General features: G+C 70.6%; 218 protein-coding genes and 4 pseudogenes (2 of these 222 only partly in view). 104 read left to right on the forward strand and 118 right to left on the reverse strand.

The window, feature by feature from the left end:
• From AC5L38_RS21565 to AC5L38_RS21575, 3 genes are all read right to left on the reverse strand, one after another.
• Positions 1–180 carry the 5' portion of an MmyB family transcriptional regulator gene (locus AC5L38_RS21565; RefSeq protein WP_495244845.1) on the reverse strand. Its footprint begins 300 nt before the window's first position, so only the first 180 of its 480 coding nucleotides appear in the window; its start codon is at positions 178–180; the stop codon falls past the left edge of the window.
• 114 nt (positions 181–294) lie between these two features.
• Positions 295–1,128, reverse strand: a complete 834-nt coding sequence (locus tag AC5L38_RS21570; protein WP_495244619.1) for a helix-turn-helix transcriptional regulator — start codon at positions 1,126–1,128, stop codon at positions 295–297.
• A 14-nt stretch (positions 1,129–1,142) separates the two neighbouring features.
• Positions 1,143–1,649, reverse strand: coding sequence for a MarR family winged helix-turn-helix transcriptional regulator (locus AC5L38_RS21575; RefSeq protein ID WP_495244620.1), 507 nt, complete (start codon positions 1,647–1,649; stop codon positions 1,143–1,145).
• A 208-nt stretch (positions 1,650–1,857) separates the two neighbouring features.
• On the opposite strand from AC5L38_RS21575, the gene AC5L38_RS21580 reads away from it, so the two are divergent.
• Entirely contained in the window at positions 1,858–2,277 is a 420-nt protein-coding gene (locus AC5L38_RS21580) for an HAD family hydrolase (RefSeq protein WP_495244621.1), read from the forward strand.
• A gap of 61 nt (positions 2,278–2,338) precedes the next feature.
• Here the strand turns inward: AC5L38_RS21580 and AC5L38_RS21585 are convergent, their stop codons facing one another.
• Positions 2,339–2,782, reverse strand: coding sequence for a VOC family protein (locus tag AC5L38_RS21585; RefSeq protein WP_495244622.1), 444 nt, complete (start codon positions 2,780–2,782; stop codon positions 2,339–2,341).
• 220 nt (positions 2,783–3,002) lie between these two features.
• Positions 3,003–3,602, reverse strand: coding sequence for a dihydrofolate reductase family protein (locus AC5L38_RS21590; protein ID WP_495244623.1), 600 nt, complete (start codon positions 3,600–3,602; stop codon positions 3,003–3,005).
• Between the two features lie 121 nt (positions 3,603–3,723).
• Here AC5L38_RS21590 and AC5L38_RS21595 point away from each other — a divergent pair, with 121 nt between their 5' ends.
• Positions 3,724–4,077: a hypothetical protein gene (locus AC5L38_RS21595; protein ID WP_495244624.1), complete on the forward strand. Its 354-nt coding sequence runs from the start codon at positions 3,724–3,726 to the stop codon at positions 4,075–4,077.
• 146 nt (positions 4,078–4,223) lie between these two features.
• Here the strand turns inward: AC5L38_RS21595 and AC5L38_RS21600 are convergent, their stop codons facing one another.
• Positions 4,224–4,916, reverse strand: a complete 693-nt coding sequence (locus AC5L38_RS21600; RefSeq protein WP_495244625.1) for a TetR/AcrR family transcriptional regulator — start codon at positions 4,914–4,916, stop codon at positions 4,224–4,226.
• Between the two features lie 53 nt (positions 4,917–4,969).
• Between AC5L38_RS21600 and AC5L38_RS21605 the strand changes: the two genes are divergently transcribed.
• Both AC5L38_RS21605 and AC5L38_RS21610 read left to right on the forward strand, forming a co-directional pair.
• Complete coding sequence (locus tag AC5L38_RS21605) at positions 4,970–6,172, forward strand: FAD-dependent oxidoreductase (protein WP_495244626.1); 1,203 nt, start codon at positions 4,970–4,972, stop codon at positions 6,170–6,172.
• A 324-nt stretch (positions 6,173–6,496) separates the two neighbouring features.
• Positions 6,497–7,711 carry a M20 family metallopeptidase gene (locus AC5L38_RS21610; RefSeq protein ID WP_495244627.1) on the forward strand — a complete coding sequence of 405 codons (1,215 nt, stop codon included), beginning with the start codon at positions 6,497–6,499 and terminating at the stop codon, positions 7,709–7,711.
• Positions 7,712–7,780: 69 nt separating this feature from the next.
• Here AC5L38_RS21610 and aspS read toward each other — a convergent pair whose 3' ends face one another.
• Positions 7,781–9,112 carry an aspartate--tRNA(Asn) ligase gene (aspS, locus tag AC5L38_RS21615; protein WP_495244628.1) on the reverse strand — a complete coding sequence of 444 codons (1,332 nt, stop codon included), beginning with the start codon at positions 9,110–9,112 and terminating at the stop codon, positions 7,781–7,783.
• 330 nt (positions 9,113–9,442) lie between these two features.
• Entirely contained in the window at positions 9,443–10,228 is a 786-nt protein-coding gene (locus AC5L38_RS21620; protein ID WP_495244629.1) for an SDR family oxidoreductase, read from the reverse strand.
• A 180-nt stretch (positions 10,229–10,408) separates the two neighbouring features.
• Between AC5L38_RS21620 and AC5L38_RS21625 the strand changes: the two genes are divergently transcribed.
• On the forward strand, positions 10,409–11,254 hold the full coding sequence (locus AC5L38_RS21625) for a helix-turn-helix domain-containing protein (RefSeq protein ID WP_495244630.1): 846 nt from the start codon (positions 10,409–10,411) through the stop codon (positions 11,252–11,254).
• Between the two features lie 106 nt (positions 11,255–11,360).
• Positions 11,361–11,861, forward strand: coding sequence for a hypothetical protein (locus tag AC5L38_RS21630; protein WP_495244631.1), 501 nt, complete (start codon positions 11,361–11,363; stop codon positions 11,859–11,861).
• 90 nt (positions 11,862–11,951) lie between these two features.
• Here AC5L38_RS21630 and AC5L38_RS21635 read toward each other — a convergent pair whose 3' ends face one another.
• On the reverse strand, positions 11,952–12,329 hold the full coding sequence (locus AC5L38_RS21635) for a winged helix-turn-helix transcriptional regulator (RefSeq protein WP_495244632.1): 378 nt from the start codon (positions 12,327–12,329) through the stop codon (positions 11,952–11,954).
• Positions 12,330–12,460: 131 nt separating this feature from the next.
• On the opposite strand from AC5L38_RS21635, the gene AC5L38_RS21640 reads away from it, so the two are divergent.
• Complete coding sequence (locus AC5L38_RS21640) at positions 12,461–12,826, forward strand: DoxX family protein (protein WP_495244633.1); 366 nt, start codon at positions 12,461–12,463, stop codon at positions 12,824–12,826.
• A 236-nt stretch (positions 12,827–13,062) separates the two neighbouring features.
• A complete protein-coding gene (locus AC5L38_RS21645; protein ID WP_495244634.1) occupies positions 13,063–13,305 on the forward strand; it encodes a hypothetical protein in 243 nt (80 codons plus the stop codon).
• Here AC5L38_RS21645 and AC5L38_RS21650 read toward each other — a convergent pair.
• Positions 13,280–14,032 carry a methyltransferase domain-containing protein gene (locus AC5L38_RS21650; RefSeq protein ID WP_495244635.1) on the reverse strand — a complete coding sequence of 251 codons (753 nt, stop codon included), beginning with the start codon at positions 14,030–14,032 and terminating at the stop codon, positions 13,280–13,282. The genes AC5L38_RS21645 and AC5L38_RS21650 overlap by 26 nt on opposite strands.
• Positions 14,019–14,705 carry a class I SAM-dependent methyltransferase gene (locus tag AC5L38_RS21655; RefSeq protein WP_495244636.1) on the reverse strand — a complete coding sequence of 229 codons (687 nt, stop codon included), beginning with the start codon at positions 14,703–14,705 and terminating at the stop codon, positions 14,019–14,021. The genes AC5L38_RS21650 and AC5L38_RS21655 overlap by 14 nt, the downstream gene beginning before the upstream one ends.
• A gap of 64 nt (positions 14,706–14,769) precedes the next feature.
• On the opposite strand from AC5L38_RS21655, the gene AC5L38_RS21660 reads away from it, so the two are divergent.
• A complete protein-coding gene (locus AC5L38_RS21660; protein ID WP_495244637.1) occupies positions 14,770–15,525 on the forward strand; it encodes a TetR/AcrR family transcriptional regulator in 756 nt (251 codons plus the stop codon).
• A gap of 399 nt (positions 15,526–15,924) precedes the next feature.
• On the opposite strand, the gene AC5L38_RS21665 is transcribed toward AC5L38_RS21660, so the two are convergent.
• Positions 15,925–16,599 (reverse strand): DUF998 domain-containing protein, encoded by a 675-nt coding sequence (locus tag AC5L38_RS21665; RefSeq protein WP_495244638.1) that lies wholly within the window; start codon positions 16,597–16,599, stop codon positions 15,925–15,927.
• A gap of 134 nt (positions 16,600–16,733) precedes the next feature.
• On the opposite strand from AC5L38_RS21665, the gene AC5L38_RS21670 reads away from it, so the two are divergent.
• Positions 16,734–18,059, forward strand: a complete 1,326-nt coding sequence (locus tag AC5L38_RS21670; RefSeq protein ID WP_495244639.1) for a sensor histidine kinase — start codon at positions 16,734–16,736, stop codon at positions 18,057–18,059.
• Positions 18,050–18,700, forward strand: a complete 651-nt coding sequence (locus AC5L38_RS21675; protein ID WP_495244640.1) for a response regulator — start codon at positions 18,050–18,052, stop codon at positions 18,698–18,700. Before AC5L38_RS21670 ends, AC5L38_RS21675 begins: the two co-directional genes overlap by 10 nt.
• 88 nt (positions 18,701–18,788) lie before the next feature.
• Here the strand turns inward: AC5L38_RS21675 and AC5L38_RS21680 are convergent, their stop codons facing one another.
• Positions 18,789–19,223 (reverse strand): nuclear transport factor 2 family protein, encoded by a 435-nt coding sequence (locus AC5L38_RS21680; RefSeq protein ID WP_495244641.1) that lies wholly within the window; start codon positions 19,221–19,223, stop codon positions 18,789–18,791.
• 114 nt (positions 19,224–19,337) lie between these two features.
• Here AC5L38_RS21680 and AC5L38_RS21685 point away from each other — a divergent pair, with 114 nt between their 5' ends.
• The gene (locus AC5L38_RS21685) at positions 19,338–19,907 is read left to right on the forward strand and encodes a PadR family transcriptional regulator (RefSeq protein WP_495244642.1); all 570 of its coding nucleotides are present in this window, start codon (positions 19,338–19,340) and stop codon (positions 19,905–19,907) included.
• A 149-nt stretch (positions 19,908–20,056) separates the two neighbouring features.
• Here the strand turns inward: AC5L38_RS21685 and AC5L38_RS21690 are convergent, their stop codons facing one another.
• On the reverse strand, positions 20,057–22,447 hold the full coding sequence (locus tag AC5L38_RS21690) for an ATP-binding cassette domain-containing protein (RefSeq protein ID WP_495244643.1): 2,391 nt from the start codon (positions 22,445–22,447) through the stop codon (positions 20,057–20,059).
• A gap of 608 nt (positions 22,448–23,055) precedes the next feature.
• Positions 23,056–23,322: a GlsB/YeaQ/YmgE family stress response membrane protein gene (locus AC5L38_RS21695; protein WP_495244644.1), complete on the reverse strand. Its 267-nt coding sequence runs from the start codon at positions 23,320–23,322 to the stop codon at positions 23,056–23,058.
• A gap of 316 nt (positions 23,323–23,638) precedes the next feature.
• Here AC5L38_RS21695 and AC5L38_RS21700 point away from each other — a divergent pair, with 316 nt between their 5' ends.
• On the forward strand, positions 23,639–24,994 hold the full coding sequence (locus tag AC5L38_RS21700) for a serine hydrolase domain-containing protein (RefSeq protein ID WP_495244645.1): 1,356 nt from the start codon (positions 23,639–23,641) through the stop codon (positions 24,992–24,994).
• On the opposite strand, the gene AC5L38_RS21705 is transcribed toward AC5L38_RS21700, so the two are convergent.
• The gene (locus tag AC5L38_RS21705) at positions 24,937–25,833 is read right to left on the reverse strand and encodes a LysR family transcriptional regulator (protein ID WP_495244646.1); all 897 of its coding nucleotides are present in this window, start codon (positions 25,831–25,833) and stop codon (positions 24,937–24,939) included. The genes AC5L38_RS21700 and AC5L38_RS21705 overlap by 58 nt on opposite strands.
• A gap of 77 nt (positions 25,834–25,910) precedes the next feature.
• Between AC5L38_RS21705 and AC5L38_RS21710 the strand changes: the two genes are divergently transcribed.
• From AC5L38_RS21710 to AC5L38_RS21725, 4 genes are all read left to right on the forward strand, one after another.
• Positions 25,911–26,615, forward strand: a complete 705-nt coding sequence (locus AC5L38_RS21710) for a CTP synthase C-terminal region-related (seleno)protein (protein ID WP_495244647.1) — start codon at positions 25,911–25,913, stop codon at positions 26,613–26,615.
• Positions 26,616–26,887: 272 nt separating this feature from the next.
• A complete protein-coding gene (locus AC5L38_RS21715; protein WP_495244648.1) occupies positions 26,888–27,856 on the forward strand; it encodes a cytochrome P450 family protein in 969 nt (322 codons plus the stop codon).
• The gene (locus AC5L38_RS21720; RefSeq protein ID WP_495244649.1) at positions 27,853–28,653 is read left to right on the forward strand and encodes an isocitrate lyase/PEP mutase family protein; all 801 of its coding nucleotides are present in this window, start codon (positions 27,853–27,855) and stop codon (positions 28,651–28,653) included. The genes AC5L38_RS21715 and AC5L38_RS21720 overlap by 4 nt, the downstream gene beginning before the upstream one ends.
• A 337-nt stretch (positions 28,654–28,990) precedes the next feature.
• Entirely contained in the window at positions 28,991–29,305 is a 315-nt protein-coding gene (locus AC5L38_RS21725; RefSeq protein ID WP_495244650.1) for a DUF6355 family natural product biosynthesis protein, read from the forward strand.
• Positions 29,306–29,527: 222 nt separating this feature from the next.
• Here AC5L38_RS21725 and AC5L38_RS21730 read toward each other — a convergent pair whose 3' ends face one another.
• From AC5L38_RS21730 to AC5L38_RS21740, 3 genes are all read right to left on the reverse strand, one after another.
• Positions 29,528–30,601, reverse strand: a complete 1,074-nt coding sequence (locus tag AC5L38_RS21730) for a TerC family protein (RefSeq protein ID WP_495244651.1) — start codon at positions 30,599–30,601, stop codon at positions 29,528–29,530.
• Positions 30,602–31,259: 658 nt separating this feature from the next.
• Complete coding sequence (locus AC5L38_RS21735) at positions 31,260–31,604, reverse strand: hypothetical protein (protein ID WP_495244652.1); 345 nt, start codon at positions 31,602–31,604, stop codon at positions 31,260–31,262.
• A gap of 34 nt (positions 31,605–31,638) precedes the next feature.
• Positions 31,639–32,157 carry a hypothetical protein gene (locus AC5L38_RS21740; RefSeq protein ID WP_495244653.1) on the reverse strand — a complete coding sequence of 173 codons (519 nt, stop codon included), beginning with the start codon at positions 32,155–32,157 and terminating at the stop codon, positions 31,639–31,641.
• Positions 32,158–32,300: 143 nt separating this feature from the next.
• Here AC5L38_RS21740 and AC5L38_RS21745 point away from each other — a divergent pair, with 143 nt between their 5' ends.
• On the forward strand, positions 32,301–32,978 hold the full coding sequence (locus tag AC5L38_RS21745) for a TetR/AcrR family transcriptional regulator C-terminal domain-containing protein (RefSeq protein WP_495244654.1): 678 nt from the start codon (positions 32,301–32,303) through the stop codon (positions 32,976–32,978).
• A 163-nt stretch (positions 32,979–33,141) separates the two neighbouring features.
• Here AC5L38_RS21745 and AC5L38_RS21750 read toward each other — a convergent pair whose 3' ends face one another.
• The 3 genes from AC5L38_RS21750 to AC5L38_RS21760 are packed head-to-tail and all read right to left on the reverse strand — an operon-like array spanning position 33,142 to position 35,246.
• On the reverse strand, positions 33,142–33,903 hold the full coding sequence (locus AC5L38_RS21750; protein WP_495244655.1) for a class I SAM-dependent methyltransferase: 762 nt from the start codon (positions 33,901–33,903) through the stop codon (positions 33,142–33,144).
• Entirely contained in the window at positions 33,900–34,043 is a 144-nt protein-coding gene (locus AC5L38_RS21755; RefSeq protein WP_495244656.1) for a hypothetical protein, read from the reverse strand. Before AC5L38_RS21755 ends, AC5L38_RS21750 begins: the two co-directional genes overlap by 4 nt.
• A 33-nt stretch (positions 34,044–34,076) precedes the next feature.
• Positions 34,077–35,246 (reverse strand): erythromycin esterase family protein, encoded by a 1,170-nt coding sequence (locus tag AC5L38_RS21760; protein WP_495244657.1) that lies wholly within the window; start codon positions 35,244–35,246, stop codon positions 34,077–34,079.
• A gap of 90 nt (positions 35,247–35,336) precedes the next feature.
• On the opposite strand from AC5L38_RS21760, the gene AC5L38_RS21765 reads away from it, so the two are divergent.
• On the forward strand, positions 35,337–36,020 hold the full coding sequence (locus AC5L38_RS21765; protein WP_495244658.1) for a TioE family transcriptional regulator: 684 nt from the start codon (positions 35,337–35,339) through the stop codon (positions 36,018–36,020).
• A gap of 106 nt (positions 36,021–36,126) precedes the next feature.
• Here AC5L38_RS21765 and AC5L38_RS21770 read toward each other — a convergent pair whose 3' ends face one another.
• From AC5L38_RS21770 to AC5L38_RS21830, 13 genes are all read right to left on the reverse strand, one after another.
• Positions 36,127–36,912 (reverse strand): MerR family transcriptional regulator, encoded by a 786-nt coding sequence (locus AC5L38_RS21770; RefSeq protein WP_495244659.1) that lies wholly within the window; start codon positions 36,910–36,912, stop codon positions 36,127–36,129.
• Positions 36,913–37,067: 155 nt separating this feature from the next.
• Positions 37,068–38,267, reverse strand: coding sequence for a serine hydrolase domain-containing protein (locus AC5L38_RS21775; RefSeq protein WP_495244660.1), 1,200 nt, complete (start codon positions 38,265–38,267; stop codon positions 37,068–37,070).
• 453 nt (positions 38,268–38,720) lie between these two features.
• Positions 38,721–39,890 carry a hypothetical protein gene (locus AC5L38_RS21780; protein ID WP_495244661.1) on the reverse strand — a complete coding sequence of 390 codons (1,170 nt, stop codon included), beginning with the start codon at positions 39,888–39,890 and terminating at the stop codon, positions 38,721–38,723.
• Between the two features lie 118 nt (positions 39,891–40,008).
• Positions 40,009–40,920 (reverse strand): cobalamin-binding protein, encoded by a 912-nt coding sequence (locus AC5L38_RS21785; RefSeq protein ID WP_495244662.1) that lies wholly within the window; start codon positions 40,918–40,920, stop codon positions 40,009–40,011.
• 117 nt (positions 40,921–41,037) lie between these two features.
• Positions 41,038–41,712 (reverse strand): SDR family oxidoreductase, encoded by a 675-nt coding sequence (locus tag AC5L38_RS21790; RefSeq protein ID WP_495244663.1) that lies wholly within the window; start codon positions 41,710–41,712, stop codon positions 41,038–41,040.
• A gap of 301 nt (positions 41,713–42,013) precedes the next feature.
• Entirely contained in the window at positions 42,014–42,739 is a 726-nt protein-coding gene (locus AC5L38_RS21795) for a TetR/AcrR family transcriptional regulator (protein ID WP_495244664.1), read from the reverse strand.
• Between the two features lie 16 nt (positions 42,740–42,755).
• Complete coding sequence (locus tag AC5L38_RS21800) at positions 42,756–43,973, reverse strand: FAD-dependent monooxygenase (RefSeq protein WP_495244665.1); 1,218 nt, start codon at positions 43,971–43,973, stop codon at positions 42,756–42,758.
• 252 nt (positions 43,974–44,225) lie between these two features.
• Complete coding sequence (gene qcrB / locus AC5L38_RS21805; RefSeq protein ID WP_495244666.1) at positions 44,226–45,737, reverse strand: cytochrome bc1 complex cytochrome b subunit; 1,512 nt, start codon at positions 45,735–45,737, stop codon at positions 44,226–44,228.
• Positions 45,738–45,911: 174 nt separating this feature from the next.
• Positions 45,912–46,862, reverse strand: coding sequence for an RNA polymerase sigma factor SigJ (gene sigJ / locus AC5L38_RS21810; protein ID WP_495244667.1), 951 nt, complete (start codon positions 46,860–46,862; stop codon positions 45,912–45,914).
• Complete coding sequence (locus AC5L38_RS21815) at positions 46,852–47,052, reverse strand: hypothetical protein (protein ID WP_495244668.1); 201 nt, start codon at positions 47,050–47,052, stop codon at positions 46,852–46,854. The genes sigJ (AC5L38_RS21810) and AC5L38_RS21815 overlap by 11 nt, the downstream gene beginning before the upstream one ends.
• Before the next feature lie 567 nt (positions 47,053–47,619).
• The gene (gene sigJ / locus AC5L38_RS21820; RefSeq protein ID WP_495244669.1) at positions 47,620–48,594 is read right to left on the reverse strand and encodes an RNA polymerase sigma factor SigJ; all 975 of its coding nucleotides are present in this window, start codon (positions 48,592–48,594) and stop codon (positions 47,620–47,622) included.
• A 107-nt stretch (positions 48,595–48,701) separates the two neighbouring features.
• Complete coding sequence (locus tag AC5L38_RS21825) at positions 48,702–49,907, reverse strand: cytochrome P450 family protein (RefSeq protein WP_495244846.1); 1,206 nt, start codon at positions 49,905–49,907, stop codon at positions 48,702–48,704.
• A 32-nt stretch (positions 49,908–49,939) separates the two neighbouring features.
• The gene (locus AC5L38_RS21830) at positions 49,940–51,148 is read right to left on the reverse strand and encodes an alpha/beta hydrolase family protein (protein ID WP_495244670.1); all 1,209 of its coding nucleotides are present in this window, start codon (positions 51,146–51,148) and stop codon (positions 49,940–49,942) included.
• 437 nt (positions 51,149–51,585) lie between these two features.
• Between AC5L38_RS21830 and AC5L38_RS21835 the strand changes: the two genes are divergently transcribed.
• From AC5L38_RS21835 to sigJ (AC5L38_RS21855), 5 genes are all read left to right on the forward strand, one after another.
• Entirely contained in the window at positions 51,586–51,834 is a 249-nt protein-coding gene (locus AC5L38_RS21835) for a hypothetical protein (RefSeq protein ID WP_495244671.1), read from the forward strand.
• Positions 51,827–52,555, forward strand: coding sequence for a sigma factor (locus AC5L38_RS21840; protein WP_495244672.1), 729 nt, complete (start codon positions 51,827–51,829; stop codon positions 52,553–52,555). The genes AC5L38_RS21835 and AC5L38_RS21840 overlap by 8 nt, the downstream gene beginning before the upstream one ends.
• 163 nt (positions 52,556–52,718) lie before the next feature.
• The gene (locus AC5L38_RS21845; protein WP_495244673.1) at positions 52,719–53,780 is read left to right on the forward strand and encodes an NAD(P)/FAD-dependent oxidoreductase; all 1,062 of its coding nucleotides are present in this window, start codon (positions 52,719–52,721) and stop codon (positions 53,778–53,780) included.
• A gap of 192 nt (positions 53,781–53,972) precedes the next feature.
• Entirely contained in the window at positions 53,973–56,432 is a 2,460-nt protein-coding gene (gene aceE / locus AC5L38_RS21850; protein WP_495244674.1) for a pyruvate dehydrogenase (acetyl-transferring), homodimeric type, read from the forward strand.
• A 133-nt stretch (positions 56,433–56,565) separates the two neighbouring features.
• The gene (sigJ, locus tag AC5L38_RS21855) at positions 56,566–57,498 is read left to right on the forward strand and encodes an RNA polymerase sigma factor SigJ (RefSeq protein ID WP_495244675.1); all 933 of its coding nucleotides are present in this window, start codon (positions 56,566–56,568) and stop codon (positions 57,496–57,498) included.
• A gap of 191 nt (positions 57,499–57,689) precedes the next feature.
• On the opposite strand, the gene AC5L38_RS21860 is transcribed toward sigJ (AC5L38_RS21855), so the two are convergent.
• From AC5L38_RS21860 to AC5L38_RS21870, 3 genes are all read right to left on the reverse strand, one after another.
• Complete coding sequence (locus AC5L38_RS21860) at positions 57,690–58,763, reverse strand: NAD(P)/FAD-dependent oxidoreductase (protein WP_495244676.1); 1,074 nt, start codon at positions 58,761–58,763, stop codon at positions 57,690–57,692.
• A gap of 2 nt (positions 58,764–58,765) precedes the next feature.
• Positions 58,766–60,157: a cytochrome b gene (locus AC5L38_RS21865; protein ID WP_495244677.1), complete on the reverse strand. Its 1,392-nt coding sequence runs from the start codon at positions 60,155–60,157 to the stop codon at positions 58,766–58,768.
• Between the two features lie 229 nt (positions 60,158–60,386).
• Positions 60,387–61,070 carry a hemerythrin domain-containing protein gene (locus AC5L38_RS21870; RefSeq protein WP_495244678.1) on the reverse strand — a complete coding sequence of 228 codons (684 nt, stop codon included), beginning with the start codon at positions 61,068–61,070 and terminating at the stop codon, positions 60,387–60,389.
• Between the two features lie 935 nt (positions 61,071–62,005).
• On the opposite strand from AC5L38_RS21870, the gene AC5L38_RS21875 reads away from it, so the two are divergent.
• The 8 genes from AC5L38_RS21875 to AC5L38_RS21910 all read left to right on the forward strand — a co-directional run bounded on the left by AC5L38_RS21875 (position 62,006) and on the right by AC5L38_RS21910 (position 68,335).
• On the forward strand, positions 62,006–62,518 hold the full coding sequence (locus tag AC5L38_RS21875; RefSeq protein WP_495244847.1) for an RrF2 family transcriptional regulator: 513 nt from the start codon (positions 62,006–62,008) through the stop codon (positions 62,516–62,518).
• Positions 62,519–62,740: 222 nt separating this feature from the next.
• Positions 62,741–62,887: a thymidylate synthase gene (locus AC5L38_RS21880; RefSeq protein ID WP_495244679.1), complete on the forward strand. Its 147-nt coding sequence runs from the start codon at positions 62,741–62,743 to the stop codon at positions 62,885–62,887.
• Positions 62,888–63,096: 209 nt separating this feature from the next.
• Positions 63,097–63,465, forward strand: a complete 369-nt coding sequence (locus AC5L38_RS21885; protein ID WP_495244680.1) for a response regulator transcription factor — start codon at positions 63,097–63,099, stop codon at positions 63,463–63,465.
• On the forward strand, positions 63,458–65,236 hold the full coding sequence (locus tag AC5L38_RS21890; protein WP_495244681.1) for a sensor histidine kinase: 1,779 nt from the start codon (positions 63,458–63,460) through the stop codon (positions 65,234–65,236). Before AC5L38_RS21885 ends, AC5L38_RS21890 begins: the two co-directional genes overlap by 8 nt.
• Positions 65,208–65,897, forward strand: a complete 690-nt coding sequence (locus AC5L38_RS21895; protein ID WP_495244682.1) for a response regulator transcription factor — start codon at positions 65,208–65,210, stop codon at positions 65,895–65,897. The genes AC5L38_RS21890 and AC5L38_RS21895 overlap by 29 nt, the downstream gene beginning before the upstream one ends.
• 110 nt (positions 65,898–66,007) lie before the next feature.
• Complete coding sequence (locus AC5L38_RS21900) at positions 66,008–66,937, forward strand: hypothetical protein (protein ID WP_495244683.1); 930 nt, start codon at positions 66,008–66,010, stop codon at positions 66,935–66,937.
• A 104-nt stretch (positions 66,938–67,041) separates the two neighbouring features.
• Entirely contained in the window at positions 67,042–67,647 is a 606-nt protein-coding gene (locus tag AC5L38_RS21905) for an LGFP repeat-containing protein (RefSeq protein ID WP_495244684.1), read from the forward strand.
• A 37-nt stretch (positions 67,648–67,684) separates the two neighbouring features.
• Positions 67,685–68,335, forward strand: coding sequence for a peptidoglycan-binding domain-containing protein (locus AC5L38_RS21910; RefSeq protein WP_495244685.1), 651 nt, complete (start codon positions 67,685–67,687; stop codon positions 68,333–68,335).
• Here AC5L38_RS21910 and AC5L38_RS21915 read toward each other — a convergent pair.
• The gene (locus tag AC5L38_RS21915; protein WP_495244686.1) at positions 68,310–68,603 is read right to left on the reverse strand and encodes a hypothetical protein; all 294 of its coding nucleotides are present in this window, start codon (positions 68,601–68,603) and stop codon (positions 68,310–68,312) included. The genes AC5L38_RS21910 and AC5L38_RS21915 overlap by 26 nt on opposite strands.
• 364 nt (positions 68,604–68,967) lie before the next feature.
• Here AC5L38_RS21915 and AC5L38_RS21920 point away from each other — a divergent pair, with 364 nt between their 5' ends.
• Complete coding sequence (locus AC5L38_RS21920) at positions 68,968–70,344, forward strand: NADP-dependent succinic semialdehyde dehydrogenase (protein ID WP_495244687.1); 1,377 nt, start codon at positions 68,968–68,970, stop codon at positions 70,342–70,344.
• A 261-nt stretch (positions 70,345–70,605) separates the two neighbouring features.
• On the opposite strand, the gene AC5L38_RS21925 is transcribed toward AC5L38_RS21920, so the two are convergent.
• On the reverse strand, positions 70,606–71,121 hold the full coding sequence (locus AC5L38_RS21925; protein WP_495244688.1) for a GbsR/MarR family transcriptional regulator: 516 nt from the start codon (positions 71,119–71,121) through the stop codon (positions 70,606–70,608).
• 80 nt (positions 71,122–71,201) lie between these two features.
• Here AC5L38_RS21925 and AC5L38_RS21930 point away from each other — a divergent pair, with 80 nt between their 5' ends.
• A complete protein-coding gene (locus AC5L38_RS21930; protein ID WP_495244689.1) occupies positions 71,202–72,017 on the forward strand; it encodes a class I SAM-dependent methyltransferase in 816 nt (271 codons plus the stop codon).
• Between the two features lie 240 nt (positions 72,018–72,257).
• Positions 72,258–73,031 carry a class I SAM-dependent methyltransferase gene (locus tag AC5L38_RS21935; protein ID WP_495244690.1) on the forward strand — a complete coding sequence of 258 codons (774 nt, stop codon included), beginning with the start codon at positions 72,258–72,260 and terminating at the stop codon, positions 73,029–73,031.
• Positions 73,032–73,037: 6 nt separating this feature from the next.
• Here AC5L38_RS21935 and AC5L38_RS21940 read toward each other — a convergent pair.
• From AC5L38_RS21940 to AC5L38_RS21950, 3 genes and pseudogenes are all read right to left on the reverse strand, one after another.
• Positions 73,038–73,187 (reverse strand): annotated as a pseudogene (locus AC5L38_RS21940) (IS982 family transposase); the annotation flags it as partial.
• Between the two features lie 27 nt (positions 73,188–73,214).
• Positions 73,215–73,958: a hypothetical protein gene (locus AC5L38_RS21945; protein ID WP_495244691.1), complete on the reverse strand. Its 744-nt coding sequence runs from the start codon at positions 73,956–73,958 to the stop codon at positions 73,215–73,217.
• Positions 73,945–74,457 (reverse strand): SigE family RNA polymerase sigma factor, encoded by a 513-nt coding sequence (locus AC5L38_RS21950; protein WP_495244692.1) that lies wholly within the window; start codon positions 74,455–74,457, stop codon positions 73,945–73,947. Before AC5L38_RS21950 ends, AC5L38_RS21945 begins: the two co-directional genes overlap by 14 nt.
• Positions 74,458–74,587: 130 nt before the next feature.
• Here AC5L38_RS21950 and AC5L38_RS21955 point away from each other — a divergent pair, with 130 nt between their 5' ends.
• The 4 genes from AC5L38_RS21955 to AC5L38_RS21970 all read left to right on the forward strand — a co-directional run bounded on the left by AC5L38_RS21955 (position 74,588) and on the right by AC5L38_RS21970 (position 78,192).
• The gene (locus AC5L38_RS21955; protein ID WP_495244693.1) at positions 74,588–75,544 is read left to right on the forward strand and encodes a hypothetical protein; all 957 of its coding nucleotides are present in this window, start codon (positions 74,588–74,590) and stop codon (positions 75,542–75,544) included.
• Between the two features lie 252 nt (positions 75,545–75,796).
• Positions 75,797–76,834: a MerR family transcriptional regulator gene (locus AC5L38_RS21960; protein WP_495244694.1), complete on the forward strand. Its 1,038-nt coding sequence runs from the start codon at positions 75,797–75,799 to the stop codon at positions 76,832–76,834.
• A gap of 63 nt (positions 76,835–76,897) precedes the next feature.
• Entirely contained in the window at positions 76,898–77,410 is a 513-nt protein-coding gene (locus AC5L38_RS21965; protein WP_495244695.1) for a hypothetical protein, read from the forward strand.
• 80 nt (positions 77,411–77,490) lie between these two features.
• Complete coding sequence (locus tag AC5L38_RS21970; RefSeq protein ID WP_495244696.1) at positions 77,491–78,192, forward strand: GOLPH3/VPS74 family protein; 702 nt, start codon at positions 77,491–77,493, stop codon at positions 78,190–78,192.
• Positions 78,193–78,393: 201 nt separating this feature from the next.
• Here the strand turns inward: AC5L38_RS21970 and AC5L38_RS21975 are convergent, their stop codons facing one another.
• Positions 78,394–79,011, reverse strand: a complete 618-nt coding sequence (locus AC5L38_RS21975) for an alpha/beta fold hydrolase (protein WP_495244697.1) — start codon at positions 79,009–79,011, stop codon at positions 78,394–78,396.
• A 246-nt stretch (positions 79,012–79,257) separates the two neighbouring features.
• Here AC5L38_RS21975 and AC5L38_RS21980 point away from each other — a divergent pair, with 246 nt between their 5' ends.
• Positions 79,258–79,413 carry a hypothetical protein gene (locus AC5L38_RS21980; protein ID WP_495244698.1) on the forward strand — a complete coding sequence of 52 codons (156 nt, stop codon included), beginning with the start codon at positions 79,258–79,260 and terminating at the stop codon, positions 79,411–79,413.
• A 7-nt stretch (positions 79,414–79,420) separates the two neighbouring features.
• Here AC5L38_RS21980 and AC5L38_RS21985 read toward each other — a convergent pair whose 3' ends face one another.
• The 11 genes from AC5L38_RS21985 to AC5L38_RS22035 form a co-directional block, all read right to left on the reverse strand.
• Positions 79,421–80,074 (reverse strand): hypothetical protein, encoded by a 654-nt coding sequence (locus tag AC5L38_RS21985; RefSeq protein WP_495244699.1) that lies wholly within the window; start codon positions 80,072–80,074, stop codon positions 79,421–79,423.
• A gap of 266 nt (positions 80,075–80,340) precedes the next feature.
• Positions 80,341–81,168 (reverse strand): alpha/beta fold hydrolase, encoded by an 828-nt coding sequence (locus tag AC5L38_RS21990; protein ID WP_495244700.1) that lies wholly within the window; start codon positions 81,166–81,168, stop codon positions 80,341–80,343.
• Between the two features lie 58 nt (positions 81,169–81,226).
• Positions 81,227–82,834: an alpha/beta hydrolase gene (locus tag AC5L38_RS21995; protein WP_495244701.1), complete on the reverse strand. Its 1,608-nt coding sequence runs from the start codon at positions 82,832–82,834 to the stop codon at positions 81,227–81,229.
• Between the two features lie 63 nt (positions 82,835–82,897).
• Complete coding sequence (locus AC5L38_RS22000) at positions 82,898–83,020, reverse strand: hypothetical protein (RefSeq protein WP_495244702.1); 123 nt, start codon at positions 83,018–83,020, stop codon at positions 82,898–82,900.
• Between the two features lie 159 nt (positions 83,021–83,179).
• Positions 83,180–84,076 (reverse strand): DUF5996 family protein, encoded by an 897-nt coding sequence (locus AC5L38_RS22005; RefSeq protein WP_495244703.1) that lies wholly within the window; start codon positions 84,074–84,076, stop codon positions 83,180–83,182.
• Between the two features lie 3 nt (positions 84,077–84,079).
• On the reverse strand, positions 84,080–84,283 hold the full coding sequence (locus tag AC5L38_RS22010; RefSeq protein WP_495244704.1) for a lipase family protein: 204 nt from the start codon (positions 84,281–84,283) through the stop codon (positions 84,080–84,082).
• A 253-nt stretch (positions 84,284–84,536) separates the two neighbouring features.
• Positions 84,537–85,427 (reverse strand): NmrA/HSCARG family protein, encoded by an 891-nt coding sequence (locus AC5L38_RS22015; RefSeq protein ID WP_495244705.1) that lies wholly within the window; start codon positions 85,425–85,427, stop codon positions 84,537–84,539.
• A gap of 157 nt (positions 85,428–85,584) precedes the next feature.
• Positions 85,585–85,728, reverse strand: coding sequence for a hypothetical protein (locus AC5L38_RS22020; RefSeq protein ID WP_495244706.1), 144 nt, complete (start codon positions 85,726–85,728; stop codon positions 85,585–85,587).
• Entirely contained in the window at positions 85,706–86,593 is an 888-nt protein-coding gene (locus AC5L38_RS22025) for a pirin family protein (protein WP_495244707.1), read from the reverse strand. Before AC5L38_RS22025 ends, AC5L38_RS22020 begins: the two co-directional genes overlap by 23 nt.
• 5 nt (positions 86,594–86,598) lie before the next feature.
• Positions 86,599–87,267, reverse strand: coding sequence for an NADPH-dependent F420 reductase (locus AC5L38_RS22030; protein ID WP_495244708.1), 669 nt, complete (start codon positions 87,265–87,267; stop codon positions 86,599–86,601).
• Entirely contained in the window at positions 87,264–88,334 is a 1,071-nt protein-coding gene (locus tag AC5L38_RS22035) for an LLM class flavin-dependent oxidoreductase (protein ID WP_495244709.1), read from the reverse strand. The genes AC5L38_RS22030 and AC5L38_RS22035 overlap by 4 nt, the downstream gene beginning before the upstream one ends.
• A gap of 97 nt (positions 88,335–88,431) precedes the next feature.
• Between AC5L38_RS22035 and AC5L38_RS22040 the strand changes: the two genes are divergently transcribed.
• Together AC5L38_RS22040 and AC5L38_RS22045 are read left to right on the forward strand one after the other, a co-directional pair.
• Entirely contained in the window at positions 88,432–88,935 is a 504-nt protein-coding gene (locus tag AC5L38_RS22040; protein ID WP_495244710.1) for a MarR family winged helix-turn-helix transcriptional regulator, read from the forward strand.
• Positions 88,936–89,189: 254 nt separating this feature from the next.
• Positions 89,190–89,546 (forward strand): hypothetical protein, encoded by a 357-nt coding sequence (locus AC5L38_RS22045; RefSeq protein WP_495244711.1) that lies wholly within the window; start codon positions 89,190–89,192, stop codon positions 89,544–89,546.
• A gap of 289 nt (positions 89,547–89,835) precedes the next feature.
• On the opposite strand, the pseudogene AC5L38_RS22050 reads toward AC5L38_RS22045, so the two are convergent.
• A pseudogene (locus AC5L38_RS22050) lies at positions 89,836–90,054 on the reverse strand (transposase); the annotation flags it as partial.
• Between the two features lie 219 nt (positions 90,055–90,273).
• On the opposite strand from AC5L38_RS22050, the gene AC5L38_RS22055 reads away from it, so the two are divergent.
• Positions 90,274–91,119 carry a MerR family transcriptional regulator gene (locus tag AC5L38_RS22055; RefSeq protein ID WP_495244712.1) on the forward strand — a complete coding sequence of 282 codons (846 nt, stop codon included), beginning with the start codon at positions 90,274–90,276 and terminating at the stop codon, positions 91,117–91,119.
• 229 nt (positions 91,120–91,348) lie between these two features.
• Here the strand turns inward: AC5L38_RS22055 and AC5L38_RS22060 are convergent, their stop codons facing one another.
• Entirely contained in the window at positions 91,349–91,999 is a 651-nt protein-coding gene (locus tag AC5L38_RS22060; RefSeq protein WP_495244713.1) for a TetR/AcrR family transcriptional regulator, read from the reverse strand.
• A 115-nt stretch (positions 92,000–92,114) separates the two neighbouring features.
• On the opposite strand from AC5L38_RS22060, the gene AC5L38_RS22065 reads away from it, so the two are divergent.
• Complete coding sequence (locus tag AC5L38_RS22065) at positions 92,115–93,080, forward strand: alpha/beta hydrolase family protein (RefSeq protein WP_495244714.1); 966 nt, start codon at positions 92,115–92,117, stop codon at positions 93,078–93,080.
• Between the two features lie 43 nt (positions 93,081–93,123).
• On the opposite strand, the gene AC5L38_RS22070 is transcribed toward AC5L38_RS22065, so the two are convergent.
• Positions 93,124–93,525, reverse strand: a complete 402-nt coding sequence (locus tag AC5L38_RS22070; RefSeq protein WP_495244715.1) for a LysR family transcriptional regulator — start codon at positions 93,523–93,525, stop codon at positions 93,124–93,126.
• Positions 93,526–93,570: 45 nt separating this feature from the next.
• On the opposite strand from AC5L38_RS22070, the gene AC5L38_RS22075 reads away from it, so the two are divergent.
• From AC5L38_RS22075 to AC5L38_RS22085, 3 genes are all read left to right on the forward strand, one after another.
• Positions 93,571–93,723: a hypothetical protein gene (locus AC5L38_RS22075; protein ID WP_495244716.1), complete on the forward strand. Its 153-nt coding sequence runs from the start codon at positions 93,571–93,573 to the stop codon at positions 93,721–93,723.
• Between the two features lie 408 nt (positions 93,724–94,131).
• Positions 94,132–95,001 carry a CPBP family intramembrane glutamic endopeptidase gene (locus tag AC5L38_RS22080; protein WP_495244717.1) on the forward strand — a complete coding sequence of 290 codons (870 nt, stop codon included), beginning with the start codon at positions 94,132–94,134 and terminating at the stop codon, positions 94,999–95,001.
• Positions 95,002–95,307: 306 nt separating this feature from the next.
• Positions 95,308–96,258 carry a CPBP family intramembrane glutamic endopeptidase gene (locus AC5L38_RS22085; RefSeq protein WP_495244718.1) on the forward strand — a complete coding sequence of 317 codons (951 nt, stop codon included), beginning with the start codon at positions 95,308–95,310 and terminating at the stop codon, positions 96,256–96,258.
• Between the two features lie 277 nt (positions 96,259–96,535).
• Here AC5L38_RS22085 and AC5L38_RS22090 read toward each other — a convergent pair whose 3' ends face one another.
• Complete coding sequence (locus AC5L38_RS22090; RefSeq protein ID WP_495244719.1) at positions 96,536–97,600, reverse strand: tyrosine-type recombinase/integrase; 1,065 nt, start codon at positions 97,598–97,600, stop codon at positions 96,536–96,538.
• 156 nt (positions 97,601–97,756) lie between these two features.
• On the opposite strand from AC5L38_RS22090, the gene AC5L38_RS22095 reads away from it, so the two are divergent.
• The 3 genes and pseudogenes from AC5L38_RS22095 to AC5L38_RS22105 all read left to right on the forward strand — a co-directional run bounded on the left by AC5L38_RS22095 (position 97,757) and on the right by AC5L38_RS22105 (position 101,148).
• Positions 97,757–98,929, forward strand: a complete 1,173-nt coding sequence (locus AC5L38_RS22095) for a hypothetical protein (protein ID WP_495244720.1) — start codon at positions 97,757–97,759, stop codon at positions 98,927–98,929.
• A 621-nt stretch (positions 98,930–99,550) separates the two neighbouring features.
• A pseudogene (locus AC5L38_RS22100) lies at positions 99,551–100,114 on the forward strand (Tn3 family transposase); the annotation flags it as partial.
• 269 nt (positions 100,115–100,383) lie between these two features.
• A complete protein-coding gene (locus AC5L38_RS22105) occupies positions 100,384–101,148 on the forward strand; it encodes a DinB family protein (protein WP_386237072.1) in 765 nt (254 codons plus the stop codon).
• 433 nt (positions 101,149–101,581) lie between these two features.
• On the opposite strand, the gene AC5L38_RS22110 is transcribed toward AC5L38_RS22105, so the two are convergent.
• Positions 101,582–101,980 (reverse strand): MmcQ/YjbR family DNA-binding protein, encoded by a 399-nt coding sequence (locus AC5L38_RS22110; protein ID WP_495244721.1) that lies wholly within the window; start codon positions 101,978–101,980, stop codon positions 101,582–101,584.
• Between the two features lie 84 nt (positions 101,981–102,064).
• Between AC5L38_RS22110 and AC5L38_RS22115 the strand changes: the two genes are divergently transcribed.
• Entirely contained in the window at positions 102,065–102,226 is a 162-nt protein-coding gene (locus AC5L38_RS22115) for a TrmO family methyltransferase domain-containing protein (protein ID WP_495244848.1), read from the forward strand.
• A gap of 638 nt (positions 102,227–102,864) precedes the next feature.
• Here the strand turns inward: AC5L38_RS22115 and AC5L38_RS22120 are convergent.
• Positions 102,865–103,092: a hypothetical protein gene (locus tag AC5L38_RS22120; protein WP_495244722.1), complete on the reverse strand. Its 228-nt coding sequence runs from the start codon at positions 103,090–103,092 to the stop codon at positions 102,865–102,867.
• Positions 103,093–103,139: 47 nt separating this feature from the next.
• Between AC5L38_RS22120 and AC5L38_RS22125 the strand changes: the two genes are divergently transcribed.
• Positions 103,140–103,427: a hypothetical protein gene (locus AC5L38_RS22125; protein WP_495244723.1), complete on the forward strand. Its 288-nt coding sequence runs from the start codon at positions 103,140–103,142 to the stop codon at positions 103,425–103,427.
• A gap of 510 nt (positions 103,428–103,937) precedes the next feature.
• Positions 103,938–105,389, forward strand: coding sequence for an alkaline phosphatase PhoX (locus AC5L38_RS22130; RefSeq protein WP_495244724.1), 1,452 nt, complete (start codon positions 103,938–103,940; stop codon positions 105,387–105,389).
• 481 nt (positions 105,390–105,870) lie between these two features.
• Here the strand turns inward: AC5L38_RS22130 and AC5L38_RS22135 are convergent, their stop codons facing one another.
• The 4 genes from AC5L38_RS22135 to AC5L38_RS22150 all read right to left on the reverse strand — a co-directional run bounded on the left by AC5L38_RS22135 (position 105,871) and on the right by AC5L38_RS22150 (position 107,453).
• Entirely contained in the window at positions 105,871–106,212 is a 342-nt protein-coding gene (locus AC5L38_RS22135) for a hypothetical protein (RefSeq protein ID WP_495244725.1), read from the reverse strand.
• Positions 106,213–106,316: 104 nt separating this feature from the next.
• The gene (locus AC5L38_RS22140; RefSeq protein WP_495244726.1) at positions 106,317–106,484 is read right to left on the reverse strand and encodes a hypothetical protein; all 168 of its coding nucleotides are present in this window, start codon (positions 106,482–106,484) and stop codon (positions 106,317–106,319) included.
• Positions 106,485–106,939: 455 nt separating this feature from the next.
• Complete coding sequence (locus tag AC5L38_RS22145; RefSeq protein WP_495244849.1) at positions 106,940–107,176, reverse strand: transposase family protein; 237 nt, start codon at positions 107,174–107,176, stop codon at positions 106,940–106,942.
• Complete coding sequence (locus tag AC5L38_RS22150; RefSeq protein ID WP_495244727.1) at positions 107,100–107,453, reverse strand: transposase family protein; 354 nt, start codon at positions 107,451–107,453, stop codon at positions 107,100–107,102. The genes AC5L38_RS22145 and AC5L38_RS22150 overlap by 77 nt, the downstream gene beginning before the upstream one ends.
• 693 nt (positions 107,454–108,146) lie before the next feature.
• Here AC5L38_RS22150 and AC5L38_RS22155 point away from each other — a divergent pair.
• Genes AC5L38_RS22155 through AC5L38_RS22180 form a run of 6 tightly spaced genes read left to right on the forward strand, consistent with a single transcriptional unit; the run spans position 108,147 to position 121,665 of the window.
• On the forward strand, positions 108,147–111,515 hold the full coding sequence (locus AC5L38_RS22155; RefSeq protein WP_495244728.1) for a hypothetical protein: 3,369 nt from the start codon (positions 108,147–108,149) through the stop codon (positions 111,513–111,515).
• 10 nt (positions 111,516–111,525) lie between these two features.
• Positions 111,526–111,681, forward strand: a complete 156-nt coding sequence (locus AC5L38_RS22160) for a hypothetical protein (RefSeq protein WP_495244729.1) — start codon at positions 111,526–111,528, stop codon at positions 111,679–111,681.
• Positions 111,678–114,008 (forward strand): LamG domain-containing protein, encoded by a 2,331-nt coding sequence (locus AC5L38_RS22165; protein WP_495244730.1) that lies wholly within the window; start codon positions 111,678–111,680, stop codon positions 114,006–114,008. Before AC5L38_RS22160 ends, AC5L38_RS22165 begins: the two co-directional genes overlap by 4 nt.
• Positions 114,009–114,021: 13 nt before the next feature.
• Positions 114,022–115,515 carry an MBL fold metallo-hydrolase gene (locus AC5L38_RS22170; RefSeq protein WP_495244731.1) on the forward strand — a complete coding sequence of 498 codons (1,494 nt, stop codon included), beginning with the start codon at positions 114,022–114,024 and terminating at the stop codon, positions 115,513–115,515.
• Entirely contained in the window at positions 115,515–119,921 is a 4,407-nt protein-coding gene (locus AC5L38_RS22175) for a DUF6603 domain-containing protein (protein WP_495244732.1), read from the forward strand. The genes AC5L38_RS22170 and AC5L38_RS22175 overlap by 1 nt, the downstream gene beginning before the upstream one ends.
• Positions 119,914–121,665, forward strand: coding sequence for a hypothetical protein (locus AC5L38_RS22180; protein ID WP_495244733.1), 1,752 nt, complete (start codon positions 119,914–119,916; stop codon positions 121,663–121,665). The genes AC5L38_RS22175 and AC5L38_RS22180 overlap by 8 nt, the downstream gene beginning before the upstream one ends.
• Positions 121,666–121,772: 107 nt before the next feature.
• On the opposite strand, the gene AC5L38_RS22185 is transcribed toward AC5L38_RS22180, so the two are convergent.
• Positions 121,773–122,156: a type 1 glutamine amidotransferase domain-containing protein gene (locus AC5L38_RS22185; RefSeq protein WP_495244734.1), complete on the reverse strand. Its 384-nt coding sequence runs from the start codon at positions 122,154–122,156 to the stop codon at positions 121,773–121,775.
• 52 nt (positions 122,157–122,208) lie between these two features.
• Positions 122,209–123,069, reverse strand: coding sequence for an SDR family NAD(P)-dependent oxidoreductase (locus AC5L38_RS22190; protein WP_495244735.1), 861 nt, complete (start codon positions 123,067–123,069; stop codon positions 122,209–122,211).
• A 179-nt stretch (positions 123,070–123,248) separates the two neighbouring features.
• On the opposite strand from AC5L38_RS22190, the gene AC5L38_RS22195 reads away from it, so the two are divergent.
• The 5 genes from AC5L38_RS22195 (at position 123,249) to AC5L38_RS22215 (ending at position 128,192) form a co-directional block, all read left to right on the forward strand.
• On the forward strand, positions 123,249–124,130 hold the full coding sequence (locus AC5L38_RS22195; RefSeq protein WP_495244736.1) for a helix-turn-helix transcriptional regulator: 882 nt from the start codon (positions 123,249–123,251) through the stop codon (positions 124,128–124,130).
• Between the two features lie 567 nt (positions 124,131–124,697).
• Positions 124,698–124,886, forward strand: coding sequence for a hypothetical protein (locus AC5L38_RS22200; RefSeq protein ID WP_495244737.1), 189 nt, complete (start codon positions 124,698–124,700; stop codon positions 124,884–124,886).
• Entirely contained in the window at positions 124,883–126,016 is a 1,134-nt protein-coding gene (locus AC5L38_RS22205) for an acyltransferase family protein (RefSeq protein ID WP_495244738.1), read from the forward strand. Before AC5L38_RS22200 ends, AC5L38_RS22205 begins: the two co-directional genes overlap by 4 nt.
• A gap of 89 nt (positions 126,017–126,105) precedes the next feature.
• Entirely contained in the window at positions 126,106–127,566 is a 1,461-nt protein-coding gene (locus AC5L38_RS22210; RefSeq protein WP_495244739.1) for a sensor histidine kinase, read from the forward strand.
• The gene (locus AC5L38_RS22215) at positions 127,563–128,192 is read left to right on the forward strand and encodes a response regulator (RefSeq protein ID WP_495244740.1); all 630 of its coding nucleotides are present in this window, start codon (positions 127,563–127,565) and stop codon (positions 128,190–128,192) included. Before AC5L38_RS22210 ends, AC5L38_RS22215 begins: the two co-directional genes overlap by 4 nt.
• 269 nt (positions 128,193–128,461) lie before the next feature.
• On the opposite strand, the pseudogene AC5L38_RS22220 reads toward AC5L38_RS22215, so the two are convergent.
• Positions 128,462–128,731: pseudogene (locus AC5L38_RS22220) on the reverse strand (helix-turn-helix transcriptional regulator); the annotation flags it as partial.
• Between the two features lie 113 nt (positions 128,732–128,844).
• Here AC5L38_RS22220 and AC5L38_RS22225 point away from each other — a divergent pair.
• Positions 128,845–129,894 carry a saccharopine dehydrogenase family protein gene (locus AC5L38_RS22225; protein ID WP_495244741.1) on the forward strand — a complete coding sequence of 350 codons (1,050 nt, stop codon included), beginning with the start codon at positions 128,845–128,847 and terminating at the stop codon, positions 129,892–129,894.
• 410 nt (positions 129,895–130,304) lie between these two features.
• On the opposite strand, the gene AC5L38_RS22230 is transcribed toward AC5L38_RS22225, so the two are convergent.
• The 12 genes from AC5L38_RS22230 to AC5L38_RS22285 form a co-directional block, all read right to left on the reverse strand.
• Positions 130,305–131,480: a zinc-dependent alcohol dehydrogenase gene (locus AC5L38_RS22230; RefSeq protein WP_495244742.1), complete on the reverse strand. Its 1,176-nt coding sequence runs from the start codon at positions 131,478–131,480 to the stop codon at positions 130,305–130,307.
• Positions 131,477–131,962, reverse strand: coding sequence for a hypothetical protein (locus AC5L38_RS22235; RefSeq protein ID WP_495244743.1), 486 nt, complete (start codon positions 131,960–131,962; stop codon positions 131,477–131,479). The genes AC5L38_RS22230 and AC5L38_RS22235 overlap by 4 nt, the downstream gene beginning before the upstream one ends.
• Before the next feature lie 282 nt (positions 131,963–132,244).
• Positions 132,245–132,685 carry a hypothetical protein gene (locus tag AC5L38_RS22240; RefSeq protein ID WP_495244744.1) on the reverse strand — a complete coding sequence of 147 codons (441 nt, stop codon included), beginning with the start codon at positions 132,683–132,685 and terminating at the stop codon, positions 132,245–132,247.
• A gap of 63 nt (positions 132,686–132,748) precedes the next feature.
• The gene (locus AC5L38_RS22245) at positions 132,749–133,225 is read right to left on the reverse strand and encodes a hypothetical protein (RefSeq protein WP_495244745.1); all 477 of its coding nucleotides are present in this window, start codon (positions 133,223–133,225) and stop codon (positions 132,749–132,751) included.
• A gap of 93 nt (positions 133,226–133,318) precedes the next feature.
• A complete protein-coding gene (locus tag AC5L38_RS22250; protein ID WP_495244746.1) occupies positions 133,319–133,573 on the reverse strand; it encodes a nuclear transport factor 2 family protein in 255 nt (84 codons plus the stop codon).
• Between the two features lie 159 nt (positions 133,574–133,732).
• Complete coding sequence (locus tag AC5L38_RS22255) at positions 133,733–134,491, reverse strand: SAM-dependent methyltransferase (protein WP_495244747.1); 759 nt, start codon at positions 134,489–134,491, stop codon at positions 133,733–133,735.
• Positions 134,492–134,795: 304 nt separating this feature from the next.
• The gene (locus AC5L38_RS22260) at positions 134,796–136,778 is read right to left on the reverse strand and encodes a hypothetical protein (protein ID WP_495244748.1); all 1,983 of its coding nucleotides are present in this window, start codon (positions 136,776–136,778) and stop codon (positions 134,796–134,798) included.
• An 816-nt stretch (positions 136,779–137,594) separates the two neighbouring features.
• Positions 137,595–138,176, reverse strand: a complete 582-nt coding sequence (locus AC5L38_RS22265) for a dihydrofolate reductase family protein (RefSeq protein WP_495244749.1) — start codon at positions 138,174–138,176, stop codon at positions 137,595–137,597.
• A gap of 66 nt (positions 138,177–138,242) precedes the next feature.
• Positions 138,243–139,082 (reverse strand): helix-turn-helix domain-containing protein, encoded by an 840-nt coding sequence (locus AC5L38_RS22270; protein ID WP_495244750.1) that lies wholly within the window; start codon positions 139,080–139,082, stop codon positions 138,243–138,245.
• Positions 139,083–139,235: 153 nt separating this feature from the next.
• Positions 139,236–140,261 carry a hypothetical protein gene (locus AC5L38_RS22275; RefSeq protein WP_495244751.1) on the reverse strand — a complete coding sequence of 342 codons (1,026 nt, stop codon included), beginning with the start codon at positions 140,259–140,261 and terminating at the stop codon, positions 139,236–139,238.
• Complete coding sequence (locus AC5L38_RS22280; RefSeq protein WP_495244752.1) at positions 140,258–140,740, reverse strand: SigE family RNA polymerase sigma factor; 483 nt, start codon at positions 140,738–140,740, stop codon at positions 140,258–140,260. Before AC5L38_RS22280 ends, AC5L38_RS22275 begins: the two co-directional genes overlap by 4 nt.
• A 710-nt stretch (positions 140,741–141,450) precedes the next feature.
• Complete coding sequence (locus tag AC5L38_RS22285; RefSeq protein ID WP_495244753.1) at positions 141,451–142,458, reverse strand: AraC-like ligand-binding domain-containing protein; 1,008 nt, start codon at positions 142,456–142,458, stop codon at positions 141,451–141,453.
• Between the two features lie 337 nt (positions 142,459–142,795).
• Between AC5L38_RS22285 and AC5L38_RS22290 the strand changes: the two genes are divergently transcribed.
• Entirely contained in the window at positions 142,796–143,803 is a 1,008-nt protein-coding gene (locus tag AC5L38_RS22290; RefSeq protein WP_495244754.1) for an RNA polymerase subunit sigma-70, read from the forward strand.
• A 371-nt stretch (positions 143,804–144,174) separates the two neighbouring features.
• On the opposite strand, the gene AC5L38_RS22295 is transcribed toward AC5L38_RS22290, so the two are convergent.
• From AC5L38_RS22295 to AC5L38_RS22305, 3 genes are all read right to left on the reverse strand, one after another.
• A complete protein-coding gene (locus tag AC5L38_RS22295) occupies positions 144,175–144,738 on the reverse strand; it encodes a dihydrofolate reductase family protein (RefSeq protein ID WP_495244755.1) in 564 nt (187 codons plus the stop codon).
• 406 nt (positions 144,739–145,144) lie between these two features.
• Positions 145,145–145,825, reverse strand: coding sequence for a response regulator (locus AC5L38_RS22300; RefSeq protein ID WP_495244756.1), 681 nt, complete (start codon positions 145,823–145,825; stop codon positions 145,145–145,147).
• Positions 145,804–147,024: a sensor histidine kinase gene (locus AC5L38_RS22305; protein WP_495244757.1), complete on the reverse strand. Its 1,221-nt coding sequence runs from the start codon at positions 147,022–147,024 to the stop codon at positions 145,804–145,806. The genes AC5L38_RS22300 and AC5L38_RS22305 overlap by 22 nt, the downstream gene beginning before the upstream one ends.
• Positions 147,025–147,280: 256 nt before the next feature.
• Between AC5L38_RS22305 and AC5L38_RS22310 the strand changes: the two genes are divergently transcribed.
• Positions 147,281–147,673: a DUF6326 family protein gene (locus AC5L38_RS22310; protein WP_495244758.1), complete on the forward strand. Its 393-nt coding sequence runs from the start codon at positions 147,281–147,283 to the stop codon at positions 147,671–147,673.
• A gap of 232 nt (positions 147,674–147,905) precedes the next feature.
• On the forward strand, positions 147,906–148,427 hold the full coding sequence (locus tag AC5L38_RS22315; protein ID WP_495244759.1) for a 2'-5' RNA ligase family protein: 522 nt from the start codon (positions 147,906–147,908) through the stop codon (positions 148,425–148,427).
• 214 nt (positions 148,428–148,641) lie between these two features.
• Here AC5L38_RS22315 and AC5L38_RS22320 read toward each other — a convergent pair whose 3' ends face one another.
• Positions 148,642–149,421, reverse strand: coding sequence for an SDR family oxidoreductase (locus AC5L38_RS22320; RefSeq protein ID WP_495244760.1), 780 nt, complete (start codon positions 149,419–149,421; stop codon positions 148,642–148,644).
• Positions 149,422–149,477: 56 nt separating this feature from the next.
• Here AC5L38_RS22320 and AC5L38_RS22325 point away from each other — a divergent pair, with 56 nt between their 5' ends.
• Positions 149,478–150,062, forward strand: coding sequence for a TetR/AcrR family transcriptional regulator (locus tag AC5L38_RS22325; RefSeq protein ID WP_495244761.1), 585 nt, complete (start codon positions 149,478–149,480; stop codon positions 150,060–150,062).
• A 685-nt stretch (positions 150,063–150,747) separates the two neighbouring features.
• On the opposite strand, the gene AC5L38_RS22330 is transcribed toward AC5L38_RS22325, so the two are convergent.
• A complete protein-coding gene (locus tag AC5L38_RS22330) occupies positions 150,748–151,146 on the reverse strand; it encodes a hypothetical protein (RefSeq protein ID WP_495244762.1) in 399 nt (132 codons plus the stop codon).
• An 82-nt stretch (positions 151,147–151,228) separates the two neighbouring features.
• Complete coding sequence (locus AC5L38_RS22335; RefSeq protein WP_495244763.1) at positions 151,229–151,996, reverse strand: SDR family NAD(P)-dependent oxidoreductase; 768 nt, start codon at positions 151,994–151,996, stop codon at positions 151,229–151,231.
• Positions 151,997–152,104: 108 nt separating this feature from the next.
• Between AC5L38_RS22335 and AC5L38_RS22340 the strand changes: the two genes are divergently transcribed.
• A complete protein-coding gene (locus AC5L38_RS22340; RefSeq protein ID WP_495244764.1) occupies positions 152,105–152,704 on the forward strand; it encodes a TetR/AcrR family transcriptional regulator in 600 nt (199 codons plus the stop codon).
• A 257-nt stretch (positions 152,705–152,961) separates the two neighbouring features.
• On the opposite strand, the gene AC5L38_RS22345 is transcribed toward AC5L38_RS22340, so the two are convergent.
• On the reverse strand, positions 152,962–153,762 hold the full coding sequence (locus AC5L38_RS22345; RefSeq protein ID WP_495244765.1) for an alpha/beta fold hydrolase: 801 nt from the start codon (positions 153,760–153,762) through the stop codon (positions 152,962–152,964).
• Positions 153,763–153,848: 86 nt separating this feature from the next.
• On the opposite strand from AC5L38_RS22345, the gene AC5L38_RS22350 reads away from it, so the two are divergent.
• A complete protein-coding gene (locus AC5L38_RS22350) occupies positions 153,849–154,529 on the forward strand; it encodes a winged helix-turn-helix transcriptional regulator (protein WP_495244766.1) in 681 nt (226 codons plus the stop codon).
• A gap of 177 nt (positions 154,530–154,706) precedes the next feature.
• Here the strand turns inward: AC5L38_RS22350 and AC5L38_RS22355 are convergent, their stop codons facing one another.
• The gene (locus AC5L38_RS22355; protein ID WP_495244767.1) at positions 154,707–154,853 is read right to left on the reverse strand and encodes a hypothetical protein; all 147 of its coding nucleotides are present in this window, start codon (positions 154,851–154,853) and stop codon (positions 154,707–154,709) included.
• 1,029 nt (positions 154,854–155,882) lie between these two features.
• Between AC5L38_RS22355 and AC5L38_RS22360 the strand changes: the two genes are divergently transcribed.
• The 3 genes from AC5L38_RS22360 to AC5L38_RS22370 all read left to right on the forward strand — a co-directional run bounded on the left by AC5L38_RS22360 (position 155,883) and on the right by AC5L38_RS22370 (position 162,751).
• Positions 155,883–156,860, forward strand: coding sequence for a multicopper oxidase domain-containing protein (locus tag AC5L38_RS22360; protein WP_495244768.1), 978 nt, complete (start codon positions 155,883–155,885; stop codon positions 156,858–156,860).
• 226 nt (positions 156,861–157,086) lie between these two features.
• Positions 157,087–161,031, forward strand: a complete 3,945-nt coding sequence (locus AC5L38_RS22365) for a ThuA domain-containing protein (protein ID WP_495244769.1) — start codon at positions 157,087–157,089, stop codon at positions 161,029–161,031.
• An 82-nt stretch (positions 161,032–161,113) separates the two neighbouring features.
• A complete protein-coding gene (locus tag AC5L38_RS22370; protein WP_495244770.1) occupies positions 161,114–162,751 on the forward strand; it encodes a cupredoxin domain-containing protein in 1,638 nt (545 codons plus the stop codon).
• A gap of 93 nt (positions 162,752–162,844) precedes the next feature.
• Here the strand turns inward: AC5L38_RS22370 and AC5L38_RS22375 are convergent, their stop codons facing one another.
• Both AC5L38_RS22375 and AC5L38_RS22380 read right to left on the reverse strand, forming a co-directional pair.
• Entirely contained in the window at positions 162,845–164,515 is a 1,671-nt protein-coding gene (locus tag AC5L38_RS22375; RefSeq protein WP_495244771.1) for a glycosyltransferase family protein, read from the reverse strand.
• Between the two features lie 562 nt (positions 164,516–165,077).
• Positions 165,078–165,425, reverse strand: a complete 348-nt coding sequence (locus AC5L38_RS22380; protein WP_495244772.1) for a hypothetical protein — start codon at positions 165,423–165,425, stop codon at positions 165,078–165,080.
• A gap of 836 nt (positions 165,426–166,261) precedes the next feature.
• On the opposite strand from AC5L38_RS22380, the gene AC5L38_RS22385 reads away from it, so the two are divergent.
• Positions 166,262–166,624, forward strand: coding sequence for an ArsR/SmtB family transcription factor (locus tag AC5L38_RS22385; protein ID WP_495244773.1), 363 nt, complete (start codon positions 166,262–166,264; stop codon positions 166,622–166,624).
• Positions 166,625–166,861: 237 nt separating this feature from the next.
• On the opposite strand, the gene AC5L38_RS22390 is transcribed toward AC5L38_RS22385, so the two are convergent.
• The 3 genes from AC5L38_RS22390 to AC5L38_RS22400 form a co-directional block, all read right to left on the reverse strand.
• Positions 166,862–167,452: a hypothetical protein gene (locus tag AC5L38_RS22390; RefSeq protein WP_495244774.1), complete on the reverse strand. Its 591-nt coding sequence runs from the start codon at positions 167,450–167,452 to the stop codon at positions 166,862–166,864.
• Positions 167,453–167,720: 268 nt separating this feature from the next.
• The gene (locus tag AC5L38_RS22395) at positions 167,721–168,404 is read right to left on the reverse strand and encodes a DivIVA domain-containing protein (RefSeq protein ID WP_495244775.1); all 684 of its coding nucleotides are present in this window, start codon (positions 168,402–168,404) and stop codon (positions 167,721–167,723) included.
• Between the two features lie 499 nt (positions 168,405–168,903).
• On the reverse strand, positions 168,904–169,500 hold the full coding sequence (locus tag AC5L38_RS22400; RefSeq protein WP_495244776.1) for an SH3 domain-containing protein: 597 nt from the start codon (positions 169,498–169,500) through the stop codon (positions 168,904–168,906).
• A 193-nt stretch (positions 169,501–169,693) separates the two neighbouring features.
• Between AC5L38_RS22400 and AC5L38_RS22405 the strand changes: the two genes are divergently transcribed.
• The 3 genes from AC5L38_RS22405 (at position 169,694) to AC5L38_RS22415 (ending at position 172,042) form a co-directional block, all read left to right on the forward strand.
• Entirely contained in the window at positions 169,694–170,137 is a 444-nt protein-coding gene (locus AC5L38_RS22405) for an ArsR/SmtB family transcription factor (RefSeq protein WP_495244777.1), read from the forward strand.
• A 4-nt stretch (positions 170,138–170,141) separates the two neighbouring features.
• A complete protein-coding gene (locus AC5L38_RS22410) occupies positions 170,142–170,711 on the forward strand; it encodes a cation efflux transmembrane domain-containing protein (protein ID WP_495244778.1) in 570 nt (189 codons plus the stop codon).
• 179 nt (positions 170,712–170,890) lie between these two features.
• A complete protein-coding gene (locus tag AC5L38_RS22415; protein WP_495244779.1) occupies positions 170,891–172,042 on the forward strand; it encodes an aminotransferase class V-fold PLP-dependent enzyme in 1,152 nt (383 codons plus the stop codon).
• A 181-nt stretch (positions 172,043–172,223) separates the two neighbouring features.
• Here AC5L38_RS22415 and AC5L38_RS22420 read toward each other — a convergent pair whose 3' ends face one another.
• From AC5L38_RS22420 to AC5L38_RS22445, 6 genes are all read right to left on the reverse strand, one after another.
• A complete protein-coding gene (locus AC5L38_RS22420) occupies positions 172,224–173,498 on the reverse strand; it encodes an MFS transporter (RefSeq protein WP_495244780.1) in 1,275 nt (424 codons plus the stop codon).
• Positions 173,495–174,694, reverse strand: a complete 1,200-nt coding sequence (locus tag AC5L38_RS22425; RefSeq protein ID WP_495244781.1) for a PLP-dependent cysteine synthase family protein — start codon at positions 174,692–174,694, stop codon at positions 173,495–173,497. The genes AC5L38_RS22420 and AC5L38_RS22425 overlap by 4 nt, the downstream gene beginning before the upstream one ends.
• 114 nt (positions 174,695–174,808) lie before the next feature.
• Complete coding sequence (locus tag AC5L38_RS22430) at positions 174,809–175,252, reverse strand: hypothetical protein (RefSeq protein ID WP_495244782.1); 444 nt, start codon at positions 175,250–175,252, stop codon at positions 174,809–174,811.
• Between the two features lie 214 nt (positions 175,253–175,466).
• Positions 175,467–176,462 carry a helix-turn-helix domain-containing protein gene (locus tag AC5L38_RS22435; protein ID WP_495244783.1) on the reverse strand — a complete coding sequence of 332 codons (996 nt, stop codon included), beginning with the start codon at positions 176,460–176,462 and terminating at the stop codon, positions 175,467–175,469.
• Positions 176,463–176,801: 339 nt separating this feature from the next.
• On the reverse strand, positions 176,802–177,392 hold the full coding sequence (locus AC5L38_RS22440; RefSeq protein WP_495244784.1) for a TetR/AcrR family transcriptional regulator: 591 nt from the start codon (positions 177,390–177,392) through the stop codon (positions 176,802–176,804).
• Positions 177,389–177,541 (reverse strand): hypothetical protein, encoded by a 153-nt coding sequence (locus AC5L38_RS22445; protein WP_495244785.1) that lies wholly within the window; start codon positions 177,539–177,541, stop codon positions 177,389–177,391. Before AC5L38_RS22445 ends, AC5L38_RS22440 begins: the two co-directional genes overlap by 4 nt.
• Before the next feature lie 643 nt (positions 177,542–178,184).
• Here AC5L38_RS22445 and AC5L38_RS22450 point away from each other — a divergent pair.
• Positions 178,185–180,464, forward strand: a complete 2,280-nt coding sequence (locus AC5L38_RS22450; RefSeq protein WP_495244786.1) for a hypothetical protein — start codon at positions 178,185–178,187, stop codon at positions 180,462–180,464.
• A gap of 561 nt (positions 180,465–181,025) precedes the next feature.
• Positions 181,026–182,063, forward strand: a complete 1,038-nt coding sequence (locus tag AC5L38_RS22455) for a patatin-like phospholipase family protein (protein WP_495244787.1) — start codon at positions 181,026–181,028, stop codon at positions 182,061–182,063.
• A 258-nt stretch (positions 182,064–182,321) separates the two neighbouring features.
• Here AC5L38_RS22455 and AC5L38_RS22460 read toward each other — a convergent pair whose 3' ends face one another.
• Genes AC5L38_RS22460 through AC5L38_RS22470 form a run of 3 tightly spaced genes read right to left on the reverse strand, consistent with a single transcriptional unit; the run spans position 182,322 to position 184,152 of the window.
• Positions 182,322–183,017 carry a DUF3618 domain-containing protein gene (locus AC5L38_RS22460; protein ID WP_495244788.1) on the reverse strand — a complete coding sequence of 232 codons (696 nt, stop codon included), beginning with the start codon at positions 183,015–183,017 and terminating at the stop codon, positions 182,322–182,324.
• Positions 182,993–183,394, reverse strand: coding sequence for a phage holin family protein (locus AC5L38_RS22465; RefSeq protein ID WP_495244789.1), 402 nt, complete (start codon positions 183,392–183,394; stop codon positions 182,993–182,995). The genes AC5L38_RS22460 and AC5L38_RS22465 overlap by 25 nt, the downstream gene beginning before the upstream one ends.
• Positions 183,391–184,152 carry a hypothetical protein gene (locus AC5L38_RS22470; protein WP_495244790.1) on the reverse strand — a complete coding sequence of 254 codons (762 nt, stop codon included), beginning with the start codon at positions 184,150–184,152 and terminating at the stop codon, positions 183,391–183,393. The genes AC5L38_RS22465 and AC5L38_RS22470 overlap by 4 nt, the downstream gene beginning before the upstream one ends.
• A 580-nt stretch (positions 184,153–184,732) precedes the next feature.
• Between AC5L38_RS22470 and AC5L38_RS22475 the strand changes: the two genes are divergently transcribed.
• On the forward strand, positions 184,733–185,008 hold the full coding sequence (locus AC5L38_RS22475) for a DUF2795 domain-containing protein (protein ID WP_495244791.1): 276 nt from the start codon (positions 184,733–184,735) through the stop codon (positions 185,006–185,008).
• Between the two features lie 202 nt (positions 185,009–185,210).
• Here the strand turns inward: AC5L38_RS22475 and AC5L38_RS22480 are convergent, their stop codons facing one another.
• Positions 185,211–185,669 (reverse strand): STAS domain-containing protein, encoded by a 459-nt coding sequence (locus AC5L38_RS22480; protein ID WP_495244792.1) that lies wholly within the window; start codon positions 185,667–185,669, stop codon positions 185,211–185,213.
• 443 nt (positions 185,670–186,112) lie between these two features.
• Here AC5L38_RS22480 and AC5L38_RS22485 point away from each other — a divergent pair, with 443 nt between their 5' ends.
• A complete protein-coding gene (locus AC5L38_RS22485; RefSeq protein ID WP_495244793.1) occupies positions 186,113–186,385 on the forward strand; it encodes a GlsB/YeaQ/YmgE family stress response membrane protein in 273 nt (90 codons plus the stop codon).
• A gap of 313 nt (positions 186,386–186,698) precedes the next feature.
• Here the strand turns inward: AC5L38_RS22485 and AC5L38_RS22490 are convergent, their stop codons facing one another.
• From AC5L38_RS22490 to AC5L38_RS22500, 3 genes are all read right to left on the reverse strand, one after another.
• Positions 186,699–187,100, reverse strand: a complete 402-nt coding sequence (locus AC5L38_RS22490; protein WP_495244794.1) for an ATP-binding protein — start codon at positions 187,098–187,100, stop codon at positions 186,699–186,701.
• A gap of 205 nt (positions 187,101–187,305) precedes the next feature.
• Positions 187,306–187,680, reverse strand: coding sequence for an STAS domain-containing protein (locus AC5L38_RS22495; protein WP_495244795.1), 375 nt, complete (start codon positions 187,678–187,680; stop codon positions 187,306–187,308).
• Between the two features lie 373 nt (positions 187,681–188,053).
• Positions 188,054–191,476 carry an ATP-binding protein gene (locus tag AC5L38_RS22500; RefSeq protein WP_495244796.1) on the reverse strand — a complete coding sequence of 1,141 codons (3,423 nt, stop codon included), beginning with the start codon at positions 191,474–191,476 and terminating at the stop codon, positions 188,054–188,056.
• A gap of 106 nt (positions 191,477–191,582) precedes the next feature.
• On the opposite strand from AC5L38_RS22500, the gene AC5L38_RS22505 reads away from it, so the two are divergent.
• Complete coding sequence (locus AC5L38_RS22505) at positions 191,583–192,239, forward strand: hemerythrin domain-containing protein (RefSeq protein WP_495244797.1); 657 nt, start codon at positions 191,583–191,585, stop codon at positions 192,237–192,239.
• A gap of 45 nt (positions 192,240–192,284) precedes the next feature.
• The gene (locus AC5L38_RS22510; protein WP_495244798.1) at positions 192,285–192,656 is read left to right on the forward strand and encodes a DUF4267 domain-containing protein; all 372 of its coding nucleotides are present in this window, start codon (positions 192,285–192,287) and stop codon (positions 192,654–192,656) included.
• Positions 192,657–192,944: 288 nt separating this feature from the next.
• Here AC5L38_RS22510 and AC5L38_RS22515 read toward each other — a convergent pair whose 3' ends face one another.
• On the reverse strand, positions 192,945–193,625 hold the full coding sequence (locus AC5L38_RS22515; protein ID WP_495244799.1) for a GbsR/MarR family transcriptional regulator: 681 nt from the start codon (positions 193,623–193,625) through the stop codon (positions 192,945–192,947).
• A 149-nt stretch (positions 193,626–193,774) separates the two neighbouring features.
• On the opposite strand from AC5L38_RS22515, the gene AC5L38_RS22520 reads away from it, so the two are divergent.
• The 8 genes from AC5L38_RS22520 to AC5L38_RS22555 all read left to right on the forward strand — a co-directional run bounded on the left by AC5L38_RS22520 (position 193,775) and on the right by AC5L38_RS22555 (position 199,768).
• The gene (locus AC5L38_RS22520) at positions 193,775–194,041 is read left to right on the forward strand and encodes a hypothetical protein (protein ID WP_495244800.1); all 267 of its coding nucleotides are present in this window, start codon (positions 193,775–193,777) and stop codon (positions 194,039–194,041) included.
• Between the two features lie 5 nt (positions 194,042–194,046).
• Positions 194,047–195,045, forward strand: a complete 999-nt coding sequence (locus AC5L38_RS22525) for an ATP-binding cassette domain-containing protein (RefSeq protein WP_495244801.1) — start codon at positions 194,047–194,049, stop codon at positions 195,043–195,045.
• A complete protein-coding gene (locus AC5L38_RS22530; RefSeq protein WP_495244802.1) occupies positions 195,042–195,800 on the forward strand; it encodes an ABC transporter permease in 759 nt (252 codons plus the stop codon). The genes AC5L38_RS22525 and AC5L38_RS22530 overlap by 4 nt, the downstream gene beginning before the upstream one ends.
• 279 nt (positions 195,801–196,079) lie before the next feature.
• A complete protein-coding gene (locus AC5L38_RS22535) occupies positions 196,080–196,877 on the forward strand; it encodes an alpha/beta fold hydrolase (RefSeq protein WP_495244803.1) in 798 nt (265 codons plus the stop codon).
• 246 nt (positions 196,878–197,123) lie between these two features.
• The gene (locus AC5L38_RS22540) at positions 197,124–197,357 is read left to right on the forward strand and encodes a winged helix-turn-helix domain-containing protein (RefSeq protein WP_495244804.1); all 234 of its coding nucleotides are present in this window, start codon (positions 197,124–197,126) and stop codon (positions 197,355–197,357) included.
• On the forward strand, positions 197,354–197,836 hold the full coding sequence (locus AC5L38_RS22545; RefSeq protein WP_495244805.1) for a hypothetical protein: 483 nt from the start codon (positions 197,354–197,356) through the stop codon (positions 197,834–197,836). The genes AC5L38_RS22540 and AC5L38_RS22545 overlap by 4 nt, the downstream gene beginning before the upstream one ends.
• A 184-nt stretch (positions 197,837–198,020) precedes the next feature.
• Complete coding sequence (locus AC5L38_RS22550; RefSeq protein ID WP_495244806.1) at positions 198,021–198,926, forward strand: ABC transporter ATP-binding protein; 906 nt, start codon at positions 198,021–198,023, stop codon at positions 198,924–198,926.
• The gene (locus AC5L38_RS22555) at positions 198,923–199,768 is read left to right on the forward strand and encodes an ABC transporter permease (protein WP_495244807.1); all 846 of its coding nucleotides are present in this window, start codon (positions 198,923–198,925) and stop codon (positions 199,766–199,768) included. The genes AC5L38_RS22550 and AC5L38_RS22555 overlap by 4 nt, the downstream gene beginning before the upstream one ends.
• Before the next feature lie 187 nt (positions 199,769–199,955).
• Here AC5L38_RS22555 and AC5L38_RS22560 read toward each other — a convergent pair whose 3' ends face one another.
• The gene (locus tag AC5L38_RS22560; protein WP_495244808.1) at positions 199,956–200,444 is read right to left on the reverse strand and encodes a CAP family protein; all 489 of its coding nucleotides are present in this window, start codon (positions 200,442–200,444) and stop codon (positions 199,956–199,958) included.
• Between the two features lie 702 nt (positions 200,445–201,146).
• On the opposite strand from AC5L38_RS22560, the gene AC5L38_RS22565 reads away from it, so the two are divergent.
• Entirely contained in the window at positions 201,147–201,656 is a 510-nt protein-coding gene (locus AC5L38_RS22565; RefSeq protein ID WP_495244809.1) for a calcium-binding protein, read from the forward strand.
• Positions 201,657–202,407: 751 nt separating this feature from the next.
• The gene (locus AC5L38_RS22570) at positions 202,408–203,199 is read left to right on the forward strand and encodes a helix-turn-helix domain-containing protein (protein WP_495244810.1); all 792 of its coding nucleotides are present in this window, start codon (positions 202,408–202,410) and stop codon (positions 203,197–203,199) included.
• A 223-nt stretch (positions 203,200–203,422) separates the two neighbouring features.
• On the opposite strand, the gene rox is transcribed toward AC5L38_RS22570, so the two are convergent.
• On the reverse strand, positions 203,423–204,877 hold the full coding sequence (rox, locus tag AC5L38_RS22575) for a rifampin monooxygenase (protein WP_495244850.1): 1,455 nt from the start codon (positions 204,875–204,877) through the stop codon (positions 203,423–203,425).
• A gap of 634 nt (positions 204,878–205,511) precedes the next feature.
• Here rox and AC5L38_RS22580 point away from each other — a divergent pair.
• Genes AC5L38_RS22580 through AC5L38_RS22590 form a run of 3 tightly spaced genes read left to right on the forward strand, consistent with a single transcriptional unit; the run spans position 205,512 to position 207,951 of the window.
• On the forward strand, positions 205,512–206,282 hold the full coding sequence (locus tag AC5L38_RS22580; RefSeq protein ID WP_495244811.1) for an alpha/beta fold hydrolase: 771 nt from the start codon (positions 205,512–205,514) through the stop codon (positions 206,280–206,282).
• Positions 206,282–207,532, forward strand: a complete 1,251-nt coding sequence (locus AC5L38_RS22585) for a PP2C family protein-serine/threonine phosphatase (RefSeq protein ID WP_495244812.1) — start codon at positions 206,282–206,284, stop codon at positions 207,530–207,532. Before AC5L38_RS22580 ends, AC5L38_RS22585 begins: the two co-directional genes overlap by 1 nt.
• Positions 207,529–207,951, forward strand: a complete 423-nt coding sequence (locus AC5L38_RS22590) for an STAS domain-containing protein (protein WP_495244813.1) — start codon at positions 207,529–207,531, stop codon at positions 207,949–207,951. Before AC5L38_RS22585 ends, AC5L38_RS22590 begins: the two co-directional genes overlap by 4 nt.
• Before the next feature lie 188 nt (positions 207,952–208,139).
• Here AC5L38_RS22590 and AC5L38_RS22595 read toward each other — a convergent pair whose 3' ends face one another.
• The 4 genes from AC5L38_RS22595 to AC5L38_RS22610 form a co-directional block, all read right to left on the reverse strand.
• Positions 208,140–209,354 (reverse strand): RNA polymerase sigma factor, encoded by a 1,215-nt coding sequence (locus tag AC5L38_RS22595; protein WP_495244814.1) that lies wholly within the window; start codon positions 209,352–209,354, stop codon positions 208,140–208,142.
• Entirely contained in the window at positions 209,354–209,740 is a 387-nt protein-coding gene (locus AC5L38_RS22600; protein WP_495244815.1) for a YciI family protein, read from the reverse strand. The genes AC5L38_RS22595 and AC5L38_RS22600 overlap by 1 nt, the downstream gene beginning before the upstream one ends.
• A gap of 395 nt (positions 209,741–210,135) precedes the next feature.
• Positions 210,136–212,406: a catalase/peroxidase HPI gene (gene katG / locus AC5L38_RS22605; RefSeq protein WP_495244816.1), complete on the reverse strand. Its 2,271-nt coding sequence runs from the start codon at positions 212,404–212,406 to the stop codon at positions 210,136–210,138.
• A gap of 15 nt (positions 212,407–212,421) precedes the next feature.
• Positions 212,422–212,853 carry a Fur family transcriptional regulator gene (locus AC5L38_RS22610; protein WP_495244817.1) on the reverse strand — a complete coding sequence of 144 codons (432 nt, stop codon included), beginning with the start codon at positions 212,851–212,853 and terminating at the stop codon, positions 212,422–212,424.
• A gap of 370 nt (positions 212,854–213,223) precedes the next feature.
• On the opposite strand from AC5L38_RS22610, the gene AC5L38_RS22615 reads away from it, so the two are divergent.
• Positions 213,224–215,515 carry a catalase gene (locus tag AC5L38_RS22615; RefSeq protein ID WP_495244818.1) on the forward strand — a complete coding sequence of 764 codons (2,292 nt, stop codon included), beginning with the start codon at positions 213,224–213,226 and terminating at the stop codon, positions 215,513–215,515.
• A 305-nt stretch (positions 215,516–215,820) separates the two neighbouring features.
• Here AC5L38_RS22615 and AC5L38_RS22620 read toward each other — a convergent pair whose 3' ends face one another.
• Positions 215,821–216,744, reverse strand: a complete 924-nt coding sequence (locus AC5L38_RS22620) for a LysR family transcriptional regulator (RefSeq protein ID WP_495244819.1) — start codon at positions 216,742–216,744, stop codon at positions 215,821–215,823.
• A 171-nt stretch (positions 216,745–216,915) separates the two neighbouring features.
• Between AC5L38_RS22620 and AC5L38_RS22625 the strand changes: the two genes are divergently transcribed.
• The 3 genes from AC5L38_RS22625 to AC5L38_RS22635 all read left to right on the forward strand — a co-directional run bounded on the left by AC5L38_RS22625 (position 216,916) and on the right by AC5L38_RS22635 (position 218,814).
• On the forward strand, positions 216,916–217,122 hold the full coding sequence (locus tag AC5L38_RS22625; protein WP_495244820.1) for a hypothetical protein: 207 nt from the start codon (positions 216,916–216,918) through the stop codon (positions 217,120–217,122).
• A 31-nt stretch (positions 217,123–217,153) separates the two neighbouring features.
• Positions 217,154–217,852 (forward strand): alpha/beta hydrolase, encoded by a 699-nt coding sequence (locus tag AC5L38_RS22630; RefSeq protein ID WP_495244821.1) that lies wholly within the window; start codon positions 217,154–217,156, stop codon positions 217,850–217,852.
• Between the two features lie 113 nt (positions 217,853–217,965).
• A complete protein-coding gene (locus tag AC5L38_RS22635; protein ID WP_495244822.1) occupies positions 217,966–218,814 on the forward strand; it encodes a class I SAM-dependent methyltransferase in 849 nt (282 codons plus the stop codon).
• Here AC5L38_RS22635 and lgt read toward each other — a convergent pair.
• Entirely contained in the window at positions 218,768–219,583 is an 816-nt protein-coding gene (lgt, locus tag AC5L38_RS22640) for a prolipoprotein diacylglyceryl transferase (RefSeq protein WP_495244823.1), read from the reverse strand. The genes AC5L38_RS22635 and lgt overlap by 47 nt on opposite strands.
• Before the next feature lie 112 nt (positions 219,584–219,695).
• Between lgt and AC5L38_RS22645 the strand changes: the two genes are divergently transcribed.
• Both AC5L38_RS22645 and AC5L38_RS22650 read left to right on the forward strand, forming a co-directional pair.
• A complete protein-coding gene (locus tag AC5L38_RS22645; RefSeq protein ID WP_495244824.1) occupies positions 219,696–220,835 on the forward strand; it encodes a sensor histidine kinase in 1,140 nt (379 codons plus the stop codon).
• A complete protein-coding gene (locus AC5L38_RS22650; RefSeq protein WP_495244825.1) occupies positions 220,832–221,464 on the forward strand; it encodes a response regulator in 633 nt (210 codons plus the stop codon). The genes AC5L38_RS22645 and AC5L38_RS22650 overlap by 4 nt, the downstream gene beginning before the upstream one ends.
• Before the next feature lie 216 nt (positions 221,465–221,680).
• Here the strand turns inward: AC5L38_RS22650 and AC5L38_RS22655 are convergent, their stop codons facing one another.
• Positions 221,681–222,631 carry a hypothetical protein gene (locus AC5L38_RS22655; protein ID WP_495244826.1) on the reverse strand — a complete coding sequence of 317 codons (951 nt, stop codon included), beginning with the start codon at positions 222,629–222,631 and terminating at the stop codon, positions 221,681–221,683.
• A 40-nt stretch (positions 222,632–222,671) separates the two neighbouring features.
• Entirely contained in the window at positions 222,672–223,847 is a 1,176-nt protein-coding gene (locus AC5L38_RS22660; protein WP_495244827.1) for a tetratricopeptide repeat protein, read from the reverse strand.
• Positions 223,848–224,184: 337 nt separating this feature from the next.
• Here AC5L38_RS22660 and AC5L38_RS22665 point away from each other — a divergent pair, with 337 nt between their 5' ends.
• On the forward strand, positions 224,185–224,799 hold the full coding sequence (locus AC5L38_RS22665) for an MBL fold metallo-hydrolase (RefSeq protein WP_495244828.1): 615 nt from the start codon (positions 224,185–224,187) through the stop codon (positions 224,797–224,799).
• A gap of 144 nt (positions 224,800–224,943) precedes the next feature.
• Here the strand turns inward: AC5L38_RS22665 and AC5L38_RS22670 are convergent, their stop codons facing one another.
• On the reverse strand, positions 224,944–225,361 hold the final stretch of the coding sequence (locus AC5L38_RS22670; RefSeq protein ID WP_495244829.1) for a glycoside hydrolase family 76 protein. The gene runs 1,049 nt beyond the window's last position; only the last 418 of its 1,467 coding nucleotides appear in the window; the start codon falls outside the window, past its right edge — the gene reads right to left on this strand; its stop codon occupies positions 224,944–224,946.

Below are 225,361 nucleotides of genomic sequence, written 5' to 3' on the forward strand. Positions count from 1 at the left end.
GGCGATCGCCGGACGGGTCTGCAGTAACACCTCGCCAAACCGGGAGAACACCGTCGCGGGGTAGTGCGGCAGGTGCTCGATGATGAGCTCCAGGACCGGGCTGGCTCGGTGACCGGGCCGGCCGGGTGCCGCCTCCTCATGGCGTTGCCGACGAAAATGCGCCAGTATTTCCCGATCCATGTTGCTCACCGCCTTCCCGGTCCGACCACTCAAGCGTGGCGCACAACGGCAGGTGGGTGAATGTTCTCGTCATCCACGGTATGACAGACCATGGATAAGGGATTCAGGCTCGGCTCACGCCTCGCCCCCGACCATGGTGATCAGCCGCCGGAGCTTCGCCTCACTCGGCGATCCGGGTTCGGCCATGAAGACCAGCAGATCCTGGCCCTCGTCGGGATCCACCAGCCGCCGGCTGTACAGCTCCAGCTCGCCCAGTTCCGGGTGCCGGTAGCGTTTGAGGTCGTGGTGATGGGTGACGTCCACCTCGTGCCGCCGCCAGACCTCGGCGAACTCGGGGCTGACCGCCAGCAGCCCCTCGACGATCTCCCCGGCGGTGCCCGCCGGATCGCTCGTGTACGCCGCCCGCAGGTCCACGGTGAAGACCCGGCCGCGTACGTCATGGTCCTCGGGCGGATAGACGGCCCGCTGGGCCGGGTCGGTGAACCAGCGATAGACCAGGTAGCGCGACAGGCCGTCGAAATGGGTGTAATCACCGAACAGCGCCACCGCCGCCGGGGTCTGCAGCAACGCCTCACCGAACCGGGAGAACACCATCGCGGGCGTGTCCGAGAGCTGCTCCATGATGGTCCTGATGGCCGGACTGACCTGGTCGTCCGGCAGGGTGCGCCGCGGAGCCGCGTGCCCGCCGAGGGCGAACAGGTGTTCCCGCTCGCTCGGGCTGAGCCGCAACGCCCCGGCCACGGCGGCCAGCATCTGCTCGGACGGCATCGGGCCGCGCTTCTGCTCAAGCCGGCTGTAGTAGTCGGCCGACATGCCGGCCAGCACCGCGACCTCCTCGCGCCGCAACCCACCGGTACGACGCCGGGCGCCCCGCGGCAGCCCCACCTCCTCCGGCTGCAGTGCCTCCCGGCGAGCCCGGAGAAAGTCCGCCAGCAACGCGCGGTCCATCGCTCTCCCCTGCCTCAGCCGGCCTGGTTGCGCCGGGCACGAGGCTTGGCGGAGCGGGGCGGGGCGGCGCGCATGTGGTCGCGGACCCGGCCCAGGACGGCGTTGAGGGCGGTGACGTCGTCGCCGGTCAAGGGTTCGAACAACAGGTGCCGGACGCGGTCGACATGCCCCGGGAGCACCTGGGCGACCAGGTCGCGGCCGACGTCGGTGACCGCCACCATGACACTGCGCTCGTCGTCCGGCGACGGCGAACGGGTGATCAGGCCGCGTTTGTCCAACAAGCCCGCCTGATAGGTCAGCCCGCTGCGGCTGTACACGACACCGTCGGCCAGGTCGGTCATCCGCAGCTTGCCCTCGGGCGCGTCGACGAGCCGGGCGAGGAGCTGAAACTGCACATAGCTGAGGTCGCCGTCGACGCGCAGGTGCTCGTCCACCGCGTACTGAAGAAGGCTGCTGACCTCCACCAGGGCGAAGTACGCACCAAGTTTCTCCGCGCTCAGACCTGGCGCCGCTTCACTCATCCCGCGATCGTACATGCTTTGAATTCGAAGTTATCCACGGGGAAGCGACGGTCGTCGAAGCTTCCTGCCGTTGGCGTCGGGGTATGACGGCACTCGCGAAGGCCGGATGCCTCCTCGGGCACGTCACCGTCCGGGCCCCGGCCCCACGTGGCCGCAGCCGACTGGTGACGAGGGCCGCGGAGGCATGTGCCGCCTCGTCCTCAGGGGTGTGCGCGAGGCACGGATCTTCGGCGACAGGCGGATCATGCGCGAATGGCTCGGCCACCTGTTCATCTACTCGATGACCATCACCCTGTCCGGCCTCTACGAGGGGTACCTCACCCTCGGCCAAGGCCTGCTCAAGATGGTCGGCGACATCGAGGAGATCGGGCAGGCGATGCTGACGATGCCCGCCCAGCAGGTGTACCACCTGGTGGCCCGGGAACTGCGCGTTCCGCCGTCCACCTGCTTCATGGTCGCCGCCCACGTCTGGGACACGGTGGGAGCGCAAAGCGCCGGCCTCGGCGCGGGCCTCGTCACCCGGCCGGGCAACGCGCCGCTGCCCGCGGCCTCCCTGCCACAGCCCGGCCTCGTCGCACCCGACCTGCCGGCCCTGGCCGGGCAACTGATCCGGCGCCGGCGCTCATGAGCCGCACGCCTGGCGAGGTCGGGCGCATGCGACAACAAGGCCCGGGGCCCCCGCCTCGTGGTTATTCCGCCTCCACCAGGCCGATGTGGACCTGGCCGTTGTCGTCGAGCCGCCAGCCGGGGTTGTGGCAGATCTCCCAGATCACGCCGTTGGGGTCGGCGACATGGCCGTGGTAGCCGCCGAAGTTCGCGGTCTGGGGAGGCTTCACGAGCGTGCCGCCCGCCTCGACGGCGCGCCGTACGGTGGTGTCGACATCGGCGGGCGTCGGCACGTTGGCCGACAGGGTGAGGCCCCCCAGCTTGCCGTCGGCCGCCGTGCCGTGCATGTCCGCGACGAACCTTTCCGCGTCGAACAGCCCCAGGACCACCCCGGGGGCCACCTGGAAGAAGATGATCTCCCCCGGCACGTCCAGAAGCGGTGTCCAGCCCAGGCCTCCGCGATAGAACGCGCGGGCGGCGTCGAGATCAGGCGTTGACAGGGTGATGAAGTGCACCTGTTGCTCCATGCCATCAGCATGTCCGAGCAGCGGGACGGTCGTCTTGAACGAATCGGACACCGCGTCGTCCCACCGGGTCGATCCGCCGGCGGGTCGACCCGGTGGCCTCCACCATCCGCCGCCCGCCGAGACCGAGGCCTCAGCCGGACGGCCAGGTGCTCGCGGGCGATCGGCGGCGGTGGTGGTGGTGCGGTTGGAAAGCGGTGCGTCCGACCCGCCCGTCACCCTTCTACCGGTTCACCCGGTACACCAGATGGGCGACGAGGCTGGTGCCCGCAGGCTCACCGATGGGTTCGAGAGTGATGTTCCCGACGTTGTCGAGCAGCCGCTCGCCTCTGCCGAGGATCACGGGCGCGACGTGCAGGCGCAGTTCGTCGATGAGCCCTGCCGCCAGATACTGGTTCACCGTCTCGGCACCGCCGGCGACGGCGACGTCGCGGTCGCCGGCGGCCTCGCGCGCCTGGGCCATCGCCGCCTCGATCCCGTCGGTGACGAAGAAGAACGTCGTGCCACCCTTCATCGTCAACGGCTCGCGCGGGTGGTGGGTGAGGACGAAGACCGGCCCGTGGTACGGCGGCTCCTCACCCCACCAGCCGCTCCAGTCCAGGTCCCAGGCGCCGCGGCCCGGGCCGAACATGTTGCGGCCCATGATGAAGGCCCCGGCCTCGGTAATGCCCTCGATCACCGCGGTGTGCCGCTCGGGCTCTTCGAACATCCACCGGTGCAGGCACTCCTTCGCGCCCTCACCGAGCGGTTCCTGCAGGCTCTGGTTCGGTCCTGCCACGAAGCCGTCAAGGGACATCCCCATGTCACACGTGACCTTGCTCATCTCACTGCCTCTCGTGTCCCGGCGCCCGTCCGGCGCCTTCACCGAGGAGTCGGAGTCATCCGTCGTTCCTCTACACGCCGGCCGGAATCTTTTTTCGAAACGGCGGCGCGGGCACGGGCCGGTGCCACGTTCGTCGACGGCCCCCGGCTCCCGGCTCAGTGCACCGGCGCGGCGCTACGAGCTGACAGGCCCCCGCCTGTGGACCTTCGCCGAAGGTGCCGGCGAGATCGCCCGGGCGACGGGCCGCGAGCTCCGCTACGTGCCGATCACCCGGGAGCGGTTCGCCGACGCGATCGTCGACGACGGTGCCCCGCGTGAGTTCGCAGAGCCGCTGGCCACGCTCATCTCCGACTTCTTCGACGGCCGCAACAGCTCGCTGGCCGACGGTGTCGAGCGTGCCCTGAACCGCAAGCCCCGCGACTTCGCGGACTGGGTGGCCGAGATCGCCCCCACCGGCGTGTGGGACGCCGCCTAGGTGACCGGCCGGCGGGTCACGATCGTCTCGCCCTTCGCCGCCGAGCTCGGCGGCGAAGGGCGAGACGATCGCGTACGCCTTGGCGGTGTCGCGACACCGCCAAGGCGTCATGCGGTGCCACGGATGTCAACCGAAGGTCTTGGGCCTCATGCCGGCGGCCGGGCGAGTTTGGCGGCCACGGCGTCGAGGACCCAGTCGAGGCCGGTCGTGAAGGACGTCTCGGCGTCCACGTCCGTGCCCTCGTACACGACCTTGGCCAGCGCCGGGAAGCGGCCCGTGGCCAGCATCCTCGTCACATGCGGGCCGGAGGCGCGCTGCCAGTCGTGCTCGGACAGGCCCGTGGCGCGCTCGGCCCGCAGGTTCGCGATCTCGCGCCTGATCGCGCCGATGAAGTAGGCGCTGACGGTCTCCACGGCGCGCAGGACGGTGTCGAGGTCGGCGAGGCCGTCGAGGGCGGTCAGCGTGGCCTCGGTCACGGCGAGGGCGTTCGGGCCCAGGGCCGGGCGGCCGCCGAGCAGGTCGGCCAGCCACTCGTGACGGAGGACGGCCCGCCTGGTGCGGTGGGCGTGGCCGCGCAGCGCCTCCCGCCAGTCGCCGGGCCGCTCCTCGGGGAGGATCTCGGCGTGGACCTCGTCCACCATGAGGTCGAACAGCTCCTCCTTGGTGGAGATGTATCCGTACAGCCGCATCGGGCCGGCGTCCAGCCGGGCGGCGACCTTACGCAGCGACACCGCCTCCAGCCCGCCCTCGTCGGCCAGCGCGATGGCGGCGGCGACGATCCGCTCCCGGTCGAGCGGCGCGGGGCGAGTCGGCGGCTCCGGGCGGTCCCACACAGTCATGGTTACATCGTACTGTTGCGATACATCGTAATAGTAAAATACAGTGTATCGATATGAGACATCGTATCGCCGTGGTCGGGGGTGGCCCCGCCGGCCTCACCTTCGCCCGTGTCCTGCACCGCCACGGTCACCCGGTCACCGTCCTCGAACGCGATGCCGCCCCCGACGCCCGTCCCCCGGGCGGCACGCTCGACCTGCACGAAGGGATGGGCCAGCTCGCACTGGGCAAGGCGGGGCTGCTGGCGGAGTTCGGGACGCTGTCCCGTCCCGAGGGGCAGGCCATGCGCATCCTGGACACGGACGGGACCGTCCTGCGCGACTGGCGACCCCGTCCGGGTGACCGGGCCAATCCCGAGATCGACCGGGGGCAACTCCGTGACCTGCTGCTCGGCCCCCTCGACGTCCGATGGGGGCGGGGCGTGACGGAGGTGGTGCCGGGGACCCGGGACGGCGCGCTGGTCCGTTTCGCGGACGGGCGACAGGAGACGTTCGACCTCGTGGTCGGCGCGGACGGCGCCTGGTCCCGGGTCCGCCCGGCGCTCTCGTCCGTGACACCGCACTACGCCGGCGTCACCCTGGTCGAGACCTCCCTGGACGACGTCGACACCCGCCACCCCGACCTCGCCCGGCTGATCGGCGACGGTTCCGTGGCCGTGTACGGCGTGAACCGCGCCCTCGTCGCCCAGCGCAACAGCGGCGGCCACGTCAAGGTGTACGCCCAGTTCCGCGCGCCGCTGGACCGGCACACGAACCCGGACCGGCACATGGGCACGGACACAGGCCAGCACACAAGCACGGACGCGGGCACGGACACAGGCCTGGACGCGGGCCTGGACCTGGCCGACGCCGAGGCGGTGCGCTCAAGCCTGCTGGCCCTGTTCGACGGCTGGGCCGCTCCCGTCCTCGACCTCCTCCGCCACGGCACCGCCTTCGCCAACCGCCCCCTCCACGTCCTGCCGGTGTCCCACACCTGGGCCCACGTCCCCGGGGTGACACTGCTGGGCGACGCCGCCCACCTGATGCCCCCGCTGGGACTGGGCGCGAACCTCGCGATGCTGGAAGGCGCCGAACTCGCCGAGTCCGTCGCCGCCGCCCCGGGCCCCGGCGATCTGGACGAGGCCGTCCGCGCCTTCGAGGAACGGATGTGGGCGCGGGCCGGCAGGTGGGCGGAGATCACGACAGCCGGTCTGGAACGCCTCGTGAGCCCTGACCCCACCGAAGCCCTCGCCCTCTTCGACGAGGTTCAGCCATCCTGACCGGCCGCCAAGCGCGAGAACACCCCCGAAGCCCACCGGAGTCCGGGACACGGGCGGTTCGCCCCCCCACCACCGCGGCCGGGAACGCCCGGAACGGCTCGGCGGTCGCCACCTGCCGGGCATCGAGCAGCCGCTGGAGTCGCGGCCCGTCGCCGACCGCGATGACCAGGGATGCGGCCTGCTCCGGAGCATCGGCTTCTTCGGAGGTCGACGCCGATCTAGGATTGCGCCGATCGCGTTTCGCCGTGTGCGTCCCGGCTCCGGGGGCGAGTCGGCTCCGGGGCGAGCCGCGACATGACACCGTCCGACCGAAAGGCGAAGCCCATGACGAACGATGCCGCGCGGGTCGAGGCCTGGCTGGACGAACGGGCCGAGGAGATGGCGGGGCTTCTCGAACGCCTCGTGGCCGTCGACTCCGAGAACCCGCCCGGCCGCGCGCTGGGCCGCTGCGCGCGGGTGCTGGGAGAGGCGATGGACCACCTCGGACTGTCCCCGGAGATCATCGAGGTCGCCGACCCGTCCGGCGAGCTCGAGGAACCGTGCGTCGTACGCGGCACCGCCGGCGACGGCGACAGGCTCGTCTACTTTCACGGCCACTTCGACGTGGTGCCCGCCCAGGACCGCGGCCAGTTCACGGCCGTACGCCGCGACGGGAGGATCGTCGGCCGGGGCACGGCCGACATGAAGGGCGGCATCGTCAGCATGCTCTACGGCGCCGCGGCCGCCAGGGACCTGGGGCTGCTGGGCGACGGGCGGATCGTGGTGCACCTGGTGTGCGACGAGGAGACCGGCAGCGTCGTGGGCGCCGGGCACCTGCGTGCCGCCGGGCTGATCGACCCGGCCGCGCTGGCCATGCTCACCGCCGAACCCAGCGGCGGCGCCATCTGGAACGCCGCCCGCGGCGCCGTCTCCGTCCGCGTCGACATCCGGGGCCGCGAGGCCCACGTCGGGCAGGCCGACCTCGGCGTCAACGCCTTCCAGCACATGCTGCACGTCGCCCGCCCCGTCGAGCGCTACGTCGCCGAGATGGCCGGGCGCCACACCGGCCTCCCGATGAACCCCGCCGACGCCCCCGGCACCATGGTCGTGGTCGGCGGGCTGTCCGGCGGCGGCTCCAACTTCAACGTCGTGCCCGGCTCGGCCTTCTTCACCGTCGACGGCCGCTACAACCCCGAGGAGGACCTGGAGGGCGAGCTCAAGCGACTGACCGGCATCGTCGAGGACGCCGCCGGCGAGATCGGCGCCGAGGTGTCGGTCCGCACGACCCAGTTGCAGCCCTCCGCCGGCACCGGCAGCGACCATCCGGCGGCCGTCGCGCTCGCCCGCGTCGTCGGCGACGTCCAGGGCGCCCCGGCCCGGTTCGAGATGTGCGCGGGCATCCTGGAGACCCGCTGGTACGCGCAGCTCGGCATCCCCGCCTTCGGCTACGGAGCGGGCCGCCTGGACGTCTCGCACGGCCCCGGCGAGTACGTCGACGAGGCCGCCATGCGCCGCTGCGCCGCCGTGTACGCCCTCTACGCGAGCCACATGTTCTCGTAACGGGCCGGGCCCTCCCGCACCGCGCCCCGCCCCGGGTGCGGCCCGCCCGGACGGGCCGCACCCGGGGCGTCACGGTGTCAGCCGGTGCAGGTCGCGGGGGAACAGGGTGGCGCGGCGGATGTTGTCGGCCCCGGTCAGCCGGGCGGTCCAGCGTTCCAGGCCGAGGGCGAAGCCGCCGTGCGGGGGCATCCCGTGCCGGAAGGCGGCGAGGTAGCCGGCGTAGGGCTCCGGCGACTCCCCCCGGGCCGCCAGGGCCGCGAGATAGTCCTCGTGGCGGTGCAGGCGCTGGCCGCCGGTGACCAGCTCCAGGCCGCGAAAGAGCAGGTCGAAGCTGTTGGAGTACTCCGGCCTGCCGGGCTCGGGGTGGGTGTAGAAGGGACGTTTGGCCATCGGGTAGCCGGTGACGAACAGGAACTCGCTGCCGTGCTCGCGCAGCGCCCAGTCCGACAGCCAGCGTTCGTGGGCCGGGGCGAGGTCCGGCTCGCCCCTGGGGTCCTCGCCGGTGTGGGCGGCCAGGAGTTCCTGGGCCCGGGAGAAGTGGATCTCCGGGATCCGTTCCGGGACCTCGGGCAGCGAGACGTCCAGCAGCGCGCACGCCTCGCCGGCGTGCCGTCCGACGGCGGCCGTCATGCCCGCGAGGACCTCGCGCAGAACGGCCATCACCTCCCGGTGGTCGGTGACGAAGCCGAGCTCGGCGTCCAGCGAGGTGTACTGGGCCAGGTGCCGCGCGGTGTCGTGGGGCTCGGCGCGGAAGACCGGTCCGGTCTCGTAGACGCGCTCGAAGACGCCGACCATGGCCTGCTTGAAGAACTGCGGCGACTGGGCCAGGTAGGCGCGGGTGCCGAACCAGTCGATCCCGAAGACGTTCGCGCCGGACTCGGTCGCCGAGGCCACCACCTTGGGTGTGTGGATCTCGGTGAAGCCGAGCGCGTCCAGCGCCGCGCGGAAACCCGCCACCGAGACCGCGGAGATCGTGTGGGGGGCCCGCAGCAGCGGGTGGCGCAACGCGACCGGGGCGTGGTCGAGGACGGTCGGCAGGGTGGCCGCCACCGCGGGGCGGTAGAGGTCGAACGGCGGGGCCGCGGCCGGTCCCGACAGGGCGGTCACCTCCGGGGAGGTCACCTCGACCCCGCCGGGGGCCTGGGGGTTGGCGGTCGCGGTCCCGGTGATCTGCAGGACGGTCTCTTCGGGGTGGCCGCTCGCCAGGGTCATGGCCTCTGGCTCGGTGACCACGGCCTGGACCAGGCCGGAGCGGTCCCGCAGGATGAGGAAGACCACCGATTTCAGGGCCCGTCTGCGGTGCAGCCAGCCCTGGACGGTCACCTGACGGCCGATTCGACCGGAAAGTTCGGCGGCCAGGGTTCTGCGGGTGGACGGGACGGTCGTGGATGAGGAGATCATCACAAACCTCTGGTCAGTGAGTGGTGATCCCTTGGGAGTGCGGGCGAGAAGGGAACTCGCGGTGCCACCGCACTTTCACCGCCGTGACGACGGCGGCCTCGATGGGCCCGGTGACGGGGGCCGGCCGGCGGGGCATTGGGCGCCAGGCGCCGTTCCTCCCCGCACTCGGGAGGGTCTTCGTCACCGGGGACAGGGCCGCCTTCGCAGCTGCCGGCGGCTCTCTCCTGCCTGCCCTGGTCCCGTGACTACTCGTCTCCGTCAATGCGTTGCCGGAAGGGTACGCGTGCGCCGTCACCGACCGCAACCACAATCGCCGCGGGCCCGGGAAGATCAGCCGGGCCGGTGGGTGGGCATGATCGTGACCTGCTGGAGGTTCACGCGCGGCGGCAGGGTGGCGATGAAGCCGACGGTCTCGGCGATGTCGCGCGGCGTGAGGCCCTCCGCCGTCTCCCTGGGCCTCTTCGGCCACCGCAGCACGTTGTCGCCGGTGACCTCGCTCCGCGGCCCGGTGTCGACGATGCCGGGTTCGAGCGTCGAGACCCGCACGTTCCTGGTGCCCAGCTCGACGCGCAGATGGTGCGAGAGGTGGGAGACGTACGCCCTGGTGCCGGAGTGAACGGCGATGTTGGGGAAGATGTCCAGCGCCGCGGTCGACGAGGTGTTGATCAGATCGGCCACGCCGCGTTCGGCGGCGGCCCTGACCAGCTGCGGGGTGAAGGCGCCCAGGACGTTCATCAGCCCGGTGATGTTGAGGTCGATCCGGTGTTCCCGCTGTTCGGGGGTGAGTCTCCCGGCCGGGGCGGGCAGCATGACGTCCGCGTTGTTGAACAGAAGGTCGGCGTCGTCCAGCTCGGCCGCCACCCGGCCGGCGGCCGATCGCACCGCCGCGGCGTCGGTCACGTCAACGGTGATCACCAGGGCGGCGGCGCCGTCCTCCTCGATCTCGGAGACCAGCCGGTCCAGCCGGTCCAGCCGGTCCTCGGCCCGGATCAGGAGGGCGACGCGCGCGCCCAGCCTCGTCAGGTGCCCGGCCAGGGTCTCGCCGACGTCGCCGAAGGCCCCGGTGATGACCGCCACGCGGCCGGTCAGGGGCCTGGCGGGGGTTTCCCCGAACATGTGGACACCTTCCGAGGGTGAAGACCAAGAGGTGGGACCTCGGCCGACGGTCATCGGCCGCACATCCAGCACACCACCCCTGGGCGGCCTTCAGGGGGTCCGAGCAGGCCCTGGGCAGGCAGGTACCGGCAGGGCCACCCGGTGGGAGAGCACCGCACCCGGCTGGCCCACACTGGAGAGATGGACCGTAGCAGCGAGATCGCGGACTTCCTGCGCTCCCGCCGGGCCAAGATCACTCTCGGCCGGGCGGGACTGGCGGGTGACGGCCGCGCCCGGCGGGTGCCGGGACTGCGCCGTGGCGAGGTCGCCCGCCTCGCCGGAGTGAGCACCGAGTACTACACCCGTCTCGAACAGGGCCGCGCCGGAACCCCGTCCCCGAAGGTCATGGAGACCCTCGCCCACGCGCTGCAACTCGATCTCGCGGAGCGCGAGTATCTCGGCGACCTGCTGGCACGGCCCGCACCCGCCCGCGGTGTGCCCGCTCCGCAGCGGGTCCGGCCGGGCCTGCACCTGATGCTCCAGACCCTGGAGCACGTCCCCGCCTTCATCCTCGGCCGGTGCACCGACGTGCTGGCCAGCAACCACCTGGCGCGCGAGGTCCTGACCGACTTCGACGCCCTCCCCGCCCCGCGGCGCAACCTCGCCCGCTACTACCTCCTGGACCCGCAGGCCCGCGAACGCGTCGTGGACTGGACGCGGGTCGCCTCCGAGACCATCGCGATCCTCCGCTTCGAAACGGGCCGCTACCCGCACGACCGGCGGCTCGCCGACCTCGTGTGCGAGCTCACCCTGCGCCTGCCCCAGTTCGCCGACTGGTGGGACGATCACTGCGTCCTGCGCCGCACCCACGGCGTCAAGCACTACCGCCACCCCGTGGCCGGTGATCTCCACCTCCTCTACGAGTCCTTCCAGCCTCCCGACGACCCCGACCAGACCCTGTGCGTCTACAACCCCGAACCCGGCTCCGCCACCGCCGAGGCCCTGAGGCTGCTGAGCCGGTCGGACTCCCCCCAGCGCCAGGGGTGAGGCCACACATTTGACCGTTTCGGTCATTTGATGTCGGATCCTCCGGCAGAATGATCAACCATTGCTCCCCCGCGGGAAGCGGGAGACGGTTGAGAGGGATGGCCGAATGCGCGGGTCCACGAAGACGGTCCTTCTCGCCGCGGCACTGTCGATCGGCGGGATCGTCGCCACCCCCGCGAACGCGGTCGCCTCCGTCGCCGATCCCGCGTACACGGTCGCCTCCGCCGTCGGCCCGGAACGGGTGTGCGGTGCCGGCTTCGCCCGGGTCGCCCGGAGCAAGCAGGCCGTGAGGACCCCCTCCGGAGAGGTGCTCGGCCACGTCTACCTGCTGTACAACCGCAGGACCGGCTACACCTGCGTCACCACGATCAAGACCTCGAACGTCGGCGTCGCCACCTTCGCCTCGGCCACGGTCACGACGCAGAAGATGGGGGCGAGTTCGAGCGGGCCCGGCAGGAACGAGGGCCGGCAGGTCAAGTACCACATAGGCCCGCTGAAGGTCTACGGCAAGGGCCGGTGCGTCAGGTACTCCGGCACGATCTGGGACGACGGGCGCGGCGCCGCCGTCGCCACGGCCCGCTGGAAGTCCTGGGGCCGCTGCGGCTGAGTTCCCTGTTCCCTGTCGCGGCGCCACCGAGGGTCGGCGCCACCGAGGGTCGGCGCGTCGGGGCGAGGCGGCCGGGGGCGGGACCTCGGGTCACCCGTTCCCGGTCTGGTAGGCCTCGCGGCTGGCCTCGATGTGCGGGACGTGCTCGATGGCCCAGCCGGCGAGGGCCAGCGCGGGCGGGATGAGGCTCTTGCCGGTGGGGGTCAGCGCGTACTCGACCCGTGGCGGGACCTCGGCGTACACCGTCCGGGAGACCAGGCCGTCGCGTTCGAGGTTGCGCAGCGTCAGGGTCAGCATGCGCTGGGAGATCCCGGGAACCTGCTGGTGCAGGTCGGTGAAGCGCAGCCTTCCCTGATCGAGGGTCGCCACGATCAGCAACGTCCACTTGTTGCAGATGCGGTCGAGGATGGCGCGGATCGTCCGCCCTCCGTCTCCTCGGATCATGCAGGTGTGCTCGTACTCCGACATGACAGTCCCTTGTGTGTAACGCACACGTGTGTGCCTTTTGTAGAGCTTTCGATAGTGACGCATCATGGGGCTTCTTACGACCGGTAACCATCGTGGCCGGCGCCACGTCACCAACCCCCGAGGTGTCCCCCATGGAGATTTCCTACTGGATCGTCGCGGCCCTCCTGGCCGCCTTCTACCTCTACGCCGGGGGCAAGAAGGTCGTCCAGAGCCAGGAGCGGCTCCAGCCGATGATGGGCTGGGTCGACACCGTCCCGATGCCGCTCGTCCGCCTGATCGGGGTCCTGGAGGTCCTCGGCGCGGCCGGCCTGATCCTGCCGCCGCTCACCGGGATCGCGCCCTGGCTCGCCGTCGCCGCGGCGATCGGCCTCGCCCTGATCCAGATCGGCGGCATCGCGGTCCACCTGAGCCGCGGCGAGGTCCGGCAGATCGGACTCAACATCGCCCTCCTGGCAGCCGCCGCGGCGACCGCCTGGCTCGGCACCACCTGGCTCTGACTGGCTCTGAACCGTCCGCCCGGCTTCCCGGCCGGTCCCGGGACCGGTGACGTCAGGGGTGGTCCGGATGGGATTCGTGCGCGAACCGCACGGTGACGGACAGGCCACCTTCGGGGCGTGCGCTGGTGGTGAGGGTGGCTCGGTGAGCGTGCGTGACGGCGTCGACGATGGCGAGGCCGAGGCCGTCGCGGCGACCGCGACCCGGCCGGAACCGGGCGCCGCGTACAACCGTCGGCATGAATCCGTTCACGCCCCACCGATTCCCCCGGCTGCTGCGCGAGGAGTGGAGCAGGTTCCGCGCCGCGCGCGGCCCGGTGCTCACCATGGCGGCCTCCGTGCTGGTCACCGTCTCCCTCGGACTGCTGGTCGCCGGGGGCGTCCGCAGCGCCTGCTTGAGTTCGGCAGGATCCGAGCACCGCAGCCACGCGGCGACCACAGCGCGCTTGAGCTCGGTCACCGCGCCGGCGAACTCGCTGTAGGCGGCCAGCGTTCCTGGCGTAGCCGCTCCTCACGCGCGACAGCCTCAGCCCGTACAGCGGTCTTGTAGCCGACGTAGCGGATGCCGTTCGCCTGGATATCGCCGGAGTCGACGGCGGCCTGCTCGTGAGCGGCGGTGACGTCGGCCAGGTCGCAGAAGAAGTACGGGCCCTCCTCCAACAGGTAGGTGTCGAATCGTGCCCTCAGTCCCCGCATCATGTCCTGGCCGGTGTGCAGGTGTTCGTCCTGGCTCCAGGTCTGGACGTAGCCGTCCCACGGTCGGCTTGACACCTGCCAGGCTTCGCGGTGCCGATCGAGCCAACCGTCGCCGTCACCGGTCGGCAGGCGGGCGAAGCACCACTGCGCGGTGGCGTCGTCGAAGCGTTCCCACGCCCACTCCACGACCACTACGACACCGCCCGGCACCACGGCCCCGGCCATGCGGTCCAGGACGTCGTCCAGGTCGGCCACGTGGTGCAGCGACGTGCAGGCGATGATCCCCGCGACCGGCTCGGCCGACGTGTACTGCTCGAACACCATCTGGTGGTAGTCGGGTTCGTGTGGGGCCTGTGGGTCGATTCCCGCCGGGGCGTAGCCGTGCGCCCGCAGGTGGGGGACGAATCCGCCGAGCGGCCCGCAGCCGATCTCCAGGATCGGTGCCGGTGGGGATGGCAGGTGCTCGCGGACGAACGGCCATGTCGCGGCGAGCCGGCGTTCATCGGGAGTCACGGTGTTCTCCCGGGCCTTGGGGAACGGTGTCCGGGCGCCGGCGCAGGGCGAACCAGAAGGTGGGCACCGGGTTCGTGCCCGGCGTGGCGTCGACCAGGTCCCAGCCGGCGAACCTGGCGCGCAGCTCATCGGCGGTGACACCGGATATCGGGTCGTCGAACGCCTCGGGGCCGTACCCGAACATCAGCAGCCGGGCGCCGGGAGCGGCGCGGCGGGTGAGTCCGGCGGCGTAGGCGTCGCGGCGGTGCGGCGGGATCCCGCAGCAACAGCTCAGGTCGAAGAACAGGTCGTAAGGTCCGGGCGCGTCCAGCTCGTCGAGGCGAGTGGCGTCTCCGCACAGCAGCCGTACCGCCGTCCCCGCCGCGGCGGCCTTGGCCCGGGCCTGCTCGACTGCCCGGTCGATCAGATCGACGGCCACGACCTCCCAGCCGTGCCGGGCCAGATAGACGGCGTTGGTCCCGGTGCCGCAGCCGAGTTCCAGGGCGCGGCCGGGCGGCGGCGCGCCGTGCCCCTCCACCAGGGCGACCAGTTCGGGCGGCGTGACGCCGGTGTCCCAGGGCGGCTCGCCGGCGCGGTAGTAGTCCTCCAGCGCGCGTCGGACGGCCTCCTCCTGGCCGCGTCCGGTATCGACCCGGTCGGCGTCCGTCCCCTGAGCAGTGTTCGACCGCTCCATGGCTCCCTCCTCCAAGTTTTTAGAGTTGAACTCTAGTGTTCTACTCTAGAGATAGATTATCTCCGTGAACATCGTCAAGCGGCCGGACAAACGGGCCGAGCGGTCACGCCGCACTCGCGAGAAGATCATCGAGGCGGCGCGGGAACTGTTCCTCGCGCAGGGCTACGGCGCGACGAGCCTGCAGGAGGTCGCGGACCGGGCGGGCGTGGCCGTCCAGACCGTCTACTTCGTCTTCGGCAACAAGCGCACGCTGTTCAAGGACGTCGTCGACACGTCCATCGCCGGCGACACCGAGCCGGTGGCCACCATGGATCGGGAGTGGTTCCGCGCCGCGTGCGCCGCGCCCACCGCGGCCGAGCAGTTGCGCGCGCACGTGCGCGGTACCCGCGAGATCCTGGGCCGGGTGGCCCCGATCATGCCGCTGATCGCGACCGCCGTGGCCACCGACCCGCAGATCGCCGCGCAATGGCCAGAAGGCCCCGACCCGCGCTACACCGTGCAGCACGCCGCGGCCCGGGCGCTGGCCGGCAAGCCCGACGTCCGCCCCGACGTCTCCGTCGTGACGGCCACCGACCTGCTGTTCGGCCTGCTCAGCCCGCAGCTGTACCTGCTCTTCGTCCAGGACCGCGGCTGGTCGCCGGAAAGGTGGGAAGAATGGGCCCGCGCCACTTTGACCGCCCAGCTCTGCGCCGGCGCCGCGTCGGGCACGGGTTGCCCGGACAGGTGCGGCCAGGACGATCATGCCCCGGAAGCCCGTGAGTCCCCCTCCGGCTCCGCCGCCGCCGAGACACCCGGCGCGGCGCCCCGCATGCCGGGCTGAGCCCCACTCACCCACCCGCCCGACCCAGGCCGCGGACGCCTGCATGACCCGGACGCTGGGGACGCCTGCACGGCAGGACGACCCCGCCCAGCGACACTCCCGTCCGCAACGACCCTCGCCTTCAACCGGCGAGCCGGGTGAACGGCCCACATCTCCCCGGCCCACATCTCCCCGGCCCACATCTCCCCGGCCCACATCTCCCCGGCCCACGTCTCCCCGGCGCACGGCGAGAACGCCGGCTTCTCCGGCGTCGTCACCGTGGACGTCGAGGCGGAACCGGCCAGGCTGGACGGCGGCGGCTGGAGACCGCTGTGCCCGGCCGCCACGGACATGGCCGTGCTGTGATCAGCAGGACCGCTCCTCCGGCATGTCACTCGCCGGAGCGGCGACGTGCGCCTTTCATCCCTTCGCACTCCCGCTGTCGGCGAGATGCCTCCTGGATACCGTCAGCATGCGGCAGCCGATGGTGATCATCCATACCTGAAGGCCGAACACGGCGATCCTCTCGGTGCCTCCCATGCCGAGCCCGGCGAAGTTCCTGGTGAAGTGCATCCAGGTTGCGAGAATGGCGGCACCGCCGACGAGCAGGGTGAACCCGCGTACCCGTCCGAACGGCGTGTCGCGCGACGCGAATCCGGCCAGGATCAGACCGAGGTTCCCGCAGAGCGTGAGGAGCAGCGCACCGAGCACGTGGAGGTTCAGATCCACATCCGCCGGATACAGGCCGGCGAGGAGATATCCGACGGCGCTGCAGAACAGCAGGAAGCGGGCGGCCAGCGAGACCACTCCCCTCCCCCACAGCCGGGAGGTCATGACGATGCCCGCGATCATGAACACCACCATGACGATCATCGAGGTGTTCATGAGGTCGTGCAACGGCGAGCAGATGAAGCGCGGGGCATCCTCGTCGAACATGCCGCAGCGGGTAACCCCCAGATCGCTGATGTTGTTGTCGGCCCAGCTGAAGGGCGTGGTCCAGGCCGACTGGACGATCAGGTTGACCACGAGGAACTGGACGGCTCCCGAAATCCAGGCGACGGCGCCGATCCGGGCAGGCGGGAACGTTGACTTCATGGCGACAGACCACCAGTTGGTCGGGCTTCACCGCACTACGAGCAGACAGCCCCTGGAGGTATGGCCAGCCCTACCCCGGTGACTACGACCAGGCGTGTGGGCACGGGTCCATGCCGGCACCTAGGGTGGCGCCCATGGGGACACGGAGGCCACGCACCGCACTGGAGGCGATCTTCTGGCGAAGGTTCCTGCTCAGCGCGTGGCCGTGGCGGTCGGCGGCCTACGCCTGTACGACCCTGCCGGTGGCCTGCACGGCCGCGTTCTCGCTGGGCCTGCTCGCGCTGCCGTGGCTGGCCCTGGCCGGTGACGGCCTGCACGGCAGGTACCAGCCGGCCGGGCGGAGCCTGCTGCTGCTCTCCCTCGGCGGTGTCCTGCTCGTCGCGCTCGGACCGTTGGTGGCACTGGCCGTGGCTCCGGTGGAGCGGGCCCGCCTGTCGATGGTCTGGCACTCCGCGCAGGAACCCGGGCCCCGCCCGCCCCACGCACCCGGACTGTGGGCATGGCTGCGCGCCCGGTACGTCAACGCGGCCACCTGGCGTGCGCTGGCGTACACCATCGCGCTGGCCACCGTCGTTCCTGTGCTGTACGGCTGCCTCGCCTCGCTCCTGCTGCTGGCCGGTGTATTCCTGTCCAGCCTCGGCCTGGTCGGCGGCGACGACGGCACAGTGGCCATGGGCCTGGGCCAGGTGAGCACCGCCAAGGAGGCGCTGCCCTACGCCCTGGCCGGTCTGATGATCCTGCTCGCAGCCCCCTACCTGCTGACACTCGCCGCCGGCGGGCACGCGGCGATGGCGGCGGCGCTGCTGCGCACCGACTCGGCCCAGCAGCTGCAGACCCGGCTGGTCGAGGTGACGCGCTCTCGCGCCCGCCTCGTCAGTGCCTTCGAGGCAGAGCGCCGAAGGATCGAACGCGACCTGCACGACGGCGCCCAGCAGCGCCTGATCAGCCTCACCCTGCAACTCGGGCTGGCCCGGCACGACCTGCCCGGCGACTCGGCCTCAGCACGCAGCGTCGCGGACGCCCACGACCAGGCCAAGCACCTCATGGTCGAGTTGCGTGAGCTCATCCACGGCATCCGGCCGCAGATCCTCGCCGACAGCGGCCTGACCGCCGCACTGCGTGATCTCGCCGATCAGTCTCCGATCCCGGTGAGGATGGAGAGCGACCTACCCGGCCGCCTGCCCGACCATGTCGAGTCGACCGCTTACTTCGCCGTCTCCGAGGCGCTGGCCAACGCCCTCAAGCACAGTGGCGCCGGCGCGATCACCATAACGGCACGACTGCGGCGGGAACTGCTGGTCATGGAGGTGAGCGACGACGGGCACGGCGGCGCGGACCCGCGCGGCGGCACCGGACTGACCGGCCTGGCCGACCGGGTGGCCGTGCTGGACGGCAGGCTGTGGTTGTCCAGCCCTCCTGGAGGCCCGACCTCGCTGCGGGTGGAGCTGCCGTGCGCATAGTCCTGGCCGAGGACGGGATCCTGCTGCGGGAAGGGCTGGCCGGCCTGCTGACACGATTCGGCTTCGACGTCCTCGCCGCGGTCGGCGACGCCGACGCCCTCTGCCGGACCGTCGCCGAGCACGCACCTGACCTCGTGGTGACCGACATCCGGATGCCTCCGAACTACCAGGATGAGGGGTTGCGCGCCGCGGTCGAACTGCGACGCCGCGACCCGGGCCTGGCCGTCGTCGCACTCAGCCAGTACGTCCAGCACGACTATGCCGCCGAACTGCTCGACTCCGGCGACGGGCGCGGCGTGGGCTACCTGCTCAAGGACCGGGTGGTGGACGTCGCGGAGTTCGTCGCCACCCTGAGGCAGGTGGCCGCCGGAGGCACCGTGGTCGACCCTCAGGTCGTACGCCAGCTCCTACGCCGCCATCGCGACCCGCTCGCCCGGCTGTCACCCCGCGAACGCGAGGTGCTGGCACTCATCGCGGAAGGCCACTCCAACATCGCCATCGCCCAACTGCTCACCATCACCGAAACCGCCGTGGGCAAACACACCGGCAACATCTTCGCCAAACTGGACCTGCTACCCACCGACGACACCAACCGCCGGGTACTCGCCGTGCTGACCTACCTCAAGAGCAGCACCGAATAGGACCCGGAAGGAACGTTGCCGGTCGGAGTCCCCTTCGGCCGTACGCTGACCGACTGTCCGGTGCGGGAGCGTCCGCACCGGAGGGGCCTCAGTGGTCGGCCGGGGCCGGGACGAGGCCGTCGGCGACGAGACCGGAGAGGACCGCCTCGGCCAGGACGTGGACCGCGGACTGCGGGCGGACCATCACGGTGAACTCCTTGATCAGACCGGCCTGGTCGAACTGGAGGAGGTCCATGCCGTGGACCTCCTTGCCGCGCACGGTGGCCCGGAACAGCAGGACGACCGACGGGGCCTCGGTGCCGTCGGCGCTGGTCTGCGCGGTGCCGTCGAGCTGCCCGATGTAGCGGAAGTCGTCCTCGAAGGTGCGCAGCAGAACGTCGAAGAGGCTCAGGACCATGGGCTTGCCGTCGAAGGGGGTGAACTTCACCGGGCTGTACAGGCGGATGTCGTCGGTCAGCAGGTCGCTCAGCGCGGCGAGGTCGCGACGCTCGATGGCGGCCCGGAAAAGGTCTGCGGTGGTCATGGTTACGTCCCCGTAGTCAATAAAGTGATTAATCACTTTATTGACTACCATGGCGGGTACTCACCAGGGAAGACACTCACCAGGACACCTGACCGGGCAAGAGGGGGCGTCTCGATGGCGTTGCGACACGCCGTGCTGGCGGCGCTGCTGGACGAGGAGCTCAGCGGCTACCAGCTGGCCAAGGCGTTCGACCTGGGCGTGGCGAACTTCTGGCACGCCCTGCCCCAGCAGCTGTACGCCGAGCTGGCCAAGCTGGAGAGGGAAGGGCTGGTCACCGGCCGGGAGGTGATCCAGGACTCCCGGCCCAACAAGCGCCTGTTCAAGGTGACCGAGAGCGGGCTGGCCGAGCTGGAACGGTTCGCGGCGACCGCCAACAAGCCCTCCTTCATCCGGGACGACCTTCTCGTCAAGATCCAGGCCGTCGACCACGTCGACACCGACGAGGTGGTCGCCCAGCTCATGGAGCGGGCCGCCTTCGCCGACGCCAAGATCGAACTGTTCGGCGGCCTGCTGAGGAAGATGCGCGGCGACAGGAGCGAGGAGGAGTTCCTGCGTGACGACGAGCGCGTCGGCCCCTACCTGACCTGCCTGCGCGGCCTCGCCTTCGAGCAGGGCAACCGGGACTGGTGCCACCGGAGCGCGGCGATCCTGCGGGAGAGGCAGGCCTCCCACAGCCGGCGGTGAGGACCCGCCCCGGACCGGCAGCCGGGAAGATGCCCCGCGGATGCTCGCCGGGCCGCCCCCTCCGCGCCCCTCCGCACCCCCTCCGCGCCCCTCCGCGCCACGTGCGGGCCTGCCGCCCCGGCGGCGGGCCCGCCCCGCGCGAGCTCAGGTCAGGCGCCGACGTAGGCCGCGAGGTGCTCGCCGGTGAGGGTGGAGCGGGCGGCGACGAGGTCGGCGGGGGTGCCCTCGAAGACGACACGGCCGCCGTCGTGGCCCGCGCCGGGGCCGAGGTCGATGATCCAGTCGGCGTGCGCCATGACCGCCTGGTGGTGCTCGATGACGATGACCGACTTGCCGGAGTCGACGAGCCGGTCGAGCAGGCCGAGCAGCTGCTCGACGTCGGCGAGGTGGAGACCGGTGGTCGGCTCGTCGAGGACGTAGACGCCGCCCTTCTCGGCCATGTGGGTGGCCAGCTTGAGCCGCTGCCGCTCGCCGCCGGACAGCGTGGTGAGCGGCTGGCCGAGGCTGAGGTAGCCGAGCCCGACGTCGGCGAGCCGGTCGAGGATGGCGTGCGCGGCCGGCGTGCGCGCCTCGCCCGCGGCGAAGAACTCCCTGGCCTCGATCACCGGCATCGCGAGCACCTCGCTGATGTCGCGCCCGCCGAGACGGTAGTCCAGCACCGAGGCCTGGAACCGCTTGCCCTCGCACTCCTCGCAGGTCGTGGCGACCCCGGCCATCATCGCCAGGTCGGTGTAGATGACACCGGCGCCGTTGCAGTTGGGGCAGGCGCCCTCGGAGTTGGCGCTGAACAGTGCCGGCTTCACACCGTTGGCCTTCGCGAACGCCTTGCGGATCGGGTCGAGCAGCCCGGTGTAGGTCGCCGGGTTGCTCCGCCGCGAGCCGCGGATCGCGCCCTGGTCGATCGACACCACACCCGCGCCGGAGGGGATCGACCCGTGCACGAGCGAGCTCTTGCCGGAGCCGGCCACGCCGGTGATGACGGTGAGCACCCCGAGCGGGATGTCGACGTCGACGTCGCGCAGGTTGTGCGCCGTCGCGCCGCGGATCTCCAGCGCGCCGGTGGACGTCCGCACCTTCTCCTTGAGGGTGGCCCGGTCGTCGAAATGGCGGCCGGTGACGGTGCCGCTGGCCCGCAGCCCCTCGACGGTGCCCTCGAAGCAGACGGTGCCGCCCGCCGTACCGGCGCCGGGGCCGAGGTCGACGACGTGGTCGGCGATCACGATCGTCTCCGGCTTGTGCTCCACGACGAGCACCGTGTTGCCCTTGTCGCGCAACCGCAGCAGCAGGTCGTTCATCCGCTGGATGTCATGGGGGTGCAGGCCGACGGTGGGCTCGTCGAAGACGTAGGTGACGTCGGTGAGGGAGGAGCCGAGGTGGCGGATCATCTTGACGCGCTGGGCCTCGCCGCCCGACAGCGTGCCCGAGGACCGGTCGAGCGAGAGGTAGCCCAGCCCGATCTCCACGAACGAGTCGAGGGTGTGGCGCAGCGCGGCGAGCAGCGGCGCCACCGACGGCTCGTCGAGGCCTCGGACCCATCCGGCCAGGTCGCTGATCTGCATCGTGCACGCGTCGGCGATGTTGATCTCGCCGATCCGCGACGACCTGGCCGCCTCGCTGAGCCGGGTGCCCTCGCACTCGGGGCAGACCGTGAAGGTGACCGCCCGGTCCACGAACGCCCGGATGTGCGGCTGCATCGCCTCCCGGTCCTTGGACAGGAACGACTTCTGGATCTTCGGGATCAGCCCCTCGTAGGTGAGGTTGACGCCGTCGACCTTCACCTTGACCGGCTCCTTGTAGAGGAAGTCCTGCAGCTCCTTCTTGGTGTAGTCGCGGATCGGCTTGTCGGGGTCGACGAGGCCCGACTCGGCGTAGACCCGTACGGTCCAGAAGCTGTCCGACTTCCAGCCGGGGATGGTGAACGCGCCCTCGGCGAGCGACTTGGAGTCGTCGTAGAGCTGGCCGAGGTCGATGTCGGAGACCGTGCCCTGGCCCTCGCAGCGCGTGCACATGCCGCCGACGCGGGTGAAGGTCGCCTTCTCGGTCTTGCGGGCGCCGCGTTCGACCGTGATCGCACCGCTCGCCCGGACCGTGGGGACGTTGAAGGAGAAGGCCTGGGGAGAGCCGATGTGCGGCTGCCCGAGCCGGCTGAAGAGGATGCGCAGCATCGCGTTGGCGTCGGTGGCGGTGCCGACCGTGGAGCGGACGTTGGCGCCCATCCGCTGCTGGTCCACGATGATCGCGGTCGTCAGCCCGTCGAGGACGTCGACCTCGGGCCGCGCCAGCGTCGGCATGAAGCCCTGCACGAAGGCGCTGTAGGTCTCGTTGATCAGCCGCTGCGACTCCGCGGCGATCGTGCCGAACACCAGCGAGCTCTTGCCCGAGCCGGAGACGCCGGTGAACACCGTCAACCGGCGCTTCGGGATCTCGACGCTGACGTCCTTGAGGTTGTTCTCGCGCGCGCCGTGCACGCGGATCAGGTCGTGGCTGTCGGCATCGTGCGGCGCAGGCGACTGCGTGTCCGTCCTCGGGGCCATGCTCATCGTGTCTCCATCTATTAGGCGGACCGCTTTCGCGGTCTCCGTCGGCGTCGCCTCGCTCGATCTAACCAGCTTCGAGCAGTACGTCTGGTTTTTCCTCGCGGTCGGGGCGGTCGCGGCACCGATCCGTCGCTCACCTGGCCGGCGATACCTGCCGGGGTGGGTTCGGCGCGATCGATCAGGGTTTCCGTCTAGCTTCGACATGCTTTCAAGGAATTAGGTCACTTTTAGTCCGCTTTAACCCTCTCTGGCTCGCGAAGGGCTCGCGGAGGTGTCCATGGCACTCACGCTAGGCGCGGCCCGGGGGCCGGCGCTTCTCGAATCCTGATCGGTCCGGGCACTCGTCCCGCCACGCGCTGCGCGGGCATGCCGGGTGCGGTACGCGAACGCCGGACGCGGCACGCGCTGCGCGGGCATGCCGGGTGCGATATCGGGTGCGGATACGCCGAGAGTCCGGTTCCGACTCGCGCCGGTGGGCGCTGATCGGTTCCGGACTCCTCGCGGGCCCTCACGCTCCGCGGGAGCGAGAACCCTCCTCGTGTGACGCGGTGGCCGAAGACCCGCGTCGTTCGTGCTCGGAGGCGGGCCTTCCGGCCCGCGTCACCTGAGGCTCAGGACTTGTGGCTGCCCTTCTTGCCCTGCATGTTGGCGACGACGCTCACGCAGATGACGGCCATGATGAGCTGCACCACGAGAGTCAGCCACGTCCTGTCCGCGAAGCCCAGCAGGTGGGCGATGGCGGTACCGGCGAGGGCGGCCACGATGCCCGCGAGGATGGTGGGGATCCACCCGATGTCCTGTCGGCCCGGAAGCAGCAGCCGGCCGAGGCCGCCGGTGATCGCACCGACGATGATGGCGCTGATGATGAACGTGATCATTATGATCTCCCTGTTCGGACAGGTCGGTCTTCGCTGTCGACGGTGAAGCTAGGACGCCGTGGTTGACACGACCTTGACATCGCGTATACGTCCGATGACCTGCTTTTACGAAGCAGGCGAACCGGTCGCGGAGTGCGCCCGGAGCCCGGTGGCCGGACGCCGTCACCGCCCGCGCGGGGCGATCCCCTGGACGGCCCGGCGCTGATCTCCCCCCGCTCACCGCGCCGGGCCGCCCCCGACGTCCTCCCGGCTCGGACGGCACTAACCTGGGGGCACTTTTTCGCGTTGGGTCTCGTGTCGGGTGAGGAGCCATTTGATGTCGCCGGTTCTGGAGAGTACGGCTCGCGCGCTGCTGCGCAGGATCGCGGTGGAGCAGGCCCAGGGACGCCTGCCCTCGCTGACCGCCGCGGTGGTGCGCGACGGGGAGCTCGCCTGGTTCGGCGCGCGGGGCCGGGTGGAGGGGATCGCCCCCACCCCCGTCACCCAGTACCGCATCGGCTCGATCACCAAGAGCCTGGTCGCCGCCGTGGTGATGCGCCTGCGCGACGAGGGGAGGATCGGCCTGCTCGACCCCGTCGGCAAGCACATTCCCGGCCTCCAGGTCGGGGACTTGACCGTCGCCCAGTTGCTGTCGCACACCTCGGGGCTGAGCGCCGAGTCCCCCGGGCCGTGGTGGGAGCGGACTCCGGGAGTGCCGGTCGACGAGCTCTTCGCCGAGCTCGGTCCCGAGACGGCCAAGCACCGGCCCGGACGCCGCTTCCACTACTCCAACGTGGGATTCGCCCTGCTGGGCGAGCTGGTGGCCCGGCACCGCGGAGTGAGCTGGGCGCAGGCCGTGCAGGAGGAGATCTTGCTGCCGCTGGGCATGCACGACACCACGACGCGGCCGCGCGCCCCGCACGCCGTCGGCTACGCCGTGCACCCCTGGGCGGACGTGCTGCTGCCGGAGCCCGAGCACGACGCGGTCGCCATGGCTCCGGCGGGGCAGCTGTGGTCCACCCCCGCCGACCTCGCCCGGTGGGCGGCGTTCGTGGCCGGGGACACCGGGGACGTGCTCGCCCCGGACACCGTGGCGGAGATGCGCGAGCCCGCGACCGTCGACGACGGTGACGCCTGGACCGGCGGGTTCGGCCTGGGCCTGCAGCTGACCCGCGCGGGCGGCCGCCGCCTGGCCGGTCACAGCGGCTCCATGCCGGGCTTCCTGGCCACGGTGTGGGCCGACCCCTCCGACAAGGTCGGCGTGCTGTTCACCGCCAACTCCACCGCGGGCGTCAGCCGGAACCTGCTGACCGACCTGCTGGCGATCCTCGACCAGCACGAGCCGAGCCTGCCCGCCGAGTGGGAACCCGTCGCCGACAGCGCGGGCCTGCTGGAACTGGCCGGTCCGTGGTACTGGGGGCCCAGCGCGTACGCGCTGCGGCTGCTGCCCGAGGGCGGCGTCTCCCTCAACCCGATCGGCGGCGCGGGACGGGCCTCGCGGTTCACCGCCCAGGCCGACGGGACCTGGCTGGGGCTGGACGGCTACTACGCGGGCGAGACCCTGCGGGTGGTCCGCAGGCCCGACGGCTCCCCCAGCCACCTGGACCTCAACACCTTCGTCTTCACCCGCACCCCCTACGACCCGGAGGCGGAGGTGCCCGGCGGGGTGGACGAGGGCGGCTGGCGCAGCTGAGCGGCGAGCGCGGCGGCCGGGCCCGCGGCCTCGACGTACAGGACCTCCACCCGGTGCACCACGCGCGGCGAGCTCAGCGGCACCCCTCTCGCCGCGCCCGGCGCCCCGGCGGCCACGGACGCGGGCAGCAGGACCAGCCCGTGCCCGGCGGCGACCAGGTTCAGCACCGTGCGCACGTCCTCGCCGTCGTAGCGGGACGCGGCGCGGAACCCGCCCCCGCCGACCAGCTCGCGCAGCCGCTCCACCGGTACGGCGACCGGCGCCCGCAGCCACAGGGCGTCGGTCAGATCGGCCAGGTCCAGGCCGTGCCGGTACGCGAGCGGGTGGCCGGAGGGCAGGAGCACCACCAGTTCCTCCTCGGTGATCCCGAAGCCCGACAGCGGCCCCACGTCGGGTAGCCGCAGCGGGTCGCTGGGGGCGGCGATCCCGTCGACCAGGCCGAGACCGGCCGCGCCCGAGGCGACCTCGGCGGCGACGCGCTCGCGGGCGATCGTGCGCAGCCCGCATCCCGGCGGCAGGCTCCGCACGATCGCCGGGGTACAGGCCAGCGGGGAGGCGGCCAGCTCCAGCCGCCCGGCCGGTCCCGACGCGGCGCGCAGCACGTCCGCGCGGGCGGCCCGGTGGCGCAGCAGCAGCGGCCCGGCGTGTTCCAGCAGGCGCTCCCCCGCGCCCGTGGGTTCCACCGGGCGGCGGCGCAGCAGCGCCAGTCCCAGGTCGGCCTCCAGCGCGGCGATCTGCTGGGAGACCGCCGACTGGGTGTAGCCGAGCTCGGTGGCGGCGGCGGAGAAGGACCGCAGCTCGGCCACGGTGACGAACGTGCGCAGCAGGTGCGGGTCCACGGTGCATCAGTATCGCTTATCGACCCACCAGTAATCATCGTTGGCGCTTACCCGGCCGCCGGGGTCAGGATCGGGACATGACCACCGCGAGGATCGCCCTGGTGGGCGACAAGTCACCGTCCGTCCGGTCCCACGCCCGCATCCCCGTACTGCTGGAGGCGCTGCGCGAGCGCGACGGGCTGGCGCTGGACGCCTACTGGATCCCCACCGCCGAGGCCACCGGCCTGGAGGGCTTCGACGGCGTCTGGATGGTGCCCGGCAGCCCCTACCGCAGCGAGGCCGGCGCGGTGAACGCCGCCCGCACCGCCCGCGAGCACCGCATCCCGTTCCTGGGCACCTGCGGGGGTTTCCAGCACACCCTGCTGGAGTACGCGCGCAACGTCCTGGGCCTGCCCGTCGCGCACGCCGAGAACGACCCGGGCGCCGAGGACCTCCTGCTGCTGCCGCTGGCGTGCTCGCTGGCCGGTCACGAGGACGCCGTCCGGCTGACGCCGGGATCGCTGGCCGAGAGGATCGTCGGCACCGAGAGGACCGTGGAGAGATACTCCTGCGCCTTCGGGCTCAACGCCGACTACGTGCCCGCCCTGGAGGCGGGCGGGCTGCGCTTCACCGGCCACGACGAGGCGGGGCTGGTACGGGTCCTGGAGCTGCCGGGCCACCCGTTCTTCCTGGCCACCCTCTTCCAGCCGGAACTGGCCGGGGACGGCAGCCGCCCGCACCCGATCGTCACCGGTTTCGCCTCCGCCTGCGTCACCCGCGCCGCCGCCTCCGCGCGGGCGTGACCACCGCGAAACGCCGGTTCACGCGGAGGGCTCGTGCGGACGGGTGACGCGGACGCTTCGGCGAGCGCCGAAGCGTCCGGCGTCTAGCCTTTCGACCATCGCCGAGCGGCGGGGAGCCCCCCGCGCGGTCCCCGGCGGAGAGCGCGGCGGTCCCACGCCCTCCCCGCGCCTCCCCTCCACCCGAGAAGGGCTCTCCACCCGTGGAGAGCCCTGGAGAACCAGCGGCGACCGGGGGCCGACCACGGAGAACCGAGGAGAACCGAGGAGAACCGATGACATCCGATCCGCTGGTCCTGAGCCGCCCCGCCGAGATACGGGCCGTGCTGGCCGACTCCCGCTTCACCGTCGACCCCGTACCGCGCCCGCCGTTCGCGCTGACCGTGGCGTGGCTGCGCGGAGCGGTCGGCCGCTTCGCCGAGGGGGCCGTGCACGCCGAGCGCAGGGCGGAGGCGGAGGCGGTGCTGGCCGGGCTGGTCCCGGGCGCGCTGCGCGCCGAGGCGTTCCGGCTCGCCTCGCGAGACGCCGGTCCTCCCGCCTGTCCCCCGGAACTGGTTCCGGTGCTGGTCCTGGCCGTCGCCCTGGGGGTGCGGGCCGAGGACGGGCCGGAGGCCGTGGAGGCCGTCGCGGCGATCGCCCCGGCCTACCTGCCCGGACCGGGACCCGGGCCCGGCGACGCGGGCCCCGGCACGGCCGACGAGGGGCTGGCGCGGCTCTCGCGCCTGCTGGGCGACCCGGCTCCGGAACGGCTGGCCGTGGTGGCGGGGCTGCTCGCCCAGGCGTACGCCCCGACGACCGGTCTGGTCCGCGCCGCCCTGGCCGCCGCGCCGACACGGCCCGCCGTCGGAGCAAGTGCTGCCGGGGCGAGTGCCGCCGGGTCGGGCGGGACCGGGACGGTGGGGGAACTGACGGTGGGGGAACTGCTGGACGAGACGCTGCGCCGTGATCCCCCGGTCCGGACGCTGCGCCGCAGGGCGCCCGGTGGCGGAAGGAGCGTGGTGCTCGACGTCGCGGCGGCCGGCCGGGCCCCCGGAACCGGCCAGGACCCCGAGGTCGGTCAGGATCCCAAGACCGATCAGGCCTCCGAGACCGGCCGTGATCCCGAGACGGCCCGCGGCCCGGTCCTCGCGCGCACGGAAGGCGAACCGGAGTACCTGACGTTCGGGGCGGGACCGCGCGCCTGCCCGGGCAGGCAGGTCGCGCTGGCCCTGGCGGCCGGGACGGTCGAGGCGGCGGCCCGATGACGTTCGCGCGGTTCAGGGCGCTGCACCACGCGGGCGAGCCGCTGCTGCTTCCCTGCGCGTGGGACCACGCCTCCGCGGCGGCCCTGGCGCGGGCGGGGTTCGCCGCGATCGGGACGACGAGCCTGGGGGTGGCCGCCGCGGCGGGCAAACCGGACGCCGGGCGGGCGACGCGGGAGGAGACGCTGGCGCTGGCACGGACGATCACGAGGTTGGGCGTCCCGGTGACGGTGGACATCGAGGCCGGGTTCTCCGAGGATCCCGGCGAGGTCGCCGACCTGGTGACGGAGCTGGCGGGGCTGGGGGTGGCGGGGATCAACCTCGAAGACGGTCGCGGTGGCCGCCTGGCCGACCTCCCGGCACAGACCCGGCTGGTCTCGTTGGTCAAGCGACGGGTTCCCGAGGTGTTCCTCAACGCGCGTACCGACGCGTTCTGGCTGGGCCTGCCCGGCGCCCGGGCCCTGGCTCTGGAAAGGATCCGCGCCTACGCGGGGGCGGGGGCCGACGGGGTCTTCGTGCCGGGCGCGAGCGCCGAGCGGGACCTCGAGGCGCTGGTGGCCGGGGCCGGGGTGCCGCTGAACGTGCTCGTCCAGCCCGGCGTGCCGGTGCGACGACTGGCCGAGCTGGGTGTGGCCCGCCTCAGTTACGGGTCGCTGCTGTTCCGGGCGGCGTTGAGCGCGGCCGTCACCACGGCGCTGGCGGTGGCCCGGGGCGAACCGGTCACCGGCGACGTGCCGTCCTACGAGGAGGTCGAGGCGCTGCACCGGTACGGGTCACCCACCGGCGAGGGGCGTCCCTGACGGGCAGGTCACGGGCGCCGGCACGGACTCCGGCACGGTCGAACCAGGCCTTCCAGCCCCACACGACCTCACCATGACTCAAAGCGTGCAAATCATCACCCAGGGTGTCCGAGCTTGGCTACGGGGTGGATCGAGTCCGTCCGCGACCCTGTTGGACACCTCGGCGGCGCGGCTTGGCTGTCGTTCACGGTGGTTGACCGGGGCGAACACGACCGGTGGGCCACGACGAGGAGCAGCCGCCCCGCGGTCCCTGTGCGGGCCCGCCAGGCCGGAGGCCCCGATCCCCTGTTTCCCGAAAAGTCGGCATATCCGGCCGACGCGAACAACGGAGACCATCATGAACGCACGCCACAGAATCGCCGCGACCCTCGCCGCCGTCGCCATGACCGCCGGCACGGCGCTGCTGACCGGCCAGCCGGCCCACGCCACGGAGACCCCGTCCGGCGTACGCGTCTCCATGGCGGCCAACCCCTGCGGTATGTACCGGGACGGGGACGCCGCGATGTACAAGAACTGCACCACGACCAACGAGAGGATCTTCGTGACCTACTTCCTCGGCGGCAACCGGTACTACTGCGTGACCCCCGGCTCGACGGCCTACGTCGGGTCCTGGAACGGCACGTTCCGGGTCTACAACCGGGGCACCTGCTAACCGGCCACCGGCGCCGGGGCACGCCCGGCCGGGCCCGGGGGGCGGGCCGGGCCGGGCGGCCGGCCGGTCGAGGCCGGGGCGCGCGCGTTCGGGCGCCCCGGCCGCCGGCGTACCGGTTCGGGCGTCGTCACGGTTCGGGCGTCGTCACGGCTCGAAGGTATGTTCACGGCAGACTCTCGTGCCATCGCCGTGACCGCGGGCGGGCCTCCGGCACGGGGAACGCTAGGACGTCGGCCGCGAGCGGGGCTCCCGTTCGGTGGGCGGCGAGGAGGGCGGCGCGGGGGGCGGCGCGGGGGGCGGCGCGGGGGGCCTCGCGTCGCGGCGGTTGGCGTGCACGCTCGTGATCGTGACGGTGGCCAGGACCGCGATGATGACCCCCAGCGAGACCGGGGTGGGAATCTCCGGGACCCACGTCCAGATGCCGTGCGCCCAGTGCAGGACGAGCTTGATCCCGATGAAGGCCAGGATGACGCTGAGCCCGTGGTTCAGGTGCCGCAGCTTCGTCAGGACGCCCAGGAGCACGAAGTAGAGCGCCCGCAGGCCCAGCAGGGCGAAGGCGTTGGTGGCGAAGACGAGGAACGGGTCCTCGGTGACGCCGTACACCGCGGGCACCGAGTCGACGGCGAAGACGATGTCGGTGGCGAAGACGGCGACGATGGCCAGCGCCAGCGGGGTCAGGGCGCGGCGGCCGTTCTGGCGGACGACCAGATGAGAGCCGTGGTATTCGTCGGTGACCGGCATGAAGCGCCGCAGCAGCCGGATCGAGCGCATGGAGGAGATGTCGACCTTCTGCTTCTCCCCGCTCAGCGCGTCCTTGAAGATCTTCCAGGCGGTGACGATCAGTATCCCGCCGAACAGCAGGAACGCCCAGGTGCCGCTCTTCAGGACGGCCGCCCCCAGCGCGATGAAGATCGCGCGCAGCACCAGGGCGCCGACGATGCCGTACAGCAGAACCCGCTGGGCCAGTACGGCGGGGACCGCGAAGGCCGACAGCAGCAGCATGAACACGAACAGGTTGTCCACCGACAGCGACTTCTCCACCACGTAGCCGGTGAAGAACTCCATCGCCACCTCGGAGCCGAAGACCCCCCACACGTAGACGCCGAAGAGCAGGGGCAGCGTCAGGTAGAAGATCGACCAGCCCACCGCCTCGCGCATCCGCACCTCGTGCGGGCGCCGGGTCAGCATGAAGTCCATGGCCAGCAGGACCACCAGGGCGGCCACGGTGATCATCCAAAGTTTCGGCGAACCGATCGTTTCAAGATCGGCCATTGACAGGAGTGCCTCAGCGGACATGCAACCTCCTCGAACGCGCTCGGCTGTTCGAGGTCTCCTTCACCCGTGCCTGTGGGCGGCCGCCCGAGGACGTCACGAAACGTCCGTACTGACCGGATCGGCTCTTGGAAGTACTCCCCTCGTCCTCCCAGGTTAGGCGACCCCCCGAGCGGCGCCCTGCCCCGGGGGAGGCGTTTGACTATGGCCTGAGCTGCACGGATAGTGGAATTGATACGGAGGGGAGTACCCACCGTCCGACACCCCGATCGTCATCACGGTCCCCGAGGACAGGGAGGCCCGGCGGGGTGGCCCTCGCGCGACGCGAGGGTGTGGGAAGACCTTCGTCCTCGTCACATGATCACAGCGAGGCCGAGGGAGGACTCGATGTCGACCACCGCGCTTCTCGAAATTCTGCTGGGCGTGTTACTGACGATCTCCGCGGTCGCCACCGTCGCCGTGCTGTGGCCGGGCAGACCCCGGCCTCGGCTGCCGCTTCCCCCTGTACCGCCCCCCGCCTGCCGTCCGCCGGTGACCGGCGCGATGCGCCGGGCCGCGGCGGCCCGAAGGCTTCGCGTGTCTCCCCCGGCCCGTCGCCGGTGTTCCTCCCGCAAAGGACCGCACGTGACGAAGGACCGCGTGCGAGACGTGGCGCCGCCGTGGCCGGCGCGCCGGGGGAAGGTCAACGGAAGTACGCGTCGGCCGCCGGGGTCGCCAGGAGAAGGATGACGAGGAGCGAGCCCAAGGTCGCCAGGGGGAAGCGGGCCAGGACGAGGGGGCGCAGCCAGGAGGGGAAGCCGGTGTTCGCGGCGGCGATCACGGCTCGTGCGTCGATGTTCCGTACGGCCTGGTCGGCGGACTTCCGGAAGGCGGCCTCGGTGTAGCGGGTGGCGAACACCTGGCCGGCGGTGACGGAGCCGACGCCGAGCAGGACGACCGGTTCGACGATCCACGACAGGACGCGGCCGGTCCCGCTCACGGCGGGCAGGAGCTGCAACGTGACGGCGACGGCGACGGGGAGTGGCACGGTGAACCTCCGGGGTGGGACGTGCGCTGACGTCTCAGGCGAGGAGCGTCGCGGCCAGGGCGAGGATCGAGGCGCCGAACACCACGACGTGCCGGACGTTCTGCAGGGTCCACGTCCAGGCGGGAAAACCGTCCTCGGCGGCCTTGAGCAGGGCCGGTACGTCGATGCTCGCCAGCGCCGGGTCGCCCTTGCGCAGGAAGGCGGCTCGCACGGACCTCTCGGCCGTCAGCTGGCTGTGGAGGATGAGGCCGTTCCCGGCCAGGACGAGGGACTGGAAGACCAGGGTCAGGGGGTGGGCCCAGCCGTCGCCGAGCAGGTTGAGCGCGGCCAGGGTCACCATCACCGCGGCGACGGCGACCGGGACGGCGGTCTCGTGGCCGCCGGCGTCGAACCTCATGCCGTTCTCGGCCAGGACGGTGGGCCGCACGTCCTGGCGTCGCAGTTCGGCCTGCGCGCCGGCCATGGCGGTGGCCCCGTAGCGGTGGCGTACCAGCGGGATGCTCACGAAGGCCGCGGCGACGAGCGATTGCATGACGGCGACGAGAACGTTCACGGCGGGTCTCCTTGATCGGTGCGCCGGTGGGCGCCGCATCGACTTGCACTAAGTTCAAGGCGAATGTAGACCGCAACTTGAACTTAGTGCAAGAGAGTTTTTGAACTTTGTGCAAGACCGGCCGGGTGCCCTATCGTGGCCGCATGCCGCGCGACACGCTGACCACCGAACAGATCGTCCGCACCGCGATCGCCCTGCTCGACGAGGAGGGCCTGGACGGCCTGAACATGCGCAGCCTGGGCGGCCGGCTCGGCGCCGCCGCCACGGCCGTCTACTGGCACGTCAAGAACAAGGACAACCTCATCCAGCTCGCCGGCGACCACGTCTGGATCGAGATCGAGCTGCCCGACCCCGGCGCGATCGGCTGGCGCGCCGCGGCCACGGCGATGGCCACCGGCCTGCACGCGATGCTCAGCCGCCACCAGTGGCTCGTGCAGGCCTTCGGCTCCCACCTGTTCTACGGCCCCGGCAAGGCGCGCCACGACGACCACAGCCTCGCCATCTACGAGGCGGCCGGCTTCACCGGCGCCCAGGCCGACCGCGCCGCGGCCACCGTCTTCACCTTCGTCCTGGGCAACGTCCTCGGCGCCTCGGCCGCGCTCTCCCTGGCCAGGCGGCTGGGCCGGGACGGCGCCGACGCCCAGGCACTGATCCAGGACACGATGAACAAGGCGACCGAGGTCGCCATGGACTTCCCCCGGCTTCGCGCCCGCCTTGAGGCGCCCACGGCCGCCGACTACGCCGCCGCCCCCGACCAGACCTTCGAGTTCGGTCTCCAGGCCCTCCTCGACGGCCTCGAAAACCGGCTCGCGAGCCTGTAGCGCCGCGGAGGCCGCCATCCTCCGGCGAGCCCGGCTTCGACGGTGACGCCCCTGGAGCGAGTGGTGGTTCACCGTGGCCGCGGGGACTCCGGGCCGTTCGGGGAGCTCCGGGCCGTTCGGGAGACGCCGGGCCCTCCGGGGGGCGCCGGCGTTACGGGCGGCGTCACGGAAGGCGTTCGAGCGTGAGCAGCGGCTCGGAGAGCGCGGGTACCGGTGCGTCGGGATCCTCGGCGACGGCCCGCTCCAGGTTGCGGAAACCGGTCTCCACCTCGTCGGGAGCGAGCTGGGCGAAGAACGAAAGGGTGCGCAGGCGCAGCCGTTCGAGCCGCTCGCCGCGGGTGCCGGAGGGCGGCTGGGTGACCGTGCCGAAGTCTTTGACGCGCCATCCGCCCGAGGTGAACATCTCGATGACCTCGTGCAGCGGCTGGAACAGGGCGGTGTCCACCTCGAATCCGCGAGGGAAGTACTCAAGCCACCACGGCATGGGATGGTGGTCGCTGAAGTTCGCGCGCAGCAGCAGCCGCCCGCCGGGCCTGACCACCCTGGCCAGTTCCCGCACCGCCCGCCGCTTGTCCTGGACGTGGTGCCAGGACAGGAACATGAGCGCGTAGTCGGCGCTGCCGGACGGCACCGGCATGTCCTCGGCGAGGCCCGCCACGTACCGCGCGCCGGGATGCCGGGACTGCGCCTGCGCCGTCTCGCGCATGCGGATCGACGGCTCGACGCCGGTGACCGGCCCGAACGCCCGCGCCAGCGCCGGGGTGAGCCTGCCGGTCCCCGAGCCGACGTCCAGCCCTTCCAGCGGACGCCGCTCGGGCAGCACCGCTTCGAAGGCGCTGATCCATGCCCGCAGCTGCCGCTCGGTGAACGCACGGCCGCGCGCGTAGTCGCGGTACTGCTCGGTGTCGTAGTCGATCCGCCTCATCGCGGCTCCCGCGCGGGCCGGGCCACGTCCAGCCGGTGGAACCCCTGATCCGGCGGCCGGTCGGCGGCGTCCCCGCGGCGGGCACCGGCGACCTCGCCCAGGAAGGGGAACGGGAACGAAAAGCGCGCCTGTTCGGCCATGCGATCACATTACGCCCGGCACGCACGCGCCCGTCACCCCAGCCTGACGGCCTGCTTGAGGAAGACGACGCCGTCGATCAGGTCGAGCTGGGCCGGGTCCAGCGGGAAATAGGCGAAATCGTGGGAGACGCGCGGGGCGGGCTCCGTGACGGCCTTCGCGAGGGCCTCGGCCAGGCGGCGGGCGTCGATGAGAGAGTGCTCCCACGGGAGCGTGGACAGGATGCCCTCGACGGTGTCCGGGGGCGGGGTGTCGTCGCCGACCGTGCCGAAGGCCGAGGCCAGGAAGGCGTACCGGTCACCCAGGTGGGTTTCGGTGACCGCCCCCGCGCTCCACCACTCCAACTGCTGGTCGCCGAACGACATGAGGCTCTTGTTCCGCTGCAGGTGGAGGTTGTGGGTGAAGACCAGGGCGGGGCCTCGCTCGGCGACGGCGCGCAGGTTGGCGGCCATCATCGCGTCCCGCAGGGCCGACAGCCGCCCTATCCGCGCGGGGGACGTGTCGGCCATCCAGGAGTGGTAGCGGAGCAGGCCGACGGCGGTGCGCCCGTACAGCTCCGCCCGCTCCCGGTCGTGCGGGCTCAGCCGCGGCGCCTGCGTGTCGAGCAGTGCCACCAGGTCGTCGGCGAGCAGCCGCAGCCGCTGGGCGTCGGCGGACCGGCCGATCGACCGGGACGGGTCCATGACCGTGGCCTCGTCCGTCCACCGCTCGTCCGGGCCGAGCAAGGCGTCGAGGGTTTCCACGGTGCAGGGAAGAGGGCCGTCGAGGAGGGCGTGGAGGGCGGTGAGCGCCCGGCGCGGGCTCTCCGCCCAGTAGTTCAGCGGGCCGTCGAAGCCGAAGAACCGGAGCTCGCCGTCATGCTCCTCGTTGTACGCGCGCATCCAGCGCACGAGCTCGCGGTTGGCCGGTGAGGCGCCGAAGTCGTGGCTGAAGCCGCGTTCCATGGCGTCATCGAGCGTGCCCGCGCCCGTCGTGACGTAGTCGTCGACCACGAGACCCATGAGGCAGTCGCTCTCGATGGCGAACGACCGGTAGCCCTCGTGCTCGACCAGGTGCCGGAAGATCTCGTTGCGCACCTGGCCCAGCTCCCCCACGAAGTGCCTGGCCTCGCCCAGGCCGAGCAACAGGGGTTCGGCGGGAAGCGAGCGGAGGAACGCCGAGACGCCGGCGCCGTCGAACGGCCGGGCCATGTCCTTGATGTCCATGCCTTCAACGGTATCGTTGAACATTCGGTGTAAACTTTTCCCGAAAATTCCCGCCCCCACCGCGACGGACCTTCAAACGGTGATGCATCCATGAGGCCAGTGGACCTGGCGCGCGAGCACGGCCTGTCCACCCAGGCGATCAGGAACTACGAGGACGCCGGCGTCCTGCCCGCCGCCGAACGCACCGCCCACGGCTATCGCACCTACACGCCGCTGCACGCGCAGGCCCTGCGCGCGTTCCTCGCCCTCCTGCCCGGGCACGGCCACCAGACGGCCACGTCGATCATGCGGGCGGTCAACCGCGGGGCCACCGAGGACGCGCTGCGGCTCATCGACGAGAGCCACGGCCAGCTCCTCGACGACCGCCGCACCCTCCAGGCCGTCGAGGCCGCGCTCCGCGACCTGGCTCCCGTGCCGCAGGAGCGCGGCGACACGTTCATCGGCCCGCTGGCCAGGAGGCTCGGCATCCGCCCCGCCACCCTGCGCAAGTGGGAGAACGCCGGGCTGGTCCGGCCGCGCCGCGACCCGCGGACGGGCTACCGGATCTACAGCGCGACCGACGTGCGGGACGTCCGGCTGGCCCACCAGCTCAGGCGGGGCGGCTACCTGCTGGAGCGGATCGCCCCGCTGATCGCCCAGGTCCGCTCCGCCGGAGGCGTCGCCCCGCTGGAGTCGACCCTGCGCGACTGGCAGGGCCGCCTGTCGACCCGGGGTCGCGCCATGCTCGGGGGCGCCGCCGACCTGGACGCCTACCTCCGCGCCCGCGAACCCTGAGGCCGCGTCGCGCCCACCCCGGCGTGACGCCGTGCGGTCGCTCCAGCGGTGTCCGCCCGCAGGGCCCCGGCCGGTCGCCGGGCCGAAGGGCCGGAGCGCGGCATGATCAATGGGAGTCCGGTCCGGGGATGCGGATACCGGCGGCGCGGAGCCTCGTCCCGAAAAGCTCGGCCAGCCGCGCCGCGGCCGGCGTCTGCTCTTCGCCGTGGCGGGCGATCAGCGTGTACCGGGTCGCGGCCTCGGTACGGGCTTGCAGACCGGTGACGGTCTTCAGCAGGGCGGGGTCGGCGAGGTAGTGGTCGGCCACGGCGGTGGCGAGCTCGGCGACACGGGGATCGTCCGGTTCCCAGGCCGAGGCCTCGGCCGCGCGCCTGGTCAGGGCGACGAGCCGGGTGTCCCGCAGGGCGTGCTCGAAATGGGCCAGGTAGTCGTCGAAGCCTTCCGGCACCAGGGCTTTGGCCAGCACCCAGCCCTCCCTGGTGGCCGCCACCTCGTCCGCGGGGAACCCGAGGCCGGGCATCCGCTCCAGCAGCGCCACGGCGCGGTCGCCCAGCAGAGCCCGGTCACCGTCGGCGAGCCGGTGCAGTGTGTCACGCCGCGCGGTCAGCTCCTCGATCCGTTCGGTGAGCTGCCGTCCGACGTCGGCGAGCGCGGCGGCGAACAGCGTGGCGTCGGCGTCGAGCAGGGGCCCGATCCCGGCCAGTGGCACCCCGGCGGCGGCCAGCGTCCGGACCTGCACCAGCCGCAACAGGTCGGCCGATCCGTACCGCCGGTAGCCGGAGCCGTCACGTTCCGGCTCCTTCACCAGGCCAAGCTTGTGGTAGTGCCGCACCGTCTTCACCGTGACGCCGACGAACGCCGCCGCCTGCCCGATCGTGACCCCGTTGCTCATCCGCTCAGCCTGCCCTGTGCCCGGTCCCGGCGACCACCTGCGCCACGGCCGGGCATGTGGACAGGGCTCGGCGGGTTCGATATGGCCCCGGTCGGCGTTCCGCCTGACGCACGACCGGAAGGTGGCGCTCCTGGAGGCGTGCCGGTCATGGGTGCTCAGCCCGTCGGCTGGGCCGGATCGGCCCGCCCGCCGCCGAACACCTCGTCGAGGAGCCTTCGCTGGGCGTTCTGGAACGCTGCCGCGATGGACAGGCCGGCGTCGTCCACGCAGTTCAGCGCGGCGGTCAGGGTCCTGCCGCCGCCGGGTGTGCCGTACATCAGTGCCGCGTGGCCCACGACGGCGCCGTTGTGGGAGATGACGGTGCCGCCGTCGTCCGTGGTCACCACGAACACGCCCAGGCCGTAGTCCATGTTCGGGATGCCCGTCGGGTGCGGGGCGCACATCTCGGCCAGCAGCGGGGCGGGCAGGAGCCTTCCGCCCAGCAGTGCGGAGAAGAACGTGCGGAGGTCCCGGGTGGTCGAGATCATGTCGCCGCCGGCGGAGATCCAGGAGGGGTTCTGGCGGGTGACGTCGACCGTCTTCTCCTCACCGGCCTCCTCGTGGCGGTAGTAGGCGTGGGCGTGCGGCTCGGGGATCTCCGATGAGGTGCCCGGCGCCACGGTGCCCGGCATCCCGAGCGGCTCCAGGATCAGCCGCCGCAGCTCCTCGGCGAACGAGCGCCCGGTGACCTTCTCGATCAGCAACCTGGCCAGCACGTAGTTGGTGTTGGCGTAGCTCCAGCCCGTCCCCGGCTCGAACCGCGCCGGCCTGGACAACGCCAGTTCCACCAGCTCCTCCGGCCGGTAGGTCCTGAACCGGTCGTCCACCCACTCCCCGCCCGTGGTGCCGTAGGGGATGAGGATCCCCGGTACGACCGTCCCGTCGGGCTGGACCTCGCCGGTGAAGTTGAACACCCCGCTGGTGTGCCGCAGCAGCATCCGCACGGTGATCCGCTCGTCCAGCGCAAAGCCGGGCAGGTGGTCCGCCGCCGGGCTGTCCAGCCCGATCCTGCCCTCGGCCACCAGCTGCAGCACCAGGGTCGCGACGAAGGTCTTGGTGGCGCTGCCGATCCGGAAGTGCCCGTTCACCGGCGGCTTCGCGGTCTCGCCCAGCCGGGCCACCCCGGCGCTGCCGGCCCATTCGCCCCGCTCGTCGTGCACGCGCAGCGACACCCCGGTGAAACCGGAATCGACGATCTCCTCGATCACCTTCCGCAGCTCCGGGCGATCCTGCCCGGCGGCCGCCGCTGTGACGGCTCCGCCGTCCGCGCCGCTCCGCGGGGTGCTCTTGTCCTGGCCGGAAAGGGGGAGGGACATGATGGTGTGCTCCTTCGAATCCGTTGTGTCCGGTCGGCGTCGCGCCGCTGCGCCGAGCTTGCACCCTGACCCGAGGTCAACCTCAACCGTGATCTGGCTCACAAATCCTTTCGGGGATTCGAGGCGGCTTCAAGAGCGGGACACCGTTCCCACCGGTCGACGACCGCGTCTCGCACGAGCCGGGCGCGGCGACGACCGGGCTCCGTGACAGCCGCCCGATCCGGACGCATCGAACAGGCGACACCTGATCACGCGAAAGCACGCCTGGGCGGCGCCCTGCCCGCACAGCACCGACGCGTTGTCCACCGTGGCCGGCGTGGCGGCGGCGCACACGCTGTCGCCGGTCACCCCGTGGACCCCGCGGCGCAACACGTCCCCGCGTGTCGACTCGGGGGCGCCGGGGTTCGGCGGGCCGGTGATCCGGTGGGTTCCCAAAGGGGTGTCCGGTGAACGCTACGGCGCCCCCGCCTCCGTGGCGATCGCGCCTTCCCTTCGCAGCTCCGCGGTGATCGCACGCTCCCTGAGATGGGCGGCCTCGGCGCGCAGCGCCTCCATCTGCTCGCGCAGGTCCGTCAGGCGCATCTGTTCCATGGCCAGCCGCATGCGCGCCTCGTCGCGTTCGGCGAGTGCCTCGGCGGCTGTGGCCGCCGCCCGCTCCCCCGCTTCGGCTATCTTCTCGGCGGCTCGTTCCTCGGCCCTGGCCGTCCGTCGCGCCGTCCGCCGCTCCAGCTCGGCCGCCTGCTTGTCCACGCGTTCCGCCCGCGCACGCGCCTCGGCCGCCTCGGCCAGGGCCTGGGCGCGCGCGGTCGCCTCGGCGTCGGCGCGGGCCAGCGCCCGGTCCCGCTCGGCCTCGGCCGCGTCGGCGCGCGCCGACGCGGCCGAGGCGACGCGTTCGGCCTGGCCTCTGGCCTCCAGGGCCTTCCTGGTCTCCTCCAGCGCCCGGTCCCACTCGGCCCGCGCCTGGCCGGACTGCTCCTGATCGTGGAGGGCGCGCGCCTCGGCCCGGCGCGCGTCGGTCTCGGCGCTCTCCACCCGCTCGGCCATCTCCCGCAGTGCCGCGTCGCGGGCGGCCTCGGCCCGCTGGGCCCTGCGGGTGGCCTCCTGCTCGGCCTGCCTGGCCCGGCGTTCGGTGCTGGCCGCCTCGTGCAACGCGGCGAGCGCCTGCTCCCTGGCGGTCTCCGCGTCGGCCAGCGCGATGTCGCGTTCGGCGTTGGCCTCCTCCACGCGGCGCGCCATCGCGTCCCGCTCGCGCCGGGCGTGCTCGGAAGCCTCCCGCGCCAGGCGCACCTGCTCGAAGGCCTGTTCCCGCTCGGCGCGCGCGATCGCCACCCGGGTGTGCGCCTCGGCCTGCACCGCGCTCACCTTGGCCTCCACCCCGGCCGGGCTCAGCTCCTCGGACAGCACCTGCGCCAGCGGGGCGATCGCCGCGATCATCCCCTTCTCCATGCGCTCGTAGAACTCCTCGGCCCTGGCCAGCGCCCCCTCGAGCCCCGGCGTCGCCCGCCGCATCTCGCGTTCGCGCTTGGCCACCGCCTGGCAGTTCCCCTGCGCGCAGTACGCCCTCGGCCGCCCCCGCCCGGGCCGCTGCTCGATCGGCGTCCCGCAGTGTTTGCATGGCGTCACCGCGCCGGGCTCCTGCATGCCGGGAAGCCTAACACTGGATTTTCCAGAAATTAGAAAACAATAAATGAGATCCTTTGCGTGCCGTCCCCGTTCGCCTCCGCGCCCCTCACCGCCGGTGTCAGATCCGGTGAGCTTCCCCGCGTTCGACGGGGGCGCCGGCGCGTACCCCGTGGAGCACCTGGGCGAGGACCTCCGCCCCCCGGACCACGCGCGGGCCGGGCCTGTTGAAGTACGCCGGGCCGTCCAGCACCCACACCTGGCCCGCGCGGACCGCCGGCAGGTCGGCCCGGCCCGGAAGACGGGTCAGCGAAGGCCACTCCGCTCGCGTGCGCTCGGGCGGAAAGCCGCAGGGCATCAGCAGGATCACCTCGGGCCGGGAGGCTCGGATCCTCTCCCAGTCGATGGCGGCGGTGTGCTCGCCAGCCTCGGCCAGCAACGGCTCACCACCCGCCGCCCGGATCTGCTCGGGAACCCAGTGACCGGCGGGCCACAGCGGATCCAGCCACTCGATCGCCGCCACCCGCGGTCTCGGCCGGTCCGCGACCGCCGACCGCACCGCCGCGAGCCGCTCCTCCAGTTCGGCGACCCGCCGCGACGCCACGTGCGCCACCCCGAGCGCCTCGCCGAGGTGTTCGATGGAACGCAGCACGTCGGGAAGCGTGCGCGGCTCCAGGCTGATCACCCGCGGGCCGGAGTCGAGCAGCCGCACCGCCCGTGACACCCCGGTGTAGGAGACCGCGCACACCTCGCACAGGTCCTGCGTCAGCACCACGTCGGGGGCCAGGGCCGCCAGGCGTTCCACGTCGAGGGTGTACAGCGACGAGCCCCGGTGGGCGGCGCCGCCCACCGCGTCGGAGATCTCCCTGCTGCTCATCCGGTCCGCGGCGAACTCCGCCGCCGTGACCACCGCCACCCCCTCCACCACCTCGGGTGGCCAGTCACACTCATGCGTCCGTCCGACCAGGTCACCACCCAGCCCGAGCACCGCCACGATGTCGGTGGCGGCGGGCAACAACGACACGATGCGCATGTCGCGACCCTAGCCGTGCCCCGCTCCCGCGATGTGCGGGTGCCGCCGCCGGGCGCGGCGAGCTCGCCACCGAGCTCGCCGTCGCGGTCACCGTGCTCTCTGCCGGGTGGTCGGCGCTCAGGAGGGGGGCCGGCTCGTCGGTGGGGTCACGAGCAGGGCGATCGCGTCGGCGACGGGGGTCTGGCCGGTGGTGAGTTCGACGATCGTGCGGTTCAGGGCCGGCTCGCGCAGGGCGGCGTCGATGAACGCCGCGACGTCGTCGCGCGGCACGCCTCCGTACTCGATCGCGAGGCCGGCGGTGACACGGCCGGTTCCGGGCTCGTCCAGGAGAGTCCCCGGCCGGACGATGAGCCAGTCGAGGCCGGTGCGGGCGAGGTAGGCGTCGGCGCTCTTCTTCACCTTCATGTAGTGCTCGAAGCCCTCCGAGCTCTGGGGGCCGCGCCCGGCCTCCGGGAACGCCGAGACGAGCACGAACCGCGACACCCCGGCCCCGGCGGCGGCGTCCACGGCCTTCTCCAGGCCCCTGCCGTCGATCGCGGTGGTCCTGTCCAGGCCGGTGCCGTGGGCTCCGGCGGAGAACACCACGGCGTCATGCCCGCCGAGCTTGCGCGCCAGCTCCTCCACCGAGTCGTCCACGAGGTCCCCGGCCAGCGGGGTCGCACCGGCCGCGCGCACGGTCTCCGCCTGCGCGGGGTCGCGGTGCATGCCGGTGACCTGCTCACCCCGGGCACTGAGCAGGCGGGCGAGCCGGCGCCCCACGCCTCCGGCGGCGCCGATCTGGAACACCTTCATGATCGTGATCTCCCTTTCTCCGGGCGGAACGGCCTCGGAGCCGATCGCGGCGGCGGACGCCCGTACCGGACCCTGCCCTCGACACCGTCCTCGACGCCGCCCCCGACATCGTCAGGCGGCGACGACCCGGCGGCCCGCGAGCAGCACGATCACCGGCAACAGCAGGACTGGGCGGCGATGGCCGGCCGGAATCCGGGAAGATACCCGGCGGTCTCGAACAGATGGTAGAGGCTCCCGCCGACGAGGCCGCTCAAGGACGCGCCGACCCCTTCGGCCGGCCGCTGGTGCCCGAATTCGCGCGTCACCGGTCCGGGGGCAGCAGGCGCCGCACGAAGGCGCGGCGCTCGTTCAGCAGCCTGAGCGCCGCGGCCGCCGCGGCCGGGACATCGGCGCCCTCGGCGCCCTCGGCGACCTCGGCCCCGGTCCGGCCGGGCGGGTAGAGCAGGGCGCGTACGCTCGCCTCGAACACCGTCCGCCGGTCGTCGAGCGCCCCCGCGTCGGCCCCCGTCATCAGCCCGAGGAAGCCGCCCACCAGCGCACGCATGGCGTACGTCTGATGCGCGAAGGTCCAGTCGTCCCTGGCCAGGCCGTAGGTGCGCCACACCTCGAGCAGGTCACGGGACAGGACACCGGGCCCGAGCAGGTCGAGCAGGCGCCGGGTCTCCTCCCGCTCCGTGAGCAGTCCGATCATGTGCACGTCGGCCTCCTGCACCGCGCGCACGAACGGGTGACCCAGCAGGGTGGTCCGCATCATCCCCCAGCACAGCCGGTGCGGCCACACGGCCTCGACGTCGGCGCCGAGATCGGGGAGGTACTCGGCCGCGTCGAGGAAGTCGCGGACGATCAGCTCGGCGATCAGGTCTTCCTTCGTCCGCCAGTACAGGTAGAGCGTCCCCTTCCCGATGTGCGCCAGCCGGGTGATCTCCGAGACGCTGATGCCCCGCACTCCGTGGCGGAGCACCAGCGCCCGCGTCACCTTGAGGATGCGCGCGACCTTGGCCGGGTCGTGCCGCACGAGCTCGGTCACCGCGACTCCTTCGGGCTCAGGCCGCCGCGATGTCCGCGTTCTTCGCGATCCTGCCGCGGATGAAGAACTGCCGGACATAGTGGCCGATGACCGGCCATTCCTCGCCTCGGGTCCAGAAATGGCGTACGAGAGCCTCGCGGCGGCCAGAGGGGTTGAACCACTGCCGCATCGGTTCGGCAGAGCCCTGCCAATCGGTGACGGCCGGCCGAAGCCTGCGCTCCCACTCGGTCATCGCCGTTTCGAGGTCGTCCGGATGCCGCTGCAGCATGGTGCCGAGCAGGTCCGATCCGGCCAGCCCCGCGGAGACGCCCATCCCGGCGTAGAGGGTGACGCACCACGCCGAGTCACCGATCAGGACCACCCGGCCCCGGTGCCAGGAGTCCATCCGCACCTGTTCGGCCGAGTCGAAGAGGATGTCCTCCACGGTGTCGGCCTCGTCGAGGACGGCGCCGAGCAGCTTGCCCGTCGGCCGGTCACCGAAGACCTGGCGCAGTCGCTTCGCCGGAGGCAGCCGGAACTCGGCGTCGATGTCGTCGCTGCGGTAGGTGAGCATCACCGTGGGGATGATGTCCTGGAACCCGAACACCCACATCGCGCGGCCGCGGTCCGGGTCGAGCTGCACGGCGGTGTCCTCCTGCGCGAGGCCGGGCAGGGGCTTCGACAGCTGGAACGCGCAGGTGATCCCGCCCATCCGGTGCATGTACCGCTCGTGCGGGCCGAACACCAGCCTGCGTACGGTCGACCGCAGCCCGTCCGCGCCGACGACCAGGCCGAACCGTTCGGTCACGGTCTCGTCGCCCAAGGTGTCGTGCAGGGTCACGTCGACGCCGTCGTCGTCCTGCTCGATTTTGGTCGGGACGGTGGAGAAGCGAATCTCGACGTCGTCGGGCAGCGCCTCGAACGCGGCGTCCTCGACCTCGCCCCGGCGCATCATGCGCGGGCCGTCCGGGAGATTACCGAGAATGGCCATGCTGGTCCTGTTGCCGTGCCGGTCGACTTCGTAGTGAACGGTGTCGGGAGAGGTGTGGTCCGCCACGCCGGGCCCCAGCCCCAGCCGCTCGGCGCTGGCGCGCCCCGCTCCCCACAGCAGCACGAAATAGCCGCCCTTTCTGCGCCGCGGCGCCCGTTCGACGATGACGGGCTCCCAGCCGATCTGACGCAGCCGGATCGCCGTCGCCATACCGCTGATTCCCATTCCGACGATTAGCGCGCGCCGATTGTTTTCATTGTTCATGTCTTCAGTATAGGAAATGAATGACCATTTCCCTCGGTCGGTCAGTAGGTCATATCTCATACTCGCCGGACCTCACATTTCCGTTCGCTGAATCGTCAGAGATATACGCCCTTCCGTATGCGCCGCCATTCACGAAGCCCGGGATGAATTGCCGCGAACGGATCGGCCACACCCGCGTGGCCGCCGCCACGGGGGGCTCCGTCACCACCGGGGAACGACTCGGCCGGGACGTGGTCCGGCCGCGCGTGCCGGTCAGCGGTGCCAGGAGCGCTGCAGCTCGTCGCGAACCCGGCGCGCGACCGTGGGCGGAACGCCACCGGCCGGCGGCACGGAGGGCGCCGGGGCGGCCGGCGGCACCAGTACGGCCGTCTCCTCCTCCGTCGCCGGCCGCTCGATCTCGCTGAACCCGCCTTCGGGGTCACGCACGATCACGCCGGTCTCCACGCCGTGCTCGACGACGTGCCGGTCACGCGCCTGCATGCCCAGACAGATCCGCCGGGTGACGACGAACCCCAGCACCGGCCCGGCCACGATCGCGACACGGAAGATCCAGGTCGTGGCGTACAGCGAGATCTGGAAGTGCACGGCGATCAGGTCGTTGCCGCCCGCCAGCCACAGCACCCCGTAGTAGACGATGCCGGCCACGCCGAGCGCGGTGCGGATGGGCACGTCGCGCGGCCGGTCGAGCAGGTGGTGCACGGCGCGGTCACCGGTGATCCAGCGTTCGGCGAACGGGTAGAGGGCGATGGCGGTGAAGAGCAGCCCGGGCGCGCCCAGCGCGGGGAGCAGCACGCTCATCGACACCGTGTGGCCGAAGACCGTGAGCTCCCACGGCGGCATGATCCGCAGCGCGCCCTCCAGGAAACCCATGTACCAGTCGGGCTGGGAGCCCGCGCTCACCGCGCTCGACACGTACGGCCCGTACAGCCAGACGGGGTTGATCTGGAAGAGGGTGGCCAGCAGCGCCACCACGCCCACCACCCACAGGAAGAACGCCGTCGTCTTGCCGATGAACGCGGGGAAGAACGGCGCGCCGCGCACCACCCGGTCGTTCAGCCCCTTGGCGCGGAACTGGGTGTGCGTCTGCCGCCAGGTGATCACCACCGCGTGCAGCGGGATGAGCACGAGCAGCAGGCCGGGGATGAGCAGCACGTGCAGGCTGTAGAGGCGGGAGACGATGTCGTGGCCGGGGAACTCGCCGCCGAACAGGAAGGTCGCCAGGTACGTCCCCACGAGCGGGACGGAGATCAGCACGCCGTGCAGGATGCGCAACCCGGCGCCCGACAGCAGGTCGTCGGGCAGCGAGTAGCCGAACAGTCCGTTCAGCATCACCAGTGCGAACAGCGTCACGCCGATCAGCCAGTTCAGCTCGCGCGGCCTGCGGAAGGCGCCGGTGAAGAAGTGGCGCAGCAGGTGGACCACGATGGAGGCGAGGAAGAGCAGGGTGGCCCAGTGGTGCATCTGCCGCATCACCAGGCCGCCGCGCACCTCGAAGCTGATCTCCAGGGTGGAGGCGTACGCCTGGCTCATCGTCACCCCGCGCAGCGGCACGTAGACGCCGTCGTAGACGACCTCCCGCATCGAGGGCTTGAAGAACAGCGTGAGGAAGACGCCGGTGACCAAGATGATCACGAAGGAGTACAGCGCGATCTCCCCGAGCAGGAAGGTCCAGTGGTCGGGGAAGACCTTCCGCATCGCCTTCTTCACGAAGCCGGCCCCGCCGACCCGCTCGTCGAGTGCCCGCGCCAGCGAGTCGGCTCTCATCGTCGTTCCACCTTTGCCTTGGCCACGCCTTGCCAGTAAGACGAAATGAGCCGGGCGAATGTGATGAGGATCGGGGTGTTCGATCGTGCCGAGGCTCGGGCCGCCGACGCCGACGGCCCGCGGAGGGGCACGGGGGGCACGGGGGGCACGGAGAGACACGGAGAGGCACGGCCCTCAGAGGCCGGATTCCTGCCAGGCGTGGAGTTTGTCCGGGTTCACGATCACCCAGATCTGGGTGATGAGGCCGCCGCGGACGGCGAAGGCCACGGTGCCGTTGACCTCGCCGCCGACATGGCTGACCAGCCCGGGGCAGCCGTTGACGTTCTCCTCGGTGAGCTCCTGGGCGAACCCGTTCCGGAGCAGGCCGAGGAAGTAGCGCGCCGTCTTCCCGGCACCGAGGATCGCGCGCCGGGCCGCCGTGACCTTCCCTCCGCCGTCGGCGCGCACGGTGACCTGGGGGTCGAGCAGGCTGATCAGGGTGTCGAGGTCACCCTGCTCGCAGGCGTTCTTGAACGCGGATACGATGCCGCGATGCTGGTGGGCGGTCACGGCGCGGCGCCGGTCGGACCGCAGGTGGCGCCGGGCCGAGGCGGCGAGCTGGCGGCTGGACTCCGCGGTACGCCCGACGATGCCGGCGATCTCCGTGTGCGGCAGGTCGAAGACGTCGTGCAGGATGAAGGCGACCCGCTCGGCGGGGGTGACGGATTCGAGCATGACGAGCACGCCCATGCTGACGGAGTCGTCGAGAGTCACCCGCTCGGCGGGATCGCCGGACCTGTTCCTGCCGGTGCTGGCCCACCGGGAGTCGTCGGGCAGCGGTTCGGGCAGCCAGTCCCCCACGTACCGCTCCCGGCGCGCCCGGGCCGAGCCGAGCTGGTCCAGGCAGATCCGGCAGGTCACCCGCACCAGCCAGGCGGCCGGTGACCGGATCTCGCTCCGCGCCTCGTCGGACAGGGCGAACCATCGCGCGAAGGCGTCCTGCACGGCATCCTCGGCCTCATGCGCGCAGCCCAGCATCCTGAACGCGATGTTGACCAGGGTGACGCGCTCGTCCATCATCACGGCGGTGTGCTCGTCGAAGATCGGGTGCGGGGAGGAGGGGGGCTGCTCCCGGTCAGGCGGCACGACGGCTCTCCCGCGTTCCGGCCCGCACCGCGATGCCGTGCGGTCCGTCGACGTCGACGTCGACGGAACGGCAGGTCCCGCCGAGGTCGTCGAGATCCTCGGCGATGTGCCGTGCCATCGGCCCACCGATGTCCCCCGGACCGAAAAGACCCGCTCTGAGCTGCTGCTGCTCGATCCCGCGATTCGTCATACGGCCGTCCCCGTTTTCTCGTGTACCCGGAAGTGGTCCAAGGAGGGAGGCGATCAGGGGGCCACGGCGCCGGCCCGCGAAACGACTTCGTCCTCGGGCACGCGCGCTCCCGGCCCGGCGACGCGACGGGCCGGCCCGTGCACCGGTCCCCGGCGTCACGGCCGTCAGGCCGAGAGCGCGGGACGGGGCCGAACCGGGCCCGCACGCGTCGCCGCGTCGCCCTGTCGTGCTCCCCACGAACGCGCCCCCATGCTCACGTGCCGACACATCGTCCACACCGTCGCCCATGAGCACTGTGCGCTCTCCTCATCCCCCCGTCTCCTTCGGTCCTCTCCTCTTCGACGGAACAGGACCGCCGATTGTGATGACGTTCGGGGTACGGCCGAAAAGATTTACCGTGAGGGCCATCGAGCGGGTGCCGGACGCGATGGGCACTCGCGGGCGGCTGCCACGTCGGCTCGCGGGATCCGATCGTCTCGCCGCGGGCGTGACCGGCGTATGCCGGCTCCCGGGGCGCCTTCTCGGTGCATGCCTTGACGATCTTCGGTGAGACGGGGGCGGGCGCCGTCAACGCCGGTCAGCCGCGCTGCGATCTTGCTCAGGCCCGTTCCAGGCGTGGAGCTTGTCCGGATTCACGATCCGCCAGATGTCGGTGATGCGGCCGTCCCGGACGGCGATGGCCATGACGGCGTGGACTTCGCCGTCGGCGTAGCCGACCAGCCCGGGGTGGCCGCTGACGTTCTCCTCGACGATCTCCGGGGCGAACCGCTTGTGGAACAGGCCGAGGAAGTAGCGCGCGGTCTTCTCCGCGCCCAGGATCGGGCGTAGAGCCGCGCGGGCCTTTCCCCCGCCGTCGGCGCGCACGCGGACCTCGGGGTCGAGCAGGCTGATCAAGCCGTCGAAGTCGCCGTGCTCGCAGGCGTTCCTGAAGGCGGAGACGATGCCGCGATGCTGGTGGGCGGTCACGGCGCGGCGCCGGTCGGACCGCAGGTGGCGCCGGGCCGAGGCGGCCAGCTGACGGCAGGCCGCCGGACTGCGCCCCACGATCTCGGCGATCTCGGTGTGGGGCAGGTCGAAGACGTCGTGCATGACGAAGGCGACCCGCTCGGCGGCGGTGACGGATTCGAGCATGACGAGCACACCCATGCTGACGGAGTCGTCGAGACTCACCTGCTCGGCGGGATCGCCCGGCCGGGACTTCCCGGCGCTGGTCCACCGGGCCTCGTCCGGGAGCGGTTCGGGCAGCCAGTCCCCCACGTACCGCTCCCGGCGTGCCCGGGCCGAGCCGAGCTGGTCCAGGCAGATCCGGCAGGTCACCCGCACCAGCCAGGCGGCCGGCGACCGGACCTCGCTCCGCGCCTCGCCGGACAGGGCGTACCACCGCGCGTAGGCCTCCTGCACGACGTCCTCGGCGTCGTTGGCGGAGCCGAGCATCCTGAACGCGATGTTGACCAGGGTGACGCGCTCGTCGAGCACGCCGGTGCCGCTTCCGTCGAAGATCAGGCGCAGGGAGGGGACGGCCTGCTCCCGGTCAGGTGGCATTACGGCACTCCTTCACGATCCAGGGGGCGTACCACTGCCCGATTTATGCCGCTGTGCGCCATGTTCATCCCCCGTCGCGGGCAAAGAGCCCTTGACGCCGTCCAGACTCAGCGCAGGTGTACGGGCAGGGCGTCGAGCCCGTTCATGACCATGGACGGGTAGCGGGTCACGGCGCCGGGGCCGGTGTCGAGTCGCAGGCGGGGATAGCGGGCCAGCAGTGTGCCAAGGGCGATGCGGGCCTCGACGCGGGCCAGGGGCGCCCCGAGGCAGTAGTGCATGCCGTGGCCGAAGGCCGTGTGCGGGGTGCCTCGACGGGTGAGGTCGAGCCGGTCGCCTTCGGGGAAGTGGGCCGGGTCGCGGTTGGCCGCCTGCAACGCGATGATCACCGTCTCGCCCGCCTCGATCCTCACGCCGCCCACCTCGATCGGCTCGGCCGCCACGTACGGCGTCGTGGTCTGCACCGGGCCGTCGTGGCGCAGCAGTTCCTCGATCGCCGCTTCGAGCAGGCCGGGATCGTCGCGGAGCAGGGTGAGCTGGCCGGGGCTGGCGAGCAGCGCGTGCGCGCCGTTGGCGATCAGGTTGACCGTCGTCTCGTGCCCGGCGATCACCAGCAGGAAGACCATCGAGGTCAGCTCGTCCTCGCTGAGACGCTCGGCGCCGTCCCTGGCGGCGATCAGGTCGGACAGCAGGTCGTCCCGCGCGACGCGGCGCTTGCTCGCGATCAGGTCGCGGGCGAAGGCGAGCATCGCGGCGGTGGCGGCCTCGCACTCCTGGTAGCCGTGGATTTCGGGCGAGACGATCGGGGCCGTCCATCGCCGGAAGTGCTCCCGAGACTCCGGGGGGATGCCCAGCATCTCGCCGATGACCCCTATCGGCAGCGGAAGGGCCAGCGCGGACACGAGGTCGACCGAGTCGGAGCCCTCGCACGCCGCCAGCAGGTCGTCGGTCAGCCGCTGGATGCTCGGGGCCAGCTTCTCGATCCTGCGCCGGGTGAACACCGAGGTCACCAGCCTGCGCAGCCGGGCGTGATCCGCCCCGTCGGCCAGCAGCATGTGCGAGTAGGCCCCGAGGGCCAGCTCCCGCGGCAACCTGGCCGCGTACGTCCCGTACCGCCAGCCGCCCTTGACCAGCCGTGGGTCGGACAGCAGCGACCGTGCCTCCTCGTGCCCGGTGATCAGCCATCCGATCGGTCCCGAGCGCCCCGCCACCCGATGGGCGGGTCCTGTGCTCAGGAGCTCGGCGTAGATGGCGTCACGTTCACCGTCGCGGACGGCGGTGAACGGGCTGGCGCTCGCGGCGCGCACCGTCAACATGACTTTCACTCCGATCTGTGTACGGCCCGCCGCTAACGGGTCCTGTGCCTGTCGAGCCAGTCGATGACGTCGGTGGCCGCGCCGCCTTGGCCGCGGGGGGTCAGCACGGAGTAGTGGTCCTCGCCCGGGTAGAGACGGAACTCGGCCGCGGTGCCGGCCGCGCGGGCGTTGCGGACCGCCTGCCTGGTCACCGCCACCTTGATGGACGGGTCCCGGTCGCCCTGGAGCAGCAGCATCGGGCCCGGAGTCCTCCCGCGCGGCACGCTCTGCGCGTCCAGCCAACCCTGCAGCCGCAGCGCCGCCTCAGGGGTCTGCGGGGTGAACTGGTAGTCGTTCAGCTTGTCGCCGAGGTCGGCCGAGAAGTCCTCCCAGATCTTCGCGGTGCAGTCCGTCTCCACCTTGGGCAGCATGGCCATCGCCTGACCGCCGAGGAACCGCTCGTACCGCAGTCCGGTGTGCACGGTCTTCAGGCCGTGCAGGGCCAGCAGGTAGAAGCCACGGTCCACCGGAGAGGGCGAACCGTAGTTGTAGGCCTGCCCGACGTCGGTCACCGGCGCCAGCCCGACCGTGCCCCGGAAGTCGAGACCTTTGCCCCAGCTCCTGGAGAGTTCCCCGGCGGCGATGGCGGCCTGCCCGCCCTGGGAGTGCCCGACGGCGAACCACGAGGTCGACAGGGTCGAATCGGCCTGGACCGCCGCGCGAACGGCGTCGATCACGCCACGGCCCTCGCTGTCGGCCACGATGTAGGGATGCTCACCGGCGGTGCCCAGACCCTCGTAGTCGGTCGCGGCCACCGCGTAACCGGCCTTCAGCAGCTCCGCGACCAGAGCGCCGTAACCGTACAGGTCGACCTTGCCGTCCTTGTTCGGCACGCTGGACGGGGCGCACCGGTCGCTGATGCCGCTGGACCCGTGTGCCCATGACACCACCGGCCAGCCTCCCTCGGGGGCCCTGCCCTTCGGCTTGAGAAGCGCTCCGCCGACCACGATGTCCTCACCGCTCAGCGACCGGGACCGGTAGGTGATCCGATCCGCCCGCCCGGCCACCGAGCCGAGCACCGGGTCGAGGTCGGCGATGGCCCTGGCCGACACCAGGCGCCCCGGGACTTCGGGGCCGCCCGCCGTCCGCGCCGTGGTCGTGGCGTTTCCACCGCCGGCGTGGGCCGGGGGCGCGATCCCCCCGGACAGGGTCGCGGCCACGGCCACGCTGAGCGCGGTGGCTCGGAACATCCTGGCTCGCATCGGATCATCTCCTGCGTTCGTCCGGTCGCTGTTCGCGAATCCGGGGTCGTTGTCACCGTCAGTACGGGAGAGGAAGGGGCCGACGGGCCTCACGAGATGTGCGCTCGACCACCCGCCCGCCCCTGCCGTCACGAACCCGTGGACGGGCTCGTTCCCGGTGCGGATGCCGGGCTCTGCCCGGCGAGCGGGGTGCTACGGGCGGTGCCGCCCGGATCGCGGCCCACCGGTCGTCGACCGGTTCATGGGATCGACGTCGTGGTCGCCTGCCGTGTCGCACCGGTCCGCACCCGCCCCCTTCCGGCTCCTCGCTCGGTACGACGGGACAGCGCGACGTTATGTGATGATTTTTAAGGTACTTCCGGAAGATCTCGCCGGCTCTCCCGCTTGAGCCCCGCGTGTTCACCTCACTCGGAGGGCCCCTGCGTCGTCGTTAGGACATGAGCCTCACACACCTGTGGAAAGCCCGCCTCCTGCGCGGCGGCCACGCGGACGCGGTGCCGGACCACCTGTCCGGAACGATCCGGGCGGCCGACGGCATGCCCTGCGGCACCGCACTCGGCACCGCACTCGGTGACCGGCCCGGCGCCCGGCGCGACGAGATCGACGACCGGCGCGTCCGCCGGACGCCGGTTCGGCAGCGCCTCCGGGCCGAGCCCGTCCGCCGTCGTCGTGTGCGTCATGTCTGAGCCGCACCGGCCCGTGCGCTGTGCCGACGCGGGGATCAGCGCGATCGTGGGTGAGCGGCGGCTGCTGGGTGAGGTCGCCGAGCGTCTGCTCGGTTCGGCGCGCGACGCCGAGGACGTGGTGCGGGAGACCTACGCCCGCTGGTACGCGATGCCGGAGGACATGCAGGAGGAGGTCGGCTGGCCGACCGCCTGGCTCGTCAGCGTCACGAGCCGCCTGTGCTGTGACCGGCTGAACAGGGCACGTCCGGGCCCGCCGCACGCGACCGGGCGCCCGCGTCCCGGGGAAGGCGCGGCCGGCGGCCGACCGGCGGACCCTCCGGCGCCCGGCCACCGGCGTGACCGCGTCGTCCAGGTGTTCAAGGACGCCTGCGAGGGGGTGGACGAGGTCGCCGCCTTGACCGCCCTGCTCGCCCCCGACGTCGTCGTGATCACCGACGGCGGCGGCCGGGTCCGCGTCCCGCTGCAGCCGGTCAGCGGCACCGAGCAGGCCGCGCGCTACATCCTCGATCTGTTCGGCGGGCAGGCCGACGTGACCCTTGTGGAAGCGTCGATCAACGGCGGCCCGGGGCTCGTCGTCCGCGTGGCCGGCACCACGGCCGCGGTCGTCGTCCTGCACCTCTGCGGGGGTCTCGTCTCGGACGTGTGGATCGTGATGAACCCTGACAAGCTCGGCGCGTTTCGAGGGCACGAGGACCCCCCGGCGGGCGCGACGCGAACATGACGACGTGAGCCCTGGACGACGTGAGCCGACGTCGTCCAGGGCTCACGTCGGCTCACGTCCCCGCGTCCGCGCCGGCCTGTTCTCCCGCGCCGGTCACGCGCACGTCCTTATACATGGCCGTGCCATCCCGTCGTTAGGTGAAGAGCCTGAAAGGAGACAGGCGGTGGCAAAGCACATTCTGATCGTGGGTGGCGGGTGCGTCGGCACGCACAGTGCCATGAGGCTGCGTAAGCTCATCCGCTCCGGAGAGGCGAGCGTCACGCTGGTGGACCCGCGCGGCTCCACGAACGACCGGCCGATCCTCGCCGGCGTGGCCCGCGGCACGGTCGAGCCGCGCTCCGTGGCCGCCCCGCCCGCAGAGGTGCCCGCAGAGGTGCCCGCAGAGGTGCCCGGGGAGGTGCGGGTGCTGACCGGGCATGTCACGCCGACGGCCCACGAGGCCCGCACCGCCGAATTCCGGCCGGCCCAGGGCCCGGCCAGGGCCATCTTGTACGACATCCTCGTCGTCACGGCCGACCTGATCACCGAGGGGCCGCCCATCCGGGGTCTGGCGGAACACACGATCGGCTGCAAGGACGGCTTCAAGACCGTACACCTGCGCAACCACGTGCTGGCCCAGCTTTCGGCCGCCCGTACCGGCGACGAGCGGGTGAGGCGCAGGGCGCTGACGTTCGTGGTGGTCGGAGGCGGGTTCTCCGGCGTCAGGGCGCTGGCCGAGATGCAGGTGCTGGCCGAGGAGGCCCTGACCGGCCACGAGACGATCGATCTCACCGACCTGAGCTGGACCCTGGTCGAGGCCGGTGACGCCGTCCTGCCCGGACCGCGGGAGATCCTCGCCTGCCGCGCCGCGGACGTGCGGCTCGGCACCCGGCTGACCTCGGCGGCCGGCGGGGTGGCGGTGCTCTCGGACGGGACGAGGCTCGACGCGGGCACCCTGGTGTGGGCCGCGGGTGAGCCGCCGGGCTCGCACGGGGCCGAGGGCGTGCTGCCGGTGGACCGCGGCGGCCGGATCATCACCACCGAGTACCTGACGGTGGCGGGCGTCGCCGACGCGTTCGCGGCCGGTGAGGGCGCCGCCGTGCCGGACCTGACCCGGCCGGGGGAGTTCATCGTGCCCAGCGCCCGGCACGCGGTGCGGCAGGCTCGGTTGCTGGGGCGCAACCTGGTCGCGCACGTGCGGGGCAAGCGGCTCAGGCCGTACCGTCACACCGCTTGGAGCCGGTGAAATTGACACCTCGTGCGGGTCAGGGCCGCGATCGCGGAGGGCGTGAGGGGATCGTCTCGTCCGCCCGGCCGTTCGACGAGATCGTCACGCCGCCGGATCCGATCATGGAGCGGGAGTCGTGTGACAGGTTTCACCGGTACATAATTGCGGCGAAAACATCCTATGACCAATCATAGGATGTTTAATGGTGGTATGGAGAAGGACGTTGACCCGCAGGAAACCGCGGAATGGCTGGAATCGCTGGAAGCGGTCCGCCGGGCGGCAGGTCCGGAACGGGCCGAATACCTGCTGAAGCGGCTCGCCACGAGCAGCCGGTACATCAACACCGTGCCCACGTCCGAGGAGCCCGGCTACCCCGGCGACCTCGAACTGGAGGAGCGGATCGCGGCCTACGACCGGTGGAACGCGGCGGCGATGATCACCAGGGGCAGCCGGCTCGGGCTCGGCGGCCATCTGGCCACCTACGCCTCGGCCGCCTGGCTCTACGAGGTCGGATTCAACCATTTCTTCCACGGCGGCCACGACCAGGTGTACTTCCAGGGCCACGCGTCCCCGGGCGTCTACGCCCGCGCGTTCCTGGAGGGACGGCTGACCGAGGAGCAGCTCGACCTGTTCCGGCGCGAGCCCGAGGGCGGGCTGCCGTCGTACCCGCACCCACGGAGCATGCGCGAATTCTGGCAGTTCCCCACGGTGTCCATGGGCCTCGGGCCGCTCAACGCGATCTACCAGGCCAGGTTCAACCGCTACCTTCACAACCGCGGCATCAAGGACACCTCGCCCAGCCACGTATGGGCCTTCCTCGGCGACGGCGAGATGGACGAGCCCGAGTCGACGGCGGCCCTCACCCTGGCCGCCCGCGAAGGGCTGGACAACCTGACCTTCGTGATCAACTGCAACCTGCAGCGGCTCGACGGACCGGTGCGCGGCAACACCCGCATCGTGCAGGAGCTCGAAGGCGTCTTCAGGGGCGCGGGCTGGCACGTCGTCAAGGCGCTGTGGGGCGCCGAATGGGACGGGCTGCTCGGTTCGGAGGAGCTGGTGTCGCGGCTGGGCGAGATACCGGACGGGCAGTTCCAGACCTTCGCCACCTCGACCGGGGACTACATCAGGCAGCGTCTGTTCCACGGGCTGGACGTGCCGTACTCCGACGAGGACCTGCGGCGCGTCGTCGGCGGCTCGCGGGCCGGCCACGAGCCGCGCAAGGTGCACGCCGCCTACCGCCGGGCCCTCGACCACCGGGGCGCGCCCACGGTGATCCTCGTGCAGACCGTCAAGGGGTGGACGCTCGGAGCAGGCGTGGAGGCGCGCAACGCCAACCACCAGATGAAGAAACTCACCCAGGAGGAGTTCCGGGCGCTGCGTGACCGGCTCGGGCTGCCGGTGCCGGACGAGGCACTCGACGCGGACCTGCCGCCGTACCTGCACCCCGGGGCCGACTCGCCCGAGGTCCGCTACGTGGCCGAGCGCCGCCGCGCACTGGGCGGGCCCGTCCCCCGCCGGACCGTCTCCCACCGGCCGCTGCCCGCGCCGGCCGAGGGGCCGTTCCGGTCCCTGGAGAAGGGCTCCAAGCAGCCGATGGCCACCACGATGGCCTTCGTCCGCCTGGTCAAGAACCTCATGAAGGAGCCGGAGACCGGGCGCCGCTGGGTGCCCATCGTCCCCGACGAGGCCAGGACCTTCGGCATGGAGTCGCTGTTCCCCACCGCCAGGATCTACTCGCCGCTGGGCCAGCGTTACGAATCGGTCGACCGGGACCTGCTGCTGTCCTACCAGGAGGCGGTCGACGGCCAGCTCCTGATCGAGGGCATCACCGAGGCGGGGTCGATGGCCTCGTTCACGGCCGCCGCCTCCAGCTACGCCACCCACGGCGAGGCCATGATCCCGTTCTACATCTTCTACTCGATGTTCGGCTGGCAGCGGACCGGCGACCAGATGTGGGCGCTGGCCGACCAGCTCGGCCGCGGATTCCTGATCGGCGCCACCGCGGGACGGACCACGATGACCGGCGAGGGGCTGCAGCACGGCGACGGGCACTCCCAGCTGATCGCCTCCACCAACCCCGCGTGCCTCGCCTACGACCCCGCCTTCGGCTACGAGGTCGCGGAGATCGTGCGCGAAGGACTCCGGCGCATGTACGGGCCCGACGGCGAGGACGTCTTCTACTACCTCACCCTCTACAACGAGCCGCTCCCCCAGCCCGCGATGCCCGAGGGCGTGCGCGAGGGCATCCTCAAGGGCATTTACCGCTACTCCAGCGGCGGCGGCCAGGCCCACCTGCTCGCCAGCGGCACCGCGATCCACTGGGCGCTGGCCGCGCAGCGGCTGCTCCAGGAGGAGTACGGCGTGGGCGTCGACGTCTGGTCGGTCACCTCGTGGAGCGAGCTGCGCCGCGACGCGATGACCTCCACCACGGTGCCCTACCTGCGGCAGGCCCTGGCCGGGACCGAGGGCCCGGTGATCGCGGTCAGCGACTGGATGCGCGCCGTGCCGGACCAGATCAGCCCGTGGATCGACCGGCCGTGGACCTCCCTCGGCACCGACGGGTTCGGCCTCTCCGGCACCCGGGAGTCCGTACGCGAGCACTTCGGCGTCGACCCGCGTTCGATCGCCGACGCCGTGCTCAAGTCCGTCGAGGAGGCCGGCCGGAGGTGACCGGCACCGGCTCGACCGGCACCGGCTCCCCAGCTCGCGAGAGGTCTCCTCGGACCGTGCGCGATACGCGTCCCCTCCCCCGCCTGCCCTTTCGAGCTCCTCACATTCGCCCCGGCAATATCGTCATAGGTGCATGACAGACGAAGTACGGCGGGGGGTGCGGATCCTCGACGACACGGCTCCCGCCGAGCGCCGGACCCTGTTGGGGCTCGCCTATCGGATGCTCGGTTCCGCGCACGACGCCGAGGACGTCGTGCAGGAGGCGTACTCACGCTGGTACGCGATGGCCGAGCTGGAGCGGCGCGAGATCAGGTCGCCCGTCGCGTGGCTGAGCAGGGTGACGAGCCGGATCTGCCTGGATCACCTGACGTCGGCCCGGGTGCGGCGCGAACACTACGTGGGCGAGTGGATACCCGAGCCTCTGCGCGACCACGGCGACTGGGCCGGCGCCGCCGGTTCGATGGCCGACCCCGCCGACCAGATGACGCTGCGGGAGTCGGTCAGCATGGGCATGCTGATGGTGCTGGAGACGGTCACACCCGCCGAACGTGTCGTGTTCGTGCTGCACGACGTCTTCGGCATGCCGTTCACCGAGATAGCCGAGGTGGCCGGCCGCAGTCCGGCGGCCTGCCGCCAGCTCGCCGTCAGCGCACGGCGCAGGCTGGCCGGGGAACGGGCCCGCCCGGCCGGCGACGCCGGGCGGCACCGCGAGGTCATCTCCGCGTTCAGGCGGGCCTGCGAGAGCGGGGACATCGACGCCCTGGTCGCCACGCTGGATCGCGGCGTGGTCGTTCACTCCGACGGGGGCGGCAAGGCGCACGCCGCCCTGCGCCCGGTCGTCGGCGCCCAGAAGGTGGCCCGCCTGTTCCTCGGCCTGCTGCGCAGGCAACCGGGCATGGAGTTCAGCGAAGAGGACGTCAACGGACGGCCCGGCGCCGTCATCCGCAGGGATGGCGTCATCGTGGTGGTGGTCGCGACCGAGACCCGCGACGAGGTGCTCACCCGGATATGGATGGTCGTCAACCCCGACAAGCTGCACGCCTGGACAGGCCAGGGAACCGGCTGAGACTTCCGCGGCCTTCCTTAGGGCTCGTGGCCGGAGCGTGCAGCCGACCTCACCGGCGCCACGCCGCCGGGTCAAGGAGGGCCCGCCGACCTGGGTCCGCAGCCCTCCACCGGACGGCCGCCGACGCCTCCCCCGCGTTCCCTGTTTCCCACCCTTCGCGCGAAGGGCGGGGTCCCGATGTTCCGACGACGTCAGGCCGCGTACAGCGGCTGCTCCGGCGTGCGGATCCGGTGCCGGTACGGTCGGCGCGAGCCGTAGCCGAGGGAGGCCGCGACGTTGGCGCCCGCCAGCCTGCCCTGACCCAGCGCGTGCTGCGCGCTCATCGGGGCGATCCTGCCGCGCCGGGTGGGGTCAGGGACGGCGGCCACGTCGCCGCAGGCGTAGACGCCCGGAACGCCGGGTACGGCGAGGTACTCGTCCACCCTGATCCTGCCCTGCTCGGCCGCGAGCCCGAGGTTGACCACGAGCGGATCGGGACGCACCCCGAAGCTCCACACGATCGTGCGGGTGGGAACGAACTCGCCGTCGGTGAGCCGCAGTCCCCGTGAGGTGAGCTGGCCGATCGAGGTCCGCGTCCGGACCTCCACCCCCTGCGACCGCAGCAGCCGCGCCGTGGTCCTGGACAGGCGGTGCCGTACGTCAGGCAGCAGCCGCTCGGCGGGATCGGCCAGGATCCAGCGGATCGGCTGCCGGCGCAGCCGCGAACGGTGACGGGCGATCGACTGGGACAGCGACTGCCCGGCCGAGGCCGCCGCCGTACCCGCGTATCCCGCGCCGAGCACGACGAACGTGCAGCACGCCGCGCGTTCGAAGGGGTCGGTGCTCGTGGCCGCCAGGGAGAGCTGCCGGTGGATGTGGTCGCGCAGCTGGAGGGCCTGGCCGACGTTGTGGAAGCCGACGCTGTGCGCCGAGATCGCGGAAGCGTGGGCGACCTCGCTCACGCCTCCCGCCGAGATGATCAGCCGGTCGTAGTCCAGCACGCCGTGCTCGTGAAGGACGCGCCGGGCATGGGTGTCGATGTGGGTGACCGTGCCGAGCACCACCCGCACCCGCGGCAGCGTCGCGGCCAGCGGCCTGCTCACCCGGTCCGGGTCGAGCAGGCCCGTCATCAGCCGCGGGAGCGACTCCGGGGGCAGCGTGACGGCGGCCGGATTGACCAGCACGATCTCCACGTCGCCGCCCACCTCGCGGGACAGGGTCAGCGCCGCCTGGTATCCGGCGACCCCCGCTCCGACGATCACCACCTGTGGCCTGTCCGGTGTCATCGTCATCTCCCCGCGGTGATCGTCGGCTCCCGGCGCTCCTGCCGCGCCGGTGCCAGCCGTTCGTGGTATCCGCCGTCCGGGGACCGTGTGATGATCCCGGTCTCCACCCCGTGCTCGGCCACGTGGCGATCCGCCTGCCGGAGTGCGAGGCAGATCCACCGGGTGACGACGAAGGCGATGACGGGGCCGGTGACCACGGCGAACCTGAAGAAGATCGTCACGGCCTCGACGGTGAGGTGGAACCACAGGGCGATCTGGTCGTTGGCCGCGGCCGCCCACAGCAGGCCGTAGAAGGTGACGCCGGCGACCGCGACGGCCGTCCTCACCGGCGTCTCGCGCGGCCGATCGAGCAGGTCGTGCGCGAGCGTCTCGCGGGCCGTGCGGGCCGCGCTCCTGGGCCGGCCCAGCGCGTCGCGGCCGCCGCGACGCGAGACGAGGAAGCGCTCGACCGCCGGGTAGGCGGCCAGGGCGGTGAAGAAGACCCCGGGTATCACCAGTGCGGGGATGAGGACCGCGAGGCTGAGCGTGTGGTCCCCGACGGTGAGCTCCCACCCGGGCATGATCCGGAGGGCGCCGTCGAGGAAACCCATGTACCAGCCGGGAACCGAGCCCGCCGAGATCTGTGTCGGCTTGGCGGGGCCGTACAGCCATACGGGGGCGATCTGGACCCCGAACCCGAGGATGATCAGCATGCCGACCGTCGCGAGTGCCATCGTCGGGCGTGCGCCCCGCCGCGCCGGCAGCGAGGCGACGAACCGTGAGTGGCCGTGCCGCCGCACCAGCAGTTCACGGGCGATCAGCAGTGCGGCCACGACGACCGCGACCAGCAGGTGCCCCCCGTACATGACCGGGACGACCCTGTCGCCGGGGAAGTCCGGGCCGAACAGCAGCGACAGCGCCCAGGTTCCGACCACGGGGACGGACTGCGCGACCGACATGATCAGCCACATGCTGCCCCCCGACAGCATGTCGTCGGGCAGGACGTTGCCGGTCTCGCCCGCGGCCATGCCCAGTGCGAGCAGCGTCACCCAGATCAGCCACTGCCCGGTGCGCGGGCGGCGGAACGCGCCGGTGAGGAACATGCGCAGCAGTTGCGACACGACGGCCGCCACGAAGACGAGCGCCGCCCAGTGGTGCATCTGGCGGATGAGCAGGCCGCCGCGCAGCTCCAGGCTCAGACGCATGGTCGAGTCGAACGCCTCGCTGACGAGGAGCCCGCGCAGCGGGCCGTACGGGCCGTCGTAGGTCACCTGGGACATGCCGGGGTCGTAGAACACCATCAGCACCGTCCCGGTCACCGCCAGGACGGCGAACGACCACACGGCGATCTCCGCGAACATGAACGACCAGTGCGAGAACTGAAATGAGCGGCGCTTGGCCGTCGAGGAAAGCATTCGGGCCCCTAACCTTTGCTTTACTCACATGACGAAACAGAGCCGGCGATTGTGATAGCGATGGCGCGCCGGCGACGGTGACAAGCGTCACTACCGCCGGACCGGCGTCATGAGGGCTGGACGCGACCGCGCCTGAGCGACGGGACGGCCGCCGGAACACCCGCCCCAGGAAACCGCGCGAAACCGATAGAGCCGATGGAGCCGACGCGCGGCACCCTGGCGGGTCGCGTCAGGTGCCGATGCGGGGCGGCGTGGCGGTTCCGTGGACGCGCCTGGCATGGCGTGCGTAGAGGCGGCGCCCGATGACCGGCATGAGCAGGCGGAGCGGGCCCGGGACCTCCATGAGCACCCTCCTGACCACCTCGGGATCGCCCTCGTACATCACCATGCCGAAGACGAGCGGCAGTTCCCTCTTCGGGGTCCTGGCCACCCCGTGCTCGCCGAGCCGGTTCCACTCCGCGGCGGTGACGTACTTCTCGGCCAGCGGCAGGATCTCCCTCTCCTCCATCCTCATGTGCTCCAGGATCACGGTCAGCAGCCCGTCGAAGACCTCCGCGAGCTCGGCACCGCCCCGCCCGGTGGAACGCCAGCGGGGAAGGAGCCCCGTCACCCGCGCGTGGGCCCTCTCGATGGCGTGGTGCTGCTCCTCCATCACGGGCACGATGGCCGCGGTCTCCTCGCCGCCGCGCTCAAGGAGCGTCGGCCACAACACCTGGTCCTCGCCCTCGTGGTGCAGGTGCAGGACGCGGCACACCAGCTCGGCGTGGGCTCCGACGACCCCGGCTCGCCGGACGTCGCCCGGCGCGACGCCGGAGACGAGCCTCGGGAGCAGCTTGAACTCGCGCCGCATCGCGGTGTGCGCCATGTACATGTCGCGGACATCGGCCATGGGCCCCTCGGGGATCGCATGCATCAAAACCTCCATGTATCGCTTTGACGGATTTGATTTCAGGCTGTGCGAGGGCGGGAGGAACTCCTCCTCGATCGCCGGTAGCCGGAAAAACAATCAGCCATCAACCATCAACAGGAACAAAGAACTGACGAGGTGAACCATTGCGTGTAGGTGTTGTTCGTCGCACGCGAGGGTCGAACAGCCGCCTCGAATCGTCGGGATCGTCACGGGTCGCGTGCGGCCTCGCGGTCGATCGAGGTGAGCGTGCCGACCCTGCCCTCGCACTTCGTCGCCCTCTCTCACGCTCCTCACCCGGTACGACGACACAGGGCGGTGCTTTGTGATGATCTGGTCAGGGTCGCCGGCCCGTGGCGAGCGCCTCGGCATGGGCGTCCGCAGCCGGATCGGCGCCTGACCCCGCCGGGCTTCGCCCTCGCCGGTCGACGAGGCTCGCTCGGGGAGATCGCCCCGAGCCGGGCGGCCGAGCGCTTCGAGCCGTGTCGTCCCGGATCAGGAATATCCGTCCAGCACCATCACACGAGGACGTCCTGTCTCGTCGTGTTGAGTACGAGCGCAGGCATCGGCCCGCCTCGTCACGTCGACCGGAACGGGAACGGCACTTTGATGTCCCTGAAGAACGTCAAGAAGGTCAACCCAGGCGTCGCCACGGCTGATGTGATGGTTTCGGCGATCACGGCGGGCACTGCCCAGCCGGCTTTCGCGTCCGTGGCGGCAGCCGCGAACAACCAGCCCTGCGCCCGGCCACCTGACCGACCGGCCCACAGCCACGGCATCGAGCGCACGGCCCGTCAGGGCCGTCGGCACGCGCACGCCGAACCAGGGTCTCTCACGGGGCCGGAACGGGAAATCCTCGGCCCGCCTCGACCGGGCGTTCCACCGTGTCGCCGGGACACTCGGCGGACCGGCAGGGGGTGCGGCGGAGTGAACACGTGAAGATGTCCAGCGGGGTCGAGTGGGCACTGCACTGCTGTGTCGTCCTGACCACGGTGCGAGAACCGGTGCCGGCCGCGCGGCTGGCGCGGTTGCACGACGTCTCACCCAGTTACCTCGCCAAGCAACTTCAAGCCCTCTCGCGCGCCGGACTCGTCCACTCGGTCCAGGGCAAGGCGGGCGGCTACCTCCTCACCCGCTCCCCCGAGCTGATCACGGTGCTCGACGTCGTCGAGGCCGTCGACGGGCCGGGCTCGCCCTTCGTCTGCACCGAGATCCGCCGGCGCGGCCCGCTGGCCGCCGCTCCACAGGCCTGCACCACGCCCTGTCCCATCTCCCGCGCCATGGCCGGTGCCGAGGCGGCCTGGCGGGAGGCCCTTCGCTCCGTCTCCGTGAGCGATCTGGCCCACGACGTCGGCTCCGGCCTCGGCCCCGGCGCACTGGCCGGGATCAGGACCTGGCTGGACGCGGGCGAGGCCGGACCGGGATCCCTGGCCCGGGATTTCCAGGCGATTTGAGCCGGCCCGGCCCTTCACCCGGAAAAGCACCCTTGAGCTGGAAGGATCGACGGCTGTGGCGGACGCCCAGTACGAAAACCTGTTGCGGCTGGTGCTCACCGGCGGGACGGCCAAAGCCGACCGCCCTGCTCACGCACATGGTGGCGCAGCAGGTCGGCCTCGAACCGGGCGACTTTCTGGAACGGCGGCGACTGCCACATCTACGACAACCACGTCGAGCAGGTGACCCGGCAGCTCTCACGCACCCCGTTCGAGTTCCCCGAGCTGCGCCTACGCCGGGCCGACTCGCTTTTCGACTACACCTACGCCGATGTGAGAATGCTCGGCTACCGTCATCACCCGGCCATCAAAGCCCCCGTGGCGGTGTGAACGCCGGGCCGGTCTGTGAACCACGCGGTCGGTGAACCACGCGGTCGGTGAACCACGCGGTCCGCGAACCGCGCCGGGATCGCCGACGGTGACGCACTGCGGCGCGGTTCGGGCCGCGCCGCGGGAACCCCGGCGTGCGCCGGGCCGCCGGGTCGCGCATCGGGGCCAGCACGGATGCGCGAAACGACGGAACGCGTCACAGTTACGCTGTGCCCCCAGAACGTCTGCTGATCGTCGACGACGACCCGGTCTTCCGTGCCGTCGCCCGTGACCTGCTCGACGGCGAACGGTTCGCCGTCGTCGGCGAGGCGGCGAGCGGCTCCGGCGGGCTCGACGCGATGCGGCGGCTGAGCCCGGACGTGGTCCTGCTGGACATCCAGCTGCCCGACGCCAGTGGATTCGACGTCTGTCCCGCGATGGTGGACCGCGGCGCGGCCGTCGTACTCACCTCGATCAGGGACGCCTCGTCCTACGGACCGCTCGTCGGGCGGAGCGGGGCCCGGGGCTTCGTGCTCAAGGACCACCTGTCCGTCGCGGCCCTTTCCGCGGTTCTCGGCGAGAGCGGGCCGAGTGGCTGACGCGCTGACGGAAGGGCGGCGCCGGTGGTGGGAGTCCGACACGGTGATCTGGTCCGTCGCGGCGGCCGGGCTCCTTCTCGGCACCTACACGACCACCGCCGCCGCCCTGTATCCGGGGGCCGCCCCCTTCCGCGTCGTCATGCACGCGGTGACCGGCGTCCTGTACCTGTCGGCCGGCGTCGTCGCGCACTACAGGTACAGCGCGAACGCCATCGGCCCGATGATGCTGGTCGCCGGGATCGCGATGTTCGCCGAGGACCTCCAGCTGTCGAAGGAGGCGTGGCCGCACACGATCGGCCAGTTCCTGGTCGCCTCCTCCGGCGTCGTGGTCACGCATCTGATCCTGATGTTCCCCACCGGGCGGCTGGAGACGCGGGTCCAGAAGGCCCTGATGGCCGTCGCCTACGCGTTCGCGGCCCAGCTGGGCGTCGCGGTGGCCCTCTTCATGGACCAGACGTTGAACGACGACCACACCCCGCCGGGCATGCTGCTGGTCAGCGATCACCTGGTGGTCGGCGGGCTGGCCGAATCCTCCTCCAAGGCCGCCGGCGCGGTCGTGGCCGTCGGGCTGATCGTCGTGCTCCTGCGCCGCTGGATCACCGGGCGCCTGCTGATGCGCCGGCTCCTGGCACCGGTGATCCTGCTCGTGCTGGCCACCGGGTTCGTCACGGCGGCCGGGCTGATCCTGCACGCCGATCTGTTGCCCGGGACCCGCGCGGTTCGCGACGGGCACCTGCCGTTCTACGACGTCCTGTACGCCTCGGTCCCCTTGGCCCTGCTCGCCGGCACCCTGTACTTCTATCTCGGCAACGGCGCGGTCAACCGGTTGCTCAACGAGATGCGCGCCCTGACCCGGGCCGGCGACGTCGAGAAGCTGCTGGCGAGGTCACTGCGCGACGATTCGCTGCGTCTCGCCTACCCCGCGCCGGCCGGTTTCCTGGACGCCGCGGGAGCCCTGGTGAAGGTCGAGCCGTGGCAGGCGGTGACCTCGGTCGGCGGCCCGCGCGGGGCGGTGCTGATCCATGACGCGCTGCTGCGGGAGGACCCGAAGGTCCTGGACGTCGTGGCGGCCGCGGTCGGTCTGGCACTGACGAACCAGTCGCTGTCGGCGACGGTGGAAGCCCAGCTCCAGGAGGTGCGCCGGAGCCGGGCGCGCATCCTCGCGGCGGCCGACACGGAACGCAAACGCATCGAGCGCAACCTGCACGACGGGGCGCAGCCGTTGCTGACGGCGGCCAAGTTACGCATCGACATGGCCCGCGGCGCGCTCAGGACCGACCCGGACAAGGCCGACGAGCGGCTCGTCCAGGCGCTCGAGAACGTGCAGCGGTCGATCGAGGAGATCCGGATCCTGGCGAGCGGCCTCTACCCGCAGCTGCTGACCACGGCCGGCCTCGTGACGGCCGTACGGGAACTGGGGCGGCAGTGCCCCCTCCCGGTCACCCTGGAGCTGGACGCGCTGCCGAGACTGGATCCGCTGACCGAGGCGTCGGTCTACTTCGTCGCCGCCGAAGGGCTGACGAACGCGATGAAGCACGCGCACGCGACGCGTGCCCGCATCCAGGCGCGGGTGAGCGGCGCCGACGTGACCCTGAGCGTCGTCGACGACGGCCGGGGCGGCGCCACCGTCTCGCCCGGCTCGGGCCTGGCGCGGCTGGCCGACCGGGTCGCGGCGGCGGGCGGCAAACTGACGTTGTCCAGTCCCGCGGGCGGCGGGACCACTCTTGAGGCGGTAATCCCCCGTGAACCTCCAGCACCCACCCCTGCCTGACCCGGCGGCTCCCCGGGTCGTCGTCGCCGAGGACTCCCCGCTGCTGCGCGAACTGTTCGTCGACGCGTTACGCGAATCGGGCATCGACGTGGTGGCCGACGCCGGCGACGGGCCCGGCCTGATGGACGCCGTGGCGCGGCATCGGCCGGAGGTAGCGGTGATCGACATCCGGATGCCACCGCTGGGCGAGACGCAGGGACTGCGCTCGGCGGTGGAGCTGCGCGCCGCCGACCCGCGCCTGGGCGTGCTCCTGCTGTCGTCGCAGCTGCAGACCCGCGACCTGTTCACCCTGATGGGCAGGGGCGGCCGCGGCGTCGGCTACCTGCTGAAGGACAAGGTCGCGGGAGTGGAGGCGCTGGCCGAGGCGGTCCGCCGTGTGCACCGGGGCGAGTACATCGTCGATCCGGACGTGGTGGCCGACATGATGCGCCGCAGGGGCGGCGAACGGCTTCCGCACCTGACACAGCGCGAGAAGGAGATCCTCGCCCTGATGGCCGAGGGCCTGTCGAACAAGGCGATCGCCGCACGGGCGAGGATAGCGCCGCGCACGGTGGAGGCCCACATCAGTCACCTGCTCGACACGCTCGGCCTGCCGCCCGCGCCGGACTACCACCGGCGCGTGCAGGCGGTCCTCGCCTACCTGCGCGGCGAGATCGGCTGACCCTCGCCGCTGGACCGTGCCAACACCTCCGTGCCTGCACGCATGTGCGACGGCCGTCCTCGCCCGACCATGAGAAAGGCGGAACGACACCAACAGGCGGGAGAGATCGGATGCCGGACCCAAGCAAGCCGGGCGCACGCAAGACCCGGACCGCGAAACTCAGGATCGCCCTGCTCGCGGCGGCGGTCACGGCGGGGGCGCTCGCCGGTCCCGCGCGGTTCACGGCGGCCGCCACGCAGGCCTTCGACACCTGTCCTCAGGGCTACGTGTGGCGGGAGGCCATCGCGGGCGACCACGTCTGCGTCTACCCGATCCGCCGTCAGCAGGCCCGCGACGACAACAGGCTGGCCGCCGGCAGGAGCGGCGGCGCCGGGAACTGCCGCAACGGCTTCGTCTGGCGCGAGGTCGTTCCCAGCGACCACGTCTGCGTCATCCCCGCGCGGCGCACCGAGACCTGGCACGACAACGCGCAGGCGGCCGGACGCGTCCGCGAGGCGTCGCTGGACGCCACCTCCGCGACCGCGACCCTGCCGCCCGCGGCCCTGAAGGGACTGGTCACCAAGAAGTTCGGCGAGCTCGTCAGGGGCCGGAACCCCGACGTCGGCATCCGGGGAAGACTCGGGAAGATCTCTGTCGTCAGCGACACCAGCGACGGGTTCGAGGGGCCGCGCAACCGCGTCGTCCGGATCGGCATCCACGGTTTCGTCAGCGTGTCCGTCGTCCCCGACCCGGAGTTCTACGTCGAACTGGACCTGCGGATCCGCTCGGTCCCGAAGGGCGGCGGCGCCGACATCGTCGCCGGGCTCACCCACCTGCGCGTCCACACCTCGGGGGTCGGCCACGGCACGCTGCTGAGGAAACTGCGCGGCGGCATCACCGACGCGTTCGCCCGGCCGGTGTCCTTCGCCCACATCCCGTCGGGCACGGACTTCGTCACCGCCGGGGTCCCGCTGAACGCGAGCCTGAAGCTCTACTTCAAGAACACCGTGCCCGGCCGCGTCGCGGCCGGCATCACGCAGCGGAAGCTCGACGACGTGTAGGACGCGCACGGCCGGTTGCCGCGCCCGCGAGCAGGTACGGAAGCAAGCCACCGGTCCCGGCGAGCACGGGCCCGACCGGAACACACCACACCAAGGAGAAGATCATGAAACGCGTCGCCCTCGGAACGGCCGCACTCGTGGCCGCCGGACTCACCGTCTCCGTCCCGGCCCCCGCGCGGGCCGGCGCGTGTGACGCCTCGCTGGTGGCGGGGCCGGGCAGCCTCATCGGCGGCCTGTGGCGCTCCAGCGGTGGCGAGAACAGCGTCTACGGCTGCCCCGTCACCAGGGAGCTCGGCTACCCCGACAAGAGAGGATCTTGGCAGCGCTTTCGCAACGGCCGGATCGGCTGGTCCCCGAACCTCGGGAACGGCACCCTGGTTCGCGTCTACGCGAAGGGCGGCGACATCGTCTTCAAGTGGAGCGGCCTGGGCCGCGACTGGGACTTCTTCAAAGTCCGCTGGAGCAGGAACGGCGGCAAGGTGACCGGGATCAATGTCGGCCGGCTGTCGCCGTGGAGCGGCCAGTACCTGATGTCGCCGCCGTCGAACTGCGTCGGACAGGGCGGCGAGGAGGTGTGCGCCACCACCAACGGCCACCTGGTCGAGACGTTCGCCTTCACCGTCCAGGGCTGCGACAGGACCGGGGTGTTGCGGCTCCTGTCCGACTGCGGCCCCTGGAGCATTCCCGCCTCCATCGGCATCGCCCGCTGATCCGGGGACCGAGGTGTTCAGGTGGACAGCGGGAATCGTGATCCTGGGCGTTCTGCTCCTGGGCTCGGGGCTCGTTCCCAGGACACTCATCGACGCCGGGCCGAGCGGCTGCCCGCCCTTGCGGGCAGGCCAGGCCGACCCGATCGACGGGAAGGACTGCGTGCGCGCGCTCCAGCGGAAACTGCGCGACAGAGGCTACCCGGACCAGCGGGTTGACGGCAGGTTCGGGCCGCGTACCAGGGCGAACGTGATGGCTTTCCAGAGGGCCGCCGGGCTGCGGCCGGACGGCGTGGCCGGTGCGCGGACCCTGGCGGCGTTGATCGGCGGCTCCGTGCCATCGGCTCTCTCCGGGCTGGACCTGGGCCCGCCGGACTGCCGGGGCGAGGTCTGCCGTTTCGTCGTACCCCGGGGTGCCACCCATCAGGTGGGGAACTGGCTGGCGAACAATCCCGGCCTCGCCGTGAACGCGTCCGTCGACCTGCTCGCCCTCCGGGTGTGCGGCGCGGCCAGGATCACGGTGATCGCCAGATCCGGCTGCGAGAGACTGGTGGAGAGAAAAGCCGGTGATTTCATCGCGACGCTCGTGTCGGCCGCCAGGAAGAACGCCTGCGTGCGGATCTCCGTCGGCCTTCCCCGCGGCGGGGACTCCGATTCCCTCGGGTTCACCTCCGTGACATGCCGGAACTGAGCCGGAGGCGCATCGCCCCGGTGAGGAACGCGAGTGTCCGCGCCAGGCTCATGACGGCTGCCGCGCGGTCCCGCCCCGCCGGCGGCTTTCGGGCGCGTCGCGGGCCGGCGATGCCGTCCCGGTCGTACAGGGTCCATCCCAGGCCCCAGCCGTCGGCGCTGACGGTCCACTTGTCCGGCACGTCGACCTCACGGCGCTGCATCGCCGCCACGGCCTGGGCCGACATGACGCGGGTGCCGTCGGGGGCGAGGCCGCCGTCCAGGTGCATCCGGGCGAATCGGGCGAGGTCCCCGGCGGAGACGATGACCGCCAGGACTCCTGCCGCGCTGATCGTGAAAGCGGAGCCGACGCCCGCCTGCTCGGCGGGGACGCCGCGACCAACCGTCCGGCCGGCACATCGCCACAGCCGGGCCGGCGGCGCGGTGAGAGCGAACCAGGCCGACGCCCGGTGAAACAGCCGGTGGAACTAGGGTCGGATCGCTTGCGCAGATGAGGACAAGGCGTTACCTCGCCATTGCACCGCGCCCCTGCCGCGTCACTAGGCTGAATCGGGGTCCCGTTTCGGGTGCTCCCTGATCGCTCGGCCGCGTCGGCGGCCGGGCGAGTGCTCGGACGAGCGGAGGGGGCCAGTCATGGCCATCGCCACGATCAATCCCGCGACCGGGGAGACGGTCAGGACCTTCGAAGAGCTGAGCGAGGCCGAGGTCCAGCAGAAGATCGGCCTCGCGTACGAGCGGTGGCGGACCTACCGCGCCACGAGTTTCGAGGAGCGGGCCGGGTGGATGCGCGCCGCCGCCGACCTGTTCGAGAAGGAGGCCGACCTCTCGGCGGAGCTGATGACCACGGAGATGGGCAAGACGCTGGCCGCGGCCCGGAGTGAGGCGCTCAAGTGCGCGCACGGCATGCGCTACTACGCCGACCACGCGGCCGGGTTCCTGGCCGACGAGCCGCTGGCCGACCCGTCGCAGGTCGGGGCACGGCGTGCCCTGGGTCGCTATCAGCCGCTGGGCCCGGTGCTGGCGGTGATGCCGTGGAACTTCCCGATGTGGCAGGTGATGCGGTTCGCCGCCCCGGCGCTGATGGCGGGCAACGTCGGGCTGCTCAAGCACGCCTCCAACGTGCCGCAGTGCGCGCTGTACCTGCAGGACGTCTTTCGCCGCGGCGGGTTCCCGGACGGCTGCTTCCAGACGTTGCTGATCTCCTCCCGGCGGGTGGAGCCGATCCTGCGCGATCCCCGGGTGGCCGCCGCGACGCTGACCGGCAGCGAGCCGGCCGGCCGTTCGGTGGCGGCGATCTGCGGCGACGAGGTCAAGCACACGGTGCTGGAGCTGGGCGGCAGCGACCCGTTCATCGTGATGCCCTCGGCGGACCTGGACCGCGCCGCCGCGACCGCGGTGGAGGCGCGGGTGCAGAACAACGGGCAGTCCTGCATCGCGGCCAAGAGGTTCATCGTGCACGCCGACGTCTTCGACGCCTTCGCCGACAGGTTCGTCTCCCGCATGCTCGAACTGACGGTGGGAGATCCCTTCGAGGCGTCCACCGACGTCGGGCCGGTGGCCACCGAGCAGGGCCGGGCCGACATCGAGGAGATCGTGGACGACGCCGTTTCCGCCGGTGCCACCGTGCTGTGCGGCGGACGGCGGCCGGACGGGCCGGGCTGGTTCTACCCGCCCACGGTGATCACCGACATCAGCCGTGACATGCGCATCTACCTGGAGGAGGTGTTCGGCCCGGTGGCCTCGCTGTATCGGGTGGCCGACATCGAGGAGGCCCTGCGGATCGCCAACGCCACCACCTTCGGGCTGGGATCCAACGCCTGGAGCGACGACGAGGCCGAGCAGGAGCGCTTCATCCGCGACCTGGAGGCCGGCCAGGTCTTCATCAACGGCAAGACCGTCTCCTACCCCGAGTTGCCGTTCGGCGGGATCAAGCGCTCCGGCTACGGCCGTGAGCTCTCCGCCCACGGCATCCGGGAGTTCTGCAACCTCAAGACGGTCTGGATCGGCTGATCCGGCGGCGCGGCGGCCCGGGCGCGGCACAGCGGGGGTCTCGTCATGCCACGCACCCCGATCATCGGGTCGATCGGCCGGCGGCCGGGAGGATCGAGGAGACGAAAGGCGACGAAAGGCGACGCCTCCTCTGCCGTCCGCCCGAGGCGCCCTTTTTCCGCACCGCCCCGCATCGACCTGATGGAAAATCCGGCGGATACGGCCCTGGACTCCAAAATCCCTGGAAGAGTACGGCCGCGAACGCTCGCGCCACCGGCGCATTCACGGCGCGCGCCTGTGACCGGGCTCGCGTTCAGCCTCCTGGAGTTGTTCGGCCTCCTGGAGTTGCTGCCACTTCGCCATCGACCGCTTGATCTCCTCGCGTACGAACGCGAAGAACCGTCGGGTCTCCTCCAGCCGCCGTCCGGCGGGAGAGTCGGGACCCAGGACCGCGATGCCCTCGCCGGCGCCTTCCTGCAGCCGGGCCAGCACCGGGTCGGACTGGCTGACGTAGTGGCTCCAGGTGTGCTCGTGGATACGGCAGAAGTCGTGTCGGCTACCGGGTTCGCGGCCGCGTTCGACCAGTCGCACCTGCACCAGGTACTTGACCGCCCCCGAGACCGCTGACGCGCCGACGCCCAGTCGCCCGGCGAGTTCGGCGGCCGACAGCTTGCCGGAGTCGGCGACCAGCAGTGCGGCGTATACGCGCGAGGCCATCCGGGGCATGCCGGATTCGACCATGATCTGCGCGAACCGTTCCTGGTAGTCGGCAGTGGCACTCTCGTCCGCTTGTGTCACTGAAGCTCCTCATCTGCTGTTGGTCGTGGAAAGTGTTCACGAACTTCACGAAATTCGTGAAATGTGCCTAGTGTAGCTGTATGGGAGACACCGAACTCGTCGGAGCGCAGCAGACCCTGAGACCCGTCCTCAAGGCCAAAGCGCTGGACAACCGGTTACCGGACCCGATCCTCGGTGACGGGTACGCCGAGCAGGCGATGCGCCGCCTCGACCCCGGCTACGACAAACGCAGATTCGGCACCAGCCAGATAGGCCTCGCCGCCGTGGTGCGCGCCAAGGCCCACGACGACTGGGCGCGAAGCTTCCTCGCCGATCACCCTGACGCGGTGGTGCTGCACCTGGGCTGCGGCCTCGACGCCCGGGTGTACCGGATCGACCCGCCCGCCACCGTCGACTGGTACGACCTGGACTATCGATCCGTCATCGACCTGCGGCGGCGATTCCTGCCGCCACGCGAGCACTACACCCTGATCGACTCCAGTGTCACCGACCTGACCTGGCTGGAACGCGTTCCCCGCGGCCGGCCGGTGCTGATGATCGCCGAGGGATTGGTGCCCTATCTGACCGAGACCGACGTCCGGCGGCTGCTGATCGGCGTCGTCGAAGCCTTTCCCGCCGGACAGATACAGTTCGACACGGTGTCGGTCTGGGCGTGGCGCACCTCGAAATGGCATCCCGTGCTGCGCAGGTACGGCACCCAGTTCCACTGCGGCTTCAACGACCCGGCAGAGCCGGCCGGTTGGCACCCGCGGCTCGAATACGTCGACGAGGCGCCGATGACGGACTCGCCGGTGCTGATGGCCAAGGCGCCCGCGAACGTGCGCCGCGTGTACCGCGTCATGAATCTGCTGCCGGGCATGAAGCGGTCCACCCGCATCGTGCGGTTCCGCTTCTGACACGGCCGACGGCCGCTACCGTGGCCGTTCGCCGCGTCGACGTCCTGGCCGGACCAGCGCATCCCCGGCACCGCCCGCCGTCCGGGACACCCGAACCGGTGCACTCGCCAGCCGACCGCCAAGACCCGCGAGCAGCTCGGCCGCACTCACCCGCCCGCGCGGCCGTAGGCGCTCATCGAGGAGAACGCCGGAGCCATGGACCTCCGATGCGCGGGCTCAAGGCGATATACGGTCGTTTCCATGGTTGACGCAATGTTCGGGCATCCGCGCCTCGCCGCCATCTACGACCCGCTCGATCCGGACCGCGGCGATCTCGACGCGTATCTCGCGATGGCGCGGGAGTTCGGCGCGCGGTCCGTGCTGGACATCGGGTGCGGTACGGGCGTGTTCGCGCTGCTGCTCGCCGGGCGCGGGATCACGGTCACCGGGATCGATCCCGCGCGGGCGTCCGTCGACGTCGCGCGCGGCAAGCCGGGCGCGGAGCGGGTGTGCTGGCTCGACGGCGACGCGGGCGACCTGCCGCCCATGCGGGTCGACCTGGTGACGATGACCGGGAACGTCGCCCAGGCGATCGCCGATCCGCGGGCATGGCGCAGGACGCTGCGCGGCGCGTACGAGGCGCTGCGGCCCGGCGGGCGGCTCGTCTTCGAGACGCGTGATCCGGCGCGGCGCGTGTGGGAGGAGTGGGCGGGGTGGACGCGCGAGAGCACGTACCGCGTGACGGACATTCCGGGCGTCGGCCGCGTCGAGACCTGGGCCGAGCTGACGGAGGTGAGCCTGCCTCTGGTGAGCTTCCGGGGCACGCACGTGTTCGCCGCGGACGGTGAGGTACTGACCTCGGATTCGACACTTCGCTTCCGCGAACGCGGGGAGATCGAGCGGGACCTGCACGAGCACGGCTTCGTCGTCGAGGACGTACGCGACGCGCCCGACCGGCCGGGCGGGGAGTTCGTGTTCGTGGCGCGGCGCGACACCGCGGAGCCCCTCCCTCCCCGGAACGCTCTGGACGAGTGAGTCCGGTCAGTGGTCGTAGGCGATCGATGACCGGGTGGCGGGCCGGCCGGTGGCGCGGTTGTGCCGGATCGCGGCTGTCAACGCCAGGATCCGCCGGGCGACGCGGGCCGCGACGCCCGGCGGACCACGCCCGCCGTGCGATTCCCGGCCGAGCCGGAACCGCCCTGACCACCTGACGAAGCACTACTGGTCGTCGGCGGTGAGACCTTCGGCGATCTTGATCAGCTCGCGGTCGACGGCTTTGGCGTTGGGGAATCTCCTCGCGTACGTGGGGCTGAACATGATCTCGGCCCGCCGCTGCTCCCCCATGTTCAGGATGAGCGCGGGGGTGCCCTTCATGCCGTCCTCGCCGACGTTTTCGATGACCGAATAGCCGGTCCGGTCGCCGACAGTCACCTCCTCGCCCTCCCCCTCGTCGCGATACCCCCGCACGCGGTCGTCGACCTCCTGGACGGCCTCCCCCTCGTACACGAAGATCTGCACGCAGTAGAAGCCGTTCTTGTCGCCGTCGAAGTTCCACGAGGTCGAGTAGCTGTCGCCGTGGTCCACCGACCAGTGGCCCCACCGCAGGCCCTCGGGCAGGTAACCCACCCTGACGTGCTTGAGCGTCCTCCCGTCGCCCAGGTCCCCGAGGCTGGGAGGGGCGGACGGCACGGGCGGGGTGTCGTCGATGGCGGGCGGCCCCTGCGTGTCGGAGACGGCCGGCGTCTCCGACACGGCGGGCGTCTGCACGGCGCCCGGGGCCACCGCCAGGTAGAGGGGGCCTGCCGCGAGGACGGCCACCGACGTGGCCAGGGCCGCGACCCTGCCCCGCGTCCTCATCCGCCTCGTGGACCGGATGACCCGGTCCCCCAGGTCGGGTGCGGCGTGCAGCCTCGCGGTCTCCTCCGCCATGACCTGGCGGAGGTGTTCCTCAAGCGTGGGCACTGCCGATCACTCCTTCCACGGATGCCTCGCCGAGCGCTGCACGCAGCTTGGCCATCGCCTTCGACGTCTGACTTTTCACCGTGCCGACCGTGCAGCCGAGCACCTCCGCGGTCTGCGCCTCGCTGAGGTCCTCCCAGTAGCGCAGGACCACCACCGCGCGCTGCCGGGGAGGCAGGCCACGCAGCGCGTCCATGAGCAGGTGGCGCAGATCGACGTTGGTCGAACGCTCCGCCCTCTCCGGCAGGATGCGCACCGGGATGATGTTCAGGATCGCCCGGCGGCGGGCCCGGCTGATGGCGGTGTTGATGATGACGCGGCGCACGTAGGGCTCAAGGCTGTCGTGCCGCACCCTGTCCCAGTTCCTGTAGGTACGCTCCAGCGCCGTCTGCAGCAGGTCCTCCGCCTCCGCCTCGTTCCCGCAGGCGAGGTAGGCGACCCGCAGCAGGGTGGAGGCCCTTGCGGCTACGAACGCGCCGAAGTCGTGCTCCGCGCCGCTCACGTCTGTCTGTCCCGTTTCACGCCCCCTAATACGCCTTGGATCCTCCAATAGTTGCCCGAGTGTCGCAGGCAACCTTGTGAGGCGCTCAGGCGTATTGGGGGACGTCACTTCGAACCTCTGGAGGAAACACATGAAGCTCGCGACCGCACCGGTCCGGCCGCTGATCGCCGTCGGCACCGGCCTGGCCGCCGTGGGCGTCGTGGCCGCCGTGGGCGCCGCCGCCCTGCTGGGCCTGCCGAGCGTCGTGAAGGCACCGGAGGCACGTCTCACGGCCTCCGAGTCGGCCCCACCGGAAGGCGCCTACTGGCATACGAGGGTGCTGACCCAGCGCACCGGTCCCCGCCAGATGGGCAGCGGCGCGAATCGATACTGGGTGGTGGAGCAGAGGCTCAGCGAGGAATGGGCCGCGCCCGACGGCAAGGCCTGGTTCGGATACCGGAAGGCGGGGGCGTACCCGAAGAGCGCGGCGGACCGGAAGGCGTGGCGCCGCGACGGCTCGCCGGCCAAGTGGAACCGCACGGCCGACGGCCAGGTCGTGAAGCTGTCGGCCGAGCCGGACAAGGGCCACATCGGGCCCGTACGCGGCAACGACGACAAGTTCTTTCTGGCCGGGCAGCGGCTGACGTACGACGAGGTCCAGCGACTGCCCGCGGACCCGAACGCGTTGAAGTCCTGGCTCTCCGAGGCCGCGCGGGTCCAACGGGCCGAGCGGAACAACGTGGACCAGGACATCACCGGGGCGCTGCCGATGATGCTCCATCGGCTTCCGGTGCCCAAGAACGTCCGCGCCGCGGCCTACCAGGCCTTGCTGACGATGCCCGCCGTCCGTTCGCGGGGAGAGTCCAAGGACGGCATGGGCAGAACCGGCGCGGCCCTGTCGATCGACCACCCGAAGGCCGTTCAGGACAACGGACTGACGATCAAGGACAAGACCTACCTGATCGTGGACACCGACACGATGCTTCTGCTGTCCGAGAGCCAGACGACCACGATCAGCGGCAAGCTGTCCCTCAAGGAGACCAGCACCCGGACCATGCTCGAGGCCGGCTGGACCAACACCGCGCCGGCCGTGCCCGCCCTGCCGTAGCGGCGCACCTGGGTGAGCCCGCCGCCCCTCGCTCTTTCGCCAGGCGCGGGATCGTGCCCGTCGGGAGCCGGCCCGACCTGACGCCGGCCGCGATCGCCCGCGGCGCCGACGACCCGCGCGCCCGTGCGGAGGCGGAGTTCTCCGGCTCCGGGACTCCGCTCGAGCGGATCAGCGCCTGTCCGGGCCGGGGGCGGGACGCCCCGCGGGGCTGCCCGGTGGGCCGCCTCACCCAGGACCCGGAGGTGATGGCCGATGGCCGCCAGCGCCCGGGTACGGGTACGCAAGGTCTTTCGCGTCATTGCCTCCAATTTCTGCGCACGTCTGCGCGCACTGGCCCGGACGACGGAGCCGGACACGGCGGTGTTCGAAGCGCGGGCGCGACTTGAGGAAGCTTTCGAGATCCGAGTCGTCGGCGCGTTGACCCTGTGGTGGGAACACGGTGTCAACTGCGAGCCAGCACCTGACAGCCGACCGCCGGGTCAGACCCAGGAAGGAACCGACGTGGCCTGGAGCACCCGTGAGCTCGCGGAACTCGCCGGCACCACGGTGAACACGATTCGGCACTACCACCGGCTCGGCCTGCTCGACGAGCCCGAACGCCGGGTGAACGGATACAAGCAGTACGGGGTACAGCATCTCGTCGTCCTCCTGCGCATCCGGCGTCTCGTAGAGCTGGGTGTACCCCTTTCCCGGATCGGCGCGATCACCTCGGGCGGCGCCCCCGCTCCGGAAGTGCTGCGCCAGGTCGACGCCGACCTGGCGGCCGAGGTCGAGCGTCTGCGCCGAGCCCGCTCCGACATCGCGATCATTCTGCGCGACGGGGCGCCGGCCGACGCGCCCGCCGGCTTCGAGTCGGTCGCGCCGCGGCTGACCGCGTCCGACACCTCACTCATCCACGTCTTCAGCCAGCTCTACGACGACGACGTGATGAAGGACCTGCGGCGCATGGTGGACGCCGACACGGATCCCATCAGCCACGACATCGACACCCTGCCGCCCGACGCCGACGAGGCGACCCGCCAGAACCTCGCCGAGAAGCTCGCCGCGCGGCTGGCCCAGCATCTGGTCGACTATCCCTGGCTGCGCGATCCCGCCCGGCATCTGTCCAAGAGCGAGCACGTCACGCGCCAGACGTTCATCGACGCCGTCGTCGGGCTCTACAACGCCGCCCAGGTCGATGTGCTGGGCCGGGCCGGAATCCTCGCTCAACAGTACCGAGCCGGTGGCCCGAGGCGGACCCCGGCGGGGAACGCGCCCGATCCTCGGGAATGCCACGAACAGGGCGTTTGACTCTGTGCTGAGCACACGGTCTCTACTCGGTGGTGACGCATCTCCCCGATCGAGGAGCCCGCCGTGAATCCCGTCGAAACGCTCGTTCAGAACTTCCGCGACCTCGTGGCCGAGGTGCCCGAACTGGTCCAGCCGTTCGTCGTCATGCTGGCCGGCGCGATCCCGTTCATCGAAGGCGAGGGCGCATCGCCGATCGGAGTGGTCGGTGGGATCCATCCCGTGGTGGCCGCGGTTGCCGCAGCCGCGGGCAACTTCCTCTGCGTACTCGTCGTCGTGCTGATCAGCTCGCGGGCCCGCGCCGCCGCGGTCGCTCACGGACACCGGCCGAGCAGCCGCGAGGAGCGCCCCGAGTCCAAGGGGCGCCGGCGCTTCCGCCGTTACCTCGTGCGCTTCGGTGTGCCCGGAGCGAGCCTGCTCGGACCGCTGGCCGTGCCGACCCAGTTCACCGCGGCCATGCTCATCGCCTCGGGGACCTCGCGCTCCTGGGTGCTGCTGTGGCAGGCGATCGCGATCGTCTTTTGGACGACGTTGACCACCACCCTGGTCTGGGGTGTCGTCTCGTTCGTGGTGGCTTGACCTCCGGCTCCACCCTCCCCCCGTCGACTGCGTCGCGTTTCCCGGACTCGCGTCGCGTTCCCCGCCGAAAGGATCACGCGATGACACAGCGGCTCGGCCCGCCGACCCTGGCCGAAGACCTTCTGTTACTCCTGTTCCAGCCGTTCTCCGGGCCGGAGGGCACCGGAGTCGTCGCCGGTGAGGAAACGCTTCCCTACGTTCTCGCCGGAGCGATGCTCGCGGATCTCAGCATCGGCCGGCACGTGCGAACCGTACCCGGATGGAGCGGGTCGACCCGGGTGGAAGCCGTCGCCGAGCGGCCACCGACGGACGACCTCCTGCGATCCACGTGGGACTACCTCACCTCGAGGCCGCGAGGCGTCCAGGCGACGCTCGCCGTGATCGGACCGGTCCTGCGCCGCCCCTTGCTCGAACGTCTCATCGAGCGCAACGACATCCACCGATCAACCTGTGTCGAGACCGAAGCGCCCAGAAGGGAGATGTTGACAGACGGCGAATCCGGGCGCCGCAGGAGCCTGCTCCGCGGCGTACGGGGCGTGCTGGTCGGCGAGACGGAGCCGGAGCCCCGCCTCGCCGCGCTCGTGGCACTGCTGTCCGGAAGCGGGATGCTGCCGCGGTTCCATCCCGAGATCCCGCGGACCACCGCGACCATCGCCCGAGCCAAGCAACTCGAGCACGGCGTCTGGGCAGCCGATGCCGCCGCCGACGCGATCGCCCGCAGCTTCGCCGCGACCATCGTCAACAACGTGATACTCGCGGCGGCCGTGCTGCCCAAGCGATGAACGAGCTACACCCCTCGCTCCGGACCGGTGCGGCGCGACCGCTCGCGGAGCCGGACGAAGGCGAGCACGGCCGGATCCATGACGGCCAGAATGATCAGCGAAGGGCCACCGCCGGCCGACCGAAAGCGACTCCACCAGGCCATCCCGATGCGCGTACCGAAGGGACGGGCGTTGTCGAGGAAAGCGATGTCGGCGTCGGGTTCACGAAGCGTCGGTGCTTTTCGTCGCGGATCTCTGGCGTACGTGGCGGAAGGTGGCCCGCACCTCCGCAGCCAGCAGCTCGGGTTGTTCCCAGGCGGCGAAGTGTCCGCCCTTGGGCAGCTCGTTGTAGTGCACGAGGTTCGGGTAACGCTGCTCCACCCAGCGACGTGCGGCGAGATAGATGTCGCGGGGGAAGAGGCTGACGCCGACCGGCACCTCGACCTTCGGGTCGCGGTAGGTGCGGAAGCTCTCCCAGTAGATGCGAGCCGAGGAGGCGGCGGTGCCGGTCAGCCAGTACAACGTGATGTTGTCCAGCATCTCGTCGCGACTGAGCAGGTTTTCCGGATCGCCGTCGTGGTCCGTCCACTGCTCGTATTTCTCGTAGAGCCAGGCCGCCTGCCCCACCGGCGAGTCGGTGAGCGCGTACCCGATCGTCTGAGGGCTCTGGATCTGCTCGTGCTGATAGCCCGACTCGTGGGCCTGGAAGTCACGCCATCGTTGCAGGGCACGCTCCTCCTGCTCGTTCGTGGCTTCCTCGGTGCCGCAGGCGGGGAACATGTTGGAGTGGATGGCCCCGACGGCGGGCTCGCCGATGCCGCCCAGCGCGGTGGTGACCATCGGCGCCGCGGCGGTGCGGGTCCGCGCCCGACTCGAGCAGTTCCACCACCGCCGCCACGTCGTTGGAACGGATCGCAGCTTCCAGTGTCATACCGGCTCCTTCCATGAACGTCTCCCCGTATGCGACACCCTGTTCCAGGAACCGGGTCAAGCGGCCGGCCCGCCGACGCCGACGAGGCGACGCGGCAGAACCTCGCCGAGAAGTACGCACCGTCCCTGGTCCGTACCCTTCGTAACCATCCCTGGATGGACAACGACGCGATGGCCCACGTGTCGAAGGGGAGGTCCGTCACGCGGCAGACATTCATCGACGCGTTGCGGGAACTCCACAACGAGGCCCAGCTCGACGTCATCCACCGCGCCGAAGAGCTGGCCCGCCGGCAGTCGCGGGCGGAAGGCTGACCCGCCGTCAGTCCGCCACCGCGTCCAGCCACCGGTTGTACCGCAGGCGCAGGGCACGCTCGGTGCTGCCCACCGTCGCGCTGATCACGAGCGCGATGTTGAGCCAGGCCGACGCATCGATCGGCGACTCGAAGACACCGAACCGCTCGGCCAGCGGCGGAAACCGGGAGATCGACTCGGCGGTCTGCAGAAGGCCGAGGATCAGCGGCACGAGGATCAGGACGAGGGAGATCACGCCGATCCAGCGGCTGAGCAACGGACGCTCGCGGTCGAGCCGGGCGCGGCGCCCCTCGGCCGAGCGCGGATCCGGCACGAGTTGCTGCTCGGTCCCGTCGTCGGCGACGAAGTGGCACCGCCGGAGGCCGAAGGCCGACGTCTCCACCTCGATCGCGCCGCCCTCGATCGGGAAGACGGCAGGGAGCCTCGCCCGCTCGAAGTGCCGGCCGTCGCGATACAGGTGGGCTTCGGTGTCGAGGTTCTCGTTGCTCTTCATGTGGTTCACGTCGACCGCGTATTCCGCCGGCCGGCCCGCGCCGGCGTCCGCGGGAAGATAGAGCAGGGACCGGGACAGAGGCTGCCACCAGCGGAATCGCTTCAGCGCGTGCCCGTCCCCGAGTTTGAGGCGCTGGATGGCTCGGCGCCGCCGCCATTCTTCGAACACCCGGTCATCAAAAACCATGTTCCAGGGACACGGTCAAGCATGACCGGCCCCTGCACGTACGCACCGGCGCGCAAGGTGGCACCGGGGCAAGGGCGGTTGCGGACTTCTCGAGCGGGCGTCATCCGCTGCCGGTCAGTGATGCCGGCAGCGCCCGCTGCCGCGGCGGGCCGAGGTCGAGCTCCGTCTCGCCGTGAAACCCCGCACCGGGCCGAGCACCAGAAAGCGCAGCCCGAGCCGAACCTGCGGCTCCGGTGCCATCGTCGGCCTCAGCGGCTCCAGGAGCCCCCGCCCCGTTCGGCCTCCGCGAGGACCCCGGCCAGCTCCGCCGGGCGGGACAGGAAGGCGGAGTGGGAGCTGTCCAGCGTGACCACCCCCGTCGCCGCGACGGAAGCGGCGTCGATGGCCCGCACCAGGCGGCGCTGCAGGACCTCCGGGATCGCGTTGTCCTTGGCACAGACGATGTACGAGTGTGGGACCGCGCCGAAGCGCTCCCGGGTCACCGTCACCTTCTCGGCGGCGAACTGCGCGGGCGCGTCGTTGCTGAGCAAGGCGATGGCCGCCTCGGCCGTCGACACGTCGACGTCGCCGTAGAACAGCTCCCGGATCTCATCCCGGAGGGCAGGGTTCGCCGGGTCGAGACGCAGCGCGCCGACCACCGCGGGGTCGGCGACCAGCACCCGGTCAAAGGAGTGGTAGCTCGCGGCGAGTTCGGCCACGGACGCGGTGACAGGGACGTACGCGCTGAGATAGACGAGGTGGGCGAACAACTCGGGAGCGAGCTCGGCGGCGGCGGTCGCGATCACGCCACCGAGGCTGTGCGCGACGACGACGCCGGGCTCGCCGTTCCCGGCCAGCCGGATCCGGTCGACGAGCGCCTCGGCGGCATCGCGCACGCTGACGCCGGCGACCGGCGAGAGCTCGGTGGCCAGCGCCGCCGGATCGAAGGGCCGCGCCGAGCGGGCGAACGGCGGCCGGCTGTTCAAGCCGTGCCCCGCGAGGTCCACCCCGACCGACGGTATGCCACGAGCGGCCAGGTGGGGGGTGACCGAGGCCCAGCACCAACTGCCGTGCCACGCGCCGTGAACGAGAATCATCGGTCGCATGCTGCCCACCCTGGGTTCGTCATCAACACGACACCGCCTTTCCGCCGGCTCAGACCGAACATTCCGGCATCGGCTCCGGCAGCTTGAGATCGATCAGATAGTCGGCGGCGATCTTGTCGACACACGTGTTGGCCCCTCCGGAGACAACCGTGTGCCCCTCGCCCTTCACGGTCAGCAAAGCGCTGCCTAGGGTCTCGGCGAGTTTGACGCCGCCCGCGTGCGGGGTCGTCGGGTCACCGGTGATCGAGATGACGAGCGTCTTCGGAAGGCCTTGAATGTTCTGGGCGTACGGAATGCCGAGAGTCGGCGGCGCCGACCAGAACTCGCATCCGTCCCGGGCGCCCCGCCCGACGTCGCCGCCCGGGCTCATGAAGGGGGCGACCTCGAACGCCCGGGCGCGCAACCGGGCGACGTCCTGCGGGGTGAGGCGCCGCTCGTCCATGCAGTTGATCGCGAAGAGGGCCTCGGTCACGTTGCCGTTCACCGCGTTGTCGGCCGCACCGCCGCCGAGGTCCTGGACCAGACGCATCAGACTGTCGCCGCGCCCCTGCCGCACCTCGTTCAGGCCGCGCACGACGGCGGGCCACAGCGTCGGGCTGTACAGTCCCGCCATCACACCGCCGACGGCCCCGTCGAAGTCGAGTTCCTGGCCCAGCGCGGGCACGGGCTTGTCCCGCAGCGGCTGCATGAGCGCCTGGAATCTCGAGGTCCAGGCCTTCGGGTCGGTCCCCAGCGGACACGAGGCGTCCTTGGCGCAGGTGGCCGCCATCACCTCGAACGCTCGCTGGAACCCGCCGTAGGCGGCGAGTCGCCGCTCGATCGTGCCCAGCCCCGGATCGAACGCGCCGTCGAGGATCATCGCCCGCACCCGCTGCGGGAACTGCTCGGCGTAGACCGAGCCGAGCCGGGTGCCGTAGCTCTGGCCGAGCAGGGTCAGCTTCTCGTCGCCCAGAACGGCTCGCAGAACGTCCATGTCGCGAGCGGTCGTGCGGGTGCCCATCGAAGCGAGCCCCTTCGCGCCCCCGGATCCCTCGGCACAGCGGTCGAACACCGCGCGGGTGTCCTCCTCCGTCAGATCGACGGTCAAGGTCAACGTGGGGAACACCTTGTCCCCCCGCGTCGTGCCTTTCTCCGAATGGCAGTCGGCAGCCGGCCTGGTGGCACCGACACCGCGCGGGTCGAAGCCGACGATGTCGAAGGCTTCGGAGATGCGGCTCTTGGCCAGCCCCCGGCTCACGGCCAGCCCGCCCAACACGCCGGAGCCGCCCGGGCCGCCCGGGTTGAAGACCACCGAGCCCTTCGACTCCCCCCGCGCCTTGACACGCAGGACCGCGACGGACGCGGTGGCGCCCTTCGGGTCGTCGTAGTCCAGCGGAACCGACAACCGTGCGCACTGGGCCTTGGGGTCCGCGAGAATCTCCGCTTCCCGTTTGCTGGTGGCGAACTCGGCGCAGCCCGACCAGTCCAGCTTCTGAGAATAGAATTTCGTCAGGTCAGCCGCTGACGAACCGGCGGCCGGCGTGGGTTGCTCGTTCTCTGCCGGCGTGCAGCCCATGGCCGAAATCGCGCAGATCACAAGTACGAGACCAGAGAGGCCGGAGCGGCGGAACACCTGGGCTCGCCGTGCGAAGAGCTGGTCGATCTTCGTTCTGGGCACAGTGCGGACTCCCTTTCGTCCCCGCAAGCCAAAACCATGTTCCCGCCACCGGGTCAAGCCGGACTACTCCGCTGCCGTCCCTGTGCGGATGTCGTGAAGGTCGTGGTCGGCCTCGTCCTGCCTGTCCCGGCTGACGACCTTGGCGGCCGGATTGTCGTAGGCGCCGCCGATCTGGTAATCGAACACCGCGTCCGGGGTGGGCGGCGAGACCGCCCATGCGCACCGTCTAAACATTCGCCGACAACGGCAGCGCTCCGGCCCGGACCGGCCCGGCAGCGACGGCGGCGGGCAAGGCTCGGCGGCCGGCGTCGCGTCCCCTGAGCCCCCGTCCAGGGGACGCGACGGTCACGCCTCCACGGCCGAGCGGTCCCAGGCGGCCAGGTCGGCGGCGGCACCGTAGGTTGCGCGGAGGAAGTCGAGGAGTGTCGCGTCGGGATCGGCTGACTCGGCCACCTTCTCGTACGGAAGCACACACTCCTGCAGGGTCGTGTCGAAGTACGCCTCCGTGCGCTCCCGGTAGCCCGGCGGTTCCGGATACGCGTACGCGTAGAAGGCGCCTTCCTCACCGCCGCCCGGCCAGAAACCGAAGCTGGCCAGCTCGTGCGAGTAGCCCTCGTGCATGACCGATGGCGGGCAGTTGGGCACGCCGCCCGGGTGTTGCGGGGCGGCCCGGCCGGAGAAGCGGGTGTATGCCAGATCCATCGCACCCCAGAAGAAGTGCACCGGGCTGGCCTTTCCCACGAACTCGGAGCGGAAGCGGCTCATCACCCGCTCGGCCTGCAGCAGCTGCCGCCAGAACAGTCGTGCGGCTTCCCCGTCGTACGAGCGGTTCCGGTCGTTCTCGGCGAAGGGGATCGCGAGCTCGACCTCGTTGGGCACGGGGTGGATGCTGGGCTTCAGGCCGAGCGCGGCCAGCGCCTCGAGCGTCTCGCCGTAGAACGTCGCGACGGGCTTCGGTTCGAGAACCACATCGCGCGAGCCGCCGTCGCTGGTGCGCACGCGCAGCCGCTCGTCGACGAAGTCGAACTCGATGTCGAAGACGCCCTTGTCGTACGGCACGGCCGAGGTGGTCAGGCCGCGGGCCGTGGGATAGAGCGTGACGTGCCACCAGTGGTTGGCCGACGGCGTGTACGCCATCCGGATCTTGCCGACGATCTGGGTCCACATGTGCAGGGTGTCGCGGGTCTCGGTCCAGTCGGCCACGCGCAGCCGGGGCCACAAGTTGGTGATTGTTTTCTCCACGGTTCAGCCGATCGATCGGGTGGCGTCGAGGACGATCTCGGCGACCGCGACCGGCTCCGACACGGGAATGGCGTGCGACGCGCCGGCGAGTTCGACGGCGGCGTCGGAGATGACCGGGTAACGGTCGTCGAGCAGGCGCTGGATGACGCCGCCCCAGCTGACGGACTCGGCGAACGCGCCGTGCACCAGAACGACGGTGGGTTTCACTTCGGTTCCTTTCATCGGGCCTGCAGGACAGGTCGCGGCTCCGGCCCAGCAGAAACCATGTTCTCCGAACAGGGTCAAGACCTTGACGGTGTTCCCGCGACATGGTGTCGCATGACACCGAATGCCGGCGGACGACGCAGGAGGTTTGCATGTACCGAAAACGTGGCGCTGTGCTGATCGGGGTGATCGCCTTGCTCGGCACATTCGTCGTGGCCGGGCCGGCTAAGGACGGCTGGCCGCGGCACATCACCAGCTACGACGGCCTCGATTCGAGGAGATCCGCCCCAGGGCCCGCCAGCCAGCGGTCGAAGCGCAGCAGAAAGGGGAACTCCGCGTGCAACGCGTCGAGTTCCGCGTTTCCGGCCAGCCTGCCGTCGTCGACGAGTGCCGCCAACTTGCCGAGGACCTCATCCTGCGCCAGCAGGGTCGTCGGCAGGCGGCTGTAGCTGATCGGCCGGCCGGTGGCCTGGGCCAGCTGCGCGGCCAGGGCGTTGCCGGTGAGAGCGTCACCGGCGATCTCGATGGTGCGGCCGGTATAGAGATCGGGTGAGCCGAAGACCGCGGCGACGACGCGGCCTATGTCGCGTACCGCGATGAACTGCATGGCCTGGTCGGGACGCATCAGGAAGGACAGGTGTCCCCGGGCCAGGCCCATCTCGGGGGTCACCAGGAGTTCCATGAATGTCGCCGGCCGAATGATGGTGCCGGCGATGTCCAGGTTCCGGACGTGGGGCTCGATACGGCTCTTGGTGTCGAGATGGTCGACGCCCGTCGTCGAGCCCGCAGTGATCGCCGAGCTGTAGACGAGGTGGGCGACGCCGCAGCGCTCGGCGATGTCGGCCACCGCCGTGCCGAAGCGGACCTCGTCCTCGTTGGTCACCTCGGCGCCGGCCTGGCCGGAGTTCGGCTGGACACTGAAGACACCGTGGGCGTCGGAGAAGGCGGCGCGGAGCGACTCCGGATCGGCGAGGTCACCACGGACGGTTTCGATGCCGGCGGCGGACAGGGACCGGGCCCGGGGGCCGGACGGATCGCGCACGACCGCGCGGACTGCCCAGCCGTCGGCCCTCAGCGCAGCGGCGACCGATCCTCCCTGCTGCCCCGTGGCGCCCAGGACGACGACGGTTTCGCTGATGTCGGTCATGCCGGCCACGTTGCGCTCCCGGCGATCACGGACGTGTTCCTGACGAACATTGCTGATCCCCCTGGGGTACTGAGAAGTGAGTCGGAGCAGGTTGTCGTTCAGTCCGGACCAGACGACACCCTGTTCTCACCACCAGGTCAAGGTTTCGAGCGGTGCGTCACACTTCAGCGGTGAAGAGCAGGACGCCGGCCGGCGACCATCGGCGGCAGCGTGCGAGCAGCGTCGCGGGCGCGCCGAGCATCGCGATGAAGCGGCGCTCGACCGCTACCCGCGCCAAGTCATCGAGCAAAGTCAAAATCACGCGGGCATTCAACACTGTGTTCCGGCAACAGGGTCAAGTGCCGTCGGCGCCGCCGGTCGATCCCTCGCCGCTCCGAGCCGGAAGAAGCGGAACGGCGAGGCGGCGCCGCACGACGACGGCCGCCGCATCGCGCATCCGGAGCGGGCGGTCGCACAGGGCGAGGCGGCATCATCGGCGCCGGCGGGGCGTGCGGCGGATTCGGCCGGAGGCAGGACGATGGCGAGACGAGCAGGCCGTGCTCGAATCCAGGGTCGATGGACAGCGTGACCGTGGCGTGCGGCTCCAGGTCGAGCTGCGCACCCAGCAGGGGTGTGAACGTCCGCACCGGAGAGGTCTCGCCCGCCACTGAGCCGAGGAAGACCCGCAGCTCGGCCCCGTCGATCCGTACGGGCTCCGGCACGTGGTGCTGGAAGTCACGCCCGGCTTCCCGATCCGCGTCGGGCAGGGCCACCCGCAACTGGACGCCGTGGAGGACCGTGGTGTCCGCGGTGGAGACCTCGGAGTGGGCGATGCCGTGGCCGCCGGTCATGAGATTGAGCTCTCCCGGACGGATGAGCGAGTGGGTGCCGAGGCTGTCGCGGTGCTCGATGGTGCCACTGAAGCGCCGGCTCACCGTCTGCAGCGCCGTGTGGGGATGCGGCGGTAGGTCCATGCCGCCCGCCGGCACCTCGACCGGTCCGTAGTGGTCGGCGAAGCACCAGGCGCCGATCGGTGTCCGAGCCCGCCGGGGAATCGTGCGCCGCACCCGCAAGGCCCGCGGTCCGCCCAAGGGCACGTCGCGGGCCGAGAGCACCTCGACCCCGGTGGTGCCTCCGACCTGTGTCATGGACCGCATCACTTCCGAGGCCGCTTCCGGATCGCTCACTTGGATCACTCCACGATCGGGTTGCGCACGGCTGCCTGGGTCAGAAGTCGGAGCTCGGCGGCCTGGACGTTGGCGCCGAAGGCGGCGGTGCCCGGCTCGAGCCGGACACCCTCGGCGAGAGGTCCGATAGGCACGGGGTCGAAGCCCAGGTCATCGACGAGCGCCGCGACCTCGGTAACGTCCGCCTCGCTGTCACCGGCGACCGCGATCGCCTTGCGGCCCGGTGCCCCGGCGGGCCGGCCCTCGTCCTCCAGGTCGTGGTACCCCATGTGGTTGAAGGCCTTGACGACGCGTGCACCGTCGAGGAAACGCCGCACCTCCTCGCTGGAGGAGACGCCGGGCGCGAGGAACCGCTCGCGGGGCCCGTCGACCTCCCACCAGTGGTTCATGGTGTCGATGACGAGCTTGTGGCGCAGCTCGTCGGTCGGGAGCGCGCGATACTTGCTGAGCGGGAGGGCGAGAATCACGACGTCGGCGTCCCGTACGGCTTCGGCGGACCAGACGGCGGAGGCGCCGGGCGTCAGGACGTCGATGGTGAGGGCGATCTTCGCGGGGTCCCCCGACCCCGCGACGAGTACTCGGTACCCGGCGGCGAGAGCGAGGCGGGCCAGGACCGTGCCCACCTTGCCGGCCCCGAGGATGCCGATGGTGCGTACGGCCGTGCGCACCGTCATCGGGCCACCTCCAGCGTGCTGGGCTCCTCGGCGAGCAGCTCGCGCACCATTGGGATCACCTTGGTGCCGTACAGTTCGACGGCGCGCAGACGGTCGCCGGCCGAGACGGAGCCGGCGGCGGAGTAGATCAGGTCGAAGCGCCCGACATCGAGCGTGCGGATGGCACGGGCCATCTTGCGCGCGACGGTCTCGGGCGAACCGACGTAGAGGGAGCCGTGCTCGACGTCGGCCTCGAACTCCTCACGCCGCACAGGGGGCCAGCCGCGCAGGGCGCCGATGCGGTCGCGCATCTCCTTGTAGCCAGGCCAGAAAAGTCGCTTGGCCTCCTCGTCGGTCTGGGCGACGAAGCCGGGCGAGTGCACCCCGACCGGGTAGGCGGTGGTCTCCAGCTGTTCCGTGGCGCGCCGGTACAGGTCGACGTACGGGGCGAACCGGTCGGGCGCACCGCCGATGATCGCGAGCATGAGCCGGAACCCGTACCGCGCGGTCCGGATGACGGACTGGGGCGACCCGCCCACACCGACCCAGGTCGTCAGCCGCCCGGACTCCGTCTTGGGGAACACGTCGGCGTCCTTGAGCGCGGCGCGCGTGGTGCCCTCCCACGTGACCGGTCCCTCGTCCAGCAGCTTGTGGAACAGGTCGATCTTCTCCTCGAAGAGGATCTCGTAGTCAGCCAGGTCATACCCGAACAGCGGGAAGGACTCGGTGAACGACCCGCGGCCCAGGATCACCTCGGCGCGCCCGTTCGAGAGCGCGTCGACCGTGGCGAAACGCTGGAAGACGCGCACCGGGTCGTCGGAGGACAGGACTGTCACACCCGAGGCGAGGAGGATGCGCTCGGTCCTGGTGGCGATGCCGGCCAGCACCGTCTCGGGAGTGGAGATCGAGTACTCGGGGCGGTGGTGCTCACCGAGGGCGATGACATCCACGCCGACCTGGTCGGCGAGGACCGCCTCGTCCACGACAGCGCGGATCGCCTGACCATGGGAGACGACATTTCCTTGATCGTCGCGAGGTAGGTCGCCGAAGCTGTCGATACCGAACTGGACGGCGGTGCTGTCGGTCATGGGTTCGCTCCTTGTGGGATCCGGGTCTCACCGTGATTGGGATTGACGTGTCAATCCTGTAACGTGCAGAGTTGACGTGTCAATTCCGGGAGGTGCCATGGCGGAGAAGAAGCGCCGCGCGATGCCCACGCGCGAGGAGCTGCGCATCTGGCGCAATTACATCGAGACCGCCGAAACATTGCGCACCCTCCTGGAGGGACGGCTCCAGAGCGAGTCGTCCTTGTCCTCCGCCGACTATCGAGTGCTGCTCGCACTGAGCGAGGCGGATCGGAGGACGATGCGTTCCTCCGAGCTGGCCCAACTGATCGGCTGGCAACGCAGCCGCCTGTCACACCACCTGGGGCGGATGGAGAAGCGCGGGCTCGTACGCCGAGCCCCGTGCCCCGACGACGTCCACGGCATCGACGTGCGGCTGACCGACTTCGGAGCGGAGTCGTTCCAGCACGGCTCAGTGCCGCACCTACGTGACGTGCGCGAGCTCTTCGTCGACGCGCTCTCCCCGGAACAGCTGGTGAAGGTCGACGAGTTCACTGAGGCGCTACGCCGGCACCTCGACCTCAAGCCGCAGCCCGTGCGTCAGGAGAAGGGAACTCCATCCTGATGCTCAAGGGCGCCACCGGCCTGGACGCGTACCTCCGCGCCCGCGAACCCTGAGGCCGAGCCACGTCCACCACGGGAGCCGGCGTGGCCACGGGAAGCCAGGCCCGAGTGACGGGGCATTTCGGCCAGATCTATAGCGCTTCGTCTGCCACACACTGCGAGAAACCTCCGCAAATGCCTCACCATTCTTCCGAACCACGCTGCGCATATGGGAGACGAGGTTAGAGTGGCCGAGTTCTCCAGGAAAGGATCATCATGCTCAGCATCGTCCGGCGTTCTGCCCTTGCGGGCGCGCTCGCAACGAGCCTCGCCGTGGCCACCGTCGGCTTCGCATCTCCCTCGGCCGCGGCGGCACCGCCGTACGGACTCCTCAAGCTGGTCTTCAGGTGTGCCCACGTGGGGGGCGTGTCGGTCACGGTCGTGGGTCCGGGCGTCGCGAGCAGCGCGCGCGACGAAAACGGCACGCACTACTTCCGGGGCCGGCCCGGCGCCTACCGGGTGAAGCGCCTCGCGAACGGACGGATCGCACCGAAATCCAGGCTCATCCAGATCCCGAAGTTCTCGACCCGCACCGTCAATGTCTGCTCCCTCAAGTGGCCCGGGCGCCCGTGACCCCGGGCCGCCTTTCTTGCGCCGGGCCCATGTCGCGGGGCAGGATCTGGTCGGACCGGGCGTAGGCGGCGTCCTGGGTGGCGTCCTGGGTGGCGGGGACGTACTCGTCCTTGATGCCGAGCATGTGCGCGGTCACCTGCCAGACGTGCAGGTACGTCCCCGGCTCGGCGGGCCGGACCGGCACCTTCCACTCGATCATCCTGCGCATGGCGAAGGTGGGCAGGGTGTGCCAGGTGACAGGCGGGTCATGGGAGCCCTGCGGCTCTCCGGTGAGGAACTCCAGGCCGATGCCGGCGCGGGTGTCCCACCCACGGCCTCGGTAGCCGTTGCGCCGGTTGGTGCGTTCCTCGCTGCGCATGCCGTACTCGGCGCCGCACATACCGTCGGCCTCGGCCGACATCAACGTCTCGGCCATGGTCTTCACCAGGGATCGCAACAGATCCGGATCGCCCTGCTGGATCCGCCCCGCCGGCCACACGGCGGGGTCCGCACCGTTGTTCACGGCCATCGCTCTGTATTCCTTCGATCTTGGTTTGGCAACCTGAAGGATCACGCGACGGCCGTCCTCGTTTCACGGCGCCACGCCTGCCACCTGGGAAAACTCGCACACCACCTCCGTGGACGCAACCGCATCCGCTGTGTTAATGTGCCCGCGAGGACCAATAGGAACACAGTGTCGAGAACTCTCCTGTGAACTTGACTCGACGGTGGGATCACGTCAAATCCCGTGGCCCGCATCGAGATCATCGCGTGGACCTCCAGGCATCGGCCACGACATGCATCCGTGTCCGATGTGATCCAGGAAGGGACAGACATGGCCTGGAGCACCCGAGAACTCGCCGAGCTCGCTGGCACCACGGTGAACACCATCCGGCACTACCACCGGCTAGGCCTGCTCGAGGACCCGGAGCGCCGGTACAACGGATACAAGCAGTACGGCGTACCGCATCTTGTCTGCCTGCTGCGCATCCGCCGCCTTGTGGAGCTCGGGGTGCCCCTGTCCGAGATCGGTGTGGCGACGTCGAACGGGGACGTTCCCCTGGAGGTGTTGCGCCAGGTCGACGCCCAGCTCGCCGCCGAGATGGAGCGCCTGCGCAGGGCCCGCTCCGACATCGCCGTCATTCTGCGCGATGGCGTGCCGGCCGACACCCCGGCGGGCTTCGAGTCCGCCGCTGGGCACTTGTCCGCGGCCGACACCTCCCTCATCCACGTCTACACCCGGCTGTATGACGACGACGCCCTGAAAGACCTGCAGCGCATGACGGAAACCGACACCGATCCCGTCAACGCGGAGGTGGACGCCCTTCCTCCGGACGCGGACGAGGCCACCCGGCAGAGCCTCGCCGAGAGACTCGCACCGCTCATCGTCCAGAAGCTCATCGACTATCCGTGGCTGAACAACCCTGCCGGACGCCTGTCCAAGAGTGAGCACGCCACTCAGCAGACGTTGGTCGACGCCGTGGCCGCGCTCTACAACACCGCACAGATCGACGTGCTCACCCGGGCCAGCATCCTCGCGCACCAGCAATTGGGCCTCGCACAGGCGGCCGAGGACGGCACGGATCCCGCTTGACTCCTCCCGTCGGGCCTGCCACCCGCCCGCGAGCTCGCCGACCACAGCGCTGCGACAGCGGCGGCCGCGCAGCCGCCGTCGACCACCGGAGGGCGATCGCAACACTGGCGGCTGCCGCGCTGGAGCGGACGGCCGGCCCTGGCGCCGCCGTTTCTCCGATCAGCGAACCGACGACTCACCGATGGTGCAGCCGCCGGATCGAGTGCGACGTCCGTGATCGGTGTTCGGGTCACTGTTCGTCGCGCGGCGGGCTGGAGTCGTCTTCCGGAGCGACGGTGTCCGAGCCGCGGCCGTGCCGTGCCTCGGTGAGCACCCCTGTCACCAGAAGGGCGGCCAGGCGGGCGGCGTCATAGTGAGGGTCGTTGCCGCCGCCGATGCAGAGGTTGCCGATGCCGCGCATGAGCATGTACCCGGACACTCGCCCGGTGGCCTCCGGTTCGAGTGCGGCGTCAAGCAGGGCGTCGCAGACCGGGACGAGCCGGTCGACGAAGTACTGATGCAGGGTGTTCACGCCCTCCTTGTCGGCCCCGAGAGCACCGGCGAGCCCGTGCTTGGTCACGAGGAAGTCGACGAAGCCGGCCGCCCATCGCTGGAGGGCGACCCCGGGGTCGCCGGACTCGCGCAGGAGTGAAGGGCCCGCTTCCGCCAGCGCTTCCACCTGGTGCTGATACACCGCCGCCACCAACGCGGGACGCGTGGGGAAGTGCCGGTAGATCGTCCCCATGCCCACCCCCGCACGTTCGGCGATCAGCCGCACAGGCGCGTCCACGCCGTCCGTCACGAAAACAGCGGCGGCGGCCTCCAGCAGGGTCTGTTCGTTGCGCCTGGCATCGACGCGCTTCGCGCGGGGTGCCGAGCCGGCGGGACCGGGAGTCGTCATGGGAACCTCCGTCGAGACTTGCGAAATGGAACGCTGCTCCGTATTGTTTCGGAGCGATGCTCCGCTTAAATTGTCCTCGGCGGGGGCCCCGAACGCAAAGGACGAGTGATCTCCCATGAGTGGTACTCCCGCAACGGCCGACACCCCGATCGTCCATACGCTCGACGCCGTCGTCGGTCCCGGTGTCCCAGTCGTCTCGATCGCCCCGGTGCGCCTCGACGCGCCAGGGCGAGCGCTCCCCCTCGACGTGCGCGTCTCCGCCCCCGTGACCGGGCAGCACCTGCCGGTGCTGCTGTTCTCGCACGGCAACGGGTGGTCGCTCGACGGATACGCACCCCTGACGGCCTTCTGGGCGTCTCGTGGGTTCGTCGTCGTCCAGCCGACGCACCTGGACTCCCGTCGCGACGGCATCGGGTTCGACGACCCCGGGTTCGGCCACGTCTGGACCGAGCGGCATGCCGACCTCGTGCGAGCCATGGACCAGCTCGAGGCGATCGAACGTGCGGTGCCAGGCCTTGCCGGGCGGGTCGATCGGGACCGGATCGTCGCGGCCGGACACTCCTGGGGCGCCCAGACCGTGCAGATGCTGCTCGGCGCCCGCGTCCTCGACAGCACGGGCAAGGCCGGCCAGGACTACGCGGACCGGCGCGTGCAGGCCGGCGTGCTGCTGGCCGCGACCGGGATCAGGGGCGAAGAGCTGTACCCGTTCGCCCGGGAGCACTTCCCGTTCATGAACCCGTCGTTCGCCGAGCTGACCACGCCCACGCTCGTGGTGGCCGGCGACCACGACCGGTCGAGGATGTCCAGCCGCGGCCCGGACTGGTTCACGGACGCCTATACCCACAGCCCGGGCGCCACCGACCTGCTGACCCTGTTCGGCGCCGAGCACTCCCTGGGCGGCATCCCGAGCTGGGAAGCCGCCGAGACCACCGACGAGAACCCGGAGCGCGTCGCGGTCCTGCAGCGACTGACCACCGCCTACCTGCGCAGCGCGCTGGACCCGGCCGGTACCGGATGGGCGAAGGCCACCGCAGCGCTGGCTGAGACCGGTGCGGCACTCGGCCGCATCGACAGCAAGTAGCCCCGGGCACGTAGTCCCCAGCGCGGTCAGTCCGACCGGGGCGTCAGCGACTGACCTGAGCCGCATCATCCCTCGCGCGCTGCCGCGCCGTTGCCCGAGGCGGATGCGCACGGATGGCGGTGATGCGCGTATGTGTGAGGATGATCAGAGTCCGCCCCGCAGCGGTGAGCCCTACCCGGCGGCTGGAGCGCACGAACAACGGCGTGCCGAGAATCTCCTCGAGCTTACGGATCTGATGGTTCAGGGACGGCTGGGAGATGTAGAGCCGCATGGCCGCGCGGCCGAAGTGCAGCTCCTCGGCCACGGCCAGGAAGTAGCGCAGGAGGCGCGGGCCGACATCGATGGAAGATCCTCTACCGTCGGGCGTCGGGACAAGTCCTGAACGCTCGCGGGACGCCCGCCATAGCGTCGGGTCACGCCACGGGAGGGACTGCTCATCGACCACCCGCCCTTCCAGGTCGCCAACCTCGTCGCGGTCACCTGGTTGGTCGTGTCCGGCGAGTGGCAGCGCGACCGGGCGCGCGAGGAGACGGCCAACCAGCTCGGGCCGATCCTCTTCGAGCACGGCGGCGCCACCGGCGTCGCGCTCGCGCGGGAACTGCAGCCGCTGGCCACGCCAACCACCGACGGTGGCGGCGCGTAGTCCGGTCTGTCGCTGAGCTGGAGGCGGTTCCGGCGCTCGTGGCGCGCCAGGCCGCCTCCTGTCTCAGATTTGACCTGGCCCCAAGGACACGGTTTCAACTGGGAAAGCGCCGAGATGCCTCGGCATCGCAGCCAGTACTCACAACGACGAAAGGTGGGCGTGTCACCATCCTCGCGGATATCGGCAGTGCCGCCCCCGGGATATGTGGATCGAGCGCGCGACGCTGGGCGGGACTGGTCTCGGAGCGTGTCCTTCACCTCAGATGCGACCGGCTCCTCGACGGCATCGGCGTCTGACGACTCACGCCATGCCGACCTCGCGTCCACCCGTCAGGAACGTCCACCCATTGAGAACAGAGAGAACATGATGGAACACCCCATCACGCCTGTCGAGTACCACCGTGGGCTCGTGAGCGACGAACGCCGTATCGGGCGAGGCATCCTCGCCATCGCCCTCCTCCTCGGGGGCATGCAGATCTTCGTCTTTGCGCTCGCCATCATCGCCACCCTCATCGATTCGGCGATCGGCACCGAGGCCAGGGAGGGGTACACCCCGCTCGTCAACGCCGCGGGGGCGTTGTCCGTGGCCCTCCTGATCCCGTGGAGCATGCTGATCCAGCGCTGGCTCTACGGCGTGCGCGGCGGGTCGCTGTCCTCGGTGCTGTCGCACTTCCGCTTCGACGTCTTCGGCCGCGCCCTCGTGGTCCTCCTTCCGGTGATTGCCGTGTTCCAGATCGTGTATTACTGGACGCCGTTGCCGCAGACGACCTGGTCATGGCACGACACCCTGCTTCTCGCCGCCACGGCACTCGTCCTGACGCCGTTCCAGGCCGCGGGCGAGGAGTACGGCTTCCGCGGTCTCGTCTTCCGCGTCGTGGGCAGCTGGACGCGCGATGCCCGCCTCGGGCTCGTGCTCGCCATCATCGTCTCGAGCGTGCTCTTTGCGAGCGTCCACTTCTCCACGAGCGGGTTGCTGAACCTCTGGTACATCGTCTTCGCGGTCGGCACCGCGTGGATCACCTGGCGTACCGGCGGGCTCGAGATCGCCGTCGTGCTCCATGCGGTGTACAACGCCACGCAGTTCGTCATCGACGCCGCGCTCCAGGTGGACCCGACCGTGGCTACCGACCGCTCCGCCGGCGCGATCGACCTGAGCGTCCTCATCCCTGTTCCGCTCGTCATCGGCACCGTCATCGTCGTGGCGATCCGTACTCGACGCACAGGGACGGTTCTGACGCCGAGGGCGGCAGGGGCTCCTGCGCGGACCTCGACGGTCTAGAGGTCCCCGGATGCTCCGGGATGGCGCGGTAGTGGGCGGCTCAGTATTTCCTGGGGCCACACCGTTGACCGTTTGTGTTTGCCTCTACGGCGGATTTTCTCCTCTTTTCTCCTCAAGAGCGGATCAATTGATCCCTTAAGAAAGGTTGCTCATCGTGCGCACATCAGAGCCCTGTGGGCCCCAGAGCGCGGATCCCCGGCCCGGCCCCGCGGCACCCATCAGCCGGGCTGCAGCGGGGCAGGCACCGGTCGTCACGGGCGGCGACGGCGGATCGCGCCGGTCGGGAGCCGAACAGTGACGGGGCCCGTGGAGCGGGGCTACACCGCTCCTCTTCACGCAGGTGACGCAGCCGCCGCGCTGCCTGGAACACTGCCCGAACGTCCGTTCGGCGTCCACTTCCGGATGGCGCGCTGGAAGTCCCTGGTCGTCCTGATCGCGATACCGGCGATGCTGCTCCTGGTCCAGATCATCGTGTTCCAGCCGGTCGTCCTGATCGAAGGCCCGGCAGACCCGAACAAGCCTGCACTCACACCGCTCACGATCGTCGCCACGGGCCTCAGCACCGCCATCACCGCGTTGCTCGCGACGATACTGGTCTCGAAGATGGCGAAGGTGCCGTGGCGGGCGGTGTTCCGTCACACCCGCACCTTCGACTGGCGCCGCGTCGGGATCTATCTCCTCGGATCTGCGGGCCTGGTCGGTCTTGCGACCATCGTGACGGCACTCATCGAGCCGGGGTCTACCGGGATGGGGGAATTCAAGATCGGGGCATCCACCGTCGCCATCCTCATCGCCACTCTTCTCGCCATCCCTCTGCAGTCGGCAGGTGAGGAGATAGCCTTCCGAGGAGCGGCCGTTCCCGCCGCCGGCGCCTGGTTCCGTAGCATCCGTCTCGCCATGGCGTTCGGCATCATGGTCTCCGGAGCGCTCTTCGCGGTGGTCCACGTGTCCCTGGACCCGTGGCTCGTCAGCTATCTGTTCGTCTTCTCCGCGTGCACAGCGCTCATGGGTCTGATCAGCGGCGGGCTGGAAGCCGCGATGGCGTTCCACGTCTCCAACAACGTTCTCGCGGGCATCGTGAACGGCCTCTTCGCAGGCGGCGGCCCGTCGGTGATCGACCGTGCCGTCGGCTCCGGGCCCGGTGCCTCCATCATCATCCTCATGGTGATGAACGTCCTGGTCGTCGTCATGGTCTGGCTCGTGGAGCGCGCCAAGCGCTCGAACTCGACGGCGCCGGCGGCGCCTGGGAACCGCTGAGAGCACTCGAGCTCCGGCCGCCCGCGCGTCTCCTACCGGGGCGCGCGGGCGGCACCCGCGTTCACGAGGCCCCGGAAGTCACGCGGAGAAGCACTTGGCCTCCGGGTGGTCGATCGCGCAAGTGAACGGCTATCTGTCTGCCGACGAGGTGCTTCTCGTGTGGTCCGGCGGAGAGAGGCATCGGGCATCGGCTCGCTACAGCAAAGTGGTGAAGGGTGCGGAATCTGCGTGATCGCCATCCGTGCGTTGAGTTCGAGCCTCGCCTTCGTTCTGGTGGCTACAGGCCGACGCCTCGCATGGCGTTGTCGCGCCAGCGGTCGACGGCGCGGATGTAGCGCAGCACGACCGGGGAGGCCGGAGCCCAGCGGCCGTGCTTGGCGATGACGGAGACGGGGACCCCCGCGGCGTAGGCGACAGTAGCCCCACCCGCGCGCAGGCTGTGCGCGGTGAAGGTGTCGGCGCCGGGTACGGCGGCGCGGACGGCGAGGTCGCGGACGATGACGTTGACGGCGTCGGCGCCGAGGCGGGGACCGAGGTTGCCATGGCGGTCGATGCGGCGCAGCAGCCGCCCGGAGGTTTCCCCGGCCTCGCCGAGCACGGCGGTCCAGTCCCTCCAGACGGCCACCGGATCGGTCAGGGGATGGCTGCCGCGCGGGATGGCGATGGTCTCACCCCGGCTGTCCTTGTCGGTTTTGGAGGTACGGATGGTGATCTCCAACCCGTCGGGAACCTCGCGAACATCGTCGCAGGTCAAAGCGACCAACTCGGAGCGCCGACCCATCAGGGCCAGGCCCAGCACCAGCAAAAGCCGATCACGCAGACCGATGCGCGTGCTCAGGTCACAGGCGCTGACCATGGCGCGCAGCGCGTCGATGCCCACGGGCGGGGCTTCGCGCTGGCCACGGGTGCCGGCCTCGGCGCGGGTGCGTTTGTAGGCGCGCAGCGCCAGGCGGGCGGCGTCGGTGAGGGGCTGGTTGGTGTAGCCGGCCAGGCGATGCACGGAACGCACACAGGCGATGGCCTGCTCGATAGTGGCCGGGGCCCGATCGGCGGCGCACAGCGTTTCGACGTACTCGGCCAGCGTGTGGCCGGTGGCGGGCAGCTCCACCCGGCCGTGTTCGGTGCACCAGGTGGAGAAAGCAGCCCATTGCCGTTCATATGCGCGCCGGGTGTTGGCAGGGACACCGTCGGCGATGCGGGCCCGGGCCTGGTCGCTGAGCGCGTAGTCCGCCGCGGTGTAGCGCCCCTCACGGGGAGAGGCGGCCGGGGCCGCCGGGCCCCCGTCCTCCATGCGAACGATCTGCCCGGTGAGCGGCTTCTCGCGATGCCCGTCATGCGTCATTCGGCAGCCTCCGGAGGCCTCGTTCGGAGGGCCGTCCTGACCCGCGATAAGCAAGGTTATCGCGGGTCAGCCTCAATCTCCATCGCTCCTCGTTATTTCGTTTTGCTGCGTACGAAAATCAATCGTTCGCGAACGGTATGCTGATAGCCTTGCGGAATGATCGACAGCCCTTCCGGCGCGCCCGAGCCTTTCGTGAACCTCGACATGAGCGACGACAACGACACCGGGCGAATGTGCGCCCGTTCGGGGTGCGCCAACCGGCTGGAGCCGCCGGGCCGCACCGGCCGCCGCAGCGGCCGTCCGGCCCTGTACTGCGGGGACGCCTGCCGCGCTGCCGCACACCGCGCCCGCACCGCCACCCACACCCCGGTCATCACCGAGGCACTACGGCGCACCGGCGCGCTGAGCGGCGACCTGCTGGCCGCGGGCGAACAGTGGAGCGCCCAGCTGACCGCCTTCACCGAAGCGCTCAGCAGCGCGACCACCGGCGCACTCACCCAGATCGACACCGCCGAACAAGCCGCCGAAGAGGCCCGCGCCGCCGCCGCGGCCGCCGAACAGCGCGCCACCGACGCCCAGCACAAGGCCCAGACGGCGATCACCGCAGGAGAGAAAGCCGTCCAGCAGGCCACCGCGGCACAACAGCGCGCCGAAGACTCCGAACGCGCGGCCTGGCGCGCGGCCGGCGAACACGAAGCCGAACGCGCCCACGCCCAGCAGACCGCCACCACCGCCACAGAACGCGCCGCGACCTTGGAGCGCGACGTCCGGCACATCACCTCCGAACGCGACGCCCTGCAAAAAGTCCTGGACGCCGAACGCCGACAAGCCGCCGCCGCAGCCGACGAGCACGACCGCCAGGTCGCCACCCTGAACAAAGCGCTGGCCGACCGCACCGCCGATCTCGACCAGGCTCGCGCCGGCCTGAAAACCGCCGGTGACCGAGCCGAGCGCGCCGAGGCCGCCCAGCGCAAGGCACAGCAGGACACCGAGACGGCCCGCGCCGAGACCGGCCGGGTGCGCGAGGAACTCACCGCGCACATCACCCAGCTGAGAGAGGAACTCACCGCCGAACGCGATGACCTGCGACGAACCCGGGCACAGCACGACGAGGCACGGACCGCGGCCGCGGTGGCCGACGCCCAACTGGGGGCGCTGCGGCAAGCGCTGGAGCAGGCCGAACACCGCGCCCGCACCGCCGAACAGCGCGAAGAAACCACCCAACAGACGATCGACCGTCTCCTTGCCCTCCAGCCGGTCCTGCAAGACGCGCCCGCTGAAAGCTCAAGCGCCGTCGCGCGTCGCAAGAACGCCCCTGAGCATCCTTGAGACACTCACCCCTTTGGTCGCGGCCGCCACCGATGCCGGAAAACGCCTCTCTCGACGTGCCCGCAGTACAGCGCCGGACGATCGTCGGCGCTCCCCTCGATGACCGGGGCGGGCTCGGAGGTACGGGAAGGATCATCGCCCGCCCGCAAAGATTAATATCGTACCGTTCGCGAACGGTCGGTTTTCGTTCACAACGATACGAATCTCGAACAGCGCACCCCCCGGCAGCAGGCTTGCGATAACTTTCCTTATCGCAAGCCTGCTATCGCCATACTGGAACCGATAAGCCGGAAAATCTGCGGTGAGATGTCAGTAGGCAGGTCAGAGGCACTTTTCGGCTGCCGGTGATCATCTGCAGAGATCTTCTCCGAGGCCGCATCACGCCGCCGGAGGCGTCGGCAGGCTACAGCGGATGTGGTCGTGCTGATGGGCGTGGACGTAGCGACATGACCCAGATGGCTTGCCTTGAGAATGCAGCGGGGTTCGCCGCTAGCCGGGCGAGGTTCTTCGCTGCCCGCAGGTCAGCCAGCTGGCGCAGGACAGGCTCCGTGTCTGCGGATGCCTGGATCACAGTAGTCATCAGGTGTGTCCTCCTTGATCAGGAGTTACACCGTTTTTTCTACAGTCCCGTGGCCGGACATGCTGCGCGTGGCCGGGTCGCTGATCACCGACCAGGTCCGCGCCTATGACCTGCTGCGCATGTTCGGCCGCGAAGGCCGCCCCACGCCGCTCGGGCAGGCCTTCGAGGAGTACGGCCGCATCGCCAAGACTCTCCATCTCCTCGCCGTGATCGACCCGGTCGATGACACCTACCGGCGCCGGGTCAACCGGCAGCTCACTATCCAAGAAGCCCGCCACACGCTGGCCCGGGAGATCTGCCACGGTCGGCGCGGCCGTATCCACCAGGCGTACCGTGAGGGCCAGGAGGATCAGCTCGGATCCCTCGTCCTGATCCTGAACGCGATTGTCCTGTGGAACAGCCGCTACCTGGATGCCGCCGTGGAACAGCTGCGTGCCCATCCGCCCAAGGACCGAGAAGTGCTCGACGAGGACGCGGCCCGGCTCTCACCCCTCGGCTATAAGCACATCAACACGCTGGGCCGCTACAACTTCATCGCCTCCCAGCCCGGCGAAGGCCTTCGCCCGCTACGAGACCCCTCCCAGCACGAAGAAGACGAGGGCTGATTGCGGGCCTTGACCCGCCCATGAGGGGTCGTAAGTAAGAGGCATGCGCCCAGCCGCCAAATTCGTGATCATGGCGACCCCGTCCGACCTTGTCCAGGATCGGGATTTCGTTCCAAATCACTCCGACCCCCTCAACCGTGCGGGCAAGATCGATCGTCGAGCGCTCGCCAAGATGCTCGATCCCGCACTCCCCCTCCCGGACGCAACACGCAACCCTCACGTTGTGCCATTCACCGGCACGGGCGGGACGGATACGGGAAACTGTCCCAATGCCTGCTGAGTACACCCAAAGTGACCAGTTCCGTGGTGCCCGCATCCACCTGAGCGACCTCTCCGGCCTCGCGATTCGCGATTGCGACGTCACCGGCCTGAAGATCGTGGACTGCTACGGGGGCAACGTCTCCCTCGGTGGCGGCTTCGAGCGTGTCGTTGTCAACGACGTCGACGTGACCGCCTACGTCGAGGCCGAGCTCGACCGGCTGCATCCCAACCGGGTGCTGGCCCGCGAGGCCACGTCCGCCGCCGAATACCGGGCCGCTTGGGATGCCATCGAGAAGCAATGGGAGGAGACGCTCGACCGCGCCAGACGCCTGCCCGAGGCGAAGCTGCACGAGCAGGTCGACGGCGAGTGGTCGTTCGTCGAGACGCAGCGGCATCTGCTGATGGCCAGCGATGCCTGGATCGGCAACGCCGTGCTCGAGGAGGACGCGCCGTACCACCCGTTGGGCCTTCCTGCCGGCGGGATGCCGGCCGAAGCATCGGCGAAGCTCGGGCTCACCCTCGATGCCACCCCGACGCTCGACGAGGTACTCGCGCCGCGGCTCGCCCGCATGGCCACGATGCGCCGGGTCGTCGACGAGCTCACCGAGGCCGAGCTCGACCGGGTATGTGGTCGCAAGCCGGCCGACCCCTACCCGGACAAGGAGTACGTCGTGCGCCGCTGCCTCACGGTGGTGTGCAAGGAAGAGGCCGAGCATCACCGGTATGCGGTCCGCGACCTCACCGTGCTCGAGGCCGGTGCCCGAACCGAGTGAAGGCGCGTCCCGGCAATGGACGGCGATCTCGCGATCATACGCTTGACCAGCCCATCTTGCTGTCGGAGCCCCTCGTCGCACCCGCACTGCCCAGCCAGGGCGCGGTGCCGACCGGCGAGGTAGTCACGACCGGCTACGGAAAGACCAGCAATGCGGGCTTCCCAACGAACGACGCGAGGTCTTCCTCGATGTCACTCCGCGGTGGACCTGCGAAGGCATCTACCAGTTCGTGAAGCCGATCACGCCCGGAATGAACTGCACCCGCAAATCCGGCCAGACGGCCGGAGCATGCGGCACTGGGTGATGTCGTCATCGGAATCGTCTCCTGAAATATCTCTGGCCAGCGTGGCAACCCGTCCTATCCCACCGTGAATAGGGATGTTTCTCAGCACCGAACCTGGATAAACGGCAACGTGGGGAGGTAGCCGGCGGTTCATCCACCTGCCTTCAGCCGGAACGCGAGGCGGCGGGGCGCCTGCACGCGATAGCTGTCCGTCACCAGCTCGGCAACCTCGCCCCAGTCCGTCTCGTCGTCCAGCACCATTCCCACGACATTCACACCCCAGTCGGCCCGAAAGAACGGAGGGCCGGCATGCGCCAGCGCGGCCAACTCCCCGGGCGGCGCCCGGAAGGTCATCAGGATGGCCGGATCGTCTATATCGATGTACGCCGACCCCCTCTCGTCGGTGGTGTAGACGTGCAGGAACGTCCCCCGGCGAATCCGCCACCGCAAGCCGATCCACGCCGGCTCCTCGTACGCCTCGGGCAGCTCCCCGCAGATTACCCGGAGCCGGCCCACAACGGCGGGTGGAACGTCCGCGATGTCGCTCATCTGTACCTCCCGCGCCCATCCTGCCCGCCGGGTAGGACATCAGCACATCAGAGCCTCCGGGGTTGGCGGGGCCGCGCCGACGTCATAGGACTATCGGGCCCTGGACGCGCGCTTCACGTGGCCGATCTTGACGCCCTGGATGGCACGCCGGTGCTGGACATCAAACCGTACCTCCGCGAGTTCGCGCCGCAGGACGAGGTACGGCAAGCCCCCTGGGCAAGCAACCTGATGCATCAGTACTACTAAAACTGGATCGCGGGCCCCGGAAGATCTCGTCCCACAGAACCGGTCGGCTGAAGGCCGGGCCCGCGAGATCACTTCCGGTCGATCCCGGCGGGCGTTTCATAGACGAGCCCCACAGTGGTGTGATCGTCGGTGGTCTCGATGCCGGCCGCGTCACCGGAATGCGGCCCTTCGGCTCTCCTGTCCCTGACCGTCGATGTCGTGCCCACTGAGTGCATCGGTGCACTCTGACCTGCGGTAATGCGGTCGGGTACGGCTTCATCGCTCCTGTTCGGGCTCTGCGGCGCCGGGTGCGGGGTGCGCCCGCAACTGCCCGATCTCGGCTCGCAACTCCCCCACCTCGGTGTACACGGCGTCGTAGCGGGCCTTGAAATCCTCTCGCTGGCCGCGCAGCTCGGTGAGCAGGTCTTGGGCGGCCTCGTGCAGCGTCTGGAGGCGGACCAGCTCGGTGGCGCGGTTCTCAGCGTGCTACCGGGCGTCCTCCAGCTCGGCACGCAGACGCTGGGTCTGCTCATCGTGACGCTGGCGCACTTTCTCCAGGTCGGCGTGGGTGGCCAAGGTCTCCTGGCGCGCTGTGGCGGTCTCAGCGGCGGCGGTGGCCAGTTGCGAGGCCAGGGCCGCGGCTCGGTCGCTGTGTTCGCTCAGCTGGGTTCGCTCAGCTGGGTTCGTAGCTGGGCGTTGGTGTGCTGGCTGTCGTGGAGCTGGCGGCCGCGTTCGGCGAGCTCGTTTTCCAGTGCTGTACGGGCGGCCTGCAGCTCGCGGTTGTCGGCGGGCAGTGCGCGCAGCTGGTTGGCCTGATCGGCGGTCACGGCTTCGGCGAGCTCGGTGGCCTTCTTGGCGTCGCCGAGCTTTTCGCCGAGTCCAAGCACGTCGGCGCGGGTCTTTCCCCGATGCGCTCCAGGTCGGCGCGGGCGGTGTGCTCGCGCTCCTCGGCCAGTCGCTGGGCCTGTTCGGCCTCGCGCGTCCGCCGCTCGGCACTGATGCGGGCGCGGTCGGCGGCCGCGGCCTGCTCGCGGGCGATCGCGGCGTCCACACGGTCTTCGGCGGCTTCGGCTTCGGCGGCACTGATCCGGGCCAGCGCGCCGGCCTCGGCCAGGTCGACCTTTTCGGCGAAGCGGTCGACGAGCGTGCGCAGCGCCTCCTGCAGCGGGCGCCTCGGCCAGGACGGTGCCGGACTCGCTCACCGTGGCGGTCACCGCGGTGAGCTGGTCTTTGCGGCGCGCGCGGGAGGCGGCGGTCTTGCAGGCGTCGCTGCAGTACTGGCGGGGCCGGCGGCCGGTGGAGCGCGCCAGTGGCTGGCCGTCCCAGGCGCATCGCCCGTGCGGAGCCGCCGCTTAACCATGGCCGACCGCGCCGACCGCGCACCTCAACGGCCGGATGACAGCGCGCGAGCGCTCCCCCTGCCCGCGGACGAACGGGTGTGGGCGGCATCGGCCGTGTCCGCTTCACCACCGGTGTCATCAGGCCGCTTCGTCGTGAACCGACTCCTGGGGCCGGGGCACGGCGTCACCCGCCCCGGCCGGAACCGCCGGGGAAGCCCTCGGCCGCGCGTGCGGTATCCACCTAAACGCCCCGAACACCTGGACAGGGGCATGATCAGCCCTAATTCTTTGCCTCGATGTCACCGTTCCATCACATGGATGAAGTGTTCACGTCGGTCCGCAGGAGTTGGTTGACAAGTCGTCATGGTTGTTTTGAACAGGAGTTAGCCCAGGTGTCTCCTTCTCGTCGTACCCTCCTCACCGGCGGTGCCGTCGGCGTAGGTCTTGCCGTCGCCGGTAGCCTCCCGTCCCTGGCCCAGTCCCACCCGGACCGGCCCCGCCCGCCGGCCGGGAGCGGCCACCCGCCCTTCCCGCCGCTCGTGGACGACCCCGACGGCATCCTGGCCCTGCCCAAGGGCTTCAAATACTCCGTGGTCACCAAGACCGGCGTCACCCGGCTCGACGGCGGCCAGGGAACGACCCCGTCCGACCACGACGGCATGGCCGTCTACGACGCCGGCCGCGACCGTTACACCCTGATCCAGAACCACGAGATCGACCCGGGCGCCGAGTTCGGCGTACCGCACGTCAAGGGCACCGTCTACGACCCCGGCGCCGTCGACGCCGGTGGCTGCACCGTGATCAGGACTGACCGCGCGGGCCGCAACCACGGCGAGTTCGTCGCCCTCTCCGGCACCATCGCCAACTGCGCGGGCGGGCCCACCCCGTGGGGGACGTGGCTGACCTGCGAGGAGGCCGAGGAGCGGGCCGGGGATTCCTGGAAGGAGAACGGCAAGTCCGGCGTCTTCCAGAAGGACCACGGTTACGTCTTCGAGGTCTCGGCCGACGGCAAGGCGGACCCCAGGCCGATCAAGTGCCTGGGCCGCTACGCCCACGAGGCCCTGGCGATCGACAAGGACCGCACCAAGATCTACCTCTCCGAGGACGCCGACGGGCCCAACGGCCTCTTCTACCGCTGGACCGCGCCCCGCGGCGTCAAGCTCGGCCCCGGGGTGCTCACCCGCCTCGCTCCGGACGCCGGCGTCCTCGCCGCGATGCAGATCATCATGGATGACGGCTCGGTGCTGCCGGACGTCGCCTACCTGACCTCCGCCCAGCTGGGCCGCCCCTTCCCCGTACGGTGGATCGAGGTGCCCGAGCGCGACGCGCGGACCAAGACCGTGCGCGAGCAGTTCGCCGACGGCCAGGTCACCCGCGGACGCAAGTTCGAGGGCGTGTGGGGCACCGACGAGGGTGTGTACGTGGTCAACTCCTACGCGTGGGACGAGGGTGACCTCCCGGCGGACGCGGCCCCGCACGACGGCATGGTCTGGTTCTACAACTACCGGGCCCAGACCATCCAGCTGGTGACGTACTTCCCGCACCAGAGCGCATCGGAGGAAGGCACGCCGACCAAGTACAGCGACCTCACCTTCGACGGCCCGGACAACGTCACCGTCACCCCGTGGGGAAGCCTCGTGCTCGCCGAGGACGGCTCGGGCGCCTCCCACGTGCTCAGCTCGATCCCGGGCGGCCCGACGTACGCGATCGCTCGCAACCAGCTCAACGACTCGGAGTTCTGCGGCCCGACCTTCACCGCCGACGGCAAGGTGCTCTTCGTCAACATGCAGGACCCCGGCCTCACCCTGGCCATCACGGGCCCCTGGGAGAAGTATTTGGGCTGAGGAGCCCGATCGACCGGCAGAGGGTGCGGAGCAGCTCGGTCCTGGCACGTTAGGTCCCGCCAGAACAGGGTCCTGACCTGCCAGGACGGCTTCGCGCCGGTCGACCGTCTCGAGTCCTGGATCGAGCTCGACCTCGAGGGTGCCGTTGAACGCCTCGGCCGCCGCGTTGCCGGGCGCGCGGCCCGCCCGGCCCGTCGACCGGACCGCGCGCAGACGGTTCGCCGGCCTCTCACCGGGCACCTCATGAACGGCGGACCAGTGCGCGAACGCTGACCGCGAGCCTGACCAGGCACCAGGCCAGCAGCACCACCAGGTCGGGCCAGTTCACCCCCCTGGCCGTCCGACACCAGCCCGGCACGCAGCAGGTCGCACGCGGGCCGGAACGGGAGCACGTCGTGGACCGCCCTGGACCAGTCAGGCAGCTGACTGGCCGGGAAGGTGATCGGCGAGAACACCGGAGCCCCGCCCGCAGCCGACACCGTCACGCCGTGTCGAGGCCGGTCAGCAGCGCGGCGGCGGCCGCCGCCCGCGCGGCCGCCTTGCCGGCCCCGCTCCCCTGGCCGCGCACGGGCGTGTCCGTGGCGAGCAGGCGGGTGGCGGCGGCCGCGGTGAAGGCCGGGGCGTGCGACGGGCCGGTCGAGGTCAGCGTCCAAGCGACCGTCTCGATGCGGCCCTGCTGGGTCAGCTCGTTCAGCACGCTCACCGGATGACGCTCCCCCGAACCCACCCCGCCTGACGACCCCGACGAGCTCGCCACCAGCGCGGCCGGGCTGATCTGGATGCCCGCTTCCTTCAGCCACGCCTTCAGCGTGAAGGCCTCCACATTCAAGCTCCCGCCGGGAAAGGCGAGGAAGCGGTGCCCCCCTCTCCCCTGATCAGCCGTCGTTCCGTCGTGAGGGAGTGGCCAACGTGCCAGGATAAATCACGTCAAGCCGTAACTCGCGTGGGCCGGTATCGCAGGGCGACCGCCCCCGACCGGAACTCACGGCGGTCCACGGGCTCGAGCTGGATGCGCTCGCGCAGACCGGCGAGCAACGTCGGCCCGTGTCCGGCAAGGACCGGCTGCACGTTGATCGAGTATCGAAGTGGTCTCATCTCGTTGCTCTCCCTTGATGCGCAACGCGTTTTCGCCGGACGTCTACTTAGACGACTGTCGGCGCCATTTCTCATCGGCGCCCGACCTCACCCACTCCGGGGGCGGCCGGAGTACGCCAGAAACACACCGCGCTCCCATCCCCTTGCCGCTGCGCGATCGTCCACGTCCACGGACGATCTCGCGCGTCTGCACGGTGGCGCGGTCGTCCGTGGACGCCTCCCGAAGTGTTGAACGCCAAGATTGTGACACTGCTTCGCGACAAGAAGTGTCAGTACCGCTCCGTTACAGGCTGTCCAGTAACGGAGTTGAGCGGTTGCGTTCCGGCCGCCGCACGATGGTCTTGCGGGCGTTGATCAAGCCGGTCCTGTGCCCGGGAAGGGAGGAAGCGGTCCAGTGAATTATCTTGATCGGCCTCGGAGCGCACCATCGCCGGGTGGCCCTCGACCGCCCGGTTTCATCGAGCCCGTGTGCGTCCCACGATGATGTCGCCGATCCTGCTGGGGCTGGCGGTGATGCGCTGGAGGGTGCGCCGGCGTTGGGTGAGCAGGGCGAAGCCGCGTTCTCCCAGGCAGCGCAGGGCGCGCAAGAGCGCGTTGCGGGTGCGGGTGCGGGTGTCAAGGCTGGGTTGTTTGACCGGGGTGAGGATGTCGATGCCGGCGCCGTCGTAGCCCGAATCGGCCAGGGTGGGCAGGGCCGTCGGCGGCTTTGTACAGCGCGCCCAGGACGTGTGTGCGGGCGGCGGTCAGGTCGTGCACCGATCCGGGCTCGACGGCCGACACCCACAGTGGCAGGCCGCAGGGCGCGGACAGCGCCTGGATGTTGCCGCCGTGGTGGCGGGCCTTTCCGGAGTACCACACGTCGATGAGTTCGCCTTTGACGCCGGTGGTCGTTGCGGCGCAGCGGTCGATGGCGATGAGGGTGCCGTCCAGGATCAGATGGGTGAGGCCCTCGTCAACGGCGCGTTGCAAGGCGTGATGCAGGTCGGGTGCCTGGTCGGGTGCCTGGTCGGCCAGGATGTCGATGACGCAGCCACCTCACTTGCTGGTCGCCACCGGAGATCCCACAAAGTGGCCAACTCCAGCAGTTAGGCGGCCGAACAATCCCAGCCGTCGCCGTGCGCATCACAAGCCGAGCCACTCCTGATCGCATCAATACGCTTTGAGCTCGCCGAGGCGCAGGAGTTGGAAAGCGGCCTTGTGAGGTTGTTCTCACTGTCAGCACATGCAGATTTACTGACACCTCATGCAGAATCCGCAGGTGATAGGACTGACATCTCGCTGTGGATTTTGCAAATCCGCAGCGAGATGTCAGCAGGCAGGTCAGAGGCGCGTTCCGGCTGCCGGTGATCATCTGTGGGGATCTTCTCCGAGGCCGCATCACGCCGCCGGAGGCGTCGGCGAGTTCCAGGCCGCGGCGTCGCGCAGGTGTGCGAGCGGATCACGCGGGAGCGCGCGGAGGCACGCCCGTAAGGGGTGGATCATGGACAGCTGTCCGCTGCGCCGCCGCGACTGAATTTGGGGCGATTTCACGCGTCCCTTATTCCATTAACAGTCACACGCTGCACACGAAGCGTTCCATTCACTCTGTACGAATCCCGTTCGGCCGGGTTAATCTCCAATCGAAACGGTGTGAAGATCACGGTCTGACGGGATTCCTCCACATTGGCAATCTCCATCGTGGTGCCCATTCACCTGGACGCCATCTGCCTGTCCACCGACCAGAACGGCGTCGGCCCCGAGGCCGACTTCACCCTCCTCCCCCACGTCGACCAGGACGGCGGCGAGGTCAACGCCGGCCTCCCCTACCTCAGCGGCGCGATCCTGGCCGAGCCGTTCGACGACCGGCGCTACCGGCTCAAGGCGGGCATCCACCTGCACTGGGCCCTCCCGGACGCGCTGACCCGGCTCACCCAGGACGAGCACGGCATCACCCAGGCCCCCGCCGTGCCGAACCGCTGGCTGGTCAGCCGTACGCGGTCGGGCACGGTCGACGCCCAGTGGGTGATCGAGAGCGACCACGTGTCCGACGACAACCTGGGCGGGACCGTATTCCCGCGCACCGACGCGCCCGCCCCCGGCGTGACGCCCTACCGGTACGTGGGGCGCCGGGTCCGGCTGGACCAGTGGCCCGCACAGGGCGGCGAGTATCTGCCGCTGCTCACGGCGGTCGGGCACGGCGACCCGGTATTCGCCGCGTTCTACCCCAACTGCCACAGCGTCTTCGGCTTCTACGACGCCGATTTCACCACGCCGCCCGACGACGTCGCGTACGACGTGATCGGCTGGTACCACAACCGGGCCCGCGATCCCGTCGCGGCCGGTGGCGCCACCGCCGTCGCGCAGTTGGATTGGAGCGTTCCAGCCAACTCTCCCGTTCCGACCCGGACTTTCTGTTATGCCCGGCTGTCCTTCGCCCCCGCCGACGACACGTCCAGCCCGTTGCTGTCGTCCGGCACCGGCGTCTACGTCGGCAACAGCCCGACCGAGGCGCTGGCCGCCTCGCTGGGCCCGCTGCTGGGCGAGGGCGACCCGGACGGCCTGGAGAACCTGCTGGAGGCCATCGCGTTCGCCGGCGACCTGGAGTCCAGGTCCGCCGACCTGGAGGCGCGGCTGTCGCAGGCCCGGCACACCGCCACGTTCGACCCGATCCCGGGCGGGACGCGCTGGACGGTGCGGCGCCAGGACGACAACACCGAGGTCACGCCCTCCCAGAAGCAGGCCAGGGAGGCGCTCACGCTGCCCGGCACGGTCGCCGACCTGCTCGACGCGCTGAACCGGGCGCAGCAGGACTACGACGAGGCGACCGACCTGCTGCGCGGCCTGCGCGAGCGGCTGTTCGCCGACTGGCACAAGTACCAGATCTGCGTGTACCCCGACGACGCTACCCGCGACGGCTACCCGGACCCGGACGAGGTGGCCTTCTTCCTGGGACGCCAGGTCGACTGGATCGACACCCATGCCGCCGCGACGGGCGTCTTCCCGCCGGCCGGGCAGGGCAGCACCCGGGCGCACGTGCTGGCCGGCGCGCTCAAGGCGCTGGCCGGCGCCCTGGCCGACTTCACGGACGAGGCGACCGCGGCCAAGACCGCGTTCGTGCTCGACCAGGTGCCCGCGCCGGTCTGGTGGCGGCCCAGGGAGCCGGTCGTGCTGTTCACCGGCCCGGCCGCCACGCCCACCGACCGGCACGGTACCGACGGAACCCTGCCGTGCCTGCTCGTCACCGATGTGCCCGATCCGCAGACGGCCGCCACGGCCCTGGCCGTACGGGCGGAGCTGGACGGGATCTTCCCGGCGCAGGTGTGGCGGACCGACCCGTGGCACCCGCTGCTGCTGCAGTGGGAGGCCGAGTTCTTCCCGGTGGCCGCGGGCGACAACCTGTCGGCCGACCAGCGCGACTACGAGCCGTACTTCGTGGTCAACGGATACCAGCTGCCGCCGGGCGAGGCCGACCTGGTGTCCAACGGGGGGCTGCTGGACAAGGGCGCCAACGTGTACACGGGCACGACCGTGCTGTCGCCGGGGGCGCGTCCCGTGCTGGCCGAACGGGTGCTGCGGTATCTGGCGGGCGCGCTGCTTCCGGCCTACAACCTGGCGCACACTCCGCTCACGCCGGAGCAGTTCATCGCCTCCCCCGCCGCCGTCCTGACCTGGTACGGCGCGCAGGCCGGCGCCGACCCGAGACTGCTGAAGCTGATCACCGCGCACGAGCACCTGGCCGAGAGCGAGGACGGCACCCTGTCGCAGTCGCTCGGCGGGTTCAACGACGCCCTCGTCATGCGGCGGCTGGTGCGCCAGCTTCCGATCGCCGACCCGCTCGGCTTCCCCTCCTACCAGCGGTTCGCCCAGCGGGTCGCGGACGCGATCGGCGACCAGGCACGGACCTCCCCGCGCCCGCTGACCGACTTCAACCCGATCAGGGCGGGCTCGCTGCGGCTGCTGCGACTACGGCTGGTCGACAACTTCGGCATGACGCACGACGTGGCCACCGACCCGACGGGCACGACCGAACGGCTGCGGGTGCCGGGACATCCGGCCTGGGTGGCGCTCGCGCCGAGGCTGGCGCACCCGGCGCGGCTGCGGTTCCACCTGCTCGACGCCACCCGCGACGACCAGGCGGGCGACCTGCCGGGCATGTCGCCGGTCTGCGGGTGGATCCTGCCCGCCGACCTGGACGACGCGCTGGCCGTACACGCGGCGGACGGGACGGCGCTGGGGGAAATCAGTGCCTTCGCCGACGGGGCGAAGGCCCGCTGGACCGCGATCCCCGGCAGCCCGGTGGCCGCGCCCGAGGACATCGCCGACCCGACACTGCGCGCGATCGTGCTGGGGCTGCGGGAGGCGGGGCCCGCCGCCGTGGGCGACATGCTGACGTCCGTGGCCGGGGCGCTGGCCACGATCGACCCGGAGAACGACACGCCCGCAGGCGCCCTGCTGACGGCCCGCCCCCTCGCCGTCGTACGGGCCGAGCTGGACCTCCAGATCAGCGGGCTGCCGCCGGTCCACCAGGACTGGAACGTGTTCCGCGAGGACATGCGCCGCTACGGCCGCGAGACCAACGCGGTCACCGACGTGCTGTTCCCGGTCCTGATCGGCGAACCCGGCCGGTGGGGCGACGGCCTGGCCGGGCTGTGGTTCCTGGACGCCGACGGGCAGCCGGGCGGCTACCGGCCGCAGGCGACCGTGCTCCAGTCGATCGACCTGCCGCCCGTCCGGATGGTGCTGCTGCTGGACCCGCGCGGCAGCGTGCACGCCGTCAGCGGCGTCCTGCCGGTCGTGACCGCCGGGCTGGACGCGGCCCAGTACGCCGCCGCGCTGGAGGCGATGGAACTGGACGTCTTCACCGCGCCCGTGCTGACCGACGCCGACCGGATCGGCCTGCCGGTGCCCGACGTGGCCGGGCGCCTGTGGTCCTGGCGCGAGAAACGGGAGACGGAGTGGACGACCTCGCCCCTGGACGCCGTGGACGCCCGGTTCCCGGCCGCCCTCACCGTGCGCGAGGGCTGGCTGACCCTACGGCCCGACGACAACTGAACGAGGAACCGTGCCACCTGACGACAAGCAGATCCCGTTGAACCTCTCGCTCGGGGAGGTCAACCTCATCCTCGAAGCCCTCGGCAGCCTCCCCTACGTCCGCGTCTTCGAGCTGATCGGCAGGCTCCACGAGCAGGCCAGCACGACCCTTCAGGAGAACGCGTGACCGCCAACCCGCTGATGCACTGGCCGATGGACGAGATATCGGTACAGCTGAGCCTCGACGACGCCTCCGGGAACGGCTACCTCGGCCAGGTGAACGGCGCCGCGCGGGCCGTACCGGACGAGCGGTTCGGCGGCGCCCTGAACTTCACCGGCACCGGCCAGTACGTCCTGCCCTCGGCCGGCAAGGGCATGACCGTTCCCACGTACACCTTCGAGGTGTGGGTGCGCACGGCCAAGCCGGGGGCCACCGTGCCGCTGTTCAACCGGCGCGACAGCGCCGACGTCGCCGTGAACCTCAAGCCCGACGGCTCGGTCGAGCACCACTTCGCCACGACGGCGACCGCCGACAACGTCCGTACGACACCGGCCGGGGTGCTGTCCTGGGACACCTGGCAGCACGTCGCGGTCACCAACGACGGCTCTGTCGCCCGGATCTACGTCAACGGCGACCTGGCCGACGAGTGGGACTACCCGGGCACCCGCCCGACGACGGGCGCCGCGCCGATCGTGCTGGCCGCCAACCTGACGACCAAGGTCTACACGGTCTGCCGATTGGCGCACCTGCGCGGCTACGACGGGGCGCTCGCGGCGGCCGAGATCCAGCGCGACCTGACCGAGGACGCCTCGTCGCTGGCCGCGTTCGTCCGGGCCCACCCGCTGGACGTGGAATTGCTGAACGTGGACGAGCAGCCGGTGCTGTTCATCGACAACGCCCCGTCCGGGCAGCCGATGACGCTGCGGCTGACCAACAGCTCGCGGCAGAACATCGTCTTCCAGGGCCAGGGCGGCCTGCCCGACCCGGTCAACAACCACGTGACGGCGCGGCTGCGCCCGGGGGTGCTCAGCACGCCGGCGACCGTGGCGTCCGGGACCGACGGCTGGAAGGCGCGCGGCACCACCGACGGCACCGCGCTCTACCTGATGGCCTCGAGCACCGCCACGATCGCGCCCGGCGCCTGGCTGGACGTGGCGCTGACCGGCCTGAGCGCCGACCCGGGCGGCGGCAGCCGGGGCACCCGGGTGGAGTTCGACTACCAGCACCTGAAGACCTCCGGCGAGGTCGGCGAGCTGACCGGCACCCGGCTGCAGTACCTCGACGTGGTCAACCACCGGGGCCGCCCGGACATCCCGCTGGTCATCGGCTTCGCCGGCGCCGACACCCTGCTCAACGACGCGGCCACACCGGGCGACCTGACCGCGTACGTGGCCAACACCTCCACCGACACCACGATCAAACTGGTCGGCGGCGGCACCAACGCCGGCGGCTCGGTGTTCACACTGACCTTCGACGTCGGCGGCGCCGGCAACGCCTGGGCGCTGGCCGAGAGCGTCTTCGGCGTGTCGGTCGATGTGGACGGCTCCGCCCTGTCGACGGCGATCTGGAGCACGACCTCGCACGACCTGGACACCCGCGCGTCCTGGACGATCTACCCGTCGATCGACGTGGACCTGCCGCCGGGCAAGGCGCTCACGTTCACCGTGAACGGGATCGTCGCCGGCGGCGCCCCCGGCCGGGCGGCGCTCGTGGTCGGCTGGGAGAACATCCCCGGCTACCGCGACGGCGCGCAGACACTGGAGGCCGACAAGCGCCCGCTGGGCTTCGCCGGTGGCCAGACCGGCGTCGGCACCCTGGCCCCGGCGGCCAAGCTGCACCTGCTGGACCAGACCCGCACCCCCGGCGGCAACGGCTCCCTGCTCATCGGCCCGCCCACGGCCGGCTCACTCAAGATCGGATACGGCTCCGACCACGCGTGGCTCCAGTCGGGTCCGAACGCGAAGCTGGCGCTGAACCCCTCCGGAGGCATGGTCGTGGTCGGCGCGACGAGCACGACCTCGCTGGAGACGGCCGCCAAGATGATCGTCGTGTCGCCCTCGCAGCACCTTCAGCTGCGCCGCCCGACCGGCATCGACGCCTCCGGTTCGCAGGTCTTCCTGGAGCTGTTCCAGGAGCAGCAGAGCGCCGACGTCTACCCGGGCATCCGCTTCCACCAGTACAACCGCTTCTGGCACCTGCTCGAAGCGCGCCCGGACGGCATGTACGTCCGTTTCGCCGGCGACCACACGAGCATGGCCGACTTCTTCGCCAAAGGCCTGCACGGCACCTCACTCACCGTGGGCGCCACCACCGTCAACGAGGACCAGCTCAAGATCCTCGCCCAGCTCGCCGCGGGCACCCTCACGGTCGTCATCCACAACGACGAGGACGCCGCGGTCGCCTCCCCGATGCAGATCCAGACCCTCACCACCCGCCCGTACGTCATCGGGCTCGAGCCCTACAACCAAAACAGCCTTTTGCAGCGGTTCCGGCTCGCGATCGTGCCGAGCTGACGGAGGAGCGCAGATGAGCTCACCACCACCCCCGACGAGGAAGCGCAAGAAGGCGGACGACTACATGCTGGCCGAGGCCGAGGATTTCCAGAAGGTCAAGACGCCGGCGGAGCTCGCCGAGGAGCAGAACAAGCGCCGCAAGGACATCGCCGAGCTGGCCAAGGCGGCCATGGCCGCGAAAGAGGCCGCCAGCGGAGCGGTGGCCGGGTACGAGAAGGTGGCGGACGCCTTCTACATCACGTTCGTCCAGATGGGCCAGGGCGACTGCACGATCATGACCACGCCCGCCGGGAAGACCATCATGGTCGACTGCGGCTCGGACGCCACCGAGGCGACCAGGGAGGGCGGCACCGCGGCCTCCTACAACGCCAGGGTCGCCGGCGTCGTGCAGGGCCCGCTCCACCTGAAGGGCAAGAACCTCGACGTCCTGATCGTCACCCACCCCAACAGCGACCACTACAACAAGCTGGAGACGGCACTGCTCGTCAGCGTGGTCGGCAAGGGAACCGCCGCCGTCCGTAACTACGTCCCCATCGGGAAGGCGTATCACAGCCGCGCGATCAAGATGTACAGCGCGGCGAACTACAGGTCCGCCTTCAACGAGGTGCGCAAGCTCGACGGGTGGCTGACGGAGATCACCAACGACGGCAACGTCAGGTCCGTCACCCTCAATCACGAGGTCACCAAGGTCGAACCGCCCGAGGGGGAGACCAAGGAGACCGTGGCCGCCGCCACTTCCACGCCTCCCTTCGACTTCGCCAACCTGACCGCGTGGCAGACCGACAGCACCGCGAACACCGCGCTGGAGGCCCTGCTGACCAAGACGAAGTTCACCCTCGTCCCGACGGCCGCGGTCGGCACGGCCACGCTGACCGGCTACAAGGCCGACCCGGCGGTCGACGAGCTCGACGCGGACGGCGGGCTACTGATCCACAAGGAGGACAACTGCACGGTGACCCTGCTGGCCGCAGGTCTCGACTACGACTACCGCGGCGACGGCAGCGACGACACCAACCGGGGCAGCATCGTCACCCTCGTCGAGGTGTACGGCAAGAAGATCCTCATCTGCGGGGACGCGACCGAGAGCACCGAGTACTACCTGCGCTGGAAGCGCAGCGACCGCACCCAGGCCAACACGCGGATCCAGAACCTGACGATCCTGCAGGCCGGCCACCACGGCAGCGACACCTCCTCCCACCACGAGTTCGTCGCCTGGACCAACGCCGCGCACGTGGTGGTCAGCTCCGGCTACGCGGTGGCGAAGGACAGCCTGCCGAAGGCCACGATCATGTCGCGGCACCGGACCGTGCTGAACAACGCCGTCCCGGTCGGGGTGGCCAAGGACCACGCGGTCGCCATGTGGGTCACGGGCGGCGGCTTCAGCCACGTGTCGCGCAACGCGACCCAGCGCCTGCACGTCACCGGCTCCAACGGCAGCCTCTGCTACGAGATCAAGAAGGACGGCACGGTCACCTTCGTCAACGACGTGCCGCCCAAGGAGGACTGATGACCCCGGAGCAGTTACGCGATCTCATCCCTCCGGCCGGCAGCCCCCTCGACCTCGATCTCGCCACCCTGGACTCGCCGGACCTCAGCGCGTCCGTGGGCCGGTTCCTGCCCGGCGGGCGGCTGCGCCTGGACGCGGTGACCCAGTCGCAGTGGACCTTCGACGGCGTGACGGTCACCGGCCACGCGAGCACGGGCCCCTTCGCCGCGACCACGGTCACCGCCGAGTTCGCCGTCGTCGGCGACCAAGCCGCGCTGAAACTGCGAGCCACCGGCGAGGACGGATGGACCTTCACCGCCGGGTTCCCGATCCTGGCCGGCTCCATCTACGACGCCCTGGTCTTCAACCGGCCGGAGCTGGTGCTCGACTGGGGGCGCGACGTCGTCCAGGAGGGCAGCGCCGACCCGCTCACCACGTACCTGACCTTCACCGGCACGCTGGTGATCAACGCACGCACGATCCTGCTCGACGTGCTGGTGCCCGGCCGGGGGCACGAGCTGTCCGGGGTCATCGACATGATCAGTGGCGTGCCCGGCGTGGACGACCTCACCACGCGCACCGTCCCGATGGTGCTGCTGCGCGGCCCGGAAAGCGAAGGGCCGACCCTGGGGCCGCTGCGGATCCAGTCACTGTGGTACGAGCTGCGCACCAGCCCCTCCTTCAACGCCTACTCCACCGACCTGGACGTGGCGCCCCGGGTGCACTTCGCGGGCGAGGTCACCTCGGCCCAGGGGTACTTCGGCCCGGTCTTCATCTACGGCAGCTCGGCGGAGCCGTCCGGCGACCTGATGCTGACCGCCGCGTTCGAGGGCCCGGACGACGCCGGCCGCGCGCCCGACGACGGCGACGCGGGCCTGCCGATGTCGCTGTCGTCGGTGCTCGGCATGACGGGCCACGCGCCGAGCCTGCCCTCGGTGCTGCCCTCGTCCCTGCCGATCCGGCTGGTACGGATCACGACGCGCGTCAGCACCTCCCCCACGATCGACGTGTCCATGCTCACCTTCCTGGTGCAGGCCGACGTCGGCTGGGACATCGTCCCCGGCCTGTTCAAGCTGGAGGCGGTCGACCTCAGCCTGACCGTGGCGAACCTGCTGACCTCGCCCGTCGTGACCGGCACCCTGTCCGGCCTGGTCGGCATCGGCGATTCCGGCACGCTCGTGCTGGCCACCGATCTGGGCGCCGAGGTGTTCTCCGGGTCGCTGCGCGAGGGCGACCCGCCGCTCAAGATCAGGGAGGTCTACCAGCACCTCACCGGCTCCGACCCCGGCCACCTGCCCGACCTGGAGGTGGCGAAGTTCGAGATCGCCGTGATCCCGCCGCGCGGCGGGCGCCCGCTGGCCTTCAAGGGCGCCGTCGAGGTGGACGGCGCCTGGACGGCCGGCCCCGTCACCGTGTCCGCGATCTCGTTCGCGGTGGAGAACGACGGGGTGGCCACCTCGTTCCGGGCGGCGTCGGCGTTCGCGATCGGCGACACCGAGGTGAAGGTCACCGCCGCCTACGACCCCGACCCGGCCAAGAAGTGGCAGTTCAGCGGCGCGTCCGGGCTGGGCCGGCGGATCGCGATCGGCGACCTGATCGCGGCCCTGTCGGCTGATTTCGCTGGCCCGGCCACGTTCCCGAAACCGCTTCGGGATCTGGTCGTGCAGAACCTGGGCGCCTCCTTCAGCTCCGGCTCCGACCACCTGTTCGTCACCGCCCAGGCCAGTTTCCCGGTCGACTCGACCGAGGTGGACATCGCGGTGGCCCTCACGATCGCGCCCGGCGCCGACCGGTTCGACGGATCGATCACCGCCATCGCCGGCGGCACCGCCTACGGGTTCGACGCGCATTTCGCCCAGGACCACGGCGTGGACCTGCTGGCCGCCAGCTACACCCACCGCACCAGCGACCCGCTGCCCGACCTGCGCACCCTGATCGCCGCCCTGGCGCCGACCGCCGCCGCGTTCATCCCCCCGGGCGTGTCGGTCGACCTCGAGGACGTCGTGTTCGGCGCCGGCGCCGCGTACGTCCTGAGCGCCGGCCTCAAGGCCACCGTCGACCTGTCGGGGCTGCCGCTGGTCGGCGAGCACCTGGTCGGCGACCGGAAGGTGGGCTTCGACCCGCTGCGCGTCACGACCGCGACCGGAGCGCTGCCGGCCGCCGACGTCGCCACCCTGAACGGCCTGCTGCCCCAGGGCGTCTCCCCGTTCCCCGCGCGCGACATGGCGGCGGGATTCGTCCTGGACGGCACGCTGCTGCTGGGCCCGCTGGAGAACCCGGTGGCGCTCCCGGTCAGCGACGGCAAGCCCGCGCCGGCCTTGCCCGATCCGCCGCCGGCGCAGTCGCCCGGCGGCCAGAACGCCGTCTGGTTCGCCGTGCAGCGCGGCCTCGGGCCCGTGCACATCGAACGCGTCGGCCTGACCTACCAGCACACCGACGGCCACCCGCCGCAGCTGGGCGTTCTGGTCGACGGGACGGTCAGCGTGGCCGGCCTGAGCCTGTCGCTGGACGGCCTGCAAGCCTCGGTGCCGCTGACCCTGCCGGTCCAGGCGCCGGCGTTCGACCTGCACGGCCTGGGCGTCTCCTTCTCCGAAGGCCCGGTGAGCGTCTCCGGCTCGTTCGTCAAGGACACGATCGTCTACAACGGGACGACCTACCCGTCCTACAACGGGCGCGCCTCGATAAGCACCGAGGCGCTGACGCTCGGTGCCATCGGCTCCTACGCGCAGCTGCCCGCCGGACCCTCGATGTTCGTGTACGCCGTGCTCGACCACGAGTTCGGCGGCCCGCCGTTCTTCTTCGTGACCGGCCTGGCGGCCGGGTTCGGCTACAACCGGCGGCTGACCACCCCCGACGTCACCAAGATCGCCGACTTCCCGCTCGTGCAGGAGGCCCTGGGCACCCGGCCGCCCGGCTCGCTCGCGGCCGAGATGAAGGCGCTGGAGCCCTACATCACCCCCTCGGAGGGTGACGGGTTCGTGGTGGCCGGGATCCGGTTCTCCACGTTCAAGATGATCGACTCGTTCCTGCTGGCAGCCGTCTCCTTCGGCGGCCGGTTCGAGATCGACCTGCTGGGCCTGTCCACGCTGGTGCTGCCGGTGCCGGACGCCACCCGCGCGGCGGCCACGCCGATCGCCGAGGTGCAACTGGCGCTGAAAGCGGTGTTCGCACCCGACGACGGCTACTTCTCGCTGATCGCGCAGCTCACGCCCAACTCCTACCTGCTGTCCAAGGCGTGCCATCTGACCGGCGGGCTGGCGTTCACGACCTGGTTCGACGGGGCGCACAAGGGCGACTTCGTGCTCACCGTCGGCGGCTACCACCCGGCGTACGCCAAGCCGCCGCACTACCCGTCCGTACCGAGACTGGGCTTCTCCTGGCAGGTCAACGACAAGCTGTCGATGCGCGGCGGCGCCTACTACGCGCTGACGCCATCGGCGCTGATGGCGGGCGCCTCGATCGCGGTCAACTACCTGGACGGCAGCCTGCACGCCTGGTTCGACGCCTCGATGGACTTCCTGATCGCCTGGCAGCCCTACCACTACGACGCCCGGTTCCACGTCAGCGTGGGCGCGTCCTACACCTTCAGCTTCTTCGGCACGCACACCGTGAACGCGCACGTGGACACCGACGTCCACCTGTGGGGCCCCGACTTCGCCGGGACGGCACGAGTCGACATCAAGGTCATCTCGTTCACGATCCCGTTCGGCTCCAGCAGCCCGAACACCGCGCCCACGATCCCGTGGAGCCAGGTCAGGAGCACCCTGCTGCCGCCCACGACATTGTCGGTCGCGGTCAAGGCCGGCGCCACGGCGATGGGCACGGGCGACGACCTGGGCGTGGTCGATCCGGCCACCCTCGAACTGGTCACCGACTCGCTCATCCCGGCCACGGCCGCCAAGGCCGGCAACACGGCCCTGCCCAAGGCGGGCGGCACGTACGGGGCCGCGCCGTCGGCGATCACGACGGGCATCACCTCGACGCACCACATCCAGATCGTGCGCGCCAACGGCGTCGGCGCCGAGAGCGACTTCGACTTCACCCCGATCACCAAGGCGCTGCCCTCGGCCCTGTGGGGCACCGACCCGGTGGTCTCGCTGCACCGCCCGGAGATGACGGCGCCGCTGCTCACCGGGTACCACGTGGCACCCAAACCGCACAAGGACGGCGCCTCGCTGCCCCTGGCCCGGGCGGCGCTGGCCGCCGGTTCCGCCGCGTACACCGAGCACACGATCGACTGGCAGCCCGCCGACACCTACATCGAGATGACCAGGGGCGACAAATGGGGCCTGGCGATCCTGGACCCGCACATCGCGACCGCGCGCGCCGCCATCGCCGCCGCCGTGATCAAGGACCCCGAGTTCTCCTTCACCGGCTTCGACGCCACGGCCTACGCCGAGATCCCCTACCTGGACTACCATGCCTGACTCCCAAGACATCGTCCTCATCGACAACCGCGTCCCCGCGCTCGCCTCGGGCGACTACACGATCACCGTCGACCAGCCGATCTCCCTGGACAACAAGTCCGCCGGCGTCACCCGGCACTTCACCGTCGCCGGCGACCGCCTGAGCCTGGCTCCCTCGGCCGTCCGCACGCTCTACCCGCCCGACGGCGCGACCGGCGACTACTCCCAGACGCTCCCCCACGTGGTGCTCGACAACTCCACCCTGCCGTGGCAGCGCACCCTGGGCACCGGCACCACGGGCCCGTGGCTGATGGTCCTGCTGTTCGCCGACACCGAACGCCCGGTGACCCAGACCGTCGCCGCCGGCACGCTCGGCCTGACCCTGCAGGGCGCGGAGGCCGCCACTGACCAGGTGACGGTCATCGACGTCCCGCGCGACCTGCTCACCTCCCTCCTCCCGGCAACCGCCGACCTGCCCTTTCTCGCGCACGTACGGTCCGGTGAGGGTGCCGACGCGGCCGTGGTGATCGGCAACCGCCTCCCCCCGCCGGGAAAGGCGTGCACCGCCCACCTGGTCTCGATGGAGAACAGGTTCGCGAGCGGCAAGCCCAGCCTCCCCTCGGGCACCCGGCCGGTCCGCCTGGTGTCCTTGACGAGCTGGCGCTTCACCGTCCTGGACGCCGACCACTCGTTCGCCGCGCGGGTGCGCGACCTGGCCGTCGACAGCGGCCCGTTCCGCCTGCCCCCTTCGGGCAACGCCGCCGCCGACACGTTCCTGTCCCGAGGCCTGATCCCCGTACGGCACCGCCTGCGCGGCGGCGGCAGGACGGTCTCCTGGTACCGGGGCCCTTTCACGGACGGCCCGGTGACCGGCGGCCCGATGGCGTCCGTACCGGCCCCGCAGGTCCGCTCGTCCGACGCCCTGCTGCGCTACCTCAAGGCCGAGGGCATGTTCGACGTGAGCTACGCCTGCGCCTGGCAGCTCGGCCGCCTGCTGGCCCTGCGCGACAACGGCCTGGCGACGACCCTGCTGACGTGGAAACGCCGCCGTTCCCGCCCGACCGGCGCGGGCGACGGCTACCCCCTGAAAGTCACGGAGCCCGACCCGGCGCCGCCGCAGCCGGTGACCGACTGGCTGACCGACCTGGCCACCCTGGCCAAGGTCCCGTTCAGCTACCTGATCCCCGACGAGGCCCTGCTGCCCCCCGAGTCGATCCGCTTCGTCGACGTGGACGCCGAGTGGGTCAGGTGCCTGGTCGACGGCGCGTACAGCATCGGCAGGGTGACCCCCGCCGACGCGGCCCGCGACGCGGCCGGCGGCCCCCTGGTCACCCCGCCCCGCCTGACCGGCGCGCTGATCCGCTCCTCGATCGTCACCGGTTTCCCCGGCCTGCTGATCGACGGTTTCGGCGCCGGCGACGCCCCCCTGACGCTCTCCCGCGGCGTCACGCTGTCGCCGAACATCCTGCTGGTCCTGTTCGAGGGCGTGCTGACGCGCCTCGACCTGCACCCCAAGCCCGAACAGCAGCACTTCGCCACCGAACCGGCCGGCACGGGCAAGGTGGCCCGCTCCCTGCGCGGCGCCGACGGCTCCCCCAAGGGTGTCTGCGACGCGGTCGCCCTGAGCGCGACCCGCGTAGTCCCGCTGGCGACCCTGGCCGCCAAGATGGCGACCAAGCTGGCCGTCCCGTCAGGTTTCGGCGCCGCCGCGTTCGCCCGCCAGATGCTGGAGACGGCAGAACGGGTGACCTTCACCCGGCCCTAGAACCAGATGAGATCCAGGCCCCTGGCGGCTTCGTCGAACTCCTTGTCCTGCCGTTGCCCGCATACATGCCCGTATGGAGGTTGAGAACTACGCCCTCGTCAAGGACATCAAATGATCTTCCCGGTCGCGTCCGCCTCGGTGAGCAGGCGGCCCAGGTCACGGTCTTGGTAGAGGTCGACCACAGGACCGTGCCCGCCGGGGATGACCACGGCGACGTAGTCGTTGATGTCGATTTCGTCCAGCTTGAGCAGCGGACCGAACTCACTCAGGGCCCACGCGGCGTGCTCCACGTGGTGCGCACAGTCCGGGCCGGCGATCTCCGGGTCGGCACTGTGGGCGTCGAGCGGCTGCAGAACGCCGCCCGGGGAAGCGAAGTCGACCGTGAAGCCGGCCTGCACGAACTTCTCGCGGGGAGCGGCGAGCTCTTCGGCCCAGTACCCGGTGGGGTGTTCCGAGCCGTCGTCGCGTTCCCAGATGCCGGCGGCGGACATGACGATCAGAATTTGCGCACGATTTTTCCTTTCTGCGACAAACGGCGAATTCTCAGGCGTCGGCGAAGTCAGTGGCGGCGGCGCTCTGCGCGGTGGCCTCGAGGTTCGCGCGCAGGGCGTCGACCTTCGCGGTGGCGTAGGCGTGGGCGTCCGAGCCGAGCAGCTGGCGCAGCGGGCCCTCGCCGCTGACAACCCGGCGGATGATCGCCTCCGCGCCCTTGACCGGGTCGCCCAGCTGGCTGCCCTGGAGCTTCAGGTGGTTCCCGGTCATCTCACGCACACCCGGGTACGCATCCGTCGTCGAGGCCGGCAGCGCGAGCGAGTCGGTGGTGAGGAAATCGGTGCGGAAGTAGCCGGGCTCGACGATGGTGACCTTGACGTCGAAGTCGGCCATCTCCTGGGCCAGCGCTTCGGTGAGACCCTCGAGCGCGAACTTGCCCGCGCAGTAGAGGCCCCAGCCCGGAACCGCGGTCAGCCCGAGAATCGACGACACGTTGACCACGTGACCGCTCTTCTGCCCGCGAAGGACCGGCAGCGTGGCACGCAACACGTTCCACACCCCGACGACCTGGACGTCGAGCATGTCGCGAACCTCGCGGGCACTCGTCTCCTCCACGGCGGCCAGGTAGCCGTAGCCGGCGTTGTTGACGACCACGTCGAGCCCGCCGAACCGCTCCGTGGCTTGGCCGACAGCCTGCCGGACCTGCTCGTCGTCACGCAGGTCGACGGTGAGCGGCAGCAGCCGCGACGTGTCGACGCGGTCACCGAGGGCCGCCAGCAGCCGCTCGGTGGAACGGGTCGTCGCGGCGACCTGGTCGCCACGCTGGAGCAGCTGCGTGACCAGCTCCAGGCCCAGACCGCGGGAGGTACCGGTCACGAACCAGGTCGCGGGTCGATCCGTCGGGAAACTCATGGTCATCCTCACGATTTCGGTGATGCGCCTCCGGGCTGTTCCCGTGGCGGCGTACTTCAAGAGTGACCCGCCGCGAACCCCGCTGAGGGCCTGTATCGCGCCCTGTGGAGGCGCGGTCTTCGGAACCTAGGACTCACCGGTCCACCCAGGACCGCGCCGGCTCGGGGATACTCGAACCCGTGAACAGGACCAACCGGGAACTCGCCGATTTCCTACGGCGCGCCCGCAGCCAGATCGACCCCGCGCGCGCCGGCCTGCCCCCCGACGGACGCGTCCGCCGCGTACCCGGCCTCCGCCGCGAAGAAGTCGCCCGCCTCGCCGGCGTGTCCACCGACTACTACGCCCGCCTCGAACAAGGCCGCCACATCACCCCCTCCGCCGCCGTCGTCGAAGCCATCGGCCGCGCCCTCGGCCTCGACGCCGCCGGACGCGCCCACCTCAAAGACCTCATCGGCCTGACCTCGACGCCCACCCCCCGCCGAACCCACGACGTCCAGCGCGTCCGCCCCGGCCTCTACCAGCTCCTCGACGCCCTCGACGGCGAACCCGCCCTCATCCTCGGCCGCCGCACCGACGTCCTCGCCGCCAACCGCATGGCCAAAGCCCTCTTCACCGACTTCGATCAGCTCCCCGCCGCCCACCGCAACTACGCCCGCTGGATGTTCCTCGACGGCGACGCCCGAGCCCTCTTCCTCGACTGGCCCGACCAAGCCCGCGCCGCCGTCGAAAGCCTCCGGTTCGAAGTCGGCCGCCACCCCGACGACCGCGCCACCACCGACCTCGTCACCGAACTACGCGAACACAGCCGCGAGTTCGACCAATGGTGGGAACAACACCGCGTCCACCAGCGCACCCACGGCTCCAAACGCCTCCGCCACAACCTCGTCGGAGACCTCACCGTCGAATACGAAACCCTCGCCCTTCCCGGCGACCCCGAGACCACCCTGTTCATCTACACCACCGAACCGGAATCACCCTCACGACGAGCCATCGACATCCTCGCCAGCTGGACCGCGACCACCCCCACCCTCGAACCGAACCCCGACATCACCGAGCGGTGACGCCCATCCGAGCTCGTCGGCAACAGCAGGTGCCGACCGGCTGCCGGTGTGTCTGCGCGCACGCTCAGCCGCAGGCCCGTACCGCCAAGAACTTCGCCGACGACCGGTTTCCCGGATTCCCTTGTCGCTGTCGCGGGGGTCCTTCGTCGTGAGGCAAGGCCGACGCCGGCTGATGCCGCCGGTCGGCGACGCGGTTGCTCCGGCCGCCGGCGAAGCCGGGTTCCTGCCCAGGGCTTCTGCGCACGGCCTCGCCGATGCTCCCGCGACCTCGAACACGAGCGATGAGCGTCTCGAACATCGCCATGTCCGGCGGAGTCCTCAAACGAGTTCCACTCCGGCCGCCCGGCCGAGCCTTGGAGACGTCGCCGGCAGATGATCGAGCAGGCGAGGCCGAGGAGGGCTTCGTGGATGTCGTCGCGGATCTCCCGGCGGATCCGCGGGCCGCGAGCACGTCGCCGCCCCGCCGTCCATCCTCCGATCGGAGGATGGAGGCATCCACCGCGTCCGCGGTGATCCCCGCCCGCGTGGTCGATCCGCTGCGCCCCCGCGGGCGGCAGGCTCTAGCACATGGCGATCATCGAGACACACGGCCTCATCAAGCGCTACGGCGACCACACCGCGGTGCACGGGGTCGGCTTCGCCGCCGAGCGGGGCGAGATCTTCGGATTCGACACCGGAGCCGCTCTCACCATCCCGGGGTGCCCGTCGCGGCTGCAGTTCTCCCAGGTCGAGCCGACGGGATGTACCGCCCTGTGAGAACGCGACCTGACGTCGCCCGCACTTCGCGCCCGGCACGCATCCTCCACATCGACAACCTCCGCATCCTCCTGACCTTCCTGGTGGTCGCCCACCACTCCGCGGCCCCCTACAGCAACCTCGACCTGTGGCCCAACTGGCAACGGCCCGCTTCGTCGACCGCCGCGCTGCCGTTGGACCTGCTGCTCCTGGTCAACCAGACGTTCTTCATGGGGTTCTTCTTCCTGTTGTCCGGATATTTCGTACCCGGCGCGGCCGACCGGAAAGGGCCGGGCAAGTTCGCGGTCGAGCGCCTGAAGCGGCTCGGGATTCCTTTCCTGGGGTTCGTCGTGCTGCTGCGGCCGTTCTTCGTCCTGCCGACCTACCTCGACCTGCCGGCCGCGACCCGGCCGTCCTTCGCGGTCCACTACTTCACCTCCTGGGAGGTCGGGCCCGCCTGGTTCCTCGAAATACTGCTGATCTTCTCGCTCGCGTACGCGTTGTCACGGCACCTGCGCACGACTGCGGAGCCGGTGCGGTCACGACCGTTGCGGCGGCAGGATCTGCTCGCCTTCGTGCTCGTCCTCGCCGTGATCACCTACGCGTGGCGAATTCTTGTCCCTCTCAGCACCTACGAACCGGTGCTCGGACTGCCCGACGCCGCCTACATGCCCCAGTACGTGCTGCTCTTCGCCGCCGGTGTCGCGGCCTACCGCCACCGCTGGTTCACGACGCTTCCGCGGGGATCGGGCTGGTTCGGCGTGCTCTTCGTGGTGGTGTCGTTCGTGCCGATGGCGCTGGGCGGCTACCGGGGCTTCAAGCCGTCCGGCGCCCTGGCCGGCCACGACCTCGCCCACCTGGCTCTCGCCCTGTGGGAGTCGCTGTTCGCGGTCGGCGTCATCCTGGTCCTGCTGCGCGTGTTCGAACGCCTCGTCGCCGGTACCTCGCGGTTCAGCCGCTACCTCGCCGACAACGCCTTCGCCGTGTACCTCGTGCACGCGCCGGTCATCGTCGCAGTCGTGGCGGTGCTTCAATCACTCGACGCGGCACCCGTGCCGAAGTTCCTGCTGACCCTGGTGCTCGCCGCGGCCGGGAGCTGGGCGATCTCGGGCGCCCTGCGCCGTGTACCCGCCGTACGGGCGGTGGTGTAGCACGACTTCAGGTTGCGGCTGCCCCGCGTGACGGTGTACCCGATCTCGCTGCGGTGAGCCGGCTGCGAAGGCCGACAGTCGAGCCGCTGGTGTTCGCAGGCACCCGACGGGTGCGCGTACAGCCGTTCATCCCGCCGGGCGCGGGCGTGCGATCATTGCGGGACGCCACGGCCGGTCACCGGCCGCGGCCGCTGCGCTTGGCCGTGGCGCTGGGGTGGGTGATCCTCGCCGGTGTCCCGGCCAGGAGGTACTTCCGCTGGGAGCAGATCGTGGGTGTCGAGGCCGAGTTGCGCGAGGAGTTCGACCGCTGGGAGCGCAAGCAGACCGCGGTCCTGAAAGTGCTCCCGTACCCGCTGCTCGCGGTCAGCGTCGTGTTCACCCTGCTGCAGCCGCTCTGGAACGCGGAGGTACACCTTCCCGGGGTGCTCGGGCTCTCCACCCTGCTCACCGCGTGGGTGTTGTGGTTCCACACGTTCCATCCGGAGTCGCACGGCAACGGCCCGCTGACGGGCCTGTACTACACAGGGCTCGTGGCGGTGACCGCCTGCCTGGTGTTGCTCACGCCCTGGTTCGGCTTCTTCGCCTTCATCGGCTACGTGCACGCCTTCCAGTACCTCAGGGGCCGGTGGCGGTACGTCGGCGTGGCCGTCACCTCCGCGGTCTCGGCGATCTCCTACGTGGGAGGGGCGGCCAACATCACGGCCGACCAGTGGTGGAAGTGGCCCGCCGTCAGCGTGCTCACCACGGTGATGGCCACGGCGGCCTTCTACGCCGACGTGATGTCCGACCGGCGCAACCACCGGCAGAAGCGGGCGCTGGTCGAGTTGCACAAGGCCAACGCCGAGCTGGAGACCGCACTGGCGGAGAACGCGGGCCTGCACGCTCAACTGCTGGTGCAGGCCCGCGAGGCCGGCGTGCTCGACGAGCGGCAGCGGATGGCGCGGGAGATCCACGACACACTCGCTCAGGGGCTGGCCGGCATCCTCACCCAGCTCCAGGCCGCCGAGCAGGCGTCGAACGAACCGGCGGTGTCGCGCCGGCACGTGGCGAACGCGGTGGACCTGGCCCGCGAGAGCCTCACCGAGGCCCGCCGGACGGTGCACGCGGTGGGACCGTCCGCACTGGCGAAGGCCCGCCTCCCGGACGCGATCGGCGACGTGGCCAGGCGCTGGTCGCAGGTGAACCCCGTCGAGGCGGTGCTCACCACGACCGGCGACGCCCGGCCGATGCACACCGACGTCGAGGTGGCACTGCTGCGGACCGCGCAGGAGGCTCTCGCCAACGTCGCCAAGCACGCACGAGCCAATCGGGTCTCCCTGACCCTGTCGTACATGGAGGACCTGGTGACGCTCGACGTGCTGGACGACGGAGTGGGTTTCCTGCCCGGCGCCAAGCGCGCCGGCGGCTCCGCGGACGGGGGCTTCGGGCTCGCCGGCATGCGGCAGCGGGTGCAGCTCCTCGCGGGGCGGCTGGACGTCGAGTCCGAGCCGGGCGGGGGCACCGCGATCACGGTGACGGTGCCGGCGATCCCTGTCGGGAGCGGGAGGTGATCTCGCTGCTGATCGTCGACGACCACCCGGTGGTGCGGGACGGGCTGCGGGGCATGTTCGGCGCCGATCCGCGCTTCGAGGTGGTCGGCGAAGCCGCTGACGGCGCGGAGGCGGTCGTGGCCGGGGAGCGCCTGCGCCCCGACGTGATCCTCATGGACCTGCGGATGCCCGGGACCGACGGGGTCGCCGCCATCAGGGAGCTGGCGAAGCGCGGGGTACCGTCACGGGTGCTGGTGCTCACCACGTACGACACGGACAGCCACGTGCTGCCGGCCATCGAAGCCGGCGCCACCGGCTACCTGCTCAAGGAGGCGCCGAGGGCGGAACTCGTCCGCGCGGTGGAGGCTGCGGCACGCGGGCAGGCGGTGCTCTCCCCCACCGTCGCGACCCGGCTCTTGGGACAGGTGCGCAAACCGGCCCCGGCACCGCTCTCACAGCGCGAACTGGAGGTGTTGGAACTGATCGCCCAGGGCTCGACGAACCGCGAGGCGGCGAAGCGACTGTTCATCAGCGAGACGACGGTCAAAACGCACCTGCTGCACGTGTACGCGAAGCTGGGCGTCAACGACCGAGCAGCCGCCGTGGCCGCCGCGTTCTCCCGCGGCTACCTGGCGCCGCGGGACTGACGGCCGATCACAGGCAATGGCGAGCGGGAACCCGGCCGCTCACCCCCGCTGGACGAGTGGGTGACATCGGCGCTGATGTCGGCGCTGATCAGATGACTGAACGACGCGGGACCGCTGTCGGCAAGCTGTCGCTGCGGCTGCTCAGCGTGGATGAGGTGTACGCAAACGGGAAAGGGCGACGACACCGTCGGGAAGATCGTCAAGAACCCGGAGCACAAGACCGACCGGCCGCCGCCGGACCCCGAGGATCCCTACGCGGGTGTCGTGCTTCAGCCGGCGTGGTGCCGGTAACCGCCGGGCGGTGACCCGTACTGGCGTTTGAAAGCATGGGCGAAGGTGTACTGCGAGCTGTAGCCGACCTGTTGGGCGATCGTGTTGACGGAGGCGTCGGAGGTGCGCAGGAGCCGGGCGGCGGTGGTCATCCGCCACCATGTCAGGTAGGTGAGCGGTGGCCGGCCGACCAGATGTGTGAACCGCCGGGCGAAGGCGGCGCGAGACAGGCCTGCCCGCGCGCCCAACTGTAACCAACGACGACCTGGACGAAGACGACGACGCAAACTCCAGAGCGTTTCACGCATTCAATCGTCTTGTTCTGGCGCCTTACTGTGCTGAGGGCCGGGCAACCGCGCGGCTCCCGTCGTGAGGGGATGACATGAAGATCGCCGTTTACGGCGCGAGTGGGTACCAGGGAAAGCTCGTGCTCACCGAGCTGGCACGACGCGACATCGAGACGGTCCTGGCCGGACGCGATCTCGCGCGCCTGGAGGAGGCCGCCTCGGCGGCCGGCCTCCCCAACGCGGCACAACGCGTGGCCGACACCGGCGACCATGAGGCGCTTGTGAGTGCGTTCCGCGGCTGCGACGGTGTCATCAACTGCGCCGGACCGTTCACCTCCTCAGGTGAGGCCGTGGTCCGCGCCGCGATCGCCGCCGGCTGTCACTACGTCGACACCTCAGGCGAACAGCCCCACGTCAAGAAGATCTTCGACACCTGCACCGCGGAGGCGGAGAACACCGGGATCACCGTCGTACCCGCCGCCAACGACGGCTGCGTCCCGGTAGACCTCATGGCCCACATCCTGGCCGGCCGCCTTGAATCGGTCGAAGAGATCATCTCCACCCACGTGATCGTCGGGGGCGGCATGTCGCGCGGCTCGCTGCGCTCGTTGGCCGCGACGATCGACGCCATCAAGGCGGGAGGCATGGCCTACGACGACGGCGACTGGCGCCCCGGCATGCCCGCCCGCCACACCGCGATCAGACTGCCCGGACAGTCGGAGGCGACCCCGGTGATGGCCTTCCCCGTGTCGGAAGTGGTGACCATCCCCCGTCACGTCCGCGTCCGGCATGTCGAGGGCCTGGCCGAGGCGGCGCTGGGCGACCGGCTGAACACCCCGCTCACACCGGAGATCATCGAAAGCCTGCCCGAAGGACCCGACGAGGACAGTCGCCGCACCCAGCGTTTCACCTACGTGCTCGACGCCACCGGTACCGACGGCCGCCGCGCCCGCGGCATCGTCCAGGGCCCCGACACCTACGGCACGACCGCGGTGATCGCCGTGGAAAGCGCCCACCGTCTCATCGCCGACCCCGCCAAGCCGGGAGTACTCGCACCCGCCCAGGCCTATCACCCGGCCGCCTTCCTCGACTTTCTTGTCCCGCACGGGATCCGGTGGATCATCGAGGACGCGCCGGCAACCTAAGGACGGCCCCGAACTCCTAAAGCTACGCCCAGCCGCAAAGTAGTACTGTCGTCCCAGGTCAACAGGGTCGTCCAACGACGGCCGACAGCTTCGATCCGCCGAGAAGCGCGGTCCGCGCTTGATCAGCGCCGGTACGGGAGAGCGATTGAGCTTGCTCTGCTTCTCCGCGGATCTTCCCTGGCGAGCTGGAAGCCGAGCATGTCGTCCCCGGTGATCCACCGCCGGACGAAGTCACGGAATTCCGGCGCTGCGGTCCATTCGGCGGGCGCCCGCCGGATGTAGCGGGCACGACACAAAGCGGGCACGACACAAAGCGAGCACGACACGAGAATGCGCACGACTGTCCGCCGGTCGTGCGCACCCCGCTTCCAGGCAACCGCGCCCGAGCGCGCCGTGGTGCCGTACGGCTGTTACGCCCAGGGATGGAACACGGCCCGGACGCAACCGTCCTTCTTGTTCTTGAAGTAGTCGTATCCCTTCGGCGCGTCGTCGAGCGTCATCTTGTGCGTCGCGAGGTGCGACGTCGTCAGCTCGCCCTTGGCCATCCGGTCCAGCAGCATCGGGATGTAGCGGTGCCCGTGCTGCTGCGCCCCCCGGAGCGTCAGTCCCTTGTTCATCAGCGCGCCGAGCGGGAACTTGTCCACCAGCCCGGCGAAGACGCCGAGGACGAAGACCGATCCGCCCTTACGGCAGGCGTGGACGGCCTCCCGTACCGCGATGGGCCGGTCCTGCTCCAGGCGAAGCCGCTGCTTGGCCTTGTCGTACACGTGCTGCGGGCCGGTGCTGTCGGCCTCCAGCCCGACGGCCTCGATGCAGACGTCCGGCCCTCTGCCGCCGGTCCGTTCCCGCAGCTCGGCGGTGACGTCGGTGCTGGAGTAGTCGATCGTCTCGGACCCGATGTAGCGCTGGGTCATCGCCAGGCGCTCGGGGTAGCGGTCGATCGAGATGACCTGCTCGGCACCGAGGAGCATCGCCGCGCGGGCCGCCATCTGGCCGACCCCGCCACAGCCCCACACGGCCACCACGTCGCCGGGCTTCACCCCGCCGAGGTCGGCGCCCATCCAGCCGGTGGGAGCCGAGTCGGAGGCGAACAGGGCGCTCAGGTCGTCGACCCCCTCGGGTACGGCGAACGCGTTGCGGTCCGCGATCGGGACACGGATGTACTCGGCGTGGCTGCCCCTGAACCCGCCCATGGCGTGGGAGTAGCCGAAGATGCCCGCGGGGGTGCCTCCCCAGGCCATGTCGGTGATCGCCGGCTTGGGGTTGGTGTCGTCACAGAGTGACCACAGGTCGTGCTCGCAGAACCAGCACCGGCCGCAGCCGATGATCGAACACACCACCACCCGGTCGCCCACGCTGTGCCGGTGAACCTCCGGGCCGACCTCGACGACCTCGCCGAGGAACTCGTGGCCGATCACGTCCCCCGCGCGCATGGCCGGGATGTAGCCGCCGAGCAGATGCAGGTCGGAGCCGCATGTCGTGGTCAGGTTCACCTTGATGATCGCGTCTTGGGCGTTGAGGATCTGGGGATCGGGGACCCGCTCCACCGACAGCTCGTTCACACCCTGCCAACACACTGCCTTCACAGTCGTCCCTCTCCACCCGCACGCTGAGTCGCCATGTCAAGCAACTTGCCGGCAGGGGTCGGCGCCCGCATCTCCATCGAGTCCTCGACGCGCACCACCTCCCCGATCTCGATCAGGCTCTTGGCCTCGCGCAGAGCCCTGCGCACCTCCTGGCGGGGGTCGTCACCGCTGATGCGGCGTACCACCCCACCGGCTTTCGCCGCCGACGTACGCCGGCGCGGCCGCGCGCCGAGTTCGGTGCCCTTGTCGCCCGGCGCCTTGCGCTTCTGGATCTCGATGGCGTCCCCGAGCCGAGCCAGCGGCTCGGGGAGACGCCCGTCCGGCGCCACCTCTCCCGGCGGGCGGTTGATCGTGACCCACTGCCACCGGTACGGCGCTTTCGGGTCATGGCGGGTCATGCCCGGGGCACGGCGCGACTTGAGCCATCGCGCGATCCCCAGACCGACACTCGTTATCACCGCGCCGGTAACGACACGCTTCATGCTTTCGCCCCCTTGACGGACATCTCCCTGGAGGGGCTACCCGCTCCCACCAGCGGCTAGCTGAGGCCGGAAGCACTTGAACCGTCGTTGGAAGACATCTGGACCGGGCCATGGTCACCACGGAGAAGGCAGGACCTTGTCTGGTACGGAAAGGGGTTCGTGATGACCGCGGTCCCGGTCCGGCGGGCCGCCCACCTTCGCGCCGCCCCCTCCCTCCCACCGCGACCCCTACGACACGGGCCGCGTGACCGAGGTCCCGACGTCGTCGGCGGGTCTGTCCAGTTAACGGTGGACCTGGTCGATCGGAGCCTTGGGCAGCACGATCCGTCCCGCCTTGGCCAAGATCTGCGGACGACGTTCTCCAACGTAGTTACAGACCGTCGAGTACGAGACCGCTTCCATCTCATGCTCGGCGACCAGCCAATTGAAGAGTGGCGGGAGCCGACGCCCAGTTCGGCCATGGCCACCGACAGGTAGTTGCGCACCGTGCCGGGCGCGAGGTGCACCTGGGCGGCAGGCACGCAGCACGTCGAGTTCCCGGTCGGTGAGCGGGCAGGGGCCTTCAGTCAGGGCGGATGCGGCGATGTCGGTGTCGGTGTCGGTGTCGGTGTCGGTGTCGATGTCGATGTACCGCCGGCGGCGGCGCGCTACCGCAGCGAGGCGACCGCGAACGCGATCATCATGGGGGCAGCCGGGGAGTTCCTGTCGTGGTGCTGCCTGCACGGCCACAGGTTTTGGCTCTGGTGCAAAGCCCGTCGGAAGCGGTGCGGTGGCCACGGCAGCGGGTCAGCTCACCCCGCCCACGATGGCCTTGCCCTCTCGTGCCGCCGCCGCGTAGAACGGCCCGAGGTCCTCAAACCCCTCATAAGCGCCGTCCGCCGCGTCCCGTCGAGCGGCGCCGAACCCCCATCCCTCGCCCATCAGGCCCTGCGCGATCGCCGTCACCTGGCCGGGATCGAGGACGAACGCCGGGCCGTAGTCGAACTCGTAGCCCTCCACGTCGTTCTCACCGGTCTCGCCGGTCGCCGCCGCGAGCCAGGGATAACACTCCCGCCACTGCGCACTCTCATGCTCGGCCTCGGCTCTGCCCTGTGCGATGGCATCGAGGGTTCGGTAGTCATCTCCGAACACATCGGCTTCATGATGGACGCCGACGGGCGCCTGCCCGTCGTCGAAGAAGATCGCGCCGATCAGGTCGGGGGTCGCCCGAACGGATTCCAGCAGCTCAGCATCGATCTTCGCCAGGTTCAACCACATCGACACGATCATGAATGATAGCCGTGCCGGTCGAGGTCGAGATACGCCTGGCGGAGACCTGCTCCCAGTACGGCCCCGAGCACTTGGTCAACCGGTCGATCACCAAGGCGACCCGTGCATCACCTCGGCCGTACAGGCTGCCTTGAGCAGGCGGGAGTGACGTTGTGCCGGGCTGGCGTGGGCGGCCGGGATGCGCCAGCCGTGCTCGTCGGTATGCACCCAGATGCGGGTAGAGCGCAGCCGCATGGCGAACGGCGTGCCCGCGAACGTACCTTTCACCGTGCCCAGGAAGCAGGTGACGCCGGTGGTGCCCGCAACGAGCACGGTGAGATCGTCCTGGACGAGCTTGGTCATCACCTGCCTGCGCGAGCGACGGTTGTCGAAGTCGAGTCCGGCAGGCCGGGGCCGCGCGGATGGTGTACATCGGGTCGTTGAGGCCGTCACGTGTCCATGAGTCGTTCGGGTCGCGAAAGCGCAGATGGGTGGCTTCCGTACCCCGTGCGACGAACGGCATCACACCGGCCCCTTCGGCCGCCTGAGCACGAAGACGCCCCAGCCGAGGTAGCGCCTGCCGTACATGAGGTGCGAGCTCCGGGCCCGGTCGAGGAACTCCCGGATCTCATCGGCTTCGGGGTCGGCGGGCTCGGCGGCGAGGTGGTCGATGAGGCTCCACCACTGGCTCGCCATGTAGCGGTCCCAGCTGTCGCCGTCGGCCAGCACCATCTCGGCCAGCTCGACCCCGCACGACTCGAACCGTTCGAGGGTGCCGCCCAGCGAGGTGAACTCCCCCGGCTCCATGCCCAGGGCCTCGTAGGCCTCCGGCGGCGGCTCGTCGATCCAGTACGGCTCGCCCACCAGCAGGGTGCCGCCCTCGGCGAGCGCGGGAAGCATGAGGTCGAGGGTGCCGCTGAGGCCTCCGCCGATCCAGGTGGCGCCGATGCACGAGACCAGATCGTAGTCCGCTCCCTTGACGCCCGCGGCGTAGTGCGCCGCCTCCGCCCGTTCGAAGCGCACCTTGTCCTCGACGCCGAGTTCGGCCGCCCGTGCCACGGCGGCAGCATGGAAGACGTGGCTGATGTCCACCCCGACACCCTCCACCCCGTGCGCGACGGCCCACCGGCAGAGCATCTCGCCCTTGCCGCTCGCGAGGTCGAGCTGGCGCATGCCCGGCCGCAGCCGGGCCACCTCGCCCAGCAGGTCGAGCTTGGCGTCGGTGATCGGGTTGAGTATCCGGTGGCGTCCTTCGGCGATCTCGTGGAAGCGCAGGCTCATGCACCGGATCCTGCCTCCTCCCCGCCTCAGGACGCCATCGAATATCGACGGCCTGTCGAACCCGTTCGCAGGAGGCCGGAGGACACCGCCGAACCGCCGCCCGACGCGATCTCAATGATCGGATGCTCGTGATCGATCGTGCCCGCTCCCAGGCCTCCCGCTCGTCTCCGTCGTCACCCGGGGCAAAGCAACCCTGGGTGACGACGGAGACGGAGGTGCTGTGCCGACCGTGGCCCCAGCTCCTGGGGAGATCACCCTGTCAGTGGCTGCTGAGACGGCGTCAAAGTGGTCGCTTCCGGTCGCGTTACTGGCGCGAGAGTGCGCGGGTGAGGCCTGCCAGGATGGTCGTCGCGAGGATCCACCCCGCAGTGATCATCGCCGCGGCGAGCCACTGTTGCGCGCCGCGCGGGCCGAAGGCGCTCTCCTGTCCGAAGCTGATGATCGGCAGGAGCAGGTCCAGGGTGTAGAGGAAGGCGTTGAAGGCAGGAGCCTCGCCCGGCTTGAAGGCCGGTGGCTGGTGGGCGGTGAAAACGACCGTGCCGACAAGGAGAAGGGCTGCGAGCCAGAGCGCGGCGCGAAAGGGCCGGTAGCCGTACCCGACGGTCCAGTCCTGCACGTACCCCCACAGCCGCGCCCCGAGCCGCTGCCCCGAGCGGCGGCGACGCTGTTTGGCCAGCAGCACGTCGCGAGCAGCCTCGTCGTGACCCTGCCGGCGGTAGACGGCGGCCAACTGCTCATAGGGTTGAGGCTGGTAGTCCTCCCTGGCCAGCCAGTCAAGTCGCTCCCGGACAGGCAGGGGAGCCTCCAGGCTGTCATAGGTGAAGCCGTTCATCAGGACGTGAGCGGGCCACCGGCCGGGAACATCATCGAGTACGCCGACCCGGCTGTGGCGAAGGTCGACGGCCCGCAGCAGTTCCGTCTGGGGCCCGATCCTCAGCGAAGCCGCCTCCACACCACGAAGGTGAAGGTCACCGTCGACGGTGGTCTCCGCGAGGCACAGCGTGGCGGCGATCCGGGAGTTCCTGATCGAGACGTCTCCTGCGGCCGTGAAGCCTTCGCAGCAGTCGATGCCCCCGCCCGCGATCACCTCCCACAGGGACAGGACCCGCCCGCCGGGATTGCTGAGGGCGGCACCGTGAAACTCCACGCTGCCCTCGATCCGGGCGTTGACGAGCACGATCTCCCCGTCGGCACGGAAGCCTTCGCTGCAGCTGAGCCTGCCGGTGACCCCCAGCCGGCGCAGGGAGAGCGCCGTCGCGCCCGGGTTGGACAACGTCCCGCCGTCGAGGTTGACCGATCCGCGGACCTGGGTGGAGTCCAGAAAGACCTCTCCGTTCGCCACGAAACCTGGTGTGAGCCGCAGCCCGCTGCCGATCTCCATCAGCGGCGCGTTCAGTACGCGTCCTCCCGGATTGGCGAGGCTCGCCTGCGCGAAACGGAGCGAACCGGCCACGCGGGCTCCGCGCAGAAGGATTTCGCCTTCGGCCGAGAAGCCGTCATCGATGCGCAGCCCGCCCTCGACACTGAGTCTCTCCGCGTTCAGGGCGATGCCGTCCGGGTTGGACAGCTGGGCTCCGCTGAAGACGCACCGGCGCCCTATCCGGGCGTCCTGCACGCTCAGCTCCCCCCAGGAGCGGAAACCGCGGGCACCCGACAGCCCGCCGTCGATGACCGCCCCCTCGGCGGTGAGGCTGAAGCCGCCCGACCGCCCGACCCGTGCGCCGTCGAGGGTCATCGTCCCGCCGATCCTGGCGCCGACAACGCGTAACTCACCGTCGATGACGGCGTTCGCGCACAGAAGATCACGGTCGACGATCAGGCCGTCGGCATGGACCGCCTGAAGTGCGTGGATCGCCGCGCCGCTGAGATTCAACGTCCCGGACACGTGGGCCCCGGCGAGCTGGATCGGGCCGGTCATCTCGCAGCCTTCCAGGCGCAGTGCCCCGCCGATCACAGCGTCCACGGCCTGCAGTCCGGGTGCCCGGGAGGCCGCGAGGTCCACCAGGCCGGTGCGGGCTCCGGTGAAGACCGGCGCTTCCTCGAACTCGCACCTGGTCAAGACCAGAGGGTGTTGCACCTCGGCGTACGACAGGTCCAACCGGCCCGCGATCCGGGCACCGGACAGGTGCATGCCGGGCGTCTGCCCCGCGAGGCGTTCCTGTGCGCCGAGCAACATCCCCGCGATGACCGCGGCCCGGACGGGGGTGCCGGAAAGATCCACAGGACGCGCTACGGGAAACGCCTCCCAGAGGGCGAGTTCCGGCTCGGACAGATCCTCGATGATCACAGGGCACTCCTGGAAGGTCGCACGCGCGTCGGTAAGGAGAGCCTCCAAGGTCACCAACTGTCTTGGCAACCTTCGTGCCCGGCCCATCTCCTGGATCGCGAAGTGCGTGATTCGCGGAAACGACCAGTTCCGCAACGACCAGTTCCGCGAGACCGGAGCCCGGTGTCGTCCGGCCGCGGGCCCGGCGGGCCGAAGAAGCCGGGCCGCTCGGCGACCCGGTCCTCGGCGGCGTCGCGGAAGGCGCACGCGAAGCGGTGACCTCCCGCGGTCGCGGTCGCCGAACAGCGTGCCACCGAACGCATCACCGCCGCCGAACGACGCGCCACCGCCGCCCAGAAGAAGCATGAACGGCGCCACCGGGTCGCCGGCGCCGTGGCGCAGGAGGTCCGAGGTGGTCGCCTTCCGGCGTCCGCTACGGCTCGATCCGCTGCGACAGGCCGCCGGCCTGCACGTCGAGGGCTCGGCTGTAAATGATCTTGAACTTCGAGCCGACGCCTTTACGTTGTAGATTTATTATTGAACTCCCCAGGTAAGGACGTCCGCCCCGTGCGATCTGCTGCTCTCGTCACCCCGCATCCAGGGGGTGCGCCGCTCCCCCGGTCGGCGACCTCGCCGGCCAGATGGCTTCAGAGCCCGCGCGGAGATGTCGGCGGAGTTCTTCAGGCTCCTCCCCCACGACGCCGTCCCCCGAGCGCCCGGTGCTGGGCGGATCGGCGTCGGCCGCCCGACCGGCGCCGGCGATGCGCAAACGCGGCCGGAGGCCCGATCTTGTGTCACCGTTCGCAGCGGACTTCTTCGCGTACCCGCTCAGATCAGTCAACGGCGCACCCGATAGCGCAGGTGAAGCACCCGGTTGCCCTGAATCACCACGTCAGGATCCTCCAACAGGTGCTGCGCGTCGACCGACCCGAAGTAACGCTTGCCGGACCCGAACACCACGGGTACGACGTCCATGCGCACCTCGTCGACCAGGCCCGCGGCAAGCGCCTGGCCGCCGACGTCGCCGGCGGCGACCTCGACCATGCGGTCACCCGCGAGCTCCTGCGCCTTGGCCACGGCCGCCTCGACGCCGTCGACGAAGTGAAACGGCGCCTGGGGGTCCCAGCCCTCGGGCATCGGCCGGTGTGTCACGACGACCACGTGGTCGATCCCGCTCGGAGGCTTCCCGTCCCAGCCGTCCGTCATGTCGAAGACGTGGCGGCCGGCGATCGTCACCCCGATCCGATCCCAGTACGGCCGGGTGTAGTCGTAGGACGTCTGCGACACCTTCAGCCCACCGCTCTCGTCCAACGGGACGTCACCGCCGGTCAACCAGTCGAACAGCGGTCCGGGCTGGTCATTCTCATCCGCGATGAAACCGTCCACCGACACCGTGCTGTACATGACGACCTTGCCCACGGGGCTCTCCTCTACTTCGGGGTGGCCCCAAATTAGCGGGTCGTGAGCTGTCGCTCTTGTAAGAAATCAATCGGCCGGCAGCGGCCAGCCATCGAACACGTGACCGGGATGTTCGCGCAGGAACCGCTGCCGCACTTCGACGTACCGGGTCGGCGTGAGCCCGGTGAACGCCCGGAACTCGTGACCGAAGTGGGCCTGGTCGAAGTAGCCCGCGCCACCGGCGAGCTCGCCCCAGTCGATCGGCCCGGCGGGGTCGATCGCGAACACGGAGGCGGTGAAGCGGTAGGTGCGGGCCAGCCGCTTCGGCGTGACGCCGATGAGCTCCTTGAACCGCTGTGCCAGGTGAGTGCCGCTGACACCGGCCGCCACGCTCAGGTCGCCGATCGCCACCGCCCCGCCGGCCGCCGCGATGACGCTGCTCGTATGGCGGACCAGCCCCAGGCCGGCGGTCTCGCCCAGCCGTCGCATCAGCTCCTCCTCGAGCAGCGTCAGCATCTCGTGCGGTCCGGCCGCCGTGGCCAGCCGGTCTCGCAACTCGGCGACGGCGGGCCGCCCCCAAACCTGCTCCACCGTCACCGGCCGGTCACACAGCTCGGCCGCGGGCATCGGCAGGAACGGCGCCAGCCCCCACGGCTTGACGTGCACGCCGACGGACCGGGTCCCCGGCGGATAGCCGAACTCGAAGGCGCGGGTGGGCATGGTGATCACGCAGCCGTCGGCGTACTCGGCCATCTCGATGTCGGTGCCGGCGCGGATGCGAAACGGCGCCCCGAGGTTGACGATGAGCAACGCCGACGGACTCGGCGGCAGCGTCAGCCGGGTGTACGGAGGCGCACCCTCCAGGTAGTAAAGGTCGTCGATCAGCCCGTCCAGCGGCGGTCGCGGCACTCTGGACACGTACTCCACGCCCACAGTATCGCCGACGTCCCCTTCGGCATCGCGCCGTGGGGGTAGGGCACCTGGACTTCCGAGGTTGCCATGTTCACACCGCCGCAGCGCGATCGATGGCCGCTTCCGGCCCTGCCTCGGCTGCCCCACACTGGCGTGGCGGACATGTTCCTACGATCGCTCGAACAGGCCGACCGACCACCGGATCGGGCGGTTGGTGGACTGACCGGCCATGAAGAGCTCCACGGTGATGGTGGTGGGCTCGGTCAGGTGGAGCTCGCTCATCGCCATCGGGAACCTGCCTGAGGTCCAGACACCGCAATTCTTGATGGCGCCCCCGCTCTGGCCGTTCGTCCTGAAGCTGAACTGCAGCCGCGTGGCCAGCTCGCCCGAGCAGAGCTGGTCGAGGGCGACCCTGCCCGCCTTGCCGCCGACCTCGAAGGTGGCCGTGGTGTCCTGCGGCCACAGGCCGCTTTTCGTTTCGGCGAGCTGCCACTTGCCTATCTTCCCGGGGATGTTTCGCGGTGGGTCGGGCGTGACCGGTCGTGCGGGCGGGGTCCACTCGTATACGCCCAGCACCCACGAACCACGCGCACGCGCCTGGGTGACGCACGGACCACCCGGCTCCTCCCGGGTGCAGCCCTGACCGGAGGTCACCGTGCTGAAAGTGGCCGTCACCTCCGTGACGCCTTCGGGGACGTCCAGCGGCTGCAGCCGCAGCTCCCGATCACAGTTCATGAACGAGACCGGTATGCGCAGCCGAGACCCCGTGACCTCGATTCGCGGCGGGCTGTCGTCCGGCCCCACGCACATGCCTCCGACGTCCAGCGGCTTGCCGGTGTAGGGGACCTTGAGCGTGGCCTTGGCGTTGCCCGTCTTCTCGATCGCGGTCCTGGCCACGAGCCGGTAGCCTGTGCCGTCCGCCGAGGTGAACCGCTCCGGCAGCACGGGCATGAGCCCATCCGAGACCGTCGTGGCGGTCTCGGGCTGCGGCGTGGCGGGCAGGAGCGGCACGGCCAGCGCCACCGCCGCCGCCACGACGGCCGCGCCCACCGTGCCCACCGCGCCCACCGCGGTCCGCCTGCGCCTCCGGGTCCTTCGCACGCGGTCGCGTACCTGCTCGTCGCGCGACGGGTTCGGCGGCGGCAGCAGGTCGGCGTGCTCGCGCAGTACGTCGCGGAGATTCTCTACGGTCACCTCTGCAGCTCCCTAACCACCGACTCGTCGATTCTCAGCTTGGCCAGCGCCTTGGCGGTCTGGCTCTTGACCGTCCCGGGGTTGCAGCCGATGAGCTGGGCCACCTCGGCCACCGGGAGGTCCTCGTAGAACCGCAGCACGATCACCGCGCGCTGCCGGGCGGGCAGACGGCCCACCGCCCGCCAGAGCGCCGCCCGCTCGTCCGCCACCTGGTCGTGCACCGGCTTCTCCGGCAGGCCGTCGCTGGGCAGTTCCCGGCGCCACCGCCTGCGCCACCACGAGGTGTGGGTCGTGATGAGCACCCGCCGCACATACGCCTCCGGCTCGTCGATGCCCGGCCAGGCGAACCACGCCTTCGCCAAAGATTCCTGCAGGAGGTCCTCGGCCGTGGCCCAGTCGTGGGTGAGGAGGTACGCGAAGCGCAGGAGCCGGTCGGACCGCGCCACCACGAAGTCCTGAAATATAGCCCTGTCGGCCACCTGGTTGCCTTCCGTTGGTCTGCTGACGGTACAGACGCATCGGCCACGGCGGCGGGTTGCCCGACGGTGGGGTGCGATCCGGGGAAATTCGATGGCGGGCGGGGACAACGGCGTGGGTTGGGCGCGTCGGCCCGGTTCAGAGCCTCTCGTATTCGCTCCCGAAGCAGTTACCCGAACTCTCGCCAGTGTCGACCCCGACCTTTTCGCCCCAGGCCCGTCGAGCCCGATCGCGTTGTTGTGGTCGCGGAGTCGACCGACGACGAAAGCCTCGTCGCCGACTCGGTCGGCTAATCAGGGGTGTAGGGGGTGCCGTGGAGGAGCGGGGCCGGTCGCACCACCGCGGCCGATACCGGAACCGCCCGGAACAGCGACAGCCCCGGGGTCACAGCCGTGACGACGGCCACCGAGGTCCGTTTCTTCATGCGGGCTGAAAACGACCACGACGAACTCCGGCGCATACCCTGTCATCCTCCGAACACGTCAGCGCGAGCAGGAAGGCCCTCGCGTTACCCCGGCCCGCCGTGGCGTCTCGGCCAGGCCGAAGACAACGGTTCGGGGTGCTGGAAAAGCAACCGATCATGCAGAGCCGGTTCGCGTCGTTGTGTAGGGGTTCAGACGCAGAAGTAGTCGGCCCCATATGTCGCATATGTGAACGATGTCCCGGCACGATCTTGAGTTTGAGGTGATGCGGGAGGAAAGTCGTTGATTTTTCAGGCCGGGTTTCTTGTGTTTGCGGGCCCGGCGGCACGCAGGGCGGCCTGCCGGTGTTCGATCGGTGTCATGCCGTAGCCGGCGCGGAACGCGCGGGTGAAGGAGGGGGCGTCGGTGAACCCCCAGCGGCGGGCGATGACGTAGATGGCCTGGGAGCGCAGGGCCGGATCGGCCAGGTCGCGGTGACATCGGGCGAGGCGGCGTTGCCGTATCCAGGCGGCCACGGGCAGGTCTTCGTTGTGGAACAGCCGGTTCAGCTGGCGCCGGGAGATGTCGTGTGCTTCCGCGACCATCTGCGGTGTCAGGTACGGGTCGTGGAGGTTGTCGGCGATGAACGCCCGGATCCGCAGGAGCAGCCCGTGGTGGCGCGCCTCGGGGGGAACCGGCACATCGCCCGCCATGTGACCCAGGAGAACGGAGAGCAGGTCCAGCAGCGCACCGCTGAGCCGGGCCTCGCCCGCGCTCTCGGCGCTCTCGGCGCTCGAAGGAAGAGCCGCGCGGGTTATCAGGCGGGAGAGGATGTCGCCGAGGCCGTCGCTGTTGCTGATGCTCGCGCCCAGGAGCGGTGTGATTTTCCTCGGCGGAAGCGGAAGATGCGTTTTCGGGATCGCCACCATCACTTTTTGGGCCCAGAGTGCCGGGGTGAGCATGTGGGCACTGAAAGGGCTGGAGGAGTCATAGAGGACGAGGCTGCCGACGCCCACCCCCGCTTCCCCGTTGGCGTGGTCCAGTCCCAGGGTTCCCCGTTGTACGAGCGCGAGAAAGTACTGTTCAGGATCGCTGCGGCGGATCAGACTCGACGATCGCGTAGAGGTTGAGGCCGAAGAGGTGATCGTACTGACCTGCATGGGTCCGTGCGTCCGTAGCCGCATCGACGCCTGGAAGTCGTCTCGGTGTTCGGATTCGATCGCGACCGGGAAAAACGACGCGGCGGCCAGCTCACGCCAGCCGTTCAACCGCTCAGGGGCGGGAAGAGCGCTGCTGTCAAAAACCAGATCTGTCAACAAGGGCCTGCCTGTCTCCCGGGATCCTGCCTGACTTCAGTGTTACGCCCCACGCTCAGGAAATTTGGATCACGGCACAATAACGCTTCACCCTTGACTCTTTTCCTCCTGAAACCGCAGCTCGCGATGCACGGGTTGGCGGAGGTGGAGTCGGCGCCGAGTACCTTCTTCGCCGGGACCTCGGCATCGAGGGTGTGCCCGGCCCGGAGCACGTTCCCCGGATCGGTCCCGGCCCATCCGGCCTGGCGAAAGGCCCGGTGTCAGCGGCTTCACCGATCAGAAATCCTCCGCCACGTCGTCAGTTCTCTTGGCCCTCGCACCGATGGAAGGATTGACGACCATGACCGACACCAGACCGCTGGGCGCCGACGAGGCCACGTTCCTCGCGGCGGTCCGCTCAGGCGACACGGCGCGGTTCGCACTCATCACGGAGCGCCACCGGCGTGAGCTGCAGGTGCACTGCTACCGGATGCTCGCGAACTACGAGGACGCCCAGGACCTGACGCAGGAGACGTTCCTGCGAGCGTGGAACAAGCGGGAGTCGTTCAAGGGCCATGCGGCACTGCGGACCTGGCTGTACCGGATCGCGACGAACGCCTGCCTCGACTTCCTGGAGAAGCGCAACGACCGCACACCCGTACCGTCCGAGCTGCCGGGCCCCGGCTCCGAGGTGCTGTACCTGCAGCCCTACCCCGACCGGATGCTCCCCGAGGACCCGCAGGAATCGGCGGTGGCGCGGGAGACGATCGAGCTGGCGTTCATCGTCGCCGTCCAGCACCTGCCGCCGCGGCAGCGGGCGGTGTTCATCCTGCGCGACGTCCTCGGCTGGCCGGCGTCGAAGGCCGCCGACGCCCTCGAACTGACCGTCGCATCGGTGACCAGCGCACTGCAGCGGGCGCGTGTGACGATGCGCGAGCAGCTGCCCGCCCCCCGCCTCGACTGGCGGAGCCCCACCACCCACGAGCTGTCGAATGACGAGCGCGGCGTGGTGAAGTCGTACATGACCGCCCATGAGCGCAACGACCTGGACGGGCTGACGGCCCTGCTGCGCGACGACCTGCGCTTCGCGATGCTGCCCGAGGCGGGCACCTCGGTCATCACGGCCAAGGACGCGGTGGACGGCTGGATCTCCGGCGGGCTCTTCCAGCGCGGCCACGACGACTGGCGCTGTATCACCACGGCGGTCAACCGCATGCCTGCCGCCGTACTGTACCTCCGCACCCCCGACGACCCGGAGTACCGGCTGTTCGCCATCGCGGTCCTGCACATCGTCGACGGGGAGATCGCCGAGCTCACCGGATTCGACGCCACCGGCAAACCATGGCTGGACCTGCCCCCGACACTGTGATCAGACGAGTCCCCATCGCCGACGAGTCCGGCGCACGGGCCGCCGTCACCGCCGTCACCGCCGTCACCGCGAAACGAGCACCCCGACCTGCCGGACACCAACGCGGCAACGCGAACCCCACCGCCCCGCCGGCGTTGCCGGCGGGGCGTCTTCATACCCGAAGAACATCGTCACGATCAACGACGCCGTCGCCCTCATCTCCGGTACGTCGGTCAACAGCTCACTCGGAACGCGAGGAAGGGCCCGGGAAAGGTTGCCTCAAGGCCGAGGGTCACGATGAGCACGCCGGGAAGGATTTCGACCTGCACGAGCCCAGGACCTGCCCTCACGAGCCCAGGACCCGGCCTCACGAGCCGAGCATCCGGCCGTGCTCATCGCCTCGTCTCGTATCGGGTCAGCACCACGCCGCCGGGAAACGTCCGCGTCTCCACCAGGTTCAGGTTCACCCAGCTGTCCAGGGCCGTGAAGAACGGCGTGCCGCCGCCCAGCAAGGCCGGTGCGGTGACCAGCACGTACTCGTCGATCATCCCGGCCCGCATGGCCGCCCCGGCGAGCGTGGCGCCGACGATGTCCATGGGACCGCCGTCCTCGGCCTTGAGCCGGGCGATCTCGGTGACCGCGTCGCCGGTGACCAGGCGGGTGTTCCAGTCGACCTTGTCGATCGTCGAGGAGAACACCACCTTCGGCATGTCCCGCCAGCGGCGGGCGTACTCGATCTCCGCCGGTGTCGCGCCGGGCTGCTGGTCGGCGGTCGGCCAGTGGGAGCTCATCGCCTCCCACAGTTTGCGCCCGTACAGCGCCAGGCCGGTCGCCCCCACCCGATCCGACCACCACTGGAACAGCTCGTCGCTCGGTACGCTCCAGCCGAGGTCGTCACCAGGCGCGGCGATGTAGCCGTCCAGGCTCAGGTTCATGCCGAAGATCAGTTTCCGCATCGTGTCAGCCTCTCGTGAGTCGATCTCACACGTACAGACGGGCATGGCGCGGAAACCTAATCGGTGCGCGATCCGCTTCCTCCACTCCGGAAGGGCGGCCTCATGTTTGCGGGCGATAGGTCTTCAGTCCATTGTAAATGATCTTGACCTTCGAGCCGATGCCTTTACAATGTAGATTTATTACTGAACTCCGCAGGTAAGGCGCTGCTGGACCTGCGTACCGACTCCAGCGGATATGTCCGCAAGACCTGCCCTTGAAGTCTGTACGAAGAAGGCGATGAGCGCGGGTGCGACGGCCGCCAACGCGACGGCCGCCAACGCGGCGCCGGCGAAGCGCGCGACGGCCAGGCTCGCGCCCGGGAGGCGAGACGGCGGGCATCCGGGCCAGGTGCCGCCGGGGTGGAATTCAGCCGGTGAGGCCGGCGTCGTGGGCGAGCAGGGCGATCTGGGTGCGGTTGTTGAGGTCGAGCTTGTCGAGGATGCGCGAGATGTGGGCCTTCACGGTCGCGACGCTCATGAACAGCTCGCCGCTGATCTCGGCGTTGGACCTGCCCCGGCCCACGGCGACGGCCACCTCCCGTTCCCGTCCGCTGAGCAGGCTCAGCACGCGTACGGCGTGCTGCCGCCGGGCGGCGGCGCCGGTGTCGGCGACGTGGGCGATCAACTGGCGGGTCACCGTCGGCGACAAGATGGGCTCCCCGGCCGCCACCCGTACGATCGCGCGCAGGATCTCGGCGGGCGGCGTGTGCTTGAGCAGGAAGCCACCGGCCCCGGCGCGCAGGGCGCGCAGCACGTACTCGTCGGCGTCGAAGGTCGTCAGCACGATGACCTCGGGCGGGTCGGGCCGGGCACGCAGCAGCTCGGTGGCGGCCAGGCCGTCCAGTACGGGCATGCGGATGTCCATCAGCACCACGTCCGGGGCACAGGCCTCTACCGCGGCGGGCACCTCGGCTCCGCAGGCCGCCTCGCCCACCACGCTCAGCTCGGGCGAACCGCCGATGATCATCGCCAGGCCGGCCCGTACCAGCGGGTCGTCGTCCACGATGAGGACCCGGATCGCGGCGTTCACCCCGGCCACGGCAGCCATGCCCACAGCCGGAACTCACCCGTGCCGGTCGGGCCGTACTCCAGCCGTCCACCGGCCAGGCCGGCCCGCTCGGCCAGGCCGATCAGGCCACTGCCGCCGCCCGGGATCCCGGCGTCGGTGGTGGCGCCGGCCGGGTTGCGCACCTCAACGGTGAGCCCCTCCCCCGCCGCCCCGCCGACGGCCACCGACACCTGGCCGTCGCGGCCGTGCTTGCGGGCATTGGTCAGCCCTTCCTGCACGATCCGGTACGCGCCGCGCCCGATCGCCGCGGGCGCGGCCGCCGGTTCCCGCACCCGGCTGTCGAGCAGCACCCGCATGCCGGCGCGCCGTGACTGATCGACCAGGTCGGGAAGATCGGCCAGGGTGGGCTGGGGCCGCTCCGGCGCCTCCCCGGACCGGTCGAGGCCGGCGCGGAGCATGCCGATGACCTCGCGCAGATCCTCCAGCGCCCGGTGCGCGCTGTCGCGGATCACCCCGGCGGCCCGGGCGACCTCCTCGGGCGCGGCGTCGGGACGAAGCTCCAGCGCCCCGGCGTGCAGGCTGAGCAGGGACAGGCGGTGGGCGAGCACATCGTGCATCTCCCGGGCGATCCGGTCGCGTTCGGACCGGCGGACCTGGGCGAGGCGCAGTTCCCGCTCGGATTCGACCCGCCGGGCCCGTTCGCGCAGCGACTGCCGCCGGGCTCGTACGAGCATTCCCCAGGCGAGCACCGCGGCGACGCAGGCGAAGCCCAGCAGGGCCTGCCACCAGGGCGGCACCGGGACGTCCGGCCGGACCAGCGGCGTCAGGAACGGCGCCAGCACGCACCCGGCCACGATCGGGCCGACCACCGCCACGCGCCGGTGCGCCGCGACGGTGAACAGCGCGATCAGCGCCACCCCCGCGGCCGACATCGAATAGACGCCGAACGCCACCACGACCACCGCGAAGCCGACCGGCCTGCGCCGGCGCAGCCACACCCCCAGGCAGCTCAGCCCGCCGAGGGCGACGTCCACCGCGAACGGCACCGGCGCGGGATGCCGGCCGAGGCCTTCCATCACGTTGAGCGCCGTGAGGCCGATGGCCAGCAGGAACAACGCCACATCGGCCGCCCGGTCGCGCCCGGTGCGTCCGGCCGGGCGCGCCGGGGCGGGCTCGGGGTCGCTGAGCGCGTCGGCGGGGAGCAGGGTCCGACGCTCCAGGCCTGCCGGGGTCGTCACGCTCAAAGCGTACGGCCGCCCCCGCTCCAGCGGAATGCGACCAAAGTAGATCCCGTACCGCCGACCTTCGGCCATCCGGGCGCCGACCCGCGGCCGTAGCGATGCGCCCGCCCGTCGCGCCAGCCTGTCCCCATGACCGGTACGAACAGCTTCCGTCATCGCCGGCAGCCGCGCGGAACCGGCCGGGAATCCCCGGACCCCCTCCAACGACCCCCGTCCAACGACCCAGAAAGGCGCCGAGGCCGAAATGAGTGACGTGCGAGCAAGACTCTCCACCCTGTGGATCGTCGTCATGTTCACCATGCTCTACGCGGATGTCCTCAGTTTCCTGAACGCCGGATTCCTGCGGGGGCTCATGGCGGGGCATGCCGAGGGCGTTCCCGTCACCCCGCTGCTCCTGGTGGGATCCGCGGTCATGGTCGAGATCCCGATCGTGATGGTGGTGTTGTCGCGTGTGTTGAAACCGGCGGTGACCCGGCGGGTCACCGTGGTGGCGGCCCCGCTGACCGCGGCGTTCATCATCGGCGGCGGATCGGCGAAACCTCACTACCTGGTCCTGGCCACCGTGGAGGTGGTGTGCCTGGCCGTCATCCTGCGGCAGGCCTGGCGCATGGACACCTCACCCGCCGCGAGCCGTCCCGCGGGATGAGGCGTCGCCGATGCCGGGCCCGGCGGGCCCCGATCCACCCCCAGGGAAAAGTCACTCTGCGTGACGGTGGTGACATTGCGAGGTTTCGTGACTTCGTGACCCTCCGCGGGGCGGGTAAGGCCGACGGCGAGGAAGGACCTGACGGCCCCTGCGGAGCGGCTTAGCGTCGAGGTATGGCCGAGAAGGAAGCGGACGCGCCGATCTGCGCGCCCGTTACCGTTACCGTTGCCGGATGCACACCATCGAGCTGACCTGTGACGACATGCTCGACGCGGCGGTGCGCGCGGCCTGGGACCGGCTGGCGGCCGAGGGACTGCCCAGCCAGGCCCGGCACCCGCACCCGACCAACCGCCCCCATCTGACGCTGGCGGTCTGCGAACGGCTGCCGCCCGACGCGCCGGCCGCGTTCGCCGAGGCCTTCGGTGACCTGCCGGTGCCGGTCAGGCTGGGGCCGCTGCTGCTGTTCGCCGGCCGGGCGCGGGTGCTCGCCTGGGGCGTGGTGCCGCAGGCCCGGCTGCTGGCCGTACACGCGGGGGTGTGGCGGGTGCTGGGCGGATCCTGCGACGGCAACCCGCTGCACGCGCCGGGACGGTGGCTCCCGCATGTGACGCTCGCCCGCAACCTGGACACCGCGACCCGGGCGCGGGCGGTCACGGTGCTCGACGGACTGGCCGAGGCCACCGGGGCGTTCTGCGGCGCGCGCAGCTACGACGGCACGCTCCGCACGACCGTCCCCTTGGCGGGACAGGGCTGACCAGGCCTGTCACCGCCGCTCCTTCCGAGTCGGGGTACGCCCAAGGACATGAGCAAAACTCCGTGGGACAAGGACGTCGCCGCCCGGATCCAGTCGGCACGAGAATCAACCAAGCCGACTCCACCGAACTCGGGGTACATCATCCGCTCCACGGGCGGGCCGTAAGCGGCCAACCCGGCGCAGCCGACCATCAGCACCGCCGCTACTTCGGCGTCTAGATGACGGGGAGTTCACCGCCGTCGACCGTCAGGCTTACTCCGGTGACCCACTGAGCCCGGTCCGATGCGAGGTAGGCGACGGCCTCGGCGATGTCGCGCGGGTCTCCGGGACGTCCCAGAGGGATGCCCGCTGTGGTGGCGGCAAGCGGGACGTCCATCGCGTCGGCGAAGTTCTGGCGGATCGCGTCGGCGCCCGGGGTGAGCACGTTGCCGGGGATGATCGTGGTGACGCGGATTCCGGCGGGCGCGAGCTCGGAAGCGAGCGCTTTGCCGTAGGTGTTGAGGGCGGCCTTGGCGGCACCGTAGTGAGCCAATGGCGGCGCCGGCGTGAGGGCCGCTCCCGATGAGATGTTGACGATCACGCTGCCCGGCCCGGCCTCGCGCAGCGCCGGCAGCAGCGCGTTGTTGACCCTCACGGCGGACAGGTAGTTGAGGTTGAGTGCGTCGATCCATTCCTCGTCGGGGATGGATGAGATGCCCCCGATGTGGGCGCGTGCCGCCGCCGCGTTGTTGACCACGATGTCGACGCCGCCGAGTTCGTCGAGCGCCGCCGCGGTGAATGCCTGCACGCCCGCGAGCGTGCCGATGTCGCCCTGAATGAAGGTGGCGGCCTTCGGCGTCTCGTCGGAGGCGTTACGCGCCGTGGTGACGACGGTCGCGCCGCCGTCGAGCAGCCGCTGCACGATGGCCGCGCCGATCCCGCGACTGCCTCCCGTGACGATCGCGCGCTTTCCTGCGAACTCAGTGGTGTCGGGTGAGGTGCCAGTTCTGAACATACGGTCCACTATAACAGGTTCTGGACCGAACGTTCAGAACGGGGTACCATGGAGGCATGGGGCGACCACGGAAATTCAGTGAGCAAGACGTCCTGGCCACTGCGCGCCGGCAGTTCAGCGAGACCGGCTACCACGGCACCTCGGTCGACGATCTCTCCCGCGCGACAGGGCTCAGCAAGGGAAGCCTCTACGGCGCGTTCGGCGACAAGGAGGCCCTGTTCCAGCGAATATTCGAGGAGTACTGCGCAAACGCCGACGAGGACGCCGCCGCCCGGCTCGAAGGCCCGGAGGACCAGGCCCTCGACCGCCTCCGCAAATGGCTCACGTCGCCGGACAACCACACCGGTCGGGATGGCTGTCTGCTGGCCAAGGCCACGGCCGAACTGGCGTCAGAGAACGACGCCATCGCGACCAGGTCACTCGCAACGCACGAAATGCTGCTCGACAGCTGCCGCCAGCTTGTCGAGCAGGCGCAGCGCGCCGGGCACCTGGATCCGGCCGCCGACGCCGAGGTGCTCGGCGGACTGATCCTCACCACGCATCGCGGGCTCGAAGCGCTCGCCAAGGCAGGGATCGACGCGAAGACCAGGAACCGGATCGCCGACGCCGCGATCGACAGCATCGCACTGCCGGTTTCCTGACCCTGGAGTCGGCAGTTCCCGTCTGCGGCGCGGCAGACCTCGGTACTCAGTCCTCTGCGGAGCGGCCGGTGGCATGGTCGTGGGGCTCGCCGGCCAGTGCCCTTGGCGGCGGGAGGGCGGCGGGAGGGCGGCGGGAGTGGGCCCGCTCGGCGGCCTGGGCTGCCTGGCGCCGCTGCGCTTGGGTGCGTTCGCGGGCCTGTTCGTTTGACGTCCTGGCCTGCCCCCTGAGCGGCCGCGGCGTGATCTGCCCCTGAGGCTGATCGGCGAGCCGCATCAGCAGGAGTAACCGCTCGCGGCCTGCGCCGCACTGCAGGCGTGTTCGGCGGGAAGCACGGGAGGAGCCCATGGACGCCACGGGCTCCATACCTGCACGGTGTTCGGCCATACCTGGGCGAACAGGAGTCCTCGCCCGGCTCTCGCAGGGCGATCCCGATCCTGCCGTCGTACGCGGCGACCTCCTCGCGGATGCGCGGGTCCAGATCCAGAGCCCGGACGGCGCGTCGGGCCGCGTCGAGGTCGAGGGTTGTGGGCAGGTGCTTCTTCAACCACGAGTAGGTCCGAGCCGGTACCCTGGCCGGCGCCCGGAAGGTGTGTCGAGGGATGTTCGTGCGACAGTCGATCTCGGTGATGTTCACTCTCCCGTCTTCTTTGCGTACCGTGACGTGGTTCACCGGCGCGGGCCTGATCACCTCCAGGTCGAAACAGACGACCACCACCGCGACAGGAGAGGACGTATCCGCCGGGCCCAGGGAGGCCGTGGAGTGCGGTCCTTGCCTCGGACTCTGACCCGGACGCGTCCCGGATCGTCGCGCCCGTCACCGGAGACGTCCAAGCCCGTGAGGTACCGCTCCTTTTGGGTGAGGTAGTAGCCGACATCTTCGGCGATCCACGGGTCGTAGCTCTTCAACTGGTCGGCGATCCGGTCGACATGCTCTCGTGCGTCCCGCACGGCAGGGTCGGCGGCGCAACCGGTGAGGGTCAGCAGCGAGGCGAGGACGACTCCAACCCCAACGGCACCTTCCATGCAGACGTTCGTCGACGCGGTGGTCTCGCTCCACAACACCGCGCAGATCGACGTGCTCACCCGGGTCGGCGTCCTCACGCATCAGCGGTTGCGCGAGATGCCGAGGGCGACACGGGCGCCGATTGACCCCGGGCGGCCGTGCTCAGAGCGCGGTGCCACCCGAAGCGTCGATGACCTGGCCGGTCACCCAGCGCCCCTCGTCGGAGGCGAGGAAGGCGATGATGCTTGCCACGTCCTCCGACTCGCCGAGCCGGCCGAGGGCGACGCGGGCCACCTGTTGCGCCGCGAGTTCCTCGTTGTCCCGCAGGTATTGGCTGTTCCTGGTCATGACGATGCCGGGTGACACCGAGTTGACGGTGATCCCGCGCGGGCCGAGGTCCAACGCCAGATCAAGGGTGAACGTGTTCAGCGCCGCTTTGCTGACGCCGTAGGCAAGCAGTTCCGGGCTGGCGACGGTGGCCGCGAGGCTGGAGATGTTGATGATCCGGCCGCCGTCGCGCAGTCGTGGCAACGCGAGCTTCGTGATGAAGAACGGCGCCTTCACATTCACCGCGATCACCTGGTCGAACTCCTCCTCGGAGAGGTCGGCCAGCCGGGCGAAGCTGCCCTTGGCGGCGTTGTGGACGAGGATGTCGAGCTTCCCGTCGGGCACGTACTCCTTGCCGGCCTCGTCGAAGGCGTCCCAGAAGCGAGCCGCGTCACCGTGAGTGCCCAGCTCCGTGTGCACGGCGAAGGCGCGCCCGCCGTCCTTGCGGATGCGCTCCACCGTGTCGCGGGCCGCCGGCTCGTCGTGGCCGTAGCCGAGCCCGACGATCGCCCCGTCGCGGGCGAACCGTTCGACGGTCGCCCGGCCGATGCCATGACTGCCGCCGGTGACGAGGGCGACTTTGTCCTGCAGTGCTCCTGACATGACTGCTCCTTTGTTGAATGATCGCTCAAGAGAAAAGATACACCCTTCTTGAGCGATCGACCAAAAAGTCGCCGGGCCGCTCTTGAGTGATCGCTCTAGAATGGGGACATGGACACACCGGAAGCGCGGCGAGGCCGGCCGCCTACCTTCGACCGGGCGGCGGCGCTGGCCGCCGCCACGCGCCTGTTCTGGGAGAACGGGTACGAGGCAACCTCGATCAACGACCTGACCCGGGAGATGAACATCCGGCCCGGCAGCCTCTACGCGGCGTTCGGGGACAAGAGGTCTCTGTTCAACGAAGTCATCGAGGCCTACGGCCGCTCCCCGGCCGGAGAGTTCATCTGGGCCGCCATGGCGAGGGAGCCCACGGCCTTCGATGCTTTCCGCCGCATCCTGCTCGATGCGGCGGCGATGTACACCGACCCCGGGACACCGGCCGGAAACCTGCTTTGCAGCGCGGCCGCAGCCGACGTCGATGTCGCCGTTTACATGCGTGACCTGCGCAACGCCAACGTCGGCACCTTCGAGAAGCGCTTGACGGCCGCCCGGCGAGAGGGAGAAATACCGGCGACGGCCGACCCCCGGAAGCTGGCCGCGTACTTCACCGCCGTCATGCACGGCATGTCCCAGCGTGCACGGGACGGTGCCACGGCGGCGGAACTCACCGACACCGCGGATCTGGCCATGGCCGCCTGGCCGGTGCCCTGACCGACGCCCACTCGCCGAACCGGTACGCTGCGGAGTCGCGGACCTCGAGGCGCGACCGCGAGTCGCCCCCCACGCCCGCTGTCGCGCCCGGCCAGCGGGCGATGCCCTCGCGGGGCAGGGGTTCGGGGGGCAGCCCCCGAGACCACAGGCGGCCCGGCGCTCGGCGGACTGGCAGGCTCGGTCGTCGACGTGGTCGGAGCGAAACCACACCCGCAGTGTGACAGCCCCCTAGACAGGTCGCGGGATCACCGGACCGGTCATCGGGTGAAGAACTCCGCCAGGACAGCCGCGAACACCGACGGATCGGCGACGTGCGACTGCCCCTCGATGATGCGACGCTCGGCGTTGGGCACGGCCGCGGTGATGGCATCCGCCGCGGCGTCGAAAAAACCGGGTTGCAGACCCTCCATGTGCTGGTCGGCGACGCCCCCCGTCGCCACAAGGGCGGGTTGCGTGACACGAGCCAGCCGGGTGATCGGCGGGAGTCCGTCACCGAGGCAGGCCGCGTCGTAAGCGAGGGTGGGAGCCAGGACTCTCAGACCGGGCCCGAACGGCGAGTCACGTGCGGCGGCCACACTCTCGTCGGACGAACCTGCCAGCCGCATGAACAGCGCGACCGCGTCCCAATGCCGACCCGCGGCCAGTGCGACCGTCAACTGGCCGACGTAGGTCGACCAGTGCTCGGCCATCGACGCGTCGCTCATGTACGGCACCTCGTACACCACGATCCTGTCGATCGCCAAGCCGGCGGCTGCGGCTTCCAGCGCCAGCGCGCCCCCGGAGGAGGCGCCGAACACGTGCGCCGAACCACCGGCGGCGCCGATCAGCGCCTGGATGTCGTCGATCTCGCGCGCCACGGCGTAGGGAGCGGTGTCGCCGCTGCCGCCGCGACCTCGGCGTGCGTAGTTGTACACGGTGAAGTGTCGTGCCAGCTCCGCGGCGATCGCCGCGTTCTCCGAGCCGTCGTCGAGGCCGCCGCCGACGAGGATGACCGCCGGCCCTGTTCCGCTGCGGTCGTAAGCGATCATCGTGCCGTCGTTCGATCTCACCTGTGCCATCGAGCCTCCTGTCTCAGTACTGACCAATCGCTCCTACTTTAGGAGTCATCACTGCGAAAGAACAAGCACTCTTGTAGGATGGCCTGATGCGTGGCTATGACGATCCATGCGGCATCGCCCGGGCGCTGGGCCTCATCGGGGAGCGCTGGGCACTGCTGGTGGTACGCGAACTACTCCTCGGTCCGAAACGGTTCAGCGACCTGCGCCGCGGACTGCCGGGTATCAGCGAAAACGTTCTGTCACAACGCCTGCGCGAGTTGGAACACGCGAACCTCGTGCGCAGGCGCAGGTTCGCACCGAGCAGCACCTCGGCCTACGAACTGACCGACCGCGGTCGTGAACTTGAGCCTGTGCTGACGGCACTGCGCCGATGGGGCGAGCATGCCCCCCTCAGCGACACCACCGGTCCGGATCTCGGCGTCGACGCCCTGATCCTCGCCTTGACGGACAGGTTCACCGGCAACGACGCGACCCCCCACGACGCGGTCGTCCATCTGCGCCTCGGCGATGACCACTTCCGGCTGACGATCAGGAACGGGCAGCTTTTGGCCAAACGCGCCGAGGTCGACGACGCCGACGCCACCATCACCACAACCACCACGATTCTGCAGTCACTCGTGTTCGCCGAACGCACAGTCGCCGACGCCGAACGGTCGGGCGGCATGACCATCACCGGTGACCGCGACACTGCCGAGCACCTGCTGCGTTCTTCCCGGCACAGCAGGAGAAGCACGTCCGGCACCAAGCACGACGGAGCCGTCACGTGATCCGGCAAGGCCCCCAAGGTGACTCCACAGCTACAGGGGGAAGGCCGAGCAGGCCGTAATCGAACAGCGGCCCAGGACGGGGATCGCGAGGTCTGACACGTACACCTCCATATCTGAGGATGCCGTCCGCGCGCCTCCCTCGGAGCGCGTCCAGCCCGCCGCGCGCGGACGGCACGATCAGGGGGCGCGGCCCGAACCGCGCGGGGAGGTGATGATCGACTCCACACTCGTGAACAGCGTGTCGATGCTGTCGGCGCACGAGTCCAGGTGCGCCTTGCTGTACGAGGCCGGCGCCAGGGTGAGGTTGTTGCCGGGGCCGGTCACCGCGGACCCGGTGGATCACCGTCGCGGCCATCGCACGACGGCCGGGACTGCCCCGGTTCCTTCTGGTGAACAGCTGGACGCACAAGGGCCGGCCGCCGGCCCAAGGTGACGGCTTCGGCGATCACTTGCAGCACCTCCTCCCGCCGCCCCTGAGCCGACCGGTAGGTTGCTCAAACCGCCGGCGAGGTCGGGCATCCCGGCGCCGGGTCCTGACCGGGTTCCCGAACGGCCGTTCGCGCGCCGTTTGACACGACCGTCAACAGCACCTGCGCCGGGCCCCTGACAGGGCACGGACGCCGCCTGCGCTCTGTCACGAAGGAAGGCGGAGCGGGCCGGCGCGTACACGGGACGGCACCTGGGACTTCGGCGAGATGAGCCTGCCCCTCACGCGGTAACGCCCCATCGGCATCCCGTGGGCCTTCCGGCGCGATCATCGGCATCTTTTGTGTGGGCTTCGGCATAAGTTCCGCTCCGCCACACAACGGGATCGGAGCGGCTGGGGGCCGTGTTCGGCCTCCGCGAGTCCTCGGCCCCCCACTCTCGGTAAGCGCGCCAGGTGGCGGGCGCGGGACGAGCCGATGGCCGGCACAGGCGGTGACGGGCCGCCGGGAGGTGGCGGCGGGACGGCGGCGCGTGGCCGAGTCGGTGCGGGTACGGGCGGATTCACCATGCGGATTCACCATGCGGATCGCCGGCAGGGGCGTTGACCAGGGGTTATGGGGCGGGGGACGCGAACATGGGGGACGCGGGAAAGTTCGATCTTGAGGTCACCGTAACAGTCACATCCACCTTTGGCCAGATATGAGCAGAAGTTCTGACTCTTCGAGTGATACTTCTTGACATTTCGCCGAAAATGACGCGTACTTCGATCGAAAGTCGATCCCACTACCCCCAAAGCCACACCGATCACGACGCGGCCGCTCCAGGCCTAGAGCTTCGTCGCGCGCGAAAACGGTGTCCCGAGCACCCGCAAGTCACCCTCACGCAAGCGTCACCGATTGGGGAACCATGACCGAGGTAGGCAGAGGCATGGCGAGAAGCCTGCTCTCCCGGCGTGCCTTCACCACGTCCGCGGCGGCTGCCGCGTTGGCACCATTGGTCACAGCGAGCCAGACCGAGGCGTCGGCCCAGGCCGGTACGGCCGGCACGACCATGGGCGCGGTCCGCCGCATCACCCTGTACGCCGAGCGGCTGGAGGACGGCCGACTGGGCTACGGCCTGGAGCCCGGCAAGGCCACGATTCCCGGGCCGCTCATCGAGATGGTCGAGGGCGACACGCTCGAGATCGAGATGGTCAACAACCTGGACGTGACGGCGAGCCTGCACGTCCACGGGGTGGACTACGACGTGGCCAGCGACGGCACGAGACTGAACGGCAGCGTGGTCGAGCCCGGGGGCCGGCGCACCTACATCTGGCGTACCCACGCGCAGGGCAGGCGCGGGGGCGGCGCCGGCATCGAGCCCGGCAGCGCGGGCTACTGGCACTACCACGACCACGTGGTGGGGACCGATCACGGCACGGGCGGCATCCGGCAGGGGCTGTACGGCCCGCTGGTGGTCCGGCGGAAGAAGGACGTCAGGCCGGACAAGACGTTCACCGTCGTCTTCAACGACATGACGATCAACAATCACCCCGCGCACCACGCGCCGGAGTTCGTCGCCAAGGCCGGCGAGCGGGTGGAGTGGATCGTGATCACCCACGGCGAGTTCTACCACACGTTCCACATCCACGGGCACCGCTGGGCCGACAACCGCACCGGCATGCTGGAGAGCCTCGAGGACCCGAGCCGGATCATCGACACCAAGATCACAGGGCCCGCCGAGTCGTTCGGCTTCCAGTTGGTCGCGGGCGAGCGCGTCGGCCCGGGGGCGTGGATGTACCACTGCCACGTCCAGAGCCACTCCGACATGGGGATGGCCGGCATCTTCACGGTGACGGACGCGGACGGGAACGTGCCGGGTCAACCGGGCGGCGGTCACTCGGGTGGCGGTCACTCGGGCCACTGACGGCCCCCGCACGCCCGGCCCGGCCCCGGTCGCCCCCGGGACCGGATCCGGTCGTCCCATGCCCTACGAGCACGGCCCCACGCGGGCATCGACACCCAGGACCGCGGCCGGCCCCCGAGCTCGTCCGCGAACGGTCCCGAACCCCCCTCGATCCCAAGGAGCAATGATGGGTCGAAAAGGCTATCTACCGTCCCGGCCGCCCGCCTGGCGACGCGCAATGATCACGATGTCGAGCGCCGTCCTGGTGCTCGGACTGGCGGCCCCGACCGCCGTGCCCGCCCAGGCACAGGCCCGGCCACAGGCACAGGCACCCGCCCCGGCCGCCAAGAAGCCCGCCGTCAACGTGCTGGTCTTCAGCGGACAGGCCGCGCAGCAGGACGACCCGGTGCGAGCGGCCGCGACGGCGATCAGGGAACTGAGCAAGAAGAACGGGTTCTCCGTCGAGGAGGCCCAGGACCCGGCGGTCTTCACCGCCGGCAACCTGGCGCGGTTCCGCGGCGTGGTGTTCCTGTCCGCCAACGGCGTGAACCTGGACGAATCCCAGCTCGCCGCCTTCCAGGCGTACATCAGGGGCGGCGGCGGGTTCGTCGGCATCCGCGACGCCGCCCGCGCGCAGGTGGACTCGGCCTGGTTCACCGAACTGATCGGCACCCGCCCCGTCGGCGCCCTCCCCATCGCCGAGAAGGTGACGGAGACCGCGGCGAGCACGGAGAACCCGCCCAACGAGACCAAGGACAAGGTCTTCGACGGCGACAACGACACCAAGTGGCTGGCCCGGACGCCGGCCGGGTGGGTGCAGGGCAAGCTGGAGAAGCCCGCCGCGGTGGCGCACTACTCGCTGACGTCGGCCAACGACTCCGCCGGCCGGGACCCGAAGGACTGGACCCTCCAGGGCTCGCAGAACGGGACGGCCTGGACGGACCTCGACAAGCGCAGCGGGGAGGTCTTCCCCCAGCGGGCCCAGAGCAAGGAGTACAGGTTCGAGAACACCACGGCGTACCAGTACTACCGGCTCAACATCACCGCGAACGGCGGTGAGCCCCTGACCCAGCTCGCCGAGCTGCGGCTGTTCGGGCCCGACTCCGCGCCTCCCCCCGCGCCGAAGGAGCAGAAGGCGGTCGTGGACATCCTCGACCGCCGGCATCCGGCGAACGAGGGACTTCCGCTCACCCTGTCGCGGACCGACAAGTGGCTGAGCTGGAGCCCCAACCCGGTGGGCAAGGTCCACACGGTCGCGCAGGTCGAGGAGTGGACCTACAACCCGAGCATGAACGGCAACGGCCCGTTCCATCCGGTCTCCTGGTGCCGCGACTACGACGGCGGCCGGTCCTTCTACACCGGCATGGGCGGCACCGCGGCGAGCTACACCACCGACAAGCAGTTCCGCACACACCTCGCCGGCGCCATCCGGTGGGCGACCGGCATCGTCCGGGGCGACTGCCAGGCGACCATCGCGGCCAACTACACCACCGAACGGCTGACCACGCCGAACACGCAAGGACAGCTCGACCAGATCGGCGAGCCGCACGGCCTGACCATCGCGCCGAACGGCAAGGTGTTCTACATCGGCAAGGCGGCATGCGCCACCGGCCCGATCCCCGCCTGGACCGACCCGAAGGTGGGCCTCGGCTGCGGCACCATCCACCAGTGGGACCCCAGGACCAAGCAGGTCAAGCTGCTGACCACGCTGCCCGTCATGGGCAACCGCGGCAGCGGCGATGAGCTGGTCAAGAACGAGGAGGGCCTGGTCGGCATCACCCTCGACCCGGACTTCGCGGAGAACGGCTGGATCTACGCGTACTGGATGCCGCACGCGTCGATCGACCGCGACAGGCGCATCGGCAAGCGGACGGTCTCCCGGTTCGACTACGACTCGCGGACCCAGACGATCGACCAGAGCAGCCGCAAGGACCTCCTGCAGTGGGACACCCAGATCCACAGCTGCTGCCACGCGGGCGGAGGCATGACCTTCGACGAGGACGGCAACCTCTACGTCGGCACCGGTGACAGCAACTCCTCCGGCGGATCCGGCGGCTACTCCGGCAACAACTGGACCCAGGACTACAAGGGCACCTCCTTCCAGGACGCCCGCCGCACCTCCGGCAACACCAACGACCTCAACGGCAAGATCCTGCGCATCCACCCGGAGCCCGACGGCACCTACACGATCCCCAAGGGCAACCTGTTCACCGGCGAGGAGGAGGGCGGCGGCAAGACCCGCGCGGAGATCTGGGTGATGGGCGTCCGCAACATCGCCCGGCTGCAGTGGGACGAGAAGAACGACTGGATCACGGCCGGCTGGGTCGGCCCGGACGCCGCCGGCCCGAGCGAGACGTGGGGACCGGCCAAGTACGAGACCGTGACGGTCCTCACCTCCGCCGGCAACCAGGGCTGGCCGTACTGCATGGGAAACAAGCAGCCCTACCGCGACCGCGGCAACGGCAACGCCACCCAGCCCGCCGGGTGGTACGACTGCGACAACCTCAAGAACACCTCGCCGCGCAACACCGGCCTCGTCGACATCCCGCCGGCGCGCGACAACATGATCTGGTACTCGCCGCAGGGCGGCGGCCCGGTCTACCCCGAGCGGCAGGACGGCAGCGGTCTCCCGACGTACAAGCAGGGCGAGGAGACCCTCACCATGCCCTACCTCAAGGGCGGCGGCCAGGCGGTCATGTCGGGCCCGACCTACCACCGCTCCCAGGCCGACACCGGCAGCGGGGTCGCGTGGCCGGAGTACTGGGACGGCAAGTGGTTCATCGGTGACCAGTCCAACGGCAACAACCGCATCGCCGTGACCGTGAACCCGGAGACCGCCCGGGACGCGGGCCGGCCGGCGTTCGCCGAGGACCTGCGGAACATCATCCCGGGCGGCAACGGCGCAGGCCAGCTCCAGTCGTGGATGGACGCGAAGTTCGGTCTCGACGGCGCGCTCTACATGCTCGACTACGGCAGCGGCTTCTTCAGCCTGCAGGCCAACCAGAAGCTGGTCCGCGTCACCTACAAGGGCGGCCCGGCGACGCCGGACCCGGCCGCCGCCGTGGCGCGTCCCGCCCGGCAGAACGCCGAGCCCAGGACGGTGACGTTCGCCGGCGCCAAGGCCGGCGGCGTGGCCTGGGAGTGGGACTTCGGCGACGGCAGCGCGCCGTCGAAGGAGGCCGACCCGACGCACACCTACGCCGCCTTCGGCACCTACACCGCGACGCTGAAGGTCACCTACGCCGACGGCGAGCAGGCCACCGGCAAGATCGCCGTCACGGTCGGCTGCGCCGCGCCCGACGCCCGGCCGACGGTGCAGCTGCTCGATGCCTTCACCGGCGTGCGCAACAAGGCGGCCGGCGGCGGCTGCACGATCAACGACCTGATCGACGACGAGCGCGAATGGAAGAACCGCAACCAGTTCGTCCAGCACCTCGACACCGTCGTGAAGCAGCTCCTCAAGGACGGCGTCGTCACCACCCAGGAGGCGGAGGCGCTGCGCACCGCCGGCGCCAGGTCGGAGGTCGGCAGGGTGAACGGCTACCAGCCCATCTTCGACGGCACGGCGTCGTCGCTGCTGGGCTGGAGCCAGGCCCCGTCCGGGCGGTTCGCCCTCCAGCCGGACGGCACGATCCGCAGCTCCGGCGGCCTGGGCATGCTGTGGTACTCCGACAGGGCGTACGCGGACTTCTCGGTCCGGCTGCAGTTCCGTGACAGCTCGCCCGACCCGCATCGCGCCAACAGCGGCGTCTTCGTCCGGTTCCCGGACCCCAGGACCCCGCTGGAGCAGCGTCCCGCCGGAAGCTGCGGCACGGTCGGCTCGGCGCGCACGTCACCCGCGTGGGTCGCGATCTTCTGTGGCCACGAGATCCAGATCTACGACGGCGACACGGGCGAGCCGCAGAAGACCGGCTCCGTCTACAACTTCTCGCCCAACGCCCTGAACCGGGCCGGGGTGACCCCGAAGGGCCAGTGGAACGACTACGAGGTCCGGGCGGTCGGCCAGCACTACACGATCATCCGCAACGGAACGGTGATCAGCGAGTTCGACAACACGCCGGGCAAGGCGTCCTCCCGCGCCGGTGACCCGCCCACGGACCTGCGCCAGTTCATCAGCGGTTTCCTCGGGCTGCAGAACCACGGCAACAACGACGTGATCGACTTCCGCAACATCCGCGTGCGCGAACTCTAGGACGGTACACCGGCCGGGTGCCGGGCCGGGGAGCGTTCCCCGTGCCCGGCACTCCCCCCAGCTCGGAAAGGTGCATCGACACATGCATGCCGGATCTCTCCCCTCCCTCGTGATCAGAGCCCTGCGGCGGGCGTCCGCGGCGGTGACGGCGCCGCGCCTGGCCGTGGCGCTGCTCGCCGTGGCGCTTCCCGCGCTCTTCCTGTCGTCGGTCCAGGCCGCCGCGCAGCCCCGTGCGCAGCTCACCGCCGCGCAGGCGGCGGACCAGGTGCTCACCTGGACCGCCGACAACAGCATGACCGCCTACAAGTCGGTGCCGGAATCGGCGACGGCGGGTCCCGCCACCATCGTCTTCGAGAACAGCGCGGCCACCGGCAACACCACCGGCATGACGCACACGCTGACGTTCGACACCTCCACCCCCGGCTACAACCACGACGTCAGCCTCAACATCATCGCCAGCCCCTTCGACGCCGCCGGCGGCCGGCACACCGCCCAGGTGAACCTCACCCCCGGCAAGTACCGCTACCACTGCGTGATCCCCGGCCACGGCCAGATGACCGGCGAACTCGTCGTCACCGAAGGCGGGGGCGAGGACACGACCGCACCGCAGGTCTCCGCGCAGGTGGCGGGCGACCAGGACGCGGCCGGCGCCTACGTGGGCGCGGCGACGGTGACGGTCTCGGCGAGCGACACCGAGTCCGGGGTCGACACCGTGGAGTACGCGCTCGACGGCGGGCAGTTCGCGGCCTACTCGGCCCCGGTGTCGGTCAACCAGGTGGGGGCGCACACGGTGACCTTCCGGGCGACCGACAAGGCGGGCAACACCTCATCGGTGGGCTCGGTGGAGTTCACGGTGGTGGCTCCTCAGGAGGAGGACACCACCCCGCCCGCAGTCACCGGGAAGGTGACCGGTGAACAGGACGCGGACGGCGCCTACGTGGGCGCGGCGACGGTGACGGTCACGGCGAGCGACACCGGCGGCTCCGGGGTCGACACCGTGGAGTACTCGCTCGACGGCCAGCCGTTCGCGGCGTACACGCAGCCGCTGCCGGTCGACCAGCCCGGCGCGCACACGGTGACCTTCCGGGCCACCGACAAGGCGGGCAACACCTCGTCCGTGGGCTCGGTGGAGTTCACGGTGGCGGCCTCGCAGGAGGAGGACACCACTCCCCCGCAGGTCTCGGCGCAGCTGTCGGGCGAGCAGGACTCGGCGGGCAACTACGTCGGCGCGGCGACCGTGATGATCTCGGTGAGCGACACCGAGTCGGGGGTCGCCACGGTGGAGTACTCCCTCGACGGCGGGGCCTACACCGAGTACCCGTCCCCCGTGTCGGTCAACAAGGCGGGCGCGCACACCCTGTCGTACCGGGCCACCGACAAGGCCGGGAACACCTCGCCGGTGGCGACGCTGAGGTTCACCGTGGTGGCTCCGGAGGACGACACCACGCTGCCGCAGGTGTCGGCCGCGATCACCGGCACCCAGGACTGGGCCTGGAACTACGTCGGCTCGGCGACGGTGAGGCTGACGGCGAGCGACGTCGGCTCCGGGCTGGACACCGTGGAGTACTCGCTCGACGGCCAGCCGTTCGCGGCGTACACGAAGCCGCTGGCGGTCGACCAGCCCGGCGCGCACACCCTGTCGTACCGGGCCAAAGACAAGGCCGGGAACATGGCGGTGGGCACGGCCAAGTTCATGATCGTGGAAGCCGGCGGCGAGTAGCGCCCACCGCCGGGCAGGGGTGACGGCCGCCCCGGGAGGCGACTTCGTCAGCCGGTGAGCGGCCCCCGTCCTTGGACGGGGGCCGCTCACGCGTCAGGCCGCCCGAAAGGCGGCGGCTCCGGGCATGCGGCGAGATCCCGATCGCCCTCGCCGAGAGCCGTTCGAGTGAGCACGTCGCCGCGCCGGACCTGCTCGGTGTACCTGTGGCGGTGTCACCTCTGGACGAAGACCGCCACGGTGGCCGCCGGGACGGTGAAGGTTCCGGTGGCCTTGTCGTAGGCGGACTGCTTGACGGTCGGGTCGGTGCCGTTCCTCTGGGCGCCGTGAAGGGTGAGACGGATGCCCTTCAGGCCGGTGAGGGTCTGGCTCCGGGTGGCCCGGGTGGCGTTGTAAACGTCGGGAGGTTTCGCTGAACCGTGCTCGCCACGGCCCGGGCAGGTCCTGCCGTTTCCAGTCGTCGGTGTAGGCGGGGGGCCTGACGCCCCGGTGGGTCACGATGATGTCGTAGCCGCGTTCCCGGAATTTCTGGACGCGTAGGGGCATGGTGTCGTCGAACCGCTGGGCGATGGCCTGCGACTCGCAGCCCAGCAGGTAGCCGAGCTGGGCGCCGCCCTGCCCGTAGATCACGCACGGCCCCTCGATCCGGGGCCTGAGCTCGGTGACGGCGGCATTCACGACGTCGCGTTCGGCGCGGGCATCCGACGACATGGCGACGGCGACGGTGCCCTGGAGGATCAGGTGAGCCGCCACACCGGCCAAGACCGGTATGGGGGCCGGCCGCGCGGCGGTCGCGACGGGGAGGGCCAGCAGGGCGTACACCGGAAACAGGAAGCGAGGGGCGGCGTAGTCGACGTAGAAGAAGTACGGCAGCGCCATCGCCACGGCCGTCGCCGTCGCCAGCGCGAGCGGGCGGAACCACGCGGTGTGCCGAGCCGTCCACAGGCCCGCGCCCGTAGCCAGCAGGATCACGATCCACCAGATGAGCAGGGCGGGGGACACGCCGCCGCACTCGACCCCGAAGCGGCACAACGCCGGCCCGTCGAGGGCGCGGGCCTGTGCCTCCAGGGTGCTGGTCAGCCCGGTGTCGTTGTGTTCTCCGGCCGCCCCGAGACGTTCGCCGACCCCGCCGAACCGGACGACCGCCTCGGCCATCCACTGGCCCCAGCCGATCGCCAGCCCCGCGGCCAGCGCCGCCAATTCCCGGAACCACCGCTGCCACAGGGCGTAGGCGGCCAGCGGCACCGCCAGCACCAGCGCGTCGGTCGGCCGCATGAGCGAGACGAGCACCATGGAGGCGCCCAGGCCCAGCGGGGCCCCGGTCAGCAGGAAGCCGGTGGCTGCGACCGCGCCCAGCGCGACGTAGAGGTTGGGCATCGCCTGGTTGCCGTAGAAGAGGGACAACCAGCATCCGGCCAGCAGCAGGGCGGCGAGCGGCACGACCCAGTGGTTCCTGACCCGCAGCCAGACGGCGAAGGCGCCGAAGAGGGCCGCGGAGGAGAGCAGGGTCAGCCAGATCCGCAGCACGACCACCTCGTCGGTGATCGCCACGATCGGCGCGACGAGGAGCGGCACCCCCTGGGCACGCGGGGCGGAGTAGACGGCGGGCGGCGCGTGGGCGGCGTACTGGGAGGCGTAGACGGCCTCGTCCCAGCCAATCCCCAGACCGAGGGTGGGGATGAGGAGCTGGGCGGTGAGGTAGAGCAGCGCGACCCCCGCGAGCAGGACCGCGGGGGTGGTGATGACCTCTCGCCGGACGATGACCATGGCGCCCTCCCGATGCCGCCGGAAAGGCTCCCCTGACCTCCAGCCGATCGGACACACCTGGCCAACAGGAAAACCTTCCTTGAGCCGTGCGCAGCGTGAGACCGGGAAACGACCGAAGCTCACGATGCAGAGCGGCGACGGCCGAACCCCAGCGCACACCACCCTCCTCGATCTCCGGCCATCGCTCCCGCGCCATGCGCGGGCAGTTGCTCACCCCCTCGTGAAGCACCCTTCGCACCAGACCGTGGAGACCATCGCCGGATTCGCCCGCTGCCGCCGGCCGGCATGTCGGCCGAGGTGGCCGCAGCAGCACCGGCCGCCGCCGTCCAGCCGCTGCTGCGGCACTCCAACGCCGACCACCGCGTCGGCGCGTTCAAGTGCGTGCTTGCCCTCAACGAGGGCCACCGCTTTCACCACCTGAAATGGGCAGGTGTCGGCGCCGTGAACCTCGGCCTTTCCACTCTCGTCCGGGACCATCCGCCGGGCACTTCTCCTACGACCCCCGGCGGCGTTTCACCTCCGAACGGCTCGGCACGGCCGCCCGGCCGAATTACCCTCGTACCTATCTGGCCCGGCTCGCCGAACCCTTCCGCGCCTCGGGCGCCTGCCATACCGAACCGGCCGGACCGGCGATTCCCTGCAAAAGGGTGGTGGCCTGACAAAGGGCTCTAATGGTGGCCGTGAGGCCAATGGTGGTGGTGACCGCCGGGCCAGGGATGGTGATGGTGACCGGGCCAGGGGTGATGGTGATGACCGGGCCAGGGATGGTGGTGACCAGGCCAGGGGTGATGGTGGTGACCGGGCCAGGGGTGGTGGTGATGACCGGGCCAGGGGTGGTGGTGATGACCGGGCCAGGGGTGGTGGTGATGACCGGGCCAGGGGTGATGGTGGTGACCAGGAGGAGGATCATTCAGAAGTAGGGACACCGGGGCGGCTTCCCGGGATATCGCGCTTGCCCCGGCAAGCTGAGCCGACATCGTCATGGCGACGATGAAGCTGGAAGCCACCAAAGCGCCGGCGGCGAGAACGTGCTTGAACATGAAAGATCACTCCATGTTTGATGTTTGAGCCCGGCGTGCTTTCTGGGCCCGCGGAGCGCCAATTCGGTTTCCAGAAATATGTGGAATCGACGTTGCATAAGACGCTAGTTCAGGGACATCTGCACGTTCGCCCCAAGTAAGACAAAGCCTTGGTCCGGGGTCATCGTCGAAAAGAAAGCCGGGAGTCACTCAAGAGCAGAGATCACAAGTCCGGCCTCAACGATAAATCCGATTTAAACGCTTATATCTGGGCAAACATTGGCCGAGCGGCTCAACCTCGTATGGCCTCCGTATTTCCCTGTCATTACCGGCACTCCGCGCTCGGGCGGCGACTCGGACGAGTCTCCGGATGGCGTGCTGCTGCTACATGAGCGGAACAACGTGCTGATCAGTCTGGGGTGTCGGCCCCGGAGGCGAACCGGTCGGTCGCGAACACCGCGCCCGGCACCACCACGAACACCCCGATCACCGAAAGTGAGATCATGCCGTTCTTCTTGCGCCCGCTTTTGGCGCTGCTCCCCGGGGCGCATGACTTCGATCTTGTCTCGCCGGGCTTGGGCCCGGGCCGGTGTCTTCGACACGCTCACCCTCCTTCGTCAGGGGATGCCGCCGACGTTGATATGTGTGTGCGTTGAAGACGCGGCCCGACATCGCAGCCCCGGTGGACGCGGAACCGCGATCACAGGCCGGCTGTCAGCGTGATCGGGTGAGTGATGAGCGCTGCGACCTTCTCTGCCTCGACCCTCCCCACGCTGAGGGAGTCCGCGCCCGTCTGGCGGCCGCGCCGAACCCGACCTCGGCGTCCGAGCGCGCCAAGGCCCTGGCCGACCCTTCCCGGCTGCGGGTGGCACTGACCCTGGCCACCGGCGGTGAGATGTGCGTCTGTGACCTGGCCTGGGTATGCGGCTTCGCCCAGAATCTGGTCTCCCACCACCTTCGCGTCCTGCGCAACGCCGATCTGGCCGCCTCCCGCCGCGACGGCAAGTTGGTGATGTATCACCTGACCGCGACCGGCCGCGCCCTGCTGACCGTCCTGATCGGCGCGGAAGACCTCACCGAGGCGATCTGAACACCGGCCTCGTCGACGACGAGGCAGCGGCCCGGGCCCTCGCCCTCGAAGGCCGGCGGCCCCGCATCCGACGCGGGCACCTGGGCCGCGTCCCATCAGGTCCGCGTGTTCACCGGCAGGCGCCCATGGCGGGGCACGCTCCCAGCTGTACGGGGGTGGCTCGATCACAGGGCGGATCAGGAAAGGCACCCCGGGCGAAGGCTTCGGCGGCACGATCTTCGGGGGCGGGGTCGGCGGTCACTTGGTGATGGTGGTGAGCAGGTAGCGGCGTTGCCGGTCGGTCAGGTCACCGATGTGGCGGCTGGCGTCGATCCCGCCCGCCGTCAGGACGTTGGTGATCTCGGCGGGATTGTGGCCGGGCAACAGGGACAGCAGCCATCCGACCCAGGCGTTCTTGACGACGTCGTCGGTGCGGGCCAGCACCTCGCTCAGGGACATCCGCCCGGTACTCACCGCTTCACGCAACTGAGCATGGGTCAGCGGGGTCCGGGAACCTCCGTGACCGTGCCCGTGACCGCAGCCTTTGCGGGTGAAGTAGGTGATCACCAGGAAGCCGGACACGATGGCCAGCCCGACCGCCCACAGGGGTACTCCCGTTTCGCCTGCGTCTCGCCAGGCGTCGGGCAGCAGGTCGACCAGGGCGGTGATCAGCATCATCGCCGAGGCGATCGCCAGCCACACCGTCACCTTCGCGGAGTTACGCCGGGCCAGCCACGCCCCGGCGAGCGTGGACAGCGACACCAGCAGCACCGCGGCCCACGAGCCGGCACCGGGCGAGGCTCCCTCCAGCGCCGGTCCCAGCGCCGAGGTCCCTTCGGACATCACCATGTCTCACCACCTCTTGTCGGGATCGGATCGCGGGAAGGTTCCGAACCGGCCGATAGGCCGTTCAGCGTTCCTCGACGACGGCATCGCCCGCGGGCATGCTCGCCGACGTGTCTCCACCCGGCGGCGATGCCCGTTGTGCCGGTGTCCGTTACGACGGTGTCCGTTACGACGGTGTCCGTTACGACGGTGTCCGTTACGACGGTGTCCGTTACGACGGTGTCCGTTACGACGGTGTCCGTTACGACGGTGTCCGTTACGACGGTGTCCGTTACGACGGTGTCTGTTGTGCCGGTGTCCGTTGCGACGGCGTCTGTTGCGATGCCGGTTGTCTCGGCGTCGGCTGCCGACCGATGGCCATGGGTGAGGGCCGCGATGTCAGCCCCAGCTCGCCGAAATCGGTCAGTTCACCGAGCAGGCTCCGCAACTGGTCGGCCTGCGCTTGCAGGCTGCGCTTCAGCCGGTCGCCGAAGTCGGCGGCGAAAGCGTTGAACTCCTCGGTGCGGCGTTCCAGCTCTTGCCCGCAGGAGGCATGGACCTCTTGGCGCAGGGCGGCGGCACGGTCGCGGGCCTGCGCCACGATCACCTCGGCTTGCTGTTCGGCGGCGGCCAGCATCCGGTCGGCGCTGTCCTGGGCCATCGCCATGATCCGCGTCACGCGCTCGTCCGCCGGTCTGGCCTGCCTGGCGGCGCGCTCGGCGGCGCTCGCCCGGGCGTACAGCTCCGCGTTCTCCTGTACGAGCACGGTGAAGGTGGTTTCGACCTGGCCGAGGAAGGTGTCCACCTCGGCCAGGTCGTAGCCTTCGCGCAGCCGGACCACGGTGAACACCTGGTTGCGTACGGCGGCGGGGCTCAGCCGGCTCACGCCGGCGGAGAGGCCGGGGCCGAGCGGGGAGGTAGGGGTGTGGTCGATCTCGTCAAGGGAGGCGGGTGCGTCCCCGAGCTCGTCGTGCATGGCCTTTCACGTGACCTTTCACCATGGTTTTCGAAGCGTGAGCGGGACCGGCGAGATCGGGAACCGGTGGCGTCCGACCGTCGCGGTCCCGGGCTCCGCGGCGGATGCCTGGCCGTGTGGCACGCACCGAGGCCGGCCTTTCGCACCCGGCCTGGCCGCGGGGTACCGGATGAGTGCGGGCGGCCCCACGACCGGCATGTTTCCCGGGCCCGGGTCAGGTAGTCGGCGCTGCGGTCGGTGAGGATGCGGGTGACGCCGCGGCCTGCCGTGCGCCACGGTTGTCGGGGGTCCAGGCGTGGACGGCCGCGCCCGTGTCACGACAGGCGCGGACCCGGGCGCGGGTCAGCTGGTCGTGGCTCACCGCGACGAAGGCGTACCTCCCGGCCGGCGCGGACCTGGTCACCAGGCCTTCGCGGACCGGGAGGGAATCCGCCACCCGCGGCGCCACCGCGGAGAACGAGGCGAGGTGCGTCCAGTGGAAAGCGGCTGCTCGCGGCCGCTACGTGGTGACCTTGCGCAGGTAGCCGGCCGAAGCCCAGCCGCGCTTGCCGCCTGCCGCCCTCACCTTGACCCAGCCTCGGGTCGCCCCGCAGGCGCCGGCGAGTCGGCCGTCGGCCACCCGCAGCTTGGCGACGGAGCGAAAGCGCAGCCCGGCGCCGGAGCGGACGTTGAGGAAGCTGACGCGCCGCACGTGGGTGACCCGGTAGACGCAGGCCAGTGCCGCGCGGCCGGGAACGCGGGCTGAACCCGCGTTGCGCACCTTGCGCACCTGACGGGCCAGGACCCAGCCGGTGACGCCGCCGGCGGTCGTGACCCGTACCCAGCCGTCGACGCTCTCACAGGCGCCGGCGACCGGCGTCTCGTTCGCCCGCAGGGTGCCGACCGGGCTGAAGATCTGGCCGGCTTGGGAGCGGACGGTCAGCACGGTGTCGGAGTGCACGTCGGCGACCCGGTAGGTACAGGACAGGGCGGGAGTGGGGATCGTCTCGGTGAGGCGCGCGGTCGCGTGGACGGGAGGGGCGGTCCAGATGAGCCCGCCCGCGGCGGCACACGCGGTCAGGGCGGTCAGGGTGACGGTGGTTCGCTTCGCGGTCATCGCGGTGGTTCCCTTCGATCGGCATCTGTTCACCGGCGCGGAGTCGGCGGCCTGGCCAAGCTGAGGGCACTTGACCTGCGATGCTCACGAAGAGTAATTTCCTGATTACTGAACGCTTAAACATGCGAGCAACTGAACATACATCCATTGCGACCCGCATCCCTTACCCCGACGAGGAAAAGAGGTAGGCGCCGTGACCCCCCGAACCACGGTCTGCGCCCATACGGACCTGACCGGCCACTCCTCCACGAAGGCGGCCGCGTGTCCTGACGCCCCCTGCGGTCCGTTTCTCGCCGCCGAACGGGTGCAGAGCATCCGGCGGGCGCTGCCCGCCGAACAGGTGGTGCAGGAACTCGCGCAGGTCTTCGCGCTGCTGGCCGACCCCGGAAGACTGCGGCTGACGGCCGCCCTGCTGCACGCCGGAGAGATGTGCGTACGCGACCTGGCGGCGGTCACCGGCCAGAGCGTGTCGGCCACCTCGTGCGCGCTGCGACTGCTGCGCGCCCACCACGTGGTGCAGGTCCGCCGCGCCGGACGGCTGGCGCACTACCGGCTGGCCGACTCCCACATGCGGATGCTGTTCGCCCAGGCGATCACCCACATCGGGCACGAAACAGGCACCCACCACGGGGAGTGAAGCGATGGCCGAGCACGAACACCCGGGCGGGCACAGCGCCGAACACGAGCACGCGCACGGGCACGGCCACCGGCACGGGCACGGGGTGAGCGCGGAAGCCGATCGCCGCTGTCTGACCGGAGCGCCGGCGCTGATCGTCGGATTCATGGCGGTCGAGGTCGTCGTCGGCCTCATCGCCCGCTCCCTGGCCCTGATCTCCGATGCCGGGCACATGCTCGCCGACGCCGACGCCGACGCCATCGCCATCGGCTTCGCGCTGATCGCCATGCGGATCGCCGCCCGGCCGCCCAAGGGCGGCTTCACCTACGGGCTCGAACGTGCCGAGATCATCTCCGCGCAGATCAACGGCATCACCCTGCGCGCCGCGTCACGAGACAGGGAGGGCCGGGCCACGAACGCATGCCCGGTGAGGATCCTCGGCCGCGTGCGCCGTCAGGCTTTCGCCGCGCCACGCCGGAAAAGCCGGGACGCCACCGTGCGGGGGCATTGGCCACACACTGAGATTTCATGGTTGGAGCAGGTCAGAGCCGCTGCCGGGCGGGCTTCGGCTGATCGACGCGGGGTGATCCGATGAGTGTGTCGAGGCGCGAGATGGTCGCGGGACTGGGTGCGGCGGCCGTCTGCGCTGTTTCGCCACCGCCTCCTCCCTCGCCGACCGCGGCGTCGCCGCGGTCGGCGGAGGCCGGGCCACTGGTCGTTCCGGTCGGCCGAACCCCTGACCAGCTTGCCCGGGACGAGAGATTCTGGACCGCCGTGGCCCGGCAGTACCGGGTCAGCGCGGACTTCGTCAACCTGGAGAACGGCTACTACGGGATCATGCCCGAACCGGTGCGCCAGGCATACCACCGCAACGTGGACCAGCTGAACGAGCTGAACTCCCACCTGCTGCGCACCTCCTACGCCGACCGGGCGAACCAGATCAGAAAGCGCGTCGCGACCGCCCTGGGCGCCTCCCACGAGGAGATCGCCCTGACCCGTGGCGGCACCGAAGCCCTGCAGAACCTGATCGGCGGCTACAACCGGCTGCGGCCGGGCGACGCGGTGATGTACACCGACCTCGACTACCACAGCGCGCGGTACGCGATGAACTGGCTGCGCGACCGGCGCGGGGTGAGCGTCGAGCGGATGGTCATCCCCGAGCCGGTGACCCGCCGGATCGCACTGGACACCTACGCCCGGGCGCTTCGCGACCATCCGCGGGTCAAGCTGCTGCTGCTGAGCCACATGAACAACCGCACCGGACTCGTCCTGCCGGTGGCGGAGATCGTCGCGATGGCCCGCGACCGCGGCGTCGACGTGATCGTCGACGCGGCCCACTCCTGGGGGCAACTCGACTTCACCCTCGATGACCTCGCGGCGGATTTCGGCGTGTTCTCCCTGCACAAGTGGATGGGGGCACCGCTGGGGTCGGGATTTCTCTACATCCGCAGGAATCGCCTCGCCGACATCGACTCCGCTTTCGCCGACGAGACCTACCCCGCACGCGACATCCGCTCGCGGGTGCACTCCGGCACCATGGACGTCGCCTCGATCCTCACCGTGGGCACCGCCCTGGACTTCCACGACGTGCTGGGCGCCGCGGTCAAGCAGGCGCGGTTGCGGTTCCTGCGCGACCGCTGGGTGCACCAGGTGATCGACCTGCCGGACATGGAGATCCTCACCCCCGAGGATCCCGCCATGTACGGGGCCATGACCGCGTTCCGGATCACCGGACGCACCTCGGAGGCCGACAACGTCGCGATCGCCAAGGACCTGATGGACCGGCACCGGATCTTCACGGTGCGCCGCGGCGGCCCGGTGCGCGGCGACTGCGTCCGGGTGACCCCGGCACTGTTCACCTCCCGCGACCAGGTCGACCTGCTCGCCACGGCGGTGCGCGAGCTGGCGCCGCGGATGCGCCGCTGACCGCGGGCCGGCCGAAGCCATGGCACGAGCTGGGAGGATCCGTGCTCGCCGGTTCCCGGCACGTTCGGCGGAACCTTTTCGCGATCATGGACGCCTCAGGTGGCGGGCCCGCCATCGGGCGGGCCCGCTTGCTCGAAGTCTTCCGTCGCGCTCAGGGTCTCATCGGGGTTTTCGGACGGTGCTACGTCGGCGCCTGGGCGCTTGGCGGTGAGGGCGCCAGGCGTCCCGATCGGTCCAGGGCGTTGACGGCGGCGGCGCAGCCGAGGCCGATCAGCGCCAGGGCCAGCCACGGCAGGCTCGGCACGCCGGCCCGCATGCCCAGGTCCAGAGCCCACCCGGTGAGCAGGTTGCCCGCGGCGATGCCGACTCCGGCCAGGGTGCTGTAGAGGCCGTAGTACGTACCCACCGTGTGCCGGCCGCCGAAGGCGGCGATGGTCGCCATCTCGAACGGGTAAATGATCATGGTGGCCAGGCTGAGCAGCACCGCCGCCCCCAGGACCGGAAGCAGCAGGAGAGCGTGGGTGATGCCGCCGACCGGTGTGGTGGCCGCGCTCGCGAAAGGTGCGGCCAGCGCCAGTGGGGTGAAGGCCAGTCCCATCAGCACGAGTCCCCAGGTGATGGCCTGGGGCGGCCGCCGGCGCCGGGCCGCCCACGCTGTCGTTCGTGCCTGGCCGGCGACGGTCATGAGGCCGGGGACCACGAAGATGAGCGTGACGCCGAGGTCGCCGGCCGTCACCCGGCGGATCTCCAGCGGCAGGCTCAGGTAGACCTGGAAGTTCAGCACGTAGGAGCCGATCATGGCCAGGGAGAACAGCAGGAAGGGGCGGTCGGTGAGCGCCTCGCGCCAGTCGAGCAGCACCGCCCGCCTTTCCTGCCGCTCCTTGGCCTGCGCCGGCAGAGCCCGCATCTGGGCGACCGTCAAGGCGGCGAACATCAGTCCCGCGACGAGGCAGACAAGCTTGAACGCCATGCCGTTGAGCACCAGGCCGATGAGAGGCCCGACCAGGATGCCGAGCTGCTGGAAGGCGTTGAACGCGGCGAACGCCTCGACCTTGCGCTCGCCCGCCTCCCGGACCAGGTAGGCCCGTACCGCCGGGTTGAACAGCGCCCCGGCGAACCCGGTCAACGCCGAGGCGACCACCAGGACGAGGAGGGAATCGGCCACCGCCAGCAGCAGGAACGCGACCGTACGCAACCCGCATCCGGCGACGATCATGGGTTTGCAGCCGACTCGATCGGCGAGGGTGCCTCCCACCAGGAACATGCCCTGCTGGCTGAGGTTGCGGATACCCAGGACCAGGCCGACCAGCGCGGCCGGCAGCGCCAGCGTTCCCGACAGGTGACCGGCCAGATAGGGCATCAGCATGTAGAAGCCGGTGTTGATGGTGAGCTGGTTGACCAGCAGCAGTCTCACCGGCCGGTCGAAGGAGCGGGCCAGGGCCAGCGTGCTTTTCATCGCCGCGCCCCTTCGGTAAGGCGTGCCTCTTCGGTAAGGCGTGCCCCCTCGGTAAGGCGTGCCCCTTCGATGCCGCCTCCCGGGAAGGCGGCCGGATCTGCCGGGTCGAGCACGGTCGCGCATCGCGTCCAGCGCGTCAGCTCGCGCTCGGCCGGATGGGTGATCTCGTCGGGGTCGGTCGCCGGCGGTGCGCCGAGCAGGCCGTGTTCGGCGCAGTAGTCGTCGTTGAAGACGGTGTCGAAGTAGCGGTGCGGGCCGTCGGGGAAGATCGCCGCTATCCGGGTGTGGCCGGGCAGCACGCGAGCCAGCCAGGACGCCACCAGGGCCACCGCGCCGACACTCCAGCCGCCGGTGGCGTAGCGCAGCGCGGCCAGCCGCCGGCAGGCCCAGACCGCCTCCGCGGGCGCGACCCAGTGAACCTCCCCGAAGGCCTCGTACGCCACGTTGCGCGGGTGGATGCTGCTGCCCAGGCCGCGCATGAGCCGGGAGCGCGCGGGCTGGCCGAAGATGGTCGAGCCGACCGTGTCGACGCCGACGAGCCGCAGGTCGGGGTAGAAACGCCGGAGTCCGCGATGGACGCCGGCGCTGTGGCCGCCGGTGCCCACGCCGCACACCAGGACGTCGACCCGCCCGAGCTGACCGGCCAGTTCCACGGCCAGTCCCGTGTAGGCGGCGACGTTGTCGGGGTTGTTGTACTGGTCGGGGCAGTAGGCGTCCGGGTGCTCGCCGAGCAGTTCCCGTACGCGCGCCCGTCGGGCCTGCTGCCAGCCGCCCACCGGGTGCGGTTCGGTGACGATGACGACGCGGGCCCCGTAGGCCGTCAGCAGCCGTCGCATCAGCGGTTCCATGCCCGGGTCGGTCACCAGTGTCACCGGGTGGCCGTGGACGATGCCGGCCAGGGCCAGGCCCAGCCCGAAGGTTCCGCTGGTGGATTCCACGATGGGCGCTCCCGGTCGCAGCAGGCCGCGCTCGCGCGCCCGCTCGACGATGTAGAGCGCGGAACGGTCCTTGATCCCGCCGGGGTTTCCGCCCTCGAGCTTCGCCCAGAATCCGTGCCCGCACCCCGAGGCGAGTTCCGGGACCCAGAGCACCGGCGTGTTGCCGACCATGTGCTCGGGAGTGTGGCAGGTGGCTCCGGTGATCAGCCGGCCGAGTGAGGCGGTGTCGATCTGCGATGAATTAAGTGTGTGTGTCATGATCCGTTTCCCATGGTTGCGATGTGGTCGACTCGCTTTTGGGCACGCGGAAGCGACGGCTCACGCCGATCGTGTCGAGGTTGAGTCGTTGCCAGGCGGCCCGGTGGGCCGGCTCTATACGCGGGAAACGGATTTGAGGACGAGGAGCGCGGCTCCTGGCGGCGGGCACGCCGGCCGCGAAGATCGCCGGGCGGGCGGCGGCGAGGGTGCCGACGCCTCCTCGGTGCTCATCGCGTCGCCGGCGGCGGAACCGGTCTGCAGCGAAGGACGCACGTCGGTGATCTGTGCCCCGGCGGCCGCACCGCACAGGCGATGATCATGATCGACGGGAAGGCTCGGGCACGGCGCGTGCTCGCTCGGCACCGCGGCGGGGGGTTCGGCGTTCGAGCCGCCGGCGGAGATCGCCGTCTGCGCGCCGGGCGCGTGGTGATGCGCCGCATGAGCGTGAGTGGCGGCGTACAGGGCCAGATGGAGCAGCACGACGATGCCGAGCACGGTCAGGCACAGCGTGAAGGCGAAGCCTCCGCGCCGCGCGACCCGCCGCATCGACACGATCATGACCACAAACGTACATTACCGTGCGTGACCACTCGACTTCAGGGTGCGATTCGGCGCTCTTGGAATGCCCGGGGCGCGGCAGGCCCGCGGAGCGGCTGCGACGGCCCCGCAGGGGTGGACCTGCGCCGGTTTTCCAAAGTGGTCCTCTCTGGCATGAACGACGTCCGGTACGTTTTCGAGTCTGAGATGACGCGGTGAAAAAGTCATTGATCTTTCAGGCCGGGTTCCCCGTGTTCGCGGGCCTGGCGGCATGGAGTGCGGCCTGCCGGTGTTCGATCGGTGTCATGCCGTAGCCGGCGCGGAACGCGCGGGTGAAGGAGGGGGCGTCGGTGAACCCCCAGCGGCGTGCGATGACGTGTACGGCCTGTGATCGCAGAGCCGGGTCGGCCAGGTCGCGGTGACATTGAGCGAGGCGGCGTTGCCGTATCCAAGCGGCCACCGGCAGATCCTCGTTGTGGAACAGCCGGTTCAGTTGGCGGCGGGAGACGCCGTGTGCTTCCGCGACCATCTGCGGTGTCAGGTGCGGGTCGCCGAGGTTGTCGGTGATGAACGCCCGGATCCGCAGGAGCAACGCGTGGTGGCGTGTCTCGGGGGGCACCGGCGCGTCGCCCGCCACGTGCCCCAGAAGGACGGACAGCAGATCCAGTAGCGCACCGCCGAACCGGGAACTGTCCGCGGTCTCGGCGCGCGCGGGAGGAGCCGCGTGGGTCACCAGGCGAGAGAGGATGTCGCACAGGCCGTCGCTGTCGCCGAGGCGGACACCCAGGAGTGGTTCGATTCTCTTCGGCGAGAGCGGAAGATGCGTTTTCGGGATCGTGACCAGTACTTTTCGAGCCCACAGTGTCGGGCGGATCATGTGGGCACTGAAGGGGCTCGAGGAGTCGAAGAAGACGAGATCTCCCGCGCTCAGCCCCACTTCCCTGTTGGCGTGGGCCAATCCCAGGATTCCTTGTTGCACGAGCGCGAGGAAGTACACGTCGGGGTCGCTGCGGCGGATCAGGGACGGAGATCGCGTAGAGGTCAGGGCCGAGCAGGTGACCGTACTGACCTGCACCGGCCCATACGCTCGCAGTCGCATCGACGCGTGGAAGTCGTCTCGGTGCTCGGACTTGATCGTGGCCGGGATCAGCGCCGTGGCGGCCAGCTCACACCAGCTGGAAAACCGCTCGGATACGGGAAGGGCGCCGCTGTGAAAGACCAGATCTGTCAACGGGAACCTCCTGTGTTCTAGAGGGTCACGGGGAGATGCGGGGTACGGGATCCGGCGCTGGCGAATGCCCCCGCGACCCCAGGGATCGATCCGGTCGAGGGGGAGATATTTAGATGGCGCTGGAGGCCGTTTTGTTCAGCGTTGAGAAGGATCTTGACCGTTGTGAAAGGGCGCGGAGAAGAACCTGGGCGGAGTTGTGGCGCCGGGCGCGTGATCTTGGCGACTGTCGGGTGAGGGGTGTCGGCTCCTCGTGTTCGGGTCGGTCGTGGTTCACCGATCGCCTTCGTCGTGGCCGGGTGTGGGCATCTGTCCGTGAGCCGGCCGGAAGCGGATGGCGGGCTAGGTGGGCGGGCCGAGTCCTTCCACCATGGTGATCAGGGCGGCGAGCTGGTCGAGTGCGGCAAAGGCGTGTTCGGCTCCAGCCGGGTCGACGCCTCCGAACAGTTGCAGGCCGATGAAGGAGGCGGAGACGGCCTTGGCCAGTCCGGTGATGTCGATGAGTTCGGTGAGCGGGGTGGCGGCCAGTACGCGTTCGAGCACCCGCTCGATCTCCTCGGTCCACAGCGCGAGTCCGGCGGCGGTGACGGGCGCCAGCTGTGGCTGCGTCTGCGCGCCGGTCAGAAGCTGGGCCAGGACGGCGACATGGCCGCCGTCACGCTCGGCGGCATGCAGCTGCCGGGCCAGCACCAGGAGGTCGCCCAGGGTGCGTATCTCATCGAGGCGGTCGCGGTAGACGGCGACCCGCTGCTGGACGCCGTAGCGGCAGGCGGCGATCAGTAGTTCGTCGACGCTGCCGAAGTGGTAGAAGATCAGTGCCTGGTTGACCCCGGCCGCGGCGGCGATGTTGCGGGCGGAGGTCTTGGCGATGCCCTGCTCGGCGAGCGTGATGAGCGCGCCGAGGAGAAGCTTCGTCCGCGTGTCCTGGCTCATACTCGTGCTTCCTTACGGACCGGCCGCGAGTCGGTGCGTACACCGTGGGCGGCCGCGTCGAGGTGTTCGGTGCCGCAGGAGCCCTCGTGGCCGAGGAACGGCCCGAAGAAGTGACGGGAGACGACGACCTGGACGCGAAAGCGTCCCACCTGCTCGTCATGCGATTCTCAGGCGACGGCTTCACCTCCGGTCAGGGGCGGCACCCGGGCGTCCGCCCGGCCCTTCCGAAAACGGTGGCTGCCGGGGCGGATGATCAGGACGCCGCTGTGGTCGGTGGCCAGGCGCTGGTGCGTGCCGAGGTGGTCCCGCGACGCGGCCGCGTTCGGGGCTGTAGACCGTCGTGGCGCCGAACCGCCGCGCTTCTCCCTTCCGCACGGGCCCGATGGTCGATGGCGGTGAGGCGCAGGTCCCGGAGCCGATGCGGCTCGGCCTGTCTTCGCGCTTTCACGTACGGCTCCATACGCCTTTCCTCTCGCGGCACTTTTGACCGATCGCTCAATACGCGAAGCATACAATGCTTTTGAGCGTCCGCTCAAGAAGAAGTGTGAGCGAGAGGCGCCTCGTCCGGCAGTTGCGTTGCCGGCCGTAATGGCTCCAGGGCGGGCGACGTGGCGGCCCCCTCAGGGCGTGTCGCCGTCTGCGGCCCGGGGGGGTGCGGGCTCGCCGCACCACCCCGGGCTCGTTCCCGCCTGCCCGGTGACGGGCCTTCGGCCGTTTGATCGTTTCAGGGTGGCTCGCTAGGGTTGGGCGCCCTTGCTCGGATCCTGTCCGCTCGTGCCCGAGGGTGTTCCCGTGCGCCGCTACCGTTTCGGCAGAATCGCCGCGCCTCTCGCCGCCGTCTACGTGGCCGTGGTCGTCGTGGCCGGCGTCCGCGCGCTGGCCACCGGCGACCCCGCCCTGCTGCGCTCGATCGTCACCGGGGGGTGGGGCTCGGATTTCGTGCCCTACACCTGGTGGGTGGAGCTCCTCATGGTCGCGGGCGGGGTCCTGCAGGGGTGGGTCTACTGGCAGGTGCTGCGCGGGCGGCCGGCCGGGGCGGCGGCGGCCAACGACAGACCGGTCCGGCTGCTGCGGGCGGCTCTGTACATCAGCGTCGCCTGCTCGTTGCTGCACAGCCTGATCCCTTACCGGTGGTGGCTCAGCCTGCTTCCCGACCTGCTCCAGTTCGCCGTCGCAGGGCTGTTCTTCGCGGTCCTCGCCGGTGTCCTGCCCAGATGGCTGCGGCTCCTCGGGCTCGTGGCCGGGCTGGTGAACGCCGCCATGAGCACGGCCTCCACCGTCGCCTACGGCCTCGGCCAGTTCTCCGTCATGCAGTTCGTCCCTCCGTACCAGCTCGGCAACGCCGTCCACCTGCTGTGGCTGGTGCCGGTCCTGGCGGGCCAGGCCAGGGACGCGCGCTGGAGCCGGGGCACCGTGCGGATCGGCTGGGCCTCGGCGGCGCTGGCACTGCTGTCGTCGGGAGGTGGTTCGATCATCTCGTTCGGCGGTTGGGGCATCGACTACGACCTGCTGCTGGTCATGGTCCTGAGCGCCCTGAGCGTGTTCGGGATGGCGTGGCAGGCCCGCTCCGCCCACGAACTGGGCGTCCCGGCACCCGTACCGTCCGCGGCGCCTTCGGTCCCGCTCGCGCCCGCGCGGGCGTGGCCCCTGGCCGCCGTGGCCGTGGTGCTCCCGCTGATCCCCGCGGCCGTCAACCTCTCAGACGGCATGCCCGCGTGGATCGGCCCCCGGGGCGCGGTCGACGACCTCTTCCACGGGCACGTGGGCTACCCGGCGACGGTGTCATGGGTCGCCCTGGACATGCTCGTCGGGGTCGGCGCCCCGGCCGTACTGATCCTGGTCGCGGTCGTGCGCAGGAGCAGGCGGCTGCTGCGTGTCACGACGCGGGCCCTGACCCTCACCGCGGCGGCGGGCGTGATCACCGCCCTCACGGCGACGTCCGAGACGGACTGGCGATTCATCCCCGACATGGCCGAGCAGCGGCTGGCCCTGTACCCGGACGGGCTGTTCGCCCCGGACGAGAAGAACGAGATCCTCTTCGGGCTCACCCCGCTGTGGTACAGCGCCGCGCTCGCCACCTCCGCCCTCATCCTGTTCCTGTTGTATCGCACCCCGCCCGCCGCCCGCCCGCGCCACCACGTGCTCGCGGCGGCGCCGGCCGTCTTGGTGGCCCTGTGCTTCCTGCCGGCGGCCGACCAGGCACGCGCTCTGATCACCACGGCCGAGGACTGCTCGCCTCCCTGGCCCCGGGAGACGGACGGCGAGGCCGTGGAACCCCCGCCGCCCACCGGCCCGCGCGCCTTCGTCTGCGCCGTACGCCGGCAGCAGGCGCTCCCCTTCGCCGCCACCGCGCCCGACCAGGTGCTGCTCGCCCACGGCCGTCGCCTGTGCGCCGCCTACACCCGCGACGATCCGCGCGAGCTGGCCCGCCTGAAGGAGGCGGAAGGGGTGGATGTCCGCTCCCTGGAGGGGGTGCTCGCCGACATCTGCCCGGCCGCGAACGCGGTGGTCACGGCGGAGGCGGCCGCCGAGGAACGCGAGTTCGACGAGTCCATGGCCGAGGAGCGGCGCAAGTGCGACGCCACCCCGCGTCACCGCCCCCTGATCGAACCCGCCAGGGCGATCCGCCTCAAGGAGCCCGAGTGGCCCGAGGTGGGGCTGGAGCTGTACGACGATTTCACCGGCGAGGGCGAGTACAGGGGCACGAGCTCCGGCCCGGTCAGCGCCGGGCCCGGCTACGTGAGGGTGGGCACGCACTCCGACTTCCACGTCTGCGTCACGCTGGAGACCTACACGCGCCGCCCACCGGTGGAGACCAAAGGGTGGGACAGCGTCGTCGAGGTCGGCTTCGCCAACCAGAGCGGCGAGATGATCTTCATGGACGGCCTGAGCGGCACCGAACTGCCGGACCTGTCACTCAACGGCCGCACGGGGAACTACCGCATCCGCGTGCACTTCGCCTGGTTCCCCTGGAAGGGCGAGGAGAACGGCACCCAACGGCTGCTGATCATGGCGTACCCCGGCCCTGGCGACAAGGTCCTCACCTACCGCGGAGCGCCGAAGCGACGTTGAGGCAGTCCTCGTCCTCGTGCCGATGCCGGTGCCGGTGCCGGTGCCGGCCGCGGTCGCGTCGCGAAGAGCGAGCCTGTCCTCGGCGAAGCCGACGCGACGGGCATGTGAGGGTCATCGTCCTTGGCCGGTGCGTTTCGGCTGGCGCGTTTCGGCCGGTGCGTTTCGGCTGGCGCGTTTCGAAGGAGAACCCGCGTGCGGTGAGGACGCCGGGGTAAGGCGATCACCCGGGCATACCTGCCCGGTGTCCACCGGGCCGGGCTCAGCCTGCGTCGTGGCCGGCCCCTCTGCCCGGAGCGGTCGGCGTGTGGCTGTGGACCGAGCCGCCGCGGGGCAGGTGCGGCTCGGTGTCGATCCTGCCGGGCGGACAAGCCCAGCGCGAGTTCGTCACCTGGCCGGACCACGTCACCGTCATGCGACGCCACCAAGGACGGGGGGACGGATCGGGTCCGTCACCTGGACAGCCGTCCAACCCGACCGCGGCATCCGGGTCCGGGCCCGCTCCTGCCTGTCCGGCGGCGGTGCTCCGATATCATGACCGGCGCCGCGAAACGAGAAGGGCATATGCAACACGAACCTGTGACCGAGCCTGGCCGGCATGAGGTGCTGCGCGTCCTGGCCGACCGGATCCGCCGCGGCAGCCGCCCGGGTGAGCGCCGGGACGGCCACCGGGTGGCCCTGGCCATCGAAGGCGGCGGCATGCGCGGCACGATCTCCGCGGGCATGGCCCTCGCCCTGCACGAAAGCGGGCTGACACACGCCTTCGACGCGATCTACGGAGCGTCGGCGGGGGCCATCACGGCGGCCTGGCTGCTCAGCGGAACTCCCGAGCACCTGACCGGCTGGGCCGAACCCGTCTACGCGAGAGCGATGATCCGCCCCTCCAACCTGCTGCGCGGCCGGCCGATGGTCGATGTGCACAACCTCGTCGAGCATCTGTACATCGAGGTGGCCCGGATGGACTTCGACGCCGTCCTGGCCAACCCCGTCGAGTATCACCCGCTCGCCACCGATGTCCGCACCGGGCGGTCCACCGATCTGCGCCCGCACCTGACCGGTCCCGTCGAACTGCGGCTGGCACTGCGAGCCAGTGCCGCACTGCCGTTCCTCGCCGGCCCGCCCATCGAACTGGGAGGGCGGCTCTACTACGACGCGGGACTCGCGGAGTCCATCCCCTACCGCACCGCCCTGGCACAGGGTGCCAGCCATGTCCTCGTCCTGCGGTCCCGTCCCGCGCCTCCGGCCGGAATCGGAACGCCGGCCGCCGGACCCGGCGCGCGCCCGTCCTACGGGGCACGCCTGGTCGCCGCGACCGTTCTGCGGAACCATCCGGAGGCACTGCACCGAAGTTTCTTCACCCGCGGCCACCGCCTGCTGCACGACGACGCGCTGCTCGCGCAGTACGACCAGGCCGTGCCACCGGTGACCCCGCCCGCCGACAGCCGGACCCCAGCGGTGTTGTCCGTGCGTCCCGGGCCTGACGCCCCGCGCGTCGGCCGCCTCACCCGCAACGGCAAACCCCTCAAGGCCGCGCTCGAAGCCGGCCGCGCGGCCGTCGACCAGCTGCTGCGACCACTCGGCCGGCTGACCGCCATGCCGTAGGCGCGACCGGCGCGCACCGGCCCTGACCGGCCGGCCTTCCTCCGGGTTGTCCTGCCGGAACTCCTTGGCGGTGCGTTTGAGCACCGCCCACCACGACTGTTCGGGCAGCTCGGCCGGGCTCTGAGGAGCCGCCCGGTCCTCTGGTCCGGGGCCGGGGTCCGATCGTCGGGTGTCGTGGCGTGACATGGGCTACCGCCTCCGTCGGAGCGCCGCCATCCCCGCGGACGGGGCGGCGGCGCCGGGGTCTGCCGGTTCGATCTACTGCTGACCGGCGGGACGGGCGTGCTCGCTCACCTGCTGGGCCTGCTCGCGGGCGTGGTCACCGGTGGTGTGCGCGGCCTGCGTGGCGGTCTCCCTGACCTGCTGGGCAGCCTGCCGGGCAGCTTCCTTGGCCTCCTGGCCGAGGGTCTGGGCCGACTCCTGCACCGCTTGCCTGACCGGCTGGATCACGCCGTCGGCCTGCTCCATGAGCTGGCCCGCGGCTCGTTCCTCGGCCTTGGTCCTGGGAATGAGGGTCGCCGCCAGCAGGCCGGCGCCCAAAGCGATCATCCCGGCCGCCAGCGGATTACCTTGTGTGCCGCGCATCGCCTGTCGCGGCGTGTTCTGGACAACCTCGCTCACCTGCTGGGCTCCTTGCTTGACGGTGTCGGCGGTGTCGGAGGCGACGTCGCGAATGGTGCCGGCCGTGTTCGAGGCCGTCTCGGAGACCGTGTCGCGGACACCGCTCACGGCGTGTGAGGCCTGGTGGCCGACCGTGTGGGCGGCGTGGGCGGTGTGGGAGGGGGTCCCCATCACCTGCTCGCGCACCGACCGCAGGCCTCGGCGCACGGTCTCGGTACGCCGGCGCGCGATCCGTGCCGGGCTGGTGCGATCGGCCAGACGTTCCACGTCCGCGGCCAGCTCGGCCCGGGTGGCGTCGATCTCGGCCCTTATTTCGTCAGGTCCCGCGCCCATCGCGCATCCTCCTTGAGGGTTTCAACGGTACGTTCCGGCGTGGGGGAAACCTCGCGCAGCCGGGCGCGCCCGCTCACGTACAAGACCGTGCCGGCCACCGCCCAGATGACGGCGACGATGAGCGCGGCCCAGCCCAGATCCATGACGTTTCCCAGGCCGAACACGACGGCCAGCGTCACCAGGACGGCGACCATGTATCCGGCGAATCCCGCGCCGCCGAGCAGGCCGGCCGCCTTGCCCGCCTTGGTCGCCTCCTCGCGCACCTCGGCCTTGGCCAGCAGCAGCTCCTGGCGGACCAGCCTGGAGAGGTCTTCACCGATCTCCCCGACCAGTTCCCCCAGTGACGGCTCCCGTGCCTCGGGGCCGGGGTAGGTCATCGGATCTCACCGCCCGGTCTTCCCGGCGTGGCCGGGGCGCCGAAGCCGTCGAATTCCTCCCGCGGTTCCTGCGGGGTGATCGGTCGCGTGCGGTACGGCTCGGCCGGCGGCTGCGTCAGCGGTTGGTCCGGGACCGCTACGGGCGGCCGGGGCGGCACCGGTGACGCCGTCGCCGCCGGACCGGGAGCCGAGGCACCCGGCGCGTGCGAGCCGTCGTTCCCGGTCTCGGGAGAGGCCGTGGAGGTCGCGCCTCCCGAGGCCGTGGAGGTCGCGCCTCCCGAGGCCTTGGCGATCCTGCCGATGAGGAAACCGGCGGCCGCCGCACCGGCCAGGAACGCTCCAGGACGACGGCGTGCGAAGCTCTGAACCTCCTGGACCACTCCGGTCAGGCCGTGCTGGTCCAGGTAGTCGGCCGCTCGCTGCCCCCCGTCGGCGACCTGCCGCACCACACCGGACACCGGCGAGTCGGGCTTGGCCCCCTCGCTCATCGAGGCCAGGTCCTCGGCCCACTGGCGAATCCCCTGGGCGGCGCGTCGGCTTTGGTGCTGGGCCTGATCCCCGACCCGGCCACGTAGCTGATCGACGACCTGGCGAGCCTGCTGCCCGGCCTCCGCGGCCACTTCCCTGGTCTGCCCCTTGGCGGTGTCGGCCACCTCCCCGGCGGCGGACCTGGCGTGCTGAACCGTGCTTTGAGGGCTGTCCTGAAATTCTCGGCTCTGGCCCGGACGCTCCCCCGCGCCGGTCGGATACTCACTCATCGATGCCCTCCAAAAGTTGTGCATCTTCGATTAAGAAGGCAATTACCCTCACCTGCCGTTCCACTCGTAAAACACCCGGAAGTTATTTGAAGATCTGTTGTTTCCGATGTTTTTCGTCCCTTGAGCTGCCCTTCGGCAATTTTATTTTTCCTGTCACCTCGCCCCGCTCGCACCCGTCCCCCGAGGGCCGGTGCCGTGATCGTCGCTGCTGGACCCGCCACCCACCGACCGTCACCAGCCACTTCTTCGCTGTCGGCGCACGCCGGGCGATCAGGGCGACCCGGCGGGCGCCTCGCCGCACCGACCATGCCCTTCGGCCGCTCCGTGCGCCCGGCACGCGACCTCGCCGATGGGCGGCAGCCTCTTCGGCGAGGTCGCGAAGGCATATCGAAGCGGCGGGCCATGCGCTTCTCCCGCGAATGTTTGTCCATTGGGGAGCGGGTAAAAGCTCGTTCACGGACGAAAGAGAGGCGTCACCGAAGGAGTGAAACCACCACGGGACGCCCATCCGGAATTCGAATCCCGATCCGAGAGCTCAGGAACAAAACAAAAGTTTCACGGCCACATCGAAGGAGAACAAATGGCATCGACATCGCGGCCGCCCGGCCACGAACCCGGCACGCCGCAGGGCATCAGCCCGCAAGGTGTGCGGGCCCGTAGCGAACTGGCTCGCTGGATCAGCGGCGCCGACGCCTTCCCCGCCGACCGCGCCACCCTGCTGGCGCGAGCCCAGGAGCAAGGCGCACCCGAGGCGGTGCTCGAAGCGGTGCGATCACTGCCGGAGCAGACCTTCGCCACCCTGGCCGACGTGGCGCAGACCCTCGGGTACGGCAAGGAGGAAACCGGACAGGGCTGAGACCGGCGGGTGATCATGGCTCTTCACGCGAAGGCCGTGATCACCCAGGACGAGCCGGGCTCGAAGTGCTTCGCGATGCCCGCGACCGCCATCGCCACCGGCCAGGTCGGCGAGGTGCCGGCCCTTGATGACATCGCCGCGGCGATCGCAGCCCATCACCTCGCCGTGACCCCTTTGCGGCCGCCTGTCGATCCCCTCGCGCCTAACGGTCGGCAGGGCCCCCCGGAATCGGGGTCGGTGGCGGTGTCGACTCCGGAGCCGGCCTTATCTGCTCGGGGAGAAGGGGATGCGGCCGGCGCTGTCGCAGGGCGCCGACCGCCTCGGGCAGCGTCAGGCGAACCTCGAAGTGATCCACCATGCGGGTCAGCTCGAAGAGACGACGCGCCCGCCCCTGCGGGGGAAGGACCACGATCAAGCGCCCCTGGCGGCGTTGGACGTCCAGGCGCATCCGTACCAGGGCGCCCACCCCGACCGAGGCGATGAAGGTCACCTGGGTGAGGTCGACGACCAGCAACAGGTCCTCGAAGGTGAGCAGCGCCTCGTCGAGCTTCACCGCCACGGCCGGAACCGTCACCGCGTCCAGCTCGCCGATCAGGCGAAGCACCCGCACCGAACCCACACGCCAGCTCTGCACCTGCGGCGCGGCCCGATCACCTGGCATGACGCCACCCCCTCGCGGTCATGCCCATCTCAACGTGGTCATTGTCCCGGTTGTTGCACGCGGCGTCCATTTCACGAGCGCGGTTCCAGGAGGTTCGGGTGTTTCGGCAGCCCAGGCGCGGTGAGGGCGTCCGGCGCGAGCCGCACCGCGAGGGCGGTGTGATCGACGAGCGGGAGCGGGGACATCGCCGCGGTCCGGCGTGGCCTCACCCGGCCGGGCCGCCTGCGGCCCCGATCGTTCCCAGCCGGCGTGTGAGCACCGGCTCCTGCGGTTGTCGTCCGGTTGCGGGGCGTCGGTGCCGGTCACAGCATGGGCCGCGTCCCCCGTCGGTGTCGCCGGGCGAGCCACCGGCCTGCGCCTTTCCCGATGTGATCGTTTTGTGACGCATCACACCTCCTTCCCCGGGCAGACGACCGGCAACCGACCAATGAGGAAGTGTGGACATGACAGTCACCGGCATCATCATCGCCATTGTCATCGGAGCCGTCATCGGCGCCCTGGGACGGCTGGTCGTGCCGGGGAAGCAGAACATCCCGATCTGGCTGACCATCGTGATCGGTATCGTCGCCGCTCTCATCGGGACCTTCCTCGCCAACGCGCTGGGAGTGGGCAACACCGAGGGCGTCGACTGGCTCGAGATCGTCATCCAGATCGCCCTGGCCGCCGTCGGCGTGGTCCTGGTGGCCGGCCTGTACGGCAGGCGCGGCGCCCGCTAGCCGACCGGCCTACGCCGCTTCCGCGAAAGCGGCGTTCACCGGCACGCCACTGGCCTCGGCCCGAGACCCTCGGGCCGAGGCCAGTGGCGTGTCCGGCGCCTGAGATGCGCCTCGCGGCACCGATCACGCTCCTCGGCCGCTTCGCGCGGCCGGAATGTGACGCGGCTTTTCGACCTGGCCCGCATGACGGATCACTTCGAGGTCGAGGAGAACGTGAAAGGGGCGGTATGCGCCCTGCGGCAGGTGGAGCGCGACACGGCCTTCGGCTTGAGGCCGGCGGGTAAGTTCACGCTCACCGCGCGCGAAGGACGCCTCAGCCGCCCGGTGTGGGACGCAGGTACATCCGCAGCCGGACGCGGGAGCCCGCGCCGGCGCGGTCGATGGTGAACTCGTCGCACAGGTGTCCCATCAGCCACAGCCCGAACCCGCGGACCGCACCCGGGCCGGGGCGCTCGCGGCGGGCGTGCTCGGGGCGCAGACGTCCGGCGGCGTCGACGATGTCGACGGTCAGTGCCTGGGTGTCGTAGCGGATGCTCACGGTGCCGGTGGCGCCACCGTGCTCCAGCACGTTGATGACCGCCTCGTTGGCGGCCAGCAGCAGGTCGTCGCGTCGCACTCCGGCCAGCCCGGCCCGGCAGGCGTGGTGATACAGGTGCCGTCGTAAACCGACCAGGTCATCGCTGATCGGCCAGCGGCCGTGCTGCTGGCTGTGCACGTCCGTCCCTTTCCGTGAACGCCGTCTGTGGCTTCACCGGGGGGCTACCGACGCGCCTACCAGAACCAGATCATTGATGATGAACGACATCAGGGTAACTACCCGCCCGGACCGGCGTAACCATCACCTATCGGTGGGAGCGCTCCACCTGAGCGGCCGGACGTGAACCGCGGCTTCGGCCCGTCGCGAAGGGATGAGATCCCTTCTATGACGGAGAGGGTGAGACACGCAGCAGGGCCAGAGCGTCGGCGCGGGTGGGCCGGAGGGTGAAGTACCCCGCCAGCCCGGTCATCGCGAAAACCCGGCTCAGCTGAGGGGGCAGGTCGCTCAGGACGACGACGCCGCCGCGATCGGTGATCAGGGTGCGCAAGGCCAGGAAGACCCTGACGCCGGTGGAGTCACAAAAGGTCAAGGCGCCCACGTCCAGCACCAGGTGACGGTGACCGCCCTCCAGCAGGTCCAGCACCCGGTGCTGGAGCTGGGTGGTGTTGGTGTAGTCCAGCTCACCGCCCAGCGTCACGATCAGGGCGCTGGGCAGGCTGGGATCGGGGTGGGAGTCGAGCTGGACGGAAGAGGTCATCGAGGAGCCTTCGGCGACGGAGACGAGAACGGGAGCGAGGCACCCGGGACCAGGACGGCGGTGTTGTCGATCAGGCCGGACCGGCGACCAGTCACGATCATGGTGTGTCACGGCCGGGACCGGCCATCTTACGGTTTTCCCGATGAGGCACCTGCTCGTAGCCGGCGAACGAGATGAATCCCACCCACCAGGTCATCTAGGACATCGCCGTCATCGTATCGCCGGCGTTCGACGTGTCGACGAGGGATACGGCAGAAAGACACCGCGGCATGACCGGCTCGGGCGTCCGGGCGTTCGTCCAGGGCTTTTTCAAAGGGCGTGTGGACGAGCCGGCTGTTCGGCCGGTCGATACCGGGCCGATCACCTACCGCGATCACTGCCTCCGCTCCGGCCGCGGGGCGGCGGACGCCAGGGCCTCGCGCGCCTCGGTGGCCCAGTGCGTCGCACCCCACAGCTCGGCGACGGCGGCCGATCGGGCGAAGTGGCCGGCCGCCTCGTCGTCGCGGCCCAGCAGCAGGGCCAGCTCGCCGAGCGCGTGCGCGACCGGGCGCAGGGCCAGCGACAGGCTCGTGGCTCCGGCGGGCGGGCCGTCCCGGTGGGGCAGCAGGATCGCGTACAGCTCCGCCGCGGCGTCCCGTTCGCCGAGCGCCACCACGGCCGTCGCCCGGAACGTCGCGAAGAGCGCGAAGAAGAAGTCGGGGCGGATCGCCACGGCCCGCTCGCGGATCCGCCGGGCCTCCCCGGTCCGGCCGGCGGCGGCCAGCGCCACGGCGAGCAGATCGGCGAAGAACGGGCCGTGGTCGTCGAGCAGCGCCTGGGCGGCGGGAACGACCTCGGCGACGCGTCCGCGCGACGCCTGGACGGCGGCCAGCGCGAGCTGGAGGTAGCCGGCGGCGTGCAGCGAGCCGTGCCGGGCCATCCGCTCGGCCGTCTCGGTGTAGAGCCGCTCCGCTTCGTCGAACCTCCCTTCGATGTGCGCGAACATCGCCAGCGCGCATTCGCAGGCGCCGACCGCCTCGGCCATCCGGTAGGCGCGGGCAGGCTCCAGCGTCTCGCCGATCAGCCGGCGCAGCGCCGGCACGTCGTTCGTCGCGGCGGCCGCGCCGGCCCGCGCGAGGAGCCCGGCCACGCGGTACGCGGGCAGGTCGTGCTCGATGCCGATCCCGGTGAGCTCCACGCACAGTTCGGCCCGTCCGGGCAGTTCGAGGCCGTCCTGGTCGCGGAGCAGGGCCGCGATCGCGGATGCCCTCAGCCGGGGGTCGCCGAGGGTGGCGGAGAGGGCGAGAGCCTCCTCGGCGGCGGCGCGCGCCGTCGGATCGGCCTCGCCGATCAGCTCATGGGTGTAGGCCTCCAGCAACCGGCACCGGTCCCCCGGATCGAGATCGGGCCGCGCGAGCAGGCGGCTCAGCCGCGTCACGATGGGCCGGTCCACGACACCGTACGGGCGGGTCTGCCAGGGGGTCGGCTCGGTCCACGCGGTGAACGCGGCGATCATCAGGTCGTCGCGCCGGACCGACTCGGCGAACTCCACGGCTCGCCGCCGGGTCTCCCGGGCGGCCGCGACCGCGCCGGCCCGCACCTGGGCCCGGAGCAGCCTGCCCAGCAGGTCGACGCGCTCGCCCGGATCGCGGTCCTGGCGGGGGATCCGGTCGAAGCTCGCCACCGCGTCGGTGAGCAGGGCGACGGCCACGTCGTGGGCGTACCGGGCCTCGGCCGACTCGGCGGCCCGCACGCCGTACCGCACGGCCTTCGCCGCGGTCGCCGCCGACGCCGCCCGGCCGTAGTGATGAGCCAGCGCCGCGAGCCCGGCCGGATCGTCGCCGAGGCCGGCGCGGTCGAGGGCGGCGGCGATCCGGCCGTGCATCCGGGTGGCCCGCAGCCGGCTCACGTCGGTGACGAGCGTGTCCCGGACGAGCGCGTGAACGAACCGGACCCGGCCCGGACCGGGTTCGACCAGCAGCCCGGCGATGAGACCGGCCTCGAGCGCGTCCAGCACGCCGTCCTCGTCGGTGTCGGCGGCGCCCACGAGCACGTCCACCTCCGCCTCCCGTCCGGCGACCGCCGCCAGCCGCAGCACGGCGACCGCCGGCTCGGGAAGCCGGGCGAGCCGGCGCCGCAGCACGTCCCGTACCCCTTCGGGAACGTCGGACAGTGCCACCAGGGCGCCCTCGCTGCTCAGCAGCCGGGCGCTCTCGCGCACGTAGAAGGGGTTGCCGCCGGTCCGCTCGGCCAGCGCGGCCACGGTCGCGTCGTCGGTGGCGCACACCCCGCGGACGAGCTCCGCCACGGCCCGCTCGGGCAGCCCGGCCAGGGGAAGTCGCAGCGGCGCGGACCGGGCGAGGACGGCGAGGGCCTCGGTGAGCTGCCCGCCGATCTCGTCGGGGCGGTAGGCGGCCACGAGGAGAAGCGGAGCACGCACTTCGGCGACACCGCTCAGCATCGCGAGGGTCTGGGCGTCGGCCCAGTGGAGGTCGTCGAGGACGACGGCCAGCGGGCGCTCCCGAGCCACCGCCGCGAGCCAGGACCACACCGCCCGGTGCAGCCGGAACCTCCCCTCGGTGGCGTCGGCACCGCCCGTACCCGCCGCATCGGTCAGCAGCGGTACGAGGTCGGTGGCGAGTTCCCCGGACGGGGGCACGCTCTCGGCCACCCCGCGCAACGCCTCCGCCCAGGCCCACGCCGGTGGGGCGCTCTCGGCGTCGGGGCAGCGGCCGGTGGCGACGAGCCAGCCGTCCTGCTCCAGGCGCTCGGTCAGCCGCCCGAGCAGGGCGGACTTCCCCAGCCCCGCCTCCCCCGTCACCAGCGCGACCCGAGGTCCCGCGGTGGTGGCCGCCGCGGTCGCGACCAACGCCGACAGCTCGGCGTCACGCCCGACGAACGGCTCAGCCGCGGGCGCGCCTGAGGCTGTGACCGAGGCCGTGCCCCGGGCCGGGTCGCGCGGCGGCACCGCGATCGCGGCCGGCGACGGCCGGGCGGGCGCGCTCTCGCGCGGGAGAACCGACGGCCGCTCCCCCGGCCCCGGCACCGAGGCGCGCAGCACCTCCACGCGCTGCGCGAGGATCGCCTCCTCGAGTGCGGCCAGCTCCGGGCCCGGATCGAGGCCGAGGTCCGTCGCGAAGGTCTCCCGCGCGCGGCGGAGCGCCGCCAGCGCGTCGGCCTGCCGCCCGCTGCCCCACAGGGCCAGGGCGTGCAGCCGCCAGCCCTCCTCCCGCAACGGCTCGTCGCGGGTGAGCCGCCCGGCCTCGGGCACCACCGTGGCGACGTCTCCCGCGCACAGGCCGGCCGCCACGTGGAGTTCCCGCGCGGCCAGCCGCAGCTCGCCGAGGCGGGCCGTCTCGCCGGCGGCCCACGGCTCGTCGGCCACCTCGGCGAACGCCGGTCCCCGCCACAGCCCCAGCGCCTCGGCCAGCAGGGCCCTGGCGGCCGGCGGGTCGTCGGCCGTGACCGCGCGGGCCTCGCTCAGCAGGTCCTCGAAGCGCCAGGCGTCCACCGCCTCCGGCGGGAGGCGCAGCGCGTACCCGGGAGGTGCGCTGACCAGGAGCCGGGCGGGAGCCCGCGGCGGCCGTCCGGGCTCCAGCAGCCGCCGCAGGTTGGACACGTACGCCTGCAGGGAGGTCACGGCCCTGGCGGGCGGCTCGCCGCGCCACAGATCGTCGATCAGCCGGTCGATCGACACGACCTGCCCGCGCGCGGCCACCAGCAGGGCGAGGACGCCGCGCTGCCGCGGCCCCCCGAGGGGGAGCGCGACGCCGCCGGCCTCCGCCGCGAAGGAGCCGAGCACCCTGATCAAGACCATGACGCCGCACATCGTAGCCGCCCGGTTCCATGACGACTCCAAACGACCTCCAAGACCTTCGGCGGAGTCTGTTCGCAGCACCGGGAACCGACGAAAGGCAGGCCCCATGACCGCCCCCGACCACGAGACCGTCGACACCCACGAGATGGTGGTCGTCCACCGCGCCCTCCGCCGCGAGGCGCGGCTGCTCGCCGAGCTCGTCGCGGCGGTCGCCCCGGGCGACACCGCCCGCGCGCGGGTACTCGCCGGCCATTTCCGCGACTACCGGCTCGGGCTGCACAACCATCACAACGGCGAGGACGAGCTTCTGTGGCCGCTCCTGCTCGCCCGGGTCGATCTGGACGCCGAGGTCGTGCTCCGCATGGAGGCCCAGCACGAGCGGGTCGCCGCCACCCTCGGCCGGCTCGACGCCGCCATGGCCGCCTGGGAGGAGACCGCCGGACCCGGCGAACGCGACACCCTCGTGGCCGCGCTCGTCGAGCACCGGACGGTGCTCGACGAGCACCTCGACGACGAGGAGGACAACCTCCTCCCGCTCGCGGCGCGGCACCTGTCGTCCCGGGAGTGGCAGGCCCTGGGCGAGCACCTGGTGGCCAACACCCCCAAGCTCACGCTGTTCACGCTCTTCGGCCTCGTGCTCGAGGACGCCGACGCCGGCGAACGGGCCATGATCCTCGCCGGTCTCCCCTGGCCGGTCCGGATGATCTGGCACGCCCTCGGCCGGCCCCGCCACGCCCGCCGCATGCGGCGCGTCCGCGGCTGAACCGCCTCCCGGCACCGAACCCACCTTTCCCTCAAGGAGAAGACAATGCTCACCTTCATCGCGTACGGCCTGGCCGTCCTGCTCAACGCCTTCATCGTCTTCATCGGCGCGCGGTTCCTGCTGGTGCCCCGCGCCGCGGCCGCCGGCTACGGCGTCCCGGCCAAGCCGGACGGGGACGCCGCGTACCTGACCGTCAAGGGCCTGCGTGACTTCGGCTACGGCGTCGTCGGCCTCGCGCTGCTGGCCTTCGCGGGCGCCCACGCCGCCGGGTGGTTCATGCTGGTCATCGCCCTCGTCCCGCTCGGCGACACCTTCGTCGTCCTGCGTCACGGCGGCACCAGGGCGACGGCCTTCGGCGTCCACTTCGCCACCGCCGTGGTCGTGCTCATCAGCGCCGCCCTGCTCTTCGCCGTCTGAACCGGGGTCCCGGTGGTGGCCTTCCACCCGGGCCGGCGTCACCGGTCCCGAAGCAGCCGCGAGTGGCCGGATCCTCTCGGCGCACCCGGACGGCTTTCCGGCCGGTCCGAAGAGCGCGAACGCCTCGCCACAGACCTCGCGCGCCTGCCGTGGGATCTCCCGCGATTCACCGCCCACCACGGCGGCGAGGTCTCCGAGCTCGCCGCCGTGCCGGTCCGCGTGTTCCCGGCCGGCATCGGAGAACCGCCGGCCAGGACCCGCGTCCGGGGCGCGATCCCCGCGGTCCGATCACGGCAGGAGGTCGCGCCAGCGTTCGGCCGACGTCAGGGCGTCCAGGCTGATCCGCTCCAGGAACGCGCCGCCCCTGGCCAGGCGGCGTCCCACGGGCGTGTCGAGCCCGAGCGTCTCCCCCGCCGCCTTCGCGATCTCCGCCGCCGCGAGCGTCTGCCTCGCGCCGATCATCGTCGAGTGGTACCAGGCGTCGTCGTCGACCACGTAGACGTCGTGCCGCCGCTGCGGATCACGTTCGCGCCTGATCAGCCCCTGCTGCGTCAGGTAGCCCACCGCCGTGGAGATCGAGGCGGGACTGACTCCCAGCCCGCGCGACAGCTCGGCCGCGGTGAGCCTGCCGTCCTCGCTCAGCCACAGACCGATGAGCACGCGCGCCATCATCTTCGGCAGGCCCATCCCGACCGCCATCTCGACGGCCCCCGCTTCCGCCTCGAAGACCTTGCGGTCCCGGGGTTCGGCCTCGGGCGAACGTGCCGGGGTGCCGCGCCGGGCCCGCCGCGCCGCCGCCTGGTGCGCCCGCTCGGGACGGTAGTCGCCGGGGCCGCCGTCGCGGCCGACCTCACGGCTGATCGTCGAGGTCGGCCGGTCCAGCCGCCTGGCGATCTCGGCGTAGGAGCGGCCTTCGGCGAGGCCGGTCGCGATGCGCCGGCGGTCCTGCAGGGTCAACCTTCCTGGCATGACACCACTATTGCGTTCGGCATCACACAATGCAACGTTTCATTGCATTCGACTTCACCGTCAAAGCATCAATTAATCGCCTTCTACCTGCAGTTATGGATATCGATTGATTGACAGAATTTCTGAAAGCAACGTAGCTTTCAATTGTGATGAACACGTACTATCGCGACGAGCCGGTCGCTCCCTTCCTGGACCGCTCCCCCGCCTGTCCCTTCGATCCCGCCGGGCCGCCCGCCGACCTCGTCGAGGTCTTCACGCAGCCGGTTCCGGCGCTGATGATCTGTGAGCCGCTCGGTGTGCCGTACGAGGACCGCGACCGGTTCCTGAGCTCCCCCCGGGCCCTGCCGGACGCCGGGAGCGCCGAGGCGCAGGTGTACGGCGTGCACAGCCTGCCCGTCACCCGGGATCGGGGGTGAACGCGATGCGAACCACGCGAGACTTCGTCTCGGTAACCGGGCTGCGTAAGTCCTACGGCGCCCACCGCGTCCTGGACGGCATCGACCTCACCATCCCGCAGGGCACCGTCTTCTCGCTGCTCGGCCCCAACGGCGCGGGCAAGACCACCGCGGTGCAGATCCTGTCCACCCTGATCAGGGCCGACGCGGGCGAGATCCGGGTCGCCGGGCACGACCTGGCCAGGGAACCCGACAGGGTGCGGGCCGCGATCGGCGTCACCGGCCAGTTCTCCGCGGTCGACGGCTTCCTCACCGGCGAGGAGAACCTGCGGCTCATGGCCGACCTGCTCCACCTCGGCCGCGCCAGGGGCCGCGGGCGCGTCCGCGAACTGCTGGAGCGCTTCGACCTGACCGACGCCGCGCGCAAGCCCGCGGTCACCTACTCGGGCGGCATGCGCCGCCGGCTCGACCTCGCCATGACCATGGTCGGCACGCCCGAGCTCATCTTCCTCGACGAACCGACCACGGGCCTGGACCCGCGCAGCCGCCGCACCATGTGGCAGATCGTCCGCGATCTCGTCCAGAACGACGGCGTGACCATCTTCCTGACCACCCAGTACCTGGAGGAGGCCGACGAACTCGCCGACCGCATCGCGCTGCTCAGCCAGGGCCGGCTGGTGGCCGAGGGCACCCCTGAGGAGCTCAAGCGAACGGTCCCCGGCGGCCACATCGTCGTGCGCTTCGCCGACCCCGACGGGTACCGCAGGGCGGCCGGCCACGTCGGCGCCACCTCCCGCAACGACGCGGCGCTCACCGTCCAGATCCCCGACTCCGGCGGGGTCAGGACGCTGAGGAGGCTCCTGGAGTGGCTGGACACGCATGCCGTCGACGTCGCCGAGCTGTCGGTGCACACCCCCGACCTGGACGACGTCTTCCTCACCCTGACCCAGGAGCCCTCGACCACGAAGTCCTCGACCAAGGAGCCTCCGCCCCAGGAGCGCTCGACCAAGGAGTCCTCCCGATGAGAGCGATCACCGACTCGGCGACGATGCTGCGGCGCCAGGTCAAACACATCTGGCGCTACCCCACGCTGATCCTCACGTTCGCGTCCGTGCCCGTGGTGTTCCTGCTGCTGTTCGTCTACGTCTTCGGCGGCACCATGGGCGCGGGCATCGGTGCCGACCGCGCCGCCTACGTCGGTTACCTCACCCCCGGCATCATGATCACGACGATCGTCGGGGCCGCGCAGGGGACCGCGATCTCGGTGGCGACCGACATGACCGAGGGCATCATCGCCAGGTTCAAGACCATGGCCATCGCCCGCGTCTCGGTGCTCACCGGGCACGTACTCGGGGCGATGGTGCAGACGTTCCTCGCGATCGCCGCGGTGACCGTGGTGGCGCTGCTGATCGGGTTCCGCCCGTCCGCCTCGGTGCCGGACTGGCTCGGCGTGGCCGGTGTGCTGGCCATGTTCACCTTCGCGATCACCTGGCTGTCGGTCGCGCTCGCCATGGTCACCAAGAGCGTGGCCACGGCCAGCAACCTGCCGATGCCGCTGATGCTGCTGCCGTTCCTCGGCAGCGGCTTCGTCCCGACCGAGTCGATGCCGGCCGGTCTGCGCTGGTTCGCCGAGCACCAGCCGGTCACCCCCGTCATCGAGACGCTGCGCGCGCTGCTGGCCGGGCGTCCGGCCGGGTCCGGTTTCCTGGAGGCGGCCGGGTGGAGCGCGGGCATCGCCCTGGCCGGTTATCTGTGGGCGCGCAGGCTCTACAACCGGTGAGGTTCACCGGATTCTACGCCGGATTCCACGCCCTCGACCGTCCCCGATGCGAAACCCAGCGTGAGTGGGACGTCATGGTCGAGGACGCCCGGCTGGCGAGCCTGCGCGGCGAGGTGGAGCGCCCGGACGTTTCGGCTACCGCGCCGGACCTCGGGCCGGCCCGAACCCCGTGCCCCGACCCCTCGCTGAGCCATCGCTCCAGTCGTGACATGACGGCCGCCCCGGGGGCTGCGATGCGAGGATGGAGGGATGTTCAGTTTTGCTTCATATGACGGGACCGTGCTCGTCTGTCATGAGCGGGGTGAGGGGCCGGCGCTGGTCTGCTTGCCGGGCGGGCCGGGGCGGTCCTCGCGATACCTGGGAGATCTCGGCGGCCTGGCGGCTCAGCGCCGGCTCTTCCTGCTGGACAACCGGGGAACCGGCGAATCCGCGGCGCCACTCGATCCGGACACGTACGCGATGGACCGCATGGTCGCGGACGTCGAGGCGCTGCGTGCGCGTCTGGGGTTCGAGCGGATGGACCTGCTCGGGCACTCGGCGGCCGGAGGGCTGGCGTTGCTGTACGCGGCCCGGCATCCCGAACGGATAGGGCACCTGGTGCTGGTCACCCCGAGCGTGCACCCGGTGGGGATCGAGATAACCGACGAGCAGTGGTGCGCCCAGATCGAGCGCCGAGCCGATGAGAGCTGGTACGAGAGCAGGCTGCCGGACCTCAAGGCGTGGGACGCGGGCGACGAGAGCCGGCGCCCGGGGGCGCAGCCGTTCTTCTACAGTCCCTGGAACGAGACCGCCGAAGCGCACGCCGTACGGTTCGCCGAACGCTCGGCCGAGGCGGCGAAGCGCTTCCACGCCAACCTGCCCGCCGCCGAGAAGACCCGGGCGAGCCTGGCGAAGGTCACCGCGCCGGTCCTGGTGATCGCGGGAGAGCGGGATCCAGGACCGTTGCCCGCGCACGCGGCCGAACTGGCCGGGATCTTCCCGCACGGGACCAGCATCGTGCTGCCCGGGGCGCACTATCCCTGGGTCACCGCTCCAAAAGCCTTCGCCGAGGCGGTCGAGGGATTCCTCGGCGGCTAACCGACCGGCAGCACATCCGAAACTCATCACAGGCAAGGTGAACGAGCCCGGCTTCCGCTCCCGGCCCGCCGATCACGACCGTCCGCCCGGAGGCCGGCGACGCGGCGGCGGTCGCGGAGAGCCTGGAACCCGCCTCCGTTCCCCTTCCGGTGCCGATGTCCTGGAATTGCGCTTACGCGAGCGACGCCCGATCGCCACCAAGCAACCGCAGTTGACTAAGGCGAAATAGTCAACTACGGTTGCTACATGTCGGCAGAAGACGTATCGACACCCCGCGACCCCGCTGACGCCCTGGCCGCCGTGGCGGCGCTGCGGCGCCTGGCCGATCAGCTGGAGGACGCGGCCGTGGAGCAGGCCATGCGTATGGGCTGGAGCTGGCCGGACGTCGCCGAGGCGCTCGGCGTCACCCGCCAGGCGGTCCACAAGAAGCACGTCAAACGGCTCGTCGCCGCCGGTGTGAAGCTGAGGAGACGACAGTGAGCGCGATCGACCACTACATCAACGACATCATCGTGCGCGGAGCGGCCGAGGCGCTGGAGGACGGCTCCGCGGCGACCGAGGCCCACCACCTCCTGCTGGCGATCGCCGACCACGAAGACACCGCCGCGCACCGCGTCCTGACCGTGGCGCGCCTCGGGAGGCAGGAGATCAGGCAGGCCCTGGACCGGGAGTTCGAGCACAGCCTGAACGCCGTCGGCGTGTCCCTCACCTCTTACGACCTCCCCAAGCCGAGCCGGGACAAAAGGAACCCGCCGAAGCTCGGGGCGTCGGCCCGGCTCGCGCTCGAACGCGGTTTCGCCACCGCCACCGGCAAGAAGGATCTGCGCCCCGCCCACCTGCTGCTCGGCATCCTGGAGACCGGGATCGGCACCGTCCCCCGCGCGCTCGCCCTGGCCGGCGTCGACCGGGACGGCCTGATGGCACGGGCCAGGGAAACCCTCGAACACGAACGATGGTGAGCCGACACCGCCGGCCGCCCGCCCCGGCGTAGTCCGGAAGGCCCAGGTCAGGCCACTCCCCTTCCCCTCTTTCCCCTTCTTTTCCCCCTCAGCCCCGTTCAGGCCGTGACGCGTCGTGCCCTCGCCTCCGGGCCTGCCGACCTGCGCCCCGACGCGACACCGGGCGAACACGAAGAGAGACGACATGATGACGAAGAGCGAACGAGTCGTGCTCGACGTCGACCGGCTGCGCATGCGCTACGGCCCGGTCGACGTCCTGCACGACGTCACCTTCCAGGCCCGCCAGGGCGAGGTGCTGGCCCTGCTGGGGCCCAACGGGGCGGGCAAGACCACCACGATCGAGATCCTGGAGGGCTTCCGCGTCCGCTCGCAGGGCCGGGTGACGGTGCTCGGCACCGACCCCGCGCACGGCGACGAGCGGTGGCGGGCCCGGATCGGGGTCGTCCTGCAGTCCTGGCGCGACCACGGCAAATGGCGCGTACGCGAGCTCCTCGCCCACCTCGGCACCTACTACACCGCCTACACCACCCCAGAGATCCAGCGCCCCTGGGACCCCAACGAGCTGATCGCGGCCGTCGGCCTGACCGAGCACGCGCACAAGAAGCTCAAGACGCTGTCGGGCGGCCAGCGCCGCAGGCTGGACGTGGCCATCGGCATCGTGGGCCGCCCCGAGCTGCTGTTCCTCGACGAGCCGACGGCCGGCTTCGACCCCCGGGCCAGGCACGAGTTCCACGACCTCGTCCGCGGCCTGGCCGACGGCCACCACACCACCGTCCTGCTCACCACCCATGACCTCGACGAGGCCGAGAAGCTGGCCGACCGCATCCTCGTCCTGAACGACGGCCGCATCGTCGCCGACGGCACGGCCGCCCAACTCGCGCGCCGCATCGCCGGCCAGGACGAGGTGCGCTGGCTGCGCGCCGGGCAGCGCTTCACGGAGCGGACCGCCGACTCCACCGAGTTCGCCCGCGACCTGTTCGCCCGCTACGGCGAGGAGATCCGGGAGCTAGAGGTCCACCGGACCTCCCTGGAGCAGACCTACCTCACCCTGGTCCGCGAGGCCGAGGCGACTCAGGAGAAGACCCGATGACCCTGACCGCGACCGCACTGCGCGCGGGCCGGTCCCGCGGCCTCGTCGAGCTGCGGCAGTCGTTCACCAACGGCGGCGAACTGTTGTCGCACCTCCTGTGGCCCGCACTGATGATCGCCACGATGTTCTTCATCAGGGACCTGCCGATCGGGACCGGCGGGCTGCTGCTGGGCACGCTGGCACTGCCGGGCATTCTCGGCATGAACGTCGCCACCGCCATGATCGGCATGAGCCAGCAGCTCACCGCCGACCGCGAGGACGGCACCCTGCTGCGTGCCAAGGCCACCCCGCACGGCATGCCCGCCTACCTCGTCGGCAAGGTGATCCTGGTGTCCGGCGGCCTGCTCGCCGACTTGGCGATCTTCCTGGTGCCCGGGATGCTCATCGTCGAGGGCCTGTGGATCGACCCCGGCTCCTGGCCGACCCTGGCCTGGGTGCTGGCGCTCGGCCTGCTGGCGACCCTGCCGCTGGGCGCGGTGCTGGGCTCGCTGTTCCCCAGCGCCCGCGGCCTGGGGCTGGTCCAGCTGCTGTTCTTCGGCGTGATCGGGATCTCCGGCATCTTCTACCCGCTCACCGCGCTGGCCGAGTGGCTGCAGTGGATCGCCCAGATCTTCCCGATCTACTGGATGGGGCTCGGCATGCGCTCGGCCCTGCTGCCGGACGCGGCGGTCGCCGTCGAGGTCGGCGAGTCCTGGCGGCACCTGGAGACCGTGGGGGTGCTGGGCGCCTGGGCGGTGATCGGCCTGCTCCTGGCGCCGGTCCTGCTGCGGCGGATGGCGCGCGGGGAGTCCGGTTCGAGCGTGGCCGCCCGCCGCGAGCGCGCTCTGCGGCGGGTCGGCTGAACACCATGACACTCACGACACCACTGCCCGCGCGGGCCGGCGTGGCCGGGCGGGCCGAGCCGGCCGATCTCCTCACGGGCGATCGCCCCCGGAAGACGCGGTCGGCAACGTCGGGCCTGCCCGGCAGGCCCGACGTGGAGGCGGGGGTGCCGTTCAGGTGGGTACGGCGGGGTGAAGCGGTGTCCGATCAGGCGGGCAGAACGTTTTCCGCGAAAGCGCCCTGCATGTTTCCGCGTTCCTCGAAGACGAACACAATGTATGTCTCGAAGAATTCGCCGCCCTGTCCGGCGGCGCGCCCGATGCCGACTTTCGTGCTGGCTTTCCAGACGAGCTGGGTGAAGTGGCCGGCTGCGGGCGAGAACTCGGCCGCGGCGAAGTCGTAGTCACCGATCTCGTCGTACCAGCTCTTGACGGCCACCGATCCGGGCAACGCCTCGGAGCCGCCGCCCCAGAAGATGTTCTCGCCCGTCTGCCGGCGCAGGTCGGTGTGACCGGCCTTGAGCTGTTCCTGCTCGGAGCGGGAGAGCGCCCTCGCCTGGGCGTAGGCGTTGAGCTCGGGGTCCAGGACCAGCGGCGGCGCGTGGTGCTTGGCCCGGAAGGCGTTGGCCTCGGCGAGCGCCTCGGCCTGGAATTCAGGGGTGGTCGCGTCGGGAAGAGCGGGACGAGTTCCTGACATAAGACACCTCAAACAGCGCTCTGAGCGCCCTCTGGCATCACGATCACGGTTAATCGCGATTTATCGCTCAATCTTCTTCCCTGTCTTACTCGTCCGGCAAGCAGCATTTCTGTGGTAAGCCCGAAGAGGGAGAGCCGTAATGGATTCGGACGACATGATTTGAATACGCTCTTCCCTCTTAACTTAACGGATAAAATGCGCAAAAGAAATAAATCGGACAGGAATGGGAGCGAGAATCATCGGAGCGGTATGGCCCGGAGTCGTGGAAAGGCCGTAATCCTCACCGAAGGCGGGAAGCTTTAAGTGGAGGGAGGCCGGACCCGTGCCGTCGCCACCCGGTTGTACCTGTAGGTCGGTGCGGCCCGCAGATCAGTGCGGCCCCGCCCGGCGTGCGGCCCCCGCCCCCCGGCACCGGCGATCCCGGCACGGTCCCCTTCGGCGGCCTTCAGCCGAGCTGTTGGGCCAGTCCGACGACGATGCCCTCGGGGCCGCGGACGTAGCAGAGCCGACGACTGTCCTCGTAGCGCACCAGTTCGCCGACGGCCGGCGGTTCTCTCGTCATACAGGCATCGTGTCGCCTTCGTCCTGTAGGTATTTGGGCCGGTACCGGGCGCGCATTTCAACACAGACCGGAGGGGGTGCGAGGCGCTTTCCTTAAGCATCGGCCCGACGGGGGCCGGGAACACCGAATCGAAGGACTGAATGAAAATGCGTCGTCACATCGCCGCCCTCGCCCTCACCGTCGCCGGTTTAGCCGGTATGACGTCCCTGTCCGCTCCCGCCCAGGCGGCCGCGCCGATCAACGTGACCGTGAGCCTCGGCGGCATGTCGGTCACCGGCACGACCGGATCCGACCTGATCACCCTGGCCGAGGGCGGTAGCGGTCTCATCAAGGTGACCGGGACGGGCGTCACCTCCAGCGACACCGACTGCCAGCCGATCTCCGGCGGGGTCAGCTGCAAGAACGCCAGCACGATCATGGTCAACATGCGCCAGGGCAACGACATCGTCAACAACGACACCGTCAACCGGTTCACCGAGATCTTCGGCGGGCTCGGCAACGACACCCTCTGGGGCGGCAGCGGCCGCGACGTCCTCGTCGGTGGCAGCAACGACGACTTCCTGCACGGCCGTGGCGGCAACGACACGACCGACGGCGGCGCCGACACCGACAACTGCACCGGTGAGACCGAGGAGAACTGCGAGATCTGAGCGACCGGCCCAACGGGAGCGGGCCGGTCGCGGGCCGGGCGTCCGATGGGACGCCCGGCCCGTCGGCCGGAGGGGGAAGGACCGGTCGCGGGTCCAGGTCGCGGTGCTGAAGCGCACCGCCACCGGCCCGGTACCGGAGGGGGCGGCGATGACGACCTGGGCCACGCCGATCGCCGGCTCGATCGCCAGGACTGTCCTGTCCGCCCTTTCTCGCCGATGATCACCAGATGCAGGCGGGGCGAAGCGGCGAAGTAGCCGACCATGTCACTCAGATTGCCCTCCGGCGGGCCGCGCGGGGCGCCGAAGGTCGCCGGGGGACCGCGCGTCGGAACCGGAAGTCGTGTCCTACGGCGACCTGGATGGCCAGGACGACGATCCCTGTCATCTGCACCGCGACGGAGGAGTCACTCAGGCCCAGAAGGATGTAGATGATTTCGAATCCTGTCCGAGAGCCGTACCGATCTCTGCGAATCCGCTCGGATTGTGCTTGGACGCAGGCGCACCCGCGTTTGTGGTGGCTGCCGGAGAACTCCCGCTTGTCGCGCATTCTTCACGCCTTCCGCTCCGTGTGAACCCTATGACCGAGATATAGCCGCGGTTCGAGATGGCGAGCGGGGGCCCGGACGAAGTCGCCACGTGACCGGAGGACGTCGATTCCTCCCCATGCGTTGGCTGACTTCTCCCTGCGAAGCAAACGATGACTGATGATGATGGGTAATAGCTGATATTCCGTCCTGCGGGAGGTCCGCGTATGCCGTCACGTCCGCGCGTCCTGGATCCGGCCGTCCCTTTGGAGCGGTTCGCGCTGGCGCTTCGACACCTCCACCGGGAGGCGGGCCGTCCCCAGCAGCGGGTCCTGGCGACCGCGCTCCACAGCAGTCACGCGACGATCTCCGCGATCCTCAACGGCCACCGTTTCCCGTCCTGGGAGCAGACCGAGGCCTTCGTGCTGGCGTGCGGAGGCGATGCGCGAGCGTGGAAACGGCGGTGGACGCAGACGGATCAGGAAATCAACTCGGAAGCGGAGATCGAGAGCCCCGACGCGGTGGGGTTGTCTTCGCCGTCGTTGCACCCGTTGTCAGGAGCCGAGTTCTATGCGGCGATGCTGGCCGAGACGAACCGAGCCAAGTACCGGATCATGACCACGTTCATCCGGCACAGGCCGCCCGCCTACTTTCTCGGGTTCACCGACGAGGAAACCGGCAGGGCCGCGTCGGCGTACTTCGAAGGAATCATCAGATGGTCGAAACTGCCCGGTCCGCGTTCGGTCCGGCGGATCATCTGTACGCCGAACGCGGAGATGGAGGAATGGGCCGAGAAGTTCCGCCGTGAGACGGCGGATTGCCCGCATCACGAGATCCGCGTGGTGGACTGGCCGCTGGCGACCGACGCGGTCAACATGGCGATCTTCGACGACGCGGCGGCTTTCCTCGCCTTCACGACCGGATCCGCACAGCAGCTGAACGGATTCCGAATCGCTCACCCCGACTTCGTCCGCGGTTGCATCGGGCATTTCGAGCAGCTGTGGGGTGAAGCTCGTTGACCGGGTGGGTTCCCGAAGGCTTGCCCGCGTGTCCCGCCACCACGCACGGCGCGCGCGTCCTGCTGCCGTGGCAGCCGCCCGTTGTCCAGCGGATCGTGCGCGCCCGCGCCTTCACCGCCTGCCGTCCCGGCACCGCCGCTCTCCCGGCCCCGGCGCCGGGGCGGCACGGCCGGTGCCGCCCCGGCCTTCCGATGTCAGCCGCCGCCGCCCGTTGCGAGCGTCCTCACGGGTCTTTCCGGCTGCTCGGGCCAGGTCGGCCGGTGGGTTCGCCGAACCAGCGGCAGAGGTGGTCGTCCAGGTCCTGCTGGTCGTCGCCGATCCAGGCGACGTGGCCGTCGGGGCGTAGCAGGACGCACGGGACGTCCAGTTCCGCGGTGGGATCGGCGAGGTGGTCGACCCGGTCCGACCAGCCGCCGACGGTCAGGCGTTCGGTGCGGTCCAGCAGCAGGCCGCGGCCGCGACGCAGCAGGCCGTAGAGGTTGCCCTGTTTCACGTCGATGTCGCGCAGGCGGCGGCCCAGCAGGTCGGGGCCCTCGCCGAAGTCGTAGCGGACGCCGATCGCGGTGATCTTCTCGATCAGGTGGCGGTTCACCTCGCCGAGGTCCATCAGTTCGGTGAGCAGCCTGCGCACGGCCTGCGGACCCGGTTCGGGAGACAGCAGTTCCGTCTGGGCGCGGGTGTTGTCCAGCACGGCCTCGGCGACCGGATGACGTTCGGCGTGGTAGGTGTCCAGCAGCGTCTCCGGCGCCCAGCCGCGGATCTGCGCGGCCAGTTTCCAGCCGAGGTTGAACGCGTCCTGCACGCCCAGGTTGAGGCCCTGCCCGCCGATGGGTGGATGGATGTGCGCCGCGTCGCCGGCCAGCAGCACCCGCCCGACCCGGTAACGTTCGGCCAGCCGGGTGGCGTCCCCGAAGCGGGACAACCAGCGCGGGGAGTGCACGCCGAAATCGGTTCCGGCGATGGCGCGCAACCCCTGTTCGAAATCCGTGAGGGTGGGCGGTTTCGCGCGGTCGCCGACTTCCGTGGCGGGGACCACGACGCTGTAGACCCCCTCGCCGAAGGGCCGGAGCCAGAACGGTCTGTGGGTCTCGCCGACTTCGGCCACCTTGGCGGCGATCTCCTCCTGCGGCATGCCCACCTTCATCTCGCCCATCAGCGTGTCGGTCCGCGAGGGCTCGCCGGGGAAGCCGACGCCGAGCAGTTTGCGCACCGTACTGCGCGCGCCGTCACAGCCGACGAGATAGCGCGAACGCAGCCTCTCCCCGTCGGCGAGCTCGACGCTCACTCCCTCCTCGTCCTGTTCGAGACCGGCGACCGCGCAGCCGTGCCGGACCTGCGCACCCAGCTCGATCGCGTGTTCCTCGAGCAGGCGGACGACGACCGGCTGCGGGATGCCCAGCAGGTAGGCGTACGCGGAATCCAGGCCCTCGGGCACGGGTTTGGGGATGGCGGCGAAGAAACCGGCGGCCGGACGCCGTCTTCCGTGCCGCAGAACGCGATCGAGCAGTCCGCGCATCGCCAGCAGTTCGAGACTGCGAATATGCAGGCCGACTATGCGGACGAACGAGGCGGGCTCGGTCTCCTTCTCCAGAACGAGCACCCGTACATCGTGCAGCCGCAGCTCGGCGGCGAGCATCGCACCGCTCGGCCCGCACCCGGCGATGATCACGTCGAACATGAGGGGCGCGCGACCGGCGCCGGAGGCCGGGGGGACGTCGCCTGCAGTGGTGGAGTCACGCTCGATGCCGTCGTTCGACGGCGGCTCGGCGGTGCCCTGCTGAGAGTGCATAGGTGTTGCCTTCCGGGAGTGCCTTGTTGGCGAGGCGCTCCCGGCGACACCTACGTCAATCGCCCGGCCGTGACGGAAAGGGGGAGCACCCACATCGATACAGCGTTCATGGGTCTCACCTCCTTGGGCGGTGTCACGGGCAACCGCAAACTACAAGCCCGAGCCTCGTCCCGTCCAATCATTTCCCGGCCACGTGTTCACGACCACGCACCATGAACCGTGAACGACGACCTTCACGTATCGCGTGAGTACCCGAGCAGCTCCATGGCCGTGACGTTGTCGGGGCGGGACCAGAGTGCGCATGAATTGGTCCGTTCATGGCCGCGAGCCTTCGATGAGGCGGCGAATCGCTCCGACGTTCGGCAACGCGGACCCGGCGAACGCACCGACGCCCAGCTCAGGAGGCGCATCCTCGGCAAGCTCCGCCGCCCCGCAAGAAAGGCAACCCATCCGCTTTCTCCGGAGAGGTCAAAATAGGTGGAAAGATGGGCTGATGAGTGCAATGGCCAGAAACAATGTAGTTATGGTCGGCAGGGAAGACGGGCCGCTGCTGATGCTCGCGCACGGGTTCGGCTGCGACCAGAACATGTGGCGCCTGGTGGTCCCCACACTGGCCGAGAAGTTTCGCCTCGTACTGTTCGACCACGTCGGAGCGGGCCGATCGGACCTGTCGGCCTGGCAGGCTGAGCGGTACGCGACCCTGGACGGCTACGCCGAGGACGTACTGCGAATCTGCCGGGAGCTGGACCTCCAACAGGTGATCTTCGTCGGGCACTCGGTCAGCGCCATGATCGGAGTCCTGGCCGCGATACGCGAACCCGGCCGGTTCGCCAAGCTCGTCCTGCTCACCCCCTCGCCGCACTACCTCAACGACGGCGACTACCAGGGCGGGTTCAGTAAGGCCGACATCGAAGAGCTGCTCGAATCCCTCGACAGCAACTACCTGGGCTGGTCGGCGGCGATGGCGCCAGTGATCATGGACAACCCCGACCGTCCCGAACTGAGCGAAGAACTGACCAACAGCTTCTGCCGCACCGACCCACAGATCGCGTCCGTCTTCGCCCGCGCCACATTCCTGTCCGACAACCGCGCCGACCTGGCCAAGGTCGAGGTGCCGACACTGGTGCTCGAATGCGCCAGCGACGCCATCGCCCCCCGGCAGGTGGGCGCGTTCGTACACGCCCAGATCCCCGGAAGCCACCTGGTCACCCTGGACGCCGTCGGGCACTGCCCCCAGCTGAGCGCCCCGCAGGCCACCGCCCAGGCGATCGCCTCCTTCGCGGCCGACCGGTGATGTCGGGTACCGGGGCCGTTCCCGGACCGACCGACTCCGGCAACCACAGCATCCCCCGGGCACTGTTCAACGCGCTGCTGGAAGACAGCGCCGAGGACCTGTACGAGAACGCGCCGTGCGGCTACCTGTCCACCCTCCTGGACGGTCAGATCGCCAAGATCAACACCACGCTGCTGACCTGGCTCGGCTACACCCGCGAGCAACTCGTCGGCCGGCGACGCTTCAGCGACCTGCTCACCGTCGGCGGCAGGCTCTACCACGAGACACACTTCGCGCCCCTGCTGCGCATGCAAGGCGAACTCGGCGGGGTCGCCCTGGACCTGCGGGCCGCCGACGGCACCCGGCTGCCGGTCCTGGTCACCTCGGTCCTCAAGACCGGCACCGACGGCGAGCCCCTGCTGATCCGCACCACCGTCTTCGACGCCCGCGACCGCCGCGCCTACGAACGCGAGCTGCTGCGCGCCCGCCAGGAGGCCGAGCGCGAACGTGAACGCCTAAAGCGCCTGGTGACGACCCTGCAGCGCAGCCTGCTGCCCGCCGTCCTCCCGGCGGTGCCCGGCCTGGAAGCCGCCGCGCACTACCACATCGCCTCCGCCGACCAGGTCGGCGGCGACTTCTACGACCTGTTCCCCCTCGCCGACGGCCGCTGGGGCTTCTTCCTGGGCGATGTGTGCGGCAAGGGAGCCGGAGCCGCGGCACTGACCTCCCTGACCCGCTACACCCTGCGCGCGGCGGCCGTCCGCGCCCCCGACCCCATCGAGGTGCTGGCCACCCTCAACACCGTGCTGCGCCAGGAGTACACCGGCGACGACCTGCGCTACTGCACCGTCATCTTCGGCCTGCTCACCCCGGACGGCGACGGCTTCACCCTCACCCTCGCCAGTGGCGGCCACCCCGCCGCCCTGCTGATGCGCGCCGGCGGCGGGGCCGACTACCAGCCCACCCCCGGCGGCCTGCTCGTCGGCGTCCTGCCCGACGCACGCTTCGCGGCCACCACCACCCGGCTCACGCCCGGCGACACCCTGTTGCTCTACACCGACGGCCTGACCGAGGCCCGCCTCGACACCGAGGGCAACCGCCACAGCGAGGAAGCCCTGCAGGCCTTCGCCGCCGCCCTCTCCCCCACCACCGCGACCGCCGCCATCGCCGCGGTGAAGGAACTGCTGACCTCCTTCGGCGACGGCCTGGACGACGACACCGCCCTCCTGGCCCTCAGCGTCCCCGCCCCGGCCGGCGAAGAAGCCCGATGAGCGAGCTGAGGGTCACCGTCCACGACACCGGCACCGGCCCGGTGCTCGAGGTGAGCGGCGAGCTCGACTTCCACACCGCACCGCGGCTGCGCGAGGCGCTCCGACGCGTCGCCCCGCTGCCGGGCCAGCGGCTCGTCATCGATCTGACCGGCCTCACCGCATGCGACTCCAGCGGCATCACCGCCCTGCTCGTCGCCCGCAACCGCGCGCTGGAAGCCCACGCCGGCATCGTACTGACCGCCATCCCCGACCACCTGGCCCGCGTCTTCCGCGTCGTGGGCCTGGACCAGGTCTTCACCGTCCACCCCACGCGAACAGACCTCGCGGACACCACGGTCACGGCGGGCGAGACGGACGCGGCCGGAGGACGGCCCGCTGTCCGGCCCCGGCAGGCGCACCCGAGCCGCGAACGTCGGTGAGGACAGCGAACCGGGCGGCGCGGCCCGTGACGGCCGGCCTGAACCAGGCCGTCCGTGGCCGTGACCGTCCTGCGGCCTCGAGACCGGCCGATTCCCCGGCCGTTCCCCCGCGTTGACCGGACCGCACGTAACGAGCAGCCCGGCCGCATCCGGGATACCTCGAATCCTGGCCGGCCGCCCCGGGAGCGTCAGTCCAGCGCGGCCACCTTGCGCAACAGCACCGAGCGTTCACGCTGGTTGGCGCACAACCCGGCGGCCAGCTCCAGCTCGGCGCGCGCCTCCGACCGCCGGCCGAGACGGGCCAGCAACTCCCCGCGTACGGTCGCGACCAGATGCGAACCGGGGAGCCGGTCCGAGGCGGCCAGCTCGTCCACGATGGCCAGGGCCCGCGCCGGGCCCGAGGCCATGGCCACGGCGACGGCCCGGTTGAGCTCGACCACCGGCGAGGGCGCGACCCGGCCGAGCGCCTCGTAGAGCGACACGATCCGGCCCCAGTCGGTCGCCTCGACCGAGGGCGCCGACGCGTGGACGGCGGCGATCGCGGCCTGCAGACCGTACGGGCCCAAGCCGCGAGCCGATGCCCTGGCCAGCGCGGCCAGCCCCCGGCGGACCGCCGGGAGATCCCACGACCGCCGGTCCTGGTCCTGGAGCAGGACCGCGGTGCCGTCCGGGCCGGTCCTCGCCGGAAAGCGCGCGGCCGTCAGCTCGCACAACGCGAGCAGGCCGTGCACCTCAGGCTCGCCGGGCTGCAGCGCGGCCAGCGTGCGGACCAGCCGGATCGCCTCGTAGGCGACGTCGGGACGCAGCAGCCGGTCACCCGACGTGGCCGTCGACCCCTCGGTGAAGATCACGTACAGGACGCTGAGCACGCCGCCCAGCCGTTCCCGGCGCTCGCCGGCCGACGGCAGCTCGAACGGCACACCGGCCGCCGCGATCGCCTTCTTGCCCCGGGTGATGCGGGCCCGCACGGTCGCCACGGGGACCAGGAACGCGCGGGCGATCTCCTCGCTGGACAGGCCGCCGACCACGCGCAGGGTCAGCGCCACCCGCGCCTCGCGAGAGAGCACCGGGTGGCAGCTGACGAACATCAGCGCCAGGACGTCGTCGTCGACCCTGTCGGGATCGATCTCCCGGTCGACCACGAGGTCGGCCGCCAGCAGGGCGTACCGATCCCGCAGGGCGGCCCGGCGGCGGATCGCGTCGATCGCCCGCCGCCGGGCCGTGGCCATCAGCCAGCCTGCCGGATTGGCCGGACAGGCACGCGGCCACGACACCAGTGCCTCGGCCACCGCCTCCTGGGCCGCGTCCTCGGCCAGCCCGAAATCACCGGTGAACCGGGTCAGCGCGGCGACGATCCGGGCCGACTCGATCCGCCAGACGGCCTCGACGTCAGCCCTGCCCATCAGATCCGGCCGCTGCTCTCGCCACCCTGCGGTACCTCGTCGGCCCCGGCCACCCGCCGGACCTCGATCTTGGACCCGCGAACCGCCGGGACCCGCTTCGCCCACTCGACCGCCTCCTGTTTCGTGGCGACATCGAGCAGGAAGTAGCCGCCGAACAGCTCCCTGGTCTCGCCGTACGGCCCGTCCGTGACCACCGGCACCTCGCCGCTGAAGTCGACCACGACGCCCTGGCCCGGATCGTCCAGCCCTTCGGCCGCGACGAGAACCTCGGCCTTCATCATCTCCTCGATGAACCGGTGGGTCGCGGCCATCATCTCGTCGAGATCAGCCATCATGGCCGCGTTCGTCTCATCGGTGCCCCGCATGATCAGCGCGTATTTCGGCATCGCGTTCTCCTCGTCCGGCGGGGCCGCCCCTCGGCCCTCGCCCCCACACGTCGAACGAGCGGCCCGCGGATCGACACGGCCCCGGAGAAATCTTCCGCCGCGACGCGGCCGATCCGGCCAGACCGGCCCCGGCACGCACAATCCCCGGACCACCGCCGAAACGACAACGACCACCTTAACGATCGACCATCAGCCCACGGCGCCTTCCTCGCGCCACTACCGGCATGATCAGGCCGCTGTTCTCAGGTGATGAGTCTTCGGTCCGTCGCAGGCGGAGCCATGCGTCTGTGGGAGACCTCCCGCCAGGGTCGGCGATGGCGGTCCCGCCGGGGCCGGGCAGCCGACGAGCCCGGCCGACCGTGGTGGCTCGACCGGGCTCGTCGGGTGGAAACGGATCAGGCGAGGTCGAACCGGTCGAGCTCCATGACCTTGGTCCAGGCCGCGACGAAGTCGGTCACGAACCTGCCGGAGGCGTCCTGGCTGGCGTAGACCTCCGCGAGGGCCCGCAGCTGGGAGTTGGAGCCGAAGACGAGGTCGACCGCGGTGGCGGTCCACTTCACCTCGTCGGTGTTCACGTCGCGGATCTCGTACACGTGCTCCTCGGACTCCGACGCCTTCCACCGGGTGCCCGGGGAGAGCAGGTTGGTGAAGAAGTCGTTGGTGAGCACGCCGGGCCGGTCGGTGAGGACGCCGTGCCGGGTGCCGCCGACGTTGGCCCCGAGAGAGCGCAGGCCGCCGACGAGGACGGTCATCTGGGGCGGGGTCAGGCTGAGCATGTAGGCACGGTCGACGAGCAGCACCTCCGGCGGGGTCTTCTCGCCGGCGGACAGGTGGTTGCGGAACCCGTCGGCGCGGGGCTCGAGGACCCGGAAGGACTCGACGTCGGTCTGCTCCTGGGTGGCGTCGGTGCGGCCCGGGCGGAAGGGCACCGTCACCGTCACGCCGGCCTCGCGCGCCGCCTTCTCGACGGCGGCCGAGCCGGCCAGCACGATCAGGTCGGCGAGCGAGATCTTCGCGCCGCCGGCCTCGTTGAACTCACGCCGGATGCCTTCAAGGGTGTCCAGGACCGTCGCGAGCTGCTCGGGCTGGTTGACCTCCCAGCTCCGCTGCGGCTCCAGACGGATCCTGGCGCCGTTGGCGCCGCCGCGCTTGTCGGTGGAGCGGAAACTCGCGGCGGAGGCCCAGGCGGTGGAGACCAGCTGGGCGGTCGTGAGGCCGGACTCCAGGACCTTGGCCTTCAGGGAGGCGATGTCGCCCTCCCCCACCAGCTCGTGCTCGACGGCAGGCACCGGGTCCTGCCACAGCTGGGGCTCGGCGACCCACGGTCCGAGGAAGCGGCTGACCGGACCCATGTCGCGGTGCAGCAGCTTGTACCAGGCCTTGGCGAAGGCCAGCGCGAACTCGTCGGGGTGCTCCAGGAAGCGGCGGGAGATCTTCTCGTACGCCGGGTCGACGCGCAGCGACAGGTCGGTCGTGAGCATCGTCGGCTTGTGCTTCCTCGACGGGTCGTGGGCGTCGGGGATGATCGCCTCGGCGTCCTTCGCGACCCACTGCTTCGCGCCGCCGGGGCTCGTGGTGAGCTCCCACTCGTAGCCGAAGAGGATCTCGAAGAAACGGTTGCTCCACTGCGTCGGCACGTCGGTCCACGTCACCTCGAGACCGCTGGTGATCGTGTCTCCGGCCTTGCCGCTGCCGTAGGTGCTCAGCCAGCCCAGCCCCTGCGACTCCAGCGGCGCGCCCTCGGGCTCCGGCCCCACGTGGTCGTCCGCGATCCCGGCGCCGTGGGTCTTGCCGAACGTGTGGCCGCCGGCGATGAGGGCGACGGTCTCCTCGTCGTTCATCGCCATCCGCCCGAAGGTCTCGCGGATGAAGTACGCCGCCGCGGCCGGGTCCGCGCTGCCGCGGGGCCCCTCGGGGTTGACGTAGATGAGACCCATCTCGGTCGCGCCGACGTCCGGGGACATCTCGTTGTCGGCGACGTAGCGCGAGTCGCCGAGCCAGGCGTCCTCCAGACCCCAGATGATCTCCTCGGGCTCCCAGATGTCCTCGCGGCCGAAACCGAAGCCGAAGGTCTTGAACCCCATGGACTCCAGGGCGACGTTGCCGGCGAGCACGAGCAGGTCGGCCCACGAGATCTTCTGGCCGTACTTCTGCTTGACCGGCCACAGCAGCCGGCGGGCCTTGTCGAGGTTGGCGTTGTCGGGCCAGCTGTTGAGCGGGGCGAAACGCTGGGAGCCGTCGCCGGCGCCGCCGCGGCCGTCGTGGATGCGGTAGGTGCCCGCGGCGTGCCAGCTCATCCGGATCATCAGGCCGCCGTAGTGGCCGAAGTCGGCCGGCCACCAGTCCTGCGAGGTGGTGAGCACCTCGACGATGTCCTGCTTGAGGGCCTCGACGTCGAGCTTCTCGAGCTCCTTGGCGTAGCTGAAGTCCCCTGCCAGCGGGTTGCTCTTGGAGGAGTGCGTGCGCAGTACCGAGAGGTCGAGCTGATTGGGCCACCAGTCGCGGTTCGTGTGCGGACGACCGCCGGTCTTCGGGGTCGGCGAGTCGATGGCCGGGTTCTCGCTCTCGCTGCCGTGCGCCGTCACGGAGTCGTGGGCGACCGGACAGCCGCCTGCTTCACCCCCGCTCTTGGCGCCGGTGACGATCGCGTCGTGGTTCTCGGTCATGGAAATCCTTCCGGATCAGCTGGCGGTGGAACAGGTGGAGCACACGCCCCAGTAAATGATCTCGGCCTCGTCGATCGCGAAGCCGTGATCGTTGGACGCGGTCAGGCAGGGCGCCTCACCGATCGCGCAGTCGACGTCGGCGACGACGCCGCACGATCGGCACACGATGTGGTGGTGATTGTCGCCGACCCGCCCCTCGAACAGGGCCGGGCTGCCCGGCGGTTCTATACGGCGGACGAGCCCCGCGGTGGTGAGCGCGTGGAGGCCTTCGTACACGGCTTGGAGAGAAACCTGGCCGATGCGGTCACGTACTCCCGAGGTGAGTGCCTCGACATCGAGATGGTCACCGTTTCGGACGGTTTCGAGCAGTGCGACACGAGCCGCCGTCACCCGTAGGCCGGCACCTCGCAGCTCCTCGGCGGTGGTCGGGGGCTGGGATGCGGTCATAACTCCAACATACCCCCACAAACAGGAAGAATTTAAGGTATTGACTGATTCAAGTCTAGCTAGATCCTTTTCGATGTCCGGTGGGCACACGCGCGCACGTGCTCATGATCATCCAAACCCGGCTGTGACCCGGCGCCCTCGCCCCCCGCCCGAGGTGAGGCACCGGAGGCGAGCGGAACGAGGCATGGGCATGGCGCGGGCATGGCGGGGGCACGGCGGGGGCGCCGGTTCGAGTGCCCCCACAGGGGTATGGCGTAGCGCTGCCGGCTGCGGGTGCTTTGACCTGCGTCATCAGCGTGAACTCCTACACGCGCATTCGGTTCTTGATGGCGGTGGCACTCTGCCACCGCCATGATTCAGGGAAGAAACGATGGAAAAGTCCCACCCGGTGAAGGAAGCGGTCGACAAGGTCGTCGACAAGGTGACCGACGCCGTGTCCGGCGGGCCGTCCGGTGAGGTGCCCGGCAAGCCGGGAAGCGTGACGCCGTCGCCGGAGGAGCCGACCGAGGCCCGGCCGCCCGCGGCGCCCGCTCCGGACCAGAGCGGGCCGGAGCCGTTCTCCCCGACCGGGCAGCCGGTCCAGGTGCCTCCGGCGGCGCGGGCACAGGGCGGTGCGCACCTGACGACCGCCCAGGGAGCGCGGCTGCCCGACAGTGACCACTCGCTCAAGGCCGGGCCCCGGGGTCCGGTGCTGCTGCAGGACCACCACCTGCGCGAGAAGATCATGCATTTCGACCACGAGCGCATTCCCGAGCGGGTCGTGCACGCCCGCGGAGCCGCCGCGCACGGCGTCTTTCGCGCCCACGGCAACGCCTCCACCGTGACCAGGGCCGCGTTCCTCGCCGAGGGCGTCGAGACCCCGGTCTTCGTGCGCTTCTCCACCGTGCTCGGCTCGCGCGGGTCGGCCGACACGGTACGCGACACGCGGGGCTTCGCCACGAAGTTCTACACCGGTGAGGGCGTCTTCGACCTGGTGGGCAACAACATCCCGGTGTTCTTCATCCAGGACGCGATCAAGTTCCCCGACGTCATCCACGCCGCCAAGCCGCACCCGGACCGGGAGATCCCCCAGGCCCAGAGCGCCCACGACACCTTCTGGGACTTCGTGTCCCTGCACACCGAGGCCACCCACCACACCATCTGGAACATGTCCGATCGCGGCATCCCCCGCTCCTACCGCACGATGGAGGGCTTCGGCGTCCACACCTTCCGGCTGGTCGACGCCGAAGGCGCCACCACGCTGGCGAAGTTCCACTGGAAGCCCAAGGCCGGGGTGCACTCGCTGGTGTGGGAGGAGGCGCAGCTGATCAACGGGGTGGACCCGGACTTCCACCGGCGCGATCTGGCCGACGCGATCGAGGCGGGCGCCTATCCGCAGTGGGAGCTGGGCATCCAGGTCTTCCCCGACACCCCCGAGCAGACCTTCGAGGGCATCGACCTGCTGGACGCCACCAAGATCGTGCCCGAGGAGCTGGCGCCGATCCAGCCGATCGGCCTGCTCACCCTCAACGCCAACCCGACCAACTACTTCGCCGAGACCGAGCAGGTCGCCTTCCACCCCGGTCACCTGGTGCCGGGTGTCGACGTCACCGACGACCCGCTGCTGGCGGGGCGGCTGTTCTCCTACCTGGACACCCAGATCAGCCGGCTGGGCGGCCCCAACTTCGGGCAGATCCCGATCAACCGCACGCACGCCCCGGTCAACGACATGCTGCGCGACGGTTTCCACCAGACGGCGGTGCACGCCGGCGTCGCCCCCTACAAGCCCAACTCCCTGGACGGCGGCTGCCCCTTCTTCGCCGGGGCGGCCGAGGGCGGATACGTGGAGACGCCCGTACAGGTACCCGCCGCGAGCAAGGTACGTGAGGCTCCGGCGTCGTTCGCCGACCACTTCGGCCAGCCTCGCCGGTTCTGGCTGAGCCTGACCCCGATCGAGCGCGAGCACGTCATCGCCGCCTACACCTTCGAGCTCGGAAAGGTCTACGAGCAGCCGATCAAGGAGCGCGTCCTGAAGGTGCTCGCCGAGATCGACCCCCACCTGTGCGAGCAGGTCGCCCAGGGGCTCGGCCTGCCCGCCCCGGCCCCGGCGGGCCCGCTGCCCTCGCCCGAGCCCAGCCCCGCCCTGTCCCAGCTCGGGCGGACCTGGCCCACCACCGGCCGGATCATCGGCATCGTCGCCGACGGGAACAGCGACCTGGAGGCCGTGCGCGCCGTACGCCGGACGATCCTGGACGGCGGCATGGTGCCGCTGGTCATCGCCCCGGCGGGCGGCCTGCTCGGCGCGGCGGGCGAGGATCCGCTCACCGTGCAGCGCACCTTCGCCACCGCCCGGTCGGTGGAGTTCGACGCCCTGGTGCTGGCCGGTACGCCCGCACCGGGCAAGGACGCCCACGGCGCCCGCGACGCCAAGGCCGGCGACGGCACGCCCGTCGCGGCGGGCCTCGACCCGAGGGTGGCGCTGATGCTCGGTGAGGCCTTCCGCCACGCCAAGCCACTCGGCGGCTGGGGGGACGCCGAACGGGCACTGGCCGCCGCCGGCATCGACACCTCGGCGCCGGGCGTGCTCGTCGGCGACGGCGGCAGGGTCCTGGAGGAGATCGTCCGGCTGCTGGGACAGCACCGGGTCTGGGAACGCTTCCCCACCGCGACCGACATCGCCTGACCCGCCACCCGGCCCTGGTCCCGGATCGCCGAGCACGTGCTCGGCGATCCGGGACCTGTCGTTCCAGGCGGCGGGCAGCGGGCAGCGGGCAGCGGGCAGCGGGCAGCGGGCAGCGGGCAGCGGGCGGGAGGCTAGCGCGCATGTCTCGCCCCGTCGATGTCCCGCCCCGTCATCCGCGCCGACCATTCGCGCCGACGCCTCGGCGAGGTCAGGCGGACGCGGGCCGCGCGATCGCGGGCATCCCGCTCATGCGCGCGGCCGGATGAGGACGTAGTGACCGGCGCGGGGTGCCGCGCCGCCCCCGCTCACGTGGCCGGACCGGAGTACTCCAGGGCAAGCTCGCCCGCCAGGCCGGACGCGACCTCGACGGCGATCTCGATCGCCCGGGCCGCCAGGGGAGAGTGGGTACGGCCGGCCCGCCAGTGCAGGCAGACCTCGCGCGGGGAAACGGCCGGCCGCAGCTCGTGGACGCGGAGCCGGTCGTCGGACTCGATGCCGGCGGCGCGGACGGCGAGCCACGGCAGCACCGCCGACCCCATCCCGGCCCGCACCATCGACAGCAGCGTCTCGTTGCCCGCCGTACGGAAGACGATCTTCGGGTTCGCGCCGGCGCGGGTGAACGCCTCCTCCATCCTGGGCTGGTCGCAGGTCGACGGCCAGGCCACCAGCGGCGCGCCGTCGAGCCGGTCCAGCGGGACGCGACGCCCGGGGAAGGTGCCGCGCCTGGCCACCAGCAGGTACGGATCGTCGAGCAGCTTGACATGCTCGACGTCGCCGTCGAGGGGGCCGTCGTAGAACAGCAGGTCGAGCTCGCCGATCTGGGGCGCCTCCGGCTCCTCCTCGGACAGCCGGATGTCGCAGCCGGGGTGCTCGTCGCGCAGCCGGCGTACGACGAGCGGCAGGATCACCGTGGACACGCTCTGGAAGGTGCCGATGTCGATCCGGCCGTCGCCGGCCTGGAACCGGTCCACGGCCCCGGCCAGGGCCGCCGCCTTCGCCAGCAGCTCGCGGCCGTGCTCCAGGACGACGGCGCCGAGCGGTGTGATCCGTACCGGCCTGGGCCCGCCCGGCCGGTCGAACACCGGGCCGCCGACGGACCTCTCCAACGCGGCGATCTGCTGGCTCACGGTCGACTGGGTGTAGCCGAGGCGGGCCGCCGCCCGGCCGAACGAGCCCTCCTCGACGACAGCGGCCATCGCGGCCAGGTGCCTCAGTTCGATATCGGTCACGAGCCCCAGCGTACGCCGGGCCATCGCTTCAAGCGATCAACTTGATCGATAACAATCGCTTTTCCCGATGGCTCCCGCCTCCTAGCGTGGTCGGCATGACAGTGACCACCGTCGCGAACCACCGTCGCACCGGCGAAGGCTCGAAGCCCTCCCCCGCCCGTCGGGGCCGCCATGGCGACCGTCCACGTCGCCCGGGGCTCGGCCCGCCTCGCGATCCGGATCACGGCCGGGGAGGTGCGGCCCCTCGTGAGCGCCGGGGTCCGCTTCCTGACGGCCGGCCCGCCGGTGGCCGTGTGCCGGGGACGGCTGATCCTCGCCGGCGGCGTGACCGTGATGCCCGCCGTCGCCGGCGGCGTGCGCCGCGAGTTCAACCGATGAGTCCGGGTTCCACCGATCGAGGGAGAGTTCGATGAGCACGTTCGTGTTGATCCACGGCGGAGGAGACACCGGATGGTCCTGGCACCTGGTGGAGGCCGAGCTACGGGCGCGCGGGCACGACGTGCTGGCTCCCGACCTTCCCGGCGGCGACGAGTCGAAGACTCTGACCGACTACGCCGACGCCGTGGCCGAGGCCGTCGGCGACCGGCGGGACCTGGTCGTCGTGGGCCACTCGTTCGGCGCGTTCACCGCCTCGCTGGTCGCCGATCGGCTGCCCGCCGACGTGCTGGTCCTCCTGGCCGGCATGATCCCGTCACCGGGTGAGTCGCCGGACGAGTGGTGGGCCGCCACCGGCTACCGGAGCGCGGTGGAGGAGCAGGCCGGGCGCGACGGCGGTCTGACCGGCAACGCGGACCCGTTCGTGAGCTTCTACCACGACGTACCCCGGGAGCTGGCCGTGGAGGCGATGGGCAGGGAGCACGCCCATCCGTCCAGGGCCGCGACAGCCGCTCCGTGGCCGCTGGACGCGTGGCCGAACGTGCCGACGAGGTTCGTGCTCTGCGGCGAGGACCGCTTCTTCCCGCCCGGCTTCTTTCGCCGGCTGGTGCCCGAGCGCCTGGGCATCGTCCCCGACGAGATCGCGGGCGGCCACTGCGTCGCGCTCAGCCGCCCCAAGGAGGTGGCGGACATGTTGACGGGCTACGCGTCCGCCACCAGGAGCGAGCGGTGAGCCGTTCCCCGGCGGCCGGCCCGCCGGACCGGACGCGAGGCGAACTCCGCGAAGGGCCGGGCGCAGCCCCGGGACGTCCCCGCCCGCACGACCGGCCGGCGGATCCGGTGACGGTGACGGTGACGCCCGACCGGCGAGAGACCCGGATGCGGCCGGACTCCGAGCCGGCCGGCCTGTTCGACTACGACGCGGAGTTGCGCCCGCACAACGAACTCTTCCGTGCCGCCGCCCGCGTCGGCTCGCGCGACCACGTGCTCGACGTCGGCTGCGGTACGGGGCAGTCCACGCGCGAGGCCGCCCGCGCCGCCGTCAACGGAAGCGCGGTGGGTGTCGACCTCTCCGCACCGATGCTCGAACGGGCCCGCCGGCTCAGTGACGACCAGGGACCGCCCAACATCACCTACCTGCGGGCCGACGCCCAGGTCCACCGCTTCCCACCGGCGCGCTTCGACCTTTGTATCAGCAGGTTCGGAACGATGTTCTTCGCCGACCCGGTCGCGGCGTTCACCAACATCGGGCGCGCCCTGCGCCCCGGAGCACGCCTCGTGCTGCTGGTCTGGCGAGATCACGACCGCAACGAATGGGCCTCCGCGATCCGCCGGAGCCTCACCGCCGCGCCGGCCCCGCCCACCGGCGGTCCGGGCCCGTTCTCACTCGCCGACCCGGCCGCCACCCGGGAGATCCTGGCGGCGGCGGGCTTCACCCACGTCGGCTTCACCGACGTGCACGAACCCGTCTACTACGGCCCTGACACCGCCACCGCCTTCGACAACGTGCTCCGCCTGCTGAAGTACGAGGACCTGCTCGCCGGCCTCGACACCGCGACAGCCGAACGGGCGCGCACGCGGCTGCGCGCCACCCTCGCCGCCCACGACACCGGCAACGGCGTGTACTTCGACTCGCGTGCCTGGATCGTCACAGCCCGCCGCCCGGTCGATCCGCCGGAGCGGCCTTTCGCGTGACGATGAGGTAGGAGACCGCGGCCGTGAAGGCGAGCAGGGCGGTCCAGTCGTTGAGGCGCAGGCCCAGGATGTGGTGGGTGGGATCGATGCGGAGCCACTCGATCCAGGCGCGACCGGCGGCGTAGGCGGCGACGTAGAGCGCGAACGTCCGGCCGCGGTCGAGCCGGAACCGCCGTTCGGCCCAGATGACGAACCCGGCCACGCCCAGGTTCCACAGCGACTCGTAGAGGAAGGTCGGGTGGTAGGTGGCGACGGACTCCATACCGGGTTGCCGGTGGGCGGGGTCGATCTCCAGCGCCCAGGGCAGGGTCGTCGGCCTGCCGTACAGCTCCTGGTTGAACCAGTTGCCCCAGCGGGCGATCGCCTGCCCGAGCGCGATCCCGGGCGCGACGGCGTCGGCGAAGTCGCGCAGCGCGACACCGCTCCGGCGGCAGGCCAGCCACGCGCCCACCGCGCCGCCCGCCACGGCGCCCCAGATGCTGATCCCGCCCTCCCAGATCGCGAACGCGCGCAGCGGGTCGTCGCCGGGGCCGAAGTACTGCTGCCAGTCGGTGGCCAGGTGGTAGAGCCGGGCACCGACGATGCCGAACGGCACGGCCCAGGTGGCGATGTCCCCGACCACCCCGGGGTCGCCGCCGCGGGCGGCCCACCGGCGCCGGGTCACCCAGATGCCGACGAGGACGGCGAGCAGCATCAGCAGGGAGTAGGCGCGGATCGGGAGCGGGCCGAGGTGCCAGACGGCTTCGGTCGGGCTGGGGATGGCGGTCACGCCGTCAAGTCTGGTTCCGGTACGGCGGCGCCCGCATCGAGCGGAATGCTGATCACACGATCAGTCGACTGGTTGATGCAGAAAGGACGGGTGGTTGATTATCGTCGGCGGTGTGGAGTCCTGGGAACGTTCGCAGCGCCGGTGGCAGCACGCCTTCTTCGCCTCATGGCTGGTGCTGACCTCGGCCGGCCCCCTGAGGGAGGTCGGCCAGGTGCTCCCGGTCGTGCTGGTGGCCGGGCTGGCCGCCTGGTACGCGGTGTGGTTCGTGCTGCGCACGCCGCCCGCCGACGGCGTGCCCGCGCCCTACACGCTCGGCGGCGGGCTGCTCTGGCTGGGGCTGTTCGCCATCGACTCCTCCTTCCTGGTGGTCGTGCTGAGCGTGCTCGTGCCGTACTGCATGGACGCCGTGCGGGTCGGGCTGGTCGCGGTGGTCTCGTGTGCCGGGGGCTGGCTGTGGCATCGCTTCCACGCGACCGGGTCGATCACCTGGACCGAGATCGTCGTCGCCGCGCTGATCGCGATCAGCGCGGCCACCGCTGTCGGCTACTTCGGCTCGGTGTCGCGGCAGAGCGCCGAGCGCAAGCGGCTCCTGGACCGGCTGCAGGTCGCGCAGGAGGCGCGGGCGGCGGCCGAACGGCAGGCGGGGGTGGCGGCCGAGCGGCAGCGGCTGGCCCGCGACATCCACGACAGCCTGACCCAGGGGTTCGCCAGCGTGGCGATGTTGCTGGAGGCGGCCCAGGCGACCCTGCCGGACAACAAGCACCTGACCCAGGCGCTGCGGGCGGCACGGGAGAATCTGGCCGAGAGCCGCCGGGTGGTCAGAGCGCTGCGTCCCGGCCGGCTCGACGAGTGCGGCCTGCCCGAGGCCCTGCAGTGGCTGTCCGGCCGGCTTTCGGACGAGACCGGCATCCACGCGCACACCGTGATCACCGGCAGTCTCCGGCCGCTCGAGGCCCAGGCCCAGGCGGAGCTGCTGCGCGTGGCGCAGGAGGCGGTCGCCAACGTCCGCCGCCATGCCCACGCCGAGCGGGTCACGCTGACCCTGTCGTACATGGAGGACCTGGTCGTGCTCGATGTCCACGACGACGGTGACGGTTTCGACCCCGGGCGGACCGCCTCCGGGCACGGCCTTTCGATCATGCGGGAGAGGATGGAGCAGCTCGGCGGCACGCTGCTCGTGGAAAGCGCCCCGGGCGCGGGCGCCACGGTGGCGGCCAGCCTTCCGGTGGTGGCGCCGATCGGGGCACGATGACCGTCCGGGTCCTGATCGCCGACGACCACCCGGTGGTCCGCGACGGCATCCGGGCGATGCTGGGCACCCAGGACGACCTGGAGGTGGTCGGCGAGGCGGTCTCCGGCACGGACGCGGTGCGGCTCGCGCGCGACCTGCGGCCCGACGTCACCCTGATGGACCTGCAGCTGCCCGAGATCGACGGCGCGACGGCGATCAGCCGGATCCGCGACCACGACCCGGGCGCCAAGGTGATCGTCCTGACCACCTACGACACCGACGGCGACATCTCCCGCGCCATCGACGCCGGAGCCATCGGCTACCTGCTCAAGGACACCGGCCGTGAGCGGCTGTTCGACGCGATCCGGGCGGCGGCGCGAGGGGAGAGCGCCCTGTCGCCGGCGATCGCGACCCGGGTGCTGTCGTGGGCGCGGGCCGATGCCCCCGACGCCCTCAGCGGCCGGGAGATCGAGGTCCTCGGCGCGGTCGCCCAGGGGATGAGCAACAAGGCCATCGCCGCCCACCTGTGCATCAGCGAGGCCACGGTCAAGACCCACCTGCTGCACATCTTCGCCAAGCTCGGCGTGGACGACCGCACCGCCGCGGTGACGGTCGCCGCCTCCCGCGGCATCATCCGGCTGGGCGGCTAGCCGCTTCGGCCGAGCGGCCCGTTTTCGTTCGTCACCCCACCCGGCTGCGCCGTCTTTCGAAGCCGCCTCCCCGAAGAACGCACAGGCCGGACCATGGGCTCCGCCGGACTCGGCCGCGAACTCGGCGACGCCGGCGGACCCCCGCTCGCGGCCGTGGTGGCCACCGTCTCCACGGGTGCCGGTTCGAGGCCGCCGGGGGGCCGGGCGATCGGGTGACTAGGCGATGGCCGGTGGCGGACCCATGTCCGTGTGGTGGGCGAAGCCGTGGTCCGTGCCGAAACCGGTGCCCGGCTGATCGGGGCCGCTGCCGAGGGCAAGGTCGGTTTCCGGCAGGTCGCCGGAGTTCTGCCCGCCGAAGTCCGTGCCCGGCAGGTGGCCGTGGGGCGTGCCGTCGCTGCCGTAGTGGCCGGTGCCGCCGAAGTCCGTACCGGGCAGCGTTCCCGTCGAAGGCCCCTTCGACGGGAACGCGTCGTCGCCCGCCCCGGGCCGGAGGCCTTCATGGTGCTCGGTCGAGACCGTCGGCTTGTGCGCGGGGGTGGTGTGGGAGTCAGCGGACCCCGGAGCCCCGTGTGACTCCAGGACGGGGGGTGCCGACGATTGTGAGTTGTCGACTCCGATCTGCGACTGGATCTGGTCCAACGCGCTCTGCGTGATCCCTGACTGGTGCGCCGCGTCCGCGGGTGCGCCGCCGTCCAGCCCGGGTTGCGCGTGGTGCGACCTGGCCTGCCAGTTCTCGCGAGCACCCGCGTCGAAGGGGATCGGCTGCCCGGCGATGCCGCCGGCGGCCGGCGTGTGTGGTGCGGATGCCTCGGATGCGGATGCCGTGGGTGCGGACGTGGCGTGATCCGCGGACGTACTGTGCTGTGCGGACGTGGCGTGATGCGCGGACATGGTGTGATGCGCGGACGTGGTGTGCTGTGCGGGTTCCTGCGAGAGGCCGGCTTCGTGGTGCGGCGCCTTGGGCTGCGGCGCCAGGTCCTTGTGGGGGTCGTGGGAGGTCAAGTGTTCCGTCATGGTGAAGGGCGGGGAGTAGTGTTCGGCCGCCTGGTGGTCGGCCAGGGTCTGCGACGCGGCGTACGGCGCGTGCTCCTGCCCCATCGGCGTCTTGTCGGAATGCTCGGCCGGCTGGTGTTCGGTCGCCGTGCTCTTGTCGAAGTCCGAGGCCATCGTCGCCACTCCGTTCAGGTCTGAGGTGGGAGGCCGGATGTCAGGTCCACGGCCCTCGGATCGGCAGGCGTTCGGAGGGGATGCGGGATTCGAGATAGCGGCCGATCCTCTTGACCAGCGCCGGAGTTCCGACGCCGGACATCTCGATCCGGGTGACGGACGAGGCCCCGTTGTCGTTGTAGCGGATCCCCAGCGACGCGGTGTGCGTGAAATAGCTGCTGAGGGTGCGCAGATAGCTGGGTGACTCAACAATCTGGTAATACCAGATGAATTGCACGGTTCGCCGGATTAGTCCTCTTTTTATCTCAACACCGTATTCATAGACGTCCGACCCGTTGATCCAGGAATTCAGGAGAGCGCCCGGAATTCCGATGATCACGACGATCAGGACGAAGGTCGTGCCGCAGACGGAGAGCAGCGTGTCCGGGGACGGCAGGGCCAGCGCGTCCCCGACGTTGCCGAAGATCCGTACCGGTGAGCGGAGGTATCCGGTGAGGACGCCGCCCACGACGACGAGCAGCACCGCCACCCCCGCGACCCGAGGCGCCCCGAACAGGATGCCGGCGGCGACGAAGAGCGGCACACCGGGCAGGTCTCCGAACAGCGCGGCCACCAGCAGGACCGCGCCCGCCGTGGCCATGAGCGCCTTGCCGAACATGGCGGGGGCGAGGTGCCTGGCCTGGAGCCGGAGCACGTCCTTCAGCTCGCCGCGGTCGGCGGCGTGGCGGCCGTCCACCCGGGCGCGCAGCGACGGCGGAACCTCCTCGCCCGAGGGGAAGGTGTGACCCAGGTCCGGGGAGCCCGAAGGTGGCTGCTCGCACTGACGCAGTCTCGCGCGCGCGTCCGAGAACTCGGCGAGCTCCAGGACGCGCCGGTAGGCGTCCGCGGCTCCGGCCCGGTCGCCCGCCGCCTGCAGGATGCGGCCCAGGCGGTAGGCCGCCTCGTGATGCTCGGGCACGGCGGCCAGCACGTGGCGCAGGTGGGGGACGGCGTCGGCGGCGCGTCCCAGATCGGTCAGGCACACGACGAGCGCGTAACGCGCGGCGGTGTGGTCCGGGTCGCGGCGGAGAATGCCTTCCAGGAGCGTCAGCGCCTCCTGCGGCAACCCCTTTCGCCGTAATTCGCTCGCCTGCTCGTAAACTGTCCGGACATCTGGATCGGCCTTTTCCGATGCTTTCGGCAAAGGGTCCGTGTCCGCGGTATCCACTTCTCGCACGCCTTATTTTCGACCTGCGTGACCCGCTTTGCCAAGCGATGATTCCAAACGGTGACCGGCCGAATTCACCAGGTGAATTATCATCATATTTCGGGATAATTAGGCGCACTTGCGCCGGGCTGAGACGGTCGGCCATCGGCAGGGAATCCCCACGCCGACGCAGGCTGCTGGGAGGGCGACGGCGAGGCCGGGCCTTCTCGGAGGGCTCGTCGTCCTCGACGGCCGTTCCAGCCCGGCCGGCGATCGGCGTGACCGGTTCCGCGATGAGGCCGGGCTCCCTGGGCCTCGGGCTTCCTCAGGGAAGCGGCCTTTCGGGGGCAGTCGATAGGATGATCCAGTGATATTAACGAAATTCGGGCATGCCTGTGTGCGCGTGCAGGACGGCGACCGAAGGCTGGTGATCGATCCGGGCACCTTCTCCGAGGCGGAGACCGCGCTGTCCGGCGCCACGGCCGTGCTCGTCTCGCACGAGCACGCCGACCACATCGACGTCAAGGCGCTCAAGGCGGCCCGGGCGGCCAACCCCGCGCTGACCGTCCACACCCATGAGGCGCTGGCCGCCGAGCTCGGCGATGGAGCGGTCGCGGTCGCCGCGGGTGAGACCTTCACCGCCGCCGGCTTCACCGTGAAGGCCGTCGGCGGCGAGCACGCCGAGATCATCGACGGCCGGCCCGGCTGCCCGAACCTCGGCTTCCTCGTGGAGGGCGTCTACCACCCCGGAGACTCCTTCTTCGTGCCCTCCGAAGAGGTCGACACCCTGCTGGTCCCGGCGTCCGGGCCGTGGGTGAAGATCGGTGAGGCCATCACCTTCGTCCGGGGCGTCCGGCCCGCACGGGCGTTCCCGATCCACGACATCCACCTCAGCACGATCGGCCTGGAGTACTTCGACGCGTGGCTCGAGGAGGAGACCGACTACGCCCGGATCCCGGCGGGCACATCCGTCGATCTCTAGGCCGCCCGTTCCGGGTGGCCGGCCCGCGCGGGGCGCGGTGACCGGGCGTTCGGCGGCGACGTGAGACGCGGCGCGAATCCGTCCCGGTTCGCCGGTCTCGCGACCGGACGCCGTCCCCGTCCCCGCCGCCGCCGCCGACGGCCGTCAGGGGGCGGCGTTGAGCAGGTCGAGCGCGCTGTGCTGGCAGCTGTGATTGGTGGGGACGAACGGGCCGGCCCAGTGGCTGCCGTAGCTGTCGAGGCTGTCGCGGTTGCTCGCGTGGGCGGTGTCGGCGTTGCGCCGCAGGTAGGTGTCGTACGCGCCGCCGGTGGCCTTGTTCAGGGCGCCGAGGCCGCGGATCGCCGCGCCCTTGAACGACGCTCCGTCACCGCCGCAGACGTTGCTCTCGTTGGGTTCGCGCAGGATGCCGCCGGGGCTGAGGTAGCCGCTGGTGGTGAGCGCGTCGCCGATGCGGCGGGCCGTGGCGAGCGCGTTCGCGTCGCCGGTGAGCCTGTTGAGCTCGACCAGCGCGTTGATCAGCACACCCTGGTTGTAGGTCCAGGTGGTGTCTCCGTTGTTGCGG

The organism is Streptosporangium nanhuense (assembly GCF_059358815.1).

Coding starts and splice junctions, on each gene's coding strand:
- AC5L38_RS21700 (WP_495244645.1), top strand. CDS start 23,639: ATGTCGCCGGTTCTGGAGAGTACGGCTCGCGCGCTGCTGCGCAGGATC.
- AC5L38_RS21760 (WP_495244657.1), bottom strand. CDS start 35,246: ATGGACATCAAGGACATGGCCCGGCCGTTCGACGGCGCCGGCGTCTCG.
- AC5L38_RS22590 (WP_495244813.1), top strand. CDS start 207,529: ATGAGCGAGCTGAGGGTCACCGTCCACGACACCGGCACCGGCCCGGTG.
- AC5L38_RS21645 (WP_495244634.1), top strand. CDS start 13,063: ATGAATCCGTTCACGCCCCACCGATTCCCCCGGCTGCTGCGCGAGGAG.
- AC5L38_RS22580 (WP_495244811.1), top strand. CDS start 205,512: ATGGTCGGCAGGGAAGACGGGCCGCTGCTGATGCTCGCGCACGGGTTC.
- aceE (WP_495244674.1), top strand. CDS start 53,973: ATGGAGAAGGACGTTGACCCGCAGGAAACCGCGGAATGGCTGGAATCG.
- AC5L38_RS22295 (WP_495244755.1), bottom strand. CDS start 144,738: ATGCGGAAACTGATCTTCGGCATGAACCTGAGCCTGGACGGCTACATC.
- AC5L38_RS22625 (WP_495244820.1), top strand. CDS start 216,916: ATGGCGACCGTCCACGTCGCCCGGGGCTCGGCCCGCCTCGCGATCCGG.
- AC5L38_RS21900 (WP_495244683.1), top strand. CDS start 66,008: ATGCCGGACCCAAGCAAGCCGGGCGCACGCAAGACCCGGACCGCGAAA.
- AC5L38_RS21625 (WP_495244630.1), top strand. CDS start 10,409: ATGGACCGTAGCAGCGAGATCGCGGACTTCCTGCGCTCCCGCCGGGCC.
- AC5L38_RS21960 (WP_495244694.1), top strand. CDS start 75,797: ATGGCCGCCAGCGCCCGGGTACGGGTACGCAAGGTCTTTCGCGTCATT.
- AC5L38_RS22410 (WP_495244778.1), top strand. CDS start 170,142: ATGGCCGAGCACGAACACCCGGGCGGGCACAGCGCCGAACACGAGCAC.
- AC5L38_RS22110 (WP_495244721.1), bottom strand. CDS start 101,980: ATGAGCGACATCGCGGACGTTCCACCCGCCGTTGTGGGCCGGCTCCGG.
- AC5L38_RS21745 (WP_495244654.1), top strand. CDS start 32,301: ATGCCGCGCGACACGCTGACCACCGAACAGATCGTCCGCACCGCGATC.
- AC5L38_RS22090 (WP_495244719.1), bottom strand. CDS start 97,600: ATGACGCATGACGGGCATCGCGAGAAGCCGCTCACCGGGCAGATCGTT.
- AC5L38_RS22315 (WP_495244759.1), top strand. CDS start 147,906: ATGCACACCATCGAGCTGACCTGTGACGACATGCTCGACGCGGCGGTG.
- AC5L38_RS21875 (WP_495244847.1), top strand. CDS start 62,006: ATGTCCAGCGGGGTCGAGTGGGCACTGCACTGCTGTGTCGTCCTGACC.
- AC5L38_RS21670 (WP_495244639.1), top strand. CDS start 16,734: ATGGGGACACGGAGGCCACGCACCGCACTGGAGGCGATCTTCTGGCGA.
- katG (WP_495244816.1), bottom strand. CDS start 212,406: ATGACCGAGAACCACGACGCGATCGTCACCGGCGCCAAGAGCGGGGGT.
- AC5L38_RS22420 (WP_495244780.1), bottom strand. CDS start 173,498: ATGAAAAGCACGCTGGCCCTGGCCCGCTCCTTCGACCGGCCGGTGAGA.
- aspS (WP_495244628.1), bottom strand. CDS start 9,112: ATGATCTCCTCATCCACGACCGTCCCGTCCACCCGCAGAACCCTGGCC.
- AC5L38_RS22300 (WP_495244756.1), bottom strand. CDS start 145,825: ATGGCTGCCGTGGCCGGGGTGAACGCCGCGATCCGGGTCCTCATCGTG.
- AC5L38_RS21655 (WP_495244636.1), bottom strand. CDS start 14,705: ATGGAGCGGTCGAACACTGCTCAGGGGACGGACGCCGACCGGGTCGAT.
- AC5L38_RS22040 (WP_495244710.1), top strand. CDS start 88,432: ATGGCGGAGAAGAAGCGCCGCGCGATGCCCACGCGCGAGGAGCTGCGC.
- AC5L38_RS22045 (WP_495244711.1), top strand. CDS start 89,190: ATGCTCAGCATCGTCCGGCGTTCTGCCCTTGCGGGCGCGCTCGCAACG.
- AC5L38_RS21980 (WP_495244698.1), top strand. CDS start 79,258: ATGGACAACGACGCGATGGCCCACGTGTCGAAGGGGAGGTCCGTCACG.
- AC5L38_RS22060 (WP_495244713.1), bottom strand. CDS start 91,999: ATGACGACTCCCGGTCCCGCCGGCTCGGCACCCCGCGCGAAGCGCGTC.
- AC5L38_RS21860 (WP_495244676.1), bottom strand. CDS start 58,763: ATGACACCGGACAGGCCACAGGTGGTGATCGTCGGAGCGGGGGTCGCC.
- AC5L38_RS21635 (WP_495244632.1), bottom strand. CDS start 12,329: ATGTCGGAGTACGAGCACACCTGCATGATCCGAGGAGACGGAGGGCGG.
- AC5L38_RS21575 (WP_495244620.1), bottom strand. CDS start 1,649: ATGAGTGAAGCGGCGCCAGGTCTGAGCGCGGAGAAACTTGGTGCGTAC.
- AC5L38_RS22650 (WP_495244825.1), top strand. CDS start 220,832: ATGACCGTCCGGGTCCTGATCGCCGACGACCACCCGGTGGTCCGCGAC.
- AC5L38_RS22235 (WP_495244743.1), bottom strand. CDS start 131,962: ATGAAGCGTGTCGTTACCGGCGCGGTGATAACGAGTGTCGGTCTGGGG.
- AC5L38_RS22630 (WP_495244821.1), top strand. CDS start 217,154: ATGAGCACGTTCGTGTTGATCCACGGCGGAGGAGACACCGGATGGTCC.
- AC5L38_RS22505 (WP_495244797.1), top strand. CDS start 191,583: ATGACCGCCCCCGACCACGAGACCGTCGACACCCACGAGATGGTGGTC.
- AC5L38_RS22095 (WP_495244720.1), top strand. CDS start 97,757: ATGATCGACAGCCCTTCCGGCGCGCCCGAGCCTTTCGTGAACCTCGAC.
- AC5L38_RS21865 (WP_495244677.1), bottom strand. CDS start 60,157: ATGCTTTCCTCGACGGCCAAGCGCCGCTCATTTCAGTTCTCGCACTGG.
- AC5L38_RS22180 (WP_495244733.1), top strand. CDS start 119,914: ATGCCTGACTCCCAAGACATCGTCCTCATCGACAACCGCGTCCCCGCG.
- AC5L38_RS21725 (WP_495244650.1), top strand. CDS start 28,991: ATGAACGCACGCCACAGAATCGCCGCGACCCTCGCCGCCGTCGCCATG.
- AC5L38_RS21570 (WP_495244619.1), bottom strand. CDS start 1,128: ATGGACCGCGCGTTGCTGGCGGACTTTCTCCGGGCTCGCCGGGAGGCA.
- AC5L38_RS21915 (WP_495244686.1), bottom strand. CDS start 68,603: ATGCACCTGGACGGCGGCCTCGCCCCCGACGGCACCCGCGTCATGTCG.
- AC5L38_RS22190 (WP_495244735.1), bottom strand. CDS start 123,069: ATGAGTTTCCCGACGGATCGACCCGCGACCTGGTTCGTGACCGGTACC.
- AC5L38_RS22475 (WP_495244791.1), top strand. CDS start 184,733: ATGGCATCGACATCGCGGCCGCCCGGCCACGAACCCGGCACGCCGCAG.
- AC5L38_RS22390 (WP_495244774.1), bottom strand. CDS start 167,452: ATGGTGATGTCCGAAGGGACCTCGGCGCTGGGACCGGCGCTGGAGGGA.
- AC5L38_RS22555 (WP_495244807.1), top strand. CDS start 198,923: ATGACCCTGACCGCGACCGCACTGCGCGCGGGCCGGTCCCGCGGCCTC.
- AC5L38_RS21690 (WP_495244643.1), bottom strand. CDS start 22,447: ATGAGCATGGCCCCGAGGACGGACACGCAGTCGCCTGCGCCGCACGAT.
- AC5L38_RS22065 (WP_495244714.1), top strand. CDS start 92,115: ATGAGTGGTACTCCCGCAACGGCCGACACCCCGATCGTCCATACGCTC.
- AC5L38_RS22170 (WP_495244731.1), top strand. CDS start 114,022: ATGAGCTCACCACCACCCCCGACGAGGAAGCGCAAGAAGGCGGACGAC.
- AC5L38_RS21975 (WP_495244697.1), bottom strand. CDS start 79,011: ATGGTCACCACCGCGCTGGGCGGCATCGGCGAGCCCGCCGTCGGGGCC.
- AC5L38_RS21665 (WP_495244638.1), bottom strand. CDS start 16,599: ATGAAGTCAACGTTCCCGCCTGCCCGGATCGGCGCCGTCGCCTGGATT.
- AC5L38_RS21835 (WP_495244671.1), top strand. CDS start 51,586: ATGAGCCTCACACACCTGTGGAAAGCCCGCCTCCTGCGCGGCGGCCAC.
- AC5L38_RS22350 (WP_495244766.1), top strand. CDS start 153,849: ATGCGTGGCTATGACGATCCATGCGGCATCGCCCGGGCGCTGGGCCTC.
- AC5L38_RS22525 (WP_495244801.1), top strand. CDS start 194,047: ATGCGAACCACGCGAGACTTCGTCTCGGTAACCGGGCTGCGTAAGTCC.
- AC5L38_RS22570 (WP_495244810.1), top strand. CDS start 202,408: ATGCCGTCACGTCCGCGCGTCCTGGATCCGGCCGTCCCTTTGGAGCGG.
- AC5L38_RS22465 (WP_495244789.1), bottom strand. CDS start 183,394: ATGACCTACCCCGGCCCCGAGGCACGGGAGCCGTCACTGGGGGAACTG.
- AC5L38_RS21840 (WP_495244672.1), top strand. CDS start 51,827: ATGTCTGAGCCGCACCGGCCCGTGCGCTGTGCCGACGCGGGGATCAGC.
- AC5L38_RS22610 (WP_495244817.1), bottom strand. CDS start 212,853: ATGACCGCATCCCAGCCCCCGACCACCGCCGAGGAGCTGCGAGGTGCC.
- AC5L38_RS22185 (WP_495244734.1), bottom strand. CDS start 122,156: ATGTCCGCCGCCGGCATCTGGGAACGCGACGACGGCTCGGAACACCCC.
- AC5L38_RS22595 (WP_495244814.1), bottom strand. CDS start 209,354: ATGGGCAGGGCTGACGTCGAGGCCGTCTGGCGGATCGAGTCGGCCCGG.
- AC5L38_RS21715 (WP_495244648.1), top strand. CDS start 26,888: ATGACATCCGATCCGCTGGTCCTGAGCCGCCCCGCCGAGATACGGGCC.
- AC5L38_RS21590 (WP_495244623.1), bottom strand. CDS start 3,602: ATGAGCAAGGTCACGTGTGACATGGGGATGTCCCTTGACGGCTTCGTG.
- AC5L38_RS22470 (WP_495244790.1), bottom strand. CDS start 184,152: ATGAGTGAGTATCCGACCGGCGCGGGGGAGCGTCCGGGCCAGAGCCGA.
- AC5L38_RS22375 (WP_495244771.1), bottom strand. CDS start 164,515: ATGGTCATCGTCCGGCGAGAGGTCATCACCACCCCCGCGGTCCTGCTC.
- AC5L38_RS22460 (WP_495244788.1), bottom strand. CDS start 183,017: ATGGGCGCGGGACCTGACGAAATAAGGGCCGAGATCGACGCCACCCGG.
- AC5L38_RS21620 (WP_495244629.1), bottom strand. CDS start 10,228: ATGTTCGGGGAAACCCCCGCCAGGCCCCTGACCGGCCGCGTGGCGGTC.
- AC5L38_RS21680 (WP_495244641.1), bottom strand. CDS start 19,223: ATGACCACCGCAGACCTTTTCCGGGCCGCCATCGAGCGTCGCGACCTC.
- AC5L38_RS22480 (WP_495244792.1), bottom strand. CDS start 185,669: ATGCCAGGTGATCGGGCCGCGCCGCAGGTGCAGAGCTGGCGTGTGGGT.
- AC5L38_RS22225 (WP_495244741.1), top strand. CDS start 128,845: ATGAAGATCGCCGTTTACGGCGCGAGTGGGTACCAGGGAAAGCTCGTG.
- AC5L38_RS21600 (WP_495244625.1), bottom strand. CDS start 4,916: ATGACTGTGTGGGACCGCCCGGAGCCGCCGACTCGCCCCGCGCCGCTC.
- AC5L38_RS21730 (WP_495244651.1), bottom strand. CDS start 30,601: ATGTCCGCTGAGGCACTCCTGTCAATGGCCGATCTTGAAACGATCGGT.
- AC5L38_RS22200 (WP_495244737.1), top strand. CDS start 124,698: ATGGCGATCATCGAGACACACGGCCTCATCAAGCGCTACGGCGACCAC.
- AC5L38_RS22030 (WP_495244708.1), bottom strand. CDS start 87,267: ATGACGGTGCGCACGGCCGTACGCACCATCGGCATCCTCGGGGCCGGC.
- AC5L38_RS22380 (WP_495244772.1), bottom strand. CDS start 165,425: ATGATCCTCCTCCTGGTCACCACCATCACCCCTGGCCCGGTCATCACC.
- AC5L38_RS21800 (WP_495244665.1), bottom strand. CDS start 43,973: ATGAACAATGAAAACAATCGGCGCGCGCTAATCGTCGGAATGGGAATC.
- AC5L38_RS21750 (WP_495244655.1), bottom strand. CDS start 33,903: ATGAGGCGGATCGACTACGACACCGAGCAGTACCGCGACTACGCGCGC.
- AC5L38_RS22430 (WP_495244782.1), bottom strand. CDS start 175,252: ATGATCGTGTCGATGCGGCGGGTCGCGCGGCGCGGAGGCTTCGCCTTC.
- AC5L38_RS22515 (WP_495244799.1), bottom strand. CDS start 193,625: ATGCCAGGAAGGTTGACCCTGCAGGACCGCCGGCGCATCGCGACCGGC.
- AC5L38_RS22105 (WP_386237072.1), top strand. CDS start 100,384: ATGCCTGCTGAGTACACCCAAAGTGACCAGTTCCGTGGTGCCCGCATC.
- AC5L38_RS21685 (WP_495244642.1), top strand. CDS start 19,338: ATGGCGTTGCGACACGCCGTGCTGGCGGCGCTGCTGGACGAGGAGCTC.
- AC5L38_RS22395 (WP_495244775.1), bottom strand. CDS start 168,404: ATGCACGACGAGCTCGGGGACGCACCCGCCTCCCTTGACGAGATCGAC.
- AC5L38_RS21720 (WP_495244649.1), top strand. CDS start 27,853: ATGACGTTCGCGCGGTTCAGGGCGCTGCACCACGCGGGCGAGCCGCTG.
- AC5L38_RS22615 (WP_495244818.1), top strand. CDS start 213,224: ATGGAAAAGTCCCACCCGGTGAAGGAAGCGGTCGACAAGGTCGTCGAC.
- AC5L38_RS22600 (WP_495244815.1), bottom strand. CDS start 209,740: ATGCCGAAATACGCGCTGATCATGCGGGGCACCGATGAGACGAACGCG.
- AC5L38_RS21930 (WP_495244689.1), top strand. CDS start 71,202: ATGGGAGACACCGAACTCGTCGGAGCGCAGCAGACCCTGAGACCCGTC.
- AC5L38_RS21765 (WP_495244658.1), top strand. CDS start 35,337: ATGAGGCCAGTGGACCTGGCGCGCGAGCACGGCCTGTCCACCCAGGCG.
- sigJ (WP_495244675.1), top strand. CDS start 56,566: ATGACAGACGAAGTACGGCGGGGGGTGCGGATCCTCGACGACACGGCT.
- AC5L38_RS22035 (WP_495244709.1), bottom strand. CDS start 88,334: ATGACCGACAGCACCGCCGTCCAGTTCGGTATCGACAGCTTCGGCGAC.
- AC5L38_RS21695 (WP_495244644.1), bottom strand. CDS start 23,322: ATGATCACGTTCATCATCAGCGCCATCATCGTCGGTGCGATCACCGGC.
- AC5L38_RS21830 (WP_495244670.1), bottom strand. CDS start 51,148: ATGCGAGCCAGGATGTTCCGAGCCACCGCGCTCAGCGTGGCCGTGGCC.
- AC5L38_RS21815 (WP_495244668.1), bottom strand. CDS start 47,052: ATGACGAATCGCGGGATCGAGCAGCAGCAGCTCAGAGCGGGTCTTTTC.
- AC5L38_RS21610 (WP_495244627.1), top strand. CDS start 6,497: ATGACGAACGATGCCGCGCGGGTCGAGGCCTGGCTGGACGAACGGGCC.
- AC5L38_RS22015 (WP_495244705.1), bottom strand. CDS start 85,427: ATGACCGACATCAGCGAAACCGTCGTCGTCCTGGGCGCCACGGGGCAG.
- AC5L38_RS22540 (WP_495244804.1), top strand. CDS start 197,124: ATGTCGGCAGAAGACGTATCGACACCCCGCGACCCCGCTGACGCCCTG.
- AC5L38_RS21770 (WP_495244659.1), bottom strand. CDS start 36,912: ATGAGCAACGGGGTCACGATCGGGCAGGCGGCGGCGTTCGTCGGCGTC.
- qcrB (WP_495244666.1), bottom strand. CDS start 45,737: ATGAGAGCCGACTCGCTGGCGCGGGCACTCGACGAGCGGGTCGGCGGG.
- AC5L38_RS21870 (WP_495244678.1), bottom strand. CDS start 61,070: ATGCATGCGATCCCCGAGGGGCCCATGGCCGATGTCCGCGACATGTAC.
- AC5L38_RS22320 (WP_495244760.1), bottom strand. CDS start 149,421: ATGTTCAGAACTGGCACCTCACCCGACACCACTGAGTTCGCAGGAAAG.
- AC5L38_RS21935 (WP_495244690.1), top strand. CDS start 72,258: ATGGTTGACGCAATGTTCGGGCATCCGCGCCTCGCCGCCATCTACGAC.
- AC5L38_RS21790 (WP_495244663.1), bottom strand. CDS start 41,712: ATGAAGGTGTTCCAGATCGGCGCCGCCGGAGGCGTGGGGCGCCGGCTC.
- AC5L38_RS22175 (WP_495244732.1), top strand. CDS start 115,515: ATGACCCCGGAGCAGTTACGCGATCTCATCCCTCCGGCCGGCAGCCCC.
- AC5L38_RS21710 (WP_495244647.1), top strand. CDS start 25,911: ATGACCACCGCGAGGATCGCCCTGGTGGGCGACAAGTCACCGTCCGTC.
- AC5L38_RS21905 (WP_495244684.1), top strand. CDS start 67,042: ATGAAACGCGTCGCCCTCGGAACGGCCGCACTCGTGGCCGCCGGACTC.
- AC5L38_RS22495 (WP_495244795.1), bottom strand. CDS start 187,680: ATGACCTCTTCCGTCCAGCTCGACTCCCACCCCGATCCCAGCCTGCCC.
- AC5L38_RS21585 (WP_495244622.1), bottom strand. CDS start 2,782: ATGGAGCAACAGGTGCACTTCATCACCCTGTCAACGCCTGATCTCGAC.
- AC5L38_RS22455 (WP_495244787.1), top strand. CDS start 181,026: ATGCAACACGAACCTGTGACCGAGCCTGGCCGGCATGAGGTGCTGCGC.
- AC5L38_RS21825 (WP_495244846.1), bottom strand. CDS start 49,907: ATGTTGACGGTGCGCGCCGCGAGCGCCAGCCCGTTCACCGCCGTCCGC.
- AC5L38_RS21755 (WP_495244656.1), bottom strand. CDS start 34,043: ATGGCCGAACAGGCGCGCTTTTCGTTCCCGTTCCCCTTCCTGGGCGAG.
- AC5L38_RS21775 (WP_495244660.1), bottom strand. CDS start 38,267: ATGTCCCTCCCCCTTTCCGGCCAGGACAAGAGCACCCCGCGGAGCGGC.
- AC5L38_RS22290 (WP_495244754.1), top strand. CDS start 142,796: ATGACCGACACCAGACCGCTGGGCGCCGACGAGGCCACGTTCCTCGCG.
- AC5L38_RS22530 (WP_495244802.1), top strand. CDS start 195,042: ATGAGAGCGATCACCGACTCGGCGACGATGCTGCGGCGCCAGGTCAAA.
- AC5L38_RS22440 (WP_495244784.1), bottom strand. CDS start 177,392: ATGAGCCAGGACACGCGGACGAAGCTTCTCCTCGGCGCGCTCATCACG.
- AC5L38_RS22335 (WP_495244763.1), bottom strand. CDS start 151,996: ATGTCAGGAGCACTGCAGGACAAAGTCGCCCTCGTCACCGGCGGCAGT.
- AC5L38_RS22255 (WP_495244747.1), bottom strand. CDS start 134,491: ATGAGCCTGCGCTTCCACGAGATCGCCGAAGGACGCCACCGGATACTC.
- AC5L38_RS22140 (WP_495244726.1), bottom strand. CDS start 106,484: ATGAGACCACTTCGATACTCGATCAACGTGCAGCCGGTCCTTGCCGGA.
- rox (WP_495244850.1), bottom strand. CDS start 204,877: ATGTTCGACGTGATCATCGCCGGGTGCGGGCCGAGCGGTGCGATGCTC.
- AC5L38_RS22340 (WP_495244764.1), top strand. CDS start 152,105: ATGGACACACCGGAAGCGCGGCGAGGCCGGCCGCCTACCTTCGACCGG.
- AC5L38_RS21970 (WP_495244696.1), top strand. CDS start 77,491: ATGACACAGCGGCTCGGCCCGCCGACCCTGGCCGAAGACCTTCTGTTA.
- AC5L38_RS22250 (WP_495244746.1), bottom strand. CDS start 133,573: ATGACCAAGCTCGTCCAGGACGATCTCACCGTGCTCGTTGCGGGCACC.
- AC5L38_RS22655 (WP_495244826.1), bottom strand. CDS start 222,631: ATGGCCTCGGACTTCGACAAGAGCACGGCGACCGAACACCAGCCGGCC.
- AC5L38_RS21920 (WP_495244687.1), top strand. CDS start 68,968: ATGGCCATCGCCACGATCAATCCCGCGACCGGGGAGACGGTCAGGACC.
- AC5L38_RS22550 (WP_495244806.1), top strand. CDS start 198,021: ATGATGACGAAGAGCGAACGAGTCGTGCTCGACGTCGACCGGCTGCGC.
- AC5L38_RS22565 (WP_495244809.1), top strand. CDS start 201,147: ATGAAAATGCGTCGTCACATCGCCGCCCTCGCCCTCACCGTCGCCGGT.
- AC5L38_RS21630 (WP_495244631.1), top strand. CDS start 11,361: ATGCGCGGGTCCACGAAGACGGTCCTTCTCGCCGCGGCACTGTCGATC.
- AC5L38_RS22500 (WP_495244796.1), bottom strand. CDS start 191,476: ATGGTCTTGATCAGGGTGCTCGGCTCCTTCGCGGCGGAGGCCGGCGGC.
- AC5L38_RS22585 (WP_495244812.1), top strand. CDS start 206,282: ATGTCGGGTACCGGGGCCGTTCCCGGACCGACCGACTCCGGCAACCAC.
- AC5L38_RS22365 (WP_495244769.1), top strand. CDS start 157,087: ATGTCGAGCGCCGTCCTGGTGCTCGGACTGGCGGCCCCGACCGCCGTG.
- AC5L38_RS22325 (WP_495244761.1), top strand. CDS start 149,478: ATGGGGCGACCACGGAAATTCAGTGAGCAAGACGTCCTGGCCACTGCG.
- AC5L38_RS21955 (WP_495244693.1), top strand. CDS start 74,588: ATGAAGCTCGCGACCGCACCGGTCCGGCCGCTGATCGCCGTCGGCACC.
- AC5L38_RS22400 (WP_495244776.1), bottom strand. CDS start 169,500: ATGACCGCGAAGCGAACCACCGTCACCCTGACCGCCCTGACCGCGTGT.
- AC5L38_RS22370 (WP_495244770.1), top strand. CDS start 161,114: ATGCATGCCGGATCTCTCCCCTCCCTCGTGATCAGAGCCCTGCGGCGG.
- AC5L38_RS21605 (WP_495244626.1), top strand. CDS start 4,970: ATGAGACATCGTATCGCCGTGGTCGGGGGTGGCCCCGCCGGCCTCACC.
- sigJ (WP_495244669.1), bottom strand. CDS start 48,594: ATGCCACCTGACCGGGAGCAGGCCGTCCCCTCCCTGCGCCTGATCTTC.
- AC5L38_RS22425 (WP_495244781.1), bottom strand. CDS start 174,694: ATGACACACACACTTAATTCATCGCAGATCGACACCGCCTCACTCGGC.
- AC5L38_RS22510 (WP_495244798.1), top strand. CDS start 192,285: ATGCTCACCTTCATCGCGTACGGCCTGGCCGTCCTGCTCAACGCCTTC.
- AC5L38_RS21785 (WP_495244662.1), bottom strand. CDS start 40,920: ATGCGCATCGTGTCGTTGTTGCCCGCCGCCACCGACATCGTGGCGGTG.
- AC5L38_RS22520 (WP_495244800.1), top strand. CDS start 193,775: ATGAACACGTACTATCGCGACGAGCCGGTCGCTCCCTTCCTGGACCGC.
- AC5L38_RS22485 (WP_495244793.1), top strand. CDS start 186,113: ATGACAGTCACCGGCATCATCATCGCCATTGTCATCGGAGCCGTCATC.
- AC5L38_RS22345 (WP_495244765.1), bottom strand. CDS start 153,762: ATGGCACAGGTGAGATCGAACGACGGCACGATGATCGCTTACGACCGC.
- AC5L38_RS21990 (WP_495244700.1), bottom strand. CDS start 81,168: ATGATTCTCGTTCACGGCGCGTGGCACGGCAGTTGGTGCTGGGCCTCG.
- AC5L38_RS21640 (WP_495244633.1), top strand. CDS start 12,461: ATGGAGATTTCCTACTGGATCGTCGCGGCCCTCCTGGCCGCCTTCTAC.
- AC5L38_RS22360 (WP_495244768.1), top strand. CDS start 155,883: ATGGCGAGAAGCCTGCTCTCCCGGCGTGCCTTCACCACGTCCGCGGCG.
- AC5L38_RS22560 (WP_495244808.1), bottom strand. CDS start 200,444: ATGTCAGGAACTCGTCCCGCTCTTCCCGACGCGACCACCCCTGAATTC.